Here is a 230,686-nt window from a genome sequence, read left to right on the forward strand (position 1 = left end):
TATTATTTCTGTTCATAAGTTAAAAATATATTTATTAATCAATTGCTTGGTGTGTTCGTAAGTCTGAATATTAACTGTTCCTAAGCTATGTATAGTCTGGTTTTTGTAATTCTTGTTCGAAAAACAGCCGATTTTGGGGACTTTAATTGCTTGAAAATCGTGCTGTAAAAAGAATTAGTAACAGCTCTATCTAACTGTGGATAAGCCCGTTCAGAACAGGTATTATCGGCTGATTATTTATAGTCGCGATATAAGAAATATCTGTGTCGCATAGGCCGCTTCGCCGTGCAAGGTTGATATATGTCCGTTGAGTTATGGGAACAATGCTTACAGAGTTTGCAGCAGGAGTTCCCCGCACAACAATACAATACTTGGATTCGTCCGTTAAAAGCTTCACCTGAAACAACTGGTGATCTGGTTCTTTTAGCGCCGAACCGTTTTGTAAAGGACTGGGTTAATGATAAGTATCTGGGACGTATTCGTGAAATCGTCAATGCGGTTTCCGGTGACATCAGCGGCAAAGTAAGTATTGATATTGCAGCTCGCGGTGCCGTTGGTTTCCGTCAGCGTCCGGCGGCACCTCAGGTGCAGCGCCCGGTAAGATCAACACCGGCGCCGATGGCCCAGTTTGCTGAATCGGTTGCGCCTATCGCTCCGAGTCGCCCGACTCCTCCACCACGGCAACCGGTTGCAGCACTGCCACCAGAGAATGCGCCGACTCAATTAGCAATCGATGTTGAAAATAACGGTTTTGGTGTTGTTGAGCCTCAGAGTACTTTTGTCGAAGCGACGCCGTTTACCAATGCGCCAAGTGTTGAAGAAATTGTTGCTTCTGCGCCTCTCACACCCGTACCTATGGCTAAAAACAACCGGGTTGTGGAAGTCGAAGGCGGCTTGCGTCATCGTTCTAATCTCAACCAGGCATTTACCTTTAATTCGTTTGTTCAGGGTAAATCTAACCAGTTAGCGCTGGCAGCGGCGCAACAGGTTGCAGATAACCCGGGTGGTTCATATAACCCACTGTTTATATATGGTGGTGTTGGTTTAGGTAAAACCCACCTTATGCATGCTGTTGGCATGGAAATGCTGAAACGTAATCCGAATGCCAAGATTGTGTATCTGCATTCAGAGCGTTTTGTTGCCGACATGGTTAAAGCATTGCAGTTGAATGCGATTAATGACTTTAAACGTTATTACCGTTCCGTAGATGCATTACTGATTGACGATATTCAGTTCTTCGCCGGTAAAGAGCGTTCACAGGAAGAGTTTTTTCATACCTTCAATGCGCTGTTAGAAGGCGGTCAGCAGATGATTCTGACCAGCGACCGTTATCCGAAAGAAATTAACGGCGTAGAAGAACGACTGAAATCCCGCTTCGGTTGGGGTTTAACAGTTGCGATTGAGCCACCGGAACTTGAAACCCGGGTGGCTATTTTGATGAAGAAGGCTGAAGAAGCGCAGGTTCGCCTGCCTGATGATGCTGCTTTCTTCCTGGCACAAAAAATTCGTTCTAATGTGCGCGAGCTGGAAGGTGCCCTGAAACGGGTAATTGCCAACGCGCACTTTACCGGCAACGCCATAACCACGCCGTTTATCAAAGAATCCCTTAAAGACTTGCTGGCATTGCAGGACAAACAGGTTAGTATAGATAACATCCAACGCGTGGTTGCCGAGTATTATAAGATTAAGGTGTCTGACCTGCTGTCCAAGCGTCGCAGCCGCTCAGTCGCAAGACCCCGCCAGATGGCTATGAGTCTGTCTAAAGAATTGACCAATCACAGCCTGCCTGAGATTGGAGATGCTTTCGGCGGACGAGACCACACAACCATTTTGCATGGTTGCCGGAAGGTGGCAGAATTGCGCGAGAGTGATACGGATATAAGAGAGGATTATCAGAACCTGTTACGTCATTTAACGGCGTAGTTTGCAGATTGCGACCTTTGCTCACTACAACGTGCAAGGTCTCTGATTAATTAAGGGTAGGAAAACATGAAGTTTGTTATTTCTAGAGAAGCGCTAATCAAGCCGTTGCAATTGGTTGCTGGTGTGGTTGAGCGTCGTCAGACGTTGCCAGTGCTTTCGAACATTCTACTGGTCGCCGAAGGCAATCAGCTTTCTATGACAGGTACTGACCTGGAAGTGGAGCTGGTTGGCCGGGTTGAACTGGAAGAGCCTGCTGAAGCGGGTTCTGTAACAGTTCCGGCCCGTAAGCTGATGGATATCTGTAAGTCGTTACCAGACAGTGCCATCATCGAGTTGACACTTACGGGTCAGAAAATGGTGATTAAGGCCGGTCGCAGTCGCTTTACACTGTCTACCTTGCCCGCTGCTGAATTCCCGAATGTGGAAGATAGCCCGGAAGCATTTGAACTGACTGTTTCGCAAAGCCAGGTTCGCCATCTGATTGATCAGACAGGCTTCTCTATGGCTCAGCAGGACGTCCGTTACTACCTGAACGGTATGTTGCTGGAAGTTAGCGACAATACGTTACGTGCTGTATCTACCGACGGTCACCGTCTGGCTACCAGTGTGACTGACGTTGAAACTAACAACACAACACCGCATCAGTTCATCGTGCCGCGTAAAGGTATTTTGGAACTGGCGCGTTTGTTACAGGGCGGCGATGAAGAAGTGCGTCTGGTTGTTGGTGCTAATCATATCCGTGCACATGCCGGTGATTTCACCTTCACCTCTAAGTTAGTTGACGGTAAATTCCCTGATTATCAGCGTGTTATCCCACAGGGTGGCGATAAGTTCATGTTGGGTACTCGTCAGGAACTGCGCCAGGTTTTCAGCCGTATTGCGATTCTGTCGAATGAAAAATACCGCGGTGTACGTTTATCTCTGACCAGCGGCTACCTGCAGGTTATGGCAAATAACCCAGAGCAGGAAGAAGCAGAAGAAACAGTTGCAGTGGATTACGACGGTGACAGCCTGGAAATTGGCTTCAACGTTAACTACCTGCTGGACGTGTTGTCGATCGTGAACTCTGAAGTTGTGCGGTTCACCTTATCTGATTCTAACAGCAGTGCGCTGGTAGAAGGCCTGGACGACGGCGGTTCTCTGTTTGTTGTTATGCCAATGCGTATGTAATACCTGTTGGCCACTGCAGCAATGGTTGCGGTGGCCGCTATATCTTCTTTATATGTTTGAGATCACCAGCCCCCCGCGCCTATGCCCTTAACCACTCTCAAGGTGCAGCAGGTACGCAACCTCGCTGACGTTAGATTTACCCCTTCACCGCATATCAATATTGTTTATGGCGCCAATGGCAGTGGCAAAAGCAGCCTGTTGGAAGCGATTCATATTCTTGGCCTGACCCGCTCGTTCAGAACCAATAAGTTGCGGCATCTGATTAGCAGTGGTGCCGAACAGTGTCTGGTATTTGCTGAGCTGGATGCAATGGCAACTGGTACGACACAGGCACTAGGCGTTGAACGGAACCTGGAAGGTGTTAGCCGGATGCGTTATGCCGGCGCTGATATTGATTTAACTACTCTGGCAGAGCTACTGCCTATTCAGGTGATTAACTCTGAAACCTTCCAGATTTTGGAAGGCAGTCCGTCAATTCGACGGGCATTTATTGATTGGGGCGTGTTTCATACAGATCCAATGTTTATTCGCCTGTGGAGAGGCTTTAAAAGAGTCTTAAAACAGCGTAATTCTTTGCTGAAATATGGTAAAATCGATCCTTCAATGCGCCAGATATGGGACCGTGAATTAGTCACCTATTCTGTGCAGCTGAACAGCCTGAGGGAAGACTATCTGGCATTGCTAAAACCTGAGTTTGATCAGGTGCTTGCAGGCCTGTTACCGAACCTTGAAATAGAGCTTGGTTTCAGTTGTGGCTGGGATCAGAAGCGCGGTCTGGATGAAGTTCTGGCAGACAATTTAGTGCGTGACCGGAAACAGGGTTTTACCAGTGCCGGGCCGCAGCGGGCTGATCTTAGGGTTAAGGCCGACGGGCATAATGCTGCAGAGCGGCTTTCCCGGGGTCAGAAGAAGATTGTTGTCAGCGCGTTAAAGCTGGCGCAAGGCGCATTATTTTATAAGCTTAACAGCCGTGCCTGTGTGTATTTGATTGATGATTTACCCTCAGAGTTGGACGATCATCACTGCCGGTTGTTTTGTCAGTATTTAGAGAAAAGCAGTAATCAGTGTTTTATCACCTGCGTGGATAAAACAACATTGAGCGAGTTTTGGTCTCAGGAGACTCAGGTGAGTTTTCATGAGATACATCAGGGTGAGTTTATCACCCAGGATCAGGAGATTTTATGAGCGAGCAGGAATACGATTCTTCCAGTATCAAGGTTCTTAAGGGCCTTGATGCGGTTCGTAAGCGCCCGGGTATGTATATTGGCGATACTGACGATGGCAGCGGTTTGCACCACATGGTATTTGAGATCGTCGATAACTCCATTGACGAAGCCCTGGCCGGTTATTGTAGTGAAGTTAGGGTAGTTATCCATGCTGACGAAAGTGTCAGTGTGTCGGATAACGGCCGTGGTATCCCTACTGATATCCATGAAGAAGAAGGTGTGTCTGCTGCAGAAGTTATCATGACGGTGTTACATGCCGGTGGTAAGTTCGATGATAACTCCTATAAAGTATCCGGTGGTCTTCACGGTGTAGGTGTTTCTGTTGTAAATGCCCTCTCCTCAAAGCTGAAGCTGACCATTCGCCGTAATGGTGAAGTCCATGAGCAAACGTATCGCCATGGTGAGCCTGATGAGCCGCTCAAGGTTGTTGGTCAGACTGAAACTTCTGGTACTTTATGCCGTTTCTGGCCATCAGAAGATACGTTTAAGAACATCGAGTTTAAATTCGATTTACTGGCTAAACGTTTGCGTGAACTTTCCTTCCTGAATTCCGGTGTTGCGATTCGTCTGATTGATGAGCGTAGCGGTGCTGAAGAACTGTTTGCCTATGAAGGTGGCCTGGGGTCTTTTGTTGAGTTCCTGAACAACAACAAATCACCTATCAATAAAATGTTTCATTTCAATACTACGCATGAAAATGGAGTAGGTGTTGAAGTGGCAATGCAGTGGAATGATAGCTTCCAGGAAAGTATTCACTGCTTTACTAACAACATTCCACAGCGTGATGGTGGTGCTCACCTGTCTGGTTTCCGGACCGCACTGACCCGTGGTTTGAATACTTATATTGAAAGTGAAAAGCTCAATAAAACCGGTAAAACCAGCACGACAGGTGATGATTGCCGTGAAGGTCTGACTGCGATTATTTCAGTTAAAGTACCTGATCCTAAGTTTTCGTCTCAGACCAAAGATAAGCTGGTTTCTTCGGAAGTAAAAACGGCTGTTGAGCAGGCAATGTATGAATTGCTGAATGACTTCCTACAGGAAAACCCACAGGATGCCAAAGCAGTTGTTACTAAGATGATTGATGCGGCCCGGGCCCGTGAAGCGGCGCGTAAAGCCCGTGAAATGACCCGCCGTAAAGGCGCGCTGGATATTGCAGGCTTGCCAGGTAAACTGGCGGATTGTCAGGAAAAAGATCCGGCCCTTTCTGAAATTTACCTGGTGGAGGGTGACTCAGCTGGCGGATCAGCCAAGCAGGGTCGTAACCGTCGAACTCAGGCTATCCTGCCGCTTAAAGGTAAGATACTTAACGTTGAAAAAGCCCGCTTCGATAAGATGCTGTCATCTGCTGAAGTGGGTACCCTGATTACCGCGTTAGGTACAGGCATCGGCCGGGAAGAATTTAACCCTGATAAACTGCGTTATCATCAGATCATCATCATGACCGATGCCGACGTGGATGGCTCGCACATCCGTACTCTGCTACTGACGTTCTTCTTCCGTCAAATGCCGGAAATCATCGAGCGCGGACATGTGTATATTGCACAGCCACCCTTGTATAAGATTAAAAAAGGTAAGCAGGAACAATACCTTAAAGACGATGATGCGTTAGATAATTATTTGCTTCAAGGCGCGCTGGACGGTGCTTCTATGCACGTGAATACTGATGCACCGGGTATTTCAGGCCCGGGACTGGAAGATGTCGTAACCCAGTATCGCAAAGTTGACCGTATGATTGCCCGCCTGTCACGGATTTATCCTGAGCCTATTCTGCGTCAGATGGTGTATACCAAGCGCCTTAACGAAGCAGATATGCGTGATGATCAGAAAGTATCCGAATGGATAGATTTGGTTTGTGACGGCCTTGGCGATTCGCTTGATGGCGGTGATGTTTACACCAGTGGCGCTCACGAAGACAAGGAACATGAAGGCGTATTCCTGCCGGAAGTAAACGTTCTGCAGCACGGTGTTAACAACAAGTACCTGTTCGATCAGACCTTCTTTGAATCAAAAGACTACGCATCGCTGACCGCTTTGGGTGAGACTTTAAATGGCCTGCTGGAAGAAACTGCTTACTTCAAGCGTGGTGAACGTACGCTGGAAACCACAGACTTCTCTCAGGGCCTTAACTGGCTGATGGATCTGTCTAAACGTGGCCACAGCATCCAACGCTATAAGGGTTTAGGTGAGATGAACCCTGATCAGCTGTGGGAAACCACAATGGATCCGGATGTTCGCCGTATGCTGCAGGTAACAATCGATGATGCGATTGGTGCGGATCAGCTATTTACTACCCTGATGGGTGATGAAGTAGAACCGCGTCGTAACTTCATCGAAACCAATGCGCTGAATGTCTCTAATCTTGATTTCTGATGCTCTGTGTCGAATCTCATATAGCGTGAAACAGTGAAGCCAGGAAATACGGGGCCGTTTCATCCTATGTGAGATTTGGATACTCTGAGATTCAAATAAGTAAATGTCTAAAAAAGCAGCCTATTGGCTGCTTTTTTGTTATCGGTATTGTCAATTACAGTGGGTGACAGTTGTGTTTACTTACCAATCGATAATATTTTAATTCCTGACTGAATATATCTAGGTAGTAAGGGGGTAGCCTGTGCGCTGCTCTCCCGGTTATTGCTTAATCATACTGAGTGAATTATCAGAAAATTGATAAGGTATGCCTATCTCAAGTGCGATGAATCCGGATGATTTTATTCCTGCATCAGCTTTGGCTTTTTCGAGCCGTTTAACAGGTTCGTTAAATGGTTCTGCGCTCAGCTGGAAGGTTCCGTAATGCATTGCAACAGAGACCTCAGCTTGAAGCTCAGTATGAGCCTGAACCGCTTCTTCGGGATTCATATGTACAGATTTAAAAAATTTTCTTGGTGCGTATGCCCCAATCGGTAAAAAAGCGATATCAATTGGCCCGAAATGCTCAAAAGTTCTTTGATAGTGATCGGAATAGCCACTGTCGCCACCAAAATAGATTTTCTGATCATTGATTTCCAGCATATAGCTACCCCACAAGGTAGTATTTCGGTCAAATAATGAACGGCCGGAAAAATGCTGAACGTCTAGAAACCATATCTTAAAGTTTTCCTCAACCTGTGATGAATGCCACCAGTCTAACTCCGTAATTTTAGTAGAACCTTTTAGTCGCTTACCCACACCTAAGCCCGCATAAATTTTAGGATCATCCCTGTGTATTAATTTCTTAATAGAATTTAAATCCAAATGGTCATAGTGATCGTGGCTGATAATGACCATATCGATCGGAGGTAAGTCATCGAGCGCTATTCCGGGTGTGTGAATCCGTTTCGGACCTATAAATGATAAAGGGCTGGTACGCGCTGAAAAAACCGGGTCTGTTAATATGTTGAAACCTGCGGACTGAATCAGAAAGGTGGCGTGATTTATAAAAGTAATTCTTGTTTCATTTTCTGAGGTTCTGCTGAGAGGTGATTTATCTTCAGCAACTTTTAGCTCTTCGGGCCACTCAGCCCTTCCTGTCTCAGATGTAAGGTTCCCCCAGACAACTTCCCAGAAAGAATGCATTTTCACGGTATGAACGTTTTCAAATATACCATTCTTCATGTTTTTTGATTGGTAGGGCGCATTCATACTATTGGAACCACAGGCAATAATTAAAAAAGATAAGAAAATAATGCTGATTTGCTTCATAGATATATCGAATTAGTAAATTGAGAAACACTGCGAAGTGTTGCACTTAATGTAGGTAAGGGTTTGTGAAAGAGAGACCGACATTATGTTTCACTGACTTAAAGCAATGGCATCCGGGCCTGCGGGTAAGCGTACCGGGCAGCTATGGCTGGATACCGCATACCATATAGCATTAACAACATCTTCGGGCTTAGTGAGTTCCTGTTGAGACATTTCCTGTTGAAACTCGCCGGTTACCTGTTTCAGGAGTGCGTTGTACTCACTTGTAGGCCCTTCTGCTTTTGAAATTTCATCCCGTGCGCTTTGACCAAAGCTGGTTGAAGGGGAAAGGCCAGGAATGATAAGCACAGTACGAATACCTAATGGTTCCAGCTCCAGTGCCAGACATTCGGTATATGTATTTACCGCCGCTTTACTGGCTGTATAGGCAGACATAAAAGTGAGTGGTTTTAATGTTGTGCTTGACGATAGATTTATGATCGTACCGGATTTTCTTTTCCGCATTTGTGGTAACACTTCACGGATCATATTAAATGTGCCGAAGGAATTGGTATTAAATAGTTTTTCAACGGTTTCATTTGGCGTATTTTCAAACGGCGCCATATACCCTATACCGGCATTGTTTATCAGTACATCTATTTCACCAGCGTCTTTTACTGCACATCTGATACTGTTTTGATCAGTTACATCTAAGGGTAAAATCCGCAGGCGGTTAGATTCCGGGAATAGTGAGTAATCGGGCTTACGCATCGTTGCTATAACAAACCATCCCTGTTTGAGGAAGAAGTGTGCAGTTTCCAGTCCAAAACCGGAAGAACAGCCCGTTATCATTACAGTGTTCATGATGATGTAACCTGTGAATAGTATGAATATTAAACAAAGATAGAGATGTAGTAGCAAACTTTCTATAATGAAAAGTCCTTATTGTTTTATCAGGAGTCCGGTTTGGCTGATCCGCTGTCTGATATTATTTCTTTACTGCGTCCTGGGATTCTTGAAGCAAAGTATCTGGAGGCATCTGAAGCATTTTCAGTATGTCGTGATGATTTGAAAGGACCGTTTTATTGCATGCTTATAGAGGGTAATGCGTGCCTGGAAGTCAGAGGTTCAGAACCTGTAGAACTCCAGTCCGGCGACTTTTTTCTGATACCAAATGTGACGTCTTTCACATATTCCAGCCTTGTTCCTTCTCATCAGCCGAACGTTCAGGCTATTCCCGTTCTGCATGAGGATGGTGTTCACCGTATCGGAGCAAAGGGCGTGAAGGTTCACCTGAGACAGTTAATGGGGTATTGCCAGTTTGCCAGCTCTGACGCTCATATACTGTTGTCCCTGCTTCCGGAACTGATTGTTGTACGCGATTCGAAACGGCTCGAAATGTTGGCCAAAATGGTCAGAGAGGAAATAAGCACGATTCTTCCCGCCAGGGATACAGTCATTGATCATCTGCTGCAGCTACTTCTGATTGAGGCGTTCAGGTTTCATGCTGAAATAGACAGTAATGAAGGGCTGTTTAAAGGTCTGGCCGATTCCCGAATTCGTATTGCGTTACATGCAATGCATGATAAGCCGGAATATCCCTGGTCAATTAAAGGTCTGGCGTCCGAAGCAGGCATGTCCCGATCAGTTTTCTTTAAGCAATTTCGAAACTTGCTGGGTGTGACACCGATGATGTATCTGCTCAACTGGAGAATGACATTGGCGAAGCATTTCCTGAATCGTGGTGAGGAAAGCGTGTCGGAAATTGCCTATAAACTTGGATACGGGTCAGCCAGTGCATTCAGTACGGCTTTTACACGTTATGTCGGGCATGCGCCTTCTCGTTACAGAGAACTTATGGGTTTTAATCATATGGATGAACACTTAGCTAAGTAATGTTGGTTTTCCTCTATTCAATCGTATTGAACCATTACCTTCGTTCGACTCTGGTGAGTGATTTTTAAGCATCTCAGAATATGTGAGAAAAGCTGCGAACGGTTTCACTACTTATGAGATTTTTCTGTGTATAGACATCTCACATAGGCTGAAATAGCCTCATGTTTCCTGGCTTCACAGCTTCACGTTATATGAGATTCGACAGAATCTTTAATTAAGTTTATGCATAAAAAAGCAGGCTAAGGTCTGCTTTTTTTATGGCAAATAACAGCTAATAGTCTTGCCTTGTAACAGAAGCAGACACACTTCAAAGCGTTTTTTGTTACAGTTCTTATTCGTTGAAATGCACCCTTTTGTGTCATTTAGCGCTTCTAATCTAGGATAGGGATCCTTTAATGAGACCGACTGAACAACTCTGTGGCAGTTGCCAGGATGACTGGACCGCTGCTACCAACCACCCTTTCTGCCAGGAGCTGGCTCAGGGGATATTACCTTTAAGTAAGATGAAGTGGTATTTGGCACAGGATTATCAGTTTATAGAATCCTTTGTACGCCTGTTGGCGACTGCAATTGCCCATGCACCCCGGTTAGAGGATAGCATTCCGGCTGCGCAGTTTTTGGCACTGGTTACCGGGCCTGAAAATACCTATTTTCAGCGCTCTTTTGCAGCCTTGAATATGAGCCCTGAAGAGCAATCATCCCCGGCTGCACCTGAGACAGTAGCGTTTCTGCAGTTGATGGACAGTGCTCGTGATTCGGGCCGTTATGAGCAAATGTTGGCAGTCCTTGTGGCTGCGGAATGGACTTACCTTTCCTGGGCTGAGCGCTATATTGATTATCCCCAAGATTTACCATTTTGGTTTGCTGAGTGGATCGATCTGCATTCTGGACCAGGTTTTAGTGGGGTGGTGGAATATTTACGGCATCAACTGGATAAGGCATGGATAGATCTCACAGTAGATCAACAGGAGGCGGCTACAGCGAGATTCAAGACTGCGATGCGCTTGGAACGAGCATTTTTTGATGCTGCCTATCGGGTTTCTGTTGCGGTATAAGTGATCTGAAATAGTCGTTAGTGGTCGTGTTAATGCAATGGTGTAGCTTAACAAAAAGCGTTATTTTTTATAGATATTTTGTTTTTTATTCACTTTCCTCGCTATGAGTACTTTGTAGAGTGCTTTTGATTGAAAGGAATGGATATAGTAAATATTTGTTAGAGGATAATGCTGGCGATGACTCTCTTGTTTGAGATCATGAATCCTTTAATTTTTTGCTGGAAGTTAAGACATGAGTTGTTTGAAATTTCTATTCAGGAATAGTGTGTTTACTCTTATAAAAGTTTAGATCAGGGAATCCTGACAGCTGTTCCATCAATGTCGTACGATTAAAATTTGAGAGCTATTTTTCATGATATAAGTTTAATAGCTGCTTCTGTAGGTATCTTATTGTTGCAGGGAGGTACCTGAGATGCTTATGAGTTTGTGTTGTCAGAGGCTGTAAACAGATGAAAATATTGAAACTCGCTGTTCTTTTTATCTTTTGTTTTCCTGGCATTTTATTTGCCCATAGCGTGATGGAGTTTACGACGATTGAGAAATCGTCCTATGCAGCTATTAGCGAGCGGGTGCTGAGAGAGGCGTATGAGCGCTTAGGAATTGATATGCGTGTGATTAGCCGGCCTGCACAGAGAGCGATCCATGATGCGAATCTGGGGACGGTGGATGGCGAGTTATACCGGATAAAAGACGTACATCTGAAGTATAAAAATCTGATTATGGTGCCTGTGCCTGTCGGCATCATGGAAGGTGTGGGAATTACTACACAAAGTGATTTATCTATGTCTGGCTGGGACGATTTGTCTTCTCAGCGTGTCTGTATACGTAACGGGGTCAAGTTTGCTGAAAAAGGCGTTGGCGATCTGAAAGTCAGTGTTGTTAATTCTAATAGTCAGCTATTTAGCATGCTGGGTAAACACAGATGTAATGTGATTGTCATTGCTCATCTCACCAGTATTCCACTGACACTGGACTTTGCTAAGCGTAATAAGACTTCTCTTTATCAGAGCGTTTTGCAGGTTTACCCGCTTTATCATTATCTTCATAAGAAAAATGCCAGCTTAGTGCCACGGCTCACGGCAGTCTTGCAGGAAATGGAAACCGAAGGGCGAATCGCTGCAATACGTGATGCCTATATTGCTGAGATATCTGCGCGGAATTAAATTGCCCGTGAATTGGAATGAATTTCCTGTTTATAACTTCATTCTGTTTATCAGTCTGGTCTGACTGAGCATCTACAACCCTCCCACCCCTCTTCCTATCGTGTATTTGATAATCGATCAGTTGTTATTGAAATAGCCAGCCAGGCATGTAATTCAGATTAAAGATCGAACAGCATAATTTATTTGTTTAATTGTTATTTAATGAATAATTAATCTACATATTGCGTTAATCTCTGCATATAAAGCGAAATCTATTCCGACCTTCCCCGTTAATATATTGCTTATCAATTAGCTGATCACAGCGGTTACCAAATAGGCCGCTCACTGGTTAGCTCCAGTGTTATTAACAGAGGTATTGCAACATGATCCAGTCTGATGAGTTTTTACTGGAATTAGGTCAGCTGACTGAACAGAGTGTTATGTGTTTGGCGCCCTCTTTTAAAGCTTTACCGCCAAGCGACTATCTTGATGGCGCATATCGCCTGAGACGCTTTTCTCATTTCAGAATTCAGCAGGGGGTTCTTACCCGCTTACCTACAAAGGCTTTTGTTCAAAGCGGTGACATAAATACATTTCAGGGCAGCGTTGAACGTATTTATCCGGAAATAGAAGACGATGTCACCGAAACAGCAGCATTCCAAAATATGCTGATGGGTTTTAAAGCAAAAGCCGGTGTCAGTGATGACCAGTCTATTGAAGTGCACCAGATGCGCATTATTGCGAATAACGATGCCCTCACAGAAGCTGCTCCAGAGGGTGTACATCAGGATGGTTTTAAAAGCCTGGCGGTAGTTGTTATCGAAAGAAGCAATATTAAGGGCGGTGAAATACAGGTGCATACTGCTAAAGACAGTGCACCTTTCATCAGTCACACCTTTGATAATGGTGAGTTCGTGGTGCTCAATGACCAGCGTTTCTGGCACAGCGCGACAGGTTTAGAGGCCACTCAGGATGAAGATGCCTATATGGACGCTTTTGTGCTCACAGCCTGAAGGAGAATAATTATGACTCAGTTAATGGTTGAGAAAGTACGTAAGCAGTTTCCGGCTTTACAGCAGGAAGTTAATGGTCTGGTTCCGGTTTTCTTCGATGGACCTGGTGGTGCTCAGGTCAGCCAGTCAGTTCTTGAGGCAATGACAGGCTATTTAGGCCGCTACAATGCCAATCTTGGTGGTGCGTATTTCTCCAGTCATAAAACCAGTGAGTTAATGGCTGATGCACGTCAGGCCGGGGCTGATTTTTATAACGCCGGAAGTAGTGATGAAATTATATTCGGCGCGAATGCAACAACGCTGACGTTTGCATTCAGCCGTGCCATTGCCCGTGACTGGCAGGTCGGTGACGAAATTATTGTGACGGCACTGGATCACTACTCCAATGTATCGCCCTGGGTACTGGCTGCTGAAGAGAAAGGCGTCATTGTGCATCAGGTTCAGGTGAATGAAACGGATTGCACGCTTGATTACGAACATCTGACTGCCCTGCTAAGTTCGAAAACTCGTCTTGTGGCCTGTACTTATGCGTCGAACACAACCGGTTCTATCGTCGACATGCATAAGCTGATTGAGCAGGTAAAAGGCCATAGTCAGGCACTTACCTATATAGATGCGGTTCACTACGCACCGCACCAACTGATTGATGTACAGGCGCTGGATTGTGATTTCTTGGTGACTTCAGCCTATAAATATTTTGGCCCGCATCTGGGTGTGTTGTATGGCAAGGCACAAGTACTGGAAAAATTACGGCCATATAAAGTTGCGCCGGCAAAGGACGTGAATCCTAACCGCTGGGAAACTGGTACGCAGAATTATGAAGCGCTGGCAGGATTTATTGCTGCTGTTGAATATCTGGCTTCACTTGCAGATAACCAAAGTTTAAGCCGGCGTAAGCGACTGATAGAGAGCTATCGAAAAATTGCCGATCATGAACTTCAGTTAAGTCGTAGCTTTTTGAAAAGGCTTGCTGAATATCCTCAGATCAGAATATTTGGTATTGAGGATGTAGCTACCGAGGATGTGAGGACTCCTACGTTTGCGTTTCGGATTAATCATGTTGAACCGCGCAGGGTGTCAGAATTTTTTGGTGAGCATCATGTGTGTATCTGGGACGGTAATTTTTATGCTCAGGGCTTATATGAACAGCTTGGCCTGACCGATATTGGCGGTGTTATCCGGGTTGGATGCATGCACTACAATACTCCGGCTGAAATTGAGAAGTTCTTTAATCTGCTGGATCAATTCTTAGCGCAGCAAGTGAAAATCAGCATCTGCTAGGTTTGTCATAGTCGCTTATTCTGTATTCAAAGCATAAAATATTTATTATTTTATCTAAAAGCAGAATAAGTATTCTTCTATGACAATGAATTTGGATAGTACAGACCGAAAAATCCTTAAGCTACTGCAGCAGGATGCCAACCTATCTGCGTCTGAGCTGGCAGAGCGTGTCAGCTTGTCACAATCTCCCTGCTGGCGGCGTATTAACCGGCTCCAGGAAGAAGGCTATATAAAACATCGTGTTGCCCTTCTGGACAGGCAAAAGCTGGGGTTAAGCTTAGTTGTGTTCGTGAACATTAAGCTTTCAGCTCATGGCTGGAATATGTTGAATGAGTTTGAAGCCTCTATTGTCAGTTTTCCGGAAGTTCTGGAATGCTGGACTATCTCCGGTGGTATGGATTATACCCTGCGGGTAGTGACTCAGGATATCTCAACTTATGAGCAGTTCCTGCGTAGCCGTTTGCTACAGCTACCTCATATTCAGGAAGCGCAAAGCAATATTGCTATGACTGAAGTGAAAAATACAACGCAGCTTCCTTTAGACGATATTTGAAGCTTTCGTTCCTGATATCTGGCTAATAGTTGTGTTAAAGACAGTATTGTTGATTTTAAGTCGCTGATAATTGCTGAAATGTCTGTGCTTTTTCAGTCAGAAGTAATCTTTGTACCCAGTTCACGTAAATAGTTAACCGAAAGCAGCCTACAGGCTGCTTTTTTATTGTTTAATAATATTTAAATGCGATGATTGCTGCTCGGTATGAATACCCCTGAGATAGTAGGGGTTTTTCAGTCCGAATACCGCTACGGCGGTTGGTGGTTCACTCACAATTACTCAATAAGTTAACAAACCTACAGCGGAATAGAATGGATTTTATCTGGATCTTATTTGCATTTATGTGTGGCCTGGGAATGAAGTTAATTTCTCTGCCGCCTTTAATCGGTTATCTGCTGGCGGGGTTTGTGCTTCACTTTGCAGGAGTAACTCCGGACGATACGCTTTATACACTGGCGGATCTTGGTATTACTCTAATGCTGTTTACTATTGGCCTTAAGCTGGAAGTAAGAAGCCTGCTTAAAGCTGAGGTGTGGGCAGGTGCGTTGTCTCATATGGGCATCTGGATTCTGTTGTTCTTCGGGGTGGCGTTAGGTCTTGGGGCTATGGCCCTGCCCTTCTTTTCGGATCTGACCTGGCAGAGCGCCGCATTGATCGCCTTCTTACTGAGCTTTAGCAGTACGGTTTGTGTCGTCAAACTGTTGGAAGAAAGCGGTGAAATGAAAACCCGGCATGGCAAACTGGCCATTGGTGTACTGGTCATGCAGGACCTGGTAGCTGTGCTGTTTATGGCGGTTGCTACAGGTAAAGAGCCTTCTATTTGGGCGTTTGGGCTTATAGGGCTGGTATTTTTACGGCCGCTGTTCGATTTGCTTCTGAGTAAATCAGGCCATGGTGAGTTATTGCCTTTAGCTGGCTTTTTTCTTGCGTTAGGTGGCTACGAACTGTTTGAGCTGGTGGGTATAAAAGGCGATCTGGGCGCGTTGATGTTAGGTGCCCTGTTGAGTGGTAGTCCTAAAGCGACAGAACTCTCGAAAAACTTACTGAATTTCAAAGATTTATTCTTAATAGGCTTCTTTCTGTCGATCGGTTTTACCGCTTTGCCGGATTGGCCCATGTTTTTCACGGCAGTGCTGCTGGCGCTGTTGTTACCGCTGAAATTTTTCTTATTTTTCAGCCTGTTTACTCGCCTAAAATTGCGAGGACGTACGGCATATCTGAGTGCACTGACACTGACTAATGTCAGTGAGTTTGGTTTAATCGTCGCGGCGCTGGCGGTGGATACTGGCTGGATTACAGAGCAATGGCTGGTCATTATTTCTCTGGCGGTTTCCATCTCCTTTGTGTTTACCAGCACGGCTTATAAGCGGGCTCACGAAATTTATGGCCATAATAAGGACATGATCAAGCGGTTTGAAAAGCCTGCCCGCCTGAAAGAAGACGTTATGGAGCAGCCAGAAAAAGCAGAAATTCTGGTGATTGGTCTGGGGCGTGTTGGACTAGGTGCCTATCATGCCCTGCACAGTATGGCGGGTGACCGGGTATGGGGCATAGATGCCGATCGTTCCCGGGTGAAAAAGATGCGCAGTGAGGGTATGAATATTTGTCACGGTGACGGCGAAGATGCTGATTTTTGGGAGCAGTTAAATTTGTCTAAAGTGAAGCTTGTACTACTGGCGTTACCCTCAATTGAAGATAGCCGCAATATCGTACTACAGGTGAATAAATCCGGCTTTGAAGGCAAAGTTGCTGCGATTGCCCGCTATCAGGATGAGCATCAGCAATTAATCGATGTTGGCATTGATAAGGTATTTAACTTCTTTACTGAAGCCGGTTTTGGTTTTGCTGAAGAAAGTATGCTGATGATTCAGGAACGGCCTGAGGTTTAAATCTTAGACCTGATACTGTTTTATAGTCTGCTAAAAACAGATGAGACGCCTTCAACGTCAGTAAGGCGTTATCAGGATAATTACTGCGGGCCTTGATCAGGAACAAGCGCGTCCATTGGGAAAAGAAGCTTTACTCTGCCAAGTGGAGTTTGCTTGTTCACTGCTTACGACTGTGAAATCTGACTGAAACTCAATCTATATGCCATCATCGATGGCCATACTGCTGCTTTTACACAATGTCGCATGTTGCTGAGCATGCAGATCTGAGTTTCCAGCCAAACATAGGGCTTAGTCGTTGTTAAAGCTTTGATAGGTTTCCAGACGGCGGCCAAGCTCTTCCAGCTCATCAGCAATGGTTAGAGTCTGTGCGTGTAATCGAGAGATGTTCTCATGGATCCGTGACAGTTCAGTGGTATCGCCTGTCAGGTTACTTGGCTCTTCGCCCTGACCGACTAAAAGCCAGGTAGGTGCAACGTTGAGTATGCCGGCGAGCATCGCCAGACGGCTGGAACGTGGTTCTGAACGGTCAGATTCCCAGGCTTTCAGTGTGGTGGTATTTACACCTAAGCGACGGGCAAGTTGTGAGCGGGTAATATTTTGTGATTCCCTGGCACGCACTAAGCGTCCTCCCAGAGTGGCAGACATAGATTCATGATTTGATTCTTCGATAAAAGCCACTTGATAGTTCCTTATGTAATTAACGAGCAACAATCATACGGGCATAGTTGATGAATAACTATAGTACGTATGGACTTGCGGTTTTTAGACAGACACTCTGAGCTTAGAGCTACTTCATTACCGTTGTAATATTTATAACAGCAGTTGTTTGATATCCCTCAATTTATTGCTGATATAGGCCATAAACCGACCTGCTTCTGCACCATTAATTACCCGATGATCGAAGGATAAACTTAAAGGTAGCAGTAAGCCTGGCTGGAAGGCTTCACCATCCCAGACGGGTTTTATGGTGGCTTTTCCGACACCAAGAATAGCTACTTCCGGGCCGTTAATAATAGGTGTGAAACCACTTCCCCCATTGCTCCCCAGGCTAGAAATGGTAAAGCATCCACCCTGCATGTCGGCAATTTTAAGCTGCTTGTTTCTGGCTTTATTAGCCAGTGCATTGATCGTACTGGCCAACTGGCTGACAGATTGCTGGTTGGCGTTTCTGATCACAGGTACGACTAAGCCTGCAGGGGTATCTACCGCGACCCCAATGTTTGTGTATTGCTTATAAATAAGCTGTGTTCCGTCCGGATGTAGCGAACTATTGAATCGGGGGAATTTTACTAATGCCCTGGCGATTGTGAGCACAATAAAAGGCAATATACTGGGTGTTTTTTCCAGTCCGTATGCTTCAGGCTGAATGGTTTTTCGGAAGGCTTCAAGATCGCTGATATTTGTTTCATCAAATAATGTGACATGCGGAATATTAAGCCAGCAACGGGTCATATGTGCGGAGGTTGCTTTAGCGATTGAAGATAAACTTTGGGTGTCAGTATCACCAAATCGGCTAAAATCCTCCTTTGGCAGTGGCGGAATTGCAGCGGACGATATCACCGGCTGGGACGCTTTGATCAGTTGTTGTTTAACGTATGCATGAATATTTTCTTTGAGGATTCGCCCACCAGGTCCAGTACCGTTAACCTGCGTCAGATTCACTGAAAACTCACGCGCCAGTTTGCGTACGGCCGGGCCTGCATAGTAGCTGCCCTGCTGTTTAATAACTGAGTTACTTATGGCCGGTGTAACGCTGACTGGGCTTTGCGGAGCAGGCATTTGGTTTGCAGATAGCACCGCTGGTGATGATTTTGCTGTTTTTTCAGTCAGTACGGTCTCTACTTGTGTATCAGTATTGATAGGCTCATGAACAGGAGTTTCCTGAGCCGTTATTTTAACCTGCGCAAGTGGGTGATCTTTGCTGACGCGATCGCCGATCTGAACCAGCCATTCGGTGACTAATCCCGAGATTGACGCAGGAATTTCAACTGAAGCTTTGTCCGACTCTATGACCAGCATAGGATCACCGGCTGTAATTTCATCGCCCAGTTCAATGCAATACTCAACTACGTCGCCAGCACCGTCTACATCTGGCATTAATACGATTTCCGTTGTCATACAGTAATCTCCTCTGATTCAGATAGTGGCCGGATCGATCTTAGTTTCCGGGATGGCTAACGTTTGTCTGGCTTGATTTAAGGTGTCTTCCGGTAACAGGTTTTGCCGGTACAAGTTGGTGAGTGCTGCCCAGGCGATATAGCGGGCATCTACTTCAAAATGATCCCGCAGGCTTGGTCTGCTTTCGCTTAAACCGAAACCGTCGGTACCAAGTGCTGTAAAACCTTTAGGAAACCAGCGCGCAATGCCATTAGGTAAGGATTTAACAAAATCACTGACGGCGACAAAGGTGCCCTGCTCATCGGCGAATAACTTTTCAATATAGTTTTGCTGAGGTTGTAGCGGATTTAGCAGGTTATGTCGTTCGACAGACTGAGCCTCGCGGACGAGCTGGTTATAGCTGGTAACGCTCCATATATCGGTACTGCATCCATATTCGCTGAGAATGTCAGCGGCCAGCAAGACTTCCTGCATTATGCTGCCACTGCCGAGTAAGTGGACTTTATAGCCGTCATCAGTGTTTTTTCTGAAACGATACACGCCCTGTAAAACGGCATCCTCAAGCGTTTCATCATAATCCTCAGGCAACCCGGGCATCTTGTAAGCTTCGTTATATAAGGTGATGTAATAAAAGATCTTTTCATCGTTCTGATACATACGCTTTATGCCATCACGAACGATAATTGCCAGTTCGTAGGCGAACGCCGGATCATAGCTGTATAAGTTAGGTACTGTCGCAGCAACGGCATGAGAATGACCGTCCTGATGCTGTAGCCCTTCCCCGTTCAGGGTTGTCCGACCCGCAGTACCACCCAGCAGAAAGCCTTTTGCCAGGCTGTCTGCACAAGCCCAGATCATGTCGCCAACCCGCTGGAAGCCGAAAATCGAGTAGAAGATATAAAATGGAATGGTGGGCACGCTATAGTTGGCATACGCGGTACCGGCTGCCAGAAATGAGGCCATTGCCCCTGTCTCACAGATACCTTCTTGCAATAGCTGACCGTCTTTTGCTTCTTTGTATGGCAGTAAACTGCTTGAGTCTACCGGCTTATATTTTTGTCCCTGGCTGGAGTAAATACCAAATTTATTAAACAGTGACTCCATGCCAAAAGTGCGCGCCTCGTCTGGCACAATCGGTACGATATATTTACCTAAGCTTTTATCTTTCAAAAGATTAGAAAGCATTTTTACAAACGACATAGTTGTCGACTGTTCCCGGCTGGTGCCTTTTATCGCGTCTTTAAAGAGGCTTAGCTCCGGTGCGGTTAATGCTGAAAATTTAGTTTTGCGTGAAGGTAAATAACCGCCTAGCTGCTGCCGTTGCTGATGCAGATATTGCAGCTCTGGGCTGTTTGCTTCCGGCATGTAAAGTTGTGCATCGGCTAGGGCTTCATCACTCAGGGGAATACCAAACCGACGTCCGATTTCAATGCGTTCTTCGGCACTGAACTGTTTCTTCTGGTGGCTGGTATTCTGGCCTTCGGCTGAAGCGCCCATGCCATCACCTTTGACCGTCTTCATTAAAATAACGGTGGGTTTACCATTGCTTTGCAGTGCCTGGCTGAAGGCCGCAAAGATTTTCTGACGATCCTGCCCGCCACGCTTAATGCAACGTATTTGCTCATCGCTCAGAGTTTTCATTAACGCAGCCAGTCTGGCATCACCGTTTATCCAGTGATCGCGAACAGTAGGGCCATCGGATACGGTGTAGAACTGATAGTCACCGTCAACTGCCCTGTCCATACGTGTCTGTAATACGCCGTCAGTGTCCCGTGAAAACAGCTCGTCCCACTCGCTGCCCCAGATAACTTTAATGACATTCCAGCCTGCCCCGCGGTAACTGCTTTCCAGTTCCTGGATGATTTTGCCGTTGCCTCTCACAGGGCCATCCAGACGCTGTAAATTACAGTTGATTACCATCACCAGATTATCCAGGTTATCCCGGGTCGCCATATTAATAGTTCCCAGGACTTCCGGTTCATCGGACTCTCCATCGCCAATGAAACACCAGATTTTGCCGCTATCGGGTTCTTTTAAACCACGGTTTTCCAGATACTTCATAAACCGCGCCTGGTATATAGCCGACGGTGTGGACAGCCCCATCGATGCGGTTGGTCCCTGCCAGAAATCAGGCATTCGCCGGGGATGTGGATACGAACACAAGCCACCACCGGATTGCAGCTCACGACGAAAATTAGTGAGTTGTGAAGCACTGAGACGACCTTCAAGGAAAGCACGTGCATATATTCCGGGGGCTGCGTGAGCCTGGACCAGTAACTGATCGCCACCTTGGTTGTCCGGGTGGGTTCTGAAAAAGTGGCTGAAGCCCACTTCCAGCATGGTAGCCGCTGACTGGTAGGTGGCGATATGCCCACCCACGCCGGTACCCTGATCATTGGCTTTAAGCACCATGGCCAATGCATTCCAGCGGATGATGTTTTCCAGTTTTTGCTCTGTTTCGGTGTTGCCCGGGTATTCAGGTTGCTGGGCAATGGAAATAGTATTGCGGTAGGGAGTATTTAATGTAGCCTCCGCCAGGTCGATATTTTTTGCCAGCAAATCGTTTTGTAACAGCCTTAAAATATCGCGGCCGCGCTGACCACCCTGGGATGTTAATAAATCCTGTAAAGCATCCAGCCATTCCTGATTTTCTATGGTCAGGTCATCGTTGTTCAGACATTCAGTTATTCGGTTTACAGTATTCATTACAATTTCCCAAAAGCCGGTTAGCAAAGTAGTTATGGGCCTGGGTAAAGCCCTTGAGAGAGTCCGGGTGAGACGTAAAGGTCAGTCTGGTTGACTGCATCAAGGCTAAGGAATGGGTAATCCCTTCTTTGATCTGGCTAATAATTTAGCATCGATAGGCTAGTTAGAAATTTCAAAAAAAATGCGGATATAGCGATTTACTAGTGATGTGAGCCAATAAATAATTATGTATTGGCAGCTTTCACTTCTCGGTTGTTTAAACCGATAAATTGTCACTAACGCGTTGTTTAGACTTTGATGCTTGAAAGGTGCTTACAAGAAGGGAATCGGGGAATGAAACATAGTGATTGCGTGGCGCTTAACCGCCACGCATCAGAGCAGCTGCTATGTGTTAAACATCCTCTAAGGCCTGAGTCAGATCTGAGCAAATATCTGCAAAAGATTCCAGACCGGCGGAAAGCCTCACTAAGCCTTCACTGATATCATGTCTGGCCCGTTCTTCAATGCTATATGTTGCGTGGGTCATACTGGCGGGGTGTTGGCAGAGAGTTTCTGCATCGCCAAGGCTGACTGCCCTTTTGATCATCTTCAGTTTGTTCATAAACTTAACTGCAGACGGATAGCCGCCCTTAAGTTCGAAGGCGATCATCCCGCCGCTGGCACTCATTTGGGTTTTGGCCAGTGAGTAAAACGGATTGTTTTGCAGGCCGGGATAATAGACGGATTCAATGGCGCCGTGTTGCAGTAGCCAGGTGGCGAGGGACTGAGCCGTTTCGCAGTGTCGTTGCATTCTCAGTTCGAGGGTTTTCAAGCCACGGAGAATCAGAAATACGGTCAAGGGTGCCACCGCCGCACCGGTCATATCTTTCAGGCCGACAACTCTGATCTGATCAACCAGTGCCTGTTTACCAACGACGGCGCCGGCAATCAGGTCGCCGTGCCCCCCCAGATATTTCGTCGCTGAATGCACCACAAGATCTGCCCCCATTGTCACAGGCCGCTGTAGTACTGGCGTGCAGTAGGTGTTGTCGACCACCACGGTAATGTCTGAGCGATAATGATGCACAGCGTCGCTGATTGCCTGAATATCCATAACCCGCATATTTGGATTAACCGGCGTTTCAAAATAAACCACTTTGGTGTTGCTGGTCAGCGCGGCCTGTAGTGCTTCTATGTCTGTGAAATCAACGAACTCAACGTCAATGCCAAATTTTGTCAGGCCGTGTTGGAAGTATGCAAACGTACAGCCATATAAGGTTTTATCGGCAATCACTTTGTCACCCTGCTCCAGTAGTGACCACATCGTTGCTGTAATGGCCCCCATGCCTGAAGCGGTAACCAGACAGGCTTCTGCTTCTTCAAGATCTGCCAGCCGTACCTCAAGTAATTCCTGTGTCGGATTAGATATACGGCTGTAGAAATGCCCGGACTCTTCACCGGCAAAGCGTGCCGCTCCCTGCTCTACATTGTCGAAGCAGAAAGTAGAGGTCATGTAGACAGGTGGATTTAAAGCCCCATGGTTTTCAGCAGCCTCGTAGCCTGTGTGTATTGCGCGTGTTGAAAATGACTGCTTGTTATTGTTGTACATGATCTTCTCCACTTAAAAAATGTGTTTTGAGATTCTGCAGGGCGATGCGGTAATAACCGGCGACCTTGAACAGGAAAAAACTAAGTGGTAAGAATAGCTATTATTAACTAGCCAATATGATCATATTTAAGAGTTAAAATTTATTTATTGGCACAAAAAACTAAAAATAACTAAAAAAGTGGTGAATTATGTCAGTCAAAAAATTAGACCGGATTGATCGCCGAATTCTTGAAGAAATTCAGCGAGACGGCAACATCAGTAATCTTGAATTGGCTGAGAAAGTTAATCTATCACCTTCACCCTGCTCTCGAAGAGTCCGTTTACTCGAGGAAGCTGGCATTATCGACCGTCAGGTAACCCTGTTAAATAAGACAGCCCTGGGCTTGCCACTGACGGTTTACATTCATGTCAGCCTGGAAAAGCAGCGACCCCAAACCCTGGAAAATTTTGAACGTCTGATTACTGGGTATAACGAAGTTCAGGAATGTGCACTGATCACCGGTGGTGACGCCGACTATGTTCTGAAAGTCCTGATGCCAGACATGTCTTATTATGAAAATTTTCTGCTTAAAGAATTAAATCAGATTGATGGTGTGTCGAGTATCCGTACCAGTTTTGTGATGCGACAGGTGATTAGCCGAACAGAACTGCCACTGTCACACATTACGTAACCCTGTTTTTTTTAAAATCAGGTCCGAAAACTGATCTAATCTGGCACAGGTCATTATTGTGTAGATGAAGAAAAAAGCAGCCCGTGAGCTGCTTTTTTAAGACGAATAACGAAGGAGCGTGTGTCTCTTTGTCTGAAGGTAATTCCAGGTTTATTTGAGCTGGAATCTGGCGTTGTTTAAGGCTTTTTTTAATACTTCTTCTGCACTTGGATGGTAGATGGGCATTTCCAAAAACTGGTCAGCGGTCATCCTGTGTGTGATTGCCAGGGCAAGTAAGTGTGCGAGATGTTCTGCCTGATAGCCGAGTAATTCGGCACCAAGAATTTCACCGGAATATGCGTCCAGATAGACCTGAATACGTCCCTGAGTTTTTTTCCATACTTCATGTCTTGGGCTATTGAACGGCACGTCTCCAATGACTATTTCAGTGTTTCTGAGTTGTTGGAAACTCTTGCCAACGATGGCCATTTGAGGGTCAGTAAAGTAGATGCCTAACGGGGTTTTTCGTTGTGCCTTCTCTGCATTCGGGTAGCTTAGAGCGCTATTTCCTGCGATACGGCCTTCATCGTATGCTTCATGCCACAGCGGCAGATCATTGGTGGCATCGCCAGCTATGTATATTGGCAGGTTGCCGCACTGCATTGTCTGAGGATCGAAATGTGGGGTTCCTGCCTTATCCAGTTGTATATCCGTGTTGTGAATATTCATCCGGTCGGCATTCGAAACGCGCCCGGCAGCTACTAGTATGACGTCAAAGGTTTTAGTAATCACGCTGCCATTATGTTGCTCATATGCGATGACGACAGCGTCATTTTCTTCCCATGCTTCAACAATTCTACCTTGCGGGTAAATGTCTAATTCATCGCTCAGGCACTCGAGTGTTTCGGCTTGCAGGTCTGGATGACTCAGGTCGCCGATTTTTCCTGTGCGTCCATATAAGCTGGTTTTCACACCTAGCCGGTGCAAAGATTGCCCCAGCTCCAACGCAATAACCCCGAGACCTATAACCGCTATAGAGTCAGGCAGGTTATCGATCTCAAAGATGGTATCGCTGGTGAGGATTTTATTTTCCACTGATGTTAATTGCTTAGGAATGTAGGGTCGTGTTCCACAAGCAATAATGATTTTGTCAGCCTCGATAATTAAATCATCAGAGACCTGCAGCTGATTGTTAGAGATAAATTTTGCACAGCCCTGAAGTTTAAATTCAGTGGGTATCTTGTCGATTTGTTTCAATACATTGCCGACAAACTTATCAGCGCGATCTTGACGGATACGGTTAAAAACCTGAGTGCCATTTATGATTGGCTTACCGTGAACGCCAAATGGTGCTGCCTGTTGCATTTCATGGGCATGATCAGCAGCGGCTATAAGCATTTTGCTGGGCATACAGCCTACCCGGGCACAAGTGGTGCCGTATGGACCGTGCTGGATGATGACAAAATTATCAGTTTTGCGGCGAATTCTTGAGTAAGCACCGAGACCTGCGGTGCCAGATCCAATGATTGCGTATTCTACTTTTCTTATTTTCATAACTTAGTCATTCATTCGATTAATGAGTGAGCTTAAAGCTCAACAAAATGGCGAGCTTGATGATTGCTTACTTATTGGCGATTTCACTTGCTGTTTGACGCAGCATGAATTTTTGAATCTTTCCGGTAGAGGTTCGGGGAATCGCACAGAACTCAAAGTGGCCAGGTACTTTGTAACCGGCAAGCAGTTCACGGCACCAACTGATGAGTTGCTGGCTGGTTGCCTGGCCACCCTCTTTCAGTTCAACGAATGCACAGGGGCGTTCACCCCACTTCACATCGGGCATTGCAACAACAGCAACAACAGCGACTTCGGGGTGTTTATAAAGGGCATCTTCGACTTCGATTGAGGAAATGTTTTCGCCTCCGGAAATGATGATGTCTTTAGAGCGGTCTTTCAGCTGTATATAGCCATCCGGATGCATTACGCCAAGGTCGCCGGAATGAAACCAGCCTCCAGAAAACGCCTGCCGGGTCGCCTCTGGGTTTTTAAAATAGCCTTTCATGACTACATTGCCCCGAAACATGACTTCACCAATAGTCTGGCCATCATGTGGCACTGGCTGCATGGTTTCCGGGTTCAGTACGGCGAGGCCTTCTAATGGCAGGTAGCGCACGCCCTGTCGGGCTTTCAGACCTGCCTGTTCAGTGGTTGGCAGGTTATTCCATTGCTGATGCCAGTCATTCACGACCGCTGGCCCATAGGTTTCTGTCAGACCATAAAGGTGAACAACGTCGAAGCCTGCTGCACTCATATCCGTCAGTGTTTTTTCCGGTGGCGGTGCGGCGGCAGTTAAAAACTGTATTCGCTGTAACGGTTGCTGTGATCGTTGCTCCGCCAGAATTAATGACATGACAATGGGCGCGCCGCAAAGGTGGCTAACCTGATATTCGGTGAACGCATGCCAGATGGCATCTGCTCTTACCTGGCGCAGACACACATGTGTGCCTGCGACCGCTGATAATGTCCAGGGAAAGCACCAGCCGTTGCAATGAAACATGGGTAACGTCCATAAATAGACGGCATGTTTTTGCATTGCTGTCGTGAGAGCATTGCCCTGCGCTAGTAAGTAAGCTCCACGGTGGTGTGAGACGACGCCTTTGGGGTCTCCAGTGGTGCCTGATGTATAGTTTATTGAGATAGCATCCCACTCATCATCAGGCATCAGCCATTGAAACTCTGCATCCCCTGTTATCAGCAGGGCTTCATAATCTAGCGCAGAGGTTACGCTGCGTTCACCCTGGAATTCCACATCGTCATAAGCGATCAGCAATGGCTGAACCGAAGCGGTTTTTAATGCCTGCTGCATGACGGGCATATATTCAGTATCAACAATAACGATACGTGCGTCTGCGTGATCCAGCTGAAATGCAACGGTTGCCGGATCCAGACGGGTATTAATTGAGTGCAGCACAGCGCCACACATTGGAACGCCATAATGACATTCCAGCATGGCCGGCGTATTTGCCAGCATGACCGATACTGTGTCCCCCCGGCTAATATTCTGTGAGGCCAGTGCTGAGGCTAGCTGCCGGGAACGGGCATAAAATTGCTGGTAAGTTCTGCGTAAATTGCCGTGGATAATGGCTGTCTGATCAGGAAAGACGCTTGCTGCACGCTCTAAAAAACCGATAGGTGTCAGCGGCTGAAAGTTCGCAGGATTGCGGTCAAGGTTGAGATTGTAAGGATTAGTCATTTACTGATCACTCCATTGCGGTGCGCGCTTTTCAATAAAGGCATTAATGCCTTCTTCAGCATCTTTTGCGAGCATGTTTTCAACCATCACATCCGCACAAAAATCATAGGCTTGCGATAAGGATTGCTCACGCTGTTGGTAAAATGCCTGCTTGCCTATTGCCAGTGTTTTACTCGATTTAGCCGCAATTTTGCCTGCCACATCCATGACTGTTGTTGTCAGTTCACTGGCATCAGCAATGCGGTTTATCAGGCCGGTTTCAGCGGCGCGCTGTGCAGAAATCATATCGCCGGTGAGTAGCATTTCCATGGCATGTTTATTGGCAATATTGCGGGACAGTGCCACCATAGGTGTTGAGCAAAACAAACCGATATTTACACCAGGTGTGCTAAATACTGCTGAATCGCTGGCATATGCCAGATCACAACTGGCTACCAACTGACAGCCTGCTGCCGTAGCCACGCCAGAAACTTCGGCAATAACCGGTTTGGGATTATTCACAATGGCTTGCATTGTGGTGCTGCACATAGACATAATTTTGCCAAAATAATCACGACCATTATCAGCATCCTGACGTCCCAGCGTTAACTCTTTGAGGTCGTGTCCGGCACAGAATACCGGGCCGTTGGCTGCCACTACGATGACTCTGACAGCCGGGTTTTCAGCGGCATCATTCAGTGCCTGACTGAGCTGGGTTAACATTGCCTCAGATAAGGCATTACGCCTGGCAGGGTTGTTCATCGTAAGCCGGAGTATGCCTTGCGCGTTGTTGTTGGCTAACACAATCGGTTCTGCGTTCAGGTTATTGGTGGTCATATTCAGATACCCTGCCTTGCGTCGTTTTGATTAGCTGGCTGCTAATTGTTTTTTTGGATCAAAGAACGGCTTTTCAGCAACTGTTGCAGTTATATCGCCGTTTGGCGTTTTAACTTTGAGAACGGTACCGGTTGGGGCAAATTCAGTATCGACCATTGCCAGTGCAATATTCTTTTCCAGGCGAGGTGAAAAGATGGCTGATGTCACTTTACCGATTTGCTGACCTTCTGACTCTAAAGGCCAGTAGCGGGTGTTTGATCCCGTTATAGCCGGACCGTCGATGATTAAGCCAACATGCCGGCGGCTAACGCCATCCTGGCGCACTTTTTGTAGCGCAGGTTTACCAATAAAATGGAAATCAGCATTCAGATCTATCAGCCGGTCCATGCCTAACTCGTACGGGTTGGTTTTGATGTCCATATCGGCATGGTAAGACAGCATACCGCCTTCAATACGGCGGATTGAGGATGTATGGCCCGGTTGCAGGCCAAAAGGCTGCCCTGCTGTCATGATTTTTTCCCACAGCTCATCCCCTTTTGAGTTGTCACGCAGGTATAGCTCGTAACCAAGCTCACTGGACCAGCCAGTACGGGACACAATTAGCGGGATACCATCAAGATCGTATTCTTGCAGCCAGTAATATTTCAAATCTGTAATGCTGTCGCCAAATAAAGCCTGCATGACTTCACCGGATTTTGGGCCCTGTAGCTGCAAGGGTGAAACATCTGGCTCACAAATGGTTACGTCCAGACCCGAGTTTACTGCGACGCCCTGCGCCCAAAATAAGACATCGCTATCGGCCAGTGAGATCCAGAAATGATTCTCTGCCAGGCGAAGCAGAATTGGATCATTGAGGATGCCGCCCTCAGCATTGGTAAGCAGTACATATTTGCACTGGCCCACGGCGCATTTTGAGAGATCACGCGGGGTTAACAGCTGTACAAACTTTGCTGCATCTGGCCCGGTTATTTCTACCTGACGCTCTACCGCTACGTCACAAAGAATGGCGTGATTCACCAGATTCCAGAAATTTTCTACCGGGTTACCGAAGTCTCTGGGGATATACATATGGTTATAGACCGAAAAGTCTTTCGCGCCCCAGCGTACAGTAGCGTCAAAGTAAGGAGATTTTCTGATCTGTGTACCAAAGCCGAACTCTTTTTGTGTCGTCACTTTCTTATCCTTATATGTGTGTTAACGAGTCTGAAACGGCAAACTTCCTGCCAGACTCTATGTTTATCAGCATATGACAGAGCAGTGATTTAGGTGGGCTAAAGACGCGTAGCACTGAGACAGTTAAGACTTAATCTGCAGCTTATTAAGACCATTCGGACTTAAGTAACGGAAATTGATCCCATAGATGGACGGAATCATGACTCGGGCTTGTAAAACCTGGTGCTGGAACTTGCGGCGGCGTATAGAAGACGGGTGATCAGTTTACTTTGAATGCGGGACGTTCAGAAGTTTTGGCAGATTAGGCACTGAGGATTTTATCTTTCGTGTGAGTATGTAAATAAAGTAACGGTCGATGCCTATTTCTGCTGTTAACAGCTGATCAATCAGATTCTGAAAGTCGCTCAGGTTGCGGGTAATAACTTTCATAACGTAATCTGATCCGCCACCGGTAGCGTCACACTCTATGACTTCATCAATTTTCTGTATGTAAGCTTCAAAACGGTCGAAGTCAGATTTCTGATGTGTTTTCAGAGAAATAGTGACAACTACTTTTGTCAGATCAGCGATACGCTCAAGATCAATTTCAGTTTTGTAGCCAATAATTAATCCTGAACGTTTCAGTTTATTTAAGCGAACCCAGCAAGGTGTAGGCGACAGATTCACCAACTCTGCCAGTTGTGATTTACTGGTTTTACCGTGTTGCTGTAACACAGATAAGATACGTATATCTATAATATCTAAGGCATCTTTTTTCATATTTGTTTTATTTTTAAAAGTGACGGTGAAATCAGCTGTGCAGATTAATACAGCATATATGAGCAGAGAATCTGCAAGGATAATGGCATTTCTGTGAATGGATGTGAACAGCTTTTCTTAGCTGTGCTGCCTGTTGATTTGTCAGTAATTTGTGCCTTAAAAAATGATGCTTGATCGCCTTAATGTGTAACAGTCATTTAAGAATATGTTTTGTTTAACGCGTAAAAAAGCAGCCGGATGGCTGCTTTTTGTCACTAAAGGTTTAAACCGTGTATCTGCAATGTCAGTCTTAGCTATCTTTGGTGATACCTGACTGGCCAATATTCTTAATAAGAAAGTCCCGGATTATCTGATTAAACAGCTCTGGTTTCTCAAGGTGGGCGTTATGCGAACAGCCCGGTAATACGGCAAGATTTGTATCATCTATGTTTTCCCACAAAGTGTGCGGCTGTTGCCATATATAGCTTCTGTCTTTGTCTCCCCATACCACCAGTGTTGGCGACTGGATCTGACTCAGGCGTTCTACCGAGCTCCAGTCATTCATGGCCTTTAAGGCGTTAACGTAAGACTGTAATGAAACAGGCTGAGCGAGCGCCATCCCCGAAGTATAGTGGTCGTCTTGCTTCCCTTTTATAAACCAGCTTTCTACGGTATAGGCTTTCGCTTCTTCAGTGCCATCCTGTAGCACTTTCTGTCGCGATGTCTCTAATGGTTCGAAACGCCCGGGCAGGTCTCCCATCGGGCCTGTTCCGTAAAGTACCAGCCGGTTAACTCTGTCCGGTGCTTTGAGTGCGATCTCCTGGGCGATCATGCCCCCCATAGAGTGACCGACCAGATGGAAGCTGCTAATGCCGATGGCATCCAGCCGGGCTAATACTGCATCCGCGAAATCAGCGACTTTATCACAGCCAGTTAACTCGGTTTCGCCACCGTAGCCCGGTAAGTCCATGGCAATAACTTCAAAGTGGTTACTGAGCCCTTCTATCTGCTTCTCCCAATATGAGAGACCGCTCAAAAATCCATGTACAAATACTAATGCAGCACCCTTACCTACGCGGATACAGCCCATAATTTATCTCCTAATCCATGATATCCGGTAGCCATAACGCTATTTCAGGGAACCAGATCATCAGTCCTAACAACACCACCAGAGAGCCAATAAACGGCAGGCAGCCAATCATTACGTCACCTATGGTTATCTGTTTGCGTGCCAGTGCCTGAATGACATACAGATTCAATCCTACCGGGGGTGTGAGTACGGCGACCTCCATCGTGATGGTGTAAATGACACCGAACCAGATGAGATCAAACCCGGCAGCTGATACCAGTGGGTACAGCGTCGGTAAGGTAATGAACGTCATCGAAACCGGTTCCAGAAACATACCGAGAATGATGTAAAAAACGATGATGACCAGCAGGACTAAATACGGTGACAGCTCCATGGCTATAAATAAGTTAGTGAACTGCTGTGGCACCCGGTAATAGGTCATGACAAAACCAAACAGGACCCCTGCGGAAAGAAGCAGGCCCAGATATCCCATGGTTTTCATGGTTGATTTCAGAGCTTCCAAAAATCCCTGGACGTTAAGCCCGCCGACTGTAAACGCGAGTATCAGTGTTGCTACACAGGAAACCGCAGCGGCTTCTGTGGGTGTGGCGATACCGGTGTAAATTGAAACAGTGATGATCAGGCCGATAAGAATGACCGGGAGTACGGCACTTAACGCCAGCCCCCATGGAATCGGGACACTGTCATCCTGAGACGGTATATCTTTAGGGTATAACCACCCCCAGATAGCAACGATGATGACAAAAAATGACACCAGAATGACACCCGGGATGATACCGGCGATGAATAATTCGCCAATCGACTGATCGGTCACTATGCCATAGAACAGCAATATCAGGCTGGGCGGAATTAATACACTCAGGGTACCGCCGGCAGCCAGAACTCCGCTGGATAAGCGCTTGCCGTAGCCGAGCTTTAACATCTCAGGTAAGGCGACACCACCGATTGTCAGTGAGCCAACCATGCTGGAGCCACATACGGCACCGAAGCCAGCGCAGGCACCAATACTGCCATATGCTGCAGCACCTTTAATTGGCACTTTACTGTGCATAAACCAGAACAGATTAGGGCCTATTGCGGAGCGCCCTATGAGTTCTCCAAGCAGTACAAATAAAGGTACGGCGAGCAGAATATAATCGACCCATACACCCCAGAGTTTCAGCTCTGCGGTGATCAGTGAAGTCGACAGACTTTGAATACTTAGCAAAAACGGAATTGATGCTGCCGCCAGCGCAAAAGGTATAGGTAAACCAATTGCGATAAAAAACACCAGTAATCCCAGCAAACCTAAACCAACGGTATACCACTCCATTATTCGGTCTCCTGACTGTTAGGCTCAAGATCATCCGGGTGCTTGTAAATCAGCAAACGTACCAGTGCCAGTAAGGTAAAACTGAGCAGTGATAACGCGACTGGAATCCAGAAATAAAACCTTGGCCAGAGTAAAATTTCAGAGGCCGCGCCGGAATGGAAAGCCCGGTATGCAGCTTCACAGGCAGCAACGCTGAAAAACGCACCGATTAAAACCATGACCAGTAAATTCAACCGGTCAATAATGCGTTGAACAGGTTTTGCCAGAGCATCGCGTAACAGCGTGACTTTTGGATAAGCATCAATGCTTAATGCATAGGCCAGTCCAAAGAATGCGACGGGTACCAGCATCAGTGCTGTTGCTTCAGTAACCATCCTGTCTGGCTGGTTCAGTACATAGCGCACAAAAACCCCGTAACTTATCCAAAATGCCTGTACGATGACGAGTGCTGCGCCGCAATACAGCAGTATTTTTGCAAGTCGCTCAAGACCCGCTGCACATGTCTGTTGCATACCAAGACCTCCAATCCGATTAGCCGTTAAACTTAGTTTGCGTGCTTCGCAAATAAAGCTCTGACTTTGTCGGCCATAGGCTGGCCACACTCAGCATTTACCTGTTCATCCCAGCTGGCCTGAACACTGTCTATCAGCTTGTGCCGTTGTTCCTGAGATACACTGACGGCTGCGCCCTGTCCTTTCATAACCGCATTGCCAACACGCTGGTCAACCCAGTCTTCGTAACGGGGTTTTAACCATTGTTCTGCTTCATTAGCGGCGGCCATTAGTGCTTTCTGGTTATCCGGACTCAGGCTGTCGAATTTATCCTTGTTCATCATGTACATGATGTTGCCGTAGAACAGATTAGCGTTAACCATGTATGGCATAACGTTCCAGAGTTTCCACGAGCTGTAAGTGGCAACGCCCATGTTAATGCCGTCGACGACGCCCCGTTCTGCAGACTGGAATACTTCACGTGGTGCAACAAATACTGGCTGGCCACCCCAGGCTTCAATCATGCTGCTAACCAGAGGGCCTATGGAACGTACCAGCTTTCCGTCAAGGTTATCCAGAGAATCGATAGGCTCTTCAAACCACCATTCCTGGTCGTAGGAGTAGTTCGAGTTAATGAGGGGGACGAGACCTACGTTAGCTGCTTCATCGCGTATAAGTTCTGCGTATTCGGCATCCAGTGCGATCTGGTTTTCCAGGCTGACTGCAACAGGGTAAAGCGAGGTGACACGGTAGCAACCAAGGCGTTTGTCGGCAGGAATCCAGCTAACATCGGAGACACCGCCCTGTACTGAATCAACACCTTCACTCCAGCCATGCAGAGTCGCTGATGGGAATATTTGCACATCCAGATCGCCATTCGATTTCTCACTGGCCAGCTCTGCAAATTTTTGAAAACCTTCGTAGCGAATATCGGATTCATTTACGTAAGTTGATAAGCGAATAGTTTCTTTTGCCTGAACCATACCGCTGGATACTGCCAGCATGACCGCACCGGCGATAACACTCTTTCGTAAAGATTTGGTGTTCATCAGAACCTCCTGTTTATTGTTATTTTTTACGCTTCACACGCTCAGGCAGGAAAAACGACACTGGCGTATGCCTATCAGTATTCGATTATTTTTTTGTGCTTGGCCAATGCTCATTCGGACTGCTGCTATTCCGAATTTGCAAAGACCCAACAGATTAGAGGGATAATCAGCAGGTGGTTTTTAGGAGAGAGCTTCGGAATGAAAAAATAAAAAGTCTATAAATATTAGACGGTTACGGGAACGACATTTAAAGCAGGAATGGGCACTTTAATCCGACCCACTCTTGCACGCTGAGTGAGCCTCAGGCATGGTAATTACACCTGATAAGTCACTCAGAGACGGAAAACCCGTGGATATCAAACTTCTTGAAGACTTTGTTTGTCTGGCTACTTTGCAGAATTTCACAGCTGCTTCCCGGCAACGTCACGTTACGCAGTCGGCGCTTAGCCGACGTATAAAAGCGCTGGAAGAATGGTTAGGTACGCCATTGATTAACCGCGACAGTAACGGTTTTGCCTTAACCCCGCAGGGGGATGCTTTTGTCACTGAAGCGGAGGCTATTTTGCGGCGCCTGTATAACGCCAGAGAAGCCGTCAGGGCTTTAGGTGCAAATGGTGATAATGAAATTACAGTTGCTGCGCAGAACTCGATAGCGCAAACTTTTTTTCTGAGTTGGGTGAAGCGTTTAGAAACCCGCTTGGATTCGGTATACGTCAGGCTGATTTCAGAAAAACTGAGTGACTGTATCGATTTGCTGACACAGGGACATGTGGATTACATGTTCTGCTACGCGCATCCGGCGATTAATCTGCCGATAGACGATCAGAAATTTACCTATACCACTATCGCGACCGATTCATTGGTGCCGGTGTCCGCTGTTGCTGCGAACAACAAACCTGTGTTCCAGCTACCCGGTGATATCAGTGAACCGGTTCCCTTCGTTGCTTATACTCATGACTCAATTTTTGGCCAGGCGGTTGATCATCTGTTACAGGATAAAGATCACACCAGTTACTTGTCCCGTCGTTATGAGAATGCTTTTTCACATACGTTGAAATCAATGGCTCTGGAGGGGCTAGGCTTTGCCTGGTTACCTCATTCTTCGATCAAAACAGAGTTACAGGATGGCAGGTTGTGCCGTGCTGGTGGGGAGCACTGGGATATTCAGTTTGATATTCGTTTATACAACCATCATGCAGCCGAGTCGCCCCGGGAAAACGCGGTGAAAGAAACTACCCTTGAGATGGCCGGAGAAGTCTATTTTTAGAATGATGTTTGCGCCTCAGATAATACTTGCTGCCAGATAGTATCAATGACTGGTTGCTCTGCGCTGTCACTGCGATAAAGCATGATTTTTAAGGCCAGTTGCGGCAGTTGCTTATTTATCCGGATAAGACTGCCCTGCTGTAGCTCCCGGGCAATAACTTTTTCAGGCAGCCATGCCAGTCCGTTGCCGGATATGGCGAGTGCTTTCAAACCTTCCACCAGCGCGTTTTCATACTGCAGCTGAAAATCCATGCCTGGCAGACAGTCGCGTTGAATTAAGCGTCCGAAAAAAGATTCTTCCGGGTAGTTCAGTAATGCCACAGGGCCAGGATATTCAGGTGAATGTAACGGCTGTCCCTGGGTATCAGGTGCTGACACCGGTATCAGACGGTCTTCCCCCACTTGCTGGCTCAGAATTGCTTCACCTTCGAGTTGGGGGAATATATGCGCTGAGTGATAACAGAGTAGAAAATCACATTGTCCGGATAATAGAGTATCAAGGCAGTCATGCAGGTTGTGAGCATCAAGCCGGATGTGAGCATCTTCGGGCAGTGCGCTTAAGGTCTTCACCCATTCAGGAAAAAATGCTGCAGTTAAAGAATGCTGAGCAGCGAAAATTACCCGCTTATTGCCTGCTTCACGGCTGCGTAATTTTGCCCGGGTTGTGTAAAAATCATCGACCCATTGCCGCGCCTGTGGAATGAATGCTTCACCCGTTTCAGTGAGCGCAGTGGGATATTGCTGGCGATCAACCAGCTCGACCCCCAGCCAGTTTTCAAGGCTTCGGATACGCCGCCCAAAGGCCGGTTGGGTAACACAGCGGTATTCAGCGGCTTTGGCAAACTTACCAAACTCAACCAGCGCGAGAAAATCTTCTAACCATTTCAATTCCATAATACCGGTCTCCTGGAAGGTTTGGGCAGCCGCTGAGTCAGTTCAGAAAAGCAGTCAAAAAAAGAACATGCCGAAAAGTACCAAAGTATACGAAAAACAGCATTGGTCAAGCCTTCAGCCCTGCTTCTAATATAACCGGACACTTAGCCTGACGTGTGTACAGCGCTAATCACCCATTCAGACCGGAGTATTCAGATGCACTTATCCCGTTTCCCCCGTTTACAATTTGCTCACCTGGCCACGCCGCTGGAACCAATGCCAAACCTAAGTAAATTACTTGGCGGTCCGAATTTATGGATTAAGCGTGATGACTGTACCGGACTGGCTGGTGGCGGTAACAAAACCCGGAAACTGGAATTCCTGATGGGTGAAGCAATCGCGCAGCAAGCGGATACCATCATTACTCAGGGGGCTACACAGTCCAACCATGCCCGCCAGACAGCTGCCATTGCCGCCAAGATGGGTATGGAATGCCATATTTTGTTAGAAGACCGTACCGGCAGCAAAGATGTTGATTACAACTACAACGGTAACGTACTGCTTGATCAGTTGTTCGGCGCGTCACTGAGTAAATTCCCTGCTGCAACTGATATGAATGCGGCTATGGAAGAACTTGCCTCTGAGCTGCGTGCTAAAGGCAAGAAGCCTTATATCGTACCAGGTGGCGGATCAAATACTGTTGGTGCACTGGGCTATGTGAATGCGGCTATCGAGTTGCTGACGCAGGCGAATGACATGCAGCTGAAAATCGATCATTTGGTACATGCGACAGGCAGCGCAGGTACTCAGGCTGGTTTGGTAACAGGTCTGGTTGCGACAAACAGCCAGATTCCAGTTTTGGGTATTGGTGTTCGGGCACCCCAGGAAACCCAGGAAGGTAATGTCTTTAAGCTGGCACAGGCAACCGCTGAGTATTTGAATATTCCGGGCGCGGTGAAGCGTGAAGACGTTGTTGCGAACTGCAACTACGTTGGTGAAGGCTACGGTATTCCAACTGAGAGTGGCATTGAAGCGATTGAGTTGTTTGCGCAGCAGGAATCAATTCTGCTGGACCCTGTGTATTCCGCAAAAGGTGCAGCTGGTTTTATCGATTTGATTCGTAAAGGTCATTTTGCCGATGCTGAAAACATTGTCTTCCTGCACACTGGTGGCAGCCAGGCATTGTTTGGCTACCGTCAGGCTTTCAACTTGCCTGAATACAGCTAATTTCTGGCGAGACTGATGACGGCATTAGTTATCAGAATAATAAGGCAGCCTTCGGGCTGCTTTTTTGTATCTGGATTTAGGGTAAATACAGGGGGAATATCTACGCATAGATTTCTGATTCGGGTAACATTGTCTGACAATCTGTAACAGGCATTGGACGTTTACGAAGCATGAATAAATCAGCACTGATAAATAAGCGTAGTCTCGAAGATCAGGCTGCTGAGCTGATCCGGGAAGACATTATTAAAGGTGAACTGACACCAGGCACCCGTTTGGTTGAAACATCTCTGGCTAAGGAATACGGACTTTCCAGAGGTACTATTCGTATCGCGTTACATCAGCTTGGAGCTGAAAGCCTGATTACTCAGGTACCTTATGCCGGTTGGTCTGTATCACAGCTGGATGATCAGGATATCTGGGAGCTGTATACCCTGAGGTCCACACTTGAAAGTATGGCTGCACGTCTTGCAGCAGAAAAAATCAGTCCGGTGGGCGTAGAGAAATTACAGCGTGCTTACGCGAATTTGCTGGCCTGTTGTGAAGCTGCAGATTTCGGTGAGATAACCCGGGCAGATTTAGCGCTGCATAAAACGATTATTGATCTGTCTGGCCATGGGCGTTTGGCAAAGCAGTATCAGTTAATTGAAAATCAGCTGCTGAGCTATATTTCGGTGTCTAATCAGAGTTTTGATCCGGCAGTTGTCGGCAGCAGTCATAGAGCTTTGGTAGAGGCTATATGTGCTGGCCTGACAGATGTTGCAGCAGCAGAAGCCGTGAATAACATTACAGATTTCGGACCGTTGCAGCAGGGCTAAGTTTTTGGCATCAGATAGGTCTGACGCATTATTGCCATGTGTTTCATTGTTTAAGTTGTCCCCTCTTTCTTTCTCTTCTAGCCATTCTTTCTGCTCTTTTTCTTTCATTCTTTCTTTTTTTGGTGAGCAGGCAGCAATGCTGTGCACAGCATTTTATTACAGGTTATTTAATGATGATCAGAGCTGATTTACGAGCAGCTTCGTTTTATAAATAAGATATTTTTTGTATACAGAAAACGGTAGTTTTGTATTAACTATTGTTGCTTTGTTATGTTCACTCGCTGGTAGCATTAATCAGGCGGGTAATTTATGCAGTTAAAGAAGAAGTTGTACCTCAGTTTAATCCTTGCCATTGTCCTTCCGTTGGCAATTTCTATTTTTATTTTTTCGAATAACATCAAACAGCATGCGACAGAGAAACTGGTCAGCGATGATTTGCCGACAGCACTACAGGAAGTTCGTAATGCGATCGAGCTGGAACTGGCGGGACCGTTATTGGCATCGAAGGCTCTGGCTGAAAATACCTTTGTCAGAGACTGGATGATTGAGGGCGAAAACTCTGATGATAATCAGAAAATACGCGAATATCTCAGCAATATTAAGGCAAATAACCAGGCGTTATCTGCATTTATCGTTTCTGAAAAAAGCCGTAATTATTACTCCGATACCGGTTTAAGCCGGCAGGTAAGTCCGTCTGGCGATCAGTGGTTTTATAGTTTTTTACGCTCGGACAAACCCTTTGAGTTGGCGCTGGATATCGAAAAAACGCTTAATAAAGCGGCTGTCTTTATTAATTATGCCATCAGTATTGATGGCCAACGGGTGGCTATAGGTGGTGTAGGCCGCTCTCTTGATTCAATGGTGGCACTGATTGAGGCCTATAAAGTTGGTACTTCAGGCTTTGTATATCTGACGGATGCCAGTGGAGAAATTAAGCTGCATCCTGATCAGGCAATGATTGGTAGCTCGATACAGCTGGACAGCATCAGTAATGGTGCGGTGAATGAAGTATTACGTGGTGGCAGTACCTATATGATCGCCGGTATGCCGTTGCAGTCCCTGGATTGGTATCTGGTGGCTGAAACACCTAAGGAAGAGCTGTTTGCGGCAATTAACGGTGCTATTGCGCAGAGTGTGTTACTGGGTGTACTGATTGCGGTGATCGGGTTGATGTTCGCGCGGGTGCTGGTGAATCAGATCTTCAGACCTATCGAACAGATCAGTGAAGCAGTGAAAGATCTGACAGCTAATAATGGTGATTTGACAGCAAGACTGCCGATTAAAGAACGAAATGAAATCGGTATTCTGGCAGAACAGTTCAATCTGTTTTTGCAGCAACTGCACACGATGTTTATGCAGGTATCGGACACCGCCAATAATGTTAAAACGATAGCCGAACAGGTAACGGCAGAAGCTGGTAGTGCATCCGAACTATCGGAGCAGCAGTCGTTCAGTACTCAGACGGTTGCCGCAGCTGTGACTGAAATGGAGCAAACTGTGAAAGGCATTGCTGATAATGCCGGTCAGGCTTCTGATGTTGCCGAAACCAGTCAGACAGCGCTGTTACAGGGCAATGATTATGTGAATAACACCATTGAACAGATGAATGCATTGGAGCAATCAATAGGTTCTTCGGTGATGTCCGTTAATCAGCTAGCAGCAGAAATAGAGTCTATAACCAGTGTACTTGAAGTTATAAAAGGTATATCTGAACAGACTAATTTATTGGCGCTCAATGCAGCAATCGAAGCCGCCAGAGCCGGTGAACAGGGGCGTGGTTTTGCGGTGGTTGCCGATGAGGTTCGTACGCTCGCACAGCGTACATCTGAGTCTACTGAGCAGATCAATTCTATGGTTGTCAGCCTCAAAGCTAAAGCAGCAGGTGCTGTTACTTCTATTCAGCTGGGTAGCGAAAGCACTCGGCAAACAGCTGAAAGATTGTCTGAAACCGGGCATACATTACTGAATATTTCAGATGAGATTGTAAGTCTGACACAGATGAACAGTCAGATTGCTATCGCAACGCAGGAACAGTCTTTGGCGACTGAAGAGATCAATCAGACCATTGTGGTTATTTCTGATACGGCAGAAAACACCAAAGAAAATATGCAGCAATCCTCATCCTTGTGCCTGGAGTTACATTCCCAGGCGAAGGTGTTGGAAAGGCTGATAGGTAAGTTTACGCTATAACTTTGTTGTTATTTATACTGCCCTCAGTATCGCTGAGGGCAGTCTTCCAGATAAACGAATAGCTTTATAATGGGCGAAGGTGGCAAATTGATGCTGTTTCAGAATCAATATCACGGGTACCTTCGCAGCATGAACCAACCTCTTTCACCGCAAACATTTTTCCTACGCCGGCAATTTAACTGGTTGCTTGATAGCCGTTGGCAGATCGTCATTATCTGCCTGATTGCTGCCGTTGTTAGCTACGGCGTATCACAGACGTTTCCGTTACAAATGGCGGTTGTCACAGCGCTGAGTATTTTTTGTATCGGTTTGTGGGGGACAGCCGCTTTGCCTGAGTATTGGCCTGCACTGGTGTTTTTTCTGGTTGCCAGTGTTGCTCAGTTAGCGCCGGTTGACGTTGTCTTTTCCGGTTTTTATTCTTCAGGATTCTGGCTGTTATTCAGCGGAGTTATTCTGGGCGCTGCGATTCGTTATACCGGACTGGGGAACCGTGCTAGTGCTGTTCTTTCGAGAATGACGGGTAACTCCTATCTGGGTACGCTTACCGGAATCGTCAGTTTTGGTCTGATTCTGGCCTTTATTATGCCCTCTTCTATGGGACGAATTGCTCTGTTTGTGCCTATTGTGATCGTCTTATCTGAGAGCATGGGTTATGTCGCAGGCAGTAACGGTAGAATCGGTATGATTACGGCAGCCGCATTTGGCACCTGGCTGCCAGCCTTTACTATTCTGCCTTCCAACTTACCGAATATGATGATGTCAGGTATGACGGAGACACTGTATGACGTGCAGTTAACCTATTGGGAATATCTGCTGGTGCACTTCCCTGTTCTGGGTGGAATTAAAGCACTGGTACTGATTTTTTTGATTCAGCATGTTTTTCCTGATCATGCACCCATTGCTCAAAAGACTGCTGTTAATGATAAACGGCCTGTCAGCCGTGCCGAGCGGTACTTAATGCTGTTATTGAGTCTGTGTCTGGCGTTATGGATAACTGATAGTTTGCACGGTATTTCACCGGCATGGATCGGGCTTGCCGCTGCCCTTCTGTGTCTTTGGCCATATGCTGGTCTGACGGCTAAAAGCTGTATTAATGATACTGTTAAATTTGCTCCGTTGATTTTTATTGCCGCTATGATCGGGCTGGGTGCAGTTATTTCTCATGTAGGGTTGGGCGCGGCAGTTGTTGAGTCCCTGAGTGGCTATATTCCGTTTGCAGAGATGGGCGAGTTAAGCAATTTAGTAGCGCTGACAGGCATTTCGACTTTGGTGGCTATGTTGACGAATTTACCTGGGGTACCTGCGGTAATGACTCCGCTGGCGGCTGATATGGCACAACTGACCGGGTTATCACTGAGCGCCGTATTAATGACTCAGGTATTGGCATTTTCGAATGTGTTTTTGCCTTATCAGGCGCCGCCATTAATCGCGGCAATGCAGTTAGGTAATTTACCCCTAGGTAAGATTAGTAAGCTATGCGTGCTGCTTTTTATTATCACACTGTTGGTGTTAACACCTCTTAGCCTGTTGTGGTGGCAAGTGATTGGTATAGTTTAAGCTGAGAAGCATGTTGTTGAGCGAAGCGAGAGTATGAGATGGAAATTCATCAGCTGAAGACTTTTGTAACTGTTGCCGGTGAAGGCAGTATTACCCGTGCGGCAGAAAGACTGTATTTGAGCCAGCCGGCGGTTAGTGCGCATATTAAAGCTATTGAGGATACGCTTAGGCTGGCGCTCTTTGAGCGAACGCCAAAGGGGATGCAACTGACGGCGGACGGTCAGCGCTTGCTGATTAAGGCTGAGCAGACGCTGGCTGCTCATCGTGAAGTTCTGGATGAAGCCAGCCGTATCCGTGGCCGGGTCTCTGGTCATTTACGCCTGGGAATGGGAGGCGATGGCTGTACGGAGTTACTGGGGCGCTTACTGACCAGACTGGCAGAACAGCATCAGGATGTTGATGTGACACTTCGTCATGGTCATTCAGAAGATATTCTGGAAGGCATTCGTCTGGGTGAGTTAGATGCCGGTTTTTATAATACTGCAGCTGAACCTGATAAGGCGTTTACAGCCTTTGAGGTGGCTCGTTTTGGCCTTTATCTGGCAGCGCCTCCAGGTTTAGTGCCAGTGTCGGAACAGATTAACTGGGCTCAGCTAGAGCAGCTTCCCTGGATTGTGTGTCCCACGTCTGGTACTTGTTGTGGACGGGCCGCAGAGCGACTGTTTGAGCAACATCAGATACGTCCGGAACGGATTATAAGCATTGACCGGGAACAGGTAACGAAAACGCTGGTGGCAGGTGGTGTCGGTGTCGGCTTGTTACACGCAACGACAGCTGAACCTGCGGCAGCCAAAGGTGAAATTGAATTACTGGGCGAAATTGAAAAGCCGGTACGGGTGCTATTTGCTTATCGCTCAGACCGGCAGAAAGAGCCTCTTCTGATCCTGTTAGCATCGCTTGTAGAAGCAATGAAAGTAACGGACGATGAATAAGGCTCGGTTTATCAATTGAATATATGAGATTTAACCCGGCGTCAGACAGTCCAGAGCAAAAAAGCAGATACATACAGGAGTTACTTTGCTTGCGATTACAAGTCCAGTTCTACGTCAGGATCAAGGTAGTAAGCGCCGGGTCCTTTTTCACCTAATTTATCTTCCGGGTTAATCAGTTCACAGTCGTTTACTGAAAGACAGCCGCAGCCAATGCAGTACCCAAGAGTGTCTCTTAGCCGGGTAAGCTGATCGATACGTTCATTTAGTTGTGCGCGCCAGGACTCAGCAAGTTGTGTCCAGTCATCAGCGGTAATGGTTTTATCATTGCTCAGCTGGCTCATTGCCTGTTTGATCTCACTTAAGGGAATACCAGCTTTCTGGGCGACTTTAATCACGGCGAGTTTACGCAGCACACCTCGTAAGTAACGCCGATGATTGCCGTTATTTCTTTGCGAGCTGATTAAGCCCTTCGTTTCATAGAAGTGAATAGTCGATATTGGCAAGCCACTACGGGACGCAACCTCACCTACTGAGAGTTCTTTATTAGGAATATTTTTTGTCTTCACTGCTTTGGTCTCAAGTAATGTTGAGATTTTAAAATGCAGCCCTTTGATTAGCAAACGCATGTTGTTGGTTAAAACAGCAGCTTCCCTGCCGCTGTTGTTTAGTCTTATTGGGTGTGGATAACTGCACCGTTACGAATATTACATCTGCTTACGAAGGCTGATTGAATCCAGCGATCTGAGCCGTCGTATCTGGGGATAAATGCTGATCGGCCATGCAGGCAGGTTTTGTTATTGATCACCAACAGTGTGTTGGCATGGTTATCCAGTTTGGTGGTGTGATCTGCAATATGTTGGTTAAGTATTTCCAGTGCCTGACAGCTGTGGATATCTGTGCCAAAAGTGAGATCATAATCGTATTTAATGATTAGCCTGCCCTGCTCTTCGCAGATAACAGGCTGCATAATAAAGTTATCCTTATCCACTACCCGCAGTTCTTCATCGACCAGATGACGAAAGCATGGTTGTTTCAACATGTGGATAACTGTATCCGGCAGGCTGGCGAGCAATTGCGGGAGCTCAATGATGTGATTGCAGACCTGCTTATCGGGTCGGATGCAATACAGCAATAAAAAGTCCGGTGTGATGACAGGGTGAGATGCACCATCAGAATGAAATGCCAGTGAGCGCCGGGAGCTCGAGCCGGTGTTGCTGAATTCCTGAGTCTGCAACGGAAATATATCGTGAATGACAAAACCATTCTGTTCCCGGTAACCAAAGATATTGCCAAGGTGCGCGGCGATTGCTCCCAGCAATAGTCTTCTTTGCAGCCTATGTCTGTGAGCTGGCTGGGAGTAGGTGAAACTGGATCTGGGATGGGCAAGTTGCAGAACTGATAGTAGTTCAGTTCTGCATCGCTGATTTGCTTTAGACGCCGGACCACGTCTTCCTGCAGAAACTGTTCAAGAAAAGCGCAATGACTCAGGAAGTCATCGATATTGGCTTTGTATGGTGATGGAGTTACTTTGAGGTGATTTTCGATTGCTGGCATAAACATAATACTGCTCCTTATTTAATGAGTGCTATGTAAATTCCAAAAACAATAATCAGGGTGCCGGTTAGCTTTCTGAGCAGGTTCCGGGGGGAAATGTCTTCGCTGATAACTCTGGGAAATAACAGTGTTAGCAGGATGCCGGTCAGAATGCCGTAGATGGACTGAATCTGTGTGACGACACTAACAATGCCAACTGTGGGCGCCAGAGAAAATGCTTTCTTCAGGCAAACCTGAGCAAGAAAATCGGAAAACGTATTCAGGAAGAACCAGCCGTATTTGGCTGGCGTTGCGCTGCGAATACCCGCATGAATTTCGCGTCGGGCATTGGGCATAAGCAGTAGTGGTAAAGTGACCAGGCTGGCCCCCAGCGTGTCAAATACCATGTATTCAGAAAACGGGATGCTTTTCAGAATGTGATCCGCAAGAACAAAGATCACTGCCCACATTGCGACGGCCAGTAGTATCCAGGAGAGGCCCTTGCTGATTTTTAGCCGTCCACCTTCAATATTCAGAAACAGATAGCCAGCGCCACCTAATACAATGCTGGCAGCAAGTAATTCCCGCAGCTCAATGGTGGCTGAAAAAAACAGCCAGGCGAATAATATCGCAAGAATTGGTACCAGCTTAAACGTCAGGATTGCCAGTGAGGTATCTGTGTATTGCAGACCCCTGGCATAAAAGTAAAAGGATGTTGTGGTTGCAAATCCCAGCCCTATGGCGATGGCACCATGACTAGAAAAACTGGGTATGCCGAACCAGAGAATTAACAACAGAAGGCATAGCCAACTGGTTAGGGAGAATGAGAATAGGAAATCGAAAATGCCTTTGGTATGCGCATCAATAACCAATTTGTCGATAAAGTCGGACAGGGTCCAGAACAGTGGCCCGAGCAGTGCTAAAGCAATCCAGCTGTTAAATATTTCCACAGTAAAACACTCAATCAAAATCCATTTTAAGAGTCTGCGTAAGCCAAATTCAGGAGTGAATAACTGCTTGGTATGCGAAGAGTCCGTTCTGCTGACTACTAACAAATGTCAGAAAGCAGTCCGTATTAAAACAAAAAGTGGCAGTACTGCAAATGTAAGCCGAATACCGGTTATACACACTGCTTTATATCAGACTGCTGGGATGAGCTTTCATTGCCAGATTAAGCAGGTCGTTTCAATTATGTATAGCATGCAGCTTAGTGCCCGTCGGGTTACAGGTATGAGATCTACTCATACCTGCCGTATGCTGTGTTTATGGAAGCTGCCATGCCATCAGTGCGTTATCCATCATCATAGGTGCATACAAGATGTCACCTTCCCCGCCTATGTCTGCCAACCCCGGATTGCTGCTGAGTACTTTTTGCCGCTGATTATCTTTTAGCTGATAAAGCTCACCGCTGATCCAGTCACTGACATATAAAGCATTTTTATGACTGACGATGCCATCCAGATTGCCCAGTTGATATCCGGTTGCAAGTGGCTGTAATACTTTGTCGCTAGGATTTACCTGGTACAGGCTACCAGGGATTGTGGTTGTGAAATCGGCTTGCATATCCAGCCCCCAGCTTGCTATCAGCAATTGGTTTTTTTCCCAAAGTAAGCCGTTCGGGTGTGGTAACTTTTCAGGTTCTATCCACATAGATAACTGATTGTTTTTTAATTGGTAAATACCGCCACCTAGCATGTCTGAAACATACACAGTGTCATCTGAACCGACGGTTATGTCATTCAGCATTACTGCGTTTTCCAGCTTGTGGCGCTGTTGGACTATTCCTGTGGATAAGTTAATAACATGCAGTGTCTGCATATCGGCAACATAAAGCTTACCGTTATTAATCGCCAGTCCTTTAGGTGCATCAAGACCGGTTAGCCAGTGCTGAGAAAACTGCTTGCCCTGCTTGTTCACCCTACTGATATAGCCTTTGCCGTTTAGTTCTGTTGGTGCGCCGTTTATGTTGGATACATATAGCCACTGATTATCAGGGTCTGCGGCAACAGATTCTGGTTGATCAAGTTGCTGCAATTGCCAAAGGGGCTGCTCAAAAGTGTTGCTAGCGCTGAGGTTAAAACTGACGCTAAGCAGCAGGCTTGCGGTGCTGATGATGTTACTGATTTTTACAGGATACATGATTGCCTCTTAAGTAACGGATGCTGGAGTGATATAGGTAACGGCCGTGGAATGAAGGATAGATATGTGTGTCTTTTTGGCAATTTGTTTGATATTAAGTATCAAAATACGATGCTTTTATGCCGAGTGAGGATCAGTGCATGTCACCAGAACAGGAATTAGGCGGGTTGTTCAGCGCCCTCAGACAAGTGTTGAAGGCGCAGGGGATCCGGTACCGTGATTTGGCAAGCATGCTGAATACTTCAGAAGTGACGATAAAACGCTTATTTCAGGAGCAGGACTGTAAAATGAGCCGCTTGCTGGATATATGCGAGGCAATTGGCGTAAGTGTTGCTGATTTACTAAAGCTGGCTGAGCAGGCCCCTTCTGAGCCAGCAACATTACCGCTGGAAACCGAGCAGGTACTTGCAGAACAGCCAGGACTTTTTAGTTGCCTGATATTATTGCTCAGTGGTTTCGATGCGCGGGCAATCGGGCACTATAACCAGCTGTCGTCAGCAGATGTTTATCTGTATATGCGAAAGCTAGAAAAGCTACAGCTAGTCCGTATAGGTGTGAATGATTCTGTGCATCTGGTGGTAAATATGCCTATTCGCTGGCGTTTAGATGGCCCCTTGCATCAAACCCTTGTAGAAGTGAATCAGGCATTTATTGCACAGACTATCAGCGCGCAGCATCAAGGTGATTATCCGTTTTATTCAACCAGCCGGCTTTTTAGCCCACACAGCATCAGACAGCTGAAAGACGATATAGATAAGCTTTATCAACGCTATCAGCAGCAAGCTTCTCTGGACCAGATGTTTTATCCGCCGGAGGCATTGGAGCCTTTTAAGATGGTCACGACGATGGCGCCATTTAATGTGCCGGAATTCTTTGCTGTACCGCCCTACCAAGCGGTAATAAAACATCTGAAGTGAATATTTACTTACTTCATAGGTCTTTAAGTTAAGTACAGTCTACAAACAGCTGTATTTCTGATCAGTCTACCGGAAGTCGGTTAGATGATTTGATTTCCCGTAGCGATAGGTTTGAATGAATACTGGTGACACCTGGTATTTTGCGCAAGACCTCTTCGAGAAAACGGCTGTAATCGTCCAGGTTTTTGGCAACCACCTGGAGCAGAAAGTCCGCATCTCCTGTGGTGTTATGGCAAGTCAGAATATTTGGGCATTGCATAATAGTTTGTTCAAATTCTGCGTTAACAGCTATGTGCTGAGCAAAGCTGATCTGAACGAATGCCAGTACACCTAAACCTAACTTCCGACGGTTTACATTGGCCTGGTAGCCTTCAATATAACCTTCCTGCTCCAATTGTCTGAGACGGCGCCAGCAAGGGGTTTCACTTAATGATAGCTGCTCAGCAAGTTTGGCATTACTCAGACGGCCCTCTTCCTGAAGTATTTCCATAATACGCATGTCGGTTTTATCGGGTTGCATGATAGGCAGATTCTTTCAGTTAATGATTACTTATTGAAAGACTATTGTAGTAACCAATGCTTATCAAGCATGAATAGCAAGGTTAATTCAGCAAGTTTAGTCACAATGGTTGCTTTAAAGTAACTGTATATCGGAGTGTATGTGATGGATGTGAGTATCTGGCTGGCATTCAGTTTGGCAACCATTGTTATCGTAATAGTGCCTGGTCCGACAAACCTGGTGATCATGACAAGTGCCTTGCAAAGCAGCCGCCAGGCAGGCTTTTGTATTTGCGGTGCGGTACTTGCGCATTTGATGTTTTTTTCTCTGATGGCGCTGGGAGTACATGTCATTCTTGCTGAATCGGCAGTTTTATTTGAGGTGATTCGCTGGTGCGGTGTGTTATTTCTGTTCTGGTTAGCATGGGCGCAGTTCCGCAGCCTGAGAGCTACGCAGAGTTTTGAGCAGGTATTTGTTGAAAAGACACGGATAAGAGCTCTGGCGGAAGGGTTTCTTATCAATGCAACGAATCCTAAATCACTGTTGTTTTATGGCGCTTTTTTCCCACCGTTTATTGATCAGCAAGTAAGCCTGAGTTTGCAGCTAATGGTTTTGGGCAGCACTTTCATGGGAATATTTTTAACTAATGCAGGTCTGCACTTGTTGCTGGCAAAGAAATTACGCGTGTTGTTGCGTCAACCGCAATGGCAAGCCAGACAAAAGCGTTTTACTGCACTGAGCTTTTTGGTACTGGGTATCGGGTTAGCTGCTGGCAAATAGGAAGCGTAAGTTATTTACTACGGATCTGTACTTTAAGAGCCTTAATAAGGCGCTTTATGCGCCTTTTTAATTTCTTAAAAAAATCCAAATTAAGTTGAAAAAATGCACTTAAAACGCGTTACTTTGGCTATAAGTACCTTGTCTTAAACTGGTTTTTAAGGTGCTGTTCAGGTGCTGGTCAAAACTGGCTTTTTTGTTCGTTATTTTGTTCATTTTCGGATGACGCAGCTTTTAGCCTCGTTATACTAAGGTCCTGTAGCTCAATAAATAGGCAGTATAATGTGGTTGCGTCGTAGGCTTTTAATACTTGTTGGAGTCATATTTTCACTGGGTATGCTGCCAGGTTCTGCCATTGCTAATACTTCGCCAATTCGGGTGCTGTATATTAATTCTTATCATCCCGGCTATGAATGGAGTGATGACATCAAGGCTGGTGTACAGGAAGTACTGACAAATTCCGGGAAGGAAATTGAGCTTTCTATTGAGCATATTGATGCTGTACGTTTTGACTATGTACGTATACAGGCTTCACTGCTTCGCCTGATCTCTGCCAAATACAGAGACTACCGTCCCGATATTATTCTTACATCTGATAACTACGCTTTTAATTTTCTAAAAGAATATCGAGTGGTTCTCTTTCCGGATATACCGGTCGTCTTTTCCGGGTATAACAATTTCACACCTGATGTTATTGAAGGCATGCCAAATGTAACGGGTGTTAATGAAAAAATTGATTATCTGGCCGGCATTGATATGGCCTTGTCTGTTCACCCGAAAACAGAAGCATTAGCGTTTGTTTTATCTACCGGAGAGGCCAGTACACGGGGGATTTATCAGACTGCTAAGCCTGTCATTGAATCGTTGAAAAGGGCTTATGAAGTTGTCGAATTACTTAATATGAGTCAGGCAGAAGTTGCTGAACGTTTAGCTAGAATGCCGAAGAAAAGCCTGGTTTTTCTGACCGGCGATGTAACAAATAGCCATTCTACAGGCCGTAAGTATTCGCGTATTGAGTATGGGAAGCTTGTCACTGATGTTAGTCCTTTTCCTGTTTATACTTATTGGCCTTTTCATCTGAAAGCCGGTGCTACCGGTGGCCATGTGATCACCGGTATCGAGCAGGGACGGATGATGGCGAAAATGGCGTTACGAATTATTAACGGAGAAACTGCAGATGATATTCCGGTAATGATGTCCAGCCCAGCTCTGAATGTATTTAACTATCAGCAGCTTAAGAAGTTTGGAGTGCCCCTGTCCCGGTTGCCTGACTGGGCGGACGTGAAGGGAATGCCAAAAACTCTGTGGGCCCGGTACTGGGTGTTAATTATTGGGGTGCTGGTTTTTGTAGTTTTACAGAGTGTATTGATCGGTCTGTTATACCGAAACGTCAGAGCAAGAAAAAAAGCTATTGTTGCCTTGTTTAATGAACAGGAGTTGCTCGAAACCAGAGTGGCTGCGCGTACAGATGAGTTACAAAAAGCAAACTTACGGTTAAAGAAAATATCCATGGAAGATGGACTGACAGGGTTGGCGAACCGGCGTTATCTGGATCAGGCTTTGAGTAAAGAAGTTATCAGACGTGACCGTCATTCTGCAGAACTGTCACTAATGCTGATAGATATCGACTACTTTAAGCAATTTAATGATATTTACGGCCATCTTGAGGGCGACTCTTGCTTGCAGGAAGTCGCAATAGCTTTACAGGAAACCTGCATACGGGACAGTGATATCGCAGCACGTTTTGGCGGCGAAGAGTTTGTCATTGTGTTACCGAATACCAATTTTAAAGGCGCTACTAAGGTCGCTGAGAAAATCATGGAGCGGATATCCAGTCTGCATATTCCACACGTAGGTTCAGCTGTGAGCGACAGAGTAACTGTCTCTGTAGGACTTGCTACAGTGAGGAAAGATATTAGCCTGACACAGAATGCGATCATAGAGTTGGCGGATGAGCAGCTGTATTTAGCTAAACGTACCGGGCGTAACCGGATATGTGCCTGTACGGCAGGTGATAATCAGGTAACTGCCTGAACAGTTACCTGCGGCTCTACAGTTAAGCCAGTGCTGCTTTAATTGTGTCGGCTATCGTTGTGGTTGGTCGGCCAATAAGCGCTTGTAAGGCTTTGCTGTCGTCAAACAACCAACCTTCTGCTGCCCCGCTTTCCGCATTCGCGAGGATTGAGGCAAAGCCCTCTGGTAAGCCTGCTTTGAGCAGTCCCTGGGTAAAGTCCGGTTCACTTAAGTTCTGGTAGCTAACTTGCTTGCCGCTTTGCTGGCTAAGCTGTGCAGCAAACTCACTTAAATCAAAACTGCTGTCGCCAGCCAGTTCATAAATTTTGCCTGCCTGATTCTCGCTTGTCAGAACTGTTGCTGCCGCAGTAGCGTAATCCTGACGACTTGCAGAGGCAAAGCGTCCCTCAGCAGCACAGCCATAGAGTGTCTGCATCTTAAGAACTGCAGGAATGTTCATCGTGTAGTTCTCGCTATACCAGCCATTACGAAGTAATACAGAATCAACAGACGATGCGTTTAGCAGTGCTTCGGTTGCTTTATGCTCATCTGCCAGCTGCATTGGTGACTGGTCGCAGTGCAGAATGCTCGTATAAGCAAGCAGTTTAATACCAGTCTGCTCAGCAGCCTGGATGACGGCCTGATGCTGAGCAACGCGTTGGCCGACAGCATTCGAAGAAATCAGTAAAACCTTATCGGCACCAGCAAAGGCTGCTGTTAACGTTTCAGGTTGGTCATAGTCAGCGTGGCGAACCTGTACGCCCTGCTTTATAAGCTCGTCAGCAGCATCCGGATTTCGGACAGCTGCGACGATGTGTGCAGCAGGAATTCGCTGTAGTAATTCTTTGATAACCAGTTGGCCCAACTGGCCGTTTGCGCCTGTGACAACAATCATTGTGTGACTCCTGTAATTTGCTTATTGCTAACTGAGTCCAGTATGGAAAATAATGATTGTCATGATTAGATGGTTAATATCGGATAGATTGGTCTGAGTATGAGTACAATTGATTTTAATCAGCTGAAATATCTGGCTGTATTTGTTGAAGTGGTTTCCTGTGGCAGCTTTGCAGCAGCTGCACGGAAACTTCGTAGCAGTCGTTCCAGAGTCAGTGAGCAGGTTGCGCAATTAGAAAGTAATTTAGGCGTACGTTTACTGAACCGAACAACCCGGCAATTAAGTATGACGATGGAAGGCCGGGAGGTGTACGCCCGAGCCAGTGACCTGCCGAAGATCCTGACGGATGTAGAGATCGCCAGTAGTCAGGAAGTTGCACGTGGTCGGGTTGCTCTGACTGTTAATCATGATATTGCTATTGCCAGATTATTACCGGTCCTGGAAAGCTTTCAGAAAAAGTACCCCAGGATTCAGCTGGATCTGATTCTTAACGATGATCGTCTTGATCTGATAACGGAACAAATTGACGTGGCTATTCGGGTGGGTGTGCCCGGTGATGATTCTCTGATTATGCGGCCGTTATTCGAAGATCGAATGCATATTCTGGCGTCGTCAGCATACCTGCAGGCTAATGGCATTCCTGGGAGTATTGATGAGCTTGCAAAGCATCGTTGGATACTGCTGCAGCAGGCAAGCCCTGTTGCAGAAATTCATCTTTATCTGAACGATCAGCCGGTGAGTTTTAGCCCGGCAAACTATCACATGTGTAATTCGCCGTTGATGATGCAGCGAATGGTGTTAGCTGGGCTTGGGATAGGTTGTCTGCTGCCTTCAACAGTTACAGAGGCGTTACAGGGCGGTAGTTTGGAGCGATTGATGCCTCAATTACAAGGTGAAGCATTGCAGTTTTCACTGGTGTATCCATCACGCAGACAAATGCCGCTGCGCACACGTTGTCTTATTGAACATTTGCTGGCAGCAAAACTGTTTTCAGGGTCATAATTTTTGCTTTGGAACTCTGTAGAGAGTTCTCAAATAAACAAAAGCCCCGCTGCCATAGGACCTGTGGTGCAACAGGAATTGGCAGCAGGGCTTTTTAGAGGTTGCAGCTCTGAGGGGAACAGGGTCTGCAAATCTGGTTTGTCAGCAGGATCAGTGTGTATTTTTGAAAAACTGAGTCTGAGGACGAACAACGTTAGGGTTCAGATCAACATTGAACAGCTTGGCTGCACTGCTCAGACGATTGATGACACGCTGTTTGCGTAGCTGACGGCTTTCTTTCTTCTGCATATCTTTAAATTCTGCAGATATACGCAGGAAGTAGTCTTTTTCAGTTTCGCCAACCAGTGGGAAGCTGTCTTTCATGAAGTTATCAAAGTTAGTCATATCGGTATCACTCAAAATAGGCTGTTAAGAATACTGTTTGCCCGGATCACTTGAGCTTTTCAGTTGCGAGAATAATATGCCTGTCATGACTTCTTAACAAACGACACTTTTTCACATCAAAGATGAATATAAGTATTCAATGAAGAGATTCTTATGAGACTCTTTAGGCATGTTTATGCGATTTAACTGTAATTTTTGCGTAAAAGTCGTCTTTTATCGTTAACTGTCTGATTTTTAATGATGAATATTTCGGCGCTTAGTTGGTTAGTGTTTTCATATGTTTGTCATCTTTCTCTGAATAGCTTTCTGCTTAACTCAGGTAATATTTTGCGTGCATTCGGTGTGCAGCCAGTTAGACTTGCAGGCGCTATTTCTAAGGAAGCGGATTGAGGTTGGGTTGATGGAGTTTGATGCGTTATTACTTCTTTTACTGTTTACGACAGGGCTGGTTGCCGGATTTGTTGACAGTATTGCCGGCGGTGGCGGGTTGATTGCTCTGCCAGTTCTGCTTTCTACCGGTATGCCTCCGCTAATGGCTCTGGGTACGAATAAGTTACAAGGTAGCTTTGGCACACTAGCAGCGTCTGTTTATTTCATACGTAAGCGTTTGGTTGATATCCGCCAAATGCGGCTGATGATCGTGATGACCTTTGTGGGAGCAATGGTCGGCACTTTACTGGTTCAACAGATAGATGCATCTGTACTAGCGCTAATTATGCCTGGTTTGCTGGTGTTGATGGCTCTGTATTTCATGTTTTCTAAAAAAGTGCAGGATGGGGATACAGAACGTCGCTTAGGTCCACTTGCTTTTGCACTCAGCTGTACCACTGTTGTTGGATTCTATGATGGCTTTTTTGGGCCCGGTACCGGCTCTTTTTTTGTAATCGCGTTTGTTGCTCTGGCTGGTTATAGCCTGCCTAAAGCGACAGCAAACACAAAAATTTTAAACTTCACATCCAATATTGCTTCGTTGCTGTTCTTTGCTGTGGGTGGCCAGGTTGTCTGGATGGTGGGTTTGCTGATGGCTTGCGGTCAGGTAATCGGTGGGTTACTTGGGGCGCGGGTTGTTGTTAATAAAGGCACTGGCTGGATCCGGCCATTAATCGTCATAATGACTCTGGGTATGTCTGCTAAGTTGATCTCAGATCAGCTAAATTTATTCGGTTGATTTCTCAGTGTAAGTGCTTACTAACTATATAAGCCTCTGTTTTGGAAATAGTCTTTTGTAACTGTTTTTTCTTTTTTTAGTAATGTTAGTGGATACTTACGCTGGTTGTTTTTGCTTAGGTTATTCTGCTCATTTCATCAATTGCATCAGTGATGTCCATGGTTCTTTGGGTAACAATCTGCTGGGCATCGATCAATGCTTTGTTGTAATAATGATTGCCGATGTTGTCTGAAATAAAGTCCAGGAAGAACTCTGCTTCGAACTGTCCCAGTTCAAGATCGAACTCTGCTTCGCAGTACTTTTTAAGCTTATCTAAAATGTCTGTTTTTTGTTCTTTATCAAATTTTATGGTGGACATAGGTTAATCCCTTCCTAAAGTTTCACGTGAAACATATCAGCCTGTTAGTGATTATGCTGCTATGACATTAACTGCACTGCTAAGGTCGTTACAAATAATTGTGCCTTCTGGCAGATTTCCTTTTGTAAGTGTACGTTCTCCTTTGCCTGTTTTTACAAGTAAAGGCTTACAGCCGGCGGCCACACCGGCTTCTAAATCACGAAGTGAGTCGCCTACAACGTAAACGTTCTCAGCGCGTACTTCTGGGTATTTAGTGAGAATGGTGTTGATCATGCCGGGGAGTGGCTTGCGACAGTTACAGCCGTTATCAGGGCCGTGTGGGCAGTGCTCTATATAGCTAATAGTGCCGCCTGCTTGTGACACTAAATCTGACATTTTGACATGCATCGCAGTCAGTGTTTCTGAAGAAAAGTAGCCTCGGGCAAGGCCAGACTGGTTGGTTGCGATGCAGACTTTAAAGCCAGCATTGCTTAATGCGGCAATGGCTTCAATACTACCGGGAATGGGTAGCCATTCTTCGACAGTTTTAATGTAATTGTCTGAGTCGTAGTTAATAACGCCATCGCGATCAAGAATTACTAGTTTCATACTGGTCCTGGGAATTAGGTCGTTAAAAAGAGCCAATAAAAAAGCCAGTTGGATTAGCAACTGGCTTTGTATTTTAAGCGGCTTAATTAGCCAAGCAAAGAAATGTCTGCAACACCAAGGAACAGATTACGCAGTTGACCAAGTAGAGCCAGGCGGTTGTTACGTACCTGCTCATCTTCAGCCATTACCATGACGTCGTCAAAGAAGGTATCTACAGGACCACGTAATTCTGCTAGCTGCTCAAGGATCGCCTTGAAGTCACCTTCAGCAAACAGTGGTGATAGTGCCAGCTGTTTGTCAGAAACGGCAGTTGCTAGTGCTTTCTCAGCATCTTCCTGTAGTAGTTCAAGATTGACTGGCTGTGCTTGTGTAACGCCCTGCTTGCTTAGGATATTGGATACCCGTTTATTTGCAGCAGCAAGCGCAGCAGCTTCACTCAGTGTCTGGAAGTGATTTACAGCTTTAACACGTTGTTCAAATTCCAGTGGTTTAGTTGGCTTAACAGCAAGAACAGAAAGGAATACTTCAGCAGCGATATTTTCATCATCATACTTGGCACGGAAACGCTCAAGCATGAAGCTCAGCACCTTCTCTTCAAGTCCGTCAGCAGCTGGCAAGTTTTGATGATTGCTAACTGCAACTGTAATCAGGTCACGCAGGTCCAGATCCAGTTCGCGTTCGACAATAATTCTTAGAACACCTAATGATGCGCGGCGAAGAGCAAATGGATCTTTAGAGCCTGTTGGTGGCTGGTTGATGCCGAAGAGGCCTGTCAGTGTATCTAATCGATCAGCCAGTGCCACAGCAATACCTGGTTCGGTTTGTGGTAATTCATCACCAGCAAAGCGAGGCATGTATTGTTCGTTCTGTGCTTTGGCTACTGCTTCATCTTCGCCGTCATTCAGAGCGTAGTGGTAACCCATCAGGCCCTGTAAATCAGGGAACTCAAAAACCATGTCGGTCATCAAGTCAGTTTTTGCCAGCATTGCGGCTCGCTCTGCCTTAGCTTGGTCCTGATCTAACGTTGCAGCTATGTGCTTGGCAAGTGAGGCTACACGAACAGCTTTAGCATGCAGAGTTCCTAGGTCTTTCTGGAAAACAATGTTCTTCAGCTTTTCGATGCGCGACTCTAGTGTTTGCTTCTTATCAGTTTCGAAGAAGAAGACTGCATCAGCCAGGCGCGGGCGAATTACTTTTTCATTTCCTTCGATAACTTTGGCCGGATCTTTAGATTCGATGTTAGCAATCGTTACGAAATAAGGCAGTAACTGCCCTTCTGTGTCCGTCACGTGGAAGTATTTCTGGTGCTCTTTCATTGAGCTGATGAGTGCCTGTGAAGGTACCTCCAGAAAGCGCTCATCAAAGCGTCCTGTGAGTGCTACTGGCCATTCATTAAGTGCTGTTACTTCGTCTAGCAGGTCATCATCTATTTGAATGACAGCGTTGATCTTAACGCCTTCGGCTTCAACCTGAGCGCGGATTTTCTCTCGGCGTTCTTCGAAGTCGGCGATAACCATGCCAACGCTTTCCAGGTTTTCCAAATATTCGTTAGCGTTATTCAGTTCGATAGCTTCGTTGTGATGGAAGCGATGACCCATAGTGGAGCGACCTGGATTTAACCCAAATACTTCACCTTCAATTACCTGGTCACCAAGCAGCATAACCAGCCACTTTGTCGGACGAACGAATTCAGTCCGTGAAGCGCCCCAACGCATGCGCTTAGGGATAGGTAGTTTTTGGATGGCATTTTCAACAATAGCGGACAGCTCGTTGATCAACGGTTTAGCAGGTGTTTCCTGACGGAAACCCATTTTGCCGTCTACTTCTTCAAGCTGTTCTACAGTTGCGCCGCATTTTTTTGCGAAGCCTGCGAGTGCCTTAGTTGGGTTACCGTCCGCATCATATGCAATACGGGCTGGCGGGCCTTGCATAAAAAAGCTGCTGCGTGGTACTTCTGTTTCTAAATTGCTGATCAAAACAGCAAGGCGGCGTGGCGCTGCATATGCATTTACATCATCGTCAGCAAAAGCTACTTGCTTACCGAACTGTTCCTGAATGCCATTGCAGATTTCCTGCTTCAGAGCATTGGAGAGTGACTGCAGAGCTGCCGGTGGCAGTTCTTCCGTGCCCAGTTCAACTAAAAAATCTTGCGTGGCCATTACTTGCTCTCCTCTGCACTGGCGGCTAATACTTCGTTGCGGATGGCTTCAGATGCCATCGGGAAGCCCAGTGCTTTACGTGCATCGTAATATGCATGAGCAACTTCGCGGGCCAGTGTGCGGACGCGAAGAATGTAGCGCTGACGTTCTGTCACTGAAATCGCATGACGGGCGTCAAGCAAGTTGAATGTATGAGAAGCTTTTAATACCTGTTCGTAAGCAGGTAATGGTAAAGGTGTATCCAGTTCCAGAAGCTTGCGGCATTCGCTTTCGTAATGGTCGAAATTTGTGAACAGCATAGGTACGTCAGCGTGTTCAAAGTTGTAAGTAGATTGCTCTACTTCGTTCTGATGGAATACGTCGCCATAAGTTACAGGCGTGCCGTCAGGATTGTATGTCCAGATCAGGTCGTAAACACTTTCAACATCCTGAACATACATTGCCAGGCGTTCCAGGCCGTATGTTATTTCGCCGGTCACTGGGTAACATTCAATGCCGCCTGCTTGTTGGAAGTAAGTAAACTGAGAAACTTCCATTCCATTTAGCCATACTTCCCAGCCTAGACCCCAGGCGCCAAGTGTTGGCGACTCCCAGTTGTCTTCTACGAAGCGAACGTCATGTACCAGAGTGTCGATGCCAATACGCTCCAAAGACCCCAGGTATAGTTCCTGTAGGTTGTCTGGAGACGGCTTCATAACTACCTGAAACTGATAGTAGTGTTGTAGGCGGTTTGGGTTGTCGCCGTAACGACCGTCAGTTGGACGACGGCTTGGTTGTACGTAAGCAGAGTTCCAGTTTTCCGGCCCGATTGAACGCAGGAATGTAGCTGGGTGGAATGTGCCTGCCCCTACTTCCATATCCAGAGGCTGTACCACAACGCAGCCTTTATCTGACCAGTATTCTTGCAGCGCCAGGATTAAGCCTTGAAAGGTGCTGGCATCTGAGCTCGCTTTGTCTGTCACGGAGATCACCATAGTGGGTTAACAGTAAAAAAATAGAGCAGAATTATACATGATATTGCTGGCCTGATGGGCGGCAATCTGTCGTGCACGGATAAGAAATTACAGATATTTCGAATGGTTGTTTACGATAATGGCCTTTGTGTTTCTATTAGTGAACAGAATGGATGAAAGGAGATGTGCAGGATGGCTGCTGCCATCCTGATGTTTGCAGGTGTTTAGTAATCAAGAGTCAGGTATTTAAGTATCTCGATTACTTCTTCTGTATTTTTTGCTGTTGCTTGTGCTGCAGCATCAATCTCTTTAAGTGGGTGCGTGAGCTCTTCTGCATGTTCAACAATCAAAGATTTACCTAGTGCTGCTGCCATACCTGCGTCAAAAGCTGCGTTCCATTGACGGTATTTGTCGCCAAAGCGGACGACAACAATATCTGCACGCTGGATAGCAGTAATGTGCCGCATGCTATTAATTTTTGCTGCTTTGTGGTCTTTCCAGTAGTTGTTCTCTTCTGCACCCAGGATGTTTACACCGCAGTCATCACTTGAGCCATGGTCAGTGTTCGGGGTCATTACTGTAATAGGCAGGTTTTGTTCTTTAATGGCGGCTTTGATTTTATCGCGCCAGTCAGTATGAATTTCACCTGACAGGTATACGCTGTATTGCATTATTTTGCTCCGGTCGTGTTCTAAGTTGGATTTCTTATTTCTCACCTTATCTGTCAACCATTATAATGGCTGCGAATTCTCATCTCTATGACAAAAGGTTTCACGTGAAACAATTTAAAGGCCCCCTCGCCGTTGGCTTATTATTTTTGCTGTCTTTATTACCTTTGTCGCTGGCTAGAAGTTTTGGTGCATATCTAGGCCGACGCATGAGTAAAGGTGATGGTAAGTCTGCCATCAATACTCGTAGAAATATAAATGCCTGCTTTCCAGAGTTAAGTAACAATGCACAACAAGAGTTAGTTGCTGAGAGTCTTCAGGAAACCGGCCGCTCAGCCGGCGAAATGGGGATGTCCTGGATTTGGCGGCCCGAGCGGGTTTTGAAAACAATTAAAGTAGTACATGGTGCCAATGTTTTAGATGATGCAATTGCAGAGGGGCGAGGTGTTATTCTGCTTGCTCCACATATTGGCAATTGGGAAATTCTGAATTTTTGGCTGAGTGAAAATTGTAAACTGACGGTTATGTATAAGCCTGCAAAAATCAAAATGATGGATGATCTTGTCCGTCGAAAGCGAGAAAGAGTAGGTACACAGTTAGCGCCGGCAAATGTAAAAGGCGTACGTATGGCTGTGAAGTGCCTGCGTAAAAATGAAGTATTAGGGATTTTGCCGGATCAGGAACCCGATGCGTCTGGCGGCATTTTTGCGCCATTTATGGGCGTGTCAGCTTTTACGATGAAATTACTGCCTCAGTTGGCTGCACAGACTGGTGCTGTAGTTGTATCCGGATATGCAAAACGGGTTGATGGAGGTTTTGAACTGCACTTTCATAAAGCAACTGGAAATATAAATAGTAAAGATCTGACTGAAGCAGCTACGGCTATGAATGAGGAAGTTGAGTATTGCGTACGTCAGGTGCCAGAGCAGTATCAGTGGGAGTATCGTCGTTTTGGTCGTCGCCCTGAAGGTGAGGCATCGTTATATGATTAAATATGTACTGCCCTTTTCTCTCCCATTATTTCCATTTTTTAGTGAGAGATAAGAATTTAAAAAGGCGCTTCAGAGCGCCTTTTTTAATATGTGCATTTTGGTTTATCGCTTCCAGAATGCTGGTGTGAAGAGTACCAGTAAAGTGAATACTTCAAGGCGGCCCAGAAGCATAGCAAAGCATAAGACCCATTTAGCAGGAGTATTTAGATCACCGTAATGTGCTGCCACCTGACCTAGCCCGGGTCCTAGGTTGTTCAGTGTTGCACCTACTGCAGACCATGCAGTTATCTGGTCTAAGCCTGTACCTAAGAGGATTATGAGCATTATCACGAACACTATGAGGTATACGGAGAAAAAGCCCCATACGGCCTCCAGAACACGGTCTGAGATAGGTGTTTTGCCAAGTTTAACGGGGATGACCGCATTGGGGTGAATTAGTCGGGTGATTTCCCTGGAACCCTGTTTCAGGATCAGAAGAATACGAATAACTTTCATACCGCCGCCGGTAGAGCCTGCACAACCGCCTGAGAAGGCTGCTACGAATAACAAAAACGGTAACATTACAGGCCATTGTGCAAAGTCGGCAGTGGCGAAGCCAGTTGTAGTGGCAATAGAGACTACTTCAAATACTGCTTTTCGAATCGACTCTAACGGTTCGTAAGTACCGGTGAAAATTAACACTAAGGATGCAAGCAAACTGATGCAGCCGAGAATCCAAAGGTAGAACTTAAACTCCGGATCTTGCCAGTAATGACTGATAGACCGCTGCCGCCAGGCAAAGAAATGCAGCCCGAAATTTACTGCTGAAATAATCATGAAGAAAATACAGATTGCTTCAATCAGCGGGCTGTCGAAGTAACCGATACTTGCGTCGTGGGTGGAGAAACCACCAATCGCTACCGTTGAAAAGCTATGACTGACAGCATCAAACAGACTCATCCCGGCCAGCCAGTAACCCAGCGCGCAGGCAACTGTCAGCGATAAATAAATGTACCAGAGAGCTTTTGCGGTCTCTGTAATACGTGGAGTTAACTTACTATCCTTAACCGGGCCTGGCGTCTCAGCTCGGTAGAGCTGCATCCCACCGATGCCAAGCATTGGTAGAATCGCAACGGCGAGTACGATAATCCCCATACCCCCCAGCCACTGAAGTTGCTGACGGTAAAACAGTATTGCTTTCGGCAGGTCGTCTATGCCGGTAATGACGGTCGCACCGGTTGTTGTTAGTCCGGAGAGAGATTCAAATACAGCATCTACAAAGCTTAGGGGTAACTCTTCAAGCAAAATAAACGGAATCGCACCGAATAATCCGAGTACCGACCAGAAAAGAACTGTAATCAGGAAACCGTCGCGGGTGCGTAGATCCTGCTTCACTTTATAAACAGGTAGCCAGATGATGAAGCCTGTTAGCAGTGTAATCAGGAAACCGGTGAGGAATGCTTTACTGGACTGGCCGCTGTGAAGAATATCAATTAACACCGGTGGCAACATGGTGAAGCTGAAGATCATCAGCAAGATGCCAAGTATGCGGAGTATCACTTTATAGTGCATAAGATCAGTGCCGTCCGGTTATCAGAAGAAGCCCAGGCCAACCTGGAAGAGGCGCTCGACTTCACGAATTTTACGCTTGTCGATCAGGAACAGGATGACATGATCGTCATTTTCAACGACGACATCATCATGAGCAATCAGGACCTGATCATTACGGACAATTGCACCTATGGTTGTGCCGGCCGGAAGATCGATATCTTCAATGGCTTTGCCGACTACTTTTGAACTGCGCTTGTCGCCATGGGCAACTGCTTCAAGAGCTTCAGCGGCCCCGCGGCGCAGAGAGTGAACTGCTGCTACATCACCCCGGCGAACATGCGTCAGCAGGCTGCCAATGGTGGTTTGCTGAGGAGAGATCGCGATATCGATTACCCCACCCTGCACTAAATCAACATATGCCGGGTTGTTAATCAGTGTCATTACAGTACGAACACCTAACCTTTTTGCCAGCATAGACGCCATGATGTTGGCTTCGTCATCATTGGTTAGCGCGCAGAAAACATCGGTATCCTCGATGTTTTCTTCCAGCAACAGGTCTTTGTCCGAGGCGCTGCCATTAAGAACAATTGTGTTATCAAGGCGCTTAGCCAGATCGTGACAGCGCTTCAGGTCGCGCTCAATGATTTTGACCTGAAACTTACTTTCAATGCTACTTGCCAAACGGGCGCCGATGTTGCCGCCACCAGCAATAATAATGCGTTTATAAGGGCTGTCGAGTCGTCGAAGCTCACTCATAACTGACAGAATATCTTTCTTTGCAGCGATGAAAAATACTTCGTCATCTGCTTCGATGACGGTATCGCCTTTTGGAATGATAGGGCTACCCTGGCGAAAAATAGCTGCTACACGGGTATCCACAGAAGGCATGTGAGTGCGCAGGAAAGATATTTCGTGGCCAACCAGTGGGCCACCGTAGTATGCCTTTACTGCTACTAGCTGGGCTTTGCCGTCAGCGAAATCAAGCACCTGTAGTGCACCGGGGTGTTCGATAAGCCGCTTAATATGTTTGGTAACTAACTCTTCAGGGCTGATAAGAACATCAATAGGAATTGATTTGTTGCAGAAAACTTCACGGTTATGTCGCAGGTAATCGTGTTCCCGGACCCGGGCAATTTTAGTCGGCGTATTGAACAGAGTGTGAGCAAACTGGCAGGCGATCATATTCACTTCATCGCTGTTTGTTACAGCAATTAGCATATCAGCATCTTGTGCACCGGCCTGTTCAAGTACGCCAGGGTGAGACGCCTTACCTTCGGTGGTCCGGATGTCGATACGGTCCTGTAACTCACGTAAACGGCCAATGTCAGTATCAACAATGGTAATATCGTTTGCTTCGTTGGCCAGGTTTTCCGCTAAGGTTCCGCCTACCTGCCCTGCTCCGAGAATGATGATCTTCATTTCTCACTGCTACCTTTATGCTGAATAGTCACTCGCCGCCGTTATCGGGGCTTTCTGCTTTGCTCAGTAGTGCGTAATAGAAACCATCGTGACCGTCCGGTTGCGGAAACAGTTGGCGGCCGAAAGGTCTTGCCTGGCCCCAGCTGGCTTCTATATCGTGGTGTACTGCGTCTTCTTGCTGCTTTAGAAAGCGTTCAACTACCCGTTCGTTTTCCTGGGGGAATATGGAGCAGGTTGCGTAAACAAGCTTGCCGCCGGGTTGTAACATCTGCCAGCCATTTTTCAGGATGGCCAGTTGGATATCGGCCAGAGGCTTTAAATCTTCATTGCGGCGCAGGCCTTTAATGTCCGGGTGACGGCGAATAACGCCACTGGCAGAACAGGGAGCATCAATCAGAATCCGATCAAATAACTGACCATCCCACCAATCCTGCGAAGCAGCGTCAGAAACGATGACTTCAGCGTCGAGTTGCAGGCGTTGGAGGTTTTCTTCAATGCGGACAGCACGTTTAGCTTCAAGCTCTACGCCAATTGCTGCGCTCAGACCTGGTTCTTGCTCGACAATGTGACAGAGTTTTCCGCCAGGTGCTGCGCAGGTGTCCAGAACGCGCTGACCTGGCTGTAAATCCAGTAATTCTGCGCTGAGTTGAGCGGCTTCGTCCTGCACGCTGGCAAGGCCTTCATCAAAACCAGGGAGCAAATCAACGTCGCATGCTTCATCCAGCTGAATAGCTTGTGGAGAATGCTCTCCGGCAAAAGCGTCTATGTCGGCTTCGTCGAGCCAGTCAAGATATTGATCCCGGGTACAGCGCTGCTGATTAATCCGTAGCGTCATAGGCGGTTGCTGGTTATTCTGCTCGAGAATATATTCCCAGTGATTTGGCCAGTTATGACGTAACTTGTCGATTATCCAGGTCGGGTGATTGAAGCGAAACTCAGGCTCGTTTTCCAGGTTTGAAAAGATACTTTCCTGTTCGCGCTGCAAGCGACGGAGAACGCCGTTTAGTAGGCCTTTCGCCCATGGTTTATTTAGCTGGACGCATGCTTCAACGGTTTCACCAATACTGGCATGAGGTGGTATTCGCATTTCAAGTAGCTGATACATGCCTAGCATCAACAGCGCCTGAAGATCCTGTTCCTGCTGCTTAAAAGGTTTCTTAAGCATATGGTTAGTGAGCGCCTGCAAACGTGGAAGGTTGCGTAGTGTACCATAGCAAAGCTGTTGGAGAAGCCCTCTGTCCCGTTCTGCCACTCTGTTGAGGCCTTTGCTCAACTCGGTATTCAGCGATGCTTTCTGTAGCAAAATAGGTGTCAGAGTCTGAGCGGCAATAGCGCGACTGTTCATATATTTGGTTTATCCCAGCTGCATGCCGTCGGCGAATAAATCACGTTTAGAGTTGAGTACAGCAGACGTTGGCATAGCTTTACTGCCTGGCAGTTGAATATGCAATAAGCTAAGTACACCTTCACCACAGGCGATGTGAATAGCCTTTTTATCTGTACTGACGACTGATCCGGCGGCAGCGTTAGTTGTCTGATCGCTTACTTCAGCTTGCCATATGCGCATGGTTTCGCCGTTCAGCTGAGTATAGGCAACTGGCCAGGGGGATAAGCCGCAAATTTGTCTGGCAATTCTTGTAGCGCTTTGTTGCCAGTCGATAGAGCCTTCGGCCTTTTCAAGCTTGTGAGCATAATTTGCTTGCTCGTTGTCCTGAGGCTCAGCTATAAGGCTGCTGTCTGCCAGTCCTGGAAGGCTTTTTAGCAGAGCTTCAGCGCCAATGACTGCCAGCTTGTCATGCAGTTCACCGCTGGATTCACAGGGGTTAATTGCGCAGCTGCTTTTTAACAGCATACCTCCGGTATCCAGGCCTTCGTCCATCTGCATGATTGTGACGCCTGTTTCAGTATCCCCTGCTAATACCGCGCGATGTATCGGCGCAGCGCCACGCCAGCGTGGAAGCAGTGAAGCATGAACATTAATGCAGCCAAGACGAGGTGCTTCCAGTACGACTTTGGGAAGTAAAATGCCGTAGGCAACGACGACCATCAGGTCGGCCTGCAGGTTTTGCAGAATATCCAGCGCGCCTTCTTCTTTAAAGTTCAGGGGCTGAAACACATCTAACTGATTATCCAGGGCGACTTGCTTTACCGGGCTGGGCTTGAGTTTGCGCCCCCGCCCTGCCGGTCGGTCAGGCTGGGTGTAAACGCCAATAACGTTATGACCGGCATTTATCAGAGCCTGTAAATTAGTGGCGGCAAAGTCCGGGGTTCCGGCGAAAACTATCCGCAATCCCTTGGCTGAGTCAGACATGAGCGTCCCTTATACGTGTTGGCGGTGAGCTTTTTCCAGCTTACTGCGAATACGGTTGCGTTTCAGCGGAGACAGGTAGTCAACAAAAAGCTTGCCATCCAGATGATCAATTTCATGCTGAATGCATACAGCCAGCAGCTCATCGGCTTCCATTGTGTATTCTTCACCATGCTCATTATGGGCGGTCAAACGGACTTTGTTAGGCCGCACGACGTTTTCATAGAAGCCCGGCACAGAAAGGCAGCCTTCCTGCATTTTGTCGGTTTCTGTGGTCAGAGGCTCAACAACAGGGTTAATAATCACCATTGGCTCGTTCTTCTCTTCGGATAGATCGATAGTGATGATACGCTGATGAACATTCACCTGAGTCGCTGCCAGACCAATGCCTGGTGCGTCGTACATAGTTTCAAACATATCTTTGACCAGTTGGCGTAACTCGTCATTGAATTCGGTAACTGGCTCCGCAAGGGTGCGAAGGCGTGGATCTGGAAACTCAAGAATAGGTAATAGGGCCATGACTGCTACTGTAAAGAAATGGTTGAAAAACGCGCGCTTAATCGCAAGAATCAATATTATACTGATATCGATACGCAATGCATTGTCGATACTATGCTCTGAGTGACTAAAATCTATTAATTCAGCAGCGTCTGACGTGTTTTTACATGTTTTTGACGGTTTATTGGAGCAGCTGCTGTAAAACAAGGAATCAAAGGATGCGCCGATTCATCAGTGGTTTGCTTTGTTTGTGTCTGGCCGGATGGTTGATTACGACGCCTGCAATGGCCACAGCTAAAGGCGATATACTCGCTCTGAAGAAAGATTATCCGAAAGAATATGTGGTCGTGAAGGGTGATACTCTTTGGGATATTTCGGCCCTGTTTCTTCAATCTCCGTGGAAATGGCCTGAACTGTGGGGCAATAACCCGCAGATCGATAATCCACATTTGATTTATCCGGGAGACCGGCTGACGCTGATGTGGGTTAATGGTAAGCCTCGTCTGCAACTCAATAAGGGTGTTCGTAAGCTTAGCCCTAAAGCTAAAGTCAGCTTGCTGGACGATGCTATACCGGCTATTCATCTCAAAGATATCAGCAGTTTCCTAAGTGATAATCTGGTGAAAAGCTCCGATACTCTGCTGCAAGCGCCTTATATTCTTGGTAGTACCAATAACCGTTTAATTGCCGGAGCCGGTGATCGGGTCTATGCCCGGGGTGAATTGGTTGAAGATTATCATTATCAGAATATTTATCGTCCGGCCCGTGAATACGTTGACCCTGAAACGCAGGAATCACTGGGTTTTGAACTGATGAAAGTAGGTGAAGCAACTGTCTCGTCCCAGAAAGAAGATATTATTTCGCTGGATCTGAACAAAACCCAGGAAGAAATCTCCAGTTTGGACCGGGTATTTCCAAGCGAAGATGAGCGGGTAACCTCAACTTATTATCCGAGTGAGCCGGAAGGTTCGATCAACGGGCAGATTTTATCTGTGGTACGGGGTGTTAAACAGGCGGGCCAGTATGATGTGGTGGCTATTAATAAAGGCACCCGTGAAGGCCTGGATACCGGTCATGTGTTATCTATATTTACAGCAGGCGAAGTGCTTAAAGATCCAATCACTAAAAAGCTGGTGAATTTACCATCTGAGCAGTCAGGTCTGATGATGGTTTTCAGGGCGTATGAAAAAGTTAGCTATTGCCTGATACTTAAAGCAACAAATGTAATTGCTGTGGGAGACGAGATACGTAATCCCGTGTAAGACAATTTTTATCTATCAGGCTGAATGCCTCCTAAGGACAGGAAATCTTCATGAATCAGTCACAATCTGATGGCATTGCATTTACGCTTATACCGGGACTTGGTCGGCGTAAGTGCCACGCCCTTTTGAAGCAGTTCAGTTCTGTTTCCCGGATATTTGGGTTATCAGAGCAGACGCTAAAAGATTTGGGGTTAAGCAGCGCTGTTCGTCAGGCAATCGTTGCTTATCGCCAGGGTGTGTTTGCCAGCGAGTACCTGCAACGGGTAAATGACTGGTTATTCGACCCTGAACATCATCTGATTCTCTGGGAAGATGATGACTATCCTGCTTTGCTACGTAATATCCCTGATCCCCCTCTGATTCTTTATGTCCGCGGTAACCTTGATTGTTTGTATCAACCGCAACTTGCCATTGTCGGTAGTCGTAATGCCAGTCAGGGTGGTTTGCGGAACACGCAGCGTTTTGCCCGGGCTCTGAGTAACGCCGGATTTGTTATAACCAGCGGTATGGCATTGGGAGTGGATGGCGCAGCGCATCAGGCTGCGGTGGATAATCAGCGTCCGACGATTGCTGTTTTAGGTTGTGGTGTTGATGTAGTGTACCCGCGAAGACATGCTGGGCTGGCGGAGCAGATCTTATTGCATCATGGGGTGCTGGTTGCTGAATTTCCTTTAGGCACTGTGCCGCTTAGTTATAATTTTCCACAACGTAACCGTATTATCAGTGGCTTGTCTGCCGGCGTTCTGGTGGTTGAGGCTGCATTGCGAAGCGGTTCACTGATCACGGCCCGACAAGCGCTTGAACAGGGACGTGAGGTGTTTGCCTTACCCAGTACGTTGAATAATCCTCAGGGGCATGGTTGCCATGCGTTGATTCGTGAAGGCGCAACACTGGTTGAAACGACTGCGCATATTATTGAGCCTCTGAGCAGTTTACTTGGATGCTACGTACCTGCTGACGCTAATGATGATCAGTTGGAAAAAAGCAGAACCGAAGTAGTCAGTCATCTGGATGAAGAGTTGCAGCAATTGTTGTTATTGATTGGCTATGAAGTGACATCGCTGGATTTTTTGATTGAGCAGTCTGGTTTAGCTGCCGCGGAGATTATGGCAAAACTGGTAGGGTTGGAGCTGCAGGGGCTGATTGAGAATCGGCCTGATGGTTATTTGAGACTGTAAGTCGCCATGTGAAGGTCGCCCGTTAGCCGCTTGTCTAAATGGTTTTGATTGAAAAATGACTGTAATTGGAGTAAGTTTTTGCGTTTTAGCCCGTATTAAACAGAGCATAGTTTTTTCAGTCAGATGTATACCTGATTGCATAAAAGCTGCTTGAATATTTGTTGGCTAAATAAATGCTTAGAAAGCAATTTATCCTTACTATTAACGAAATCTGATTCTGGGCAATTCTATTTATGCAGTACTGGCATTTACGTCAGGCAGCCCGGGCGATGCACCATGGCGGTGTCATTGCCTATCCAACTGAAGCCGTCTGGGGGCTGGGTTGCGATCCGTATAATCTGACAGCTGTTCAACATCTTCTTGCTATGAAACGTCGGCCAATGCATAAAGGTCTGATTCTTGTGGCGTCTGATACCCAGCAAATCGAAGTCTTACTGGCTAGTCTAACTGATACCCAGCGGGAAAAAGTACTGGCTACCTGGCCTGGCCCTGTTACCTGGGTTTTACCTGATCCGGCGGGTGTGATTCCTTCGTGGATCAAAGGTGATCATTCTTCTGTGGCTGTGAGAGTGAGTGCTCACTTAGGTGTAAAAGCGCTTTGTGAGACCTTTGGTTCATTTGTCGTTTCTACATCGGCAAATTATGCTAGCCAAGAGCCTGCAAGGGATAAGTTGAAAGTGAACATTAACTTCAAGTGTGAATTGGCATATGTGCTGCCAGGCGAGTTAGGCAGTATGGCACAGCCTACCCAGATTCGCAGCCTTGAAACTGATATGTTGTTACGCCGCTGACTTGAGTTGCTAAAGCGCAAACAACTGTACCCCGCCCCTGCTGTTTTATTTCTGGTGGCAATCTAAAGAGGAAGCAATTTATGTCTGCGGTCGATATACCAGCCGTTAAAGAATACTTACTGGACTTGCAGAATCGCATTTGTGCGGCGCTGGAAGTTGCTGACGGCACTGCCAGTTTTCGTGAAGACAGCTGGGACCGTGAAGGTGGCGGCGGAGGTCGTACCCGGGTGATGGAGTCCGGGGCAGTAATTGAAAAAGGTGGTGTGAATTTTTCACATGTGTTTGGTGATAAGTTACCTGGTTCAGCCACCGCGCATCGTCCTGAATTAGCGGGGCGTACTTTTCAGGCAATGGGTGTATCTCTGGTGATTCATCCGCATAACCCTTATGTACCTACTTCACATGCGAATGTACGTTTTTTCGTTGCTGAAAAAGAAGGCGAAGAGCCTGTTTGGTGGTTTGGTGGTGGTTTTGACCTGACGCCTTACTATGGCAATAAAGAAGACTGCCGCGCCTGGCACCAGGCCGCGAAAGATGCCTGTGACCCATTTGGCGATGATGTGTATGCACGCTATAAAAAATGGTGTGATGAATACTTCCATCTGAAACACCGTGATGAGCCACGGGGTGTAGGCGGTCTGTTCTTTGATGATCTTAATGAGTTAGGTTTCGAGCAGAGCTTTGCGCTGATGCAATCTATAGGTGATGCGTTTGCGCCAGCTTACTGTCCTATTGTTGAGCAGCGTAAAGATACGCCATACGGAGAACGTCAGCGTGATTTCCAGCTGCACCGTCGGGGGCGTTATGTTGAATTTAATCTGGTATTTGACCGCGGCACCCTGTTTGGCTTGCAGTCCGGTGGTCGTACGGAATCTATTTTGATGTCTTTACCGCCTGAAGTGCGCTGGGGCTATGACTGGAAACCTGAACCTGGTACTGAAGAATCTGAGTTATATGATGTTTATCTGAAGCCAACCGAATGGCTGGAGGCGTAATATGACTGTGCGCTATGCCGTATTTGGCAACCCAATCAAACATTCAAAATCCCCCCTGATACATACTGCTTTTGCCCGGCAGACTGATCAGGCGCTGCGCTATGATGCCATGCTGATTCCTGAAGATGGTTTTGCTGCAGGTGTCAGCAGTTTTCTGGATGATCAGGGACGTGGGCTGAATGTTACTATTCCTTTCAAAGAAGAAGCTTGGACATTAGCTGAACAGCGCAGTGCGAGAGCCGAGCTGGCGGGTGCCGTAAATACCTTATATCGCAACCATGAAGGTCAGCTGTGCGGCGATAATACTGACGGTGTAGGCCTGGTAACAGATATTGTTGCGAATTACGGTGGTCGGATTGAAGGCGCTGATGTTCTGATTCTGGGAGCTGGCGGTGCAGTCCGTGGTGTACTGGAACCTATTCTGGCAGCAAAACCAAAGCGTGTTGTTATTGCTAACCGCACTTTGTCACGGGCGGAAACCTTACGGGGTATTTTTGCTGATTACGGTGATGTCAGTGCGGTCAGTTTTGAGCAGCTGCAAGGCGAGCAGTTTGATCTGGTCATTAATGGCACGGCTGCCAGCTTGCAGGGCGAAGTACCGCCTCTGCCGGACGATCTGCTGAAGCCTAAGGCCTGGTGCTACGACATGATGTATAGCGCGGAACCAACAGCATTTAACTTATGGGCTGAAGCCCATGGTGCTGAAAAAGTTATTGATGGTTTGGGTATGTTGGTTGAGCAGGCTGCCGAATCATTTTTTATCTGGCGCGGTGTACGTCCTGCAACCGGTGAAGTTATTCAGGAACTGCGTCGCCAGCTGAATGCCTGAAGCCCTTTCATACCGGGTTCTGCATCACTTTCTGCGAGCAGAGTCCGGTATCTTACTTGTGCGGTTTTATCTATCCGTTTCTCCGATTTCAATTTCTGATTCAATAGCTTAGCGGTACATATAATGTGCAGCTGTAAACTTGCGTGAGAATTTTTGCAGGGTTATAAAGAGGTTATCCCGAATATCCGCAGGGGCCTTAACATGGAAAAAGAGACATTACTCTCACCTGATCAGTTGTACCGTCAGTGCAGTACTGAATTGTTACCTTTCAAAACTACGGAAACCCTCGAGCCCTATGCTGGTTTTTTTGGCCAGGAACGTGCCATAGAAGCTATGGAGTTTGGTATCGGCATGACCCGCCCGGGTTACAATATATTTGTAATGGGCAATCCTCACACCGGCCGTTTTTCATTTGCGATGGACAGTCTGAAAACCATTGCTAAAAAAGCTAACGCAAAACCCAAAGACTGGTGTTATCTGAACAACCTGGATGATTCGCGTCGGCCATTGGCAATTGAAATGACTGCGGGCAAAGCCTGGGTGCTGAAGCGTGATATCAAACATCTGATTGAAGGTGTTTTATCAGAATTGCCGGCAGCGTTTGAGAGCCCGACTTACCAACGCAAGAAAGGCAAGGTCGAACGGGATTTCAATCGTTTGTACGATGAGGCCATTGAAGAAGTGGATGATTTGGCCCGGGAACACAGCATCGCTCTGTTTCGGGATGCTGGCTCAATAGGCTTTACGCCTGTTGCTGATGGTCAGGGTATGGATGAGGCGGCGTTTTCTCAGCTACCTGAAGACGTCAGAGATCAGTTCACCAGCAATATATCTAAGCTTGAAGATTATCTGAATGAACAGTTAGCCAGTTTGCCGCAATGGAAGCGGGAAGCGGGTGACAAAATGAAAGTGCTGGATCGGGAGACCGCCCGCAAAGCAATCAATCCGCTGCTGCAGCCGTTGCGGGAAAAGTATAATAGCAGCAACAGCCTGATGAGCTATTTTAGCCAGCTAGAAAAGAACTTGGTGAAAACTGCGGCGGATCTGATCGCCGAAGAAAAACCGAACGAAAGCCGTACAGATACTGCTCGTCGTCAGTATATGGATCAGACATATGGCGTTAATTTGCTGGTCGATAATCAGAAGACTAAAGGTGCACCGGTGGTCTTTGAGTCGCATCCTACCTATGACAACCTGTTTGGCCGGGTAGAATACGCCAGTGAACTGGGTTCTGTTAGCACCAACTTTCAATTGATCCGTTCTGGCGCTCTGCACCGTGCTAACGGTGGCTACCTGATACTTGAAGCAGAGAAGCTGATTGAGCAGCCTTTTGTATACGGCGCACTAAAGCGAGCACTTAAGGCGCATGAAATCCGGATTGAAAACCCTATATCTGAAATGACCGGTATGGGTAATGTAAGTCTGGCACCTGTGGGCATACCGTTGGATGTGAAATTGGTACTGATCGGTACCCGTAATACGTATTATCTGTTGCAGGAGCTGGATCACGATTTTGAAAAAATGTTCCGCGTGGTTGTCGATTTTGATGAAGATGTGAAACGTGAACCAGCGACTATCCGAAACTATGCCCGTCTGATGAAAACCCTGGCTGATGAAGAAGGTCTGGCACAGCTGACCCGCCAGGGGGTCGCCCGTTTAGTCGAACACAGTTCACGGTTAGTGGAAGATCAGGAATTGTTATCAGCACATGTAGGCGAACTGGTTGATCTGTTGTGTGAGGCTGATTACCGTCGGGTGCAACAGAAAGATGAAATGATCAATGATAATCACGTTGAGTTGGCACTAGAAGCAAAAGAGCGCCGTACCAGTCGGATATCCGGAAAAATTCTCGACAGTATCGTTAATGAAACAGTTTTAATTGATACCTCAGGGGAAGCTGTCGGCCGTAGTAATGGTCTGACAGTATTGGGTGTTGGAGATGTTTCGTTTGGCTTCCCTGCACGTATAACGGCTACTGTGCATCCGGGGAATCGCGGCATTATTGATATTGAACGCGAAGTCACGTTGGGTCAGCCGATTCACTCCAAAGGGGTGCTGATTCTGACGGGCTATCTGGGTCATAAGTATACTCAGGACTTTCCTATTGCTTTGTCGGCCAGCATTGCGCTTGAGCAGTCTTATGGTTACGTCGACGGTGACAGTGCGTCGCTGGCGGAAATCTGTACGCTGATATCGGCACTAACGCACATCCCGATTCAGCAGCACTTTGCGCTGACCGGTTCAATTAACCAGTATGGTGAAGTACAGGCCATTGGCGGCGTGAATGAGAAGATAGAAGGCTTCTTCAAGGTCTGCACAACCCGTGGGCTGAACGGCCGTCAGGGCGTCGTGATTCCGCTGGCAAATGTGCGTAATCTGATGCTTAAGCGCGAAGTGGTTGATGCCGTTGCTGAAGGACAATTCCATATTCATGCAGTAGCAACGGTTGATCAGTGCCTGGAGATTCTTACGGGTCGAAAAGCCGGTCACCTGAAAGAGGACGGTAGTTTCACACAACGCTCGGTTAATGCTCACGTAGTGAAGCGTCTGCGGGAGATAGCGAAAGCTAAGCCCTGATTAACGACTATGATTGACTGTGCGATTGACTAAATAGCGGTCAGAATTTGGCCGCTAATGGTTAATCTGACAGGCAGTTTGCTGTATCCTTTCGTCTAATTTGCCGAAATTTGACCAGGCAGAAAAATTAATTTCAGTTGTGTAGGTTATTCGGGCTTAGTTGGCCGCAGAATAGCTGCGTCTGTGTATCAGTTTACACTTGTAATTCGTACCTGGCAGAGCAACTGATGATAACCGGTTTTGATGAGTTTTGAATGTAGCTGGCAGCTTGCCAGCGACGCAAAAGTATCACGAAATATAACAATAAAGCTATGATAACAGGGGTAAATCCATGAAATTTCAGTTACTTGCGCTATCTGCAGCAGTTGCTATCAGCGCATCTGCAACAGCGGCTGATCTGAAGCCAGCTGTTGTATTCGATATGGGTGGTAAGTTTGATAAATCGTTTAACGAAGGCGTATATAACGGCGTTGAACGTTTCAAGAAAGAAACCGGTATCAAGTACAAGGAATTTGAAGTGACTAACCCTGCCCAGCGTGAGCAGGCAGTACGTAAAATGGCGCAGCGTAAAGCTGATCCGGTTATCAGTGTAGGTTTCGCTCAGGCGTCTGCAGTTGAAAAGGCGTCTAAGTCATTCCCTGATACCCGTTTTACTATCATTGATATGGTGGTTGATCAGCCAAACGTACAGTCAGTTGTATTTAAAGAACAGGAAGGTTCTTTCCTGGTTGGTATGCTGGCAGCGCTGAAATCTGAAAGCAAAGTCGTAAGCTTTGTTGGCGGCATGGATATTCCTCTTATCCGCCGCTTTAACTGTGGCTATGTTCAGGGCGCTAAGTACGCCGTGAGCAATGTTGAAGTTATCAGCAACATGACAGGTACTACCCCTTCTGCATGGAACGATCCTGGTAAAGGCGGCGAATTAGCGAAGAGCCAGTTTGACCGTAGTTCTGATGTTGTATTTGCAGCAGCAGGTGCAACCGGTGCCGGTGTTTATCAGGCGGCTAAAGATGCTGGTAAGTTTGCAATTGGTGTTGATTCTAACCAAAACCACCTGCATCCGGGCACTATGCTGACCTCTATGACCAAGCAGGTTGATATTGCTGCTTACAACTCTTTTAAAGCTGCGCAGGAAGGTACCTGGGAACCAGGCATTAATGTACTGGGTCTGGCTGAAGGCGGTGTTGACTGGGCGCTGGATGAGCACAATAAAGATCTGATTACTCCGGAAATGAAAGCAGCAGTTGAACAAGCTAAAGCTGACATTATTGCCGGTAAGATTGTGGTTCATGACTATATGGCAGATAACAGCTGCCCGGCAATGAACTGATTGCAGCGATAATCAAACAGTATGACCATAAGTAACCTTCAACAGGCGGCTGATCTGCCGCCTGCTATTGATTTGCGAAAGATCAATAAGCGTTTTGGTCCGGTACATGCTAACCGAGACGTTGACCTTCAGGTAGGTCGCGGCACAGTGCATGGAATTATCGGTGAAAACGGCGCCGGCAAATCTACCCTGATGAGTATTCTCTACGGCTTCTACGAGGCTGACAGTGGAGATGTGCTGATCAATGGTAAGACGGTGAAAATCCGAGCCTCTAAAGATGCCATAAATTCAGGCATTGGCATGGTGCATCAGCACTTTATGCTGGTGGATACCTTTACAGTCGTGGAAAACGTAATGCTGGGCGCTGAGGCCAGCAGTTCTTTACGGCACAGTATGGCTGACACCCGTAAAGAGTTGCAGCGGTTATCAGAAGAATACGGCCTGGCGGTCGATCCTGATGCCATTACTGGTGAGTTGCCGGTAGGGCTGCAGCAGCGCGTAGAAATTTTAAAAGCGCTGTATCGGGGCGCAGATATCCTGATTCTTGATGAACCAACCGGCGTACTTACACCGCAGGAGGCTGAGCAGTTATTCAGCATTCTCAATACGCTGCGTAGCCGCGGTGTCAGCGTGATGCTGATTACCCATAAATTACAGGAAATTCTTGCTATCACTGACCATGTATCAGTGATGCGTGCCGGCACTATGGTGGCAGACCGGGTGACGGCAGAAACCAACAAAGAAGAACTGGCTGAACTGATGGTCGGTCGTAAAGTTCTGCTGCACGTCGATAAAGCCTCTGCGCAGCCCGGTGAAGTGCTGTTACAGGCGGATAACCTGACGGTGCGTGACGCTGATGCGGTTCCCCGTCTGGACGATGTCAGTATTAAGTTAAGAGCCGGTGAAATAGTCGGCATTGCCGGCGTATCCGGAAATGGCCAGACAGAATTGTTAGAAGTGCTGAGCGGTATCCGACCGGTGGAAGATGGCAAATTTAAGGTTAATGGCACTCTGATTGATGCTGGCAACGTGTTGAATGCTAAAGACCTGCGTCACCTGAGTGTTGGCCATGTTGCGGAAGACCGCCACCGCCTTGGAATGGTTACTGCTTTCAGTGCTCGGGAATCCGCAATTATGGGGTTTCAGGACGAGCCTGAATTCAACCGGGGTCTGCTGACTGATGGTGGAGCAATCACCCGTCATTGTGAGCAGTTGATGGAAGAATTTGACGTTCGTCCGGGTAACCCGGATATGAAGTCTGCGAATTTTTCTGGCGGTAATCAACAGAAGTTGTGTATTGCCCGGGAGATGGAACGCCAGCCTAAAGTACTGTTGGTTGGCCAGCCAACCCGCGGCGTAGATATTGGCGCCATTGAGTTTATTCATCAGCAGCTTGTTAAGTTAAGAGATGCTGGCAGTGCTGTACTGGTTGTATCGGTAGAGCTTGAGGAAGTTATGTCTCTGTGTGATCGGATTCTGGTGATGTTTGAAGGCCGTATAGTCGGCGAAATAGCCGCCAGTGAAGCAGATGCCAAGACTCTGGGTCTGATGATGGGTAACGCCAACGATACGGGAGGTAATGCCTCATGAGTAACCGTACGTTACCAGGCTGGATTGATATAGGTCTGATTCCGCTGATTAATATCTGTCTGGCGTTTCTGGTATCTGCCGGCATCATCATGCTGATTGGTGAAAACCCGGTTGAAGCAGTACAGGTAATGCTGTTTGGTGCTTTTGGTTATGACGAAGGTATTGGCTATACCCTGTATTACGCAACTAATTTCATCTTTACTGGTTTAGCAGTTGCCGTGGCATTCCATGCCGGGCTGTTTAACATTGGTGGTGAAGGTCAGGCGTATCTGGGTGGATTGGGTGTTGGCCTGATGTGCCTGATGCTGGATGGTTGGCTGCCCTGGTGGGCATTACTGCCGTTTGCGATTGCTGCCGGTGGGTTATTTGGCGCTGCCTGGGCGTATATCCCCGCGTATTTGCAGGCTTATCGAGGCAGCCACATAGTCATTACCACTATCATGTTTAACTTCATAGCGTCAGCACTGATGGTGTACTTGTTGGTAAACGTGCTGATCGAACCGGGTAGCATGTCACCGCAGACCCGCAGCATTGCTGAAAGCGCTACCCTGCCCTACATGTATCAGGTATTTGCTGCGTTTGGTGTCGAAATTGAACAAAGCCCGTTGAACGTATCATTGATTTTGGCACTGCTGGCCTGCGTGCTGGTCTGGTTGCTGATCTGGCATACCCGATGGGGCTATGCCATTCGTATGATTGGTTTTAATGAAAAAGCGGCTGTCTACAGCGGTATCAACACCCGTCGTACAATTGTGATCAGCATGTGCATTTCAGGTGCGCTGGCGGCGATGGTGGGTATCAATGAAGTCATGGGTGCACAGCAACGGGTATTGCTGGAGTTTGTCGCAGGTGCCGGTTTTACCGGAATAGCCGTGTCTCTGATGGGCCGTAATCATCCGCTGGGAATTATTGCTGCCAGTGTGTTGTTTGGCGCGTTATATCAGGGCGGCGCGGAGTTGTCGTTTGAGATATCTACCATTACCCGCGATTTAGTTGTTGTTATTCAGGGGTTAGTAATTCTGTTCTGTGGCGCACTGGCATATATGCTTAAACCAACGCTGGAGAAACTCTTCCTGCGCTATACCCTAAGTAAGGCTAGCCGTAAAGATAAGCTGACAGAGGAGGCATCATCATGAATGAGACTCTTTTGATGCTGGTGTCGATTCTTGATTCGACTATTCGGGTGTCTACTCCGTTGATTTTTTGTGCCATGGCGGGCGTTTTTTCTGAGCGCTCAGGTATTGTGGATATAGGTCTGGAAGGCAAAATGCTGGCCGGCGCATTTGCAGCGGCGGCAACTGCTGCTGTTACCGGTTCTGCCTGGCTGGGCTTAGGCTGTGCGATTATTGTTTCTGTTGGTATGGCACTGTTGCACGGTTTTGCCTGTATTACCCACAGAGGTAATCAGGTTGTCAGTGGTCTGGCGATTAATATCTTAGCTTCAGGTCTTACAGTGACTTTGGGAATAGCCTGGTTTGCTCAGGGTGGACAGACGCCGCAATTGAGCGGTGATGCCCGTTTTGCAGCGTTGGAGTTACCAGGTGCGGCGGCGGTGGCAGACATACCGGTTATCGGGGCTATCTACAGTGAGTTAATCAGCGGGCATAACCTGCTGGTATATATGGCATTGCTGTCAGTACCTGTCACCTGGTGGGTGCTCTTCCGAAGCCGATTTGGTTTGCGTTTGCGCGCAGTGGGCGAAAATCCACAAGCGGTAGATACTGCGGGAATCTCAGTTGCCTGGTTACGTTATCGGGCGGTGATGTGTGCTGGCTTGCTATGCGGTATTGCCGGCACCTATTTATCTACCGCACAGAACGCAGCGTTTTTAAAAGATATGTCAGCAGGCAAAGGATACATTGCGCTGGCAGCGCTGATCTTTGGTAAATGGCATCCTAAAGCAGCCTTACTGGCCTGTCTGTTGTTTGGTTTTCTGGAAGCCTTGTCAGTACGTTTGCAGGGGGTTCAGCTGCCTGTCATTGGTGAAGTGCCGGTGCAGTTAATGCAGGCCCTGCCATATGTACTGACTGTTATTCTGCTGGCGGGTTTTATCGGCAAAGCGATTGCGCCGAAAGCCATTGGCATTCCGTACAACAAGGAACGCTGAGGAGTTACCCATGAGCACACGTATTTTCAGTTATGGATCGATCAACGTTGATCATATTTATCAGATGCCACATCTGGTTGCGCCGGGCGAAACTCTGGCCAGTACTGATTACCGCCAGGTATTAGGCGGTAAAGGGACTAATCAGTCGATTGCGGCAGCGCAGGCCGGTGTACCGGTGTTGCACATTGGCCGTTATGGTAAAACCGACAGCTGGGTAGCGACTCAACTGCAGGATGCCGGTGTTGACTGTAGCCGGGTAACGGCAGTTGATACGCCCAGCGGTCATGCGATTATTCAGGTGGATGCGCAGGCAGAGAATTCGATCATTTTATTTGCCGGTGCTAATCACAGTTTCCGGGCTGATGAACTGGATGCTTTGCTGGACGGCGCCGTTAGCGGTGACTGGCTGCTGCTGCAAAACGAGTGCAGCTGTACAGCTGAGATGATTAGCATAGCTGCAACCAAGGGCTTGCAGGTGGCGTTTAATCCGTCCCCCATGGACGATTCTGTACGGGCTTTACCGCTACATGATCTGTCTTTGCTGGTGGTCAACGAAATTGAAGTACAACAGCTATTAGACTGTGACTGGCAAAGTCAGGATCAGTTGGTGGCGGCTTTGCGGGATCGTTTACCAACCACTAAGACGGTCGTGACCTTTGGTTCAAAAGGTGCGCTTTGGGTGGATGCTGAAACGGTTATATTTGTACCGGCACTGAAAGTTGAAGCGGTTGATACGACTGCGGCCGGAGACACATTCCTGGGATATCTGCTGGCAGCACTGTGCCAGCAGAGCTCCCCAAAAACAGCGTTAGAGATGGGTTGTAAAGCTTCATCTCTGGCGGTGCAGAAAGTGGGTGCGTCGGTGAGTATTCCGACCCGGGCTGAAGTCGATCAGATTTGAGCTCACCTTTCACAGCACCTTGTTAATAGATAATTGCCGGCCTGTTTTCAGGCTGGTTTGCGCTGCAAGCGAGATAATAATATGACACACAAAATTATTCTGGATACGGATCCGGGCATTGATGATGCAATGGCAATTTTTACTGCTTTTGCACATCCGGAGGTTGAATTACTGGGGCTGACAACGACGTTCGGTAATGTCTCAGTTGAGCAGGCGACGATTAATGCGCTGCAACTGGTTGAAATGGCCGGCGTCGATGTCCCGGTTGCCAAAGGTGTCGAGACTCCATGGGTAAAGTCACTGAGTGATTTCCCAGATTTTGTGCACGGTAAAGATGGCTTCGGCAATATTAACCTGCCGGCACCAAAAGGTGCGCCAATCGCCCAGAGTGCTGCAGAGTTTATTGTTGATCAGGTAATGTCGCAGCCAGGCGAAGTAACGCTGGTGGCTGTAGGTCCCCTGGGTAATTTGGCGGCTGCGCTGAAGTTACAACCGCAAATTGTAGATAAGGTGAAGCAGGTCGTTATCATGGGTGGCGTAATCGCTGCTGATGGGAATGTATCCCCCGTTGCCGAAGCCAATATTCTGTCTGATCCGCATGCTGCGGATAAAGTTATGGCGGCAAGCTGGGAAGTTGTGATTGTCGGTTTGGACGTGACGCATCAGGTCGTGCTGAGCAATGCCCTGTTTAATCAGATTCGGGATGAAAATCCGAAAGTGGGGGCTTTCATGCATCAGGCCGCTCAGTTTTATATCAGCTTTTATAGCTCTATCCGGGATATTGACGGCTGCTATGGCCACGATGTATCCGCTGTTGCTTATGTCATTGCTCCGGATATCTTTACAGTGGAAAGTGGTGAAGTGTGTGTAGCGACTGACGGTGTTGCTATTGGTCAGACGATTATGAGCCGCTTCGGCATTCCTTATCCGCTGCCCTTTTGGCAGGAACGGCCAAAACAGAAAGCCTGCATGGGCGTAGACGATCAGCGTCTGGTGGCGCTATTCCGTGATGCAATGACCAGTGATTTTTGGAGTAAGTAATGACCACCCTGACAGCTATAGATTACCGCGCCGATGATGCCCGGCAGCAGTTTGTTGAATCCCTGCGTGAAACCGGTTTTGGTGTCCTGAAAAATCATCCTATCCGTCAGGAGCTGGTGACATCTATTTATCAGAACTGGCAGACTTTTTTTGACGGTGATACTAAGCAGGATTTTCTGTTTAACAAAGGCACTCAGGACGGTTTTTTTCCGGCGAGTGTCTCCGAAGTGGCGAAAGACCACAAAGTAAAAGACATCAAAGAGTATTACCACTACTACCCCTGGGGTCAGTGCCCGGACGAGCTTCACGCAGAAATCAGTGAATATTACCGTGAAGCAAACAGTCTCGCCGGTGAACTGCTGAGCTGGATTGAAGCCTTCAGCCCGGGTGAAATTGCGGCAGGATATAGCCAACCGCTGACATCCATGATTGAAGGCAGTCAGTCGACCCTGTTACGGGTATTGCACTATCCGCCACTGCAGGGTGACGAAGAAGCTGATGCAATCCGTGCAGCAGCCCATGAGGATATTAACCTGATTACGATTCTGCCGGCGGCAAATGAGCCGGGCTTGCAGGTGAAGTCTAAGGAGGGCAGCTGGCTGGATGTACCTTGTGAGTTCGGTAACCTGATCATTAATATTGGCGATATGTTGCAGGAAGCTTCCGGGCATTATTTTCCATCCACCACACATCGGGTTATTAACCCTGAAGGCGCGAATATGCAGCGTTCGCGGATCTCTCTGCCGCTGTTTTTGCATCCTAAGCCTGAAGTGGTGCTATCTGAGCGCTATACAGCAGACAGCTATCTGACAGAGCGTCTGAAAGAGTTAGGCGTTATCTGAACGTTCTGATTAAACAGGCATCTGATACACTTATGCGGATGTCTGAATGCTATGGAAGTAAATCATGAAAAAGTTAGCCCGGGTTGCTGCGGCAGTCGGTTTATCGCTGGCGCTGACCGGCTGTGTTAAAGATGGCGAACTGAATATGGCCAGTGCAGTGATGTTGGGCACCAGTGTGCTGCAGGCTGCTACGCTGGATGAAAAACAGGTCGTGAAGACCGCTTCTTTATCGGCCAAAGAGCTGGATAAGAAGAATAAAGTTGCAGCGCCAGGCAGCAAGTACGATGCGCGTTTACAGCGAATTGTTCGCGGGTTGGAAAATGCAGATGGGCTGAAGCTTAATTATAAGGTTTATCTGGATAAGAGCGTCAATGCCTTTGCTATGCCTGACGGCACAGTAAGAGTGCATTCTGGTTTGTTAGATGCGATGCCGGATGATCAGGTTTTAGCGGTTATTGGTCATGAAATTGGTCACGTGAAGCTGAAACACAGTTATAACCAGATGCGCAGCCAGTTGCTAACAAACGCTGCATTTCAGACAGCAGCATCCGCTGGCGGTGATATTGGCGCACTGACGTCTTCACAGCTGGGTGGCCTGGCTTATAAAGCGGTTAATGCTCAGTTTTCACAACACGATGAACTGGCTGCTGACCGTTATGCGGTAGAGTTTCTCAGGTCACGCAATCAGGACCCTCGGGCAATGACCCGTTCGATTAAAACTCTGCAGGCTAAGTATGGCAGCGGCGGTGGTTTTCTGAGCAGTCACCCGTCGAATCCGCAGCGAATTCATAATCTGGAAAAAACGATTTCCGGGCAGTGAAAGCTGAATGACAAAAAACGGAGGCTATGGCCTCCGTTTTTTTATGTGATTGTCAGATCAGGTTGTCTGTAAGCCCGAATCATTTTCAGTTCCCTGATCTTTAGCGGATACACGACGGTAAAACAGAATAGCGATGAATATTGCGACAACCGCGACCCCGGCAAAACACAGGTATAGCCAGTAAGCAGAGCTGGCAACAGGTGCCATGCCGGCTTCATTGAAACCGCTCAGGTTGACCACAATTCCCGCTAACGCAGCACCAAAGGCAATTGCAAACTGCTGCACGGTAGATAGTGCTGAGCCTGCAATATCAGCATCTTCCGGCGGGCTGAATTTAAGTGCAAAAGTGGACAGATGCGGCCAGCCGATACCTACCCCGGCACCTACTGCGATAAGAGACAGGCTGATAAGTACAATCATCAGTGTGTTGCTGTCAGAGTATGCAGGAACAGTAAGCACCAGCCCCAGCATGCCGAACAGAATCGCATAGGGCCCAAAGCGAATAGTTCTGTGCATAGAGGCGCCTGAGAAGCGCGCACTGAGGATTTCGGATATTACCCAGCCTACCGACATCATTGCTGCTACATAGCCAGCTAGCAGCGGTGTCTGGCCGTGTAATACCTGCAGATAAAACGGAATATAGATCTCACTGGCAACGCAAAAGATTAACAGAGCCAGCAGGAGTAATGTCAGACATAGGGGAGAACCGAAGGTAAAGGTACCCCGGGGAAATAACCGTGAGGGGCTGTTTGCCTCAAGTTTGGCAAGCAACAGTATGCAAATAACCGCCACGGCAATGCCGGCCAGATTTAGCAGTAATTCAGGGCGGGTACCTGCCAGAGACAGCACCAAAACAGCGACGGCAAGCAGGAATAGCTGTCGGAGAGGTATTTTTGTAATAGTTGTCTGTGCCTGTTTTGCGGGCAGCATCAAACTGGTGAGTAGCAGATAAAGTAAGGTAATCGGTGCCAGTATCGCGAATCCCAGTCGCCAGGTAAGCAGCTCTGCAAACATGCCTCCAATAGCCGGGCCAACCAGCAAAGCGACACCATATACGCCGGATAGCAGTGCCATAGCACGTGGCCAGAGTCGCTCTTCGAAGACCAGCATAATCATCCCATAGCAAAAGCTGAATAACAGGCCGCCGCCTGCCCCCTGCACTGTCCGGCCAAGTAGCATGACGGACATATTTGGTGCGGCTGCGGCTATCAGGCTGCCCAGCAGAAAGATGACGCTACCAATAGCATAGGCTTTTTTGGGGCCAGCCTGATTCAGTAATTTACCGCTGACAGCCGCGCTTAAAATAGCCGCCAGCATGAATAGCGTGGTATTCCATGCGTAAAGGTGTTGTCCGCCGATGTCCGTGACTATGGATGGCAGCATCGTTGTTGAAATATAAGTATTAACAGCATGCAGGCACATGCCTCCGGTCAGTGCCAATGACAGTACTCCGTTACGGCCACTGAGAAGTTCAGACCAGCGTGCGTCTGCCGGAGGGGTGTTGTGTGTTTGCTTAGACATTATCCGCGTCCTTGTTGGCAGAGTTTGTTGAGCTGGATATCGGGGCGCCGGGAGCGTCCAACTGATGTTGCCACATTTGTGCGTACAAACCGGCCTGTTCGAGCAGCTCGCTATGGGTGCCACGTTCAGCAACTTTGCCCTGTTGCAGCACCAGAATCTGATCTGCATCGACAACGGTTGATAAACGGTGCGCAATGGTCATAACGCTGCGGCCCTGCCCCATTGCCTTGAGGCTTTCCTGAATATCTCGTTCGGTCTGGCTGTCCAGTGCAGAAGTGGCTTCATCAAGGAGTAAAATCGGAGGGTTTTTCAACAGGGTACGGGCAATGCCTACCCGCTGCTTTTCGCCTCCGGAAAGTTTCAGTCCCCGTTCGCCTACGGTTGTGTCATAGCCTTTAGGTAAGGCGCTGACAAACTCATGAATCCTGGCTGCTTTGGCCGCGGCTTCAACCTCTGCCTGGCTGGCGTCGGGGCGGCCATAAGCAATGTTGTAGTAGATAGTATCGTTGAACAGAACCGTATCTTGCGGCACAACACCTATGCTTGCATGTAAGCTGTCCTGAGTAACGTCACGTACATCCTGTGCATCGATAAGTAATGCGCCTTTCTGGACATCATAAAAACGGAATAACAGCCTACCGATGGTGGATTTTCCTGAGCCGGAAGCACCAACAATTGCCAGTGTCTGGCCAGCTTCCAGTGTCAGACTGACGCCTTGCAGAATCGGCCGTTCCGGTTCATAGCTGAAGTGCACGTTATCCAGCTGGATGCGACCGCCCTGCACTTGCAGCTCTGGCGCGTCAGGCTTGTCAGTAATTTCAGCGGGCTGGCCTAACAAGTCGAACATCTCCCCCATATCAACCAGTGACTGGCGGATCTCACGATAAACATAGCCAAGATAATTCAGCGGCATCATTACCTGCATCATGTAAGCGTTAACCATGACAAACCCACCTACAGTAAGCTCGCCGCTCATGACATCTCTGGCAGCCAGCAGCAGTGCCAGTACCAGGCCAACATTGAGAATTAAGGACTGCCCTGCGTTGAGCATCCCCAGTGAACTGATGGTTTTTAATGACGCGGTTTCATAGCCGGCCATAGCACGGTCGTAACGATCGGCTTCACGGTTTTCTGCACCGAAATATTTTACCGTTTCAAAATTCAGAAGGCTGTCGATGGCTTTCTGATTCGCGTCCTTATCCTGATCGTTCATCTCCCGGCGTATTCTTACCCGCCATTCGGTTACCTTAGTTGTGAATGCGACGTACAGGCTGACAATGCCGACCACAACCGCCAGATACCAGACATCAAATACAAAAATCAGTATCAGTGAGATCAGTAGCAATTCAAGAATCAACGGACCGATGTTAAAAAGGATAAAGCGCAGCAAAAAGTCGACACCTTTTACACCCCGCTCTATGACGCGGTTAAGGCTGCCGGTTTTACGGCTGATGTGATAACGCAGAGATAGTTGGTGTACATGGCTGATAGTTTCCCGGGCCAGCATCCGCAACGCGCGCTGACCTACCCTTGAAAAAACCACGTTGCGTAATTCTTCAAACAACACGCTCATCAGGCGTGCCATACCAAAAGCGATTACCAGCCCGGTTGTACCTACCGCCAAAAGCCAGCTGGGGTCGCTGTTGTCACCGGCCATCGCGTCAACGGCATTTTTGTACAGGAAAGGCGTGCCAACAATGATCAGTTTAGCCGTTAACAGCAGCGACAGTGACAGAACCACCCGGCGTTTTACCCAGGGCTGATCGGCGGGCCAGAGAAAAGGCGCGACTCTGCGCAGGGTGCGCCAGCCACGTTGTCGTTCAGCATGTTTTTCAGCCTCATCGGGGTTACTGCTGAAGGCTTTTTCGGTCGCGCTGGTGTTGGCCATTAAGGCGTTCTCCGGAACTTTGAAAAGATGTATTGATCTTGGCTTGCGGATCAGAAAATTGAAAGTCGCGGGAGAATAAAACCTTAACCTAGGTTGAGGTCAAGTTATCTGGCTGTTGAAGTGAATATTCTTCTCCGGATATTACAGCTGCTAAGACATATGTTTCGTCGGTTCAGAATTTTAGTTGGTCAAAATGGGATGTCTGATCTGATCAGGGTGATTTACAGAGCTGTCATTAGGTATATATCATATATATGACTTATATGATCTGATGGTTGTGTGAGCAAACAGAATAAATATAAAAACTGCCCACTGATGATACTGGCTCTCAGCCTTTGTAGCGCCGCTCCCTTGCTTAGTAACGTCAGTGAAAACGTGCGTGCACGTGAGGAGTAAGGCAATGCTGAACCGCATAAAAGATCTGTCCATAAAGAACAAAATTAATGCGCTGGTGTTAATCCTGATGGCCCTGCTGGTACTTATTTCAGGTTTCGGAACACTTAAAATTGATGCCATCAGTGGCAAGCTCAGCGCTATTTCCAGTGAAGAAATCCCCCTTGCTAAACTGTTTAATGACGTGACTATCAGTCAGTTACACGAAGCGATACTGATAGAGCGGGCCATGCGCGGTGAAGGCATTGGCTATGGGGAAATAGACATTCCGGCGCTGGGCACGGCTACTGCTGAGATAGCGACGCAAATCAGTGACCAGATAGCTCAGGGGCAAAATATTATTACTGAACTGCGCCAGCAGGCGGTGAGCTCCGATGGCTTAGAAGTACTGGCCCAGCAGTTCTCTGTAGTAGAAGCGCAGCATCAGGCGCTGAATCAGCAAATTGAGAATTTTTACCGGGCGATAGATGCCGGTGAAAGTGTCTCGCCGGATGAGTCTGCAGCCATTATTACCAGCAGAGATGAAATCAATCGTTCACTGGCAGACTTACTCCTGGCAGTAAATGCCATGACTGAGACCGCTGTTGCGGATGCCAGCCAGACGAAAGATGACGCTTTGCAGGGCATGCTGGTTATTAGTTTGATATCGGTTCTGATTGGCTTATTACTGGGTACCAGGTTGAGCAGAGCAATTACTAAACCCTTATCTGAAGCGGTGCTGGTGGCAGATAAACTGGCCGAAGGCGATCTGACTGTGCGACTAAAAGTCAGCGCCAGAGATGAAACCGGTCAGCTGTTGCAGGCGATGAATAAGATGACTGATCACTTGCTGGAAATGATTAATGCCATTGCCAGTGCATCCGGTCAGCTCACTGAGGCGGGTAATAACGTCACGACGATTTCCGGCCAGACCTCTGCCAACGTTCAGCAGCAAAAGGATAATTTGCAGCATACGGCGGTAGCTATGGAACAGATGACAAGTACTGTCAGAGAAGTGGCTGAAAGCGCCCAGTTGGCCGCTGGTTCTGCAACAGAAGCGGATAACGAAGCCCGTCAGGGACGCGCTATGGTAGGTCAGGTAAATACAGCAATTGAAGCGCTGGCCGGTGATATTGAAAAAGCCCGCGAAGCGATCATGCAGTTGAATACTGAAGCTTCAAACGTGGGTAATATTTTGGATGTTATTACGGATGTGGCAGATCAAACTAACCTTCTGGCACTGAATGCGGCCATTGAAGCGGCCCGGGCCGGAGATCATGGGCGAGGCTTTGCGGTAGTAGCAGATGAAGTTCGGACACTGGCCAGCAGGACGCAGGAATCCACCGTTATGATTCAGCAGCTGATTGAAAGCTTACAGAGTAAAGCTGGCCGTTCAGCTGATGCCATGCAGCAGGGCACTGAGAAAACCCGTGAAACGGTAGAGTTAGCTCAGCATGCTGAACAGTCCCTGACACTCATCGGCACGGCAGTTGAACGAATCAATGATATGAATTTGCAAATTGCCAGCGCGGCGGAGCAGCAAAGCAGTACAGCAAATGAGATCAACCGGTCAGTGAATGAGATACATCAGCTGAGTGAGTCTACTTATAATGACTCACGGCAAGTGGAAACGGTCAGTGGCCAGGTGGCTGAACTTACTGCTGATTTACGCGGCCTGGTGGCGCATTTCAAAACCTGAACATTCGTGAAAACTAAGCATCAGAGCTGTATAAAAGCAGCTCTGAAAACAGAGTTGTTAGCTGGCTCATTCGCCGGTGGGGTTAGCAAGGCCCATGACTTCCAATAGCCAGTCACGGAAGACCCGCATGCCATAGGTTAGCTGGAGATCATCCGGGTAAACCAGATAGAAGGCTTTGCCGGTAATGAGTTCAAGATCAACCGGGATAATTAGCTGGTCATACTGCAGCTCCCTGGCCACCAGGCCACGGTCAGAAAGTGCGACGCCCAAGCCTTCCAGTGCGGCGCCTAGAGCCAGCTGAGTACTGGAAAAGGAAAGACCTTTTTCCAGGCCTGTCATGTTGACGCCGGCCTGTTGCATCATTTTTGGCCATTCATCCTTACGGCTACTGACATGAATAAGTGGCCAGCTGACTAAATCTTCAGGGCTGCTTATCGCGTCGTGGTCCTCCAGCATGCGAGGGCTGCACACAGGTACAATATGAGAACGGTGGACCAGATAAGCGGTGACGCCATCAGGAGCTTTTTCGCCGAAATACACTGCCATATCAAGATCGTTATGATCAAAGTCGATGCGTGATGTACCAACCGCGGCACTGAGGCGCAGCTCTACTTCCGGGTGACGTATCTGAAAGTCTTTAATTTTCGGCATCAGCCAGCGGTTGAGAAATGCCGGTGGAGCTTCAAAGGTAACAGAGCTGGTATTCGGTGCAGACATTAGCCGCCGGGTGGCACTGTCCAGTTCATCAAGCGCATGCTGAACCGCGACCAGATACTTTTCACCGGCAATAGTGATGTGCACCTGACGCTTTTCCCGGTGGAACAGCTTCAGGCCAAGAAAGTCTTCCAGCGACTTTACCTGATGGCTAACCGCTGAAGGGGTAACAAAAAGCTCTTCCGCTGCCTTGATAAAACTCCCCAAACGGGCGGCCGCTTCAAAACTGCGCAGGGCATTGAGTGGGGGTAAGCGTCGGATATACACCTCAATTGGTGAGTTTATTTCACCATTTTGCTGAAAAACAGTCGTTTGTTATTAACCTGAAGAGACTTTAGTATAAGCATCACGTTGAAGATGATCCACATCCTAAAGAGCGGAATTGCTAAAGGTTTAGTAGTTAACGTCGGGATTTGTCGTAAACAGATAAGGATCTTGCGTTGCTGAGCAAGCCGTATTCAACACACAGATTTAAGTGTTTTACTGTTTTTAATTGATGAGCTTAAATGCTTTAAACAGTAAAGCCGGTTCTTTTGAACCATACAGTTTATAGCACTCGTTTATTTTTTTCGGGACCGTTTATGGTCGTAACGAGACTCCTTTAGGGCTGCAACTTGCGGCCCTTTTTTTTGCCTGAAATTTAGCCGTCGGATATTGGCTTAGACGCTGTATCTGGCTGATTTTCTATCAGTTTTTCTCTGTCAGCTTTAGCGATATAACGTGGTTTGGCTGATATCTTCAGATGGGCATTTGCCTTCTTAGCCTTTCTCTTCAGAGTGTCGTTAATTTTTTTGCGACGATTCATAGTAGCTTTGCTTACAGGCTGATGGATATTTCGTTAAGGGCGAATTCGTTATCCAGGCGACGACCGATGGTTGTTCCCCCTTCTGCTTCCATTGCCAGATGATAAGCGTATTGCATATGCAGGCAACGGACTTTATCCCAGTGCCGAATGCCACCAATGCCGTAGCTGTTAAATAATTCGCTGAAACCGAGTTCGTCTATGCGTTGTTTATCTTCCGGAAGCATCATTTCCCAGCGACGTGCTACATAGCGTTCCTGGTCTTGCCAGTGAGCCTGCTTTAGTGACTCGTCAGCACTGATTTCCTGCTCAATAAGTTTTACCCAGCCAGCTGTTTCAATTTCGGCTATGGCCTGATAAATGTCTTTGGATGAGAGCCAGTAAAGCGTAGGAAACGGTTGGTCATCGACCAGTGAACGCATTTGCAGTACTGCCGGTACACCATTGCTAGACTGCCAGGCAATTGCCTTCAGTCCTCGGGGTTCACGGCCCAGCTGGCGGGTTATGAGTTCAAGCTGCGATGGGGAAATGGTCACAATATCTTCCTGTGGCGTTGGCTAAGGCCAGTGTTTTATCAATAAGGCTTATCATCAGATCTGATCAGGCGACAAATTCAGCCAGGGTAACGGCTTCTTCGTCCATTACCGGCACACGGGCTGGCATGATCAGTGTGCAGTTATCAAAGGGTGCCAGCAGATCATTACCGGCATCATGCGCAAATGCCTGGCCCTGCTGATAACGTTCAAAACCGAGCACGCTTTCGGCAAAACTAAAGTTTTCAGAAGCCGCATTAAGTACCTGGTGGATACGATATTCACCGGCATGCTGGCTTTTTTCATAGCCATATTCAGGTTGCTGGACTGATGGGTCGAGCATTCCGAACTGCTGGATAAAGCGAATAGTCGTACTGATTGCCTGCTGAGTAGCAGCATGGGAAAAATGCTGACCGCATTCAGCAACAACAGATACCGCATCCGGGTGCAGTTGCTGATGATAGTTAATCAGCAAGCCACCATGATAGGTCTCCGGGCGATAATACAGCTTAGGGAATGGATAATTCAGGGTCTTCCCAAAATCGAGGTTAGCTCCGGTGTCAGGATAAATCAGCATCGGACAGACTGGGTGGGTGGTCGAATGCAGATCCAGCAAGTGATCAGCATTTGCAATGAAGGCTTCTATTTCTGCAGCACGTTGACAGTCAGAGGTGTCCGGGCGGATCAGGCGGGAAGCATCCCAGAGACGGTTCATATCCTCCTGCTGACAACGACTGGCAAAAGGTCGTTGCGGATCAAAGCTCTGATAAGCATCTACGTTGGCAAAGATCAGTGTCAGGTCGCCTTTGACTGGCATGATCTGGTTATCCAACAGATAGCACAGGGCGTTGGCACCACACAGCTCGTTACCGTGATTGAGTGCAACGATGCTAATGCTTGGGCCGGGAATGCCGGAGTCCAGGCAATGTACGTAATTAACGCCACAGTTACCTTCGCGATATTCACTCAGATCCCGGGGTAGCAGTTCAATTGGCGCATCGCTGGCAGCAATGGAAAATCGACAGGGAGGTATAGTCATAAATGTGTCTGTAAACGTTTATACACAGGTTCAGGATTGCGTCTGTCAGACGTTGGCGTATTGTTCATCCCTGCCTAACCAACGCTGAATAATGGCATCATGCTGACCGTCATTAATATTCAGTTGTCCGGCGACCTGTTTTACACGGGTCAGTAAATCACTGTCACGCTGCAGATCGGCGACTTTAAACGCCATCATACCGGTTTGGCGGGTACCAAGTACTTCTCCCGGCCCGCGTAACTCAAGGTCTTTTTCAGCGATACGGAAGCCGTCGGTGGTTTCCCGCATGACAGCTAAACGTTCCCGGCCATGTTGTGACAGAGGCGCATGATACATCAACAGGCAAAAACTCTCGACTGATCCCCGTCCTACCCGCCCGCGCAACTGATGTAACTGAGATAAGCCCAGCCGTTCGGGGTTCTCGATAATCATCACACTGGCGTTTGGCACATCTACGCCCACTTCAATCACTGTAGTGGCGACCAGTAAATCCAGTTCTGCTGCTTTAAAGCGCGCCATGACTTCGGCTTTTTCGGCGGGTTTCATTCGGCCATGAACCAGACCAATGCGCAATTCTGACAGTGCTGTCTGTAATTCTTCGGCGGTGACTTCTGCGGCCTGACACTGCAGAGCTTCAGATTCTTCGATCAGCGTGCATACCCAGTATACCTGTCTGCCTTGCTCGCAGGCTTCTTTTACCCGCTGTACGACTTCCGGGCGGCGCTGATCCGCGATTACCACTGTATTAACCGGTGTTCGGCCGGGTGGTAGCTCATCGATAATTGAACAGTCCAGATCCGCATAGGCACTCATGGTAAGGGTGCGGGGAATGGGTGTGGCAGTCATGATGAGCTGATGTGGTGCGCGGGAATCGGTACGGCCTTTTTCCCTTAATGCCAGTCGCTGATGAACGCCGAAGCGGTGTTGCTCATCTACCACCACCAAACCGAGGTTGGCAAAGCTGACGTCGTCCTGAAATAGCGCATGGGTGCCTACGACAACCTGCGCTTCCCCACTGCTGATCGCGGTCATCTGGGCTTCGCGCTTTTTGCCTTTCAGCTTGCCGGCTAACCAGGCGACTTTTAAACCGAGCGGTTCCAGCCATTGGCTGAAGTTATTAAAGTGTTGTTCTGCCAGGATTTCTGTTGGCGCCATGATGGCCGCCTGATATCCACCACCAACAGCCTGTAGAGCTGCGAGAGCTGCGACTACGGTTTTACCTGAACCCACATCGCCCTGAACCAGTCGCAGCATAGGGAAAGGCTCAGCAAGGTCTGCGGCAATTTCATTACCGACTTTTTGTTGCGCACCGGTCAGTGGAAATGGCAACTGATCGAGAAATTGTTGGATATACGGGCTGTTCAGGGGCATATGTGGTGCGCCTTTCAGCCGTGTTTTCTGGCGCAGTTTCTGTAATGACAGGTGATGTGCGAGTAATTCTTCAAAGGCTAATCGGCGTTGTGCCGGATGGATGCCTTCAGCCAGCTGGTCAGTATCAGCGTCAACTGGTGGACGATGCAGGTAACGTACGGATTCGTTGAGCGGTGGCAGTCGCCAGCGGTGCAGAATGTCTTCGGGTAGTAATTCGTTTAGCGTGCCTGTTTCCAGTGCCGCCAGAGCACTTTCCGTCAAGCTGCGGAAGCGGGCCTGGTTTAGACCTTCAGTGGTTGGGTATATAGGTGTTAAAGCTTCTTCGACCGGGGTGACGATTTCTTCATCGACTTTGCGATATTCCGGGTGATACATCTCCAGACCGCTAGCGCCGGTACGAATTTCACCGAAACAGCGTAGCCGGTTGCCTGCTTTCAGATTGTTTTTCTGTGCAGCGCTGAAGTGAAAAAAACGCAATGTGACTGTGCCGGTTCCGTCCTGCAGACGGCACACCAGGCTGCGGCGCCGGCCCATGACGATATCAGCTCCTTTAATATCACCTTCTATTACGCCTTCGTCACCGGGACGCAACGAGCCTATCGGCATAATCCGGGTGCGGTTCTGGTAACGCATGGGTAAATGAAACAGCAGGTCCTGCAATGTCAGGATATCCAGCTTTGCGAGCTTTTCCTGCAGTGCTGCACCCACGCCTTTTAGCGCCGTAACCGGCTGCATGGCTAACCCTGGCGTCATAACTTACTTATCGGCAGGTTTGGTATTTAACGGGCAGCAGCTGATTGCATCGATCAGCAGATCAATTGCCTGAGGGCGTGGAAAGCTGGCGCGCCAGGCGATGGCAACAGTACGGGTCGGTGCCGGAATCTTAAACGGGCGCGTCACAACCATGTCGGACTGATAATGACCACCGGTTGCGGACATAGGAATGACACTTGATCCCAGGCCAGAGGCAACCATCATACGGATGGTTTCCAGTGAGCTGCCTTCAGTCAGGCTGACTTTGCCTTTGCTGCCGCCCAGCGTCGGACAGGATTCCAGTACCTGATCGCGGAAACAGTGACCTTCGCCGAGTAGTAACAAGTCCTGTTCAGACAATACCTGGCTGTCGATCTGATCTTTGTCAGACAACGGATGGTCTTTGGGCAACAGCATCATGAAGGGTTCTTCATATAGCGGCCGGGTGAGAATGTCCGGTTCGCTGAAGGGTAATGCAATGATAATGGCATCAAGCTCGCCGTTGCGGATTTTAAGGCGCAGGTTCTCGGTAAAGTTTTCTTCGATGTAGAGCGGCATTTGTGGTGCGCGCACCTGCATCTGAGCAACCATGTGCGGAAACAGATAGGGCCCGATGGTATAAATCGCACCGACGCGCAGTGGGCTGACCAGTTGGTCTTTGCCTTCCTGTGCCATTTCTTTAATGGATTCCGCCTGTTCCAGAACGGTTTGCGCCTGACGGACGACTTTTTCGCCGATAGGCGTGACCCGAACAGCATGTTTGCTGCGTTCGAACAGTGCGGTGCCTAACTCGTCTTCGAGCTTTTTAACCGCAATGCTGAGGGTTGGCTGACTGACAAAACAACGCTCGGCGGCGCGGCCAAAATGTTGTTCCTGGGCGAGGGTAACGATGTAACGTAACTCGGTCAGCGTCATCCTGGGGGTCCTTTTAATAGAGCTTTAAGCAGCGCTCTCAATAGCGCTCTGAAAAAGCTATGATACGGCAAATGAAATCCAATGGATGGTTTATCTGCTTATGCACGTTTCAGATTCAACTCAAACATCACAGCGGGTACTGATCGCCGGTTGTGGCGATATCGGTATCCACCTGGCACTGCAGCTTAACGAGCAGGGGCATAAGGTGTATGGCCTGCGTCGTAATATAAACCAGCTACCTGGGGCAATCCACGGCATTTGTGCTGATCTTGGTGATCCATCCCAGCTGTGTAGCTTACCGGCAATCGATATGCTGGTCTATTGTGTTGCCGCCAGTCAGCGGGATGAGGCTGGATATCGGCAGGCATATGTTGAAGGTTTGGCCAATCTCCAGGCTGCGCTGGCGTCTCAGGATGTAAAGCGTATTTTGTTTGTATCCAGCAGTGCGGTATACCATCAGAATGATGATGGCTGGGTGGATGAGGCTTCTGCAACCCAGCCTCCCCGTTTCAATGGCAAGGTTATGCTTGAAGCTGAACAGCAGCTGCTACAGCATACAATTCCGGGTACTGTGGTGCGCTTTAGTGGCATTTATGGGCCGGGGCGCAGTCATATGCTGGGGCAAGTGTTTCAGGGTAAAGGCTATGCGGCCGAACCTGTCCAGTTTAGTAACCGTATTCACCGGGATGATTGCTCTGGTGTGCTGGCACATCTGCTTAATTTACAGGCTCAGGGTGAAATACTTGACGATATTTATCTGGCCAGCGACGACTATCCGAGCAGTTTGCATGAAGTCAGCCACTGGTTAGCTGAGCAGATGGATGTAGTGATTACTGAAGAAGCGCAACCGAGAAGCGGTGGCAGCAAACAATGCAGTAACCGACGGTTACATACCAGTGGTTATCAGTTTAAGTACCCGAGCTTTCGTGAGGGTTATAAGTCACTCGTTGCTGAGTTTTTAGAGCAACAGTAATGGTTTAACAGCAGATGCCGCTGAAACGAAAAAAGGTGCCCAGGGCACCTTTTTTGTTGTGAAGCTGTTGGCGTAATTACGCTTCGCGGTCAGGGTTGTAGCTCTGATAGCGGTTAAAGCGGCTTTCCATAAAGCGGAATAACGCAATAACCAGACCACTCATCAGTAAGTATACAAGGCCGGCAGCGAGGAACATTTCCAGCGGCGTATAAGTTCGGGCGATAACAGTACGGGCCATGCCGGTAACATCCAGCAGAGTGATGGTACTGGCCAGTGCGCTGCCTTTAAGCATCAGGATGACTTCGTTACCGTAGCCAGGCAATGCGATACCAAACATCCGTGGCAGAATAATCCGGCGGGTCAGTAATCCATGGCTCATACCCAGAGACTCTGCGGCTTCAATCTCACCGTTTGGAATCGCCTGAATCGCACCACGGAATAATTCCGCGCTGTAAGCTGCCGTGTTCAGGCTGAAGGCAATAATTGCGCACCAGTACGGCTCTTTCAGGATGACCCAAAGGAATGATTCACGAATCACTTCGAACTGGGATGCACCGTAGTAAACCAGAAAGATCTGTACTAGCAGTGGCGTGCCACGAAAGAAGTAAATGTAGGCAAATGGCAATGCCCGCACCCAGTTATTTGCTGAGGTGCGCATCAGAGCAAGCGGAATCGACAGAGCAATACCGATCAGGCCAGAGATCACGACCAGTTCAAGTGTCAGCCAGGCACCTTCCAGCAAACGTGGAAAATACTTAAAGATAACTTCCCATTCCCAACCCATTAGCGGCCTCCCCGTAGAACTGGATTATTGGCTCGCTCGAGCAAGTGGGTAATAGTGTTGGCAATGGCAGTCAGTGCCAGATAAATAAATGCAGCAACCAGGAAGAACGTAAACGGTTCCTTGGTAGCGCTGATTGCAACCTGAGATTGGCGAACAATATCGTTCAGGCCGACGACCGATACCAATGCGGTATCTTTCAAGAGGACCTGAAACAGATTACCTAGGCCTGGAATAGCGAGACGCCATACTTGCGGCAGGATAATACGGAAAAATGTTTTTGTCGGGCTCATGCCACAGGCAAGACCTGACTCCCACTGACCTTTTGGAATTTCCATCATGGCCATGCGGAATACTTCAGTGGCATAAGCACCGAAGGCGATCGACAACGCAGCGACACCGGCTACAAAGGGACCGATTTCTATGTACTCGTCGTAGCCGAACAGGCTGGCAATAGCCATTATTACCTGAGCGCCGCCAAAATAAATGGTCAGTACCAGTAACAGTTCGGGAATGCCGCGAATTAAAGTGGTGTAGCCTGTCGCTACCCAGCGGGCAAACTTATTATCCGAGAGCTTAGCTGATGCACCCATCAAACCCAGGATCAAGCCGAAGAAGAGACTTGCCAGAGCCAGTTGAACAGTCAGCCAGGTACCGGAAACGAGAAGATGACCGAAGCCTTGTAAATCCATGAAAACAACCTGCTTAGGGGCAGTGAGTTCCAGACAGAACCCACCGCTCCTGCTTTAGCTTAAGTAGCTTAAGAAGACGTGCTTAGTAGATAGAGAACGGGAAGTACTTAGCGTTGATCTTCTCGTAAGTACCGTCAGCAACGATCGCTTTAATCGCGTCGCTGAACTTACCTTTCAGATCATCGCCTTTACGTACTGCGATACCGATCTGGTCTTTGATATCGATTGCATCACCTGTGAAGGCATAACCGTTACCTTCAGCAGTTTCTAACCAGTCGTATGCTGGCAGTTTGTCAGACAGCAGAGCGTCTAGACGGCCTGCTTTAAGATCCAGGTAAGCGTTGTCCTGAGTGTCATACAGCTTAACGTTTACAACGTCACCCAGGTTGTCTTCCAGGTACTGACCGGCGATAGTTGCACGCTGTGCACCAACGTTTTTGCCTTTCAGACCTTCTTTAGTCGTTTCGATGTTAGAACCATCAGCGGATACGAAAGCCAGCAGGTTGGAGTAGTACTTCTCAGAGAAGTCAACAACACGCATACGCTCTTCAGTAATAGACATAGACGCGATGATTGCGTCGTATTTCTTGGCACGCAGACCTGGGATGATACCGTCCCAGTCCTGAGCAACGATTTCACAGTCAGCTTTCATCTGTGCACACAGTGCTTTAGCGATATCAACGTCGAAACCTACCAGGTTACCGCTTGCATCTACCATGTTGAATGGCGCGTAAGCACCTTCAGTAGCGATCTTGATTTTGTCGCCAGCAAAAGCAGACTGAGCAGAAAGCAGAGTACCGGTGATCAGTGCAGCGGCTGTGAATAACTTACGGATCTTCATTTATTTGTCCCTTCTTTATGTTTTTATTAGGGTTTAATAACCCTCACGTATCATTCTGTAACACGGCTTAATTTAGCCTGAGTTACTGATATCGTGAAGTATCTTGTTAAATCTTATTGGTGACTGGACATAAAGTCCTGAACACGTTTCGATTTAGGGTTGTTAAAGACTTGTTCCGGCGGCCCCATTTCTTCGATCTGACCTTCGTGCAGGAATACAACCTGTGAGGACACATCGCGGGCGAAACGCATTTCGTGAGTCACGATCAGCATGGTACGGCCTTCGTCTGCTAATTCGCGCATAACACTAAGCACTTCGTTGACCAGCTCGGGGTCAAGTGCTGATGTTGGCTCGTCGAATAACAGTACCTGTGGGTCCATTGCCAGCGTGCGGGCAATAGCGATGCGTTGCTTCTGACCACCGGACAGGTTGTCCGGGTAGGCATTGCGCTTATCCGCCAGACCTACTTTTTCCAGTAACTCTTCGGCGCGCTTAACGGCTTGGGCCTTAGACTGCTTCAGCACCTGCATAGGTGCTTCGATGATGTTTTCCAGAATGGTCTTGTGAGGCCAGAGGTTGAAACTCTGAAATACGAAACCGATACGGGAACGCATGCTTTCCAGCTGCTTACGATCGGCTGCGGTCAGGTTGCCGTCTTTTCCCGGCTTGAGCTGAAGCTCTTCCTGACCCATGATAATTTTGCCCTGACTTGGATTTTCCAACAGGTTAATACAGCGCAACAGGGTGCTTTTTCCTGAGCCACTGGAACCGAGAATGGAAATTACATCGCCATCTTTGGCGGTCAGGGATACACCCTTGAGGACTTCGAGACTACCGAAGGATTTGTGAATATCTTGCAGCTCTAGCGCTGTCTTATCTGTGGCCATGGTAAGGCTTCCAATTATTATTCTTTGCGCAGACAAGGCAAATAATGTGCAGATTGCAGCCTTCGCTGTCAAGCAACCGCAGGATCGTCTGCGCAATACTTAAAGAGTTGTCTCTTTTTCAAAAGAACGGCCGGCGATTTTGCCCGGATAGTCAAAAATAAGCAAACAAAAAGATACTTTGGTCGTACACTTGGTGCGTAAATGCGGTGAAAAGCGGCGTTTTGTGGTGAATATGCTAAAACTGGTGAAAATCAGGAACAGCGATATTAGTCGCTGTTTCCTGGTTTTCTTATAAGAAACAATGAATTAGCTGGCGTATTCGCTAAGAACCTGACTCTGGGCGCTGATGGTTTCTTCGCCTTCTTCCGGTTGATTCAGGGTATAGCTGCCATCGGAGTGCAACGCCCAGCTGTGGCTGTTATCGGCGAGGTAAAGATCGAGGTCTTTTTTAACCCGTTCGGCATATTTTCCGTATAGCGGGAAACAGGTTTCTACCCGGTTAAGCATGTTACGTTCCATCCAGTCAGCGCTGGAGCAGAATACTTCCGGATCACCTTTGTTGCCAAAGTAGTAAACCCGGGTGTGTTCCAGGAAACGACCAACAATGGAGCGTACGGTAATGTTTTCTGAAATTCCTGGCAGGCCCGGGCGCAGGCGACACATGCCCCTCACGATCAGTTCTATCTTCACACCCGCCTGCGAGGCTTTATACAGCCCACGGATCAGCTGAGGCTCTGTCAGGCCATTTACTTTAATGACGATATGGCCTGCTTTGCCGAGTTTGGTTTCGCGGCTAATTAGCTCGAGCATTTTCGAATGCAACGTAAACGGTGCATTGTAGAGTTTCTTTAACCGCAGGATTTTACCCATGCCTGTCAGTTGCTGGAATATCTTGTGAACATCTTCACCGACATCTGCATCGCTGGTCAGGTAGCTGTAGTCGGTATACAAACGCGCAGTACCTGAGTGATAGTTGCCGGTGCCAAGGTGAACGTAACGTACCAGGCGGGTGTCCTCGCGGCGTACAACCAGCATCATCTTGGCGTGGGTTTTACAGTCAACCACACCGTAAACCACAAGAGCGCCTGCTTCCTGCAAGCGGCTGGCCAGATGCAGGTTACTTTCTTCGTCAAAACGAGCCCGTAGCTCAATGACGACGGTAACTTCTTTACCACTGCGTGCGGCTTCAACCAATGCATTAACGATGTCGGAGTTAACGCCGGTCCGGTAAAGGGTTTGTTTGATCGCAATGACCTGAGGGTCTTTAGCCGCCTGCCGCAGCAGATCGACAACTGGCGCAAATGACTGGAACGGGTGATGCAGCAGATAATCTTTAACGCGCAGTGCATCAAAAATATTTCCCTGCTTCAGTTTTAGCTTGTTGTTGATGCCCGGGGTGAAAGGCTTCCAGCGAAGATCTTTGTGATTCGCCAGATCCCGGACAGACATCATTCGCGTCAGGTTAACTGGACCATCGACCCGGAATGTATGGGTTTCATCCAGATTAAACTCACGCAGCAGGAAGTTAATCAGATTTTCAGGGGTGCGTTGGTCTACTTCCAGACGTACCGCATCACCATACTTACGGGAGTGCAATTCGCCACGTAGCGTGCGGGCTAAATCTTCCACTTCTTCTGAGTCGAAACTTAAGTCCGCATTACGGGTGATACGGAACTGGTAACAGCCCTTAACTTTCATTCCCGGGAACAGATCTTCAGCAAATTCATGAATGATGGATGACAGGAAAATCAGGTTGTCACCGCCGTCACAAAGATTATCCGGCAGTCGAATCAGGCGTGGCAACGAGCGTGGCGCAGGTATGATTGCCATGCCGCTTTCCCGGCCAAAGGCATCTTTGCCATCCAGTTCAACAATGAAGTTAAGGCTTTTGTTGATCAGGCGTGGAAACGGGTGCGAAGGATCAAGCCCGATAGGGCTGACGACCGGCAGTACTTTCTCTTCGAAGTAGTTTTTAACCCAGGCGGTTTGCTCATCGTTCCACAACCGGCGACGCAGGAAGTGAACGTTGTGCTTTTCCAGGGCCGGAAAAATTGTCTCGTTGAGTATTTTGTACTGGCGATCTACATGGGTATTACAGATTTGCAGAATTCGGGTGATAACCGTCTGCGGATGCAACGCATCCGGTCCGGCAGCTTCACGGCCGTACTTGAGCTGACGCATCATTTCCGCGACCCGGATTTCGAAAAACTCGTCCAGGTTGCTGGAAAATATCAGCAAGAACATCAGGCGTTCCATCAGCGGATGTGATTCATCCAGGGCCTGTTCAAGCACCCGAATGTTGAACTGCAGATGACTAAGCTCACGATTGATATAAAGCTCGGGGGCTTTCAGATCCATCGGAGGCTCTTCAACAGGCTCAGTGACCGGAATTGCTTCACGGCTTTCTACCAAAGCAATCGAGGCTTCCTGGGCTTCTTTACTGAGTTCTTCACTAACTGCGGTATCTGTCGCCATATCGTGCTTGGTTTTTTGCTCAGTCTGGAGCTCTGTCATCTGTTTATCCTTAGTTCGTCACCCTCGCTTGACCCTTGCGAGTGTATATCCGGCAGTCCGCTTCTGCAGCCCGCCGAAACGGTGTTATTCGTTAAGTAACTGTGCAGCGCGTTTGGCAAAATAGGTCAGAATGCCGTCGCAGCCTGCACGTTTAATACAGGTAAGGGATTCCATCATCGCGGAGCGCTCATCCAGCCAGCCATTCTGGAAGGCTGCCATATGCATGGCGTACTCACCGCTCACCTGATACACAAAAGTAGGAGCTTTCAGCTCATCTTTAACCCGGCGGACAATATCCAGATAAGGCATACCTGGCTTGATCATTACCATGTCAGCGCCTTCTGCCAGATCCAGAGCAACTTCATGCAATGCTTCATCGCTGTTGGCAGGGTCCATCTGGTAGCTGAACTTGTTACTCTTGCCCAGGTTGCTCGCGGAGCCTACTGCGTCACGGAAAGGTCCGTAGTAAGCACTCGCATATTTGGCTGAATAGGCCATGATCTTAGTATTTACGAAGCCACCGGCTTCCAGAATATCCCGGATACAGGCAATCCGGCCGTCCATCATGTCACTCGGTGCGACGATATCGGCACCGGCTTCAGCATGGGACTGGGCCTGTAAAACTAAGGTTTCAATTGTACGGTCGTTGATCACATAACCGTTGGTATCAATGATGCCGTCCTGACCGTGGGTGGTGAACGGGTCTAGTGCTACATCGGTCATGATCCCCAGATCTGGTTGAGCATCTTTGAGTGCTTTAACAGCACGCTGTGCCAGACCATCCGGGTTGTAAGATTCTTCCGCAAACTCAGACTTTGCCGACAAAGGCGTTACCGGAAACAATGCAATTGCAGGAATGCCTAGCGCAACCAGTTCAGCTGCTTCTTTCACTAACAGGTCGATACTTAAACGTTCGACACCCGGCATAGATGGCACTGCTTCACGCTGATTCTCCCCTTCGATGACGAACATAGGGTAGATCAGATCGTTGACAGTAAGCACATTTTCACGCATCAGGCGGCGGGAGAAGTCGTCTGCACGCATACGGCGCATACGGGTTTCAGGATAAAAGCGTTGGCTGTTGGTAAAAGACACGGGCGTTTTCCTTTGCGGAGTAGCTTTGTGGGCTACAGCATCATTTAACTGAATTTAGATGACACCATTATGACAGAACTCTTGGAGTGGGCGGAATAGTTAATCGTTTAAGGTTGTTTTAGGGTGATATGTGGCAATAGTTGGTGCTGGGTTGGCTTGTATTTGTCGCTGGCGTGACAGGGGGCTTCTTATAGGGTTGATGTATTTCCTTGTTTGCCTGCCGGCTGAGGTTTCAGATGATCTTTTTCGCTTACGCGACGGAGGTATTTGGAGGTTGGTGTGTTTCTTTTTTCGCCTGCTGGCTGGTATTTGGGATGATCTTTTTCGCTTACGCGACTCAAGACTTTTGGAACCGCGCAAAAGTCTTAAGAATCTAAACGCGGCCCCACCGCTCGTCCGGCTACGCCGGATACCCTGCGTGTTTCGCGAGCAACAGGCCTCCTGAAAACTCGACCGCTTCGCGCTCTCAAACAATTCATCCGGCAGATCTGTTACTCACTGCAATACTCGGCTTCGCAGAAGGGGATAATTGAGGCCGTGCCAGTAGATAATGTTATATAAATCAGCCACTTGTTCATATGGTTTTTTAGTAGATGCAGGTTGAATATCCTGTAGGATGGTGGCTGGTTTAGCTTGATAGGGTTTACAACTAATGTTTCAATATTGAACCGAATAACTGCCATAAGAAAGGCAAGTTTATAAACTGCTGACGGTATAAATTACGTTTTTATATTTTTATTTGAGAAGGATTTCTAATGAAAGGTTTGTTTTTTTTAATTCTAATATCAGCTGGCGGATACTATGTTTATGACGCCCAGTTTAGCCAAAGTAATGTAGTCCCCAATATTGATGTTTCAGATCTTCAAAACAATCCAGCATCGTCAAATTCGATATTAGATTTTGCAGCTGCTCAAGCAGATGGCCTTTGCTACGAAAAATCAGGAATGACTCAAGAAGGGAGCTTATATGAAGGTTGTTTCAAGCTAGCCCAGTCTTTGATTCCAGGCTGCAAAAAAAGTATTGAACCTGAGATGCCAGCGCTTGTAGATGATTCTGAAGTGTTTCAGCGATTTTCACTTAAAATGATGAACTGCATTGTTCCACTAAGTTAAGACTCTTTCTATCGTGTATAAGTGGACTAAGTTGAAGCTAGGTTTGTTAAGTAATGAATAAATTTAAATCTTTCCGTTTATGTACAGGGTTTTTCGCTGTGATAAATTGAAGTGCTTGTAAGTGATAATAGGTTTGGCTCTATATTTCTAGGTCTACGTGTAAGGGATGTTTATAAATGGAATTTTTAGGATTTACGATTCTTTTCATTGCATGGGTCTGGTCTGTTGCAAGGGGTATTCATGTTTCCTTTCTTTGCTGTGTACTGAATTTTATTTTTCCACCGATTTCCCAAGCAATATTTGCTATATATGAAGATACTATGAGAGGGCCATTAATAGGCCTTATTATTGGCATAGCTATATTATTTTTTACGGGAAGCATTTCCGTTTATACAATATGATATTTGTGTAATCAGCAACAACCATGAATAACAGTGTATCTATATAGTTTTTAACAGTCTGTTGAATTTGGATGATCTTTTTTGCTAACGCGTCTTGAAGAACGTGATTAGACTTTGTTTTTTGTGATATCGAAGTGAAGCACTTGAGTCCTGCACCCCTCTTCCCCTTATGCGCTGCGGAGCATTGCAGCGATTGAATGATCAGCGTTACAAACTGTTTGAGAGTGCGTAGCGGTCGAGTTTTTGTAGCGCCATTCAAGCGTGAAACGCGCAGGGGATCCGGCGTAGCCGGACAAGCATTGGGGCGGCCTTTAGATTCTTAAGACCTTTAGCCGTTTAAAGGTCTTGAGTCGCGTAAGCGAAAAGATCATCTCAATTAAAACTCAGCACAAAAACAAATAAAACACCCCATCCATCAGCCTGCCATTCGGCGCAGTCGAATAAAACCATCCGAATTAAAAATCCAGCACCGAAATAACGACAGAGTAATTAACCCTACTACCCTTTTGTAAAAAAACTTTAGACGAAAAAAACGGCCGCATAATAGCGACCGTTTAATAGCAAAAAGAGCGATCAGAGGCGCACCTCGATCCCCTTCTCCTGCATGTACTTCTTGGCTTCCGGAATACTGTACTCATTGAAATGGAAGATAGACGCAGCCAAAACCGCATCTGCCTTGCCTTCAATACAACCGGCAACCAGATGATCCAGATTACCAACACCGCCAGAAGCGATAACCGGTACGTTAACCGCCTCACTGATGGCACGGGTCACACCCAGGTCGTAACCGTTTTTAACGCCGTCCTGATCCATCGAAGTCAGCAGGATTTCACCAGCGCCCAGTTCGACCATTTTCTTTGCCCACTCAACCGCATCAATGCCGGTTGGTTTACGGCCGCCGTGGGTGAAAATCTCCCACTTGTCGGTTTCGCCGGGCTGGGACACTTTTTTAGCGTCGATGGCTACCACGATGCACTGTGAACCAAAACGTTCAGCTGCTTCACGGACGAATTCAGGGTTGAATACCGCTGCACTGTTAATCGATACCTTATCAGCACCGGCATTGAGCATAGTGCGGATATCGTCACAGGTACGGATGCCACCGCCGACTGTCAGTGGAATAAATACCTGTGAAGCCATGCGTTCTACGGTATGTACCATAGTGTCGCGGCCTTCATGGGTTGCCGTGATATCGAGGAAGGTAATTTCGTCAGCGCCCTGCTCGTCGTAGCGTTTGGCTACTTCAACCGGGTCGCCGGCGTCGCGGATATCAAGGAACTGTACGCCTTTTACAACGCGGCCGTTTTCAACATCCAGACAGGGAATAATGCGTTTTGCTAAAGCCATGATGCGTACCCTTTATACCTTGCCGTTCCAGTTGAGGAAGTTTTTCAGTAACTGCAGACCAACTGTATGGCTTTTTTCCGGGTGAAACTGCGTCATGAAGACATTGTCCCGTGCCATGGCAACGTCACAGTCCACACCGTAGCGGGTGCGACCTGCAACCAGTTCTGCCTGCTGTGCTTTTACATAGTAGCTGTGTACGAAGTAAAACCGGCTGTTATCCGGAATGTCAGCCCACAGTGGGTGGTCGATGGTTTGTTCAACCTGATTCCAGCCCATATGAGGGACTTTCAGGCGTTCGCCTGCTTCTTTCAGTTCGTCACCGAAGTAATTTACATTACCCTCAAAGTGGCCGAGACAGTCAACGCCGCCGTTTTCTTCTGAATGCTGCATCAGTGCCTGATAGCCGACACAGATACCCAGGAATGGCTTACCGGAAGCAATGGCTTCCGCTACTTCCTGATCAACGCCTAAGCGGCGGATCTCAGCCATACAGTCGCGGATAGCGCCAACACCGGGTAATAAAACCCGGTCAGCGGAGCGGACTTTTTCAGGGTCTGCGGTGACCCATACTTCAACGCCGTCGCCTACGTGCTCCAGCGCTTTGGCAACCGAGTGCAGGTTGCCCATACCATAATCTATTACTGCGATAGTGCTCATTGCTGAACCTTATTCTGAATAATTACAGGGAGCCCTTGGTCGAAGGAATCCGGTCGGCAGCACGGCTGTCGACTTCCAGTGCATTACGCATCGCCCGGCCAAACGCCTTGAAGATGGTCTCCGCCTGGTGGTGAGCGTTAAAGCCCTTCAGGTTATCGATATGCAGGGTCACGCCAGCGTGATTGACGAAGCCCTGGAAAAATTCCCAGAACAGCTGTACGTCAAAACGGCCGATGTTGGCACGGGTAAATTCGACTTTCATATCCAGGCCCGGACGGCCGGAGAAGTCGATAACCACACGGGACAGTGCTTCGTCCAGCGGGCAGTAAGCGTGGCCATAACGCATGATACCTTTCTTATCGCCAACGGCCTGTGCGAATGCCTGACCTAACGTAATACCGATATCTTCAACGGTGTGATGGTCGTCGATATGGTTGTCACCTTTGGCATGGATCTTCATATCGATCAGGCCATGACGGGCGATCTGATCCAGCATGTGCTCTAAGAAAGGTACGCCGGTATCAACATCAAGTTGGCCAGTACCGTCCAGATTCACGGCTACGCTGATCTGGGTTTCCAGGGTGTCACGGGTGACGGCGGCTTTACGTTCAGCCATTGTTGCTCTCCGCTTGGCGAATAATGCAGCGAGACGTGCTCGTAAGTGACTGCAGTATCCATGCTAGTAAAAGGCTGGAAAAAAGGCATTGGCTTGGCAATGCTTCCAGACGGCGCATTATACCCGCATTGTTCAGAGAATGCGCATCTCTTGGTTACACTTTCGATATGCAGTTTGGCGGCTCTGGTAATGCAGTCGACTAATACTTTCAGTGTTGTATCTGTCTGCGTAACAAAATTGCCGCCGTTAAGATTTTCTTAATGCCTGACAGCTACTATTTATGGAGTTATCATTCTTTATTAAACAGCTCTGCTTTCAGTTGGTTAGCGGTGAGCACAAGGAGGATTCATGAAGACTTTATTGAAGCTGGTCGGCGGAATAGTCGCCCTGCTGGTTGTGCTGGTGGTTGCCGGCGGGATTTTGCTCAGCACCGTATTTGACCCAAATGAATACAAGCAGGAAATCGAACAGCTGGCGCTGGATAACGGCGGAGTCGAGTTGCAGATCGGTGGTGATATTGACTGGTCGGTATTCCCCTGGCTGGGTCTGAAAATCAATCAGATTCAGGTTAGCTACCCGGGTAAGCCACAGTTTGCAGCACTAAATCAGGCACAGGTTGCAGTTGAATTGCCTGCTTTGCTGTCTGGTAACGTGAAGATGAAAAGTGTTGTGCTGGATGGCCTGCAGTTGGATCTGATCGCTGAATCCCCTACTTCGAATAACTGGTCGGCACCGCAAGCTGCAGATGCTGCTGCTTCCGCCAATGCTGAAAAGCCTGCTGAAGATGCTACTGCAGACGTTGCTGATGAAAGCACCGTGGAATCAGGCTCCGGTGCAGCGCTGGCGCTGGATATCGAAAGCATTGCGATTACCAATGGTCAGCTTACTTACACCGATAAAACCGCTGCCAGCAAAATTCAGCTGTCTGATTTGAATGTGGCTTCCGGTAAAGTCGTTACTAATGCTTTCTTCCCTGCCCAGCTGAGCTTTAACGCTGAACAGTATCAGGGCAGTGAAAAACAAATGACGGTGGCTGCAAAGCTGGATGCTGAGTTCTTCCTGGATTTGGAAAAACAGCTGTATCAGATTAAAGGCCTGAACAGCACGCTGGGGTTACAGGGCGCTGCTTTTAATGGCAAAACCGTACCGCTGGAGCTAAATGCAGACATTACTGCCGATGTAGCTAAGCAGCAGGTTAGCCTGCAGGGACTAACGCTGAAACTGGCGAACCTGGCAGCTAACGGTAACGTGACTGTGGATAACTTTGCCAAGCCTGCTTTTAGCGGTGATTTAGCAGTTGCCAGCTTTGAGCTGAATGCTTTGATGGATGCTTTAGGGCAGGCGGCAATAGAAACAACTGATCCAAATGTACTTAAAGCGATCAGCCTGAATACTAAACTGGCAGGCCCGGCCAATACGCTGGTGCTGGAACAGCTGCAGTTAAAGCTTGATGACACGACGTTTAACGGCCAGATTGCGGTTAATCTTACCGACAGTGCGCTGGCGCTGAATCTGAAAGGCGACAGCATTGATGCTGACCGCTATATGCCGCCAAAAGCGGAAGGCGAAGCCGCTTCCGGTGATGCAACGGGTTCAGACGGATCTGCAGCCGCTGCCGGTTCTGATGGCGAGCGTTATTCCAAAGAACCGGTTATTCCGGTTGAGCCACTTATGGGCCTGAATGTAGATGCGACTATTGGGCTGCAAAAGCTGCTGGTGTCGGGTCTGACCGTTAACAACCTGCTGCTGGACGTGGCCGCCCATAATGGTTTGGTGAAGGCCAGCAAGATAAATGCTGATCTGTATGGTGGTACAGTGCGTAACAGCCTCACCCTGGATGTGCGTAAGTCTCCGGTGAAGATGAACACTAAAAAGAATATCAGCAATATCCAGATAGGCGATTTACTCAATGATCTGGCGCAGGTAGATCGCATTACCGGTTCGCTGAGCAGCAAATCTGACGTAAATACCCGTGGTCGCTCGGTGTATGACATCGTGAACAGTATGACGGGTACTGCATCCGTGAATATGAAAGACGGTGAAATTAAAGGTATCGGTATTGCTCAGACGATTTGTCAGGGCTTCAATACTGTTGGCAGTCTGGGTCTGAATTCAGATCAGGTTGATCAGTCCACGCCTTTTGCGAATTTGAACGGTAATTTTAAGATTAAGAATGGTCTTGTGGATAACCGCGACCTGAAGGCTGAACTTGATGCAATTACGCTAAAAGGCGCTGGTAAAGTGAATGTGCCGGCGTCCAGCCTGGATTACCGTTTAGGCCTGACCATTGAAGAGAACCTGTTCAAGCAAACCTGTTCGGTGAATAACGCACTGGAAGGTGTGGAATGGCCGGTGGATTGTAAAGGTAGTTTTGATGACGATCCTGCCAAGCTGTGTAAGCCAGACCTGAGCGTGATTGAAGATGTCATTAAGGCACAGCTGAAAAAGAAACTGAAAGCTGAAGTAGAAACTAAGGCTAAAGCAAAAGTGGAAGAAGCCCTGAAGGATAAGCTGGGTGATGAAACCAAAGGTTTATTAAAAGGTCTTTTCAATTAAAAGCGCAACTAATAATTTAGCTCAACGCGAAGACTCAACTGCGATCCAGCCGCCATTTGCGGCGGCTGTACTCGACTGGTTTGATGAGCATGGGCGGCATGATTTGCCCTGGCAGGCAGAGAAGACCGCCTACTTCACCTGGTTATCTGAAATCATGCTGCAGCAAACTCAGGTAACCACAGTTATCCCCTATTTTCAGCGTTTTCGTGAGCAGTTTCCGACCGTTCAGGATCTGGCAGCTGCCGATATTGATGACGTATTGCACTTATGGACTGGCCTTGGCTATTACGCCCGGGCACGCAATCTGCATAAGGCCGCGCAAATGGTAGTGAGTGAATTTGGTGGTGAATTTCCGGTAGAGGTTGACGATCTGGAAAGCCTGCCGGGTATTGGTCGCTCCACCGCGGGCGCGATTGCTTCGATTGCCGGCGGTCGTCGTGCGGCGATTCTGGATGGCAATGTTAAGCGCGTGCTGGCCCGTTACTATGCAGTAGAGGGCTGGCCCGGGAATAATAAAGTGATGCAAGGCATGTGGGAGTTTGCTGAGCTGAACACACCAGCCAGCCGTTGTGGGGACTATACTCAGGCGATGATGGATATGGGTGCGACACTTTGTACCCGCAGTAAGCCTGCGTGTCTGCTTTGTCCGTTGCAAACAGGTTGCCAGGCGCTGGCGCAAAACCGTACTCATGAGTTGCCGGCTTCAAGGCCGAAAAAAGTCTTACCGGTTAAACAAACCCTGATGCTGATCATTACCGACAGCGATGACAATGTTCTGATGTATCAGCGTCCGCCAACAGGTCTGTGGGGTGGTTTGTGGGGCTTACCTGAAACTCAGGATCTGCGGGATGCAGAACAGGAAACCGGTTTGCCACTTGATCTGGACAGCGCTGAACCATTGGCACCTTTGCGGCATACTTTCAGTCATTTTCATCTGGATATAACCCCGATGCAGGTGAAATTACGTAAAGCCCCTACAAATAGTGTCATGGAAGGCGCAGCGACACTCTGGTATAACATCAGCCAACCGCAAAAGATTGGCCTGGCAGCCCCGGTTAAGAAGCTGCTGCAGGCACGAAAGTAATTCTGGAGAACATCATGACCCGCACCGTAATGTGCCGTAAGTACAAAGAAGAGCTTGAAGGTTTGGACAATCCGCCGTATCCGGGCCCTAAAGGCAAAGACATTTACGACACTGTTTCCAAAAAAGCCTGGCAGGAATGGACTAACCATCAGACGATGATCATTAATGAGAAGCATCTGAGCATGATGGATCCTAAGACCCGCGAATTCCTGCAGTCTGAATTGCAGAAGTTTATGGATGGCGGTGATTACGAGAAGGCCGAAGGTTACGTACCACCGTCTAAGTGATCAATTTTTAAGCGTTTTAATCGCCAGGTTTCACGAAGTTATTCCAGAGAATGACAAGATTGCAGAAAAGCAGTGATTAGCTGTTGACACTGCGCCGCGAAATCAGTTTAATACGCACCTCTTAAGTGCCCGGATAGCTCAGTCGGTAGAGCAGAGGATTGAAAATCCTCGTGTCCGTGGTTCGATTCCGCGTCCGGGCACCACTTAAGAACAAAATCATCCTGGCTGATTCTTGTAACAAAGAGCGCCGGGATTTTTTTTGCCTGAAATTTGGTTAAAGTAATAGATTCCTAATCTGTGTAGCAGCGCGCTGTATGCATGTGTAATGTGAATTTTATTTAGGTGAGGTCCGAAATGAATAAACGCACTAAAGTGGAAGGGCTTGTCCGCAAGCAAACTAAGAAAGCGACTGCTAAGCGCCGTAGTTTGTCGGGTAAACCTAAATATATCTCTAAGGCTGATCGGGAAAAGCTGGCAGAACAGGCGGCAGCTCCAGAGGCTTAATCCAGTAGCTGTTATTATCGGTTATTGAGCACAGTGACAGCTTAACTTCGCGATTGCGGGGTTTCGTCTTTCAGAAGCAATTCATTCGATGAGTTGTGAAGGTGCCTGTTGGCACTAAAAATTGATTCTTTTTCTCACACATATTTCTTACCTTATTAGTAATTCACCGTCTTTGTTCAAAGGCGTGTGTACTCATTTGCGTATTTTTTCCGTACAGATTCACGCCTGTATTACGGCTATATCACTCGACATATCCATTTATTGAATAACATCTATCAGTTTTGGACTATGTTATTACCTGTGGTGGAAAAATATACTCCGCGGATATCAGCTATCCATTCCGTTTATACAGGTATTTATCATGAAATTACGCAAGTTGTGGCTTGCCTGGTCGGTTACTGCCCTCGCCAGTCTGAATATGACGACTGCGGTGCAGGCCGCTGGCGAAGAATTAATCCGGCCAGCGAAGCTTTTGGTGCTTACCAGTCCGGACGATAAGTCTATGCGTACATTTCCGGCTGAGGTGAAAGCCAGTAGCCGGACTGAACTGGCGTTCAGGGTAGCCGGCGAATTGGCTGAGCTGACTGTCAGGGAGGGTGAAGAAGTAAAGCAGGGACAGTTGCTGGCACGACTCGACCCAACTGACTTTGAAGTTACCTTGCAGCGCTATCAGGCTGAATACAAGTTGGCCAACCAGCAGTTTCAGCGCATTAAAACCATGCTGAAGCGTAAGCTGGTTTCACAGTCGCAGTATGACGAAAAGGCAGCTGAACTGAGCATCAAGAAAGCTAACTTAAAACAGGCCCGCCTGAACCGGCAGTATACTGAGATTCATGCGCCTTATGATGGTCAGATTTCTCAGCGTCTGGTGGAAAACTACCAGAATTTACAGGCTAAAGAGCCAGTATTGGTACTGCAGTCTAATGATGAACTGGAGATCGAATTCCAGTTGCCTGAGTCAATTATTTCGCTGGAAACCTTACCTGATGCAGAAGAAAGTCTTGCTGATGTGACTTTTGATGCCAATTCCAGTGAAGTGTTTAAAGCTAAATATTTTGAGCGTACTGCGGAGGCTGATCCGGCAACGGGGGCATATACCATTACGATGAAAATGCCCCGGCCGGCATCGCTGCAAATTTATCCGGGAATGTCTGCAAGTGTCAGTTTTGATCTGAGCAAGGTTTTTGTGGTTAACGCTAATGGTTTTGTGTTGCCGGTGGAAGCGATCATTTCTGCAGATGACCAGCCAGTTGACAGTAAGCTGCGTCAGGTCTGGAAAGTTAACCCTGATGATATGGCTGTGTACCGTGCTGACGTTACTGTGGGTAGCCTGACAGCTAAAGGCTTACAGATTGAGTCTGGCCTGGAGGCCGGTGACATTATAGTTACCGCAGGTGCCAACTACTTACGTGAAGGTATGAAAGTACGTCCACTGAAGCGTGAGAGGGGTCTGTAAGTGAACAGTGCAGAGTATTTTATCCGTCATAAAGTCACCAGCTGGATGTTTGTTCTGTTGCTGGGTGTTGGCGGCACGATGTCTTTCTTTGGGCTGGGCCAGCTTGAAGATCCGCCATTTACGATCAAAGAAGCTTTGGTTATTACCACTTATCCGGGGGCTTCCGCCCAACAGGTGGAAGAAGAAGTGACTTATCCACTGGAGAATCAGATTCAGCAGCTTGCCTGGGTGGATAAAGTTAAGTCGATTTCATCGCCGGGTCTGTCACAAATCACCGTTGAGATTAAGAGCATTTACGCCGGTGATCAGTTACGACAGATATGGGATGAGTTGCGGCGTAAAGTTAATGATCATCAGGGGGCATTGCCGCCGGGTGTTAATACGCCCTGGGTGAATGATGACTTTGGTGATGTATTTGGTGTGCTGCTTGCCGTGACCGGCGACGGCTATAGCTATGAAGAACTAAAAGATTACATCGACTTTCTGCGCCGTGAACTGGTGTTGGTTGATGGCGTTAGCAAGGTAAGTGTTGCCGGTGCTCAGGCTGAGCGGGTAATCGTTGAGATTTCCCGTATTAAACTGAATTCTCTGGGCATTTCTATTGACCGGATTTATGACCTGCTAGCGACTCAGAACGTTGTTTCAAATGCAGGCTCCGTGCGGGTCGGCAGTGAATACATTCGTATATCACCGACCGGAGAGTTTACCGATGTTTCAGAGCTGAACCGACTGATTATCAGTGAGACGGGCTCATCGCAGCTTATTCGTCTGGGGGATGTGGCAGAAATTAAGCGGGGCTATGCAGAAGTACCGGAAAATCTGGTCTCTTATAATGGCGAGCAGGCGTTACATGTTGGTGTTTCGTTCAGCAGTGGCGTGAATGTTGTGGATGTTGGCGTTGCATTGCAGCAGCGTCTTGCTGAACTGGAGTATGAACGGCCGATTGGTATGGAGGTTTATACCCTCTATAACCAGCCGGTAGAAGTAGAAGCATCGGTGAATAACTTTATCAACAACCTGCTGGCAGCAATTGTGATTGTTGCGCTGGTGTTGCTCGTTTTCATGGGCTTCAAGAGCGGCTTGCTGATCAGTGCAGTGTTGCTGTTAACGATAATGGGCTCTTTTATCTTCATGAAGGTACTGGATCTAAACCTGCAGCGTATCTCGCTGGGGGCGCTGATAATTGCGCTGGGTATGCTGGTGGATAACGCCATCGTTGTCACAGAGGGCATGCTGATTAATTTACAGCGGGGTTATTCTAAGCTGGAAGCTGCCCGGCAGGTGGTGACACAGAATCAGTGGCCATTATTGGGCGCAACCATTATTGCTGTGCTGGCATTTGCGCCTATCGGGCTGTCTCCTGATGCTACGGGTGAGTTTGCCGGTTCTTTGTTCTGGGTGCTGCTTATTTCCCTGATGCTGTCATGGATCACGGCCATTACGCTAACGCCATTTTTCTGTGAAATGTTGTTTAAAGAGCAGCAGAAAACAGCTGATGAAGCACCGGCTGATCCTTATCAGGGATTTGTCTTTGTGGTTTATAAATCACTGCTGGACCTTTGCTTGCGCTGGCGCTGGGCGACCCTGACGGTAGTCTTGGGTGCGACCGTACTGGCTGTTGTCAGCTTCTCACAAGTGAAGCAGGCATTCTTCCCTCCTTCGACGACTGCAATGTTTCTGGTTGATTACTGGCGCAGTCAGGGGACCGATATTCGTGTTACCGCTGAAGATATGCGGGACATAGAGGCCTGGCTGCTGACGGATGAACGGGTGGAGTATGTCGCCACAACGACCGGACAGGGAGCGCTGCGCTATATGCTGACTTATGGTCCGGAGAAGCAGTATGCGGCTTATGGTCAGCTGATGGTCAGAACCGTCGACAGTGACTCTATTCAGGGTGTCCTGGCGGATCTTGATGGTGAGCTGAAAGCAAATTATCCACAGGCTCAGTTTAAATTGAAGCGCCTTGAAATCGGGCCTTCAACGGATGCCAAAATCGAATTGAGGATTAACGGCCCGGATCCGGATGTATTACGTCAGATTGCCAGTGAGGCAGTTACTGTTTTCAGGGAAGACCCGGTGGCAACGAATATTCGTCATGACTGGCGTGAACGTTCTAAGCTGATTCGCCCGCAGTTTCTGGAAGCGCAGGCCCGTAGGGCCGGAATCAGTAAGCAGGATCTGGATGCCATGCTGCAGCTGAATTTCAGCGGCAAAGATATAGGTTTATATCGCGATGGCACGACACTGTTACCGATCATTGCCCGAACCCCTGACAGCGAGCGGCTGAATATTGATAATCTGCCTGATCTGACAATTTGGAGCCCGCGCTATAACAGCTGGATTCCGGTTGATCAGATTGTGGGTAACTTTGATGTTGTCTGGGAAGACTCGCTGATTGTCCGTCGTGACAGGAAGCGTACTTTAACCTTAATGACAGATCCTGATCTGTTTGGAGAGGATACTGCCGCAGCATTACTGAGCCGTTTGCAGCCGAAAATTGAAGCGCTTGAGTTACCGGCCGGTTACAGCATGGACTGGGGCGGTGAATATGAAAGCTCCCGGGATGCACAGGCGCCGATTTTTAAGGCAATGCCACTGGGCTTCCTGGCTATGTTCCTGATTACTCTGGTGCTGTTTAACTCGGTGCGTAAGCCGCTGGTTATCTGGGCGACAGTACCGCTGGCAATTACCGGGGTGACACTTGGGTTGCTGGCGCTGAATCTGCCGTTTGGCTTTATGGCTATGCTGGGCTTTCTGAGCCTCTCAGGTATGTTACTGAAAAATGGTATCGTGCTGCTTGATCAGATCAATATAGAGCTGGACGCCGGCAAAGAACCTTATGCTGCAGTGTTTGATTCTGCTGTTTCCCGTGTGCGGCCGGTTTGTATGGCAGCAATTACAACCATACTGGGAATGATTCCGCTGTTGTTTGATGATTTTTTCGCCAGTATGGCGGTGGTAATCAGCTTTGGATTAGGCGTAGCAACTGTGCTGACTCTGATCGTTGTTCCCGTGCTTTATACCCTGGCATACAAAATTAAGTACCGTTCACAGAGTGAGATCAGTCAGTCATGAAGCTTGATGATTTAAGCCAGGTCGATCTGCGTTTACTGGTGGCTTTTAATGCACTTATGGAAGAGTTGAGTGTTACCCGTGCAGCAGATCGTCTGTCTTCATCGCAACCGGCTATGAGCCGTAATTTGCGCCAGTTGCGGCTGCTGTTTGCTGATGAACTGTTTACCCGACAGTCGCATGGTTTGGCTGCAACCCCCAGGGCCGAGCAGCTGCACCTGCAGATGCGGCCCTTACTGGACAGCATTTTGCGGCTGGTGGCGCCGGTTCAGCTGGATCCGATGCAATTAGAACGCTGTTTTAGCCTCAGCGTGATAGATCCGATCTCGCAGAGCCTTATCACGCCGCTGCTGAGCTATTTGCAGGAGCATGCACCGCTGGTCACTCTGAAGATCCAGGGATTGGAAGAATACAGCATGGATATGTTGGTGGCAGGCCAGCTGGATTTCATCATCAATTTTGGCAATGAAGCACCGGCAAATATACATTCAAGAATTCTGGCTGAAGAATTGCCTGTTTGTGTCTTTGGCCTGAAGCATCCACTGGCAGGGCGCAGTAGCATCAGTTACGAAGAGTTCATTGCTCAGAAGCATGTGGATTGCATACTGCCAGGCTTCTATGACGAGAATCTGCCCGACTGGCTGATGAATATTCCCAATCCGCATTTGCAGACTAATAATATGGTGACGGCGCTGAATGCGGTCTGTGACAGTCAACTGATGATGGTTGGCGGAGAACTGTTGTCACAATATTCTCCCCGGGTTAATGAAACGGTGCGTATACCTTTTGCAGAGAAAGAGCAGATTCCATTAGTCCCCATTCGTTTGCTTTGGCATAAGCGCTATCATGATGATCTGGCACATCAGTGGATGCGGAATATCATTAACCAGTTTATGTGAAGCGGTAACAGCCAGTATTGGAACGAACATACTGGCTGTTTTGCCTCGCTAAGCCTGCTTCGACAGGGCTTTAGAGTTGGTTAGTCTTTTGCCGGAGTTTTCCAGCCACGCTGCACGGCAGGGCGCTGGCTAAAGCGATCGACATAGGCGACCACATTTTTAAAGCTGCGGAATTCTGTAACCTCTCCCGCTTTGTAAAAGCTTTCGATAGTTTGTAGCCATGGTGCAATGGCAATATCAGCAATAGAGTAGTCGCCGGCGACCCAGTTCTGACCTTCGAGTTGCTGATTAAGCACGTTGAGTAAGCGTCGGGTTTCATTGATGTAACGTTCACGGGGACGTGGATCTTCAATGTCTTTGCCGGCAAAGGCGTAAAAGAAACCTAATTGGCCGAGCATTGGACCGATGCCACCCATCTGGAACATTAACCACTGAATGACTTTGGCTTTTTCTGCCGGATTATTGCCGATCAGCTGGCCGGTTTTCTCGGCCAAATAAAGCAGTATGGCGCCACTTTCAAACAGGCCCATTGGCTGGTCATTAGGGCCGTCAGGGTCAATGATTGCCGGAATTTTGTTGTTCGGATTGAGCGATAAAAACTCCGGGCTTTTAACATCTGCGTCTGCCAGCGTGACCAGATGAGCTTCGTAGTCCAGCCCCATTTCTTCCAGGGCAATGGATATTTTTACGCCATTTGGTGTTGGGTAGGAATACAGCTGTAGTTTATCCGGTGTGCTGGCGGGCCAGCGCTGGTTAATTGGAAAATCAGTTACTGTCGTCAGGGTTGTTTCGGTCATTGTCTAATCTCTTACTTATGCTGAGCATTTACCCGGGGATGAGGTTGCTCATTGCTTGCAGTTAGATTATGTTTTGAATGTTTTAGAAACAATTGGGTAATTTGAAATTGAATGTTCGCGATTTAGAGACAATTGGTTTTCGTACTTTATCGATATACGTGACTGTCTGTCAGACTTTGAATCTGACCCAGGCAGCTGAGTTACTGGCATTGCCAAAGTCTACGGTCAGTAAAGAGGTTTCCCGGCTGGAAGAGCATTTACAGAGCCGGTTGCTGGAGCGCTCTACCCGTAAAGTGAGCCTGACAGAAGCGGGTAAGCTGGTGTATGAACGGGCATTTCAGCTGGTAGAAGAATTTCGGTCCCTGCGGCAGGATGTGCAGTCACTTGATACACAGGTACAGGGGTTATTAAAACTGACAGCACCGCCTGTGTTGGGCGAATACCTGACTGCCACTTTGCTGGCGGACTTCATGCTGCAGTGGCCAAAAATTACTGTAGCACTGGAGTTGTCTTATGCTTTCGATGATCTGTTTGCGCAAAGTATCGACTTAGGATTCCGTATAGGTCAGGTCGCGGATGACCGGCTGGTGGCCCGGAAAATAGGTTCTTCATCACGCATTCTGGTGGCCAGCCCTGAATATCTGGCCCAGCATCCCGCAATTAAGGAACCTCAGGATCTGGTTGAGCATAATTGTTTGCGCTTTCAGTACAACCCGACAGATACCGACTGGGTACTGACCTGTGGCGAACATACCTGCTCAATTCCGGTTAGAGGTAACTTCTACTGCAGTAATATCGAAGCCCTGAAAAATGCCGCTTTACGGGGCTTGGGAATTACGCAGTTGCCGGTAAGTTCGGCCCGTGAAGAGTTAGAGAAAGGCACGCTGGTTGCTGTGCTGGATGGGTTGTGTGTGCCGCCTATGCCGATTTATCTGGTGTATCGCAGCGGAGTGAACAAGCCGCGTAAGCTTCAGGCGTTACTGGATTTTATTGACCAGTGGGTGGCGGATGGAAAGTTTTGTTTTGATCAGTAGTGTCGTCCTAACAGTTTATTAACCGTCAAACTGTTTGAATGAATGTTTAGCCAAAAATGTAAGTTAGAAAATTAAGTTTGTAAAAAAGGTGAGTGAATGAAAGCAGGATTGGGTTGGTTGATGGCGATATTGATGTCTGGTGCCGTACAGGCAACAGATCTGGAAGTTAGAGTCGATAATTTGCAGTCGACTAAGGGCCAGGTAATTATTGAACTGGTTAACCAGCAGATGTATGAGTCAGAAGCTGATCTGGAAGCCTTGTACTCAGTGGTTTTGGAAACGCGGGTGCCGTCAGTACAGCATATATTCAGGGAGCTGCCACCGGGGGATTATGCGATACAGGTCATTCATGATCTGAATAGCAATTATGATCTGGACTTTAACGTGTTTACGGGGCCTTCTGAGCCACTGGGTTTATCACGCATAAAGCGGGTAGAGTTGGAAAATTTACCGGACTGGCAGCGGATAAAGTTCTCCCTGCAGGATCTGGTTATCAGATCCCAGCCTGTGGTTATGACTGTGACCCTGAACTAGCCTGAGCAGGCTCAATATGCCTGGCTTACCGGAGCGGTTTTAGGTGTGTTCAGGTGATTCTGTTAAACTGCCGCAAATTTGATCAGTTTCGTTTTAGTTCTTAGAGAGTTGTTAATAAGAGAGCAATATGAAGTATTGGTGGCAGTCCTGTCTGATGATGCTCTGTGGAACGGTGTTTTCGATCACCGCCATAGCAGAAAGCAATATTGTCTCACTGGGTACCGGTGGCGTGACAGGCTTGTATTATCCGGCGGGTGGTGCGCTTTGTCGGTTGGTAAACCGTACCCGCAGCGAACATGGGATCCATTGTGTGGTGCTCAGTACGCCGGGCTCTGTGAACAATCTGCAAAAAGTGACCAGCGGTGAACTGGATCTGGGCATTGCTGAAGCGGGTCAGTTATATGACGCGCTGCATGGCCGGGGAAAGTTTCAGGAAGCCGACACTGAATTGCGGGCTTTGTTTAGCCTTTATCCGGAATACATTTCGGTGCTGGTACGTGGCGACAGTGGCATTGAACATTTAGCAGATCTGCGGGGGAAGCGGATCAATATTGGCCAGGAAACCAGCAGTCAGCAGATCACTTTCGGGGCGCTGATTAAGGCCCGTGGCTGGCAGCTGGAGGACTTTTCTGAAGTGCACCGACTGGCACCGGCAGAACAGGCAAGGGCGTTATGTGAGAACCGTATTGATGCCACGCTCTACGTGGTTGGGCATCCCAGCGGCGCGATTAAGGAAGCAGTGCGTGACTGCGATAGTAAGCTGATCAGCCTTAGCCCGGCGGATATCCGCGCCCTGACCGAAAATAACCCACACTATTATCCACAGGTGTTAAATACCGAGTTATACGGCCTGACAGACGGGGTTAAAACAGCCGGTGTGAACGCTACTCTGTTTACCCGGGCGAATGCTTCTGAAGACGCTGTATATGCGGTTGTTAAGTCACTGTTTGGCCAGTTTGAACGCTTCCAGCGTATGCATCCGGCGTTTACTGAGCTGGATATCAAACGCATGGTAACCACGCCGCTGGCCGCGCCTATGCATCCGGGTGCTGTACGGTATTTTCGTGAAGCGGGTTTGCTCTGAGCCGTATTACCTTAATGCGGGTTATCAATTTCTACCGGTAGATCAAGACGGAAATGTGCGCCTTTTTCGGTTGGCAAAGAATCGATATGACCTTTGAGTAACTGGCTCACCAGGTTAAACGCGATATGCATGCCCAAACCGCTACAGCCCTGGCTGCGCTTAGTGGTCATGAAAGGTTCAAAGAGTTTCTGGTGCCAGCCTTCCGGTACGCCTATTCCATCGTCACAGTAATCAATAATGACCCGGTTATCGGCATGGCGAATCTGAATATCAATGTGGCCGCCGCGCTGGTTTTCAAAGCCGTGCAGCAGGGAGTTGAGAATCAGGTTGGTGAATATCTGGTAATAACTGCCGGGATAGCTGTCCAGTAGCAGTTGTTTTGGCCCGTTAATGTTTATTTCCGGATTACAGCGCTTCAGACGTGGCTTTAATGAGAGCAAAACCTCATCCATATACTGCATCAAATCGAATGGCCGGCGTTGCTCGCTGGACTGATCCACCGATACCTGTTTGAACGCCCGGACCAGTTGAGCGGCCCGTTCCAGGTTCTGACAAATTAAATGGCTACTTTCTTCAGCGGTCGCTGCCAGTTCATCGTCAGGGTGACGCTGCAGATATTCCTTAGCCTGATCAGACAGAAAAGACGCGGCGGTAAAACCAATACCAATAGGTGTGTTTATTTCATGGGCAACGCCGGCAACCAGGCCGCCCAGAGCAGCCAGTTTTTTGGATTCGACTAACTGTCGTTGGGTGGCCCGCAGGGTTTCCAGAGTGTCGTGCAGCTCAGTGTTACGTTCTTCCAGTTCGCGGGTCCGGTCGGTTACCCTTTGCTCCAGTTCGGCGTTTAGCTTGGCCAGTGAGCGTTCTGCATCTTCGCGCTTACTCATATCGTGCAGCATGGATTCTCGCATGCTGTTCATCGCATCAACTACCTGGCTGATCTCATCGTCCCGGTGTTTTTTGTTGCGCTTCAAAACCAGTGGCAGGTCGAGCTGGTCCAGCTTTAGGCGGCGGGCGTAGCTGGCCATCGTTCCAAGGTGCTGGGTAATGAGCCGGTGAAAGATGGTTAGAATGAAAATAGACACCAGAAAGGTTTTGATGCCCTGAGAAGCAAGAATCACCAGTACTTTGTCGGTCAACCGGCGATAGACTTCATCCAGACTGATAACCAGGGTCAGATCGCCCACCGGAAACACGGTGCCATCTGCACCCTGATGGCTGAGGTTGTAATTACGCTCAACAATCGGCCCTTCTTCAGGGCGGGTGCCGGCCGAGTAGTAATCACCGTATTGTGAGCTGATTTCTAGATAGCGAATATCTGGCAGCTGGTGGAGGCCATCCAGCTGTACCTGAATCTGTGCCGGGCTTATCTCCCAGAGACTGTTGGACAGGCTGTTCAGTGAGCTGGTTTCAATCTGTTGCAGACGTTCATCAATAGCCGACAGTTCGTAACGGTAATCCAGCCATAGCTGGGTGCCGGTAGCGATCAGAGTAATCGCCGAGCTGCACAGCAATATAGCTGCAAGCAAACGTATCCCCAGTGGCTTCTGATAACGGAGCTGATTAAGACGCTGCAATAAAATCATGTGGATCAAGTCTGCCTGATGATGACTGTGTGCTCATTGTAATTCTCTCTCTACCTTAAGCAAATTCCCTTCGGCTGCCAGTAATTTACCGGCTCTGGCACGTAAGGAGGTTTTATTGGCATGGCTGGCGGTCATGGCTTCCCTGGGTTTCTTTTATGTTGTAGCGGTTTCCTGACAAACACGGCTGCAGTTGGTAACTCCTCTCACTGACTGTGACCGGCATATAAAGCCCGCCAGGCGGGAATAATAACGATAACAAGGTATGACCATGTCTCTGAAGAATAAATTAGCAACAACTCTGTTGTCCTCAGCAGTAGGCTTCGCCGGTATTTTCGGCGCCACTGCAGCGAACAGCGCTGACCAGACTTACGTAACTATCGGTACCGGCGGCCAGACTGGCGTTTACTATGTGGTTGGTCAGTCTATCTGTCGTCTTGTAAACCGTCAGACTGACGATCACGGCATCAAGTGTACTGCGCCTTCTACCGGTGGTTCTGTTGCCAACATCAATGCGGTTCGTCAGGGTCAGCAAGACATGGGCATGGCTCAGTCTGACTGGCAGTTCCACGCACTGAATGGTTCTAAACACGATACTTTCAAACAGCAGGGTAAGTTTGAAGACCTGCGTGCTCTGTTCGCTGTTCATAACGAACCTTTCACTGTTGTTGCCCGTGCTGATTCCGGTATTGAGTCTTTTGACGATCTGGCTGGTAAGCGCGTTAACCTGACTAACCCAGGTTCCGGTACCCGCGGCACGATGGAAGTCATCATGGAAGAGAAGGGCTGGACAAACGAGACCTTCAAACTGGCGGCTGAACTGAAGTCTGCTGAACAGGCTCAGGCTCTGTGTGATAACAAGATCGATGCAATGATCTATGCAGTTGGTCACCCGTCCGGTGCGATCAAAGAAGCGACTACTTCCTGTGACGCAAAAGTAATTCCGGTTACTGGTGCTGTTATCGATAAGCTGATTGCTGAAAATGATTTCTACGCACCTGCAAGCATCCCTGGTGGCATGTACAAAGGTAGCGACGGCGATGTAGCTACTTTCGGTAATGCAGCAACTATGGTGACGTCTGCTCAGGTTGATGCGGATACTGTTTACGAAGTTGTGAAAGCGGTATTTAACAACTTTGACCGTTTCAAGCGTCTGCACCCTGCGTTCGCTAACCTTGATCCTAAGAACATGATTGCTAACGGCCTGTCTGCTCCACTGCACGAAGGTGCTGTTCGTTACTACAAAGAACAGGGCTGGATGTAAGTCGTTTCCCCTCATACGGACACGTTTTCAGATACCTGCAACGCTCACTTGTCGATTATGGCCTGCAGGTATCTTTTTTACATGAGGAAACGGTCAGAAGTTCTCCTGATCTGCTGACTGTTTTCATGTCCCTCGCAGAGAGCTAGCTCTCTGCCGAGCCCTCCATCAGCCGGGCACCCACAGACAGTTTTGTCTGAGGGGCTGAATACGGAGGGCTCTTTTTTTAGCCATGCTGTTTTTTGGAGCTGATTATGACAACTACGCAAAACAGACAGGGAGAGGTTGAAGAACAGGAACTTCAGGAAATGGTTGCCGCCAATGATACCGGCGCCCGAATTCCTGAGGGCTGGCAGGGTAAAGTACTACTCGGTGCTGCACTGTTCTGGTCACTGTTTCAGCTATGGATCGCGTCTCCACTTCCTTTTTACGACTGGCCTTTAATAGGCAGTTTCGGCATTTTCAACGACACTGAAATCCGTGCAATTCACTTAGGTTTTGCAACCTTTCTGGCATTTACAGCCTACCCGGCTCTGGCCCGCTCTCCTCGTCACCACATCCCTTTGATGGATATCGGCCTGTGTCTGATTGGTGCATTCAGTGCGTCATATATTTTCCTGTTCTACGATCAGTTAGTTAGCCGTCCGGGTCTGCCGAATATGCAGGATCTGGTTGTTTCTGTTATCGGTCTGGTATTGCTGCTTGAAGCTGCCCGCCGAACGCTGGGACCACCGCTGATGATTGTCGCAATTGTGTTCCTGACTTACTCGCTGGCCGGCCCGTATATGCCGGATATCATTGCGCACAAAGGTGTGTCGCTTGAAGAGTTAGTTAACCATCAGTGGCTGACCACTGAAGGTGTGTTCGGCATTGCTCTGGGCGTATCTTCCAGCTTCGTTTTCCTGTTTGTACTTTTTGGTGCTTTGCTGGACAAAGCCGGCGCCGGTAACTACTTCATTCAGGTAGCGTTTTCATTGTTGGGCCACATGCGTGGCGGTCCGGCGAAAGCCGCGGTGGTTTCGTCTGGCCTGACGGGTCTGATTTCCGGGTCTTCGATTGCGAACGTAGTGACCACCGGTACCTTTACTATTCCGATGATGAAGCGGGTTGGCTTTTCGTCTGAGAAAGCTGGTGCGGTTGAAGTGGCTTCTTCGGTGAATGGTCAGATTATGCCGCCGGTAATGGGGGCAGCAGCCTTCCTGATGGTGGAGTACGTTGGTATCTCCTACGTACAGGTCATCACCCATGCATTTTTGCCGGCACTGATCTCGTATCTGGCACTGGTGTATATCGTGCACCTTGAAGCACTGAAACTGGATATGCAGGGTTTGCCACGTCGTGGTGCGATCAAACCCTGGCAGCTGCGTATTTTTGGCATGCTGACGGGCTTCCTGCTGACCGCCGCACTGGCAGCAGCGGTGTATTTCGGTATTGGCTGGATTAAACCGATGTTCGGTGAATATGCAGGCATTGTCATTGCAATGTTGCTGGGTGGAGCTTACCTGTACTTACTGAGCTGTGCCGCGAAAGTTCCTGATTTACAGTTGGACGACCCGAATGCACCTATGGTGCAGCTACCGGAAGTTGCGCCGACGGTTAAATCCGGCTTGCACTTTTTACTGCCAGTCGTTGTGCTGGTGTGGTGTCTGATGGTTGAGCGTCTGTCACCGGGATTATCAGCTTTTTGGGCAACCGTATTAATGCTGTTTATTCTGGTCACCCAGCGTCCGCTGATCGCCTGGTTCCGTAACGAACAGGGTATTGCCCAGCGTTTACGTCAGGGGGCAAATGAGCTGGTAGACGGTCTGATCGTCGGTGCGCGGAATATGATTGGTATCGGCATTGCCACTGCAACGGCCGGCATCATCGTAGGTGCTGTATCGCAGACCGGCGTGGGCTCAGTGCTGGCGGATCTGGTGGAAGTGCTGTCCATGGGCAACCTTCTGCTAATGCTGATTCTTACCGCGATTCTCAGCCTGATTCTGGGCATGGGTCTGCCGACCACAGCAAACTACATCGTTGTTTCTTCTCTGTTGGCTCCAGTGGTTATCTCACTGGGCCAGGAATCCGGATTAATCGTACCGCTGATTGCTGTGCATCTGTTCGTATTCTACTTCGGCATTATGGCAGACGTGACCCCACCGGTTGGTCTGGCCTCTTTTGCCGCGGCGGCAGTGTCCGGTGGTGATCCCATCCGGACCGGTTTTGTCGCCTTCAGCTACAGTCTGCGTACTGCGGCGCTGCCGTTCCTGTTTATCTTCAACACTGATCTGTTGTTGATAGATGTGACCTGGCTGGAAGGAATCCAGATCTTCATCGTGGCTACCATTGCGATGTTGATCTTTACCGCTGCGACCCAGGGGTATTTCTTCGCCCGTAACCGTTGGTACGAAACTGTCTTACTTCTGTTGATTGCTTTTTCGCTGTTCCGCCCGGGTTTCTGGATGGACAGGATTGTTGAGCCTTATCAGCAGATTGCGCCACAAACATTGGTACAGGCCGCGGGTGATATTGCTCCGGGTACCGAGCTGCGCTTCTGGATTGACGGCGAAGATGCTGTCGGTAACCAGCGCTCATTTTTGGTCAATCTGGTGTTAGGTGAAGGTGCTGATGGCGCCGAGCGACTGGCAAATACCGGTGTGGAACTGCTGGCAAACAATGGTAAGACAGTCGTCGATTTTGTTGCCTTCGACAGCGCTGCAGAGCGTGCCGGACTCGCCTTTGATCAGGTGATTACCGGTGTCGAGGCACCGCAGGCTCAGCCTGCCAAACAGCTAATGTATATCCCTGCGGTAGCATTGCTGTTGGTGCTGATTACCCTGCAGCGGCGACGTCGCACTACACAGGCAAAGCTGACGCCTGCCGAAGCGTAATCCGCATCGGCGACTATTATCCGGTTATTCACAGGCGGTGAATAACCGGAACATTCGAGGAATGAGTGATGTTTAAAAAAGTACTGGTGCCGGTTGATCTTTCAGAACCTGAATTTGTTCAGGACGCATTGAAACTGGCATTGCGGGAAGTACAGGAAAATCAGGCCGAATTGCATCTGGTTACAGTTGTGTCCGGTTTCAGTAACTCGCTGGTAGCGTCGTTTTTCAGTGAAAGCGATCATCAGCATGCCATGAAGGAAGTGGCCCGCAAATTCAAAAAATATGCAGACTCAGTACTGCCGGACGGTGTCCAGCCTGTGCTGAAAGTGTACGAAGGATCTCCGGCGGAAATGATTATTCGCTATGTCCGCAAAAAGGAAATGGATCTGGTAGTGATGTCGGCACATCACCGTTCCCGAATGAATGAGTTCTTGCTGGGCTCTGTCTCAGCACGGGTAGCAGAACGGGCAGGATGTTCCGTAATGTTGCTGAAAAACTAACTTGTTTGGAGTTGGTTGTTAAGGACGTTTTGTTTGCTATGTTTGTGAAGGGGAATATTTCATAGCTGGCATAAAACTGTCCTTATTTTGAAGGATCATGCCTGAGCCAATGCTGATTCTGACAACGGGCCACTGAAACTGCACAGACAGTGTGGCCTGTTATCTTAAACTAAAACCTAAAAATAACGGCCCCGGGGCCGGCAGAGCGATGAACATAGCAGACGCATACCAACCTGTAACACCTATAGAATTCGTTTTAAAAATCCGTGAAATTGCCGCTGACAGCTGGTGGGTTTATCGCCATGAGATAATGTCCGGAGGTATGCTAAAGCATATGTCCAGGGTGGTTTTCTTTGGCCGTAGCCGTGAAGAGGCCGAACAGTGGATTGACCATCAGCGCCAGGAAGGCACTGTGTACATGCTTTCAGATAACTGAGAACAGGTACTAAACATGCCATGCATCAGGCATGGCATGTATATCCTCATTCTGCCTGATTATTCTGTCAGGCTAAGTAATAGCAGCTAAAGCCCTGGCAATAAAATTCAGCTCGTCAGAGGTAACAGGCAACGGATAGCACTCTGATCACCTGCGTCCAGTAACTGACCTTTTAGCTGCTGGCAAAGGTTGTGCAGTTGCTGCTGAAGATGCTGACTCCAGGGCGTACGGATAAATACCGGCTGGCCGCTGAGTTGGGTCAGGCTGAACTGTAGCTGGGAGGTGCCAGACATGCTGACACTGAGTTTCAGATCATGCCCTTTGGCTTGCAGAATGGCTAGTTCAGTGGCGCTAATCAGTAACTGTTGTAACTTCGCCGGTGAGCTGTTCAGCTGAGCCGGTAGTTGTTCATCCAGGCTGTAATCCAGCAACCAGCCTTCACGACGGCTTTGCGGTAAGAAAATCTGTAATACTTCGTTGAGTAAATTACTCAAGCTGACTTGCTGATGGTCATCAGTGATTGCCGGGCTGTGCAACAGGCTGACGCTGTTATGTAAGCGTTGCTGCCGGGCATGTAGTTCGTGGCTGAGGTCCCGGGCAACTGGATTCAGTTCCAGTTGCTGGAGGCGACGGCTTTGTTGCAGTAAGGGTGTCATCTGCTGTTGTAACTCACCGGCAGCGGATTGTAACAAGGAATCTTTTTGGCCTTCGCTGGCTGGCTGATCTGCTTGCTGACGGGCGGTTTTTATATCCCGGTAGGAACGTAAGGCAACCACGACTGAGGTCAGTAACCGCGAAGCAGAAAGCTCAGCTTTGCTGAGATAATCGTTAATATCGTAGTTAACGATTACCTGAGCTTCCGGTGCATAACCCGGATGGCCAGTACGCAGTATGACCCGGATATCCTGATTATTCAGCTGGTTACGAATGAAGTCGACCAGTTGCAGACCTTCATGGTCGGTTTCCATCACAACGTCTAGCAGCGCCAGGGCTATATCCTGTTGTTCAGCCAGAATTTTACGGGCTTCAGTACCGTTCATGGCACTTATCAGTTCAATGCCGCGCTGTTCAAATTCGTAGCCACGGAAGATCATCCGGGTAATGCCGTGAATGCCTTCTTCGTCGTCAACTATCAGTACTTTCCAGGGTGTCATGTCAGCCGTTATCTGATTTCTGTCGGTTACGCGTGATTGGTTATTTTGCCAGCAATTCCAGTGTTTGTGCCAGTTGTTTTGCTTTTGCGTCTGCTCCCCAGTGTTTATAGAAGCTCAGGGCATCCTGTAAACAGTATTTTGCCAGGGCGGTTTGTCCGTTATGTTGTAGAAAATCTGCGTACCGTTCGTTTACCAATGCTTTATGAAAGCTAAAATCCTGTGATTCTGCTGCGTGTAAAGCCTGCTCATAAAGTTTGGCGGTGGCACCACTGTCTGATTGAAAGCGGCTGTGTTCGGCCTGTAATAACAATAGCTGACAACGAAAGTTTTCCGGACTCTGAACCGCCCAGATCTCCAGTCGGGAAATCAGTTGTTCAGTTTCCAGCTGGCGGCGCCGGCTGATGGCCTGTTGCTGGCCTGCCTGGATTAATCGCATCAGTGCAGTACAGAACAGAGCTTCGCTGACACCGAAGTATCCGGCCAGTTCGTTTTCCAGCCGTGCTTCCCAGCGATAAAGACCTGGCCAAAGGTGTTGCTGATCGAGTAGCAATGCACTGATACAACAGCTGACGATTTGCCAGCCATGTTGGTAGTCGAGTGATACCGGTGTTGCGTTGGTATCCTGCATTTGTTGGATAAATGCCAGGCCTGACTCGGCCAGCCAGGCGGCCTGAGTGCTCTGCTGACGTGCCTGCATTTGCTGGTGCAGTTGTTGCTGCTGTACTTGCAGTTCATTCAGTGAAGCCTGCTGTACGGGGCGAAACAGATCCAGCTGGGCTGCCAGTAGCTGCCCATCACTAAGAGCCGGCCACTGATGGTGACTTGCGGCCAGTTCCAGTGTGTGAGTCAGTTGCTGCCGGACTACATGCAATGGACTGAACCAGTGTTGTACCTGACTGTTGAGCCGTAAGGCTGCACTGCCAGTCTGAGCCGGATGGTTGGTACTGTCGGCCAGGTGCATGGCTTTACTGGTGAAACTGCGTGCCAGCTGCGCATCACCGCAGAACCAGCTGGCAACCCAGGCATAGCTGCTGAAGGCAAAGGCTGCCAGAGCGGAGCCTGGTTGTTGCAGGCAAATTTCGGTCATCCGACCGATGGCACAGGCAGCCAATAAGGGCTGGCTGAGCTGACGGGCTAATAAACTGATTTGCTCCAGTAGTTGTAATTGCAGATCCTGAGCGACCAGAACAGGCTGCATATCACTGGCCGTAAAGTGATTAATGCTCTCTAGCTGACTGAGTAACAACCTGAGCTGTTCATTGTGTTGAGTGGGTAGCGGCTGGCCATCGGTGCTGAGTTGCTGACAGAGTACCTGCAAGGCGGCCCCTGACTCATTCTGTAACTGATATAGCCGTGCCTGCAATAATACCCAGCGGGCAGGGTATTGGCTGTATGTCAATTGCTTATTTTCAGGCAATAGCTGCTGAGCCCGTTGCAGGTCATGATTTACTGATTCTGAGTCACTGTTTAGCAGGTTGATCTCTGCGGACTGGAGTAGCAGGTCGGTGCTTTGTTCGGTGCTCTGGGCATCTGTGATGGCATGCTGCAGATATTGAGCAGCCTGAGAATAGAACTTTTTCTGTCGGGCTAAGTTCGCTGCCTGTAAGTTCAGCGCCTGACGTGGGCTGTCTGGCAACCGGGCTGACAGTTGTTCTGACCGTCGGGCAGTGAGCAGGTTGAGGTGGCGTAATACCTGGGCCAATTGTGAAAGCTCTTGGGAAGGCTCCTGGAAAAATTCCTGTGAACGCTCTTGGGAAAGCTCCGGGCCAGAGTCTGCAGATGTTTGCCAGTTACTCAGCAGGCTTTCAGCAAAACGCTGATGCATCCGTTGCTGTTCATCTTCATTCAGTTGCTGATACAGGCTTTGCTGGAGTATAGGGTCAGCAAACCGGTAGCTGATGTGCTCCGGTGTATGTTCTTCACGCAGTAAAATGCCGGCCTGCTCACCTGGCCAGAGGTGAATGGCCAGCCGGGCCATCGGGTTATTGGTGACCCGGGCAAGTTCGCTCAGGTCGTTACTGACGCCACCAATCGCCGCCCAGTCGAGCAGTTCACGGCTGAAACTGGTCAGACTGCTTAGCCGTTGCCGGAATTCTTGTTGCAGGTTTTCCTGCTGTAGCCAGTCAGCATCCGGGGACTGTTCTGATCCGATACTCAGCGGTTCAGGGATTTGCGGTTTAATCTGTTTACGGTATTGGCTGGGAGCAACTCCCATCCAGCGCTTAAAGGCTTTCTGGAAGGCGGATTGATTAGCGAAGCCCAGTTGAAAGGTGATTTCACCGAAACTGAGCAAACCACGCTGAATAAGTTGCAGGCACAGGTCGCGGCGGGTCTGGTCGTAAAGGTCCTGAAAGTTAGTGCCTAGTAGTCCCAGTTTGCGCTGCAGGGTCCGTAAACTCAGGCCAAGAGTGTCGGCAACCTGCTCCCGGCGGACTGAGCTGCCGCCTTCGGCCAGTTGCTGCCTGATCAGGTTCCGGGTCTGGGCTATGAGTGCGCCTTGCTGGTTACTTTTACTTAACAGCGAATCGGCAAACTCCCGGTGTAGTTGGTGCATTTCCCCGTTGGCATCCAGACAGCTCAGGCTTAGGTATTCACTGTTGAGTAAGACCTGATTACGGGCAGCACCGAACTCGACCTCAGCAGCAAAAAACTGTTGATAAGGCTGGATATTTTCTGGCTCTGAAAGTGCCAGGCGAACAGCGTGTGCCTGCACCTGCCGGCCGGTAAGCCAGCGGGGCCAGTTCACCAGACAGGCCAGAAAGTATTCGATAGCCCGGGGATCATTCTGATTTAGCTCCAGCGTTAACAGGCTGCCTTCCGGCGTGGGCTGCATTTCCAGTACCGCGCCTTCGATTAGCAGTGGCAGGTAGTCGATCAGGCTCTGATATGCTTGTTCCAGCGTGGTTGCCGTGGCCATCAGGAAACCGATAGAACCTAATAAACGTGGTTGAGTGGCTTCACCCAGACTCAGAGTAATCAAAGGGTTACCGCTGGCGTCGGCCAGAGTTTGTAATACGTCTGGATAGCAGCTGACAGCAAATCGGGCGCCGGGTTTGCTGAATTCAGCTTCAGTCAGGCCTGCGCTGCTGAGTAACTGCTGATGCAGCGTTTGGTCGCTTTGCTGAGGAAAGTGACGTGCCAGCTGCAGTACGGGTTCAAGTAGTTTGGCGGATGCGCTGTTGGTTGGCATAAGATGTACTGTTCGCTGCTAAGTGATGCGCTTAAAATGTGCTGACATTAAATTTGAGAAGGTGGCATGAATTTAGGTTATTCTCATGTCTGTTATCCGTTGCTCAGAATATCACAGAGAACAATAAAATATGTCCTTGCGTGCCATTTTGCGGTTTTTAAGCTGTTTGAGCCTGCTTTCGCTGATCAGTTTTGCGGTGACTGCCGACGTTGAATCGGATACCGCTGTTCCAGACGTTGATGTTTTGCCGGGCGCGAGCTCACAGCAGGTTTTACGGGTTGGAATGCCGTTACCAGGCCAGATTCCGTTTTTTTGGCAGGATGCTGACGGTGAGTTTCAGGGTATCTATGCGGATACGTTGCGGCTGATTGCAGAAGACCTGCAGGTTGAGCTGGACTTTGTGCCGCTGTCCCAGGCGCGCTTACAACGGTTGTTCATTGCCGGTGAGATTGATATTGAAGCTGGTGTTTCGCCGCAGCTGGAGGTGCCGGATACCTTACAGCAGGTATCGCTCTACAGTGTGCCTTTCGGCATTGTGAATGAAGTGATTATTTACCGGCCGGAGCTTTCGTTTCCGGTGTTTATTCTTAAGGATCTGGAAGGTCGCCGGGTGGCAACTGTCAGGGGAGCGTCGGTGCCGGATGATCTGATTCGGGAAGACTTCGCCAGCCAGTGGCAGATTGCTCAGCGGGTTCACCGGGGCTGGAATCAAATAGGTCTGATCAATGAGGCAACGGCATTGCGTTACCAGTTGGAAGAACAGCTGAATTACGAAATTTCGTTGCCTTACGCCAGTAATGCGGTGACTTTCCGCTTGCACCGCGCACAGGAAACTTTGTTGCAGTCACTGAATGAAAGTATCGCCCGGCTGGAGCAGCAGGGCGAACTGGAACGCCTTGTGTGCAAGTACCGTTGTGGTACTCAGTGAGGCATTTTTTCAGTGCGACAGGCAAGTATTGAAAATGTCTTCTAACTCTCGGCAGGCGTCAAGAAAGCCGGGTAGCCGCTGCAGTACTTCGCTGATTTCGTCCTGCTTGATTAACAGTTCCATTTGTTGAGACAGCTGGTGCAGGTAGTGTGCCGAGAGGTTCGCTGCCATGCCCTTTAAAGCATGAACGGCATGATGCGCTTGCTCGCAGTCACCATCTTCCAGCGCAGTCTGTAATTTAAGGATTAAAGGCTGACTGTCGCTAAGATAGATTTCCAGCAGGCTATGTAAGAAGCTTTCGTCGCCCATTACCCGCTCCAACGCTTCATGTTTGTCCCAGACACATACTTCTTCGCCAAGGTTGTCATGGTGAGTGGACTGGCTATCGGCAGTCTCACCGGTAACACTGTTCTCAGATACATGCCCGGTATGCTGATGTAACCAGCGCTTCAGAGCGGTTTCCAGGTCGCTGAGTATGACCGGTTTGCTGAGATAGTCATCCATCCCGGCTTCGAGGCACCTTTCCCGGTCGCCGCTCATCGCATTGGCGGTCATGGCGATAATGGGAATACGCTGGTTTTCGGTACCGGCATTGCCTTCGCGGATTTGCTGAGTAGCTTCGTAGCCATCCATTTCAGGCATCTGGCAGTCCATGAGTATCAGGTTGTAAGGCATGCCGCTGGTGGTCAGTTTGCCAATAGCATCCAAACCGTTATCAGCAACGTCCACCCGTAATCCCAACCGTTGTAAAATGCCAGTAGCCACCATCTGGTTAACTTTATTGTCTTCGACCAACAGCACCCGGTGCATTTGTTTCATGTTGTGGGTGACCTGAGCGGCATTTTTGACCGGCTGATGGCGCTTTGATTTAGGTGCTTCATCATCCGGCTCCAGCAGCATTAACAGTGGCCGGTCGATGGCAGTGTTCAGAGCTTTCAGCAGTATTGGTACTGTAATAGGTTTGGCGAAATAACTGTCGGCGACTTTTTCAGCATAGCGCCGGGTTGGTTCACAGTTCAGTGAAGGCGTCATCATTACCAGTTTTATATGTTGCAGCTTGGGCTCTGAATGCAGACGGTTAGTAAATGCTTCGCCGTCCATGTCGGCCATTTGCATGTCGAGCATCACCAGATCGAAGAGTTGCTGGTCGGCTCGCTGAGCACGTTCCTGACACAACTGCATAGCAATAAAGCCATCAGCAGCCTCAGTTACTTTAGCGCCCCAGATTCTTAGTTGGCGGCTTAAGCTGCTCCGGCAATTGGTATTGTCATCAATAACCAGAAGCTCGAGGCCTTTTAGATCAATATCGGGTATTTTTTCGTCCATTTCGCTGGTGTTCAACAGCATATCAAAACTGAAATTACTGCCTTTACCTACTGTGCTGGTAACCTGAATGCTGCCCTGCATCAGTTCGCATAACATCTTGGTAATACTCAACCCCAGCCCGGTGCCGCCATACTGTCGGGTGGTTGAAGCGTCAACCTGACTGAATGAGTCAAATAATGCGGGTAATTTTTCGGCAGCAATCCCAATACCGGTATCGGAAATACTGCAATGCAGGCGCAGCTGTTTACCGGTGCTGGCTATTTCTTCGGGCGATAAGTTACTTAGGGCTACTTTAAGGCTGACGTCGCCGTGGCTGGTAAACTTGATAGCATTACCGGTGAGGTTAGTGATCACCTGGCGTAGCCGGGTAGGGTCACCGCTGACATGGCTGTGGCCCAGTTCTGTGGTATCGAGAATCAGTTCCAGTCCTTTATCGTGGGCCTGCAGCGACATTGTCTCAATGAATTCATTAAGCATGCTGTGCAGATCAAAGTCGATGCTTTCCAGATCCAGCTTGCCGGCATTAACTTTAGAGAAATCGAGAATGTCATTAAGCAGGTTTAGCAGGCTTTCGGCACTGCTGGTGGCAAGGCTTGCCTGATGGCGTTGCTGTTCATCCAGTTCGGTATCCTGCAGCAGTGACAGCATGCCAAGTACGCCATTCATTGGGGTGCGGATTTCATGGCTCATGTTGGCGAGAAACTCACTTTTAGCCTGGGCAGCAGTTTCTGCAGCATTTTTGGCTTCCAGTAAACCGTCTTCATATTGCTGGCGTTGTGAAATGTCCCGAAAGCTCCATACCCGTCCCATGGCTTTGTTGCTATTGATAATTGGCAGCGACACTTGCTCGAAGACCCTGCCGTCTCTGAAGGCGAGAGTTTCCAGCGCTTTGATATGGTCTTCAGCATGCAGTTGCTTAACACCTTCAAGGAAGGTTTTTGGGTCAGCCATCTGTTCGACCATCTGGCTGAGAATGACGTCTGTATCGGCTTCACTGATCACATTGTCCGGGATTTGCCACATTTCCGTGAAGCGTTGATTGGCTTTGATCATCTGGCCGTACTCGTCGGTTACCATGATGCCGTTATCGGTTGCTTCCAGGGTGGCTTCCAGGAGGTTCAGGGTGTTCTGTATTTTCTTCTCGGACTCTTTGATACCGGTGATATCTTCCACTGATACGAAGAACCCCTGTACCGAACCTTCTGAATTTTTGTCCGGGGTATAGGTAACATTTACGAAGCGGTTGCCGCCTTCTGAATAGGGGATTTCAGCTTCGTAAGACACCATCTGACCATTCAGTGCTGCACGCATATAGGGCTGAATCATGCTATATGCTTCTTCGCCCAGACTGTCACGCACATGCTTGCCGTGAAAATGATCCAGTGGCACGTCAAACCAGCGTTCATAGGATTTGTTTACAAACCGGTAGTGCTGACTGTTATCAACATAGGAGAGCAGTTGTGGTGCGTTATGGGTGATATCATCGATGTATTTGCGGCTTTGGGCCAGTTCGACTTCCCGTTCCCGTTTTTCCTGCAGGGCTTGTTTACGTAAAGCTATTTCTTCATTGAGCCGGTCGATAGAGATAGTTTTAGTGCCGATATTTTCGGTCATCTCATTAATTGCCCGCCCCAGTTCGGTAATTTCATCATTACCGGATCTCGGTACCCGGTAACTTAAATCCCCTGAGCCGATTTGAAGCATAGCGTGATGCAGGCTGTTAATACGCAACAGGACTGTTTTGCGAAGCATAAAGAACAAGACTATTCCTAATAAGCAACTGCCGAGGAACGTGGCCAGAAAGGCTCGCTGGTTCAGTGTGTTGATAGGTTGCAGGGCTTGTTCGCGATCGAAGACGATATTAACGATATAGCTGTGATCACCAAAACTGACTGTTTGCTGTCCAATAAGCTGATGTTCCGTCAGTGCAGCACTTTCATCCCGGTGATCTTCATGAGAGTGATCCAGAATACTGTTACTGTTATGACTGAGAATGCGCTGCTTCGTATCTGTCAGAAAAGCGGCATCAATTGGGTTGCCGGTATCGCTGAGCTGTTCGACAAGATCGTTAAGCAATTCGGTATGGATAGTTTCCCAGTCGATAGACACTATTACCTGACCAACAATTTCGCCTTTATGTTTGATATCGGCTGTAAACCATTGCGAGTAGCCTCGTTCCAGACCAATGATTGCCAGGTAAGGGTCATAGCCGATACGGCCAACGCTTACCGGTTGCCGGCTGCTGTCAGGCTGATACATAGGGTGTTCCATCGCCCGCTCCAGTAATAAGTCTTCGCCGCGGGTTTTGTTGCGTTCACCGTCCAGAGTACTGGCGGCAAATACGCTGCCATCATTCTCGGTTACCAGGATGTAATTGATGAAAGGATAAATAGCGATCTGGTCATTCAGAATGGCATTTATACCCCGACTCTCGTAGGTTTCAAGCGCATGCGGAATATCTCTTGATTTGGCTATCACCTGCGTAATTGCACTGACGTGTGCTGCTTTTTCGTTAACCCGGGCGGCAGCAAATTTTGCATCGCCGGCCAGCCAGTTATCGAGGTTGCGAGTCATCTCACGGTCGATGCCAGAGAGAATAAGATAGCCGATAACACTCATAATCAGGCCCACGGCAATGATGCCGGTGAATACGATTTTAGCCGTTAATTTCATTCGTCAGTCCAAGTTACAATACTGTGTGCTTCAGGCGAAATTGGGATTCCTAAGTTTTTGATAGTGTTGCGATTAACCAGAAATAAAGGTGGATTCTGCAGTTCAGACTCTAGTTTGTTCGGAGCGATACCATCGAGAAGGATACGCGCAGCTTTTTGGCCGGCGATAAAGCCCAGAGTATAAAAATCGGCTACCGGACCAAAACTGGCTCCTTGTTCAATGCCTTTTTTATTTGAGCTTAAAATAGGAATGCCATGTTTCAGTGAAAGCTTTATCAGGGCCTCTTCTCCGCCAGCCTGCATTAAGGTATCAGTGGTTGTCATAAAGAGATCAACCTGGCCGATCAGCTGTTTGGCCAGCCGTTTTACCTGTTGTATGTTTTCCGGTTTCATTTCCAGTGCTTCAATGCCTTCCCTGCGAAACATCCGCAGCAGATTTGCAGACTGAATCTGTGAATTGGGTTCACCCCGGCGATGGAAAATGGCAATGCGGTTTACCTGTGGATAAAGCAGCTTTAACAGGTACAGGTAGTGTCTGACAGGGACATAATTACTGGTGCCGACGAGATTATTACCTGAGTATTGAAACGATTCGATCAGCCCGGAGTCGGCCGGATAAGTCACGATAGAAAAAACAATTGGCATACTGACTGGAAGTTCATCCTGCATGACGGTGGTGCCAGGAGTGGTCAGTGAATACACCAGATCGACTTTGGCCTGGATAAATTTTGCTGCAACCTGCGCTTGTAAGTTTTTATCGGCACCTTGTTTACCAGCGATAAACCTGACTTGCTGGCCTTCAATTAAACCTGCTTCAGCCAGCCCGGCTTTAAAGCCTCGCACGCTTTCCGGGTAACCGCTCCAGGTTGCCAGTCCTATGGTATAGGGTGCTGCCTGTACTGCTGCGCTGATCTGTAACAGGCTGATGACGATGATGATATGCAGTAATCGGCTGAATACTTTTCTCAGAAGGCTCAGGTTTTTAACGCTCAGATTAGCCAAACCCTGAGGCACAAATAATTGGCCCACATAACTGAGGTGTTTTGAGCATACAGGGTCACACTGGTAACGCATGATAATTGTCTCATCCGAAGTTCAGAAAGATATCTCTGCACTAAACATAGGCGAGGATCCGGTCAGAGTCCGGTTCAGAATGGCATATATATCATTTTGCTTACTCAAAACGGGGAGTAAGTCATTCTTATCTAAGACTTTATGTACATGAAGAACCCGCCTCAGAAAGAGGCGGGGGAAGTGATTCTAAGCTATCAGTCGCCCAGTGCCAGGCCTTCACGGCGAGGATCTGCTGCGCCTGTGAGTTTGCCTTCATCAAGTATGATTGCCTGCAGTCCGGAATTCAGGTCACGAACGTTCACTCTGAAGCCCATTGTTTCCAGTGCAGATTTGTAGCCCTCAGCTGCGGTGCCTTTTTCCAGATCATAAGTACCGAAACGGTTGATCAGATGTGGTAAGTCGATAGCCTGCTGAATATCCATGTCCCAGTCCAGATGGGCAATTAATGCAGAAGCCACATAACCAATGATACGTGAACCACCCGGAGAGCCGATCGCCATATACGGTTGACCATCGCGCATGACGATAGTTGGCGCCATTGAAGAACGTGGGCGTTTACCCGGTTCAATGCGATTGGCAATCGGGTAACCGTTCTTCTGCGCAGCAAACGAGAAGTCGGTCAGTTCATTGTTCAGCAGGAAGCCGTTACTCATAACCCGGGAACCAAAGCCGTTCTCGATAGTAGTGGTCATGGATACGATATTGCCTGCTTTATCGACGATCACGAAGTGTGAAGTGGAAGGCAGTTCGATGGCTATGTCGTCCGCCTGAGCAATCGCCTGTTCCCAGCGTGGTTCACCCGGAGCCACTTCAGTTAACGCTTTGCCTTCAGTGATCAGCTCAGCACGTTGAGTAAGATAGCTCTTATCCAGCAGGCCTTCAGGCATAGGTACATAATCTGTATCGGCCATGTAACGGCCACGGTCTGCAAAGGCTAAGCGAGAAGCATCGCCAATAACCTGCCAGGCGGTAGCGCTATCGGCACCCATCCCGGCCAGATCAAAGTTACTGCTGATGCCGAGGATCTGGCCAACAGTCAGCGCGCCGGAGCTTGGTGGCCCCATGCCACAGATATCGTACTGACGATAAGGTGCACATACTGCAGGGCGTTCTTTCACGCTGTAAATCGCCAGGTCCTGCTCACTGAGTACCCCCGGATTATTCTGAATGCTGTTTACTTTAGCGACAATCGCCTGGCCAATAGGGCCGGCGTAGAATGCATCCGCGCCATCTTTTGCCAGCAGACTGAGGGTATCTGCGTAATCCTGATTCTTCAGCAAATGCCCTTCTGTTAGCGGTTCACCTTCAGCACTGAAGAAATAGGCTTTGGTATCCGGATAAGTACTCAGGCGTTCTTTATCGTTTGCGATAGCACCAGCTAGCCGGGCAGATACTCTGAAACCGTTGGTCGCCATTTCCTGTGTAGGCTTCAGCAATCCTGCCCAGTTCTGATTACCATAACGGGCGTGCATGTCTGCCATTAGCTTCACGGTACCGGGGGTGCCGACGGAACGGCCGCCCACTACTGCATCATAAAACTTCAGGGGCTTGCCGTTTTCATCCTGAAACAGTTCAGGAGTTGCTGCCAGCGGTGCGGTTTCACGGGCATCAAATGTTGTCAGCTGTTTGCTTTCAGCATCGTAGTAAACCAGAAATGCACCGCCACCAAGACCGGAAGATTGCGGCTCTACCAGCCCCAGCATTGCCTGAATGGCAACCATAGCATCCATGGCACTGCCGCCGTTTTTCAGTACATCGTAGCCGGCCTGTGCCGCCAGAGGGTTAGCGGCAGCGACCATAAATTCGTTGGCGGTAACCGCCTGTTTGCTCTGTATGCCACTGGAAGCTTCCGGCGCAACAGAGTCGGCAACCTGAGATGAAGCATGTAGCTGCAGAGAAAGCAGCAGTGATGCGGAAAGTACACCTATCTGTTTGCTGGCTTTAGTAATCATATTTGTTATTCCTTTAAGTTGAGTTACTACAGCTGAAAATCGGCGTCCGGGCTGCCGCGGAATTCCGGCGTCAGAATAATATAGACGATGGAGTGAAGGGGGGACAAGCGGGGTATAGGTTTTGAAAGCAAATCGTCTGGCTGATGGTTTAAGGCATGAAAGAACAGGACGGCAAGATTATTCTTTAGTCGGGATTAGTCTCTTCAGATGGTGTCAGGAGCTCAAATAGAAAAGTAAACCGAATTAAGTTTCGGCTTGTAGGTTATGTAAAAGCAGTTATTTCAGCAAGTTAATAAACAGTTACCCTGTATAAAATAAATTATGTATGCTGGATTTAATGTTTACATGGCCGCTAGTTGTAGGGTGAGTCTTCAGCATGAATACGATGAACAGTATTTCTTCATTAGATAAGCGTAAAACATACGGTATATCTGCCTATGTTTATGTGACCGCTATCACACTCCTGGCCTGTGTTTCATCAGGTATTCTGTTATGGCAAAAAAACACGGCTGAGGCCGAAGACATCCGCAATACAGCTGTCAAAATCACTGAAGCTAAGCTGTCTGTATTTCAGGCTTATGTAAAAAAATCACTCGAAAAATATGATTATATTGCCAAAGATCTGAGAAATAGAAAGCATACCGGCAATATCGATAATGAGCTCAAACGCCTGCATGCACTTGATCCCAAAATCATGGATATGCTGTATATGAACCGTGATGGCGTCACTGTTAATTGGACTGGTGAGGGCGCTGCACCGAAAGCGGCTGACCGCGAATTTTACACTGAGCTCAGAGATAACCCTTCCATGACCCGTTATATCAGCGCAGTGAAGCGTTCCCGGGCTCGCGATGGCAAGTGGTTTTTCTCCATAAGCAGACCCTTGGAAGACCAGTTTGGCTCATTTGATGGCGTAACGGTTGTACTTGTGACCGTAGAGTCACTCAATGGTGATTTAGAAAAGCAGTTAGTACTGGGTGACTATAGTCTCGCTATTCTCAAGGAGAACGGTAAGACGTTGATGAGAGTGCCTATACCGGCTGCCGGTATAGACCAGACGGTGCGGAAAATGCCTGCCAAACCAGCCAGCGGCTCTGACATGATTTTTCACAGTGAGGCGCTTTCACCCTATGACAATAAAGTCAGATTAGTTGCCTGGCAGTATCTTCCTGAATATCAGCTTTGGGCTGTGGTTACTAAGCCGAAAGATAACGTGGAGAAGGCACTGCGCAGTAATTTGAGTAACAATTTGATTTTATCGTTCTTTGTTTATGCATTTCTGGGGCTTGCTGCCGCACTGGTTGTTATGCACCTTAAGCGTACCCGGAAAGAATTTAATGCTCTTGAACGTGAGAAGTCAGAACTGACAGTTCAGGCCCAAACGGATGCGTTGACCGGTTTGTATAACCGGCGATTTTTTTATAAATGCGCCGAGTTAGAAATCTCCAGAATGCAGCGCTATGGTGGCTCTATAGCCATTGCGTTAATTGATGTGGATAACTTTAAACGAATCAATGATGAGTTTGGCCATCAGATAGGTGACAGTGTTCTCGCCGCGTTGGCGGCATGCCTGGATCAGGGGAAGCGTCAGACTGACTTTGTGGCCCGCTATGGTGGTGAAGAGTTCGTTATGTTGTTCTCACATACTTCGTGCCAGCAGGCAGGTAAGTATGCGGAACTTATTCGTCAGCGTGTTGAACAGTTGCATATTGAAAAGACGGAAGAGTGTCCGGTGCCTGTTACGATTTCGATTGGCTTTTCGATGATCCTCAGTAACGAAAACACTATTGAATCAGCTTTACACCGGGCTGATGTCGCACTTTATAAATCTAAGACTGGAGGTAAAAACCGGGTGTCTTTAGGTAAGTAATGTATCTTTTACTTTTTCAATACGAAGTTATTAGGAAGCTCCCTGGCCGGTATCGGCCAGGGAGGGATGTTATGCCTGATAAGGATCAGAATTATTCAGGTAACGTAACATGCTGGCTTTTTTTGGATGGTCTTCCAACCAGAGTCGAAACTCTTGTAAATGGTTATAGTCTTCACCAAATAGTTGCTCATATTCACTGCGAAAATGTTCCCGGGTCTGGTCCTGTCTTACCCGGCGCTGCCATTCTTCGGTGAAGATGTTATTTAGCTTATGCTGCATTTCCAGCTGTTTAAGTAACTGCCATTCACCGGAGTCCAGCCAAGCTTCATCGCAGCTGCCACAAAGATCTACGCGGTTGTCTGTATCGTTGTTAATGCGAAACTTGGTCATAAAACCTGAACATTTAGGGCAAACGATGGCATTGCCGTTATCAGCTGCATCTGTTTCTTCACTGACTTCGCAGACTGGGGGGCTGGTTTTGGCCGAATAAGTTTCGGCCCATTGCCGGTATGTAAGTAGCGGCAATAAAGCTCCCTGACACTGACGACAGCCATTCGCCGGTAGTTGTTCTTCCAGTTTGGTTGGCAACAGCGGCTGATCTTTACAAGTTGGACATTGCATCGGGTTCTTCCTTGTTTGGGCTGCTCAGCCGTCCATTGTCTGAAGTTTTCTCAGATCGGCTGAAATGCCGGCTTCTTCCATTAAACTGTCGATTAACGGCGCCGCCACACGGTGTTGTAGAGCACTATCAACAAGCGCTTCAGGTAGGCTCTTACTGCTATTGCTGGCTGATGATGTATCGCCGTTTAGAGAGCTCGTTTGCTTGCCGTTAAGGCCCTCAACGCTGATGATTTTCATACCATCAATGTTTTCCAGAGGTTTAACGCTGGCACCAATAATGTTTGGCAGATTGTCATGCAAGCTCATTACTTTCTTCAGTGTGATTTGCGCATCGTTGAGCTGGTTCATAGCGTCGTTCATCAGGCGAGTACCTTCAGCATCAATGCGGAAGCGTTCTTCGTCAGCCTGGGCTTTAATACGGACCGCGGTTGCTTCCGCTTCAGCAGCAATGGTGACGGCCTCAGCATCGTCGGCAGCGGCTTCTTTACTGGCTTCTGCTGCAACCCGGATCGCGGTTGCCTGCTTTTCAGCTTCTTTTTGTGCTTCGATGATTTCAATGCGTTTATCACGCTCAGCTTTTTCAACTTCACGTGCTGTCTCTACACCTTCTTCTGCACGTACGGCCTCTGCCAGTGCGGTGTTAGCCTGTTCGTCGGCCAGTGACTTAGCTTTGGATTTTTCAGCAACGGCAATTTCCCGTTCCTGTTCTGCCAATTCAAGAATTTTTAATCGTTCAATATCCTGTTCTTTAAGAATTTTTTCTTTTTCTATTTGGCGGGTTTCGATATCCCGCTGTTTATCAATTTCCTGTGCTTTCATCTGGCGCTCAGCGGAGATTCTTGCTTCCTGGATTTCACGTTCAGAGATAATTTCAGCGGTTTGTGCTTCTTTATTCTGATCAGCTCTGCGCTTAGCGATGGAAGCTGCCTGCTCTGCCTCACGTATTTCCAGTTCACGCTGTTGTTCTAACTGGGCGTAACGCATTTCCCTGTTGATTTCTAAGGTTTGTTTTTCAGTATCCAGATTCTTTTGTTCGATTAAAACTTTAGTTTCCTGTTCAACGTCGTTGATTTCTTTCTTACGACCTTCAATCTTGGCGGTCATTTTAGCAAGACCTTCAGCATCGAAGACGTTATCCGGATTGAAATATTCTTTCATTGTCTGATCCAGGCCTGTCAGGCTGACAGATTCCAGTTCCAGGCCGTTTTTCAGCAAGTCTTCACTTACTACTTCCTGTACTTGCTGAACGAACTGAGCGCGCTGTTCGTGAAGTTCATCCATGTCCATCAGGGCAGCGACGGTTCGTAGTGAATCGACGAATTTACCTTCGATCATATCTTTCAGAGCATCCGGGTCCAGTGTCCGGCCACCTAAGGTTTGCGCAGCGTTTGCGATTGCATCCTGATCTGGTTTAACGCGTAAATAAAACTCGGCTAAAACGTCCGCACGCATGCGGTCTTTAGTAATCAGAGCTGCTTGCTGGGCGCGAGATACTTCCAAGCGCAGGGTATTCATGTTCACGGGGATTGCTTCGTGTAATACCGGGAACACTAGTGCACCACCGTTCATGATGACTTTTTGCCCGCCAAAACCAGTCCGGACAAATGAGATTTCTTTGCTGGAACGTTTATAGAGGCGTGAAAAAATCATGCCTATAACCAGCAGTGCTACGAAGCACATCCCTGCCAGTATCAGAGTACTTATTAAATTATCAGACATCCTGTAACTCCATTCCCTTATAAATCGGTTAGATTTTGATTGTTTGATTTGATTGCACTGAATTTACTGCCGATCTGACGAACCAGCAGAACTTCTTCACCGGCTTTGAAGGTTTCTGCTTCATCGTCCGGTTCAACACGAATGTAATGGGTAGTGCCGAACCTGTCGGTCAGGCGGGCTTCGGCGGCCAGCCCCCTGCGGGCCTCACCGATGACGATAGTTGCTAGCGAACCAATGAAGCTATCAGTGCTGACCGCTTCGGTTTCATCTTGCAGGCGCAGTTTGCTGAATGCTTTGCCACTCAGGCGTATACACAACACGCTGCAGAAGAATGCGGCGGGTATCGATAGGATTCCGGGCAGATATATACCCGTAACCGACTGGCTGATTCCCTGAATCGCATAGCCACCGACACCGAAGCTGGTGAGCATCAGGATCAGCCAGATTAAGGCCGGCACTTTACCCAGATAAAACCAGCCCAGAACTATGCTCAGTGCTCCTGGAGTTGCGTTCATATCTACTTCGCTGACGTCGATATCTACGTCCGGAAGCAGGTTATCCAGAAATTGAGAAATACCGGCACCCATGACCATAGCGACGCCCTCAAAAATGGCAATGATCAGCATGAGGGTCATCGCCCAGAGGAACGCACTGTTCTCGGCGGCAAATAGAAGCCCCATAGAATATCCTTATTTAGCAGCTTTCAGTTGTTGCAGACGTTCCTGAATGCGGTTGTTGCGTGACAGCTCTTCCAGCTCGGCAAGCTTGCCTGCATCGGCATTATTTTCCCGGGCGGGATTGCCGGTCGCTTTCGTCATGACCCGGTCGAATGTTGACTGGGCTTTATCTACCTGCTGGCTGGTTGAATTGCCCGGCGTATTGCCGTTACTGTTTGGCTGGTCAGCTGCTGCCTGGCTTTTAAGTAAGTCATTCAGTCCTTGCTGCATTTCCCGTTTTTTAGCCTGTAAAGCAGCAACATACTGATTCAGCTCGGTAATTTTCTCTTTCTGATCTTCGATGCTGCGTTCCAGTACTGGAATTTGTGCTTCGATGTCCATTTGCCGGGCGACGGCAGCTTCTGCTAAATCATCCCGTTCTGCCTGCAGTGCCACCTGAATCTGTTCGCTCAGTTGTTCATGTTCTTCATTTTCGTTGATGAGCTGTTTGCTGGTCAGGTGTTTAGCCGCTTCCTGGCGACCTAATTCGTGACGGACTTCACCGATTGCCTGATCTACTTCCCGAATTGCTTCTTCCAGAACAATGGCCGGTGCCATATTTTCGACGCTGTCGACAAGTGAGTTTGCGGAGGCGGAGACGATCCGGCCTATTCGCGAGAGCAAAGATTCGTTCATAGTAAGTTCCTTATACTGTTTTGATATGCGGGAGGGACAGTAATGTCTCCAGGGTTGGCTGCAAGGCGCGTAAGTGGCGGACGGTAATGTCCGGATCGTAACTGGGGCCTTTTTCCGTAATGGCCAGGCGAAGTAGGTTACTGAAACAGCGGAATATCAGTTCAGTCAGATCTGTTTCAGTATTTTTTAAGTGCGTAGCGCTCAACGATGTATCTTGCGGCAGGGCTGCAGTCAGTTGAGGCAACGTCAGCAATAAAGTTTGTAAAACTTCGGAGTGAATATTTTCGTTTTGTTCCAGGCTCTGAACCTGTTGCAATAATGCCTGCAAGTATTCTGTATAGCTGTTATGCAAAGCAACATGCGTATTGCTGATGGTATCGTGAAGGCGTGCCTGAATGATCAGTTCACGGACTTTTTCGCTGAGGGTACTGGCATTCTGCCAGTTGGATGAGGCCAGAAAATCATAGTCTTCCTGAGATAATCTGACACTGACGGTGTGACTTTTTCCAGACATATGCGCGAGCTCTCCGTGCCGGCGTTTACATTTGTCATACAATGTATGAACGATGCTTATGTATGTCAATACAATTGAGAATTGTTTAATAAAAAATATTGCTTTTGGTTTTAGATACGGACCGAAGATTCTAAGTTTTTGTAACACAGTAAAATTACAGAGCCTTATGCTTGCCAGCCAGTGCTCTTACCAACGACATCTTCCAGCATGGCGATTTCTCGGGATAACTCGCGGGACAGGTTGATCATAAACAGGCCAAAGTCATTGGGAAAATCCACATGTAAATCAAAGAACTGTGAGGCGCTGATTTGCAGCACGATGCTGTCATCAAAGGCGATTTCGGTACCGCTGTTGGGGATCATTGCGATCATTGAGTCAAAGCCGATCTGTTCGCCGGCGAGGAAGTGACGGGTGAGTACGTCGTGGGTTTCACAGTGTTTGTAAAAGGCGATATCACCTTCCAGCACAATACTGAAACCGTCGACCGGTGATTCATATGGCTTGAGAATTTCCCCCTGCTCCAGCTGAACACAGAAACCTTTGTGCACCATGTTACTAATCATTTCATCAGACAATGCGCCGAAACTGGCCAGCTCCCTGAAATAGGGGAGGCTGAACTGTTCAAGTAAAGGCCCTGCCTGCAAGGTTTCCATTGGCTACAAGGTTCAGTGGCGGCTGATATTTAAAGTATATACATAGATCAGATGATTGATGTGCTGGTGGCAAAATTTTTGTAGAAGAAGATGGTGAGTGGCAGCTGATAACTAAAAAAGCCCTGAACAGTCAGGGCTTTTTCTATTGATTAAGCTTTATTCAATATTCTGAATCTGCTCGCGCATCTGTTCGATCAGTACTTTCAGTTCTACCGCGCTTTGCGTGGTGTCGCTGACGATTGATTTGGATGACAGGGTATTCGCTTCGCGGTTGAGTTCCTGCATCAGGAAGTCCAGCCGGCGGCCGATCGGGCCTTTTTGTTTCAGGACACGTTTTACTTCTTGCACATGGGTGTTCAGGCGATCCATTTCTTCATCGACGTCGGCCTTTTGTGCCAGGATAACCATTTCCTGTTCCAGACGGGTTGGGTCCAGTTCTGCCTGAAGTTCGTCCAGACGGGCCTGCAGGTTTTCCCGCTGTGCGGTCAGAATGCCTGGCAGCTTAGTACGTACGTCGGTGACGATTTCAGTAATGGCATCCAGACGCTGGTCGATCAGGTTCGCCAGTTCGGCACCTTCACGGCCACGGTTTTCGATCAGCTCGGCAAGGGCTTGCTTAAATAGCTCCAGTCCGGCTTTTTTAACTGCGTCCATATCCAGTTTTGTATCTTGTAAAACGCCTGGCCAGCGCAGTACTTCAAGCGGATCCAGTTGCTGGGCATTAGCAATAATATCTGCCACCTGTTGAGCCGCGGCAACCAGTTCACCGGCAAAGTCCTGATTGACCGTTAGCGTTTGTGACTGTGCTTCTGCGACAAAACGCAGAGTACATTCAACTTTACCGCGGCTCAGGTTTTTACGTAGCTGTTCACGCAATGGGCCTTCTAGATCCCGCAGACTTTCTGGCAGGCGCAGGTGAGGTTCCAGGTAGCGATGGTTAACTGATCGCACTTCCCAAGTGAGGCTGCCCCAGCTATGTTGAACTTCCTGACGTGCAAAAGCGGTCATACTACGTGTCATATTGTCTATTCTCGATTAGAATTCACATTTCCAAGACATTCTATCAGCCCGATTGGCTCGGCTCTATGTCGTAGCGCAACTCCAAGCAGAGATTTAGTATTCATGAGCTCTTCTATCTCCGATCAGTTACAAAACCTGGGTATGGCGACGATTCGCCCAAGCAACCGTGAAGCGGACCAAATGCGCGAGGTGAAAATCACCCGGCAGTACACTATGCATGCCGAAGGCTCGGTATTGGTAGAGTTCGGCAATACTAAGGTCATTTGTACGGCGTCGGTTGAGCGTGGCGTTCCCCGTTTCCTGCGTGGTTCCGGTTCTGGCTGGGTAACGGCTGAATACGGCATGTTACCACGTGCGACGGGTAGCCGTTGTGGCCGTGAAGCATCACGGGGTAAGCAAGGTGGCCGTACGCTGGAAATTCAGCGCTTAATTGGCCGTTCACTGCGTGCCTGCCTGAATCTGAAAAAACTGGGTGAAAACACCATTACTATCGACTGTGATGTTATCCAGGCTGATGGCGGTACCCGTACAGCATCTATCACAGGTGCCTATGTAGCACTGATGGATGCGATTGCGTATCTGAAAGCTGACAAGCACGGTGCAATGAAAGGTGATCCGGTTAAATATGCGATTGCTGCGGTATCTGTTGGCATTTATAAAGGTGAGCCGGTACTGGATCTGGATTACGCTGAAGATTCTGATGCCGAAACGGATATGAACGTTGTTATGAATGCCAATGGCGGCTTTATTGAAGTACAGGGTACGGCAGAAGGTGCGCCGTACTCACGTGATGAGCTGAATGCCATGTTGGCTCTGGCTGAAAAAGGCATTACTGAAATCACTGCTATTCAGCAGGCTGCTCTGAAAAGCTGATTTGTCTGAACGGATATTAAAAAGGGCTGACGGTGTGAATCGTCAGCCCTTTTTTTGTGTCTGTCTTTTATTTTGCTATCAGTCCGGATGTATCTGCTCAACTGATTTCCTGCCGGGCACGCTGACGGATTTCCTCAAAGCTGAATTTTTTCAGCAGTTCGCCATTACGGAATACCGGCGTTAACAGGTTCTGCTGATTTTCAAGCTCGGTTTCACGTATGGTTTGCAGTTCGCCGGTTTGATTACGGATAACTGCCAGACGGCCTTTCTTAGAGCGTTTTCCGGTATCGGTGACCGGATCTTTGTATACGTCGCGCCATTGGTTAGCGATTTTCACGGCAGAGGTTTTCATCGCGAAGTTGAGCGTATCGCGATTAACTTTTTGTAACAGTTCGCCGCCCATGCCGAAGGCGATATTGTCGGCACTCAGACCTCGTTGTTCCATTTCGGCCAGAATAGCCGCGATGCTAAGCCGGGAAATACCATCACCCTGAATTACCCGTACATAGTTCGGTAATACCCGAAAACCTTTGTTGTTGGTGGTGTAACCAAACACTGTCATGAGTCGTTCAAGGGTTTCACTGACGACGCTGACAGGATCGCCGCTGTCCGGACGGACAACCAGAGTTCCTCCACTGTTGATAACCCGTTCGCGCAGCTCACCGCCCCAGATATTATCTATGGCATGCCAGAGGTCGTAAGAGTCGCTGACAACGGCTACCAGTTTGCCTGGGCCGGCAAAAGCTTCCAGCATATTGCTGTAGGCTGCGGCTTCGTTCTCACGGCCCCATGCCGTAATTGTGCTGTGTTCTGCCGCGGGAATTGAGAACCCTGCCATGTCGGCAGCATAGTAACGCCGTGCCGCCAGTAAACCGCTGATGGTATCTGTACCCAGGAAGTTAACCAGATGTGCGACGCCACCAATGGCTGCGGATTCTTCACTGCTGGCACCCCGGGCGCCAAAATCGTGGAGTTTAAAGTCCAGCCCGTCACAGTTATCTGCGGTCTTTTGCAGGGCATGCTGAATGGTCTGACGGCAGTGCCAGGAGAGGGTTGCCACTGTCGTTGGATACCAGACTGCACGTAACAGAGCGGTTTCTATATAACTGGTTAGCCAGGCACAGTGAGGATCAGTATTGATAACCTGCACCAGGGCGGTTTGTGTTGGCACGACAGCGCCTTCCGGCAAGGCCTGAATTTCTAACGGCAGGTAGCCGTTATGGTTATTAAGAATATGTTGCCAACCGGCTTCATTGAAAGGCAGGCCGTGGGCTTCAATAATACTTTTAGCTTCGGCAATGTCTGCTGCGGTTATCGGTTTGCTGATATATTCCTGCAGAAACATCTGCAGGCCAAAGAAAACGGTACGCGCGTATTCACCGCCGCGGGCTTCTATATAACTGGATACCAGTGCGGTTTCCGGCGGATATTGCCGGAAGTGAGAGGCCTTATAGGAATCAGCATTGAGAATGATGTTAGCCGGACTGAGGTTTATCATGGGGGAATCTCGCGAACCTGATTGTTGTGCCAGCGGAGTATAGTAAGAGAGTCTTCCTGAATTTGTCACGCGAAGTTTATGTAGGTTCGCGACTTCGATGGAAAACGTACAGCAATATTTTATGAGGGTAACAGTTGCTGCTGTTTGCCAGCTCAGACCGGTGCACCGCGATAATACATCCACAAAAATAACGCACCAGCACTGCGGTAGGGCGACCAGTGTTCGGTGAGCGCCCGGGCCTGTTTGGCCGTGGGTTTAGTGTCCAGACGCTTTAACTTACCCAGTGCTGTAACCAGAGCCAGGTCATCAGCGGGGAAGATGTCTTCCCTGTGTAAGGCAAACATCAGGTAAATTTCTGCACTCCATGGGCCGAAGCCCCGTAGCTGAGTAATAGCATCGATAGCAGCTTTATCTGGCAGGTTTGCCAGCCCGTCAATATCTAGCTGGCCGCTATTTACCGCCAATGCGAGACCACGGATGTATTCAATTTTGCGAAACGATAAACCTGCTGCCCGCAATGCTTCATCGGTATGTTTATCAATGCTACTGGCCTGAAGTGGCTGGCTTCCATTCACCGTGAGCAGATTTTCTACCCGACCCATAATGGCCGCTGCTGATTCTGTGGATAGCTGCTGGCTAACAATAATATTTAGAAAGGTGCGAAATCCCGCCGGTCTTACCCGGGGTGGAGGCGCGCCAAGCTGCGCAAATGCTCTGGCAATATCAGCATCTTGCAGGGCAAGTGCTTGCAAGCTTGTTTCGATTTGGGCCTGATCCATATGAAAACCGATTTCCTGAATGAGCAAAGTAAGCCTGGTAAGCGTATCAGAAATGCAGGTCGTAAGGTTTAGGCATTGAGTGAAGCGGATGCTGGCTTAGTGCGGAGTAGCCGTCAGAACATTTATTATTTTATAGGCAAGCCGCCATAAAGGGCGGCCTGTCCAGGCTTAACTATTTTCTACAGGCGACTGTTTACCTGTTCATGTTTATAAATTATTTGGGGTGCCGTTGTGTAAGGTTGCGTGATTGCTGGTGCAGCATTTATGAGAAGTATTTACGGGCTCATGAACAGTTAGCGCTGGTGTCTGGATCAGGGCGGTTTCCAGTAAGCGCAGGCTGCCCGATGTGAGGTAATAGGTCTCTGTAATTTGCTGTTGGTAACGTTGTTCCATGATTGACTCCCGGTTTGTATTTACGTCGTTCATCATGAGAGTTACTGTAAACTGATCTATAAATGATGATAATTGGCTAAACTGGCAAATTATTAATCGAGAAATTCGAATAATGGATTACATCTCAGCGATACGTGCTTTTACTCAGGTTGCCAGGCGAGAAAGCTTTTCGGCCGCTTCCCGGGATCTGAATACAGCAGCTTCTGTTGTTAGCCGCTACGTTAAAGAGTTAGAAAGTGACCTCGGTGTGCGTTTGTTAACCCGCACCACGCGTAAAGTGTCTTTAACGGAAGCAGGGCAAAACTTTCTGTTGCGGGCGCAAGCATTACTGGATGACTTTGATGCGATGCGAGACAGTACTCAGGCGCTGCATTCTCAGCCTTCTGGCAGGTTAAGAATTACGGCACCTCTGGCGATGGGGCAAAATTTAATTGCCCCTTTGCTACCAGAATTTATGAAGCGCTATCCGCAACTTTCAGTCAGCTTGCATCTGACTAATCAGGTGGTTGATTTAGTTGAGGAGGGCTGGGATCTGGCGGTACGGTTTGTAGCGCATTTGGAAGATTCCAGTTTAGTTGCCCGCCGGCTTGGAGTGTCGCGATCGCAGCTCTGTGTCGCGCCGGAATATGCTGAGGAGTTCGGTATACCGACAACACCGGATGAGCTGATGTCGCATAGTTGCGTACTCTTCTGTGATGATGGTTCCAGCCGCTGGGAGCTGGCTCAACCGACGGGTGAGGCGATTACTGTGAAGGTCAATGGTCGGCTTTCGGTAAACAGTATGGAAGCGGCACAAAAAGCAACGCTGGGTGGTATAGGGATCAGTTTATTGCCGGAGTTTCTGCTTAGAGATGATTTTCAAACCGGGGCACTTTTACCGCTGCTTACTGAATACGAACCGCCGGCGACACCCTTCTATATTGTTTATCCACAACGGCAGTTTGTGCCAATGAAAGTGAGATGTTTCATTGATTTTTGTATTGAGAAGCTTGGAGAGAGTTGAGAACAGTCGAACAATGGATAGGACTTAGTGTTATTGGGATATCTAAAGTAGAGCTGAGCGTCTTTTTGTTATTGGTATTTTCTGCGATATTTTCATTCCATTACCGACCGACTTTCATTGGGATTTTGTCGTTATAGTGCGAATTTTTTTCGTATTAAAAATAGCTTATTAAAAATCTATATGCTCGGATAAGAATTACTCGTTAGGCAAGAGGTGCCGGTTCCGGTAGCTTATAATCTGGCAGTACTGAGCGGATGTGATTATTCGCAAACGATTGGTGCTGTCTACTTCAATTTGTTGTACATCTTTTTATGCCCGGGCCTGCCTGGTATTTATTGAAATTACTTTTGTAGTCGTCAGTAAATTCCCTGCCCGGGATTTTTTTGCCTGAAATTTACCCTTCAGATATCCAGATTAGCGTGAGTCAGCAGCCAGTCGCGAAAGGCAACGATGCTGGGGTTGTGGGCGTTTTTACTTGGATATGCCAGATGGTATGCCCAGCGGCTGATGAAGGTGTCATCAAACAGACGTACCAGATGTCCTGCCGCCAGATGGTCAGACACCAGAGCGGTGGAGCACATCGCGATGCCCTGGCCATCAATTGCGGCCTGCATTAATACGTTACTGTCATCCAAAATGCTGCCCCGGCGTGGATTCACGTCGTTAGCACCTACCTGTAATAACCATTGCGTCCAGGTGTAGTAATCCAGATCGTGCAGCAGGGGTAAATCGGCCAGTTGATGGGGTGAGGTAATGTCACCATGGCGATGTACCAGCGCTGGGCTGCACACCGGGAAAAAGTCGAGGTGAATAATCGGATAGGCTTCCAGCCCCGTCCACTCACCGTTACCGAAGGTTATACAGACATCGACATCTGTGCTGTCAAAGTCAGCTATGACCTGTGAATAGTTAAAAGATAAATCAATTTCCGGATACTGCTGGCTGAATTCCGGCAGACGTGGAGACATCCACTTGGCCGCAAAGGCTGACCCCATACGTAGTTTTAGTGCCTGACGGTTGTGTTGTTGTAGCAAGCCGCTAATGGCGGAATCCATTTCGTCAAAGCACTTACTGAGTTTAGACATCAGCTCTGAGCCGGGCTCGGTCAGCTCCAGCTTGCGCGGGTAGCGGATAAATAAAGGCGTTTGCAGATATTCTTCCAGCGACTTTACCTGGTGACTGATTGCGGCCTGAGTGACGTGTAACTCATCAGCTGCCACCGTGAAACTAAGACGGCGGGCAGCGGCTTCAAACGCTTTCAGACTGTTCAGAGGTGGGAGACGTCGGGCCATAGTCAGTTTTTATTCTTATCGGTTATGAATTATTCAAATTTAAGACTGTTTATTTATTAAACAGTTTTTATGTATTTCAGCAGTATCTGTCTTTTTTCTGCCGAAGGGTATGCGCTGTATCAATTTTCGGTTGTTTACTGAGTTCTTCTAAGCAGGCATCAGATGTTTGAGACCGTATATCAAAGACTTAGTTACTGATATTTTGGATTAGTTTATCTAATCCATGGGCAAAAATATATCAATTGTGAATTCTTCTGTGAAGGTGGATTATTTTCTCGAATACGACCTTAGAGTGGTAACAACGTGACCTGAAAAGGCCACCGATAATAATAAATTTTCAATAGTACTCAGGAGTGATCATGGCACGTAGATCTGGTGGTAGGAAGGCGATGCTGGCGCTGCGCAGTAAGCCGCTTGATAAAGATTCTAAGCCGGTTCTGCCCGGTGAAATCGGGGGGACTTTCCAGCCGCTGACTCAGGCGGACATGGAGAAAGTTGCCGAGACAGCATTCAATATTCTGGAAGAAATTGGTTTTTCACAGGCGACACCACATTGCATTGAAACCTGTAAAAAAGTGGGTGCTATTTTAGGTGAGGACGGTCGCTTACGCTTCCCACGTGCGGTTGTAGAAGATGCCATGAGTAAGGCAAACCGCAATCTGACACTGCATGCCCAGGATCCTGAGTATGATCTGGACTTAAGTGGTCAGCGGGTACATTTTTCGACGGCAGGTGCCGCGGTAATGATCGCTGACCCAATGAAGAATGAATACCGCGATTCTACCGCGAAAGATCTGTATGACATGGCGCGCATTGTGGATAACTGCGAACACATCCACATGTTCCAGCGTACCTGTGTGTTACGTGATATCGCCAGCCCCCGTGAGCTGGATTTGAACACTACGTTTCTGTCGGTCAGTGGTACCACTAAACACGTAGGTACCAGCTTCACAGAGGCGGATCACGTTGATGAAACCATCGACATGCTGGAAATTGTTGCTGGTGGTGAAGAGCAGTGGCGCGCGCGTCCTTTCGTGAGCATGTCGAACTGCTTTGTTGTACCGCCGATGAAGTTTGCTGAAGAGTCACTGGAATGCTTACGTGTAGGTGTTGAGCGTGGCATGCCAATTCTGCTGCTGTCTGCTGGTCAGGCGGGTGCAACAGCGCCGGCGATGCTGGCAGGTGCAGTGGCGCAGGCCTGGGCCGAGTGTCTGGGTGGCCTGGTATACGTGAATGCGATTCGTCCGGGTGCTCCGGCAATTTTGGGAACCTGGCCGTTCGTCAGTGACTTACGTACCGGCGCTATGAGCGGTGGTTCGCCAGAGCAGGGTCTGTTGTGTGCAGCCTGTGCGCAGATGGGTAATTACTTCGATTTACCAACCGGTACTGCTGCGGGTATGTCGGATGCTAAGTTCCCGGACTTCCAGGCCGGTGCTGAGCGTGGTTACGGTGCTTCCGCAGCGGCGATGGCCGGTGCAAATATTGTTTATGAATCAGCAGGTATGTACGCCAGTCTGTTGGGTGTGTGTCCGGAATCCTATCTGATGGATAACGATGTACTGGGTGCCTGTATGCGGATGACGAAAGGCATCAAAGTGGATGAAGCTTCACTAAGCTTCGATACCCTGAAGGAAGTTTGTCTGAATGATCTGGGCCATTATCTGGGTTCCAGTCAGACACTTTCAGTGATGCAGTCTGAATATATTTATCCTGTAATCAGTGACCGTGACAGCCCGAATGTCTGGCAGGAAAAAGGTAAACCGGTGCTACTGGAGAAGGCTATTGAGAAGAAGAATACGATTCTCAGTACCTACTTTCCGAAGCACATCAGCGATGAAGTGGATCAGGCGATTCGTGAACGTTATACCATTCATATCCCGGCATCGGATATGGGTCGCTAAATATTCTGCAGGTAGCCTGACTGCCTGTTAATGGCGGCCTCCGGAATGACGGCAGGTCGCCGTTCTGCCTTTTCAGAGGCATGAGTTTAAGGAGAAGAATTGTATGCAATCAACAGCAAGAGTTGTCATCGTCGGCGGCGGTTCACTGGGCGTGAACCTCATGTATCACCTGACTAAAGAAGGCTGGACCGACGTACTGTTGATCGAAAAGGGCGAGCTTACCTCCGGTTCAACCTGGCACGCGGCGGGTTTGTGTCCGAACTTTAACGGTAACCACACACTGTCGAAGATCCATGAATACACTATCAAGTTGTATGATGAAATTATTCCCCGTGAAACCGGCCTGCCATCTACCTTCCACCGTACCGGCAGCTTGCGGGTAGGTTACACCGAAGTAGAAGAGCAGTGGTTCCGTAACATTATCAGCCGTTCCCGTAATGTGGGCTGTGAGATGCGCTTCATCAGCCGTGAAGAGGCTAAAGAAGTGAATCCGCTGATGAACTTCGATAATGCCCGCTGCATCCTCTATACACCGAATGACGGTCACATTGATCCAACCTCTATCGTGATGCCGCTGGGCCAGTTAGCCCGTGAAAATGGCGCGCAGGTTTCCCGTTTTAACCGGGTTATCGATATTAATTTGCTGCCGAGCGGTGAGTACGAAGTTATCACCGAGAAAGGCACTGTTATTGCTGAGCATGTGGTTAATGCTGGTGGTTGTTTTGCGCCGGAAATCGGCAAGATGGTGGGAGTACACATCCCTATTGTGAATCTGGAGCACCAGTATCTGGTAACGGATGACCATCCTGAAGTAGCGAAACTGGCCCGCGAAATGCCGGTAACCCGTGACTCCTGGGCCGCCAGTTATATTCGTCAGGAAGGTAATGGCTTCCTGATTGGCCCTTATGAAACATCAGGCGCTAAGCCCTGGGCGTTGGAAGGTATGGACTGGGATTTCGACCGCGGACTGTTCCCGGGTGACCTGGTACGTATCATGCCGTTCCTGGAACGTTGTATGGAACTGGTACCGGGCTTCAGTGAAGTGGGTATCCGTACCATTATCAATGGCGCGATTACGCATACGCCGGACGATAACTTCCTGGTCGGCCCGGCCAAAGGGCTGCGCAACTTCTGGAATCTCTGTGGTGCTTCTATTGGTATCGCACAGGGCGGTATTGGTAAGTATCTGGCGCAGTGGATTGTCCATGGCCAGACCGAACTGAATATGGCTTCGCTGGATAGCCGCCGTTTTGATACCTGGGCTGATAAAAACTACTGCATTACCCGGGCGATCGAATCATACGAACGGATGTATTCATTCGGTGCGCCGAACGATAACCGTCCTCACGGCCGTCCGATGCGGGTCAGCCCAATGCATGCTCTGCTGGGGCAGAAAGGTGCAGTACATGTGGTTAACACGGGTTACGAGAAACCGTCCTGGTTTACTACTGATGAAGTCCGTGGTGAAACCCATAACTGGGCACACAGCGAAGCGCATGCGGCGGTGGCTGAAGAATGTGCAGCGGTACAGAATGCCTGTGGTATTGCTGACCTGAGCGGCACGGCGAAGTTTGTAGTGAAAGGCCCGGATGCGTTTGCCTTCCTGGATAAGTTGTCCTGTAACAAATTGCCGGCGAAAGATGGCCGTATCACCCTGACCCTGTTCCACAGTGAGAATGGCGGCATTATGGCTGAGCAAACCATCAGCCGGATTGCTGAAGACCATTTCATTTTGATGGGGGCTATCGGTTCCCAGGTGAAAGATTACCAGTGGATGGAATGGCACAAAGAAGGCTACGACGTAACGATTGAAGATATCACAGAGTCCTGGGGTGGATTATTACTGACCGGCCCGAAAGCCCGTGAAATTCTGCAGGAACACCTCGACGAAGACGAAGATATCAGCAATGCCGGTTTCCCGTGGTTGTCCTGCCGGATGATTCAGGTGGACTCTGCGCAGGTATTCGCGATGCGGGTATCTTACGCCGGTGAGCTGGGCTGGGAATTGCACATGCCGACCTGGCAGGTGCTGTCGATCTATGAATCACTGTTCCACAGCGGAGCTGCTCTGGGGCTGCGTGACTTTGGTGGCCTGGCGATGAACTCTATGCGGATGGAAAAAATGTACCGTGCATATGGTCATGAATTCACCGAAGAGATTTCCGGTGCAGAAGCCTGCATGGATCGCTTTATGGATACCAGCCGTGAGTTTATCGGTGTTGAAAATATCCGTCAGCGCCAGCAGGGCGAACTGGAGATGGTTAATGCCTATCTGGTATTCGATGACGATGTGCCGGCGGAATGCTTTGGGAATGAAGCGGTTTGGGCGAACGGCGAAGTAACAGGCCTGACAACCGGTGGTGCGTTTGGTCACCGGATCGGTAAGAGCCTGGCATTTGCCTATGTAAAGCCTGAGCACAACACTGCCGGCCAGCAAGTGATGGTGGAGACATCTCTGGGTGAACGTAAGGCTCATATAGAAATGATGCCTGCTTACGATCCTAAGAATGAGCGTTTGAGAGTCTGACGGTTAAGCACTGAATACGGGAGCAGTTTGCTGCTCCCGTTTATTCTGCTCCGCCATGCAAACGCGATTATTAACGACCTGGCCTTTAACAACTTAGTCTTTAACAACTTAGCTTGAACAGTTCTTCTGCATAAGACTTCCCGACACGAGAGGCTTTATGCAGGAGAGACTCGCAAGTCTGCACTGAGCAGACGAGCCTCTGACAGAGAGATGTTTGGAGATAATAATAATGAGCCAAAAAAAAATCGGATTTTTGCTGTTAGATCGTTTCAGCATGTTGTCATTCACCTCTGCACTTGAACCGCTGGAAGTGGCGAATCAGGTTGCTGAAGAACGTCTCTATGAATATTTTACTGCGACTGTGGACGGCGAAACTGCCCGGGCATCAACCGGGGTGGCTACTATGCCGGATTACAGCATTGCTGAACTGATAGCCAGTAAGCCACTTGATGCCCTGGTTGTTGTCGGTGGCTCAAACGTACCGGAACTGTCGAATATGCTGGTGGCGCGTTTGCAGCGTTTTGTCGCGAGTGGGGTAGCGCTGGGCGGTGTGGCCAGTGGTGTAGTGGCATTGGCTAAAGCCGGCTTTTTTGATGGCCTGAGCTGTAGCGTACCACGTGAATTTTCGACCATCTTGCAGGAAGAGCGGCCACGGGTTGCGGTTACCCTTAAGCCTTTTACCACCGGTGTTCAGCGATTCAGCTGTGCGGGTGGCTGTGCCATGCTGGAAATGATGATTAACCGTATTGCTGATGAGCAGAGCCAGGCACTGGCTCAGTCGGTTGCTGAAGCGCTGATGTTTGAGCCATCTATGATGGAGCAACCACTACATTTGTCAGACCCTGTTAAGCTAAGTCAGCCAAAGCTTGCGGAGATTATCGCGCTGATGGAAACCAATCTGGAGGAGCCTCTGTCACTGACTGAGCTGGCAGGATATGTGGGTATTTCGCGCCGTCATCTGGAACGGATTTTCAAAAAGCATCTAGATTGTACCCCGCTGAAGTACTACATCAAATTACGTTTGCTGGCGGCGAGGCAATTGCTGAAGCAAACGTCCCGGCCGATCATTGATGTGGCGGCTGCTTGTGGTTTTGTCTCTGCTGCGCACTTCAGCAAATGCTACAAAGCGCATATGAATATCACCCCAAAAGCTGAGCGTCAGGGTAAGCCCGTGCGGCTTGAGCCCACAGTCGCTACAAGGGTTGGAGATATTCCGGCAGCGTTGCTTTATAACAGCTTTCACAGTGCGCAAATGCGATTTTGAAATTATCAGCTCAGAACAATCAGGCTTCAGTACCGGGCTTCAGCACCGAGTCTCAGAACTGAGGATTTAACTTTACGGATAACTAAACTGCTTGTTGCCGGCACTTATTCAGGGATGTTTGGCAATGTCTTTCAGTATCCAGTCAACAAAAGCACGAATATTCTGATGTGGCTGGCTATCTTTCCGATAGGTCAGCCCCCATTCTCCTAAATTGCGGACGCAATGTTCACTGGGATGTATCAATCGGCCCGCCAGCAGGTCTTTGTTAGCGAAAGGGCCGTTTAACAGTGCGATGCCTTCGCCATCCATTGCCATTTCCAGTGCGATAGCTGTGCTGTCTGTGCTTAGTGCTGAATTTGGCTGGGAGGCACAAAAGCCTGCGGCTTCAAACCAGTCCTGCCACTGCCAGCGCTCCGAGGTTACGGTTATCAGCGGGTATTGCAGAATCTCCTCGGGTAATAAATTCGTTTGATTGCCAACCAGAGACGGATGGCAGACAGGTCTCAGTGCTGGCTGAATGAGTGGCTCCCAGGCTAAATGAGTGTCCGGCGATGCTCGGCTGAAAATAAGCCCGATGTCAGCATTGGTTTCATCAAAATCCTGTTCTTCAATGCTGGATATCAGCTGAAGCTCTATATCCGGATGGGCGGCACGAAAACGGCTCAACCGGTGTGACAGCCAGCGTATCGACACGGATATATAGGTCTGGATTCTGAGCGGTTTTATCGAAGCACTGCGACGCAGCACTTCGCTACCATTAATCAGTTCTTCCAGTGCCCGTCTGGCAATTGGGTAAAAGCGTTCACCTTCAGCTGTCAGCACCATCTGCCGGCCTTTGCGGTTAAACAGTTTAACTCCAAGATTTGTTTCCAGTGCCAGAATTTGATGACTGATTGCCGGGTGGCTCAGATTCAGTTCCTGAGCTGCCTTTCGAAAACTTAGCAGACGAGCTGTTGCTTCAAAGCCACTAAGGGTTTTAAGCGGTGGTAGCTGACGATGATTGATTGCTTTTTCCATGGCTGAAACAGTCCCGGAATTATGAGTTTTTAATGGTAATAAAACTTACCATAGTGAAGATATTTATCAATTGTGAGTGGTTTTTGCTCTGTGTCATTATGACGGACATCAGATGCTTAAAATCAGGCTCTGCAGACAGCCAGGTCAACAGGTTCTTTTCCTTCCGGCTGGTGTCAGATAAAAGCAATAAAAAAACAGGATTTGCGTGATGACTGAAGAAACAACCCAAGCACCTTTGCCAGCAAAAGCTGAAGTGGTAATTATCGGTGGCGGTATCGTCGGCACCTCGATTGCTTATCATCTGACGAAACGCGGCGTGACAGATGTAGTGCTGCTGGAGCGACAGCAACTAACCTGTGGCACAACCTGGCATGCAGCGGGTCTGGTGAGCATGCTCTGGCCGACCCCGACACTGACGAATCTGGCGAAATACAGTCACGAGCTATATGCCAGCCTGGAAGAAGAAACTGGTCAGGCTACTGGCTATGCCCGTATCGGATCCTTGTCTATTGCCCGTTCTGAAGAGCGTTTAGAAGAGCTGAAGCGCACTTCATCGATGGCTAAAGTCTTCGGTGTTGAATCTGAAATGATCGACAATGAACGCCTGGCAGAGCTTTATCCGGGTATTAACACTGAAGGTGTCGTTGGTACGCTGTACATTGAAAAAGATGGCCAGACTAACCCGATTGATACCACTATGGCGCTGGCCAAAGGCGCCAAGATGGGCGGCGCAAACATCCGCGAGAAAACCAAAGTTACCGATATCATCGTTGAAGATGGCAAAGCTGTTGGTGTGAAAACGGATGCCGGTGAAATCCGTGCGGATCAGGTGATTCTCTGTGGCGGTATGTGGTCGCGGGATATTGCAGCCAAGATAGGTGTTGATCTGCCGTTGTATGCCTGTGAGCATTATTACGTGGTCACCGATGAAATGGAATCCATGAGCAAGCGTCCGGTGCTGCGTGATTTCGATAAAGGTGTGTACTTCAAAGAAGATGCCGGCAAGTTGCTGGTGGGCTGGTTTGAGCACAATGCCAAAGGCTTGCCGATGAGCCGCATTCAGGAAGACTTCTGTTTTGATCAGTTCCCTTGTGAAATGGATCATATCGAAGAGTATCTGATGCGCGGTATGGAAACACTGCCAGACTTCGGTGAAGCTGGTATCCGTACCTGGTTCAACGGCCCGGAAAGCTTCACCAGTGATAACCTGCATTTGCTTGGCCCTACTCCGGAAGTGGATAACTTTTTTGTTGCCTGCGGCCTGAACTCAAAAGGTATTGGTGCTGGCGGTGGCCTGGGTAAACTAATGGCGGACTGGATTATTGATGGTTATCCGTCCGGAGATATCACCGAATGTGACGTGCGCCGTCATCACCCGGTACAGCGCACTCAGAGCTATGTTGAACAGCGAATTCCGGAGGCGCTTGGTCACACATATGCCATGCACTGGCCGTTTTATCAGTACCATACAGCCCGTGATATTCAGCATTCCCCTTTGCATAACGAGCTGGCAGATGCTGGCGCCTGCTTTGGTGAAGTTGGCGGTTATGAGCGGGCAAATTGGTTCTCGCGTAATGGCGCCAAAGCGGAATACGAATACAGCTATAAGCGTCAGAACTGGTTTAATTTTTATCGTGATGAACATCTGGCTACCCGTGAAAGCGTGGGTATGTACGATATTTCGTCTTTCGGTAAGTTTGAGGTTGTCGGCAAAGATGCTATGGCAACATTACAGCGCCTGAGCTGTGCCGATATCAACGTACCTGAAGGTAAGTTGGTTTACACCCAATGGCTGAATGAGCGTGGTGGCATTGAGGCTGATTTAACCATTGCCCGTATGGGTGAGGAACGCTTTTGGGTGACGACCGGTATCGGTTCTTTCAATCGTGACTGGTGGCGTCTGAAACGTAATTTACTGGGCGACAGCCAGTTAGCAGATGTCAGCCAGCAGTTTGCCTGCTTGTCAGTCCAGGGGCCGAATGCTCGTAAAGTGCTGGAGAAAATTGCAGATACGGATCTGAGTGCGGAAGGCTTTGCTTTCAGTACAGGTCGTTATGCACAACTGGCAGGTGCGAAAGTCTGGATGCAACGTATCAGTTACGTTGGTGAGCTGGGCTGGGAGATCATGGTGCCAGCAACAGATGCACCTAAGGTATATCACGCTCTGCATCAGGCAGGTGCAGAGTACGAGTTGTGTAATGTTGGCCTGCATGCCCTGAACAGCTTGCGGCTGGAGAAAGGCTTCCGCCACTGGGGTCATGATATAGCCTCCGAAGACAATCTGATTCAGGCGGGGCTGGGCTTTACGGCTAAGGCGGATGCCAGCGACTTTATTGGCCGTGAAGCATTTATTGCACAGAAGGCCGCAGGCCTGCCGGATCGTCGCTTAGTGCAGTTCAAGCTGAATGATCCTGAGCCGTTGCTGTACCACAACGAGCCGATTCTGATGGACGGTAATGTGGTTGGCTACCTGACGTCAGGTATGTATGGCCACTCCGTTGGCGGGGCGATCGGAATGGGATATGTAAATGTGCCAGATTTGACGGCAGACGCTTTAGCAGCCGCTAAGTTTGAGATCGAAATTGCATTGCAGCCAGTCAGTGCGACGGCCTCTCTGAGGGGGTTGTATGACCCTAAAGGCGAACGAATGAAAATGTAAGAAGTTACACCCGAACAGTTGTCAGTTGTGCTGAACTGACAACTTTTCTGCCCATCCCTGTGGAATGTGTTACACAGGTTTTGCCCGGTATATGTTGGTATACCGGGCTTTTTAGTTTATACGTGTTAAATAAAGCCTTCTGCGATATTAAATGTGTTTATAAAAGAGTTTTTTATCGTTTATTTTATGATTTTTTATCTTAACAGGATGATAATGCATTTATTTCCATAGCTGTTAAAGGATGGCTTATGCGGGCTGTCTTTTTTATAGATGATAAATAAATAAATTATAATCTTTTAAATGTTTGGTTAGGTTTTTTTTATATTGTGAATGCTTTTCATTTGTATACAACATCTGCGTGCTAATTGTGTTATCTACTGATGGACAGATTTGGCTTTAGGTGTAAAAAATTCTGGCTCACTGTAGATTTTGTTTTATTTTATATGAATCAAATAGTTATCTCTTTCCTTTTAATCGCAAAGAAATTGAGGTTGTTACATATCTTATGTATTTTTCACATTAAGAAAACAAATTGTATACAGTTTATTTATGTTTTGTGGACATTGTTCTTCTGTGCTTTTATATTTGATTGAAATTAAAACAGTTAAATAATAAGTAATTAAATGATTGAAGCGGCATGTTAGATTATCGATTTTAACTTTTTATGTTCTATTTGTAATCGTTCTTGATTTTTTATGTTTTTTAATTATTTAAATTTTTTTTGTATAGGTTTGACTGATCTAAATAACATTAATGTCTGAGTTTGATATTAGTAGATAACTGTCTGAATTGCTGTGCGTAATAAGCTTTTCAGCTTCTAAAGCGAACTAAAATAATAATGAGGCTCTTTCGATGAAGTATAAATCTATGTTTATTGCGACCAGCATACTGTGTTCTACGCAAGCATTTGCAGAGTTGAAATGGCAAGATTTCAGTATTAGTTATCTTCAAGGCAGTGACTATGAAGTTGGCGCAGATGACCGGCAAGTGATCACATTTGAACATGCCAGTGGTCATAGTTGGGGTGATACTTTCTTCTTTTTAGATCGTACGCATTATGACGGTGGTACGCAGGATACTTACTTTGAGTTTCAACCTCGTTTGAGTCTAGGTAATTTGACCAGCAGTGATTTGTCATTCGGACCGGTGAAGGATGTTTATCTGGCAGCTCAGTGGGAGTCGAAAAGCGATAGTTTTGGTGGTTTTGATAACTATATGGGGGGCTTGGGTGTAGACCTTGATATCCCGGGTTTTAGATATTTTAAAGCGAATATTTATCAGGTCACGAATGATAAAAATGATAACGATCAGCAGTTATCTATATCGTTTGCGGTTCCTTTTAGTGTCGCTGAGAGTGAGTTCCTATATGACGGATTTATTGATTGGAGTACTTCAGAAGATGACCACGAATCAGAGATGAATTTTACATCCCAGCTTAAATACAATTTGGGAAATGTTATGGGCACAGAAAGTCCTTTTTATGTTGGTATTGAGTATTCTCATTGGAATAATAAATTTGGCATAAAGGATGTGGATGAGCGCAATGTGTCCTTTATTGCTAAATGGCATTTTTAATAAATTGTTCACTAACAATTTGATACTAGTCTTCTTCGTCTGTTACTGAAACGTTGGCAAAGAGCTAGCAGACAGTTATCAATACTTCCCCTGTGTTGATAACTGCACATTGAAAGATACATATGAATAACTTCAGTGAATTGTTTTCAATAAGAAAAAACTTCTAAGCAGGGCGCTTTCTGTAAGTGTTCAACCAGCAGATCGACACAACTACGAACTTTGGCTGAGCCCTGAGGCCCCTGCCGGTGGATGACATTTACAGGCCAGGGAGCAGGCTCGAGTTCCGGTAATATTCTGATTAGCTCACCGGAAACAAACTTTTCGGCCACCTGGTAAGACAGCACCCGTGTAATACCAAAACCTGCGCAGGTCGCTTGTATAGCTGTGTCGTTATCAGAGGTGCTTAAACGGGGCTGGATACTGAGTGTGCGTAACCCTTCCTGAGTCTGGAAACGCCAGTCCAGCGACTGACTGGCATCAATCAGCGTATGTTGCTGCAGCTCATTGAGGTTATTTGGTGTGCCATGTTGGCGAAGATATTCCGGGCTGGCACAAAGCACCCGGCTGACTTCGCCTACTTTTCTGGCCCTTAGGTTTGAATCTGGCAGTTCACCTATCCGGATGCCAACATCTATACCTTCTTCCACCAGATTTACCCGTCGGTCGACGAACAGTTCAGTGACCTGAGTGTCTGGATACTGGCGCAGATATTCCAGCATCAGTGGCGCAATAAAACGCCGGCCAAACAAGTTAGGTGCAGTCACGGTTAGCTGTCCGCGAGGCGAAGCGTTGATGCCAGTGGCCGTCTGATCGGCCTGCGCTAATTGCTCCAGAATGGATCGGGAATCTTCTAAATAACGGCTGCCAACTTCAGTCAGATGAACATGACGTGTTGTGCGTTCCAGCAGCTTTGCACCTAAATGCTCTTCCAACTGGCCGATTGCCCGGGTAACCGCCGGGGCGGAAATTCGCAACTGGCGGGCCGCTGCAGCAAACCCCTGTTGTTCAGCAACTGCACTGAATACCCTTAATAAATGAAACTGATCCATGAATTGGCAGCCTATTATTTCGATTATCGTAATTATGAAATCAAATTTTAGGTGATTCTTTAACAAAATGTAATTCGGCATAGTAACTCTACCCGCTGAGGTGAACGCGGGCTTTCTAACCAGACAGCGCAGTGCGCTAAGGAGAAAATGATGAGTCGAATTAATGTTGTTGAGCGTGATACTGCCAATGCGGCACAGGGCGAACTGTTAGACGCAATTCAGGGACAACTAGGGATGGTGCCAAACTTCCTGAAGGTATTCGCCAATTCACCGGTAGCACTGAATGCTTTTCTGGGACTGCACAGCGTTGCAAATGACGGTGAGCTGGATGCAGAAACCCGTGAGCGTATTGCGCTGGCACTGGCACAGACGAATAGCTGCCAGTATTGCTTGTCTGCACATACTGCTCTGGGACGTAAGGCCGGTCTGGAGAGTGACGAAATTACTGCTAACCGCTCCGGTGCGAGTTTGGATGATAAAGCTGCAGTGGCCGTGCGTTTTGCGTTGTCGTTAGCGGAAAATCATGGCGCTGTTACGAATACAGAGTTTCTGGAAATACGTGAAGCAGGCTTCAATGATGCGCAGATCGTAGAAATTATTACCCATGTGGCAATGAACCTGTTGACCAATATTCTGGCTAAGGCCAGTCAGGTGACAATCGATTTTCCAGAGGTCGATCTCAAGCTAGCCAGCTGAACGGCGGTAATGACGGTAATAACCTGCGCTTCGGGCACCGGAGCGCAGGGCTTTTTGTAAAGGGCTTTAGTGAAGAGCTTTTATGAACAGGAGGGCATGATTATGGGACATCGTTTTGCAGAAATTGTCTTTACTGAATCAGTACTGGCAGAGCAGCAACGGCATGGTAGCCGGGGAGGCTATCAGCGGCTGTTAGGTGGCGAAGACTTTAATGATCAGCTGAGTATGGCTGAAGCCAGCTTTATTCAGGACCGTGATAGCTTTTATATGGCCAGCGTGACAGAAACTGGCTGGCCCTATGTTCAACACAGAGGCGGAGCCGCTGGGTTCATTCGTGCGCTGGACAGTAAAACGTTGGGCTTTGCCGATTATAGCGGTAATAGGCAGTACGTCAGTCTGGGTAATTTTCGTAAAGATGACAGGGTCGCGCTGTTTTTTATGGACTACGGCAATCGCACCCGGCTGAAGGTTTTAGGTCGTATACGGCTGGTCGATCCTAATGACCTGAAAACTCTGGTAGCACTGGAACAGGCCGATTTCAGAGCACCGGTAGAGCGTGGTTATCTGATTGAAGTTGAAGGCTTTGACTGGAATTGTCCGAAATACATTACGCCCCGGTTTACGGAGCAGGAGTGGCGTTCAACTATTGAAGAAAACGTTAACCAGCCTGCTCAGAAAACAGCTGAAATAAATCCTGTGTTTGCTCCCGGTGAGGAGCTAGGGCAGGGGCCGCTTGCAGTGAAAGTTGTGGGCATAAATCAGCTAACGCCAGAGATTCGCAGTTATCAAATTAAGACCATAGACGGCGATATGTTACCCCGCTTTATTCCGGGTGCGCATTTGCAGTTACCTGTACCGACTGAGCAGGGAGTGCGAATCGGACACTACTCTCTCAGCAGTGATCCCCGGCGTGTGGATGAGTATCAGATTGCTGTACAGGCAAAGCATGATTCCCGACTGGCAGCAGGGTTACAGCAGTCTTATCAGTTAGGTACCCGGCTAAATATAACGGAATCACAGAACCATTTTCTTCTGCATGATGATCTGCGACCAGCCCTGCTGATTGCCGGTGGTATTGGCATTACACCGCTGAAAGCAATGGCGCTTGAATTACTGCAGCGGGGTGTTCGGTTTGAGCTACATTATGCGGCGAAAAGCCCTGAGAAAATGGCATTCTATGCTGAACTAAAAAGCGTTTTGGGCGATCGGCTAGTGACGTACTTCAGCAACGAAAGTGAGCGTCTGAATCCGTTTATGCTGTTCAGTGATCTGGCTGAAGACTGCCAGATATACAGTTGTGGACCTGAAACGTTATTAAAAAGTGTTACCGAAGCTGCCACTGATTCCGGGGTTATCCACAGGCTGCATACGGAGTCATTCGATTGATAATGCTTACTGGGAGCGGCTGAGCATTAATCCAGCTGCTGAAAGCATCATGACAGCCGCGCTGCGAAACAGTAAGCGTTGTGCCTGTAGCTGGGAAAGGAAGCGCCGGATGCGAATTGCACCTGCTATATAGACGGCTCCTATACTCAGTAATACCAGCACAGTGACCGGGAGTAACACCAGTCCCCAGCTTTGCAGTGTGATGGCGTCCAGCTGAATAACCAGCGGCAAAAGTGCCAGATAGAAGGCAATGGTTTTTGGATTTCCCAGAGTAATCGTTAAGCCTGACATACCGGCGGATATCAGATCCTTTTTACGGACTTTTTGCTGTATATCCAGTGACTGATGCTCCGCAAACCAGAATTGCCAGGCCAGATAGCTCAGGTACAGTGCCGACGCCCAGCGAATGACTATGAACAGAGTATTCAGATGTTCGGCAATGAGCGCCAGACCGAACACTGCAAATGACAGATAGATCAGGTCACCGAGTATAAGCCCGCTCAAGACGCAAAAACCGGTGACCGCGCCGCCACTGACGCTGCGAGCAATCAGTGTTGTCATGCCCGGGCCTGGAATCAGGGCTGCAATGGCCAGTGCCGTGGCGTATGCGAGAATCTGTGTGGTATCAAACATTTTTGTTCTCTGTGTGCTGCTATATAAAAAGAATTCAATAAGGATTTAAGCGCCAGTCAGAAGTCGTAAGTAACAAGCGTACAGACCCCTACCGCAGGGATATCCGGCATCTTTTCTGAGTATTTATTCAGATAAAAAAGGACTGGTATAGCTTAGGCGTTATGGCCAGGCGCTTTTTAAAATTGCGCTGAAAATGTGCCTGATCGGCAAACCCTAACTGGTTGGCAGTGTCACTTATACTTTCGCCTTCCCGTAATAGACGTTTAGCGGTTTTAATGCGCTGGTCCAGTTGCCAGGCGTGCGGTGACTGGCCATAGAGTTTTTTGAAGCTACGGATTAAGTGATAACGGCTGAGGCCGGTCTGGCTCGAAAAACTGTCCAGCGTGATGTTGGTATCCAACTGATCCAAAATCATTTCACGTACTAGCCGGACACTGTCGGTATCAGTTTTTAGTGTTTCTTGCTGCAGTGGCGCAACATTGGCAAAGCGTAGCGCGAGATAATCCATCATCAGACCTTCGGCGATACCGGTATCAGGTTGTGTCAGGGCGTTGAAGAGAGCATCAAACTGGTGGAAGCTTTGCATCTCTGTTGCCAGCGGTCCGGGAAATGACAGGTAATCCTGTCCCTGACACTGGAATATTTCTGCCTGTAATTGACCGATCCAGCGTGCATCAATAAACAACATTCGGTATGACCACTCACCATTGTCCGGATTACAGGAGTGCGCATCTCCGGGATTCATCATCACGGTTGTGGTGGTACCTATTGAATGGCTGTGCTGCCGGTTCTGGTAACGGGCGCTACCTGCGTCGATGACACCAAATGAGATCTCATCATGGGAGTGAGTGCCATAGCAGGCACTGGAACTGTCTGCCAGACGCATCTCTACCTGAGGTAACGATGGGCTGCGTGCAAAGAAGCAGTTATTGCGTATGTCAGGGGTGGTGGCTGTCATACTCTGCTCCTTAGTTGGCTTATTTGATGCGATAAATTACACATTGATGATTGTCAGAATGCTGGTGGCCAGCAATGCTGCCATGATGCGGTTAAACATAACCTGACGTGTCGGATTGGACAAGTAACGACTAATCACCTGGCCCAGCAATGCCCAACTGCCAACACCGATAAAACACATAGCAAAAGATACCGCACAGAAAATCATCAGGAATAGTGCGGCTGGTTGCTGTGTGCTCACAAACAGGCTAACTCCAGACATTGATACCAGCCAGGCTTTTGGATTCAAACCCTGACAAAGCGCCCCTTCAAGCATCTTAGGAGGTAGGGATGGCGTTTCACCCTGTAAGCTTTCCGGTTTGGCGGTTGCTATTTTCCAAGCCATCCACAGCAGGAATGCGCTGCCAAGATATTGCAAAATACTGGCGAACTCAGGTACCTGAGCCAGCAACTGGTTCAACCCGATTCCGACTAAAAATACAATCAACGTATAGCTCAGCGTTGCACCCATGACGTGTGGCAGAGCGCCACGAAATCCATAGTTAGCACCTGCACCGGTGGCAACAATGTTCACCGGGCCTGGTGAAATTGCCCCGACCAGCGCAAATACCAGCATAGAGAAAATAATAGTCAGCATGGTGCTTCCTTCAATAATGATGCTGACAGGTTAATGATCCGTAAAACCCTTGTATTGAACAAAATTGCTTGCTCAGAGAACGTGCTGACGCAAAGTGAAGCCCTTCTGACTCAAACCAACGCCAGCGATAACAGGGTGCGCATCTGTTGCCTGCGGGCTACCCGGAGTAAATTGGTTATTCATTCTAGGAGCATAGACTGGAGATTTTCCTGTATGCGTATTCTTGCTTGTCAGGTTGAGATTCCGGCCACTGACAGCCGTGAACAACAGCTTGTACATATCCACACACTGATAACAAAACTGGACGGCATACTGGCGGATAACAAGGTCGATTTAGTTCTGCTGCCAGAGCTGGCAACGATGGAGTATTCCACTGAAAATTTTAAGCAGATTGATTGCTTTGCTGAACCTTTAGAGGGGGCTAGCCAGCAATTGTTTGCTGAGCTGTGTCGTAAGCATCAGGTTGCTGTTTGCTATGGGATGCCGCGTCTGGATGAGGATGAGTATTACATCAGTCAGGTTGTACTGGACCGGGATGGCGAGTATTTGACCCACTATGACAAGATTCATACCGCTGAATACGGCGATTCTGCGGAGTTGAAGTACTTCAAACGCGGTGATCATCTGGCGGTATTTGAACTTGATGGGGTCAAAGCAGGCATTATTATTTGTTATGACATGCGTTTCCCTGAGCTGAGCCGCCGCCTGTGCTGCGAGTTTGAGGCTGATGTGATTTTGCATCCGGTTGCTTTTGCGCAGGATTGTTCATTCCATTCCTGGCAGCAGTTTGTCGTTAGCCGAGCGCTGGAAAATCAGGTGTATTTTGTCAGTCTGAATCGTGGAGGCCCACACTTCGGCCATTCAGTTATCTGTCCGCCCTGGATTGATGAATCAGTTAAGCCAACCGTAATGGGTGAAGCGGAAGAATTCTGTATTGTTGAAGTGGATCGTCAGCATACCGATCAGGTACGGGCGACAATCCCATTCCGTAAAGACGCTTTACAGTCTTATCAGGTGTTACCGGTACGCTCTTCTAAAAGCTAAAGGTTTTCGCAACAGTTCCTGTTCAGTTTGAGCCAGAACCGGAGCTGTTTTTTTTCGCCTGCAATTTAGTCTCTGTTATGTATAAGTGTTACTTTTCAGTGTTTCTTTTCGATGATGTATTTCAGGAAGGTTTTACGGATATAAAAAAGGGCCTTTCGGCCCCGAGAAGAAGTGGGATAACATTTTGTAAGTAGGTACTCACTCATTTTGGAATGTGTACTGCATTAACCGAGAAGCAATCTTTTACCCCAGTAGTAAGTCTGGCAGGAAGAGTGCCAGCTCAGGGATAAAAGTAGTCAGCATCAGAGTAGGCAGCCAGGCAAAGAAAATCATTATAAGAGTTGGCTTCATCATCTTATTTACAGGTGTTTGTGTAACCCTTGAACCTAAATACAGCAGTGGTGCTGTTGGCGGTGTAATGTTTGCCATCCCCAGGTTTACCCCTAATACCGCAGCAAAATGAATTGGGTCCATGCCAACACTCTGAACAATAGGTAATAGCAATGGGGTACAGAGTAACAACCCGCTGATATCGTCCATTAACATACCGATGAGAATCATCACCAGATTCACCATCAGTAAAATCACGATGGGATTATCTGAAACTGAATACACCATTTCCTGGGCAATGCTTGGAATGTCTTCAAATACCAGAAAGCGGCTGACGATCAGTACGGTAAAGATCATCGCCATAACTACACCAACGGTTACGCCTGCACCGCGCATAGTGGCCAGAAAGCTGCTCCAGGTCAGACCTTTATAAACATAGATACCCACAGGAATTGCGTAAATCACGGCGACACCGGCGGCTTCCACCGGCGTCATGATGCCGCCGTATATGCCGCCCAGAATAATCGCTGGCATCATAAATGCCGGAAAAGCTCTGATTGAGCGGGAACGGAACGCCAGATTAAAGTTATCCACCTTTTTTCCCAGGTTCAGGTTAGTGACTTTGCGCAGGCAAATGTAGTTCACGATGCATAGCATAGTGATGAGAATCAGGCCGGGAATGACTGTGGATAAAAAGGCTTTAAGTACAGATTGCTGTGCAACCCATGCATACAGAATGTGGGAGGCACTGGGGGGAATCAGCAAACCCAGAGGACTGGCACTGACGATTAGCGCAGCAGAGAGGCCTTCCGGGTAATTGGCTTTGCGCAAATGGGGCATCATGATGCCGCCAATACAGGTAAGGGTGGCATTGGCGCTGCCAGAAATTGAGCCGAATATGCCACTGGCAATGACTGCCGCGGCAGATAATCCGCCTTTTAAGTGACCAACAAAAAGTTCTGCAAGGCTTACTAGAGGTGCCGCTATACGGCCCTTTTCCATGATGGCGCCCGCAATAATGAAGAGTGGAATGGCCAGTAAAACTAGTGAATTCATCTTCCAATGGCCGGTTGGCAAATAGCCTGTGACGTCGTGTCCGCCCATCAGTGCCAGGAAAATAAGTATGCCGCCGAAGGCTAGCGGCACGCTGATACCTAACAGCAGCAGCGTACAGAGTATGACGAGTGTACCGAGGATGATCATAGAATTTGGTCCATTATTCGGAAGGCTGAGAAGCGCCGTCCTGGCCGTTACGAATCAGCACATAAAGATGCAGTGCGGTGTAGAGCGTCATCAGTAGAAAACCGAGGAAAATACCAAAACGAGGTAGCAGGAAAGGTATTTTCAGTGCGACGGTCTGTTGCCAGTTGGGGTAGGCCAGAATGCTTTCTTCGATCATCAGGAAACCCCAGTAAGCCAGGGTTGCAGAGATAATCAGCTCGATACTTTCGACAATCAGTGCACGGATATAAATCACGCGGGGATTACTGATCATAAAGCCAAGGATATCGGCGTTTACATGAGCGCGGTCGTGAGTACCTGCTGCGCTGGCCATGAAAAACATCCAGAAGGCGACAATCATCAGCCATTCTTCATAAGCAAACAGATCCGCACCGAAGCCGTAGCGTAGGATGACGACAAAGAAAAAAGTCAGCGCCAAAATGATGCCTGCACTGATGATGATCAGGTTCATCGCCTTCATGAGTATACGCAGCGGAGTAGCAAGCGGCTGGGGGTACTGGGTTGCTAAGCTAGCCATAGTTCTAATACCTGTCAGATTTAGGCGACGAAAAGGTCACTGCATGTGCTGGCATATCCGGGATAAGCCTGCTGTGCGTGACCTTTACAGGAGTAGCGGTATTGTCGCTGTCTACTTAGCTATTACTGGCTTGCAGGCGCTTCAGTACATCTTCGCCAACGGTTGTCGCTGCTTCTGGCCATACAGTTTCACGTACTTTAGCCTTCATGCTTTGCTTTTCAGCATCGCTTGGCTCAAGTATTTCGTAGCCTTTACTGATCAGCTTGTCGCGGAATTTAGCGTCGTTATCTTTATTCCAGGCAAAGAAATCTGCAGAAGCTTTATCGAAAGCATTCTTAACAACAGTTTGTTGTTCAGCGTTGAGCTTGTTCCAGGTCTTCTGGGAAACATAGTAGAAGGACGTATCGGTGATTGAGTCATTGGCAACGTAGTATTTACCAACATCACTGACCGCAAAAATATTGTAGGCGTCTTGCTTAGTACAGCAAATAGCCCCGTCAACAATGCCGGACTGCAGGGCAGGGAAAATGTCTCCCCAGGCCATGGTAGTCGCTTTATAGCCGATCAGTTCAACGGTGGATTTCATCAGGCTGGAAGACCATACGCGGATGTTCATGCCTTTATCACCCATGCCTGCCCAATCGTCAGGTTTTTGGGTCGCGACGATGCCGGTAAAGCCTACCGGAATGCTGTTCATCAGACGCAGATTAAGATTTTCCAGACGTTCAGACATTATCTGGTTGAAAGCTGAGTCCTGATTCAGCATAACGTCTTCCATTTCCTGCCAGTTGCTAACCAGAAATGGCAGCGAGGCAATTTCCAGCACAGGATCTTTGTGGGAATAAATGAAGCCTGCCACCATGTCGATGTTGCCACGAATAGCATCTTCAAACAGTTCTTCACCGGAGCCCAGCTGGTTAGCCGGGAACACAGATACTTTCAGGCCGACATTTGCCGATTCAATATCTTTTTCGATCTGCTTCATCATCTTGGTTCCCTGGCTGTCGGCAGGCAGGGTACCGGCAAAACGCAGCTTCATATCGGCTGCAGATACTGACGCAGACATTGCCAGAGTCAGGGCTGCGCCCAGCAGAGTGGTTTTGAAGCTTTTCAGGGATTTCAGTTGGATCATGTGTGATTACTCCGTGAGTATTGTTGTTATTGTTGTCTGGCAGTTGCAGCCTGTCGTCAGTCTGGAGTCATTTTCCCTGCATGGCCCTGTGGGTAGTTGAGCGTGAGCAGCGAAGTTTTGGCCTCCTGACTGGCTGTTTTTGGCGGCGCGGGGCCGAGAGTTTTTGAGGGTGCTAAGCTCTGTCATCCACTATAGGCCGCTAGCAAGAAGGGGTTCAATTTCGCCTTCTTGGGTTACCTGACGCTAACTGGCGCACTGTGAGCGTCATGTGTTATTCGGCTACAGCGCCTATGATGCCTGGGGTTGATGCATAACTGGTTTTTCTGCTGTTAATTGGGAGTATTCTGGTGTGAAATTTAAAAGAGAGTGTCTGAAGCGGATCTGAAATGAATAAAGAGAATCTGGCAGCTAATTTACGCTTGCTGTGTAATTACAAAAAATCGATATCGGAAGTCTGCCGTGAGTTGCAAATTAACCGCCAGCAATTCAATAAGTATCTGGGGGGTAAAACCACACCCTCAGGTAATAATCTGCTGAAAATTTGTGATTACTTTGGGGTAGAGGAGCATGAAATGCTGATGCCCCATGATGAGTTTGAACAGATTATCCGGGTGCGTCCCCACTTAGAAACAGCGCAAAGCTCTTTACCTATGCAGGAGAACTTTCTGCAGGATCTGCAACAGCATCAGAGCGGCGATCTCTCTAAGTACGAAGGCAGTTACTACATTTACTATTACTCGACCTCTTTTCCAACTCAGATTCTTAAAGGTTACGGAGTCATTTATAAAGAAAACGGCCAGCACTGGATAAAGTGGATAGAGCGTTTATCTCAGCAGCAGAAAGGCCCCAGCCATGATGGCTTTATCTATAAGATCAAAGGGCAAATGATTGAGTTAGGTAATCGCATTTTTGTGACAGGCTATGAGCAAGTACTGAAAAGTGAGTTGGTCCACCTGACTTTGTTTCCGACATTCAAGAATAAGATAAGTCTGCTTTCAGGCCTGCAGTTAGGGGTTTCCGGGACAAATTCCCGTGAACCTGTCTGTCAGCGGGTGATTCTGGCATATCTGGGAAAGCATTGTGATCATCGTCAGGCGATGAAGTCTTGTGGTTTGTACAGTGATGACTCGTCAGAAATTGATCCGAAGATAAAGGCTTTGATTACCAATGATATGGAGGTGGGTGAAAGTATTTTCCGCGGGCGTCCTCTCTAGCGTGTAACAGACGGGTATTTTTACTATTACTGTGATGCTTACCCATTTTGGGTAAGTGTTATGTTGGCTGTTTTCGACAGTATGCTTGTCATTTTTGATACAAATGTATCGTTTAACGACCGACAATTGTAATTTGTCGCTCATTGCTGAGTTTTCCGTTCATACTTTTATTTCTATATTATTCAATTAGTTAGATTATCTAAAAACATTTCCACTTATAAATAATACAAATAAATCTATAATTTATGATAATTGACTCATATGTATTATTCATGATGTACTCTTTCTGATATGAACTATGGTTTGTATTGACGATGCGTTTGTACTCTTGTTCGGGTAGTACAGGGTGAACGTATAGAAAAAGCATTTAAAGAAAAAAAATAACGTATATATGTGGGTGCTACACAATGATTAAATCAACTAAGGCGGCAACGCTGGCGTTTACTCTGGCTCTTGGGTTATCAGCGCCGATCGCAACTCAGGCTGCTGATCAGCAATTCATTACTATCGGTACCGGCGGCGTGACCGGCGTTTACTATCCGACTGGTGGCGCAATCTGTCGTTTGGTAAATAAAGGCCGTAAAGAACATGGCGTTCGCTGCTCAACTGAAAGTACCGGAGGCTCTGTTTACAACCTGAACACTATTCGTGCCGGTGAACTTGATATGGGTGTTGCCCAGTCTGACTGGCAGTTCCATGCCTATAACGGTACGAGCAAATTTGCCGATGCAGGTGCTAACAAGAATCTGCGTGCGGTCTTTTCTGTTCACCCTGAGCCGTTCACTGTAGTGGCACGTGCTGACAGCGGTATTACAAACTTTGAAGATATCAAAGGTAAGCGGGTAAACATTGGTAACCCGGGTTCAGGCCAACGCGGCACCATGGAAGTGCTGATGGAAACTATGGGCTGGACCAATGACGACTTTGCTCTGGCATCTGAACTTAAAGCGTCTGAACAGGCCAGCGCACTGTGTGATAACAAGATCGACGTAATGATCTATACCGTTGGTCACCCTAGTGGCGCGATTAAAGAAGCGACTACTTCCTGCGACAGTAAACTGGTAAATGTGACCGGTTCTGCCGTGAATTCACTGGTTTCCGATAACAGCTACTATCGCACAGCGACTATTCCGGGTGGTATGTACCGCGGTAACGACGCTGATACGAATACTTTCGGTGTAGGTGCTACCTTCGTGTCGTCTACTGATGTACCGGACAATGTGGTCTACGCAGTCGTTAAAGCGGTATTCGAAAACTTTGATACTTTCCGTAAGTTACATCCTGCATTTGCTAACCTGAAGAAAGAAGAAATGATCAAGGATGGCTTGTCGGCTCCGCTGCACCCAGGTGCTGCTAAGTACTACAAAGAAGCAGGTTTGATGTAAGCAGTTTCTACAAATCATACCTGACGGGGCCTTAGGTGGTTAAGTAAGAGGATTGCCAGCAATCATTTTACCTGGCGCCGGGCCCCGTTTTTTTGTTGGACTGTTGTGATCCTGTTGGCCTATCGCTGTCGGGTTCACAGCTTCCCTTAGTGTAAGTGGGGAAAATATTGTGACTGATAACAATCATCACTCTGCGGATGTGACGTCGCAGGCATCTGCGGAAGACATTGTTGCGCAGACTGACAGCGGTGCCAGAGCACCGGTCGGTGCTGCTAAAACCTTACTCTGGTCGGTGGCATTACTCTGGGCGTTATTCCAGCTTTGGTACGCATCGCCGTTACCTTTCGTATTTAATTTCGGGGTCATCAACGATACCCAGGCGCGGGCTATTCACCTGAGCTTTGCGATTTTTCTGGCCTTTACTGCATATCCGGCACTGAGCCGTTCACCGAGAGACTATATTCCGTTGCAGGACTGGGGTTTCGCGCTGCTTGGTGCATTCAGTGCGTCTTATCTGGTGATTTTTCATGCTGAGCTGGCTAACCGTGCCGGTGCGCCCATAACTGCTGACCTGATCTTTGCTGTCGCTGGCATGCTGCTGTTGTTAGAGGCAACCCGCCGGGCACTTGGTCCACCACTGATGGTGGTAGCGGCAGTATTTCTGGTTTATACATTTGGCGGACCTTATATGCCGGATGTAATCGCACACAAAGGTGCCAGCCTGAATAAGACTATGTCACACCAGTGGCTGACGACTGAAGGCGTATTTGGTGTCGCATTAGGGGTTTCTACCAGTTTCGTGTTCCTGTTTGTGTTGTTTGGTGCGTTGCTGGAAAAAGCCGGGGCAGGTAACTATTTCACCAAGGTATCGTTTTCGTTACTGGGCCACATGCGTGGTGGACCAGCTAAAGCGGCGGTTGTTTCATCAGGTCTGAGTGGGCTGATTTCAGGTTCCTCGATTGCCAATGTAGTGACGACTGGTACGTTTACGATTCCGCTAATGAAGCGGGTGGGATTTCCGGCTGAGAAGGCTGGAGCCGTTGAAGTGGCTGCTTCTACTAATGGTCAGCTGACTCCTCCAATCATGGGGGCTGCGGCTTTTCTTATGGTGGAGTACGTTGGTATTCCGTATATCGACGTTATCCGCCATGCGATTTTGCCGGCACTTATTTCCTATATCGCACTGATTTATATCGTCCACCTGGAAGCGATGAAGGCGGGGATGCAGGGGTTGCCGCGTCGTTATACTCCAACACTGGCACAGGCATTGTTGAGTTGGGCGGGAATCATCCTGGGTGTCTGTGTGTTGTCGATGGCCGTGTATTACGGCGTTGGCTGGACTAAAGATGTGATGGGTGCCTGGGCAAGTCCGATTCTTGGAATCGGTATTCTGGCGGTCTATTTAGGGCTGCTGAAATTCTGTTCCGGTTATCCGGAGCTGGAGATGGATGACCCTGATTCGCCAGTGGTTGAGTTACCGGAACCAGGCCCAACGGTTAAGTCCGGCCTGTATTTCCTGTTACCAGTCGTCGTGCTTGTCTGGTGTTTAACCGTCGAGCGTCTATCGCCCGGTTTATCTGCGTTTTGGGCCACAGTGTTTATGGTCTTTATCGTATTGACCCATAAGCCGATTAAAGCGTTCTACCGAGGCGAAACAGCCTTAGGGCAACGGATTAAGCAAGGTATAGATGACTTGTTGGAAGGTCTGGTGACAGGTTCCCGTAACATGATAGGTATCGGTGTAGCGACTGCCGCTGCCGGTATTGTTGTGGGTACGGTAACACTGACTGGTATTGGCTTGGTGATGACTGAGTTCGTTGAATTCATCTCTGGCGGTAATATCATTCTGATGCTGATTTTTACAGCTATTATCAGTCTGATTCTGGGAATGGGATTGCCAACCACAGCAAACTACATTGTGGTTTCTACTCTGATGGCGCCGGTAATCGTTACCCTGGGCGCACAAAGTGGCTTAATTGTACCGCTGATTGCTGTTCACCTGTTTGTGTTTTACTTCGGCATACTCGCGGATGATACGCCGCCTGTGGGGCTGGCGGCATTTGCCGCCGCAGCGATAGCCCGCAGTGACCCGATTAAAACCGGTATTCAGGGTTTCACTTATGATATTCGGACGGCGATCCTGCCGTTTATGTTTATCTTCAATACCGAGTTATTACTGATCGACATTCAGGGAATCTTCCATCTGTTATTGGTGATTGTTAGTTCGGTGATCGCAATTCTTGTGTTCTCTGCAGCGACTCAGGGATTCTGGCTGGTGAAGACCCGTTGGTATGAAACCATTGTATTGTTGCTGGTAGCTTTCACTATGTTTCGCCCGGGATTTTGGTGGGATGAAATTTATCCACCCGTGCAGCAGGTAGCTCCCACAGAGATAGCAATGGTTGTTGAAAGCATACCGGTTGATCAGAAACTAAGGTTGGCGGTAAGTGGTGAAACCATAGACGGTAATGAAGTCAGTAAAGTGGTTGAGTTGGCGATTCCTGCCGCTGAAACGGCTACTGCAAGAGTTGAAGCTGCAGGCCTGTTCCTGCGTGAAGACGAAGGCAGTGTCATTGTTGATCAGGTTGGCTTTGGCAGTAATGCCGAAGCGGTTGGTATCGATTTTGACTGGCAGATCAACAGTATTGAAATGGCTGCTGACCGGCCGGCTAAACAGCTGATGTTTATTCCTGCGCTCCTGTTGTTATTTGGGCTGGGCTGGCTGCAGACCCGCCGTCGGGAACAAGGAAAATAAACTATGTATAAGAAATTACTGGTCGCAGTTGATCTGCAGGATGCTTCTGGCACCGAAGCTACCTTACTGGCGCTGAATGATTATGTGGCGCCAGGTATGGAGGTTGAGCTTCTGGCTGTTTTACCGGGTTTTAAAATGCCATTAGTCGCCTCTTACTTTCCTGAGGATATGGTTAAGCAGGCGCTGGATACCATGCGTGTGGAGCTAACGAGGCTTGCAGATGCTCATTTGGTTAAAGAAATGAAAGTTTCTGTCTGGGTGACTGCGGGTAAGGTGCCTAAGCGGATAGTTGCCCGGGCGGCGGAGATTGATGCGGATCTGATCTTAATCCGGGCGCTGAAGCACGGACGAATGGAAAAAATGGTGATGGGCTCTGTGACCGCTAAAGTGGCACAGACTGCTGAACGTTCGGTACTGGTTATTCGCTAAACGATTGACATCTTTTCTGTATAAAAAGCCGGTTTAAGCCGGCTTTTTTTGTGCTTTAAGGCTGTTTTAGCAAGATTTTTGCACATTATTTAGTTTTTCTGCCGGCCCATTGATGACATCAGCACTGACTATTTGTTATGTTAATGATAATTATTATCATTATTGTTAGTGCGCGGTGGTATCAGATCTTATGAATTCTCTGAACAGTATTGAAGCTTATCCACAGCCTGCTTATCGGCAGGATCTGGTAATCGAAGCGTTGCATAAAGCGGCGCAGAATGAATTATTAACCTGCAGCCTGTATCGCCAGGTGAAATCCGCCGAGCTGGATGAAACCCGGGTTGGTTTTCGGGATCTGGCATATTCGGCCTATGAAGAAGACTGGAACCATTATCAGACATTGCAGGAATGCATCAGCCTGTTACAGGCAGAAGTAAGTGCACAGAATTCACTGGCTTCTTCACCCGCTCTATTGCCTCCGCCGGCAGCTTCATCCTGTTGTTTACTGGGGCAGATAGAGCAGGCGGAAAAAACGTCGATTCATTATCAGCAGGCAATCTGCGCGATGACTATCGGTTACAACTATAAAGTTTTTGATCTTGCCTACTCCCTGCTGAACGAAAATATTCAGCATAATTTACTGGTCCAGGAATATCTGACAGGTTCTGCCAGCCAATGAATGCGCTAAGTGCAGCGGCCGGACGGATCCGGCAAAAACAGTTCACTGCATCAAAAAGCGCAATACTGACGGTACTGAGTGTCTGTGTGTTAGGCCTGGTCTGGTCGCAGGGGCTGATTAATTCTGAATTGCTATTTCTGATTGTCAGCACGCTAAGCGATGCGTATTTGGCAGTCAGTGTCTTTGTTGCATTGTCGTTATTACTGATTTATTCGGCTCAGCATTATCTGGGCGCTGACCTGATCGGTTATCTGAATGACAACCCAGGATTACAGGTACCGATAGCCGCCCTGCTGGGCGTGATGCCAGGCTGTGGTGGCGCTATTATTGTGGTAACTCAGTTTGTGCATGGCCGGGTAGGGTTTGCGGCGCTGGTGACTGTTCTGATTTCAACCATGGGAGATGCCAGCTTTCTGTTACTCGCCCGCGAGCCGCATACTGCACTGCTGGTGTTTGCTGTATCGCTTGGAGCCGGTGTGCTATTCGGCTACCTTGTGCAAGGGGTACATGCGGAAGACTTTCTGCGTCCGGAAAATACCAACAATGAACATCAGGTCAGCGTTTCCTGCAGTCTGAATCAGGGAGTTGTACCTGTATCTTTATCATGGATGTGGCGTTTGTTACTGGTACCCGGTCTGGTACTGGGAGTTCTGGCGGCGTTCCAGGTTGAACCTGACAGTTTGTTTGGTAACTGGAGTGTTTATCATCCAGCTACCTGGCTGGGCTTTTGTGGTGCTGTTGTGAGTTTATTTGTCTGGTTTAGTCAGCCACCTGGTTACAGCTGGGCAGTAGCCCATGCGGATATGGAACATAATCCGCACCGTCTGGTGGATATGGTTGCCAGTGAAACAAGCTTTGTGACTACCTGGGTAATTGTTGGTTTTCTGAGTTTCGAGTTGCTGGTGTATTTTACAGGTTTTGATATGCAGAGCCTGTTCAGCAGTCTGGGATATCTGACGATTTTGCTGGCCGTTGTCGTCGGTTTTGTGCCGGGTTGTGGCCCGCAGATCATCATGACGACGTTGTATCTACAAGGGATAGTGCCTTTGTCAGCACAGTTGGCGAACGCCATCGGTAACGATGGCGATGCGTTGTTCCCTGCGCTGGCTTTAGCACCTAAAGCGTCGCTGTATGCTACGTTATACAGCGCTATACCGGCGTTACTGGTCGGTTACATAGCGTTTGGGCTTGGTTATTAGCACCGCTGGGCATTAGCTCAACCTTCGTGATAACCACCTAAGTGACGTATATTTTCTTCAAAGCGATTGATATTACTGACCATTTCTTTGCTACCAATCGAGACACATTCCGCCAGCAAGGCTTCCATTAAGGCAATAGATGAGGTCAGTGTTGGGAAGAAGTGAGGTGTGTCGTTCTTCAGCGTAAAAGTAATTTCTGCGCCACTGGCAATGGGTGAGCGCAGGCTGTCTGTAATCGCGATAATTTTAGCACCTGCCTTCCGGGCAATGTTAATCGCCTGAACTGTTTCTGTGGTGTATGGCTCAAAACAGAAAGCAACGACGACATCATCTTTACGGATTTCACCCAGTTCACTCAACAGCGTACCCTGATAGCCCCGAATCAGCTGGATGTGAGGGAAGGCAATACTGCCCACATAGGTAAAGTGATAGGCGCAGGTGAACGTGTCTCTGAACCCCAACGCAAATACTTTACGGGCGTTGATCACCAATGGTGCAGCTTGTTGCAGTTTATTGCGGGTATCTTCCTGAAAGAGCTGCTCCAGATTACTGAAAGCTGAGTCAGCAAATTCAAAAAACACTTTGTTTTCTGGACTGTTGGTCGCCATTTCCTGCAAATATTGCGCACGATCGCTGAAGTATGATGCAGGTTGTTTAGTATTTACTGCTTCCTGAAATAATTGACGAAAGCTGTCATAGCGCTCAAAGCCAACTGATTTTGCCAGCCTGGTCAGGGTTGAAGGTGTCACCCCTGCTGCTTCGGCACTTTTGCGGATGGAAAGCAGAGCGACATTGACCGGTTGTTCCAAAACATAATCGGCGGCTTTCTTCAGCTGAGTAGTAAGACTCGGGTATTGTGCTGATATTTCTTTCAGTGCGCTGTTCGCGTCAGTAATCCGATTATTTATATTCATGGCTAGGCTGTGCTCGCAAAAAGGGATTCGGCCGGCTTTTTCAACATAGTTATTTCTTCGAACTGTTTATTTAACATGTTGATTTTATAGTTAATTACCCCGGCTCTCTCTGAGGGTGAAGAGCCAGCTCGCCGATCCATATGAGTTTAGATAGATTTTACCTAATCAACAGAAAATAAAACACCGGTGATACATTTGTCTTGCGTGATACATTTGTATTATTTATGATCTAATAAAAATACAAATGATTTTTCAGTGAGTCGGCTTTGAAACATTCGTGCCAAAGGTGGCTGCTGAAGTAATCCCACTTGCCCTGAAACACAGAGCACAACTTATTGGCTGCGCCGGGAGTCGCCCCATGCAATCACCTACTTACGAAACGCTTATTTACACTCGTTATGCCGGTTATGTGGAAATTCGCTTTAACCGACCGCATCGTCTGAATGCTGTTATAGAGCAGTTTTACACTGAGTTTCTGGATGCGCTGGAAACTGCTGAAGCTGATTCTGATACACGGGCAGTGATGCTAACCGGTGAGGGACGGGCGTTTTGCGTAGGCGCTGATATGAAAGAGCACGGTGCAGGTGAAAGAAGCCAGTTTCAGCGTCGCCAGTATCTGCAATTGGGTAATGACGTTTGTGAAGCTATTTTTCGTCTGAAAAAACCAGTGATTGCCGCTATCAATGGCTATGCGCTGGGTGCCGGCGCTGAAATGGCCTGTTCATGTGATTTTATACTTATGGCGGAAAGCGCCAAGATTGGTTTTCCGGAAGTGAGTATCGGTACCTGTGTTGGTGGGGGAGTGACTCAGTTCCTGCCGCGTTTAGTCGGGCTTGCGAAGGCCCGGGAATTGATTTTTACCGGCATTAAAATCGACGGTACAGAAGCCGCTCGCATCGGTCTGGCTACCCGTGCTGTCCCGGATGCAGCTTTGGCGGAGGCAGCTGCGGAGTTTGTCGCTAAGCTAGTGACGAAAGCTCCAGTGTCGATGCAGTTGGTGAAGAAGTTGCTGAATAATGCATCTTATGCGGATCTGGATGCGCAGCTGCAGCATGAACTGGACGGTGTCTTCATGTGTACGACGACGAAAGACTGGCAAGAAGGTGTAGATGCCTTTGCCGAGAAACGTTCTCCTGAATTCAAAGGTCACTGATTATGCGCAGCTCATTACATGATTTCTTAGCACCTGATTCTATTGCTGTTATTGGTGCCTCTGCGGATCCGACGAAGCGGGGCTATAAAGCCATGACGGGCCTGTTGAATGATGGCTACGAAGGTATTATTTACCCGGTTAATCCCAAAGCAGATGAAATTCTGGGTGTGAAAGCATTCGCATCGGTGACATCACTGCCTGCGGCGGCTGATCTGGCTCTGATCTGTACACCGGCGAAAACCATTCCCGGTTTGCTGGCTCAGTGTGGTGAAAATGGCATTAAAGGTGCCATCATTCTTGCCAGTGGCTTTGGTGAAGTGGATGCCGCTGGTGCAGCACTGGAGGCCGAAGTACTGGCTGCTGCCAAAGCCGCTAAGGTGCGCATTGTTGGCCCGAATACATCTGGTGTATTTAATTTGCATAAGCAAGTTAATTTACTGGCGCTGGATAACATCAGGCCGGGGGATATAGGAATTATCTCGCAGTCTGGGAATATGCTGCTGGCATTAGCGTTGGAGGCGGAGAGCAACGGGCATATTGGGTTCAGTACCTATGTCGGGCCGGGAAACCAGACCGATGTGGACTTCTCAGACTACCTGCAGTATCTGGGTGAAGACGTAAATACCAGGGTGGCGACTTTTTATGTTGAAGGTTTTAAGGATGGGCGTGCCTTTTTGAACACTGCCCGGGAAATCGCCCGTGAAAAACCAGTGGTTGTGTATAAGTCTGGCAGTACGATAGAAGGCCAGAAAGCAGCCAGTTCACATACAGGTGCGCTTGCCGGCAGCTATGCTATGACTGTTGATCTACTCAAGCAGGTTGGCGTGAATGTCGTTGAGAAGTCAGATGAAATATTGCCTGTAGCCGAAGGTTTGGGGCTGTTGCAACAAGCTGCCGGAAAACGGGTAGCGGTACTGGCGGATGGTGGTGGTCAGGCGACCATTGCTTCAGACCGTATATCTGAGGCGGGGCTTCAGTTGGCAGAGTTATCGGAAGTTACCCGTAACAAATTGCGGGAAATTCTCTTCCCACAGGCATCGTTACTGAATCCTATTGATGTGGCCGGTAGTACAGATGCGAATCCGGGGTTATTGTCTGACTGCATGGAAATTCTTGCCGCAGATGACAATGTGGATATGGTGTTTCTGGTAGGAATGTTTGGCGGTTACGGCATTCGTTTTGCCGAAGAACTACAAGCTGAAGAGTCGGCTACTGCCGATGCTATGGTTGCCCTAAGTAAGCGTTGTGGAAAACCGCTGGTGGTGTACAGCTTGTACGCCTACATACAGCCGGAACCTCTGGAGAAATTGCGCAATTCTGGCCTGCCGGTATATGGCTCAATTGAGCATGCGGTAGAAATTATGAAAGCGTTGGGTGAACGGGGTGATTACATCTCCCGCAGCCAGCGGATTGAAGCGCAGCAGCGTCTGACTACTGATGCAGCTATGACTGATATGTTTGCCAGTGCTCGCAGTAAAGGCCGTGATCTGCTGGAAGTTGAAGCCAAGCAACTACTACGTAATTATGGCATTGATGTGCCAAAAGAATTGCTGATCCGTAACAGTGAAAACTTCAGTGCCGTAGTTGCAGAATTTGGTGACATGCCGCTGGCAATGAAAGTAGTTTCTAAAGATATTCTACACAAGTCTGATGCCGGTGGTGTGAAGCTAAATCTGTCCGGGGCTGAAGAGCTGGGCTATGCCCGGGAGCAGATTCTCAAATCCTGCGCCACTTATGATACCAGTGCTGACATTGAAGGCATGCTGGTAACACCCATGGCGCGTAAGGGCACTGAGATTATTATCGGTGTTAGCCGTGATCCGATGTTTGGCCCGGTACTGATGTTCGGCCTGGGTGGGATTTTTGTCGAGATTCTGGAAGACGTAGCCTTCCGGGCGATTCCGCTGAGCCGGGATGAAGCAACTTCCATGGTTGATCAGATTAAGGCCCGTAAGATTCTTGAAGGTGCCCGTGGTGAAGCTCCTGTGGATAAAGCTGCGCTGATAGATCTACTGCTAAAAGTTTCCAGTATTGTTGATGCTCATCCAGAAATAGATGAGCTGGATCTCAACCCGGTGATTGCTTATGACGACGATTATGCGGTAGTCGATGCCCGGGTAATTATTAATCGGAATGCTGCCGCTGACAGCGCCAGCGGAGAAACCTAATGTCTAATCTTCCTGAAATTAAAGATGCTTTGCTGACGGTGGAAGACCGTGTGGCAACCATGACGTTCAACCGTCACGATTTGCGCAATGCTCTGACTGGCTCAAACCTGATAGACGATATTGTAAATACCGCTGATTGGGTTAACCGGGCTGATGATGTATCAGTACTGGTGATTACCGGTGCGGGTTCTGCATTCAGTGCCGGCGGTAATATCCGTGATATGGCCGAGCGTGGTGGCGATTTCGCTGGTGATGTAGCTGAGTGTGCTGAGCGTTACCGCAGAGGTATCCAGCGGATTCCATTGGCGATGCAGAATATAGAAGTACCAGTGATTGCTGCAGTGAACGGTCCGGCCATTGGTGCAGGTTTTGATCTGGCGAATATGGCGGATATCCGTATTGCATCTTCGAAAGCAAAATTTGGTGAGACGTTTTTAAATCTGGGAATTATTCCCGGTGACGGTGGTGCCTGGCTGATGCAGCGTTTAATTGGTTATCAGCGTGCTTTTGAACTGACCATGACCGGCCGGGTAATTGACGCCACTGAAGCGTTGGAACTGGGTATTGTGATGCAGGTAACCGAGCCGGATAGTTTGCTCGATGAAACCATTTTGCTGGCAAAACGCATGGCTGCGCAGCCTCCAAAAGCGACTCGTTTAACCAAACGCCTTATGAAGACCGCACAGCGTATGGAGTTGAAAGACTTCCTTGATTACTGTGCCTGTTTTCAGGGCATGTGTCATAACGAGCCTGAACATCTGGAAGCGGTGAATCGCATGCTGGAGAGTATGTCTAAAAAGTAGTTGCCTACCTGTAGAGGGGATTGCCGCTGATCTGCGGCAATGCCTAAATAAGCTTTTCAACAGTTGTAAGAGTGAAACCGCAATGACAATAACAACAATAGGCGTAGTTGGCGCCGGGCAGATGGGTGCAGGTATAGCTCAGGTAGCGGCAACTGCCGGTTTTCCTGTTGTACTGTGTGATTTGAATGAAGCAGCGCTGGAACGGGGCCGGATGAGTATTAGTAGCAGTTTGTCCCGGATGGTTAAGAAAGAAAAAATTAGTCAGGCGGAAGCTGATACTGCGTTAGCGTTTATTTCTGTTACCACTGATCTGGCAGGTCTGGCGGATGTGGATATTGTTGTGGAAGCCGCCAGTGAAGATGAAGCGATTAAGGCAAAAATCTTTGCCAGCCTGGATACGGTCTGTAAGCCAACAGCGATTTTGGCGACAAATACTTCATCCATATCTATTACCCGGATTGCGGCGGTGACTCAGCGCCCGGGGCAGGTTATCGGCATGCATTTCATGAATCCGGTACCTATGATGCAGCTGGTGGAAGTGATCCGCGCTCTGCAAACGGACACTAAAGTGTTTAATCAGGTACAGGCCCTGGCGGAACAGCTGGGTAAAGTAGCCGTAGATGTTAAAGATGCCCCGGGCTTTGTCGCCAACCGAATTCTGCTACCTATGCTTAACGAAGCGATGTTCTGTTTACATGAAGGGCTGGCGTCGGCGGAAGAAATCGACACAGTTATGCAGTTAGGCATGAGTCATCCAATGGGGCCGCTGTCATTGGCAGACCTGATTGGCCTGGATACCTGTCTGAGCATTATGAATGTGCTGTACGACAGCTTTAAAGATTCCAAATATCGCCCCTGTCCGTTACTTGTTCAAATGGTAGACGCTGGCTATCTGGGCCGTAAAACCGGCCGGGGATTTTTTAGCTATGAATAGTCAAGTGCAGGCAGCTGGCCTGACGCTGGCCGAGTTATCTACAAAGGCAGCTGAAAAGATTGTAGAGCACAATAGCTGGCAGAATATTTTGCTGGAACAACAAAGCGACGGTGTTTATTTGCTCACGGTTAACCGTCCGAAAGTACTTAATGCACTTAACGCAGAAACATTGGCAGAGCTTGATCAGGTACTGGATATGGTCGCTCGCGCAACGGATATCAGAGTATTACTGATTACCGGTGCTAGTGAGAAAGCTTTTGTTGCCGGTGCTGATATTGCTCACATGAGTAAGCTGACGGCACTGGAAGGTAAGTACTTTGCCGAACAGGGCATGGCGGTATTTCGTAAGTTGGAAAACCTTCCAGTACCGGCCATTGCGCTGGTGAATGGCTATGCGCTAGGTGGTGGCTGCGAGTTGGCGATGAGCTGTGATTTTATTCTGGCAGCGGAAAATGCCCGCTTTGGTCAGCCGGAAGTAAACCTTGGCGTGACGCCGGGTTTTGGCGGCAGCCAGCGTTTAACCCGTCTGGTTGGCCGGGGAATGGCGATGGAACTGCTTACCACCGGGCGGATGATGAATGCTGAAGAAGCCCTGCAGCGCGGCTTGGCAAACCATGTTTATCCACAGGGAGAGCTGCTGACTGAGGGCAATAAGCTGGCAGAACAGATTGCCAGCAAGAGCCGTACAGCCGTTCAACTGACCAAACAATTGGTTCAGCGTGGACAGGACTTAGATCTGGATAATGCTTGCGTAATGGAAAGCGATGTCTTTGGCCTGAGCTTTTCTACAGCTGACCGTCATGAAGGTATGTCAGCGTTTTTGGAAGGGCGAAAGCCAGAATTCAGTTGAGCTGAATAGATAAAAAAAGCGGCCCATTTTATCTATGGTGCCGCGTTTGTAGTTGTACTTCATTTATCATCATCTGACTTTATCAGTCTTACATCCAATTGTGGGAAGGCGATACATATACCGTGCTTCTCAAAGTCGGCATTGATCTTCTGAAGGATATCGTGGGTGACCGGAAGGCGATCATCCAGATTATTCAGATATAAGCGCAGATCAAAGTTCAGGGTACTGTCACCAAAGGCGTGGAAATACGCTGCAGGCTGAGGCTCTTGCAGTACTTTCGGGTGGTTGCGTGCTGCTTGTAGAATCAGCGCCCGCACCAGATCTGTATCAGAACCGTAGGCAACCCCTACCTGAATGACTACCCGAGTGATCGGGTCACTTAGGGACCAGTTGATTAACTGGTCGGTTACAAAGGTCTTATTAGGAATGATGACCTCTTTGCGATCCCAGTCGGTAATGGTGGTGGCACGGATCTGAATTCGGGTGACGGTACCAGTGAGGCCTCCCACAGTCACGGTATCGCCAATACGAATCGGCTTCTCAAATAAAATAATGATACCGGACACAAAGTTGGCCACGATTTCCTGTAAACCAAAGCCTAGTCCTACACCCAGCGCAGCAACCAGCCACTGAAGCTTGGCCCATTCCACACCGATTTGGGATGCTCCTGCCAGGATACTGACTACGATCAGGCTGTACTTGGTAATGGTGGTGACCGCGTAAGACGTGCCGGGAGTCAGATCAATATGTTTGAGCACCAGCAGCTCTAACAGACCGGGAAGGTTGTAGGCAGCGAGAATGCTCAGAGAGATCACCAGCAGGCCGGTGATTATGCCCAGTAAGGTAATGTTTTCTGCAATGACTCCGCCGCTGGTAACGACGGTATTACTCCAGAGCACGATTTCGTCGAGAATCTGTATTGCCGGGATAAATTCTTTGAACAGTAGCCAGAGTGCAACAAATAACAAGCTGACACTGGTGGCTTTCAGTAAGACTTTTGCCTGATCCGAAATCGTACTGAGGTTGAGAAAGTCTTCCTGCAATGGAGGTACTTCAGTATTGTTTTCCCGAGCTTCCAGAATTTCACTGCGACGTGCTTTAGCACGGTCGAAAGCCAGCCGGCGTTCTTCTATAAGTAGCCAACGCATGCCCAGCCGGTAGAAGGTAAAGATGGAGAAGAAGATCATGGTTGTGATTAGCAACAGCAGCATGATAATGCCGCCGGTAAGCACGTAACCCAACAGTGCTTCAGCGATCAGTACGCCATGTATCAGCACCAGTGTGGCCAGCCATAGCCGGGCGCGTTGCCACCATCTTCGGGTTTCTGTTGCTTCATTAATCTGCGGTGCGACCCGCCACAGAGCCGCCCAGAAGCCACCCGCCAGCATTGCCAGCAGGATGAATACAATTCTGCCAAGGCCGGAGTGCAGCGCTGCAGAGGGAATGCTTGTGAAATAAATCAGCGCCAGCGTAAGCGGGATACCCAGTAAGTAGAGTGGGTGAGCAATACGGGCCAGTGTTGCGCAGAGTTCTTCCGGTACATCTAAATGTCGATAGAGCAAACCGTAAGGCCGGCGTAACCACAGTAATAACGACAGGTAAGCCCAGGCTAGCAGTGAAAGGCTGATGCTCATTGGCTGGATAACAGGCGCTGGTACCGCTATCAGTTTTTGTGTCAGAAACCAGAGTCCGGCAGGTATAGGTAAGCTGATGAGTGGTGCCAGAATTAACAGTCTGAAGCTGCGGGAAAATTTATCTTTAACCACATTACCTAACTGTTCAGCCCAGTGCTGTTCGTGTTGGATCAGATAACGGAAGCTGTAAAAACTGATGATAGTTAACAGCAGCAGGATAAATAGCGGCCGTAACCAGGCACTGGTGACGTTGATCTGGCTATGGCTGAGTAATTTCTGGGTATGTTCCTGAATAGCTGAGAAGCTGTTATTGATATCTTGCAGAAACCGGCTGTTAATTTCTGTGGTGTTCGGCAGCCAGATTAAATAACGTTCCAGCAATGCCTGACCCTGTTCAATCTGTTTATTAAAGTCATTTTGTACTCCAAGTAACTTCGAACGTTCGTCCAGCTCCTGAGCATAAGCCGTCTCGAGTCGGGCGTTGAGGTCTTTCTGATCTTCCAGTAACTGTTTAGCGCTGTTCTGTTCTTTCGGACTGAGGTTTGCAACGTCGAATGCCTGATTCAGTGCTTGTTGATTTAGTTCGAGATTTGCCAGACGTACCTGATTAATACGTTGCAGGTTTGGTTCAATGTCCTGGGTAGTAGCAAAGCGCTCTGATAACTGTTTTAGCTCCAGGCTAAAGGTTGTATCGGAGAGTTCCAGTTGTTGTTCAATGGCTTTGTAGCTTTGGCGTAACAAGCTTTGTTGCCGTTCCAGTATACGACGCTGCCCGATAGCCTGTTCACTGCTCTGTAAGCTATGGCGCAGCTTTTCTGAGAGCTTCTGGTTGGTGCTGACAATAGGTAGCAGTATTTCCGGATAGGCTTCGTCACTGGGCGCTGTTTTCAGTGCTTCAAGTGCCTGTTCTGCTTCGATGCGTCGCTTGGTCTGAATCAGGTCCTGCAGTTCTTGAAGGTAGGCTTTATAGGCTGCAATCTGACGTGTCAGAAGATCCACCTGCAGCAGGTCATATTCCCGTTGACGGGGAATGTTGAGAATCTCCAGTTCGAAGGCCTGAATCCGGGTGTTATTAAGAACAAAGCGGGCTTCGGCAAGTGCCTGATTGCCGTTCTCGCCATTTCCTGCCGGTGGTGAGGTCTGCTTTAGTTTAGTGAGCTGGTCACGCAGGCTGGTGGATTTATCCTGATAATTACTGACCTGATTATCGAGGTTATTGAACTGTTGTTGCAGTGCCAGCAAATTGGCCTGAGCCGGTGTTAGCTGGATTTCAAGTTTATCCAGAGGTTGTGAACGCCAGTTTTTAGCGGCAACCGCGGGCTCCGGTGCGGCCAGTTTCGCCTGAATCTTTTCGATACGCGCAGGTAGTTGTTCGAGATTGTCCCGTAACCGGGCTACCCGGGTTTCAAGGCGTTTGGTTTCTTGCAGGGCAGAAAGGGTCTGCTGATAAACTTCTTGCTGGCTGCTGTTAGCCGGGTCGCTGGTGTCGAGCGCATCCAGCTGCTGGCGGGTACTGGCAATCTGTTCGTTGATGTCGGCGCTGACAAGCTGACTGAAGGCTAAAAAAACACCAAGAAGCAGCGCTGAAACTGGCTGTTGTAATCGGTAACAGAATGATGGATAAAGGCGTTTCACAATGGCATTCCCCGGTAGCACACAGTTTTAATAATATGGGATAGACCGTGGCAATGTAAGGGGATATTGCGTATCTCCGGACAGATTTAGGAGAGACAGGATGGCGGTAACCAGTACATTTTCATTGTTTAATACAACTATAGCGACACTGCTGGGTCTGCTTGTAGCAGGTAGCACAATGGCTGCTGATGAACGGTCTTTAAATGGTTCAGAAATTAAGCGGTTGTTAGCAGGTAATACCGCTTATCTGGACAATGGTGCTGTGCAGACATTCAGCAGTGATGGTAAGACTTTATACTTTCACGAACCCCGCCCTCTGGAGCGTGGTAGCTGGAAAATTGATGGCGATGAATACTGCTCTGAATGGGGCGGCAGCTGGACTTGCTATAAGATGACCGGAGACGGCGCAGAACGAATTACCTGGTTAGGCGCAGGCACGACTTATCCGGCCCGACTTGAAGCGGGTAATATCTTCAACTAAATAAGGGAGTAATGATGAAGGTAGCAGTTTATTGTGGTTCCAGCATGGGCAATGATGAAGTCTACGCTGAAGCAGCGAAATCGCTGGGTAAACACTTCGCTGAACAAAATATCACACTGGTTTATGGTGGCGGTAAAGTTGGTTTGATGGGGGTGGTTGCTGATGCTGTACTGGATAACGGAGGTCAGGTGATTGGTGTTATTCCAACGCATCTCAAGCATAAGGAAATCGGCCATCCGGGCCTGACTGAGTTGATTGAAGTGTCTGATATGCATGCCCGTAAAGCTAAAATGGCAGAGTTGGCGGATGCGTATGTTGCCTTGCCCGGCGGAGCTGGAACTATGGATGAGTTCTTTGAGATCTGGACCTGGGCCCAGCTTGGACATCACCAGAAGCCATGTGCGCTGTATAACATAAACGGTTTTTATGACAGTTTACTGGAGTTTATCCACAGTGCTAAAGATGCTGGCTTTACCCGGGAAGCGTTTGCCGAGATGATCATTGTAGCGACAGAGCCTCAGCAATTAATGACTGCTTACAACAATTATGAATCTCCGGCAGGGAAGTGGCGCTGACGTTCAGGTTGTTACTGCATAAAACAGAACCTTAAGTTGAAGTATGTTGGTGCTTACTATGACTGATTATCTTTAGTTATAGATGATCAGCTTTTAAGACGCTGCCAGTCTCATGCTGGCAGCGATAGTGTCAGTGTCCGAATTGATAGCCGGGTTTCACGATGAAGGGGGCGCGGAAGTCGTCTTTCATGAAGTAATAAATTTGCTGAGCTTCATCATTAATAATCTTGTAGCAGCCCCAGCCAGAACCAAAATCTGAACAGTATTTGTTGTTCTCTGCTTTCCACTTTCCTTCTGATGGTTTTGCATCACCTTCTTTCATCCACAGAGTCAGGCCTGACTCTGAAAAGTACTGTGTCGTTCTCCCGGCGAAGTGAACCCCTGCTGCTGAATTACCTTTGAGTAAAGTTTCGATTTGCTGGGTATTTAATTCGGTTTCTGCCGCATTGGCTGTAGCGGCCAGCATAAGCAGGGGAAGCATTTTAATGAAGCGCATACCAGATATCCTTATTGTCTGATGATATGGGGTATGAGTATGACCGCAAGAAGGAGCAATGTATCCGCAAGTGTTAACAGCAGTAGGAGTTTGTAGCATCAATTACATAAGCTCTCTCAGGCAGAATAACTTTCATCGCAGAATGAAGCCGATTATTATCAGGCCCGTTCCGTCGGATAATCTGGCGAGCGATAAATACAATTTAAGACGGAAATTTCATGTCGACCAATATCTTTGTTTATGGTGTGCTGCAATATGATGAATTGGTGCAGCAACTGACCGGTAATACTTTTCAAAAAGTGTCTGCTGAATTGTTGAATCATCAGCGTCTGACGTTGCATATGGAAGGCTGGTCCGACTTAGGTGTAGTGATTCCTTCTCCGGATAGTTTGGTTCAGGGGACCATTTTGCTGGAAGTTGATGATGCTGCGCTGGCGGTATTAGATGACTTTGAAGAAGCGGATACAGGCTTATATATGCGTAAGCTGGCGATTATTCGTCTTGAGAATGGTCAGGAAGCGCAAGTGTCGGTATATGCCGGCACACAAAAAGCCCGCGAGCATTTAGATGGCGAGTGGGATGAACAGGCGTTTGTCAGCAAGCATTACGCAACCTATAAAGATGAGATTATTCCCAAGTTTCTGAAAGAGCGGGCGTTGCGTCTGGCAGAGCAGTCAGACGCTGAAGAATGACAAGTCACAGATAAACAAATGCCGGCGGATGCCGGCATTTTTGTGTTTGTGTGATTTTCAGTTTCAGATATCGTAATCAATAATCACTGGAGCATGAGCAGAAAATGCAATGTCACGGAAAATGCGGGCAGACTTAACTGTTTTACGCAGGTTAGCAGTGGTGATCTGGTAATCCAGGCGGGCACCTTCATTCAGTTCCCGGGCACGGTTATATTCCGGCCACCATGTGTATTGGTGATCCGCGTGGTTTACTTCGCGGAACGCATCAACGTAGCCCATGTCTTCAAAGACATCAGCCATCCATTCGCGTTCATTGGGCAAAAAGCCTGAAACGCTCTGGTTTACATACCAGTTGCTGAGGTCTACTGGCTTGTGTGCAATGTGCATTGGGCCACAGAAAATGAATTCACGACGTTTACGCAGCGTTTTGTTCAGATGACCTTTGAGCAGGTCCATGTATTCTTCTTTCTCAGCCTGAGCTTCATCGTTCTTGAGGCCGGAAGGCATACACCATGATGCGACGCTGACTTTATCGAAGTCTGCCTGAATGAAACGGCCATGGAAGTCGCACTGTTCAAAACCGAGACCAGTCATTATGGCTTTTGGAATTTCGCGGGTATAAATAGCAACGCCGCTGAAGCCGTCTTCGAAAGCATCGAAGAAATAAGCTTCATACCCTTCAGGATGAAAACGGTCTGCATCTAACTGATACTCTTTTGCGCGCAAATCCTGCAGACATACAACGTCCGCGTCCTGCTGGACCATCCAGTCGAAAAAACCATTATCGGCAGCCTGTTCAATACCTTGGGTATTGAAGGTGATGACGCGCATAGAACAAAAACCCTGCAAAAAGTAATAAGTATAAGAAAGATTACTATCGAGCCCGCATTGTATAAGGGATACGGCCAAAATTGAATTGATTTCAACAGCGCTTTGGTGAATTTTCGGATTCAGTCTGGTGAATAAAATTACACTGATGCAATATCAGGGCATTTTAAACTGCCGTTTGAGGCTTCAAAGCTGTGAATATGCATGGATATCCATGGAGGGACAGACGTTAATCCTGTATCATGCGCGCAATTTTTAACCAGCCACCGGGAAAATCAGCATGCAGGATTATCAGAGAGAATTTATTGCTTTTGCCATCGACAAAGAAGTCTTACGTTTTGGCGAGTTCACTCTAAAATCGGGTCGTACCAGCCCGTACTTTTTCAATGCCGGTTTGTTTAACAGTGGTGAAGCGCTGGCGCGCCTGGGGCGTTGCTATGCGGCAGCGATCCAGCAGTCCGGTATCGAATATGATGTATTGCTTGGCCCTGCATATAAAGGTATTCCACTGGCGGCAACTACTTGCGTAGCACTGGCTACTGATTTTGGTCAGGATGTGCCTTACGTCTTCAACCGTAAAGAAGCTAAAAGCCACGGTGAAGGTGGTAATCTGGTTGGTGCACCGCTGGAAGGCCGGGTGCTGATTATTGATGATGTAATTACTGCCGGCACTGCAATTCGTGAAGTGATGACAATTATTGAACAGGCTGGTGCAACACCAGCAGGTACAGTCATTGCTCTAAACCGTCAGGAAAAAGGCAAAGGTGAGCTGTCTGCAATTCAGGAAGTTGAACGTGACTACAACATGCCTGTTGCATCTATCGTGTCACTGGAAAATGTGCTGACATACCTGGAAGAGCTGGGTAATAAATCGCAGGAAGTTGATGCGATTCGTGCCTACCGTACAGCATATGGCATCTGATATTGTCCGGGATTAATTTCCGGGCAAAAAAAAACACCGCTAAGGCGGTGTTTTTTTATATCTGGCAAAACTGCCAGCTGAGTGTTTTACCACTTCAGAATCGTGATCAGTGCGATAGGTACTGGCATAGTAATCCAGGCCATAGCAGCCAGATTGATGACGAACCAGATTGGTCCTGAGCTGTCACGGAAGTTTGCGTCATGATCGGCCATGATCTCACCCTTTAATTGGCAATTTTTGGGGCAACGGCGGTGTTTATATAAACGGCATATACCGCGGCAATACGAAATTGCGCAAAGGGCACCAGGTTGCATGCATAGAACTATTACTACGTCAGAAGTCATACCGCGCACTTTTTATCCGGTAATTACGGGCTGTTAAGGCCGGATTCGTAACTCCGTAAGTATCTTGTCATGACTTCAGTCGGAGAGGATTCTATCAGTTAGCGGGGGGCGACGGTAGTTAGCCGCTGGAGGAATTACACTTGTGTGTGATACTTTCGTTGCAGCACATGTTTTTTGAAAGCTTTCAGTCGGGTATTTCCTATGCGTATGCACTTTGCCGTTAAAGTGATTCTTGCCGTTGTTCTGTTCATTATTCTGTTACTGCATTCAGCGGTATATATCGGTCGTGACCTGGCGGCGGACTGGTTGTTAGATCAGGGCGCAGAATATGCAGGTATTGAGCGCCTGAAAGTTGGCTGGTTTACCGGAGAGGTTCGCCTTGAAGGTGTGGATGTTCGCACACCGGAGCAACGGGATCTTAAGCTTGAGTCTTTATATCTGAAGATAGATTTATCTGCTCTGACTGAACAGCGTGTATGGATACGTCAGTTAGATATCCGTGGCTTGAGCGGCGAAATAGTTGAGCTGCAACAAGGTGAGCACAAAGGTGTGTTGCAAATTGGCCCGGTCATTATTCCTGTCGGAGGCGAAGAAGAACCTCCAGCCCCTGCCGATGAAACCGCAAGTGAATGGCAGGTTGGGATCAGTCAATTGACGATTCAGCAGTTAGACTGGAAAACAGATTTACCTGCACAAAAACATCATTTACAGCTAACTGATGCCGGTCTGGAAGGTTTTTATTTCTGGGAGCCCCGTCATGCCAGCCAGTTAACCCTGAATGGTGCTCTGAATGCCTCGGCGTTTTCTGTTACCGGCGATGTTGTCGCTCTGGCAGATGATAAATTTGCCAATTTGAACGTGAAAATTGCGCCGTTAACGTTGCAGGCATTTACCTCTGCAGCTGTGCCGGGTCTGAAAGGAAAATTAAGTACCGATCTTGCGTTACATCTGAAACTGAATGGCGACTCAGTTAACTTACAACAAAAAGGCTTGCTGAAACTGGACGGCTTTGCCTGGCAGGATAAAGCGGTAGATGTACAGCAGCAGGCCGTCAGTTGGCAGGGCCAGATAGATGTGGCGGTTATCGATGGCGGTTTAAAGGATGCCCGGCTGGACGGAACTTTAAATGGTTCGCAAACCCAGGTGAAATTGGGAGATAGCCAACAAGCTGCACTGGCTAAGCTTAGCTGGCAGGGGAAAATCGATGCTACTATGGAGTCGTTGCAACAGCAGGGTAAGCTGGGTCTTGAGCAATTGCGCTGGCAGGATACCGGGCTGGATGTTCAGCAAGAGCAGCTCAGCTGGCAGGGTGATATAGCACTGGCATTGCCACAGCAACAACTGAAAAGCCTGCAACTAAACGGTACTGTTGCCGGAAGTGGCACTCGGGTTGAACAGGGTTCTGCACTGCAGTTAGCCTTGCAGAAATTGAACTGGCAGGGAAAGGTTGCACTGAACAGTACAGTAACAGCCGCAAAAGCAGATGCAGCTGAAACTGAAAGGGCCGCACCACAGCAAGACTTGTCGGTTACCGGTGAGAATTTACAGCTGGATGACCTGACGCTGCATAACCGTAAAGTAACATCTGATTTATTAAAGCTGGCAAGTCTGTCGCTGACGAACATCCTGTTTGAACAGCAAACGGGTTCGGCTGATGATGGTATGCGGGTTCAACTGGGTGATACTACTGTGTCGGGCATTCAGGCTCAGCATAAAAAACCGCTTAGTAAGATAGATGGTCTGAAGCTGCAACAGCTGGCATATGATTCCCGTGGTGACCTGAAAATAGATAAAGTGACTCTGCGTGGCAGTAAAAGCCATGTAGTAATTGCCAAGGGTGGTGAACCGGCGGTGATTAATGGTTATTTAGCCGCGTTGAGCGGATTGGGAGGCGATCAGCCTGCTGAAACCTCAGATACCGCTGTGAAGAAAAAATCGGGCAATACCGCGGCCAAAGCACCTGCATTGCGGGTCCGTATTGGTGAGTTGGCAGTGGCAGGTAAGAATCAGATTCTGTTCACCGACAACAATGCTGATCCTGCTTTTAAGGGTGACATTCTTATTAAGTCAGCAAGCCTGAAGCAGTTGGATACCGCGAGTAAGAAGTTTTCTCCGTTTGCTGCTGATCTTGAGCTTAAGCCTTTTACAAAGCTGAAGCTCGAAGGTAAAACCAATCTGGCTGGTGGTGGCGGAGATGCTGACTGGAATGCTTCTCTGACACAGTTGGAATTGCCGCGTTTAAGCCCGTATGCGATTGAAAATATTGGTTATTTTATTGAGAACGGCCAGCTGGCACTGACCAGTAAAGGTACCTTGCGCAATGAGCAGATTGAAGGCGAGAACAACGTTGTCATTAATCGCCTCTCAGTCGATCCGGTGAACCAGGACAAAGTGGCTGGGTTTACCAAGCAATTATCGATGCCGTTGGGCACTGCGATCATGATCCTTCAGGATGATGACGATAATATCGAGCTGGATGTTCCAATAAGTGGTTCGCTTAATGATCCTGATTTTGGCCTTGATAGCGTTGTGAAAATACTGGCAGGTAAAGGTTTAAAGCAGGCCGCATTTAGCTTCCTTGCGAAGTCCTTACAGCCTTATGGTGCGTTGATTAGTCTGGCAGAAACAGCTATTGATGCGGCATCTGATGGCACTTTCATTAATCTTGAGCCGGTGGCCTTTGCGCCCGGTTCCGCACAGCTGAATGGCAAAGCACGGGATTATCTCACCAAGGTTGAGTCTATGCTGAAAGAGCGTAAAGCGATGCGGCTGAATATTTGTGGCCAGGCGGTAGCGAAGGATGCAACGGTATTGAATGCCCAGTTGCTTGAAGCGAATACTAAGCGGGAAGAACCTCTGACAGAAGAGCAGTTAGCAGCGGAGCTGAAAAACCAGCTGACGGCATTGGCACAATCCCGTAACGACAGTGTTAAACGCCAGTTAAGTCAGCAAGTGAATGGTGAGCGTCTTTTTGTTTGCTTTGCACTGCCTAAACTTGATGATCCGAAAGCGGTTCCGGTTGCTACTTTAGGGCTGTAGGGCGATAGCTACTCGCTTAAAGATAGATGGGTTTCCTGCGAGCTGTAGCTGTCCATTATTGGAATGACTGCGGTAATTCGGGTGCCGCGGTCGTGGTTGGGGCGAATAACAAAGGTCCCGCCCAGTGCTCTTACCCGCTCGCGCATACCTATAAGGCCAAAGCCGGTCTTAAAAGCCAGAGTATCTACATCAAAGCCCTGGCCGTCGTCGCTGATCAGAAGCTCAAGCCGGTCACCGCTGATATCTCCACGCTGTCCCTTTTCCAGACGGTGCAATTCAATCCAGACATTACTGGCATGGGCGTATTTGAGAATGTTACTGAAAGCTTCCTGTGTCAGGCGGAAAAGCGTGATGTTGTAATCTTCTGACATGTCATTCAGCGCACCTTTAAAATCGGTATGCAGCTGTATGCTGTGTTCTTCAAAGCGATTGTTAGCGATACATTCTTGCAGGGCATCCATTAAGCCCAGATCATCCAGCGCGGAAGGTCGCAGGGTTCGCATCAGGCCATATGTTACATCGTAGATATTCTGCGCGATCGCGTCTATCGAGTCTGCTGTTTGATGAACGACATTGTTTTCTTCGGGGTGAATACGTTTAAGTATCTTGGCATCTGTTCGGATGGCCGTAAGTGACTGGCCGAGTTCATCGTGAAGTTCCCGGGATAAGTTACGTCGTTCTTTTTCCTGTACTGCCAATACCTGATGGGTGAGGCGGCGGTTTTCGATTAACTGGTCGCGTAATTCCTGAGTACGCATATGAATCCGTAATTCCAGCTGCTGGCGCTCTTTTTTGAGTTTTTGGTACAGCTGCGAATGCTGATCAGCTGAGCGGGTTTTTTGGCGCAGATACGCAAGTAATAGCGAATAACCACCTAATGAGCTTAATAAAATAGCCAGTAGCAGCAGGGGATTCAGGTCCTGCAAACCGATTTTCTGAGTGATATAGAGCTTAAATGACTGACCAAAGCGATTGATAGTGCGCTCATCTTCTAATACCGGCAAAAAATCTGCAGCAATTAGCTGATCATCAGGTGAACTGCGTTCGTCGAGAACAATGTCGTGTTCGCTGATTACTTGTGCCCGTGCGCCTTCATTCATAAAGTTTGCGTGAGGTAACAAGCCGGCAATATTGACAATAATTGACGATATATACAGATTTTGTGCGTTAGGTGCTGAGTTCCGGTCGTAAAAAGCCAGAAACAATGCATAAACCTGTTCACCGTTGTCGCTGATAAAGGGCGCAGATGAAACTGGCTGATGATAACGTTGGGCAAATCCCAGAGTTTCATTGACGGCGGGGTTATCCTGAAGGTTTCGTCCCATCAGATAACGGGTGTCGGCATTCAGTGGTTCAACAAAGGTGAGCGGGAAATTTGAATGTGCAAGCACCGTCCGGTTCAGGTCGGGCTGACCGAAGACAGGTTCAAAGCTATTTTTAAAGTCCGTTTCAGGCGGTGTTATATCAGCCTGTTGCTGAATCTGAAAGCGCACAATCTGTGGATAACGTCTGCGCATTTCATTGGCGTAACTGCGAATGGTAACAAAGTCTTCCGGGTTAGCGCTTACCAGGGCAGTGAAGTTTTGTAACAGAACTTCATTTATGTGGGTTTTTTCGTAAACGGAGGAATAGACATAGTGGGTGTTGTTACTCAGGCGTTCCTGCATCCGCGAGTAGTTTGACTTAATTGTCAGCCCGAACATCAAAACCGTGATACTTAGCCAGATCGCGGTAACTAGCGGAAACTGCGGCTTTAACATATGTCTGATCAATCCATGAGTAAAGGGAAGAACCCTGACACTTTAAGTCCCCGGCGAAGATTGTTATTCCTTTCAACCTTCTTCGCTGGTTGTAACTGCATGCCTCAGCTTGCAGTCCTGCAGGAAAGTTTAACGATTCTGACGGCGGAAAACAAAAAAGGCACCCTAAGGTGCCTTTTTCAGTGTATCTGCAGTGGTTGCAGATTAGCCAGCCAGGTTCTGGTTGGCGAAGTCCCAGTTTACCAGTGCCCAGAAGGCTTTCAGGTATTCAGGACGTACGTTGCGGAAATCGATGTAGTAAGCGTGTTCCCACAGATCAACAGTCAGCAGCGCAGTCTGGCCGCTAGTCATTGGTGTACCAGCGTTGCTGGTGTTAACGATTTCCAGAGAACCGTCAGCGTTCTTAACTAACCAAGTCCAGCTTGAACCGAAGTTGTTAACTGCTTTGTCGTTGAATGCTTCCTGGAATGCTGCAAAAGAACCCCATGTAGCGTTGATTGCATCTGCAACCGCGCCAGTTGGCTCACCGCCACCGTTTGGAGACAGGCTGTTCCAGTAGAAAGTGTGGTTCCAGATCTGCGCTGCGTTGTTGAAAACACCGCCAGCTGGTGCAGAAGTGATGATCTCTTCCAGAGTCTTACCTTCAAACTCAGATCCTGGTACCAGGCCGTTCAGTTTTACAACGTAAGTGTTGTGGTGTTTGCCGTGGTGGAAGTCCAGAGTTTCTGAAGAAATGTGTGGTTCCAGGGCATCTTTCGCGTATGGCAGGGCCGGTAATTCAAAGCTCATAAGTATGTACCTTCACGTCACGGTTTCAGCATAAAACCGTTAATATCGATATTAATTTGTATATACAGCCAGGCAGGAAAAACAGTTTGGCTCGAGCCTGGAGGCCGCATAATAGCACTCATAGATATGTGTTTGACAGCGAATTAAGGCCCTGCAGTTCATAGGGAAAATACACTGTCGGAAATAGGATAGACCAGAGTCAGGGGTTATTCGACATTCACTAGCTCGGCAATTTTTAACAGCTGAATCGGCGGGTACAGTTCCAGCTGGCGGGCGACCTGCATGTTAATGAAAATTGAATAGCGGTTCAGTGAAGCAATAGGCAGACTGCCTGGTTGCTGATCACCAAACAGAATTTTCTCGGCCTGGTTAGCGGCTAAGCGTCCCACATTATAGTAACGGTTTGCTACAGCGATCAGGCCGTCAGACCGGGTGACCATTACATCATAGGCGCTTGCTACTGGCAGACCATGACGGTTTGCCGCCTGAGTAAACTCATCACGATGCTGGCGATTATAAGAACTGGAACCCACGTAGACTGCGTCTACCCCTTCGGTTTTCAGGCCTGACATTATGCTGTCCAGCTGATTTGGCAGCGGTTCACTGTCAGCGCCCAATTCATAGGTGCGGCTAACCAGTTCAAAGTTCATTTCACTGGCGAGGCTTTCCAGTTTACGTGTATTCAGTACGGAGTTAATTTCGGAGGGAGAATAAATAACGCCGATACGTTTTGCTGTCAGATAGTCTTGTAATACTCGGAGTTGTACTCGCTCAGGCACTCTATTGAGGATGCCTGTGACCAGTGGTCGGCCACTTTTAGCATAGGATTTGATAATCCCGGCGCCAACAGGGTCGGCAACAATCATGAATAATAGTGGGATGTTTTGCAGGTATTGTTGTGCATCAACGCCGTTAGCTGGGCCGATAATTGCTTTAGATACACTGGTGCCCCAGGTAACCACTAAATCTGGCTGTCGCTGGCGGGCTTCATCAATAAAACCGGGTAGGCTGGATTTATTTTTAGCCGCATCACGAATCGTCAGCTCGACGGGTAGCCGGTTATCGGCAATGTATTGTTTAAAACCCTGGCAGGCTTCCTCGCAGCCTCGCCAGACCACCATATAGACCTGTGCAGGATTGGCAGCAGTAAATTCAACAGCGTAACTGATGCTGCTAAAAATCAGCAGACTAAGGGCTAAGTAACACCGGTTAATTATGCGCATGCCTGCGCCTCCTTACGGCGCATTCGCCGGAAATAATAACCGGTAAAACAACCGATACCGATAATACCTACCCCGATAATAGCCATTGCCGCACCGTAGTCGTAGAACACCAGCAGGCCGGCTACCAGTAGCGGACCTATAACACTGCCGATACGCTCACAGGTACGCAGCACGCCCAGCACAGTGGTCCGCCCTACGTCAGGTGTATATTCAGCGGCTTCCAGTGCAGCAGCAATCAAAGGTGCTTTGATGATGGCATGGGCCATGCCCATAAGAACCACTGTAATAAATACGGTGAGTATATTTGCTTCGCCGTTGAGTAACAGCAATACGGCACCTGATAGAACTGTACCGAAGACCACCAGATCGATCATGTGTTTACTGCGGTCTGCAATATGCGATGCGGTAGGTCCGAGGAAGATAATAATCAGCGCATAGATCATCATGATTCGGCCGATTTCTGCCTGCGAAGCGTCCAGAGTTATCAAATAAACCGGAACGAAGTAGTAAAGGAAGCCGGTCAGAATGATTTTCGCCGGAATAGCACAGAACAGAACAATGCCTACAAAACGGTAATTGCGGATCAGTGCTTTAGGGCCGCTGGCTTGTGCAGGTGAGGTGGCTTTATTAGTAGTAGTCGCTGAAGGTTTTTCGGTACAGCCAACTTCAGAACACAGCATTACCCAGGCAAGTGCGCCGGCGACTAAGGCCAGCATAGCTGCCAAAAAAAATACTGGTTGATAGCCAATCCGGTCGGCAATGATGCCGCCCAGAGCTGTACCGCACATTGATGCTGTCATTAGCACGCCGACAAAAACAGCCATGCCTTTGGCACGGTTTTCTTTGGTGAGCAGGGCTGCCATGTAGCCCTGGCAGCTGATGGTAATGACAGCGTAGCCAATCGCAGTAACACCACGGCCGGTAATGATAGCTTCGGCGCTGTTGGCGAATGCACAGATCAGATAGCCGCAAATGGCCGGTATCAGGCCAATCATGAATATACGTTTGCAGCCGTAGCGGTCAGCCCAGCGTCCGGCGAAGGGTGTGACCAGTGCAATAACGCCCATGAATATTGAAATAGGCAGGCCGATCATGATATCCCGGCTGATCCAGCTGTTTGGCTGATAATATTCGGCAACGAATAGCGGCATGAAGGACTTTTGCAGTTCTTCAGCGAAGGAGAATACGAATAGAGGAATTCGGGCATCGATAATACTGCCGCGACTTTCAGTGAGCACTTTTTGCAGGCTGAAACGTTTTGCCAGCTGGCGTAATTTGTCGACAGTGCTTGGTTCGTCTTTTTGTTCGATGGCGCGGTCGTATACCTGCTGAAAGTTATTTTGTATTGTCTGTGAATCCTGGTTCATGCGATTGACAAAGAAACCGACAATGCCTTTTTGCTGCTGGTTTTGTTGAACCGAAAAGTCACCTTCGGCCTGACGGGTGAGAAGTTTTTCTGAATGCTGCAGTGGCCCGGAAACATAAAACATCACCAATACCATAATGAGTTCAAAAGCAACCAGCAAAACCGCAATCAGAACGATGGCGAGGTCAAAGAAAACATTAGTAAGCTGGCTGCGGATATAGCCGTCGTTCAGGCCAATATGTACGGAGCCATAACGCACTTCATTCTGTTGCAGTGGCAGGTAGTAACCTTCCATCGACTGGCTTTCACCACTGGAGAGCAACATACGAAAAAAATCGATGCTGCCTGAGAAAAGGCTTTCCAGTGGCGGTGCGCTAATACTGTCGGTTTGCAGTAGTGTTTTATGAGATGACAGAGGCAATACCAACTGGCCAATATCACCTCCCTGATAAATGACATCTCCCTGTGGGTTACTGACGGCAATATAGGTTAGCTCAGAGTATTTATTGCTGAGGTCCTCAAGATAACTGTCCAGTCCGTTAATGCGTTCAAAAGGGATGCCGACACTGACGGCTAAACGTACATCATCCTGTACTTCTTCGGCGATCAGGTTAGCTTTCTGCAACAGTTGTGGCTTGAGCGCCATGTTAAATTCAGTAAGGGCATAAACCGCACTGAGGAGTGATGCAATAAAAGTGCTGATCAGGGTGATAACGAATAAACGGCGATTAACAAAAGTTGCCAGTCCCTGGGTGGTGTTACTCATTTATGTTCAGCTCCGGAAGCCGGGGTTACCAGTTGGCTGAGTTCCTGCTCGACACCGGATTTTATTTTCTCCCGCTGTTCCATCTGGCGGGCAAACTGATAGGCAAGTGAGTCGGTTTTTAGTGAATCGGGTTGCGGTGTTTTCTGTTTTTCACGTTGCGCGTGAATCAGGTTGAAAATCGCATTTACCTCGCCGAAGCCAAGCCGTACGGCGAGGAAAATTAAGGTGCCGAATACTAAGAAAACCGCCAGCGTCATCATCAGTAACCGGTCGTTAACCCGCAGGATATCAGCCGCGTACTGAGATTTGTCGTAATCAATGATGATACTGCCGATTAGCCCGCCGGTAGCATCAAACAACTGCAGACCGGTGAAGAGTGCATGTTCTTCATCAAAGCGCCATGCCGCTTCTTCACTGAATAGCGCCCGGCGGATGAGAGGGCTTTCAGGCGCAATACTTAGTGCTTCTGACTCGCTGGAAAAGAGTGGTTTGCCGGCACGGTCCACAATATGAATACCGCGTATCTGTGTATCGCGGTGTTTTTCCCGTATCAGTAAATCATTAAGGTTATTCATTTCCTGCAATGGCAGGCCGAGCTGTTCAGCCTTAATGACAGAGCGTTCTATAGAGGCGGTCACTACTTCGAGTTTGGACGAGACCACCGCGGACATCAGGCCTGAAAACTTTATCGTGTTCATTAACAGCAACAGCGCCAGAACACTTATCAGGATGGCCCAGATAGTGGCGATCAGCTTCAGATGAACTTCTAGAAATATTCGCATTGAATACAGGTCCGCAGAGGTTGCCCAGAGATTGGATACATATGTCTGGCTAACATTTAAGGTATGTCAAAAAGGTCAGCAAATATATCATAAATACTCAAAGTGAGGAGTGATTGAGCAGGTACAAGTGTATCGCTGATAGCCTGTGAGTACGGGGTATGCTGATGTTTCACAACAAAAACTGCTGCTTTTGTCGTAAATAGATATGAATCTTCAGGCTTTCTTTCATGCTGTTTTCAGCCGGGTCTGCAAAATACAGTCGGGTTTGTTGCCAGTGACAGTGAGCCAGAGAAGTTGTGGTGGTATGAAAAACATGTGCCACGGTTTACTATCTCGTCAATCATTGAAGATGAAGGGGAACACACGATGGCTGTGTTAAGCGATCCACAGAGCAGTAATCTGGTTGTGACTGACCATAAAGGTACAGGCTACGCTGCTACACAGTTGAGTTGCCAGAATGGCCTGTCAGCGTTGAGTAAGGTTGAAGTGGATTTGCTCAGTCTGGAAACTGATCCTTCAGCTTGGCTGGGTGAAGTGTTTAGCTGTGAACTGTTCCAGCATCCCGGTAATGACCGTACCGCATTACGTACGTTTAAAGGGGTTGTAACTGCTGTCGAATTGCTAAATACGGATAATCAGCGGCAACCGGGTTTTCGGATTGTAATGGAGCCCTGGCTGGCTTTGCTGGCCTTCAGTAGCAAGCGCCGGGTCTTTCAGAATATGACCACCCAGGCGATTGTCAGTGAGATCTTTGATGAGCTGGGTTTTAAAGGGCAATACAAAGTTGACTCAATGCCAACCGCCCAGCGTGAATATTGTTTACAGCTGAATGAAACGGATCTGGCTTTCGTCCGCCGGTTGCTGGCTGAAGAAGGCGTACATTTCTATTTCGGTAAAGACGCTGATTCCAATACTCTTATTTTACATGATGCCGCTAAGCCATTTGATAAAAGCGATAAAGTGACACTGGATGACGCCAGCGCGCCAAGTGGTGATTACGAAGTGGTGACTAACTGGTCACCGGCGTTTAAGTTTCATAACAGCAGCATTCAGCTGGGTAACTACGACTATAACCAAAGTAAATTGGTTAGCAGCAGTGCGAAAAGCAGTAAATTTAAACTGGCTGGTAATAGTAAGATCACAGAGTCACGCTATCCTGTTGCAAGTATAACCGGGCAGATGGATGACCTCAGCAGCGCGTTAGTCGAATGTTACCGGGCGCAGCGTGATACTGAATATCAGTTAATAAATGGGTTTAGTCAGAATACTGATTTATGCAGTGGTATTTATCTGAAACTGGCGGCACATAAAGACAGCGCTCAGCTGGATGATTATCTGTTGGTGAATGTCAGTTATCAGGTGAGCGTTGAACGCAATAACAGCCTCAGTTTACACGCTGACTTTAGCTGTGTGCCTCAGGGGCATGCTCATTACCCTCAGGGTTTACCTAAACCTCAGGTGCAGGGCTTACAAAGCGCTGTTGTTGCAGGCAAAGAAGATGCTGAGCCGGCTTGCGACGAGCAGGGCCGTATCCGTATTAAGTTCCATTGGGATGAAGATGCCGAAGGCGATAAAACCAGTTGCTGGGTGAGAGTCGCACAGGCGATGGCCGGCAGCAGTTATGGTTGCCAGTTTATTCCCCGCGCAGGTCAGGAGGTTATCGTCAGCTTCCTTAACGGTGATCCGGATCAGCCGGTTGTCACTGCCAGTCTGTTCAACAGCCAGAATAAACCGCCATATGCACAGGCTAATACGACTCAGTCGGGTATTAAAACCCAGTTGAAGGGCGAGTCTAACGAGCTGCGTTTCGATGATAAAGCCGATAATGAGCAGCTTTATCTGCATGCCGCCAAGGACATGTTGGTGGAAGTGCTTAATAATGCTGAAGAAAAAGTGACGGCAGAGAAGAAAGTCGCAGTAGAAAAAGATATCAGTATTACCGGCGAAGCGAACTACAGCCTGACCACCAAAGAAAATATTACGCTTGAGTCAGACACCGAATATTCACTTAAAGCTAAAGATGCGATCAGTGGTACTGCGAAGAAAATTGAGTTTGATGCGGACGACACGCTGGAGCTGGTGGTTGGAAGCAGTAAAATTTCCATGAGCAGTTCCAAGATTGAGCTGACGAGTGCTGAGATCAGTATCAGTGGCGATTCCAAAGTGAATATTAAAACTGCTCAGCTGGCAGCTGAAGGTTCGGCGTCAGTGGATATTAAGTCATCCGCCAACGTGAATCTGAAAGCCGGTGCACAGCTGAATGCGGAAGGTTTGATGGCGACGCTGAAAGGCTCAGTATCGGCGGAAGTTAACGGCGCCGCAGAGGCGAAATTACAAGCATCAGGAATGGCGACCGTTAAAGGCGGTATCGTAATGGTTAACTGATTATGTTGAAGAAAATTCCTTACCAGACTTGCCAGCCAATACTGCAACGCTATGAACCTGCAGAAGAAGTACTGGCACTTAATGAGGCGTCACCGCAACAGTTGATAGATAGCCTGCGGAAGCAGAAACTCTATATCGAGCTAATGACGTTTTTCTGCCATGCGCTGCCGATGCGTGAAACGCTCTGGTTGGCGTGTCAGGCATTAAAAATTCGCACCAAATACTGGACCGACGCAGAAAATCTCGCGATTGAAGACTGTCAGCGCTGGTTTAAAGAGCCGGATGAAGCCAGTCGTCGCCTGGCAGAACAACATGTGGCCAAACTTGAATTAAAATGTGCGCCGGGCTGGCTGGCGCAGGCTGTGTTCTGGAATGGTAGTGGCAGTATTGCTGCACTGGATCAGCCGCAAGTACTACCGCCTGAGTTTTTGTATGCGAAAGCCGCTGCAGGCGCAATTAACATGGCCGCTGCGTTACCTGAATGGCAAAAGTCAGAAGTATATAACGAGCGAGTGACTGAGTTAGCGCTGAAGCTGGCCTTGGGCGAACGCTGAAACAGGTTTTAGGAGAATAAGATGACACTGGCAGCACGCTTGACCGACATGCATGTTTGTCCAATGCAAACTCCAGCCGTTGTACCGATTCCGCATGTAGGTGGTCCCATTATTGGTCCGGGAACGCCGACTGTGCTTATCGGCAACTTACCTGCCGTTGGTTTAGGCGACAGCTGCGTTTGTGTAGGTCCGCCAGACAGTATCGTTAAAGGCAGTGCGACGGTGCTGATTGGCGGTAAGCCTGCCGCCAGAATGGGAGACAGCACAGCCCATGGCGGTTCCATCGTACTTGGATGCCCTACTGTCATGATTGGCGGTTAAAAAATGGAATATCTACATAAATAATTATTTTAACGCTTGTTTTTTCAGACAATTTTCATCTCAGACACATACTCTTGCAGCACATGTTTCAGAGTGGGTAATTAGCCCTAGAAGCACCCAGAGTTATTGTGTATGTTATATCGACGCTATAGCACGTACATAAGCTAAGTCGTCAATAGAATAAGGATTCTGATGGAAAACTTATCAGCGCCAGTCTCGGAAAGTTCGGCTGTTGGTGAATACCTTAAAGGTAACCGGGCGGTATACCGGGCATTACGAAATACCTTTAACCAGGCACAATCTGCATATCGTCAGTTGATGGAATCTCCTGAAGCGATGGTAGATAACCAGCTGCAGAATCTGAACAGTGACTGCTGGCAAACCCTTGCTGAACAATGTCAGGAAACGCTTACGCATACATCGAAAGATGTTGAAATGCTGTCCTGGCTGACGACCGCCAAAATTTTTAGCCGTACACCACTGAGGAGCTTAAACGAAGCGCTGCAGGCCTTTGTTGAAGTCGTTACTGAGTACGGTGATCAGATGCATCCCCGTCCCCCGCAGGAAAAACTGAAAGCTGAAGATGACGCCGGTCAGGCGAGCGAGTGGACTGAATTCCGCACCCGGCCGTTAGTGCAGTTACTGGGTGAGAGTGATAACAGTGGTCTGCTGTATATGCCGTTGCAGAATGTTCCGCTGATTGGTGAAATTACTTACGCCAGTTACTTCAGCGCTGAACGTGCCGGCAATATGGCTGCGCTTAAAGCGGATGCGCAACAGTTACTGGCGTCCGAACGCAGTAATGTTATTGAAACTCTGCATGCTCTGGATAGCTGTAAAGCTCATGTTGAAAGCTTACGTGACCTGTTTACCCGGCAGTGTCAGGAAGTAGGTCTCCAGCCGGTTAATTTTGGTTTCCTGATACGCTTATTTGATCAGTTGCTGAATGCACTACGTTTTATGCTGGAAGAGCAACTGACCCCCTGGCCGCTGGATGCAGTGGCTGAAGTGAAGTCTGAACCGACAGCGCCTGCACCGGATTCCCTTGTTGATACGCCGGTTATTTCTGAGGCAACAACTCCTGCAGCCGTTACCGCTGCGCCGGTTATTCAGGCTGTGGCCGCGCCAGTGTCGGTGGCAAATGTTGCCGGTGCTATTCAGTCCCGTGATCAGGCGTTTCAGAATTTACGCCAGATAGCCGATTACTTCCGCCAGACAGAACCCCACAGCCCTGTATATATGCTGATAGAGCGTGCGATTCGCTGGGGGTATTTGCCCTTGCCGGAATTACTGGCTGAAATGGTTGGCGATAACGCGGCTGTTATGGATCGTATCCAAAGTATGGCCGGACTGGAAAATAGTGAACGAATTGACATTCCGGGGAGCAGTGCTGGTGTTGCGCCAGTGAATCCGGAAAGTGCCGTCACGCAGGTGAATTTACCTGCTGAGGACAATAGTCAGGCAGTAGCGAGTGAACCAACGCCAGCAGAAACGCCGGTGGAACAAACAACGACGCAGAGTATTTCCAGTTTTGAGTGGTAATTCTGCTTAATTTATTTTGGCCGCAGAGACGGCCTTTTATATCCGAAGGAGAGTCATAATGGCTTCTATTTACATGCGAATTGATGGTCTGGATAGCATCAAAGGTGCTGCGACAATTGGCGAGATTGGTGGTAAGAAAGGTTTCTTCGCTATCGACAATGTTTCCTGGGGTGCAGTACGTGGTGTAGGTGTTGATGTAGGTAATGCTAACAACGCCGACCAGGGCATGGTTGCGCTGGGTGAACTGAACCTGTCCCGTCAGTCTGACGGTGCGACTCCACACCTGAGCACTTTCCTGTTCGCTCCGGGTGCTGAAGGTAAAACAGTAGAAGTATTGCTGACTAAGCCTTCCCGTGAAGGTAACGGCGCTGATCCTTATATGATCATTACTCTGGAAAAAGCCCGGATTTCTAACTACAACATCAGCTGCGTTGACGGTTCTCTGCCAAGTGAATCTATGTCTCTGACGTACACCACTATCACTAAGGTTTACTACCGTGAAACTGACGGCGGTAAGATTGAGAAGGGTGATACTGTTAAGTACGATGTAACTACTGCGAAGCTTGAATCTAAAGCGTCTTAATCATTACTTTGAGGGTTGAATTGTGGCCTTAAATTCACAACATAAACGCGTAAGCAAAAACCGTGTCAGCATCACTTATGATGTTGAAACAAACGGTGCGGTCGAAACCAAAGAACTGCCTTTGGTTGTTGGAGTGATGGGTGACTTTTCAGCCCACAAAGAAGACCGTGAAGAAGTTGAAGACCGGAGCTTTATCCAGGTTGATAAAGATAACTTCGACAATGTCATGAAACGGGTTGGTCCGGAACTGAAACTGAAGGTTGATAACACGCTGGCAGATGATGAAAGCCAGATCGGTGTAGAGCTGAAGTTTGACTCCATGAAGAGCTTTGAGCCTGATGCGATTGTTGGTCAGGTAGATGCTCTGCAGAAGCTGGCAGATACCCGTGCCCAGCTGAAGACGCTATTGTCTAAAGCTGACCGTTCCCGTGATCTGGAAAAACTGCTGAAAGAAGTGCTGCAAAGCGCAGATACCATCAATGCACTGTCATCTGAACTGGGTATTGAAGCGAAAGGAGACGACGCATGAGTGAAGAACAATTAAGCTCTGGCGCCGCGGGCGCAGCAGCAGCCGAAGAAGGTAGTTTTCTGGACCGTGCGATTGCCGCGACCACTCAGACACCTGAAGATACCACTAAAGAGCTTTTCTCTGTACTTGCTGAGCAGGCGCTGAGCGGTACCGTTGTGTGGGATAAAAACCTGACACTGACGATCGAAAAAGCCATTGGTGAAATCGATAAGCAAATGTCCCGTCAGTTGTCTGCGATCATGCAGCAGGATGACTTCCAGCAGCTGGAAGGCTCATGGCGTGGGCTGAACAAACTGGTTAAAGAAAGTGAACTGGGCCAGAGCCTGAAAATCCGTATGGTGGATTTCCAGAAAGAAGAACTGCTGGATCAGTTTGAAGATGCTCCGGCTGTTGACCGTAGCCCGTTATTTGAATCCCTGTATCAGCGTGAATTCGGTACTGCCGGTGGTGAACCATACGGCCTGCTGATTGGTGACTATAACTTCTCTCATAAAGATGAAGATGTAGCACTGCTGCGTTATATGGGTGAAACCGCTGCGGCCAGCCATGCGCCTTTCATTGCAGCTGCAAATCCGGAAATGTTCGAATTTAACAGCTTCGAAACCTTTGACGAAGGTAAGCCAGTAGCTGCAGGTTTTGATTCCCCTGCGTATGCTGCCTGGAATGCTTTCCGTGCCAGCGATGATGCCCGTTATGTAGCTCTGACTATGCCACGTACCTTGGCGCGTCTGCCATACGGTGACAAAGGTCTGGGCACCAATGCGTTCAACTACGAAGAGCTGGGTACAGACGCTGTGGGTAACCCGCGTCCGACTGATAACAGCCAGCTGGTCTGGTCTAATGCTGCCTACGATATGGGTCTGAAAATGACTCAGGCGCACACCGCTTTTGGCTGGTGTACAGCGATTCGTGGCATGGATAACGGCGGTAAGGTAGAAAACCTGCCTAACCTGACGTACCAGTCAGATGCCGGCGACCTGCAGCAGCAATGCCCTATTGAAGTAAACCTGACCGATGAGCGTGAAAAAGAGCTTAGCGATTTGGGCTTCCTGCCACTGGTTCACTACAAGAACACTAACTACGGTGTCTTCATTGGTGGTCAGACGACACAGAAGCCAAAGACTTATACCGACCCTGATGCGACCGGTAACGCGGCAATTTCTGCCCGCCTGCCATACATCATGGCAAGCAGCCGCATTGCGCATTACCTGAAAGTAATGGGCCGTGACATGCTGGGTTCCAACCTGGAAGCTGTTGATGTTCAGCGTGACTTGCAGACCTGGATTGACCAGTACACTAACTCCGGTGCTGTGGGTAATACAGAGCGTTCTAAAACGCCGCTGTGTGAATCACGCATTGAAGTGGTTGAGCAGCCAGGTCGTCCGGGTGCTTACTCGGCAGTTGCTCACCTGCGCCCATGGTTGCAGCTTGAAGAACTGACTACCTCTGTTCGTATGGTAACCAAGATCCCAGGCGGCTAAAGCCCCTGAGATCTGAGTCTATAAGGCTGATAACGGGGCCCGCTTTACGGCGGGCCTTGTATTCTTATGTTTCAAGATGACTGGCAAGACGCATTTAACGTACTCGATCCGCAAGAGGACGACTATCTCACCGGGGCACTGACACTTATCGGTCAGTGGGATGAGGCTTGTCTGCAAAATTCTGCCAGTTTGAAGTCCGGGCTTAATCGCCTGATTGCGGCACTTGATCAGCAACTTTCCACCCAGCTTTCTGAAGTGATGCATCACCAGGACTTTTCTGAGCTGGAGGCTCGCTGGCGCAATGTCCAGAGTTTGGTCACATTACCGGTTAATTATCAGCGTGTAGAAATTAAATTGCTTGATATCAGTTGGCGCGAAACCGTCTGGGATATCAACACCGCTGCCAGTCTGAAAAATAGCCGTCTGTATAACAAGATTGGTAACAAAGAACTTAATACTATGGGCGGCAAACCATTTGGCGCCATAGTGATCGATCATCAGGTATCCATGGAAATGGATTTTGATGATGACTACGACGACCTCTATACCCTTGAGTTACTGGGGCAGTTAGGGTCGATCTGTTTGTGTCCGTTTTTATTGGCGCCGGCAGAAGATTTTTTTGGTTATCCGGGAGCTGACTGGCTATCGGATACCCAACGGATAGGTAAAATTCTCGAAGGGCCGGATTATGTCGGCTGGCAACAACTACGTAACAGCGTAGGGGCTCGTTTTGTCGGGCTGGTCTTGCCGCAAATCAAATTACGCGATGCGTATGAAAATCATCCGATCGGCTTTGTTTTTGATGAACCTGAACGTGATAAGCCGGGTCTTTGGGGCAGTGCTGCTTTTGCCTTTGCCAGCATAATCATTCGTGAATATAACCGCATTAACTGGTTTGGTTTCATGAAGTCCCGCTGGCAGGATAAGTTTCAGGGGTCATTACTGAATTTGCCGCCCAATGCGACGCAACGTTCCCCCCTGAGTTCGCCGGCAACAGATGTGCGACTATTTGGCCGCTTGGCGAGTTTTTACAGCGAACAGGGGTTTGTGCCGCTGGCGCAGAGTAGCCTGACAGAAAAATTTTATTTTTACGGCAACAACTCTGTGTGGAAATCCCGCACGGGTGATGCCGATAAAGTGATCTGCCAGTTGCAGACCACTATGATGGTTTGTCGGATTGCTCATTACCTGAAGGTACAGATTCGCGGCATGATCGGTGGCTTTAGAACAGCGGCTGAGTGTGAATTGTTTCTTAGTCAGTGGCTGGATAACTATTGCAGCAATATTTCGGATGGTGATGAAGCCACACTGGCCCGTTATCCGTTACGTAAGTCTGATCTGAAGATCAGAGAAGTAGACGGCAGCCAGGGGCGTTTTAGCTGTGAAGTTGTGTTACAGCCTCAGTATCAGTTCGATAACTTTTTTGGTGAAGTTGTATTGGCGACTGATTTGGGTGAGGGCTCAGATATGAAGTCGGGAGCACTTGCATGAGCTTCTGGGAAAGCTTCCTGGCTGATCAGGAATATCAGGATGAGCATCAGGCATTACTGGCTTCAGTACAGCATCAGCTGACCTGTTTATTAGAGTCGGAAGCGCCTCTGATGGCATTTGATGAACGTCTGCCAACCCTGGATAGCTCTAATTTGCGCTACGGTGTTGACTGTCTGCAGTCAATTAGCAGCCAGGTAAATAAAGATCAGCTGGCCAGTAAGCTGGCTAACTGGATAAAAGCATTTGAACCACGGCTGAAGAGTGTCAGCGTGGAAGTTTTTGATCGTAAGGCGCAATCAAATTCGATTGAGTTTTCGTTGCTGGCAACGTTACAGGCCGGGGATACCTTACATTCGCTGGTGTTTGATTCAAACATCAGCCTGGCTAATCAGAAAGTGGATTTAGAGGGACAGGATATTGTCTGATCAGTTATTACGCTATTACGAGCGGGAGCTGGCATATGTACGCCGGGCGATGACTGCGTATGCCCAGCGTCATCCGGAGCAGGCCGCCAAGCTGCACATCGATCAGAACAGTATTGAAGACCCGAATATTAATCGTCTTATCGATGGTATGGCGTTACTGACAGCAAAAACTGAAGAACGGCTGGATAATCGTTTTCCGGAAATAGTCCAGGGGCTGTTATCGACCCTTTATCCTGGCTATAACCAGATACTGCCGAGTTACTGTGCTCTGCAACTGGATGCGCCGGCTGAGGATCTAAGTGAAGCGGTGTATTTACCGGCAAAAAGTCCGGTGACTATAGCGACACCGGATGGTAAACAGTGCCGTTTCTCTACTCTGGATGAATTGCATATCCAACCATACAGCCTGACAGATGTGTCTGCTCAGACTGCACCTTTTGTAAATAAGCCCGCTGGTGTACGTAATGCTGAAGCGGTTATTCAGCTGCGCATCAGCTGCTCAGACCCAGAAGCGAGCTTTGCTCAGCTGGATGTCGGACATTTTGATTTCTATGTGCGTGGTTTTGAACAAAATTCCGCCAGTCTGATTGAACTGCTTCTGACCCAGACAGAATCGATTGTTGTATCTGATGCGTTTGAGCAGCAACAAATAAGTGTCGATGCCAGCCGGATGATCAGCCGTATTGCTGATCCACAATTTAACTGGTTACCGCGTTATGGGAATCAGTTTGGCGGTTTCGATATGTTGCGGGATTACTTCACCTATCCTGACAAAGCTGCGTATTTCCGCATCACCGAACTTGGTGATGTGATGACGAAAGTAGATACAGCTGAGTTGCTGCTGAGTTTTTATGTGCGTGAACTGCCAGCGGAGTTCCTGCGTTTATTTAATACCGATGTGTTCAGTCTGAATACGGTACCGGCACTGAATTTATTTAAGCAGTCCGGCGAACCTATGACCTATGATTTCTCCCGTTTGAGTGTGCCTGTGATGGCCGACAGCGAGACCGACAGCAATCTGGAAGTGATCGCTGTTGATGGTGTCAGGGAGATACATTCTGATGGTGAATACCCGTTACGGCCGCTGTATAAAAGCAGTTATCGGCAGCCAGTAGATGCCAGACAGTGGCAGACGGTACAACGCTGGGATAAAACCGGCAAACGTCACATGGAGCTGACGATAAACTGCCAGCAAGCGGATTTACAGCAGGACCGTATCGTACTGGCGCTGGATCTGTGGTGTTGCAATGGTCGTCATCCCTGTGTGATTAAAGCGGGTGCTTTGGCGCAAAGCCAGGCAGCGATTGATTTACCGGGAGAGTTGAAAGTCTTACGGGCACCCAGTGCACCGCATTACCCGGTTTTAGATGAATCACTTAACTGGCGTTTTATTGCGTTACTGAATGCTAATTTTGCCTCGTTGCTACAAACCGATGAGCCGGCAGCAGCGTTACAGGAAGTGTTGTCTTTGTGTAATCACCGGCATACCTGCCGGCAGGCGGACAGCATTAAGGATGTTAGTTACCAGCAACAAGTAGCGCCGATGACCATTTGCGGGCAGAACATATTCGCCGCCGGTACCCGGGTAAATGTGGTGCTGGATGCTGCCATTATGAGTGGTCAGAGTGCAGTCTTTGCTGCGGTATTAAATGCCTTGTTTCTACAGTTTTGCAGTTATGACAGGTTTATCGAAGTGGATGTCAGCCATTTCGGCGATGACCGTTTTCGGCAGACATTCTCCCGTATGCATGGGAGTCAGTTATGTCTGTAATGGATACTGCACTGCAGCGGCCCAAGCGCTTTGATTTTCTGCAGGCTATCCGTTTGTTACGCAGTATGGCCCCGGACGCAGATGTTCAGTTGCGGGTGGAACCTATGCCGGAAGGCTATGCCCATGAAGTGCAGAGCATTCAGCAGCAGGGACGTGATTTTCAGATTCGTCTTGGTATGCAGGCGCTATCTGGTGTTAAAGGTGTGCTGCCTGATTATCTGTATGAAGCTTTGCTGGACAGTCTGCATCAGGATGACCATGCACTTAGTGAGTTTCTGGATATTTTTAACCATCGTTTTTTTCAGCTCAATCAGCGTGCGATGGAACAGCAAAATCTGTTGTTACAGGATGAGCAGGAACAGTTCAGCGGAACCTTGCCGAATCAGGTAAGCCAGCGACAGGCACTGAGCAAACTCGCGGCCCTGCCAGTGCATGGTGGGGATGATGCTGAGCTGCTGGGATACAGTATTTTGCTGGGTCTGAAGATTCGCAGCCTAAGTGGTTTGAAGCAATTACTGGAAGACTACTTTGAGCTTGCAGTTCAGGTACAGGTTGGCGGCAGTACCCGGCACCGGTTACCAACTTCATCACTGACCCGTTTAGGTGGTGCCAGTGCAAGCAGTCAGCTGGGGCAGGGGATGCTGCTGGGGAAAGTCGGAACCTTACACCGGCAGCGTTTAGAAGTACTTATAGAACCACGTAACCAGGCTGAGTTTGTACAGTTGAAAGATGATACTCAACTGACGCAGCGGTTACGGGAAGTCTGTCACGCGTATTTGCGGGACAGTAATGACTTACGCCTTTATCTGCATGTCAGAAGGGCGTTTATTTCCGAGCCGCAACTGAGCGCAGATAAGCGATTGGCTGTGCGGCTGGGTGAAGCGAATTGTTTAGCTCCTCAGGCGCAGCCTGATGAGTATCGAAAAATACTTTTAGTATAAGGAACAGGCATATGTCACAGGTGAAACTGGGAAATCTGGTTGCGAAGCTGGAAACAGGCTTAAAAAATGCTTTGGAACAGGCGGCCGGTGCAGCGATGAATCAGCAAGTGCCAGCGATAGAGACAGAGCACTGGCTGGTGCAGTTACTGACCTTAAAAGATACTCACTTGTTGCAAATGATCAGCGCACAAAATCTGGATCAGGAAAAATTATTAGGTGAACTGAATGCCCGGCTTAATGCGTTGCCAAAAGGCAGCGAAGGCCAGCCAACGTTGAGCAAAAGTATCAGTGATCTGATTGAGTCTGCCTGGCTGATGGCGTCGGTGGATTATGGGCATCAGCAGATTCTCAGTTTGCATTTGATCCTGGCAATGCTGCAAACCGACCACTTTGGCGTGAAAAAACTGGCCCTGAAATCACTGGAGTCTGTTTCTCTGGAAGCACTGCAGTCACAGGTTGCTAAATTATCCACAGGGGCTCCTGCAGGTGGCAGTGGTCCTGCTGTTGCAGCGGGAGCACCAGCTGCCGGTGGTGCGTTGGATAAATACACGGTTAACCTGACGGCACAGGCCCGTGATGGTCAGATTGATCCGATTTCAGGGCGTAATGATGAAGTGCGTCAGGCGATTGATGTGCTTTGCCGTAAGCGCCAGAACAACCCGATATTAGTGGGTGAGCCAGGTGTTGGTAAGACTGCTGTAGTTGAAGGCCTGGCATTGCGGATTATTGCCGGCGAAGTGCCAACGGCATTACAGGGCGTTGAACTGCATTCTCTGGATCTGGGCCTGTTACAAGCCGGAGCCAGCATCAAAGGCGAATTTGAAAATCGTCTGAAAGATGTAATTAACGAAGTTAAGAACTCGACTACCCCTATCATCATGTTCATTGATGAAGCGCATACACTGATCGGTGCTGGTGGGGCGGAAGGTCAGAATGATGCAGCAAACCTGCTGAAGCCTGCGCTGGCACGGGGTGAGTTTAAATCGCTGGCGGCGACAACATGGACTGAATATAAGAAGTACTTTGAGAAAGATCCGGCTCTGACCCGGCGTTTTCAGGTAGTTAAAATTGCCGAGCCAAGTGCTGAAGATGCAATCCAGATGCTGCGTGGTATCGGTGAGTCTCTGAGTGAGCATCACGGTGTATTTATCCGTGAAGAAGCGATTGAGGCGGCGGTGAATCTGTCGATTCGGTACCTACCGTCACGCCAGCTGCCTGATAAAGCAATCAGTTTGCTCGATACGGCTTGCGCCCGGATTGCTCTGACACAAAATGCCAAGCCTGAAACCATTGAGTATCTGGAACAGCAGATTCGTTACCTGAATAACGAACGCAGTGCTAAACAGACTGAACAGGCAGTATTCACCACTGGCGCTGACTCTATTGAGGCGCTTAATGGTCATATTGCTGAAATGAATGCTGAGCTGGAAGCACTGCAGTCTCGCTGGGAGCAGGAACTGGAACTGGTTGAGCAGATTCGCACTATTAAGAGTGAAATCCAGGCTGCTTATGCCGAAGATCATGTCACAGCAGAACAACAGCAACAGATGCTGCAGTTAATGGATCAGCTGGAAGCCCTGCAGGGTGATGATCCGTTGGTAGTGCCGCTGGTGAATCAGCAGGTTATATCATCAGTGATCAGCAGCTGGACGGGTATTCCGACAGGCAACATGATGCGCGATGAAGTCGCCAAGTTGCTGAGCATGGAAGATGATTTGCACAAACGGGTTATTGGTCAGGAAACGGCGATTAATGAACTGGCTAAGAGCATTCGCATTTCCCGGGCCGGTTTGACAGATAACCGTAAACCAGTCGGTGTATTCCTGATGTGTGGCCCGAGTGGTGTTGGTAAAACCGAAACCGCGATGGCACTGGCTGATCAGGTATTTGGTGGCGAAGACAGCATGACGGTTATCAACATGACCGAGTTTAAGGAAGAGCATAAAATCTCCATGCTGCTGGGTTCCCCGGCCGGTTATGTAGGTTTTGGTGAAGGTGGTGTACTGACAGAAGCGATTCGCCGTAATCCTTATTCAGTACTGTTACTGGATGAAATGGAAAAAGCTCACCCGGGTGTTCATGACCTGTTCTACCAGATTTTTGACAAAGGCCATATTAAAGACAGTGAAGGCCGTACGATCGACTTTAAAAATACCATCATCATTATGACGTCTAATGCGGCTGATCAGGCGATTTGTGATATCTGTGATGCCAATGAAACCCGTCTGGATAATGCCGATCTGGTGGAAGAAATTCGTCCGGAACTGCAGAAGTTCTTTAAGCCTGCGTTCCTGGGGCGTACCACTGTCGTGCCGTATTACCCGCTGAATGCTGAAGAGCTGATGAAGATTACAGAGATTAGTCTGAAGCGAATCCGTAAGCGTCTGGTTGAGCAATACAGTGCCAGCTTCGAATGGGATCAGGACTTATTGGATCTGGTGGTAACCCGAAACACCGATCCGACTACTGGTGGCCGGGCAGTTGAGCAAATCATCAATCGCTCGCTGATGCCGCAGCTGGCAGAGCAGTGCATTACCCGACTGAGTGAAGGGCAAGCCATTAATGCGGTAAAAGTCAGTGTTGAGCAGGGTAATCTGCAGCTGGCTATCGACTAAACGGCGAAAGGAGTAGCTGTTTGCTGAAAAATTGCCTGAAATGGCACCTATGTGCCGGTTTCATAAGCAGTTTGCTCACCTCAAGCCTTGCCAGAGGTGAGCAATGCAAACACAATATGAACATGTATAAACAACCATTTTCTGTCTTGTCAGCGGTTCTGCTCAGTGTCTTTATGATGCTGCTGCCGACGGCCGCCCAAGCGCAGGAACGTATCAGGCTGGCTACACAGAGCTGGCCACCGTTTCAGATGGTTGAAGAAGGTCAGCTGAAAGGTCAGGTCATCGAGCGAGTACAATGTGCATTACGTGAAATGGGGCAGCCTTATGAACTGCACCTGATGCGCTGGGACCGGGCACAGTTACTGGTGGAAACAAATCAGTTTAACGGCTTCTTTTCCGGTTCACCGAACAGCTCCCGGGCGCGCTATGCGGTACCTTCTGCGCCGGTTGTTTCAGTGCCGTTGAGCTGGTATCTGGCACCGAATGTGGAGTTGGATGTTACCAGCGAGGTGGCTAAAGATCAGGCCAGATATGGCGCTAAGTTTAATACCTCAAAATGGCTGTTTCTGGCAAAGAATGGCTATAACGTAGTGAAGAAACCGCAGGATGCTGAAGCTCTGTTGCGAATGCTACGTAACGGTGACCTTGATGTGGCACTGGAATATGAAGATGTATTTGAACTGGCGATGAAAAATCAGGGCGTGTCGCCCCAGCGATTTAAGAAGATTCCCTATAAAATCCGGGATCTTAGTGTACATTTCTCAAAAACCTTTTTGCATCAGCGGCCAAACTTTATCAATACCTTCAACGCTGCTCTGGTTCAGTGTATAAAGAGTGAATCATGACGATAAGCATCCAGCTGGTTGAAGTGCCAGAAAACGAGAAAGTCCCCAGTCGCCAGATTATTCTGCCGGCAAATGGCGGCACTATTGGTCGTGCCTACGACTGTACGCTGGTGTTACCAGATTTCGACCGTAAGCTGTCCCGCAAACACATTCGTATTGATCTCTCTTCGCAAGGCAGTTTTCAGGTAACGGATCTGAGTATCAATGGTGCAACGCTTAATCAGCAGCCTCTTAATCGCGGTATTGCACAGCAAATTAACGACGGTGATATTTTAAAACTCGGCGACTACACCTTGTTACTGAGTGATATGGTGCCTTTTCTGACCGATAGCGTTGAGGTTGAAGAGCCTAGTCCTGAGCAACGTCGTGAACCGATGTTTTCTGTTGATAACTTACAGATTGATGAGTTCAGTACACCGCTGGATGAGCTGCATGGTAATGAGATCCAAATGCCGCAGGAAGCTGAATTTTCTCCTGAAAATGTGATGGCAGATGATCAGTTCGGGCATGATCCGTTTGATGACTCGATCGAGTTAAAGACACCGGAGCCACGGCTTAAATCTGACCCCCTGTTAAATGCTGAAATGGTCACTCTGGAAACAGATGATCTGGAGCCAGGCAACGACAGTTTCCAGCTGAGCAGGAATATTCAGCAGCTGCAACGCACGTTGCAGCAACAGCAGCAAATGCAAATGGGTATGTACGGCCAGGACAAGTTGCTGGAATGTCTGGGAGCAACGTTGGACCGTTTTCTCGAGGAATTTGAACCGGGCCAGCTGGAAGGCATGTTTGATGAATATACCTCTGGTTGGGGTAACCGGGATAAAAAATACTGGCGTCTGTATAAGAAGCAGTTTAGCCGCCGCCGCGACCGTAAAGAATTTCATCAGCAGTTCACTGCGTTGTTTATGGAAGAGCTGCGGAGGAAAAATTAGTGCGCGGATTGCTTGTTGCTCTGCTGGCGCTGGTGCTTACTGCCTGCTCGTCATCATCACCACAGGAAACACCTCCACCGGTGAGCCGGGTGCTACATATCAGTACTGCTGGCCAGCTGAATCCTTATGGTGGTGAAAACTCACACCCGGTGGTGTTGCGTCTTTATCAGCTAAGTGAAGCGGGTACTTTTCGTAATGCTGAGTTTCTTGATCTTTATAAGAATGACCAGCAGGTGCTGGCCAGTACGCTGGTAGATACCTTGTATTTAGATCCCATGCTGCCGGCAACTGACCAGCAGATAAATATAGATGTACATTTTCGCAGCCGATATTTGGCGGTGTTCGCAGAGTTTTCTGAATATGAAAACGCAGTAAGCCGGGCATTGCTTAAGCTGGACGAAAGTAACGATGACCAGGAATTCAAAATTGAAGTCACCGGCCTGCGGGTAACACTTGTTACGCAGCCGGAGAAGTCCTGGTGGCAGAAGTTATAGGCAGGGGTAATACGTGAGACGACAGCAAAGAGTAGTCTGGCAGGAAGGGATGTTTATCTCGCCGCAGCACTTTCAGCAGCAGGACAGACATTACCGCCATTATGTTGAACAGTATGCGGTAGCAGCTGGTCATGACGGATATGGTCTGTGCGAACTGCAGATAGATCGTGAACGGCTCAAAATTGGTAAAATTGTTATTACCGTCTGTAAAGGTGTGTTCCCGGATAATACCTATTTCGAAAGTAATCATGAACTGCTGTTAAATGTGCCGGAAAATACTCTCAATAAGAGCGTTTTTCTTGCCTTGCCTCTGGTAGTTGACGGCGAGGTTGAATACGGAGCTGCAGCAGAGAAACGCCGTCATCTGGTTGAAGATATAACCCTGTTCGATACTTCCGATGCCAGCACCAACAGTGTTGATGCCAAGGTTGCCCGGCCGAATATTCGTTTATTGCTGGAAGGTGAAGATACTACAGGTCTGACTGTTATACCTGTGGCGCGTATTCTGGAACGCCGGGAAAGCGGTGCGATTATTCTGGATCAGCGGTTTATTCCCGCCAGCCTGCATTATGGTGCATCCGCGTTGCTGACAGAGCGGTTGCAGGAATTACAGGTGCTGATCGAAACCCGTGCAAACATGGTGCAACAGCGAATTGGTAATGGTCAGCAGAGTATGAGTGAGCAGAGTTTGTTACGCGAGTATCTCTGGCTGCAAACCCTTAATCGCTGGATCCCCTGGCTGACACATACGCTGGATAACCCACAAACCCTGACCCAGGAAGTGTATTTGAAGCTGGCGACTTTCTCCGCTGAACTGAATAGCTTTACGCCTGCTATTGCTAAGCCTCTGGCCTCCCTGCAATACGATGCAATGCACCGTGGTTTTATGCCGCTATTTGCCAAGTTGCGTGAGCAATTGTCTGTGGTACAGAAAGACAGTGTGCTGGAATTCCCATGGGATACCCGTTTATTTGAAAAGCGCCGTTTATTGCGAGCGTCTGTAGCAGATATCAGTAACCTCAGTTCACACCGCTTTATTCTCTGTGTTGAGTCCAGCATTGGTAGCGCAGCGTTATCTCAGCTAGTGCCAAGCGCTTGTAAACTATGTGGGTTGTCTCAAATCGCAGAAGTGGTGCGTAATGCCCTGTCGGGTGTGACACTGACATCTATGCCCGTGGCACCAAGTGAACTGAAATCTAAGTCTGATGCGGCTTATATCGAGATCGATACGCATCACCCTTACTGGCAGAGTCTGGTGGAGAAACGTGAGCCGCTGGCGTTGCATGTAGATGTTCGGATTCCGGATATCAAAATTAAACTCTATGTGCTGGATTAAGCCTGTATGAGTCAGGATTATCTGGACGAACCTACCGTAAATATCCGCCAGGCTGATGCTGTCAGCCCGGCAATGGATCAGTCACGTCCGCTAATCCCGCTGGAAAATGCACCGGCACTCAAATATCAGCTGCAGAATATTCAGCAGCTTCAGCAATTTAGTCAGTATCCGAATCCTTTGCTGAATGCCTGTGCAGAAGCACTGGCGCTATGTGTCAGTGTGCAGCGAATGTCCCGTCCGGATGATATGCACCGTTTTCGTCAGGGGCTGGTGAATGCCATTACTGATCTGAAACAGCGTATTGCGGGGCTGGATTATCCTGCTTCAGTCGCAGATAAAACCTGTTTCCTGTTCTGTATCGTACTGGATGAGTTCATCCTTAACTGTGACTGGAATGAAGAATGTCGCTGGGAAAATCAAACCTTACTCAGTGAACTGTTCGGCATGCGGGATGGTGGTGAACAGTTTTATGTTGTCGTGGAAAAAGCACTTGGCCAGCCAAACTTGCTGGTGGATATGCTGGAAGTTATCTATGTGCTGCTGAAAATTGGCTTTAAAGGCCAATATCATCTTCAGGGCCAGAAGCATATCGATGCGATTTATTACAAGATCGAAAGCGTATTGCGCGATACCCAGACACCGACGTTACAGATTCCCTTACAAAAAGATATGCAAGCTAAGGCTCGTCGAAGTAGACGTCCGGGTGGCCAGATGCCGTTTATTGGTCTGGCGATGGTGTTTTTATTTGCCTTAGCGGCAAGTTGGGTGGGGTTGTCTTTCTGGTACAAGGATACCTACGCCAGCCGGGCAGAAGGCTTTACTATGCTGGCGGAATATACTGATAAATTACAGCAGCGTCATGACGATAATGTTGTGGTGTATGTCAGCACCGATGATGAGTTGAAAAAGATAGTTACCGCACCCGCACCTAAGCCAGTGGTTAAAGCAGTAAGCAAACCGGTGATTTCTGTGAGTAAATCGCCTATTACTGGCGGCTGGGTAGTGCAGGTAGGCTCCTTCCTGCGTGAAACAGATGCTCAGGCACGAGTTGCTAAATATGACTTTACCACCCGCGGTTCGGTGATTCAGTACTGGAAAGGGCGTTACAGAATTCTCTTACCAGTGGCTAACCGTGCAGCAGCACTCAGTTTGATGCAGACGGTCAGGAAGGAAGGTGTAAGTGATGCCTTTATTTTTCACAGTAAAAGCGTAGGAGGTTAACGGTGGCGAAGAAATCACGCCCGGTGTGGCCGTTTATACTTGTTGCTGTATTGATAGGTGTTTGCCTGTTTGGCGGATCGTATCTGTTGCAATTCTGGAGTTTTGCTAACCCTGTTGAAATGACTGTAAGCGGGTTAACAGCTCTGTTACTGGCAGCTATGGCAGGTGGTTTAAGCTGGAAGTTTCTGGGCAGTAAGAATGTGCCGGAAGAGGATGCTGAGCAACTGGAACGTGCCGATAAACGTAAATATTTGCAGGCGCAGTTAAATCTGCATCTGCAGGCTTGTTGGCAGCATGTGCGCCAGTTGCGCGGGGCGCCTTATGCGATTCCCTGGTATTTCATGCTCAATCGTAAGCCCGGTGATGCAGAGCTGCTGCAACATATGGGGTTCGATAAAGTTAAGCTTGAGTCTACCACCCAACCTTTACCGGTAGCGTTCTGGCTGAATGAAAGTGCTGTTCTGATTGAACTACATGCTGATGCGGATGCTGACAGTGTGGAGTTTTGTCAGCAATTACTGATCAGGCATTTGAGTAAGCAGCGGCCAAGACAGGGAGCTAACGGAATTCTGCTGGCGGTGCCTGTACAGGAGATTATGAACCGCAGCAGCGATCAGCTGGAAGTGCTGGCTAAACAGCAGCGCGGATTCATTAAAACCCTCAATCAGGCGTTTGGCATCAGTTTGCCGGTGTATTCACTGTTTACGGAAGTGTCAGGTGTCAGTGATTTTTGCCAGTACTTTGCCAGTTTTGATGAGCGCCAGTTAGAGCAGCCGTTCGGGGCAATGCTGCCGGCAGATAAGAAAGGCTTTGATCCACAGTGGTTTGAAGCTTCTTTTGATGCCCTGCAGGCGCAATTATCACTTAACAGTACGTCGGCACTGAGTGCGCAACTGACAGAGTCTTATCGCAGTTCAATCATTGCAGGTCCGCATCAGTTTGGCTTGTTGAAAGCAGATCTGGCGAGTTATTTCCGTCAGTTGTTTCTTGATAACCAGTACCAGACTAAAGCGCTGCAATTCCGCGGTTATTTTTTCGTAAACGCCCATGGAGAAGGTTTACCTACTGACCGTCTGACGATGCATCTGGCTTCCCGGCTGGGGTATTCAACCTTGTTACCGGCACCAAATGATGCAGTACCGCATCAGTTGTTTGCCCGTCAGTTGCTGCAGCAGAGTATCTTGCCTGAAAAGTCTCTGGTGGGTGTTAACCGTTATAAAGAAAATAGTTATGGCTTGTTGAAGCTGGTGTTTTCAGTCAGTTTGCTGGCGATACTGGGGGCCTGTTTATGGCTCTTCAAAGCTAATTATGATCATTACACTGCCATGGAACAGCAAGCTCAGCAGCAGCTGACAGCTTATAAACGTCAGCTGATCAACAATAAGGATCAGAGCGATGAACTGGCAGTACCTATCGCGAACCTGACTGAACTGCGGAAAATACGGGCGATTTTCCATCAGCCTGAGCCCTGGTATGTGATGTCTTTCCTGCCGAACCCAAGTATTAAGCAAGCGGTGGACACTGCTTATGATGATGCGCTTAAAGGCCAGTTGTTAATTGAACTGCGCGATTATCTGCTGCGGGATTTATATGTGTATAACCGCCTGGATAATAAAGTTAAAACGCTCGAACTGTATAACTTACAGAAGCAGTTATTTAATTCTCAGCGCACAGATGTAAATACTCTGAGTAACTACTATCTGAATTCGCTTCAGGAAGAAGGAGTCACCGATAGCAGGCTGATAAACCAGTTTAAGCTGTTATTGGGTGATTTGTTTGCGCTGAAGGTTGCACCCCCAAAAGATAATCAGGAATTGCTGGAGTTAGTCGATCAGTCGCTGGCAACTCAGGATCTGGGGGATTTACTCTATACCCAGTTATTACAGCAGCCGCATCTTAGTCAGAAGCTGAACCTGCTGGATAAGCTGGGGCAGAATTATGATGACGTCTTTGTTTTTAATAATAAGGATGTTTATAAGGTGCCTTACATGTTCACCCGTGAAGGCTTCCTTGAAATCATGGGTAGCTCCGGTTTCGAATTCGCCAATGACTGGGTATCTGATTATAAAGATGTCGTTGGTGATATCAGTGGTAATCAGGACTTTAGTCAGATCAACCGTAAATTGCGACTGCGCTATACCCGGGATTATGTCGAGCACTGGCAACGTTTCGCCAATGCAATTGAATGGCAGCCGACAACCGGCTGGAGTGAAATCAGCCAGCAGCTGATGTCTGCCACAGATCCGGCCAGTTCACCTTTGTTAAGGGTGTATGAGCTGTTGGATTACAATACTAATCTTGAGGCTGTTGTTGCGGATACGTTAAAGGCGCAAGCCGCCAGCAAGGCAAAGCCGGAAGTAGCTGAAGGGGAAAGCGCTGGCCAGACTTCTGCTCCAAGTGCCCTGGCGCCGGCTGATTTACAAACCCCCGCTAAACATCTTGGGATTACCCAGGCGGCAGATGCTATTGCTAAGCCATTCGTTGCCTACCGACGACTGATTACAGCCGATGATAAAGGTGTCAGTCCGTTAGGTTTTGCGACTCAGCATATGACCGCGACTCTGGAATGGTTGCAGCAGGGAGTTCAGAGTAAACAGCGTGGCAGTAAGTTTCTGGGGCAGTTAAATGCCGAAGTGAATAATCCGTTGCAACGTCAGCTGGATATCGCCGTGAAATATAATGGTGTTGTACGTGACATGCTCGAGAACACTTCGAGGCAGTTAAATGATCTGGCGATGCTCGAAGTACAGGACTACCTGCAGCAACGCTGGCAGATTGAAGTACTTAATGACTATCATCAGAGCGTCGCGCCTTATTATCCGTTAAATCCGCTTTCGGAGCAGGATGTTGCTCTGTCGACCTTTAAAGAATTTTTCGCAGCAGACGGCCGGATCAGTGATTTTGCCAAGCGCTATGAGCCTTACTTTACAGATAAAGAAAATATCTACCCTGGCTTACCGAGTTATCTTCAGGACCAGGATATTACTATCAACCGTCAGTTCTGGCTGATGTTAGGGCGTCTGAAACAGGTACAGGCTGTGCTGTTTAATAATGCGGTACTTGGTTTTAGCTTCTCTGTACGGATTGATGCGATGAGTACAGGTGTCACAGAGTTTAATCTGCGCAGTGATAAACCGTTATATACCTATCGTAATGGCCCGGCTCTTTGGGCGAAGATGAACTGGCCTGTGTCCGAAAACAGCAGTCGTACTCTGAGCTTACAGCTGAAGAGCGGCACGAAAGTCCTTAATGAAGCCAGTTACGCCGGTGTCTGGAGTTGGTTCCGGTTGGTGGATCAGTTACAGGGTGAGTCGCTACCGGACGGCACCACTAACAGTCTCACCTGGCAGAAAGGCACGGAGTCGGCCAGCCTGTTGGCGCGTATCGAAAACGGTGAGAACCCTCTATATGTTGGCTTCTTTGATCAGTTACAGCTGCCCGACCGGCTTTAAGTCTTAATGATTTCTGAGGTATTAACTCAGTTAGGTTATCGGGTGTCTGATGCCCAACAGCTGAGTGCACGTGTCTGGAGTGCCTGGCACACCGAATGTCGACGCTGGGACTGCCTGAAGTTCGCGCAGAGCGCTGAACACTGCTACGGCATACGTCGGGAGGCGTATTGGCTAAAAGAACTTCACAGGGCTTCATATCAGGCCTGTGCTGCTTTTCAGGGACATTATCAGCTAAGTGGTTATGAGGTTTTAGTAACAGGCCGGCTAAATGCTGAGCCTTTGTCAGAGTTGCTTCGCCAAGGCTTTGAATTTCATGCTGAATTCAGGCTTCAACTGTACCTTACACTGCAACAACTTCACCGATTGGACATCTGTCATGGCGATTTAAAACCTGCCAACATAATGGTGGTGGATAATCGTCCTGTATTGGTTGATTTCGCCAGTGCTGCCGCACTGGATACACGGATTTCTGAATTGTCTTATCGCAGTTTCAGTCCGTCTTACAGTTTGCCAGCATTGCAACGAGGTGTTGGGGCTGTGGATATCATTCATGACTGGTATGGATATCTGGTAATACTAAGTTTGATAAGTAATGCAGCATTCTTTAAGCCGGACTGGTCAGACTCCGCCGCAGTGATTACAACAGCTGACAGTCTGTTGTCGGTGAGTGATGATCTGACGACAGATGCCAGACAGTTTTTGGCACACCAAATACAGCGTCTGCCTGATTTTAAATGATGTATCAGGCAGAGAAAGGACGATCGGAAATAGGGACGAACAACAGGCTGCTGGCGATACCGGCAGGATACCGAGACGAAGCATATGAAACTGAAATTCGTAAAACGCAAAATCCAGGACAAGATGTTCGGCAACACGCAGAATACTGCCATTGGTGTACAGAAGGCTGAAATGGCCGATGCCCGTTTGGGAGCAACATACATGCTGGCACATACGGATATGAAAAAAGTCCCGGCTTTCTCGCTGGACCCGATCGGTGCTTTTGTTTCTGATACGACACCGCTATCTGAGCTCAAGACAGGCTGTCAGTATTTTCTGACTAAGGTAGACAGGGAAGCCAAACTGGCTGCAAAAGCTGAACAGCTTAAAGGTAAAGTTTCTGCGAAAGGCCAACAGCTTAAAAGTGCGATTAAGAATAGTAAGGCGGCACATAAGGCTGAAGATTTTGGCAATGCAATTAAGTCCAGCAAGGTAGGCACTGCAGCGGCTGCTGCCGGACATAAAATGTCTGAGCTGGCGGTGAAAATCCAGGAACAGATTGCCGGTTTTTTCCGCAAGATGATGGAAAAAATACGCCTTACTTATGGTGATGCATTATTCGGTATGGAATGGGTTACCGAGTTCGGTATGTGGGCTGTCTCCAGTTTCACAAAAGGCCTTGCTGATCTGATTCCGGGCTGGGGCTATGTTCAGGCCGGTGCTGATATTATTGCCGGTGTGAGTGCGGCGGTACGTAAATCAATTGATTTACATAATGTTTACTGGAGCGGGCGTGGTGTTGAGTTACAGGGAGGGCATCCCTGTGTGATTGCTAATGCTCTGAAACGTCATGCCGCAACTGGCATTGCTTCAGGTATTAAAGATGTTTTTGTGGGCGCTGGCAGTATGACGTTTACTGCTTTGGGCGATGCATTTGCGGGTGCAGGTACTATCTACACTGCAGTGACAGGTGTTCTAAGCAGAATAATGGCATTTGTTGATTATATTATTCAGCGAGCGAGAGTGACTAAGGTGCTCAAGCAGGCCCGTAAAGCCTGGGATCAGCGTCTGTCACCAGGTTCTCTGGTGAATGATCACAAGCGTTTTTCTGAATGGTTTCAGACAGCTGTGATTACTACACCTGTGGTTGCTGCTCTGGTGATGGGGTCAGGCTTTGCGGCACATCCGTATCGCTTCCTGCAGTTGTTACAACCAAATGAGGCGTTACTGGGTTCAGCGGAATACACTAAAGGTGTACACCATATAGAAAAACTGAAGAAATACTCATCCAAATATATTCAGGAATACAATGACTCTTACAACGTTACTTTTGTGAGTGACGACGGTGTTATTACCGCAAGGTTGAAAGAGATTCAGGAAAATTACAGTGTATTGCATGAGTATGAGTACACACGGGCGCCTTCTGCGACACCATCGCCTGCGGCATCTCCGTCAGCAGTAAGTGCCGGGGCCAGTGCTTCAGCTCCGCAGGCGTCAGTATAGGGCGTAAGTCTTACGTGATTACCTAACGGTATTGCTTAGCGGCAGTGCCGTTTTTTTTGTCTTAGTTTTGCAATAGAAAAGATTTAGGCGTGAAAACACACTGCAAACGCAGGGATTATTTTTAAATTTGATTTGAAACTGTTTGAACAGAACGTTCAGAGAAGATAACCAAGTTAAGAAAACTTGGTGCAGATGGGGAGACTCGAACTCCCACGCCCGTGAAGGCACTAGCACCTGAAGCTAGCGTGTCTACCAATTCCACCACATCTGCGTATCAAATTGTTACGTTTGAGGGCGTCCCCTTTTCTTTAAGCTTCATTACCTGAGACAAGAAATCATAAAGAAGGTTTTCTTTCGCAGCGCCAACACTCTTAAAATGTTGGTGCAGATGGGGAGACTCGAACTCCCACGCCCGTGAAGGCACTAGCACCTGAAGCTAGCGTGTCTACCAATTCCACCACATCTGCTCCGAAAGAGGGGCGCATTATATAAACGGTTTTTTTGTTTGTGAAGCCCCTGTTTCACTTTTTTTGCAAAAACCGCTTATTTTTTCAGCAATTTATTTCAGGCAGTTGTGAATTTCACCGCCTAACTCATTGAGAAAGTTGAAGATACCGTCGTTATCCACAGCAATGTCTCTGCCGAGAGGATCAATGGTGCCTTTGTTGATCGGCAGGTCACCGACTATGGCACGTACTACCGGAGCTTCAAATTGTGGCTCAACGAAAACACACCGAGCCTGACTGTCTTCGAGAGAAGTACGGATTTCGTTCAGACGTTTAGCGCCGGGCTTACGGCCCGGATCAACGGTGAAGTATCCTAGCTGCTTCAGACCATAGTGTTCTACAAAGCCTTCGAAGGCATCATGGAAAACATAGAAGCCCTGCTGCTGAACATCTTTCAGGTTGGCTGCCAGCTTAGAGTCAGCGGTATGAAGGCGCTGTTCAAAGCTTTCCAGGCGGGCAGCAAACTCTGCTGAGCGTTCAGGATAATCTTTTTGAAGGCGCTGAGTGATCAGCTTTGCGGCTTCCAGAATACGTTCCGGTGCCATCCAGATGTGTGGATCGTTATCATGGTGGTGATCAGCATGCTCTTCGTGCTCTTCGTGCTCTTCGTGCTCTTCGTGCTCTTCGTGCTCTTCGTGCTCTTCGTGCTCTTCGTGCTCTTCGTGCTCTTCGTGCTCTTCGTGCTCTTCGTGTTCATCATGACTGTTATGTGCGGCATGCTCGTCAGTATGAGTTGTTTCTTCTTCTGAGCCTTCTTCAGAAAGTAAGGCGAGGTTTCGGGCAGGATTACGCTTCAGCGGTTTGACCAGAAAACGCTCCAGGTCAGGCCCAACCCAGATAACCAGATCAGCATCCTGCAGGCGGCGGACATCAGATGGTTTCATGTTGTAGTGATGTGGTGAGTTATCAGGTGAGATAAGCAATTCGGTTTGTACACTGTCACCCAGTAGTGAAGCTGCTATCAGTTGTAATGGTTTGATACTGGCAACAACTTTTATGGGTTTCTGTGCTGCAGTCGCCATACTGACATTGACGCAAGCCAGTGTAGCGCATGACAATACGCACCATTGCAGAATTAACTTAAACATAAACTCATCCAAGGATATTGGTTTCAAAAAATTTGCGGTATGTTATAGTATAACAGTACCGATGCCAAGCCTGAGAATGAGATGCCCGGTGTATCGCTATGACAGATTCAACGATTGCTTATCACCCTGACCATAATCATGAACACTGCGTCAGCCAGGCGTTGCAAGACGCTCAGCGTATCTGTCAGTCAAAAAGTTTGCGTCTGACCGCTATCCGTGAGCTCGTGCTGAAGCTGATCTGGCAAAGCCATAAACCTCTGGGAGCCTATGATTTGCTGCCAGCTATTGCTGAAGCAGGTTTTAACTCTGCCCCACCTACGGTCTATCGGGCGTTGGATTTTTTACAGGAGCAGGGTTTTGTACACCGGATAGCTTCACTGAATGCGTTTATTGGTTGTACGAATCCGGAACATCCACATCAGGGATACTTTCTGATATGTCAGGCATGCGGCGTGACGGTTGAATTGAATTCCAGAAGCATCGAACAGA

General features: G+C 48.3%; 192 protein-coding genes and 3 tRNA genes (1 of these 195 cut by a window edge). 105 read left to right on the forward strand and 90 right to left on the reverse strand.

Annotated features, from left to right (window positions below; genetic code table 11):
• The first annotated feature begins 300 nt into the window (after nucleotides 1–300).
• The 4 genes from dnaA (at nucleotide 301) to gyrB (ending at nucleotide 6,692) form a co-directional block, all read left to right on the forward strand.
• Nucleotides 301–1,923 carry a chromosomal replication initiator protein DnaA gene (gene dnaA / locus OCU49_RS00005; protein WP_261842975.1) on the forward strand — a complete coding sequence of 541 codons (1,623 nt, stop codon included), beginning with the start codon at nucleotides 301–303 and terminating at the stop codon, nucleotides 1,921–1,923.
• Between the two features lie 66 nt (nucleotides 1,924–1,989).
• Nucleotides 1,990–3,093 carry a DNA polymerase III subunit beta gene (gene dnaN / locus OCU49_RS00010; RefSeq protein ID WP_261842976.1) on the forward strand — a complete coding sequence of 368 codons (1,104 nt, stop codon included), beginning with the start codon at nucleotides 1,990–1,992 and terminating at the stop codon, nucleotides 3,091–3,093.
• Between the two features lie 81 nt (nucleotides 3,094–3,174).
• The gene (recF, locus tag OCU49_RS00015) at nucleotides 3,175–4,278 is read left to right on the forward strand and encodes a DNA replication/repair protein RecF (protein WP_261842977.1); all 1,104 of its coding nucleotides are present in this window, start codon (nucleotides 3,175–3,177) and stop codon (nucleotides 4,276–4,278) included.
• Entirely contained in the window at nucleotides 4,275–6,692 is a 2,418-nt protein-coding gene (gene gyrB / locus OCU49_RS00020) for a DNA topoisomerase (ATP-hydrolyzing) subunit B (RefSeq protein ID WP_261842978.1), read from the forward strand. The genes recF and gyrB overlap by 4 nt, the downstream gene beginning before the upstream one ends.
• A 258-nt stretch (nucleotides 6,693–6,950) precedes the next feature.
• On the opposite strand, the gene OCU49_RS00025 is transcribed toward gyrB, so the two are convergent.
• Complete coding sequence (locus OCU49_RS00025; RefSeq protein WP_261842979.1) at nucleotides 6,951–8,000, reverse strand: MBL fold metallo-hydrolase; 1,050 nt, start codon at nucleotides 7,998–8,000, stop codon at nucleotides 6,951–6,953.
• A 90-nt stretch (nucleotides 8,001–8,090) separates the two neighbouring features.
• Complete coding sequence (locus OCU49_RS00030) at nucleotides 8,091–8,843, reverse strand: SDR family oxidoreductase (RefSeq protein ID WP_261842980.1); 753 nt, start codon at nucleotides 8,841–8,843, stop codon at nucleotides 8,091–8,093.
• A 102-nt stretch (nucleotides 8,844–8,945) separates the two neighbouring features.
• Here OCU49_RS00030 and OCU49_RS00035 point away from each other — a divergent pair, with 102 nt between their 5' ends.
• The 7 genes from OCU49_RS00035 (at nucleotide 8,946) to OCU49_RS00065 (ending at nucleotide 16,808) form a co-directional block, all read left to right on the forward strand.
• The gene (locus tag OCU49_RS00035) at nucleotides 8,946–9,875 is read left to right on the forward strand and encodes an AraC family transcriptional regulator (RefSeq protein WP_261842981.1); all 930 of its coding nucleotides are present in this window, start codon (nucleotides 8,946–8,948) and stop codon (nucleotides 9,873–9,875) included.
• A gap of 395 nt (nucleotides 9,876–10,270) precedes the next feature.
• Nucleotides 10,271–10,930 carry a TenA family protein gene (locus OCU49_RS00040; protein WP_261842982.1) on the forward strand — a complete coding sequence of 220 codons (660 nt, stop codon included), beginning with the start codon at nucleotides 10,271–10,273 and terminating at the stop codon, nucleotides 10,928–10,930.
• A 449-nt stretch (nucleotides 10,931–11,379) separates the two neighbouring features.
• Entirely contained in the window at nucleotides 11,380–12,093 is a 714-nt protein-coding gene (locus tag OCU49_RS00045) for a substrate-binding periplasmic protein (RefSeq protein WP_261842983.1), read from the forward strand.
• Between the two features lie 362 nt (nucleotides 12,094–12,455).
• Nucleotides 12,456–13,085 carry a 2OG-Fe dioxygenase family protein gene (locus tag OCU49_RS00050; protein ID WP_261842984.1) on the forward strand — a complete coding sequence of 210 codons (630 nt, stop codon included), beginning with the start codon at nucleotides 12,456–12,458 and terminating at the stop codon, nucleotides 13,083–13,085.
• A 12-nt stretch (nucleotides 13,086–13,097) separates the two neighbouring features.
• Nucleotides 13,098–14,366: a cysteine desulfurase-like protein gene (locus OCU49_RS00055; protein ID WP_261842985.1), complete on the forward strand. Its 1,269-nt coding sequence runs from the start codon at nucleotides 13,098–13,100 to the stop codon at nucleotides 14,364–14,366.
• Between the two features lie 79 nt (nucleotides 14,367–14,445).
• The gene (locus OCU49_RS00060) at nucleotides 14,446–14,919 is read left to right on the forward strand and encodes an Lrp/AsnC family transcriptional regulator (RefSeq protein WP_261842986.1); all 474 of its coding nucleotides are present in this window, start codon (nucleotides 14,446–14,448) and stop codon (nucleotides 14,917–14,919) included.
• Nucleotides 14,920–15,230: 311 nt separating this feature from the next.
• The gene (locus OCU49_RS00065) at nucleotides 15,231–16,808 is read left to right on the forward strand and encodes a cation:proton antiporter domain-containing protein (protein WP_261842987.1); all 1,578 of its coding nucleotides are present in this window, start codon (nucleotides 15,231–15,233) and stop codon (nucleotides 16,806–16,808) included.
• Nucleotides 16,809–17,096: 288 nt separating this feature from the next.
• Here the strand turns inward: OCU49_RS00065 and OCU49_RS00070 are convergent, their stop codons facing one another.
• The 4 genes from OCU49_RS00070 to megL all read right to left on the reverse strand — a co-directional run bounded on the left by OCU49_RS00070 (nucleotide 17,097) and on the right by megL (nucleotide 23,220).
• Entirely contained in the window at nucleotides 17,097–17,486 is a 390-nt protein-coding gene (locus OCU49_RS00070) for a helix-turn-helix domain-containing protein (RefSeq protein WP_261842988.1), read from the reverse strand.
• Nucleotides 17,487–17,618: 132 nt separating this feature from the next.
• Nucleotides 17,619–18,926 (reverse strand): 2-oxo acid dehydrogenase subunit E2, encoded by a 1,308-nt coding sequence (locus OCU49_RS00075; protein ID WP_261842989.1) that lies wholly within the window; start codon nucleotides 18,924–18,926, stop codon nucleotides 17,619–17,621.
• Between the two features lie 18 nt (nucleotides 18,927–18,944).
• Nucleotides 18,945–21,632 (reverse strand): pyruvate dehydrogenase (acetyl-transferring), homodimeric type, encoded by a 2,688-nt coding sequence (gene aceE / locus OCU49_RS00080; protein ID WP_261842990.1) that lies wholly within the window; start codon nucleotides 21,630–21,632, stop codon nucleotides 18,945–18,947.
• A 391-nt stretch (nucleotides 21,633–22,023) separates the two neighbouring features.
• Nucleotides 22,024–23,220 carry a methionine gamma-lyase gene (megL, locus tag OCU49_RS00085; protein ID WP_261842991.1) on the reverse strand — a complete coding sequence of 399 codons (1,197 nt, stop codon included), beginning with the start codon at nucleotides 23,218–23,220 and terminating at the stop codon, nucleotides 22,024–22,026.
• Between the two features lie 188 nt (nucleotides 23,221–23,408).
• Between megL and OCU49_RS00090 the strand changes: the two genes are divergently transcribed.
• Nucleotides 23,409–23,891, forward strand: a complete 483-nt coding sequence (locus OCU49_RS00090; RefSeq protein ID WP_261842992.1) for an Lrp/AsnC family transcriptional regulator — start codon at nucleotides 23,409–23,411, stop codon at nucleotides 23,889–23,891.
• 150 nt (nucleotides 23,892–24,041) lie between these two features.
• On the opposite strand, the gene OCU49_RS00095 is transcribed toward OCU49_RS00090, so the two are convergent.
• The 9 genes from OCU49_RS00095 to dctP (OCU49_RS00135) form a co-directional block, all read right to left on the reverse strand.
• On the reverse strand, nucleotides 24,042–25,424 hold the full coding sequence (locus OCU49_RS00095) for a dihydrolipoyl dehydrogenase (protein ID WP_261842993.1): 1,383 nt from the start codon (nucleotides 25,422–25,424) through the stop codon (nucleotides 24,042–24,044).
• A 67-nt stretch (nucleotides 25,425–25,491) separates the two neighbouring features.
• On the reverse strand, nucleotides 25,492–27,120 hold the full coding sequence (locus tag OCU49_RS00100; protein WP_261842994.1) for an acyl-CoA synthetase: 1,629 nt from the start codon (nucleotides 27,118–27,120) through the stop codon (nucleotides 25,492–25,494).
• On the reverse strand, nucleotides 27,121–27,936 hold the full coding sequence (locus OCU49_RS00105) for an enoyl-CoA hydratase (protein ID WP_261842995.1): 816 nt from the start codon (nucleotides 27,934–27,936) through the stop codon (nucleotides 27,121–27,123).
• Nucleotides 27,937–27,966: 30 nt separating this feature from the next.
• Nucleotides 27,967–29,109 carry a glycine cleavage T C-terminal barrel domain-containing protein gene (locus tag OCU49_RS00110; RefSeq protein WP_261842996.1) on the reverse strand — a complete coding sequence of 381 codons (1,143 nt, stop codon included), beginning with the start codon at nucleotides 29,107–29,109 and terminating at the stop codon, nucleotides 27,967–27,969.
• 264 nt (nucleotides 29,110–29,373) lie between these two features.
• Entirely contained in the window at nucleotides 29,374–29,868 is a 495-nt protein-coding gene (locus OCU49_RS00115; protein WP_261842997.1) for an Lrp/AsnC family transcriptional regulator, read from the reverse strand.
• A gap of 289 nt (nucleotides 29,869–30,157) precedes the next feature.
• Nucleotides 30,158–30,937 (reverse strand): alpha/beta fold hydrolase, encoded by a 780-nt coding sequence (locus tag OCU49_RS00120; RefSeq protein ID WP_261842998.1) that lies wholly within the window; start codon nucleotides 30,935–30,937, stop codon nucleotides 30,158–30,160.
• A 10-nt stretch (nucleotides 30,938–30,947) separates the two neighbouring features.
• A complete protein-coding gene (locus OCU49_RS00125; protein ID WP_261842999.1) occupies nucleotides 30,948–32,249 on the reverse strand; it encodes a TRAP transporter large permease in 1,302 nt (433 codons plus the stop codon).
• The gene (locus OCU49_RS00130) at nucleotides 32,249–32,761 is read right to left on the reverse strand and encodes a TRAP transporter small permease (protein ID WP_261843000.1); all 513 of its coding nucleotides are present in this window, start codon (nucleotides 32,759–32,761) and stop codon (nucleotides 32,249–32,251) included. Before OCU49_RS00130 ends, OCU49_RS00125 begins: the two co-directional genes overlap by 1 nt.
• A 32-nt stretch (nucleotides 32,762–32,793) precedes the next feature.
• A complete protein-coding gene (dctP, locus tag OCU49_RS00135) occupies nucleotides 32,794–33,789 on the reverse strand; it encodes a TRAP transporter substrate-binding protein DctP (RefSeq protein ID WP_261843001.1) in 996 nt (331 codons plus the stop codon).
• Nucleotides 33,790–34,138: 349 nt separating this feature from the next.
• Here dctP (OCU49_RS00135) and OCU49_RS00140 point away from each other — a divergent pair, with 349 nt between their 5' ends.
• Nucleotides 34,139–35,056 (forward strand): LysR family transcriptional regulator, encoded by a 918-nt coding sequence (locus OCU49_RS00140; RefSeq protein ID WP_261843002.1) that lies wholly within the window; start codon nucleotides 34,139–34,141, stop codon nucleotides 35,054–35,056.
• Here the strand turns inward: OCU49_RS00140 and OCU49_RS00145 are convergent.
• Entirely contained in the window at nucleotides 35,053–35,949 is an 897-nt protein-coding gene (locus OCU49_RS00145) for a LysR substrate-binding domain-containing protein (RefSeq protein WP_261843003.1), read from the reverse strand. The genes OCU49_RS00140 and OCU49_RS00145 overlap by 4 nt on opposite strands.
• A gap of 195 nt (nucleotides 35,950–36,144) precedes the next feature.
• Here OCU49_RS00145 and cuyA point away from each other — a divergent pair, with 195 nt between their 5' ends.
• The 5 genes from cuyA (at nucleotide 36,145) to OCU49_RS00170 (ending at nucleotide 42,649) form a co-directional block, all read left to right on the forward strand.
• Nucleotides 36,145–37,155, forward strand: coding sequence for a D-cysteate sulfo-lyase (gene cuyA, locus OCU49_RS00150; RefSeq protein WP_261843004.1), 1,011 nt, complete (start codon nucleotides 36,145–36,147; stop codon nucleotides 37,153–37,155).
• A gap of 170 nt (nucleotides 37,156–37,325) precedes the next feature.
• The gene (locus OCU49_RS00155) at nucleotides 37,326–37,970 is read left to right on the forward strand and encodes a GntR family transcriptional regulator (protein WP_261843005.1); all 645 of its coding nucleotides are present in this window, start codon (nucleotides 37,326–37,328) and stop codon (nucleotides 37,968–37,970) included.
• Between the two features lie 309 nt (nucleotides 37,971–38,279).
• Nucleotides 38,280–40,160 (forward strand): methyl-accepting chemotaxis protein, encoded by a 1,881-nt coding sequence (locus tag OCU49_RS00160; protein ID WP_261843006.1) that lies wholly within the window; start codon nucleotides 38,280–38,282, stop codon nucleotides 40,158–40,160.
• 129 nt (nucleotides 40,161–40,289) lie between these two features.
• On the forward strand, nucleotides 40,290–41,717 hold the full coding sequence (locus tag OCU49_RS00165) for an SLC13 family permease (RefSeq protein ID WP_261843007.1): 1,428 nt from the start codon (nucleotides 40,290–40,292) through the stop codon (nucleotides 41,715–41,717).
• Nucleotides 41,718–41,755: 38 nt separating this feature from the next.
• Nucleotides 41,756–42,649 carry a LysR family transcriptional regulator gene (locus OCU49_RS00170; protein WP_261843008.1) on the forward strand — a complete coding sequence of 298 codons (894 nt, stop codon included), beginning with the start codon at nucleotides 41,756–41,758 and terminating at the stop codon, nucleotides 42,647–42,649.
• Between the two features lie 95 nt (nucleotides 42,650–42,744).
• Here OCU49_RS00170 and soxR read toward each other — a convergent pair whose 3' ends face one another.
• The 4 genes from soxR to OCU49_RS00190 all read right to left on the reverse strand — a co-directional run bounded on the left by soxR (nucleotide 42,745) and on the right by OCU49_RS00190 (nucleotide 46,321).
• Nucleotides 42,745–43,215: a redox-sensitive transcriptional activator SoxR gene (gene soxR / locus OCU49_RS00175; RefSeq protein WP_261843009.1), complete on the reverse strand. Its 471-nt coding sequence runs from the start codon at nucleotides 43,213–43,215 to the stop codon at nucleotides 42,745–42,747.
• 104 nt (nucleotides 43,216–43,319) lie between these two features.
• Nucleotides 43,320–43,967, reverse strand: a complete 648-nt coding sequence (locus OCU49_RS00180; protein WP_261843010.1) for a TauD/TfdA family dioxygenase — start codon at nucleotides 43,965–43,967, stop codon at nucleotides 43,320–43,322.
• 253 nt (nucleotides 43,968–44,220) lie between these two features.
• Nucleotides 44,221–45,132 carry an EamA family transporter gene (locus OCU49_RS00185; protein ID WP_261843011.1) on the reverse strand — a complete coding sequence of 304 codons (912 nt, stop codon included), beginning with the start codon at nucleotides 45,130–45,132 and terminating at the stop codon, nucleotides 44,221–44,223.
• Nucleotides 45,133–45,445: 313 nt separating this feature from the next.
• Complete coding sequence (locus OCU49_RS00190) at nucleotides 45,446–46,321, reverse strand: NHL repeat-containing protein (protein ID WP_261843012.1); 876 nt, start codon at nucleotides 46,319–46,321, stop codon at nucleotides 45,446–45,448.
• 140 nt (nucleotides 46,322–46,461) lie between these two features.
• On the opposite strand from OCU49_RS00190, the gene OCU49_RS00195 reads away from it, so the two are divergent.
• Nucleotides 46,462–47,238 (forward strand): helix-turn-helix domain-containing protein, encoded by a 777-nt coding sequence (locus OCU49_RS00195; protein WP_261843013.1) that lies wholly within the window; start codon nucleotides 46,462–46,464, stop codon nucleotides 47,236–47,238.
• 61 nt (nucleotides 47,239–47,299) lie between these two features.
• Here OCU49_RS00195 and OCU49_RS00200 read toward each other — a convergent pair whose 3' ends face one another.
• Nucleotides 47,300–47,758 carry an Lrp/AsnC family transcriptional regulator gene (locus OCU49_RS00200; protein ID WP_261843014.1) on the reverse strand — a complete coding sequence of 153 codons (459 nt, stop codon included), beginning with the start codon at nucleotides 47,756–47,758 and terminating at the stop codon, nucleotides 47,300–47,302.
• A gap of 144 nt (nucleotides 47,759–47,902) precedes the next feature.
• Between OCU49_RS00200 and OCU49_RS00205 the strand changes: the two genes are divergently transcribed.
• Nucleotides 47,903–48,517, forward strand: a complete 615-nt coding sequence (locus OCU49_RS00205) for a LysE family translocator (RefSeq protein ID WP_261845288.1) — start codon at nucleotides 47,903–47,905, stop codon at nucleotides 48,515–48,517.
• 279 nt (nucleotides 48,518–48,796) lie between these two features.
• Nucleotides 48,797–50,548, forward strand: coding sequence for an ABC transporter substrate binding protein (locus OCU49_RS00210; RefSeq protein WP_261843015.1), 1,752 nt, complete (start codon nucleotides 48,797–48,799; stop codon nucleotides 50,546–50,548).
• Nucleotides 50,549–50,570: 22 nt separating this feature from the next.
• Here OCU49_RS00210 and OCU49_RS00215 read toward each other — a convergent pair whose 3' ends face one another.
• Nucleotides 50,571–51,422, reverse strand: coding sequence for an SDR family oxidoreductase (locus OCU49_RS00215; RefSeq protein WP_261843016.1), 852 nt, complete (start codon nucleotides 51,420–51,422; stop codon nucleotides 50,571–50,573).
• A gap of 99 nt (nucleotides 51,423–51,521) precedes the next feature.
• Here OCU49_RS00215 and OCU49_RS00220 point away from each other — a divergent pair, with 99 nt between their 5' ends.
• A complete protein-coding gene (locus tag OCU49_RS00220) occupies nucleotides 51,522–52,424 on the forward strand; it encodes a LysR family transcriptional regulator (protein ID WP_261843017.1) in 903 nt (300 codons plus the stop codon).
• Between the two features lie 150 nt (nucleotides 52,425–52,574).
• On the opposite strand, the gene OCU49_RS00225 is transcribed toward OCU49_RS00220, so the two are convergent.
• Nucleotides 52,575–52,808 (reverse strand): hypothetical protein, encoded by a 234-nt coding sequence (locus tag OCU49_RS00225; protein ID WP_261843018.1) that lies wholly within the window; start codon nucleotides 52,806–52,808, stop codon nucleotides 52,575–52,577.
• Between the two features lie 400 nt (nucleotides 52,809–53,208).
• Between OCU49_RS00225 and OCU49_RS00230 the strand changes: the two genes are divergently transcribed.
• Nucleotides 53,209–53,976: a TSUP family transporter gene (locus OCU49_RS00230; RefSeq protein ID WP_261843019.1), complete on the forward strand. Its 768-nt coding sequence runs from the start codon at nucleotides 53,209–53,211 to the stop codon at nucleotides 53,974–53,976.
• A 115-nt stretch (nucleotides 53,977–54,091) separates the two neighbouring features.
• Here the strand turns inward: OCU49_RS00230 and OCU49_RS00235 are convergent, their stop codons facing one another.
• The 5 genes from OCU49_RS00235 to OCU49_RS00255 form a co-directional block, all read right to left on the reverse strand.
• Nucleotides 54,092–54,334: a DUF2164 domain-containing protein gene (locus OCU49_RS00235; protein ID WP_261843020.1), complete on the reverse strand. Its 243-nt coding sequence runs from the start codon at nucleotides 54,332–54,334 to the stop codon at nucleotides 54,092–54,094.
• A gap of 51 nt (nucleotides 54,335–54,385) precedes the next feature.
• Nucleotides 54,386–54,922 carry a D-glycero-beta-D-manno-heptose 1,7-bisphosphate 7-phosphatase gene (gene gmhB / locus OCU49_RS00240; protein WP_261843021.1) on the reverse strand — a complete coding sequence of 179 codons (537 nt, stop codon included), beginning with the start codon at nucleotides 54,920–54,922 and terminating at the stop codon, nucleotides 54,386–54,388.
• 86 nt (nucleotides 54,923–55,008) lie between these two features.
• The gene (glyS, locus tag OCU49_RS00245; protein ID WP_261843022.1) at nucleotides 55,009–57,081 is read right to left on the reverse strand and encodes a glycine--tRNA ligase subunit beta; all 2,073 of its coding nucleotides are present in this window, start codon (nucleotides 57,079–57,081) and stop codon (nucleotides 55,009–55,011) included.
• A complete protein-coding gene (gene glyQ / locus OCU49_RS00250) occupies nucleotides 57,081–58,055 on the reverse strand; it encodes a glycine--tRNA ligase subunit alpha (protein ID WP_261843023.1) in 975 nt (324 codons plus the stop codon). Before glyQ ends, glyS begins: the two co-directional genes overlap by 1 nt.
• A 203-nt stretch (nucleotides 58,056–58,258) precedes the next feature.
• Nucleotides 58,259–58,705 carry a YtoQ family protein gene (locus OCU49_RS00255; protein WP_261843024.1) on the reverse strand — a complete coding sequence of 149 codons (447 nt, stop codon included), beginning with the start codon at nucleotides 58,703–58,705 and terminating at the stop codon, nucleotides 58,259–58,261.
• Between the two features lie 104 nt (nucleotides 58,706–58,809).
• Here OCU49_RS00255 and OCU49_RS00260 point away from each other — a divergent pair, with 104 nt between their 5' ends.
• Entirely contained in the window at nucleotides 58,810–59,694 is an 885-nt protein-coding gene (locus OCU49_RS00260; RefSeq protein WP_261843025.1) for a lysophospholipid acyltransferase family protein, read from the forward strand.
• A 102-nt stretch (nucleotides 59,695–59,796) separates the two neighbouring features.
• Here the strand turns inward: OCU49_RS00260 and OCU49_RS00265 are convergent, their stop codons facing one another.
• The 5 genes from OCU49_RS00265 to def are packed head-to-tail and all read right to left on the reverse strand — an operon-like array spanning nucleotide 59,797 to nucleotide 65,470.
• On the reverse strand, nucleotides 59,797–61,245 hold the full coding sequence (locus tag OCU49_RS00265; RefSeq protein ID WP_261843026.1) for a TrkH family potassium uptake protein: 1,449 nt from the start codon (nucleotides 61,243–61,245) through the stop codon (nucleotides 59,797–59,799).
• Between the two features lie 21 nt (nucleotides 61,246–61,266).
• Nucleotides 61,267–62,643, reverse strand: coding sequence for a Trk system potassium transporter TrkA (gene trkA, locus OCU49_RS00270; RefSeq protein WP_261843027.1), 1,377 nt, complete (start codon nucleotides 62,641–62,643; stop codon nucleotides 61,267–61,269).
• Nucleotides 62,644–62,671: 28 nt separating this feature from the next.
• A complete protein-coding gene (gene rsmB, locus OCU49_RS00275) occupies nucleotides 62,672–63,988 on the reverse strand; it encodes a 16S rRNA (cytosine(967)-C(5))-methyltransferase RsmB (RefSeq protein ID WP_261843028.1) in 1,317 nt (438 codons plus the stop codon).
• Between the two features lie 9 nt (nucleotides 63,989–63,997).
• The gene (gene fmt / locus OCU49_RS00280) at nucleotides 63,998–64,954 is read right to left on the reverse strand and encodes a methionyl-tRNA formyltransferase (RefSeq protein ID WP_261843029.1); all 957 of its coding nucleotides are present in this window, start codon (nucleotides 64,952–64,954) and stop codon (nucleotides 63,998–64,000) included.
• Between the two features lie 9 nt (nucleotides 64,955–64,963).
• A complete protein-coding gene (gene def / locus OCU49_RS00285) occupies nucleotides 64,964–65,470 on the reverse strand; it encodes a peptide deformylase (protein WP_261843030.1) in 507 nt (168 codons plus the stop codon).
• Between the two features lie 197 nt (nucleotides 65,471–65,667).
• On the opposite strand from def, the gene OCU49_RS00290 reads away from it, so the two are divergent.
• The 14 genes from OCU49_RS00290 (at nucleotide 65,668) to OCU49_RS00355 (ending at nucleotide 81,712) form a co-directional block, all read left to right on the forward strand.
• A complete protein-coding gene (locus OCU49_RS00290; RefSeq protein WP_261843031.1) occupies nucleotides 65,668–66,711 on the forward strand; it encodes a LysM peptidoglycan-binding domain-containing protein in 1,044 nt (347 codons plus the stop codon).
• A gap of 50 nt (nucleotides 66,712–66,761) precedes the next feature.
• Nucleotides 66,762–67,889: a DNA-processing protein DprA gene (gene dprA, locus OCU49_RS00295; RefSeq protein WP_261843032.1), complete on the forward strand. Its 1,128-nt coding sequence runs from the start codon at nucleotides 66,762–66,764 to the stop codon at nucleotides 67,887–67,889.
• Nucleotides 67,890–68,122: 233 nt separating this feature from the next.
• Nucleotides 68,123–68,680, forward strand: a complete 558-nt coding sequence (gene tsaC / locus OCU49_RS00300; RefSeq protein WP_261843033.1) for an L-threonylcarbamoyladenylate synthase type 1 TsaC — start codon at nucleotides 68,123–68,125, stop codon at nucleotides 68,678–68,680.
• 80 nt (nucleotides 68,681–68,760) lie between these two features.
• The gene (gene hemF / locus OCU49_RS00305) at nucleotides 68,761–69,675 is read left to right on the forward strand and encodes an oxygen-dependent coproporphyrinogen oxidase (RefSeq protein WP_261843034.1); all 915 of its coding nucleotides are present in this window, start codon (nucleotides 68,761–68,763) and stop codon (nucleotides 69,673–69,675) included.
• A 1-nt stretch (nucleotide 69,676) separates the two neighbouring features.
• Nucleotides 69,677–70,504, forward strand: coding sequence for a shikimate dehydrogenase (aroE, locus tag OCU49_RS00310; RefSeq protein ID WP_261843035.1), 828 nt, complete (start codon nucleotides 69,677–69,679; stop codon nucleotides 70,502–70,504).
• Between the two features lie 201 nt (nucleotides 70,505–70,705).
• A complete protein-coding gene (locus OCU49_RS00315; RefSeq protein ID WP_261843036.1) occupies nucleotides 70,706–73,081 on the forward strand; it encodes an AAA family ATPase in 2,376 nt (791 codons plus the stop codon).
• Between the two features lie 331 nt (nucleotides 73,082–73,412).
• Entirely contained in the window at nucleotides 73,413–74,411 is a 999-nt protein-coding gene (locus OCU49_RS00320; protein WP_261843037.1) for a BMP family lipoprotein, read from the forward strand.
• A 21-nt stretch (nucleotides 74,412–74,432) separates the two neighbouring features.
• Complete coding sequence (locus tag OCU49_RS00325; RefSeq protein WP_261843038.1) at nucleotides 74,433–76,001, forward strand: ABC transporter ATP-binding protein; 1,569 nt, start codon at nucleotides 74,433–74,435, stop codon at nucleotides 75,999–76,001.
• Complete coding sequence (locus tag OCU49_RS00330) at nucleotides 75,998–77,137, forward strand: ABC transporter permease (RefSeq protein WP_261843039.1); 1,140 nt, start codon at nucleotides 75,998–76,000, stop codon at nucleotides 77,135–77,137. Before OCU49_RS00325 ends, OCU49_RS00330 begins: the two co-directional genes overlap by 4 nt.
• The gene (locus tag OCU49_RS00335) at nucleotides 77,134–78,108 is read left to right on the forward strand and encodes an ABC transporter permease (protein ID WP_261843040.1); all 975 of its coding nucleotides are present in this window, start codon (nucleotides 77,134–77,136) and stop codon (nucleotides 78,106–78,108) included. The genes OCU49_RS00330 and OCU49_RS00335 overlap by 4 nt, the downstream gene beginning before the upstream one ends.
• 10 nt (nucleotides 78,109–78,118) lie before the next feature.
• Complete coding sequence (locus OCU49_RS00340) at nucleotides 78,119–79,009, forward strand: ribokinase (RefSeq protein ID WP_261843041.1); 891 nt, start codon at nucleotides 78,119–78,121, stop codon at nucleotides 79,007–79,009.
• A gap of 81 nt (nucleotides 79,010–79,090) precedes the next feature.
• Nucleotides 79,091–80,050, forward strand: a complete 960-nt coding sequence (locus OCU49_RS00345) for a nucleoside hydrolase (RefSeq protein WP_261843042.1) — start codon at nucleotides 79,091–79,093, stop codon at nucleotides 80,048–80,050.
• A complete protein-coding gene (locus OCU49_RS00350; RefSeq protein WP_261843043.1) occupies nucleotides 80,050–80,892 on the forward strand; it encodes an isopenicillin N synthase family dioxygenase in 843 nt (280 codons plus the stop codon). Before OCU49_RS00345 ends, OCU49_RS00350 begins: the two co-directional genes overlap by 1 nt.
• A 64-nt stretch (nucleotides 80,893–80,956) precedes the next feature.
• Nucleotides 80,957–81,712, forward strand: coding sequence for a M48 family metallopeptidase (locus OCU49_RS00355; RefSeq protein ID WP_261843044.1), 756 nt, complete (start codon nucleotides 80,957–80,959; stop codon nucleotides 81,710–81,712).
• A 57-nt stretch (nucleotides 81,713–81,769) separates the two neighbouring features.
• Here OCU49_RS00355 and OCU49_RS00360 read toward each other — a convergent pair whose 3' ends face one another.
• Both OCU49_RS00360 and OCU49_RS00365 read right to left on the reverse strand, forming a co-directional pair.
• Nucleotides 81,770–83,233 (reverse strand): MFS transporter, encoded by a 1,464-nt coding sequence (locus OCU49_RS00360; RefSeq protein WP_261843045.1) that lies wholly within the window; start codon nucleotides 83,231–83,233, stop codon nucleotides 81,770–81,772.
• Nucleotides 83,226–85,121 carry an ABCB family ABC transporter ATP-binding protein/permease gene (locus OCU49_RS00365; protein WP_261843046.1) on the reverse strand — a complete coding sequence of 632 codons (1,896 nt, stop codon included), beginning with the start codon at nucleotides 85,119–85,121 and terminating at the stop codon, nucleotides 83,226–83,228. The genes OCU49_RS00360 and OCU49_RS00365 overlap by 8 nt, the downstream gene beginning before the upstream one ends.
• Nucleotides 85,122–85,521: 400 nt before the next feature.
• Between OCU49_RS00365 and OCU49_RS00370 the strand changes: the two genes are divergently transcribed.
• A complete protein-coding gene (locus tag OCU49_RS00370; RefSeq protein WP_261843047.1) occupies nucleotides 85,522–87,192 on the forward strand; it encodes a methyl-accepting chemotaxis protein in 1,671 nt (556 codons plus the stop codon).
• Between the two features lie 66 nt (nucleotides 87,193–87,258).
• On the opposite strand, the gene gcvA (OCU49_RS00375) is transcribed toward OCU49_RS00370, so the two are convergent.
• The 6 genes from gcvA (OCU49_RS00375) to OCU49_RS00400 form a co-directional block, all read right to left on the reverse strand.
• The gene (gene gcvA / locus OCU49_RS00375) at nucleotides 87,259–88,173 is read right to left on the reverse strand and encodes a transcriptional regulator GcvA (RefSeq protein ID WP_261843048.1); all 915 of its coding nucleotides are present in this window, start codon (nucleotides 88,171–88,173) and stop codon (nucleotides 87,259–87,261) included.
• A gap of 373 nt (nucleotides 88,174–88,546) precedes the next feature.
• Entirely contained in the window at nucleotides 88,547–88,711 is a 165-nt protein-coding gene (locus OCU49_RS00380) for a DUF2986 domain-containing protein (RefSeq protein WP_261843049.1), read from the reverse strand.
• Nucleotides 88,712–88,722: 11 nt separating this feature from the next.
• Nucleotides 88,723–89,244 carry a DUF501 domain-containing protein gene (locus OCU49_RS00385; RefSeq protein WP_261843050.1) on the reverse strand — a complete coding sequence of 174 codons (522 nt, stop codon included), beginning with the start codon at nucleotides 89,242–89,244 and terminating at the stop codon, nucleotides 88,723–88,725.
• 64 nt (nucleotides 89,245–89,308) lie between these two features.
• Entirely contained in the window at nucleotides 89,309–90,280 is a 972-nt protein-coding gene (locus OCU49_RS00390) for a M14 family metallopeptidase (RefSeq protein ID WP_261843051.1), read from the reverse strand.
• A 45-nt stretch (nucleotides 90,281–90,325) separates the two neighbouring features.
• Nucleotides 90,326–92,404: an ATP-dependent DNA helicase RecG gene (gene recG, locus OCU49_RS00395; protein ID WP_261843052.1), complete on the reverse strand. Its 2,079-nt coding sequence runs from the start codon at nucleotides 92,402–92,404 to the stop codon at nucleotides 90,326–90,328.
• Between the two features lie 3 nt (nucleotides 92,405–92,407).
• On the reverse strand, nucleotides 92,408–93,319 hold the full coding sequence (locus OCU49_RS00400) for a hydrogen peroxide-inducible genes activator (RefSeq protein WP_261843053.1): 912 nt from the start codon (nucleotides 93,317–93,319) through the stop codon (nucleotides 92,408–92,410).
• Nucleotides 93,320–93,419: 100 nt separating this feature from the next.
• On the opposite strand from OCU49_RS00400, the gene OCU49_RS00405 reads away from it, so the two are divergent.
• Nucleotides 93,420–94,292 (forward strand): SDR family oxidoreductase, encoded by an 873-nt coding sequence (locus OCU49_RS00405; protein WP_261843054.1) that lies wholly within the window; start codon nucleotides 93,420–93,422, stop codon nucleotides 94,290–94,292.
• Nucleotides 94,293–94,368: 76 nt separating this feature from the next.
• Here OCU49_RS00405 and OCU49_RS00410 read toward each other — a convergent pair whose 3' ends face one another.
• The 6 genes from OCU49_RS00410 to hemB all read right to left on the reverse strand — a co-directional run bounded on the left by OCU49_RS00410 (nucleotide 94,369) and on the right by hemB (nucleotide 101,102).
• Nucleotides 94,369–95,076, reverse strand: coding sequence for an ABC transporter permease (locus OCU49_RS00410; protein ID WP_261843055.1), 708 nt, complete (start codon nucleotides 95,074–95,076; stop codon nucleotides 94,369–94,371).
• Complete coding sequence (locus OCU49_RS00415; RefSeq protein WP_261843056.1) at nucleotides 95,076–95,765, reverse strand: ABC transporter permease; 690 nt, start codon at nucleotides 95,763–95,765, stop codon at nucleotides 95,076–95,078. The genes OCU49_RS00410 and OCU49_RS00415 overlap by 1 nt, the downstream gene beginning before the upstream one ends.
• A gap of 82 nt (nucleotides 95,766–95,847) precedes the next feature.
• Nucleotides 95,848–96,606 (reverse strand): ABC transporter substrate-binding protein, encoded by a 759-nt coding sequence (locus tag OCU49_RS00420; protein ID WP_261843057.1) that lies wholly within the window; start codon nucleotides 96,604–96,606, stop codon nucleotides 95,848–95,850.
• A gap of 113 nt (nucleotides 96,607–96,719) precedes the next feature.
• Nucleotides 96,720–97,493 (reverse strand): ABC transporter ATP-binding protein, encoded by a 774-nt coding sequence (locus OCU49_RS00425; RefSeq protein WP_261843058.1) that lies wholly within the window; start codon nucleotides 97,491–97,493, stop codon nucleotides 96,720–96,722.
• A 306-nt stretch (nucleotides 97,494–97,799) separates the two neighbouring features.
• Nucleotides 97,800–100,007: a polyphosphate kinase 1 gene (gene ppk1, locus OCU49_RS00430; RefSeq protein WP_376787886.1), complete on the reverse strand. Its 2,208-nt coding sequence runs from the start codon at nucleotides 100,005–100,007 to the stop codon at nucleotides 97,800–97,802.
• An 84-nt stretch (nucleotides 100,008–100,091) separates the two neighbouring features.
• The gene (gene hemB, locus OCU49_RS00435) at nucleotides 100,092–101,102 is read right to left on the reverse strand and encodes a porphobilinogen synthase (protein WP_261843059.1); all 1,011 of its coding nucleotides are present in this window, start codon (nucleotides 101,100–101,102) and stop codon (nucleotides 100,092–100,094) included.
• A 755-nt stretch (nucleotides 101,103–101,857) separates the two neighbouring features.
• Between hemB and OCU49_RS00440 the strand changes: the two genes are divergently transcribed.
• On the forward strand, nucleotides 101,858–102,214 hold the full coding sequence (locus tag OCU49_RS00440; protein ID WP_261843060.1) for a hypothetical protein: 357 nt from the start codon (nucleotides 101,858–101,860) through the stop codon (nucleotides 102,212–102,214).
• 974 nt (nucleotides 102,215–103,188) lie between these two features.
• On the opposite strand, the gene hisF is transcribed toward OCU49_RS00440, so the two are convergent.
• From hisF to hisB, 3 genes are read right to left on the reverse strand one after another with little or no spacing between them, the layout of a single operon-like run.
• Entirely contained in the window at nucleotides 103,189–103,962 is a 774-nt protein-coding gene (gene hisF, locus OCU49_RS00445; RefSeq protein WP_261843061.1) for an imidazole glycerol phosphate synthase subunit HisF, read from the reverse strand.
• Between the two features lie 12 nt (nucleotides 103,963–103,974).
• Nucleotides 103,975–104,619: an imidazole glycerol phosphate synthase subunit HisH gene (gene hisH, locus OCU49_RS00450; RefSeq protein WP_261843062.1), complete on the reverse strand. Its 645-nt coding sequence runs from the start codon at nucleotides 104,617–104,619 to the stop codon at nucleotides 103,975–103,977.
• A gap of 22 nt (nucleotides 104,620–104,641) precedes the next feature.
• On the reverse strand, nucleotides 104,642–105,235 hold the full coding sequence (hisB, locus tag OCU49_RS00455) for an imidazoleglycerol-phosphate dehydratase HisB (protein WP_261843063.1): 594 nt from the start codon (nucleotides 105,233–105,235) through the stop codon (nucleotides 104,642–104,644).
• Between the two features lie 348 nt (nucleotides 105,236–105,583).
• Between hisB and OCU49_RS00460 the strand changes: the two genes are divergently transcribed.
• The 8 genes from OCU49_RS00460 (at nucleotide 105,584) to OCU49_RS00495 (ending at nucleotide 115,096) form a co-directional block, all read left to right on the forward strand.
• The gene (locus OCU49_RS00460) at nucleotides 105,584–107,791 is read left to right on the forward strand and encodes an AsmA family protein (protein ID WP_261843064.1); all 2,208 of its coding nucleotides are present in this window, start codon (nucleotides 105,584–105,586) and stop codon (nucleotides 107,789–107,791) included.
• A gap of 43 nt (nucleotides 107,792–107,834) precedes the next feature.
• Nucleotides 107,835–108,875 carry an A/G-specific adenine glycosylase gene (mutY, locus tag OCU49_RS00465; RefSeq protein ID WP_261845290.1) on the forward strand — a complete coding sequence of 347 codons (1,041 nt, stop codon included), beginning with the start codon at nucleotides 107,835–107,837 and terminating at the stop codon, nucleotides 108,873–108,875.
• A gap of 14 nt (nucleotides 108,876–108,889) precedes the next feature.
• Complete coding sequence (locus tag OCU49_RS00470; protein ID WP_261843065.1) at nucleotides 108,890–109,162, forward strand: oxidative damage protection protein; 273 nt, start codon at nucleotides 108,890–108,892, stop codon at nucleotides 109,160–109,162.
• A gap of 127 nt (nucleotides 109,163–109,289) precedes the next feature.
• Nucleotides 109,290–109,365 (forward strand) — tRNA-Phe (locus OCU49_RS00475).
• 151 nt (nucleotides 109,366–109,516) lie between these two features.
• Nucleotides 109,517–109,666: a DUF2986 domain-containing protein gene (locus OCU49_RS00480; RefSeq protein ID WP_261843066.1), complete on the forward strand. Its 150-nt coding sequence runs from the start codon at nucleotides 109,517–109,519 to the stop codon at nucleotides 109,664–109,666.
• Nucleotides 109,667–110,027: 361 nt separating this feature from the next.
• The gene (locus OCU49_RS00485) at nucleotides 110,028–111,122 is read left to right on the forward strand and encodes an efflux RND transporter periplasmic adaptor subunit (RefSeq protein WP_261843067.1); all 1,095 of its coding nucleotides are present in this window, start codon (nucleotides 110,028–110,030) and stop codon (nucleotides 111,120–111,122) included.
• Entirely contained in the window at nucleotides 111,123–114,200 is a 3,078-nt protein-coding gene (locus OCU49_RS00490) for an efflux RND transporter permease subunit (RefSeq protein WP_261843068.1), read from the forward strand.
• Nucleotides 114,197–115,096 carry a LysR family transcriptional regulator gene (locus tag OCU49_RS00495; protein WP_261843069.1) on the forward strand — a complete coding sequence of 300 codons (900 nt, stop codon included), beginning with the start codon at nucleotides 114,197–114,199 and terminating at the stop codon, nucleotides 115,094–115,096. Before OCU49_RS00490 ends, OCU49_RS00495 begins: the two co-directional genes overlap by 4 nt.
• An 80-nt stretch (nucleotides 115,097–115,176) precedes the next feature.
• On the opposite strand, the gene OCU49_RS00500 is transcribed toward OCU49_RS00495, so the two are convergent.
• Nucleotides 115,177–115,893 (reverse strand): glutathione S-transferase N-terminal domain-containing protein, encoded by a 717-nt coding sequence (locus OCU49_RS00500; protein WP_261843070.1) that lies wholly within the window; start codon nucleotides 115,891–115,893, stop codon nucleotides 115,177–115,179.
• A 107-nt stretch (nucleotides 115,894–116,000) separates the two neighbouring features.
• On the opposite strand from OCU49_RS00500, the gene OCU49_RS00505 reads away from it, so the two are divergent.
• From OCU49_RS00505 to OCU49_RS00515, 3 genes are all read left to right on the forward strand, one after another.
• Nucleotides 116,001–116,927 carry a LysR family transcriptional regulator gene (locus tag OCU49_RS00505; protein WP_261843071.1) on the forward strand — a complete coding sequence of 309 codons (927 nt, stop codon included), beginning with the start codon at nucleotides 116,001–116,003 and terminating at the stop codon, nucleotides 116,925–116,927.
• Nucleotides 116,928–117,023: 96 nt separating this feature from the next.
• Nucleotides 117,024–117,461, forward strand: coding sequence for a DUF2141 domain-containing protein (locus tag OCU49_RS00510; RefSeq protein ID WP_261843072.1), 438 nt, complete (start codon nucleotides 117,024–117,026; stop codon nucleotides 117,459–117,461).
• A 127-nt stretch (nucleotides 117,462–117,588) separates the two neighbouring features.
• The gene (locus tag OCU49_RS00515) at nucleotides 117,589–118,545 is read left to right on the forward strand and encodes a TAXI family TRAP transporter solute-binding subunit (RefSeq protein ID WP_261843073.1); all 957 of its coding nucleotides are present in this window, start codon (nucleotides 117,589–117,591) and stop codon (nucleotides 118,543–118,545) included.
• 11 nt (nucleotides 118,546–118,556) lie between these two features.
• Here OCU49_RS00515 and OCU49_RS00520 read toward each other — a convergent pair whose 3' ends face one another.
• Nucleotides 118,557–120,131, reverse strand: coding sequence for a sensor histidine kinase (locus OCU49_RS00520; RefSeq protein WP_261843074.1), 1,575 nt, complete (start codon nucleotides 120,129–120,131; stop codon nucleotides 118,557–118,559).
• A gap of 268 nt (nucleotides 120,132–120,399) precedes the next feature.
• On the opposite strand from OCU49_RS00520, the gene OCU49_RS00525 reads away from it, so the two are divergent.
• The 4 genes from OCU49_RS00525 to OCU49_RS00540 all read left to right on the forward strand — a co-directional run bounded on the left by OCU49_RS00525 (nucleotide 120,400) and on the right by OCU49_RS00540 (nucleotide 125,198).
• Nucleotides 120,400–121,392 (forward strand): TAXI family TRAP transporter solute-binding subunit, encoded by a 993-nt coding sequence (locus OCU49_RS00525; protein ID WP_261843075.1) that lies wholly within the window; start codon nucleotides 120,400–120,402, stop codon nucleotides 121,390–121,392.
• A 251-nt stretch (nucleotides 121,393–121,643) separates the two neighbouring features.
• Nucleotides 121,644–124,262, forward strand: a complete 2,619-nt coding sequence (locus OCU49_RS00530) for a TRAP transporter permease (RefSeq protein WP_261843076.1) — start codon at nucleotides 121,644–121,646, stop codon at nucleotides 124,260–124,262.
• A gap of 68 nt (nucleotides 124,263–124,330) precedes the next feature.
• On the forward strand, nucleotides 124,331–124,762 hold the full coding sequence (locus OCU49_RS00535; RefSeq protein WP_261843077.1) for a universal stress protein: 432 nt from the start codon (nucleotides 124,331–124,333) through the stop codon (nucleotides 124,760–124,762).
• A gap of 208 nt (nucleotides 124,763–124,970) precedes the next feature.
• Nucleotides 124,971–125,198 carry a hypothetical protein gene (locus tag OCU49_RS00540; protein WP_261843078.1) on the forward strand — a complete coding sequence of 76 codons (228 nt, stop codon included), beginning with the start codon at nucleotides 124,971–124,973 and terminating at the stop codon, nucleotides 125,196–125,198.
• A 107-nt stretch (nucleotides 125,199–125,305) separates the two neighbouring features.
• Here the strand turns inward: OCU49_RS00540 and OCU49_RS00545 are convergent, their stop codons facing one another.
• Together OCU49_RS00545 and OCU49_RS00550 are read right to left on the reverse strand one after the other, a co-directional pair.
• Nucleotides 125,306–126,352, reverse strand: a complete 1,047-nt coding sequence (locus OCU49_RS00545; protein WP_261843079.1) for an ATP-binding response regulator — start codon at nucleotides 126,350–126,352, stop codon at nucleotides 125,306–125,308.
• Between the two features lie 40 nt (nucleotides 126,353–126,392).
• Nucleotides 126,393–129,542, reverse strand: coding sequence for an AraC family transcriptional regulator ligand-binding domain-containing protein (locus OCU49_RS00550; RefSeq protein WP_261843080.1), 3,150 nt, complete (start codon nucleotides 129,540–129,542; stop codon nucleotides 126,393–126,395).
• Between the two features lie 130 nt (nucleotides 129,543–129,672).
• Between OCU49_RS00550 and OCU49_RS00555 the strand changes: the two genes are divergently transcribed.
• Nucleotides 129,673–130,470 (forward strand): substrate-binding periplasmic protein, encoded by a 798-nt coding sequence (locus OCU49_RS00555; protein ID WP_261843081.1) that lies wholly within the window; start codon nucleotides 129,673–129,675, stop codon nucleotides 130,468–130,470.
• A 9-nt stretch (nucleotides 130,471–130,479) separates the two neighbouring features.
• Here the strand turns inward: OCU49_RS00555 and OCU49_RS00560 are convergent, their stop codons facing one another.
• From OCU49_RS00560 to ggt, 3 genes are all read right to left on the reverse strand, one after another.
• Nucleotides 130,480–134,469, reverse strand: a complete 3,990-nt coding sequence (locus tag OCU49_RS00560; RefSeq protein WP_261843082.1) for a response regulator — start codon at nucleotides 134,467–134,469, stop codon at nucleotides 130,480–130,482.
• Complete coding sequence (locus OCU49_RS00565) at nucleotides 134,466–135,542, reverse strand: ABC transporter substrate-binding protein (RefSeq protein ID WP_261843083.1); 1,077 nt, start codon at nucleotides 135,540–135,542, stop codon at nucleotides 134,466–134,468. Before OCU49_RS00565 ends, OCU49_RS00560 begins: the two co-directional genes overlap by 4 nt.
• A gap of 194 nt (nucleotides 135,543–135,736) precedes the next feature.
• Nucleotides 135,737–137,494 (reverse strand): gamma-glutamyltransferase, encoded by a 1,758-nt coding sequence (gene ggt / locus OCU49_RS00570; RefSeq protein WP_261843084.1) that lies wholly within the window; start codon nucleotides 137,492–137,494, stop codon nucleotides 135,737–135,739.
• A 376-nt stretch (nucleotides 137,495–137,870) separates the two neighbouring features.
• On the opposite strand from ggt, the gene OCU49_RS00575 reads away from it, so the two are divergent.
• A complete protein-coding gene (locus OCU49_RS00575; protein ID WP_261843085.1) occupies nucleotides 137,871–139,364 on the forward strand; it encodes a sensor domain-containing diguanylate cyclase in 1,494 nt (497 codons plus the stop codon).
• A gap of 69 nt (nucleotides 139,365–139,433) precedes the next feature.
• Here OCU49_RS00575 and OCU49_RS00580 read toward each other — a convergent pair whose 3' ends face one another.
• The 7 genes from OCU49_RS00580 to OCU49_RS00610 all read right to left on the reverse strand — a co-directional run bounded on the left by OCU49_RS00580 (nucleotide 139,434) and on the right by OCU49_RS00610 (nucleotide 145,243).
• Entirely contained in the window at nucleotides 139,434–139,985 is a 552-nt protein-coding gene (locus OCU49_RS00580; protein WP_261843086.1) for a TFIIB-type zinc ribbon-containing protein, read from the reverse strand.
• A 24-nt stretch (nucleotides 139,986–140,009) separates the two neighbouring features.
• On the reverse strand, nucleotides 140,010–141,704 hold the full coding sequence (locus OCU49_RS00585; RefSeq protein ID WP_261843087.1) for a flotillin family protein: 1,695 nt from the start codon (nucleotides 141,702–141,704) through the stop codon (nucleotides 140,010–140,012).
• A gap of 17 nt (nucleotides 141,705–141,721) precedes the next feature.
• Nucleotides 141,722–142,384, reverse strand: coding sequence for a YqiJ family protein (locus tag OCU49_RS00590; protein WP_261843088.1), 663 nt, complete (start codon nucleotides 142,382–142,384; stop codon nucleotides 141,722–141,724).
• Nucleotides 142,385–142,393: 9 nt separating this feature from the next.
• Nucleotides 142,394–143,056, reverse strand: a complete 663-nt coding sequence (locus tag OCU49_RS00595) for a PspA/IM30 family protein (protein WP_261843089.1) — start codon at nucleotides 143,054–143,056, stop codon at nucleotides 142,394–142,396.
• A gap of 10 nt (nucleotides 143,057–143,066) precedes the next feature.
• Complete coding sequence (locus OCU49_RS00600; protein WP_261843090.1) at nucleotides 143,067–143,570, reverse strand: hypothetical protein; 504 nt, start codon at nucleotides 143,568–143,570, stop codon at nucleotides 143,067–143,069.
• A 164-nt stretch (nucleotides 143,571–143,734) separates the two neighbouring features.
• Nucleotides 143,735–144,223 (reverse strand): cyclic nucleotide-binding domain-containing protein, encoded by a 489-nt coding sequence (locus OCU49_RS00605; protein ID WP_261843091.1) that lies wholly within the window; start codon nucleotides 144,221–144,223, stop codon nucleotides 143,735–143,737.
• 156 nt (nucleotides 144,224–144,379) lie between these two features.
• Nucleotides 144,380–145,243, reverse strand: coding sequence for a YicC/YloC family endoribonuclease (locus OCU49_RS00610; RefSeq protein ID WP_261843092.1), 864 nt, complete (start codon nucleotides 145,241–145,243; stop codon nucleotides 144,380–144,382).
• A 102-nt stretch (nucleotides 145,244–145,345) separates the two neighbouring features.
• Between OCU49_RS00610 and rph the strand changes: the two genes are divergently transcribed.
• Nucleotides 145,346–146,116 (forward strand): ribonuclease PH, encoded by a 771-nt coding sequence (gene rph, locus OCU49_RS00615; protein WP_261843093.1) that lies wholly within the window; start codon nucleotides 145,346–145,348, stop codon nucleotides 146,114–146,116.
• 97 nt (nucleotides 146,117–146,213) lie between these two features.
• Here the strand turns inward: rph and OCU49_RS00620 are convergent, their stop codons facing one another.
• The 3 genes from OCU49_RS00620 to OCU49_RS00630 form a co-directional block, all read right to left on the reverse strand.
• Complete coding sequence (locus tag OCU49_RS00620) at nucleotides 146,214–147,614, reverse strand: nicotinate phosphoribosyltransferase (protein ID WP_261843094.1); 1,401 nt, start codon at nucleotides 147,612–147,614, stop codon at nucleotides 146,214–146,216.
• A gap of 152 nt (nucleotides 147,615–147,766) precedes the next feature.
• Nucleotides 147,767–148,393: a DNA-3-methyladenine glycosylase family protein gene (locus OCU49_RS00625; protein ID WP_261843095.1), complete on the reverse strand. Its 627-nt coding sequence runs from the start codon at nucleotides 148,391–148,393 to the stop codon at nucleotides 147,767–147,769.
• Between the two features lie 207 nt (nucleotides 148,394–148,600).
• The gene (locus OCU49_RS00630; protein ID WP_261843096.1) at nucleotides 148,601–148,786 is read right to left on the reverse strand and encodes a hypothetical protein; all 186 of its coding nucleotides are present in this window, start codon (nucleotides 148,784–148,786) and stop codon (nucleotides 148,601–148,603) included.
• A gap of 112 nt (nucleotides 148,787–148,898) precedes the next feature.
• Between OCU49_RS00630 and OCU49_RS00635 the strand changes: the two genes are divergently transcribed.
• Entirely contained in the window at nucleotides 148,899–149,789 is an 891-nt protein-coding gene (locus tag OCU49_RS00635; RefSeq protein WP_261843097.1) for a LysR family transcriptional regulator, read from the forward strand.
• Between the two features lie 401 nt (nucleotides 149,790–150,190).
• On the opposite strand, the gene gcvA (OCU49_RS00640) is transcribed toward OCU49_RS00635, so the two are convergent.
• Nucleotides 150,191–151,081 carry a transcriptional regulator GcvA gene (gene gcvA / locus OCU49_RS00640; protein WP_261843098.1) on the reverse strand — a complete coding sequence of 297 codons (891 nt, stop codon included), beginning with the start codon at nucleotides 151,079–151,081 and terminating at the stop codon, nucleotides 150,191–150,193.
• A 359-nt stretch (nucleotides 151,082–151,440) separates the two neighbouring features.
• On the opposite strand from gcvA (OCU49_RS00640), the gene OCU49_RS00645 reads away from it, so the two are divergent.
• From OCU49_RS00645 to OCU49_RS00655, 3 genes are all read left to right on the forward strand, one after another.
• Nucleotides 151,441–152,982, forward strand: a complete 1,542-nt coding sequence (locus OCU49_RS00645) for a trimethylamine methyltransferase family protein (RefSeq protein ID WP_261843099.1) — start codon at nucleotides 151,441–151,443, stop codon at nucleotides 152,980–152,982.
• 103 nt (nucleotides 152,983–153,085) lie between these two features.
• Nucleotides 153,086–155,509: an FAD-dependent oxidoreductase gene (locus OCU49_RS00650; RefSeq protein ID WP_261843100.1), complete on the forward strand. Its 2,424-nt coding sequence runs from the start codon at nucleotides 153,086–153,088 to the stop codon at nucleotides 155,507–155,509.
• A 229-nt stretch (nucleotides 155,510–155,738) separates the two neighbouring features.
• Nucleotides 155,739–156,773 carry a GlxA family transcriptional regulator gene (locus OCU49_RS00655; RefSeq protein WP_261843101.1) on the forward strand — a complete coding sequence of 345 codons (1,035 nt, stop codon included), beginning with the start codon at nucleotides 155,739–155,741 and terminating at the stop codon, nucleotides 156,771–156,773.
• A 108-nt stretch (nucleotides 156,774–156,881) separates the two neighbouring features.
• On the opposite strand, the gene OCU49_RS00660 is transcribed toward OCU49_RS00655, so the two are convergent.
• A complete protein-coding gene (locus tag OCU49_RS00660; protein ID WP_261843102.1) occupies nucleotides 156,882–157,790 on the reverse strand; it encodes a LysR substrate-binding domain-containing protein in 909 nt (302 codons plus the stop codon).
• 208 nt (nucleotides 157,791–157,998) lie between these two features.
• Between OCU49_RS00660 and OCU49_RS00665 the strand changes: the two genes are divergently transcribed.
• Nucleotides 157,999–160,449, forward strand: coding sequence for a GcvT family protein (locus OCU49_RS00665; RefSeq protein ID WP_261843103.1), 2,451 nt, complete (start codon nucleotides 157,999–158,001; stop codon nucleotides 160,447–160,449).
• 852 nt (nucleotides 160,450–161,301) lie between these two features.
• A complete protein-coding gene (locus OCU49_RS00670; protein ID WP_261843104.1) occupies nucleotides 161,302–162,024 on the forward strand; it encodes an outer membrane protein OmpK in 723 nt (240 codons plus the stop codon).
• A 146-nt stretch (nucleotides 162,025–162,170) separates the two neighbouring features.
• Here the strand turns inward: OCU49_RS00670 and OCU49_RS00675 are convergent, their stop codons facing one another.
• The gene (locus OCU49_RS00675; RefSeq protein WP_261843105.1) at nucleotides 162,171–163,073 is read right to left on the reverse strand and encodes a LysR family transcriptional regulator; all 903 of its coding nucleotides are present in this window, start codon (nucleotides 163,071–163,073) and stop codon (nucleotides 162,171–162,173) included.
• A gap of 150 nt (nucleotides 163,074–163,223) precedes the next feature.
• On the opposite strand from OCU49_RS00675, the gene OCU49_RS00680 reads away from it, so the two are divergent.
• Together OCU49_RS00680 and OCU49_RS00685 are read left to right on the forward strand one after the other, a co-directional pair.
• Nucleotides 163,224–163,769: a carboxymuconolactone decarboxylase family protein gene (locus OCU49_RS00680; protein ID WP_261843106.1), complete on the forward strand. Its 546-nt coding sequence runs from the start codon at nucleotides 163,224–163,226 to the stop codon at nucleotides 163,767–163,769.
• 102 nt (nucleotides 163,770–163,871) lie between these two features.
• Entirely contained in the window at nucleotides 163,872–165,155 is a 1,284-nt protein-coding gene (locus OCU49_RS00685) for a pyridoxamine 5'-phosphate oxidase family protein (RefSeq protein ID WP_261843107.1), read from the forward strand.
• A gap of 6 nt (nucleotides 165,156–165,161) precedes the next feature.
• On the opposite strand, the gene OCU49_RS00690 is transcribed toward OCU49_RS00685, so the two are convergent.
• From OCU49_RS00690 to OCU49_RS00700, 3 genes are all read right to left on the reverse strand, one after another.
• A complete protein-coding gene (locus OCU49_RS00690; protein ID WP_261843108.1) occupies nucleotides 165,162–165,788 on the reverse strand; it encodes a LysE family translocator in 627 nt (208 codons plus the stop codon).
• Between the two features lie 127 nt (nucleotides 165,789–165,915).
• Complete coding sequence (locus tag OCU49_RS00695) at nucleotides 165,916–166,746, reverse strand: AraC family transcriptional regulator (RefSeq protein ID WP_261843109.1); 831 nt, start codon at nucleotides 166,744–166,746, stop codon at nucleotides 165,916–165,918.
• A gap of 36 nt (nucleotides 166,747–166,782) precedes the next feature.
• A complete protein-coding gene (locus OCU49_RS00700; protein ID WP_261843110.1) occupies nucleotides 166,783–167,382 on the reverse strand; it encodes a LysE family translocator in 600 nt (199 codons plus the stop codon).
• 213 nt (nucleotides 167,383–167,595) lie between these two features.
• On the opposite strand from OCU49_RS00700, the gene OCU49_RS00705 reads away from it, so the two are divergent.
• Nucleotides 167,596–168,426: a carbon-nitrogen hydrolase family protein gene (locus OCU49_RS00705; RefSeq protein ID WP_261843111.1), complete on the forward strand. Its 831-nt coding sequence runs from the start codon at nucleotides 167,596–167,598 to the stop codon at nucleotides 168,424–168,426.
• 243 nt (nucleotides 168,427–168,669) lie between these two features.
• On the opposite strand, the gene OCU49_RS00710 is transcribed toward OCU49_RS00705, so the two are convergent.
• The 3 genes from OCU49_RS00710 to dctP (OCU49_RS00720) all read right to left on the reverse strand — a co-directional run bounded on the left by OCU49_RS00710 (nucleotide 168,670) and on the right by dctP (OCU49_RS00720) (nucleotide 171,647).
• A complete protein-coding gene (locus tag OCU49_RS00710) occupies nucleotides 168,670–169,959 on the reverse strand; it encodes a TRAP transporter large permease (RefSeq protein WP_261843112.1) in 1,290 nt (429 codons plus the stop codon).
• 13 nt (nucleotides 169,960–169,972) lie between these two features.
• Entirely contained in the window at nucleotides 169,973–170,515 is a 543-nt protein-coding gene (locus tag OCU49_RS00715; RefSeq protein WP_261843113.1) for a TRAP transporter small permease, read from the reverse strand.
• 115 nt (nucleotides 170,516–170,630) lie between these two features.
• A complete protein-coding gene (dctP, locus tag OCU49_RS00720) occupies nucleotides 170,631–171,647 on the reverse strand; it encodes a TRAP transporter substrate-binding protein DctP (RefSeq protein ID WP_261843114.1) in 1,017 nt (338 codons plus the stop codon).
• Nucleotides 171,648–172,033: 386 nt separating this feature from the next.
• Between dctP (OCU49_RS00720) and OCU49_RS00725 the strand changes: the two genes are divergently transcribed.
• From OCU49_RS00725 to OCU49_RS00750, 6 genes are all read left to right on the forward strand, one after another.
• Nucleotides 172,034–172,861 (forward strand): helix-turn-helix domain-containing protein, encoded by an 828-nt coding sequence (locus OCU49_RS00725; RefSeq protein WP_261843115.1) that lies wholly within the window; start codon nucleotides 172,034–172,036, stop codon nucleotides 172,859–172,861.
• A 407-nt stretch (nucleotides 172,862–173,268) separates the two neighbouring features.
• Nucleotides 173,269–174,246 carry a TAXI family TRAP transporter solute-binding subunit gene (locus tag OCU49_RS00730; protein WP_261843116.1) on the forward strand — a complete coding sequence of 326 codons (978 nt, stop codon included), beginning with the start codon at nucleotides 173,269–173,271 and terminating at the stop codon, nucleotides 174,244–174,246.
• 169 nt (nucleotides 174,247–174,415) lie between these two features.
• The gene (locus tag OCU49_RS00735; RefSeq protein WP_261843117.1) at nucleotides 174,416–177,001 is read left to right on the forward strand and encodes a TRAP transporter permease; all 2,586 of its coding nucleotides are present in this window, start codon (nucleotides 174,416–174,418) and stop codon (nucleotides 176,999–177,001) included.
• 3 nt (nucleotides 177,002–177,004) lie between these two features.
• Complete coding sequence (locus OCU49_RS00740) at nucleotides 177,005–177,430, forward strand: universal stress protein (RefSeq protein WP_261843118.1); 426 nt, start codon at nucleotides 177,005–177,007, stop codon at nucleotides 177,428–177,430.
• Between the two features lie 190 nt (nucleotides 177,431–177,620).
• On the forward strand, nucleotides 177,621–178,109 hold the full coding sequence (locus OCU49_RS00745; RefSeq protein WP_261843119.1) for a ferritin family protein: 489 nt from the start codon (nucleotides 177,621–177,623) through the stop codon (nucleotides 178,107–178,109).
• Complete coding sequence (locus OCU49_RS00750) at nucleotides 178,106–179,308, forward strand: putative manganese transporter (RefSeq protein WP_261843120.1); 1,203 nt, start codon at nucleotides 178,106–178,108, stop codon at nucleotides 179,306–179,308. Before OCU49_RS00745 ends, OCU49_RS00750 begins: the two co-directional genes overlap by 4 nt.
• A gap of 17 nt (nucleotides 179,309–179,325) precedes the next feature.
• On the opposite strand, the gene OCU49_RS00755 is transcribed toward OCU49_RS00750, so the two are convergent.
• Nucleotides 179,326–180,222: a MurR/RpiR family transcriptional regulator gene (locus tag OCU49_RS00755; RefSeq protein WP_261843121.1), complete on the reverse strand. Its 897-nt coding sequence runs from the start codon at nucleotides 180,220–180,222 to the stop codon at nucleotides 179,326–179,328.
• A gap of 358 nt (nucleotides 180,223–180,580) precedes the next feature.
• Between OCU49_RS00755 and OCU49_RS00760 the strand changes: the two genes are divergently transcribed.
• The 5 genes from OCU49_RS00760 (at nucleotide 180,581) to OCU49_RS00780 (ending at nucleotide 186,130) form a co-directional block, all read left to right on the forward strand.
• The gene (locus tag OCU49_RS00760; protein ID WP_261843122.1) at nucleotides 180,581–181,375 is read left to right on the forward strand and encodes an enoyl-CoA hydratase/isomerase family protein; all 795 of its coding nucleotides are present in this window, start codon (nucleotides 180,581–180,583) and stop codon (nucleotides 181,373–181,375) included.
• Nucleotides 181,376–181,377: 2 nt separating this feature from the next.
• Entirely contained in the window at nucleotides 181,378–183,543 is a 2,166-nt protein-coding gene (locus tag OCU49_RS00765; protein ID WP_261843123.1) for an acetate--CoA ligase family protein, read from the forward strand.
• Nucleotides 183,543–184,346: an enoyl-CoA hydratase-related protein gene (locus tag OCU49_RS00770; RefSeq protein ID WP_261843124.1), complete on the forward strand. Its 804-nt coding sequence runs from the start codon at nucleotides 183,543–183,545 to the stop codon at nucleotides 184,344–184,346. The genes OCU49_RS00765 and OCU49_RS00770 overlap by 1 nt, the downstream gene beginning before the upstream one ends.
• 82 nt (nucleotides 184,347–184,428) lie before the next feature.
• The gene (locus OCU49_RS00775) at nucleotides 184,429–185,280 is read left to right on the forward strand and encodes a 3-hydroxybutyryl-CoA dehydrogenase (protein WP_261843125.1); all 852 of its coding nucleotides are present in this window, start codon (nucleotides 184,429–184,431) and stop codon (nucleotides 185,278–185,280) included.
• A complete protein-coding gene (locus tag OCU49_RS00780) occupies nucleotides 185,273–186,130 on the forward strand; it encodes an enoyl-CoA hydratase-related protein (RefSeq protein ID WP_261843126.1) in 858 nt (285 codons plus the stop codon). The genes OCU49_RS00775 and OCU49_RS00780 overlap by 8 nt, the downstream gene beginning before the upstream one ends.
• A gap of 59 nt (nucleotides 186,131–186,189) precedes the next feature.
• Here OCU49_RS00780 and OCU49_RS00785 read toward each other — a convergent pair whose 3' ends face one another.
• Nucleotides 186,190–189,399 carry a mechanosensitive ion channel domain-containing protein gene (locus OCU49_RS00785; RefSeq protein WP_261843127.1) on the reverse strand — a complete coding sequence of 1,070 codons (3,210 nt, stop codon included), beginning with the start codon at nucleotides 189,397–189,399 and terminating at the stop codon, nucleotides 186,190–186,192.
• 100 nt (nucleotides 189,400–189,499) lie between these two features.
• Between OCU49_RS00785 and OCU49_RS00790 the strand changes: the two genes are divergently transcribed.
• Both OCU49_RS00790 and OCU49_RS00795 read left to right on the forward strand, forming a co-directional pair.
• Nucleotides 189,500–189,880, forward strand: a complete 381-nt coding sequence (locus tag OCU49_RS00790) for a hypothetical protein (protein WP_261843128.1) — start codon at nucleotides 189,500–189,502, stop codon at nucleotides 189,878–189,880.
• A 14-nt stretch (nucleotides 189,881–189,894) separates the two neighbouring features.
• Nucleotides 189,895–190,455: an LOG family protein gene (locus OCU49_RS00795; protein ID WP_261843129.1), complete on the forward strand. Its 561-nt coding sequence runs from the start codon at nucleotides 189,895–189,897 to the stop codon at nucleotides 190,453–190,455.
• 130 nt (nucleotides 190,456–190,585) lie between these two features.
• Here the strand turns inward: OCU49_RS00795 and OCU49_RS00800 are convergent, their stop codons facing one another.
• Nucleotides 190,586–190,951 carry a hypothetical protein gene (locus tag OCU49_RS00800; RefSeq protein WP_261843130.1) on the reverse strand — a complete coding sequence of 122 codons (366 nt, stop codon included), beginning with the start codon at nucleotides 190,949–190,951 and terminating at the stop codon, nucleotides 190,586–190,588.
• Nucleotides 190,952–191,169: 218 nt separating this feature from the next.
• On the opposite strand from OCU49_RS00800, the gene OCU49_RS00805 reads away from it, so the two are divergent.
• On the forward strand, nucleotides 191,170–191,643 hold the full coding sequence (locus OCU49_RS00805; protein WP_261843131.1) for a gamma-glutamylcyclotransferase family protein: 474 nt from the start codon (nucleotides 191,170–191,172) through the stop codon (nucleotides 191,641–191,643).
• Between the two features lie 63 nt (nucleotides 191,644–191,706).
• Here OCU49_RS00805 and OCU49_RS00810 read toward each other — a convergent pair whose 3' ends face one another.
• Complete coding sequence (locus OCU49_RS00810) at nucleotides 191,707–192,474, reverse strand: exodeoxyribonuclease III (protein WP_261843132.1); 768 nt, start codon at nucleotides 192,472–192,474, stop codon at nucleotides 191,707–191,709.
• Between the two features lie 277 nt (nucleotides 192,475–192,751).
• Here OCU49_RS00810 and pyrE point away from each other — a divergent pair, with 277 nt between their 5' ends.
• Nucleotides 192,752–193,393: an orotate phosphoribosyltransferase gene (gene pyrE, locus OCU49_RS00815; RefSeq protein ID WP_261843133.1), complete on the forward strand. Its 642-nt coding sequence runs from the start codon at nucleotides 192,752–192,754 to the stop codon at nucleotides 193,391–193,393.
• Between the two features lie 86 nt (nucleotides 193,394–193,479).
• Here the strand turns inward: pyrE and OCU49_RS00820 are convergent, their stop codons facing one another.
• Nucleotides 193,480–193,605, reverse strand: a complete 126-nt coding sequence (locus OCU49_RS00820) for a hypothetical protein (RefSeq protein ID WP_261843134.1) — start codon at nucleotides 193,603–193,605, stop codon at nucleotides 193,480–193,482.
• Between the two features lie 333 nt (nucleotides 193,606–193,938).
• On the opposite strand from OCU49_RS00820, the gene OCU49_RS00825 reads away from it, so the two are divergent.
• The gene (locus tag OCU49_RS00825; RefSeq protein WP_261843135.1) at nucleotides 193,939–196,776 is read left to right on the forward strand and encodes a DUF748 domain-containing protein; all 2,838 of its coding nucleotides are present in this window, start codon (nucleotides 193,939–193,941) and stop codon (nucleotides 196,774–196,776) included.
• A gap of 8 nt (nucleotides 196,777–196,784) precedes the next feature.
• Here OCU49_RS00825 and OCU49_RS00830 read toward each other — a convergent pair whose 3' ends face one another.
• The 6 genes from OCU49_RS00830 to OCU49_RS00855 form a co-directional block, all read right to left on the reverse strand.
• Complete coding sequence (locus tag OCU49_RS00830; protein ID WP_261843136.1) at nucleotides 196,785–198,536, reverse strand: ATP-binding protein; 1,752 nt, start codon at nucleotides 198,534–198,536, stop codon at nucleotides 196,785–196,787.
• A 204-nt stretch (nucleotides 198,537–198,740) separates the two neighbouring features.
• The gene (locus OCU49_RS00835) at nucleotides 198,741–199,325 is read right to left on the reverse strand and encodes a superoxide dismutase (RefSeq protein WP_261843137.1); all 585 of its coding nucleotides are present in this window, start codon (nucleotides 199,323–199,325) and stop codon (nucleotides 198,741–198,743) included.
• A 206-nt stretch (nucleotides 199,326–199,531) separates the two neighbouring features.
• Complete coding sequence (locus OCU49_RS00840) at nucleotides 199,532–200,548, reverse strand: ABC transporter substrate-binding protein (RefSeq protein WP_261843138.1); 1,017 nt, start codon at nucleotides 200,546–200,548, stop codon at nucleotides 199,532–199,534.
• A complete protein-coding gene (locus OCU49_RS00845; RefSeq protein ID WP_261843139.1) occupies nucleotides 200,539–202,680 on the reverse strand; it encodes an MFS transporter in 2,142 nt (713 codons plus the stop codon). The genes OCU49_RS00840 and OCU49_RS00845 overlap by 10 nt, the downstream gene beginning before the upstream one ends.
• Nucleotides 202,677–203,462, reverse strand: a complete 786-nt coding sequence (locus OCU49_RS00850; protein ID WP_261843140.1) for a hypothetical protein — start codon at nucleotides 203,460–203,462, stop codon at nucleotides 202,677–202,679. Before OCU49_RS00850 ends, OCU49_RS00845 begins: the two co-directional genes overlap by 4 nt.
• 169 nt (nucleotides 203,463–203,631) lie before the next feature.
• Nucleotides 203,632–203,784, reverse strand: a complete 153-nt coding sequence (locus OCU49_RS00855) for a hypothetical protein (protein WP_261843141.1) — start codon at nucleotides 203,782–203,784, stop codon at nucleotides 203,632–203,634.
• A gap of 44 nt (nucleotides 203,785–203,828) precedes the next feature.
• On the opposite strand from OCU49_RS00855, the gene OCU49_RS00860 reads away from it, so the two are divergent.
• The 20 genes from OCU49_RS00860 to OCU49_RS00955 all read left to right on the forward strand — a co-directional run bounded on the left by OCU49_RS00860 (nucleotide 203,829) and on the right by OCU49_RS00955 (nucleotide 228,603).
• On the forward strand, nucleotides 203,829–205,847 hold the full coding sequence (locus OCU49_RS00860) for a type VI secretion system Vgr family protein (RefSeq protein ID WP_261843142.1): 2,019 nt from the start codon (nucleotides 203,829–203,831) through the stop codon (nucleotides 205,845–205,847).
• A 2-nt stretch (nucleotides 205,848–205,849) separates the two neighbouring features.
• Nucleotides 205,850–206,401: a DUF6931 family protein gene (locus OCU49_RS00865; protein ID WP_261843143.1), complete on the forward strand. Its 552-nt coding sequence runs from the start codon at nucleotides 205,850–205,852 to the stop codon at nucleotides 206,399–206,401.
• Between the two features lie 21 nt (nucleotides 206,402–206,422).
• On the forward strand, nucleotides 206,423–206,722 hold the full coding sequence (locus tag OCU49_RS00870) for a PAAR domain-containing contractile injection system baseplate protein (protein WP_261843144.1): 300 nt from the start codon (nucleotides 206,423–206,425) through the stop codon (nucleotides 206,720–206,722).
• A 192-nt stretch (nucleotides 206,723–206,914) separates the two neighbouring features.
• On the forward strand, nucleotides 206,915–208,264 hold the full coding sequence (locus OCU49_RS00875) for a type VI secretion system protein TssA (protein WP_261843145.1): 1,350 nt from the start codon (nucleotides 206,915–206,917) through the stop codon (nucleotides 208,262–208,264).
• 58 nt (nucleotides 208,265–208,322) lie between these two features.
• The gene (locus OCU49_RS00880; protein WP_261843146.1) at nucleotides 208,323–208,847 is read left to right on the forward strand and encodes an Hcp family type VI secretion system effector; all 525 of its coding nucleotides are present in this window, start codon (nucleotides 208,323–208,325) and stop codon (nucleotides 208,845–208,847) included.
• Nucleotides 208,848–208,869: 22 nt separating this feature from the next.
• Nucleotides 208,870–209,376, forward strand: coding sequence for a type VI secretion system contractile sheath small subunit (gene tssB / locus OCU49_RS00885; RefSeq protein ID WP_261843147.1), 507 nt, complete (start codon nucleotides 208,870–208,872; stop codon nucleotides 209,374–209,376).
• Nucleotides 209,373–210,857 carry a type VI secretion system contractile sheath large subunit gene (gene tssC, locus OCU49_RS00890; RefSeq protein ID WP_261843148.1) on the forward strand — a complete coding sequence of 495 codons (1,485 nt, stop codon included), beginning with the start codon at nucleotides 209,373–209,375 and terminating at the stop codon, nucleotides 210,855–210,857. The genes tssB and tssC overlap by 4 nt, the downstream gene beginning before the upstream one ends.
• A 66-nt stretch (nucleotides 210,858–210,923) precedes the next feature.
• Entirely contained in the window at nucleotides 210,924–212,348 is a 1,425-nt protein-coding gene (locus tag OCU49_RS00895) for a type VI secretion system contractile sheath domain-containing protein (protein ID WP_261843149.1), read from the forward strand.
• Nucleotides 212,345–212,773 (forward strand): type VI secretion system baseplate subunit TssE, encoded by a 429-nt coding sequence (gene tssE / locus OCU49_RS00900; protein WP_261843150.1) that lies wholly within the window; start codon nucleotides 212,345–212,347, stop codon nucleotides 212,771–212,773. The genes OCU49_RS00895 and tssE overlap by 4 nt, the downstream gene beginning before the upstream one ends.
• Complete coding sequence (gene tssF / locus OCU49_RS00905; RefSeq protein ID WP_261843151.1) at nucleotides 212,766–214,544, forward strand: type VI secretion system baseplate subunit TssF; 1,779 nt, start codon at nucleotides 212,766–212,768, stop codon at nucleotides 214,542–214,544. Before tssE ends, tssF begins: the two co-directional genes overlap by 8 nt.
• A complete protein-coding gene (locus tag OCU49_RS00910; protein WP_261843152.1) occupies nucleotides 214,535–215,485 on the forward strand; it encodes a type VI secretion system baseplate subunit TssG in 951 nt (316 codons plus the stop codon). Before tssF ends, OCU49_RS00910 begins: the two co-directional genes overlap by 10 nt.
• A gap of 11 nt (nucleotides 215,486–215,496) precedes the next feature.
• Complete coding sequence (gene tssH / locus OCU49_RS00915) at nucleotides 215,497–218,100, forward strand: type VI secretion system ATPase TssH (RefSeq protein ID WP_261843153.1); 2,604 nt, start codon at nucleotides 215,497–215,499, stop codon at nucleotides 218,098–218,100.
• Nucleotides 218,101–218,216: 116 nt separating this feature from the next.
• Nucleotides 218,217–218,945, forward strand: coding sequence for a substrate-binding periplasmic protein (locus OCU49_RS00920; protein WP_261843154.1), 729 nt, complete (start codon nucleotides 218,217–218,219; stop codon nucleotides 218,943–218,945).
• Nucleotides 218,942–219,880, forward strand: coding sequence for an FHA domain-containing protein (locus OCU49_RS00925; RefSeq protein ID WP_261843155.1), 939 nt, complete (start codon nucleotides 218,942–218,944; stop codon nucleotides 219,878–219,880). Before OCU49_RS00920 ends, OCU49_RS00925 begins: the two co-directional genes overlap by 4 nt.
• Nucleotides 219,880–220,374 carry a type VI secretion system lipoprotein TssJ gene (gene tssJ / locus OCU49_RS00930; RefSeq protein ID WP_261843156.1) on the forward strand — a complete coding sequence of 165 codons (495 nt, stop codon included), beginning with the start codon at nucleotides 219,880–219,882 and terminating at the stop codon, nucleotides 220,372–220,374. The genes OCU49_RS00925 and tssJ overlap by 1 nt, the downstream gene beginning before the upstream one ends.
• A 13-nt stretch (nucleotides 220,375–220,387) precedes the next feature.
• Nucleotides 220,388–221,710, forward strand: a complete 1,323-nt coding sequence (tssK, locus tag OCU49_RS00935) for a type VI secretion system baseplate subunit TssK (protein WP_261843157.1) — start codon at nucleotides 220,388–220,390, stop codon at nucleotides 221,708–221,710.
• Nucleotides 221,711–221,716: 6 nt separating this feature from the next.
• Nucleotides 221,717–222,931 (forward strand): type IVB secretion system protein IcmH/DotU, encoded by a 1,215-nt coding sequence (gene icmH, locus OCU49_RS00940; RefSeq protein ID WP_261843158.1) that lies wholly within the window; start codon nucleotides 221,717–221,719, stop codon nucleotides 222,929–222,931.
• A gap of 2 nt (nucleotides 222,932–222,933) precedes the next feature.
• Nucleotides 222,934–226,383: a type VI secretion system membrane subunit TssM gene (gene tssM / locus OCU49_RS00945; RefSeq protein WP_261843159.1), complete on the forward strand. Its 3,450-nt coding sequence runs from the start codon at nucleotides 222,934–222,936 to the stop codon at nucleotides 226,381–226,383.
• A gap of 6 nt (nucleotides 226,384–226,389) precedes the next feature.
• Entirely contained in the window at nucleotides 226,390–227,121 is a 732-nt protein-coding gene (locus tag OCU49_RS00950) for a serine/threonine-protein kinase (protein WP_261843160.1), read from the forward strand.
• Between the two features lie 84 nt (nucleotides 227,122–227,205).
• Nucleotides 227,206–228,603 carry a hypothetical protein gene (locus tag OCU49_RS00955; RefSeq protein ID WP_261843161.1) on the forward strand — a complete coding sequence of 466 codons (1,398 nt, stop codon included), beginning with the start codon at nucleotides 227,206–227,208 and terminating at the stop codon, nucleotides 228,601–228,603.
• Nucleotides 228,604–228,787: 184 nt separating this feature from the next.
• Here the strand turns inward: OCU49_RS00955 and OCU49_RS00960 are convergent.
• The 3 genes from OCU49_RS00960 to znuA all read right to left on the reverse strand — a co-directional run bounded on the left by OCU49_RS00960 (nucleotide 228,788) and on the right by znuA (nucleotide 230,197).
• Nucleotides 228,788–228,874, reverse strand: a tRNA-Leu gene (locus OCU49_RS00960).
• A gap of 109 nt (nucleotides 228,875–228,983) precedes the next feature.
• Nucleotides 228,984–229,070 (reverse strand) — tRNA-Leu (locus OCU49_RS00965).
• A 92-nt stretch (nucleotides 229,071–229,162) separates the two neighbouring features.
• Entirely contained in the window at nucleotides 229,163–230,197 is a 1,035-nt protein-coding gene (gene znuA / locus OCU49_RS00970) for a zinc ABC transporter substrate-binding protein ZnuA (protein WP_261843162.1), read from the reverse strand.
• A 98-nt stretch (nucleotides 230,198–230,295) separates the two neighbouring features.
• Here znuA and OCU49_RS00975 point away from each other — a divergent pair, with 98 nt between their 5' ends.
• On the forward strand, nucleotides 230,296–230,686 hold the 5' portion of the coding sequence (locus OCU49_RS00975; RefSeq protein ID WP_261843163.1) for a Fur family transcriptional regulator. 98 nt of this gene lie beyond the right edge of the window; only the first 391 of its 489 coding nucleotides appear in the window; its start codon is at nucleotides 230,296–230,298; the stop codon falls past the right edge of the window.

It is taken from the genome of Aliamphritea ceti, from assembly GCF_024347215.1.
Taxonomy (GTDB): Bacteria; Pseudomonadota; Gammaproteobacteria; order Pseudomonadales; family Balneatricaceae; genus Amphritea; species Amphritea ceti.

Excerpts from the sequence above, each read along its gene's own strand:
- OCU49_RS00330 (WP_261843039.1), top strand. The coding sequence starts at position 75,998 with ATGAGTAACCGTACGTTACCAGGCTGGATTGATATAGGTCTGATTCCG.
- OCU49_RS00205 (WP_261845288.1), top strand. The coding sequence starts at position 47,903 with ATGGATGTGAGTATCTGGCTGGCATTCAGTTTGGCAACCATTGTTATC.
- OCU49_RS00695 (WP_261843109.1), bottom strand. The coding sequence starts at position 166,746 with ATGACAGCCACCACCCCTGACATACGCAATAACTGCTTCTTTGCACGC.
- OCU49_RS00415 (WP_261843056.1), bottom strand. The coding sequence starts at position 95,765 with ATGGATTTACAAGGCTTCGGTCATCTTCTCGTTTCCGGTACCTGGCTG.
- rsmB (WP_261843028.1), bottom strand. The coding sequence starts at position 63,988 with ATGAACAGTCGCGCTATTGCCGCTCAGACTCTGACACCTATTTTGCTA.
- trkA (WP_261843027.1), bottom strand. The coding sequence starts at position 62,643 with ATGAAGATCATCATTCTCGGAGCAGGGCAGGTAGGCGGAACCTTAGCG.
- OCU49_RS00190 (WP_261843012.1), bottom strand. The coding sequence starts at position 46,321 with ATGTATCCTGTAAAAATCAGTAACATCATCAGCACCGCAAGCCTGCTG.
- OCU49_RS00390 (WP_261843051.1), bottom strand. The coding sequence starts at position 90,280 with ATGACTATACCTCCCTGTCGATTTTCCATTGCTGCCAGCGATGCGCCA.
- OCU49_RS00210 (WP_261843015.1), top strand. The coding sequence starts at position 48,797 with ATGTGGTTGCGTCGTAGGCTTTTAATACTTGTTGGAGTCATATTTTCA.
- OCU49_RS00520 (WP_261843074.1), bottom strand. The coding sequence starts at position 120,131 with ATGATTTTATTGCAGCGTCTTAATCAGCTCCGTTATCAGAAGCCACTG.
- ppk1 (WP_376787886.1), bottom strand. The coding sequence starts at position 100,007 with ATGACAGAGCTCCAGACTGAGCAAAAAACCAAGCACGATATGGCGACA.
- OCU49_RS00160 (WP_261843006.1), top strand. The coding sequence starts at position 38,280 with ATGCAGTTAAAGAAGAAGTTGTACCTCAGTTTAATCCTTGCCATTGTC.
- OCU49_RS00335 (WP_261843040.1), top strand. The coding sequence starts at position 77,134 with ATGAATGAGACTCTTTTGATGCTGGTGTCGATTCTTGATTCGACTATT.
- OCU49_RS00495 (WP_261843069.1), top strand. The coding sequence starts at position 114,197 with ATGAAGCTTGATGATTTAAGCCAGGTCGATCTGCGTTTACTGGTGGCT.
- tsaC (WP_261843033.1), top strand. The coding sequence starts at position 68,123 with ATGCAGTACTGGCATTTACGTCAGGCAGCCCGGGCGATGCACCATGGC.
- recG (WP_261843052.1), bottom strand. The coding sequence starts at position 92,404 with ATGACGCCAGGGTTAGCCATGCAGCCGGTTACGGCGCTAAAAGGCGTG.
- OCU49_RS00380 (WP_261843049.1), bottom strand. The coding sequence starts at position 88,711 with ATGAATCGTCGCAAAAAAATTAACGACACTCTGAAGAGAAAGGCTAAG.
- OCU49_RS00865 (WP_261843143.1), top strand. The coding sequence starts at position 205,850 with ATGTTGAAGAAAATTCCTTACCAGACTTGCCAGCCAATACTGCAACGC.
- OCU49_RS00670 (WP_261843104.1), top strand. The coding sequence starts at position 161,302 with ATGAAGTATAAATCTATGTTTATTGCGACCAGCATACTGTGTTCTACG.
- OCU49_RS00955 (WP_261843161.1), top strand. The coding sequence starts at position 227,206 with ATGAAACTGAAATTCGTAAAACGCAAAATCCAGGACAAGATGTTCGGC.
- OCU49_RS00320 (WP_261843037.1), top strand. The coding sequence starts at position 73,413 with ATGAAATTTCAGTTACTTGCGCTATCTGCAGCAGTTGCTATCAGCGCA.
- dnaA (WP_261842975.1), top strand. The coding sequence starts at position 301 with ATGTCCGTTGAGTTATGGGAACAATGCTTACAGAGTTTGCAGCAGGAG.
- OCU49_RS00810 (WP_261843132.1), bottom strand. The coding sequence starts at position 192,474 with ATGCGCGTCATCACCTTCAATACCCAAGGTATTGAACAGGCTGCCGAT.
- OCU49_RS00540 (WP_261843078.1), top strand. The coding sequence starts at position 124,971 with ATGAACATAGCAGACGCATACCAACCTGTAACACCTATAGAATTCGTT.
- OCU49_RS00645 (WP_261843099.1), top strand. The coding sequence starts at position 151,441 with ATGGCACGTAGATCTGGTGGTAGGAAGGCGATGCTGGCGCTGCGCAGT.
- OCU49_RS00765 (WP_261843123.1), top strand. The coding sequence starts at position 181,378 with ATGCGCAGCTCATTACATGATTTCTTAGCACCTGATTCTATTGCTGTT.
- OCU49_RS00030 (WP_261842980.1), bottom strand. The coding sequence starts at position 8,843 with ATGAACACTGTAATGATAACGGGCTGTTCTTCCGGTTTTGGACTGGAA.
- OCU49_RS00585 (WP_261843087.1), bottom strand. The coding sequence starts at position 141,704 with ATGTCTGATAATTTAATAAGTACTCTGATACTGGCAGGGATGTGCTTC.
- dprA (WP_261843032.1), top strand. The coding sequence starts at position 66,762 with ATGAATCAGTCACAATCTGATGGCATTGCATTTACGCTTATACCGGGA.
- OCU49_RS00105 (WP_261842995.1), bottom strand. The coding sequence starts at position 27,936 with ATGACCACCAATAACCTGAACGCAGAACCGATTGTGTTAGCCAACAAC.
- OCU49_RS00715 (WP_261843113.1), bottom strand. The coding sequence starts at position 170,515 with ATGGCTAGCTTAGCAACCCAGTACCCCCAGCCGCTTGCTACTCCGCTG.
- OCU49_RS00365 (WP_261843046.1), bottom strand. The coding sequence starts at position 85,121 with ATGGCCAACACCAGCGCGACCGAAAAAGCCTTCAGCAGTAACCCCGAT.
- OCU49_RS00835 (WP_261843137.1), bottom strand. The coding sequence starts at position 199,325 with ATGAGCTTTGAATTACCGGCCCTGCCATACGCGAAAGATGCCCTGGAA.
- OCU49_RS00560 (WP_261843082.1), bottom strand. The coding sequence starts at position 134,469 with ATGAAATTAACGGCTAAAATCGTATTCACCGGCATCATTGCCGTGGGC.
- OCU49_RS00825 (WP_261843135.1), top strand. The coding sequence starts at position 193,939 with ATGCGTATGCACTTTGCCGTTAAAGTGATTCTTGCCGTTGTTCTGTTC.
- OCU49_RS00770 (WP_261843124.1), top strand. The coding sequence starts at position 183,543 with ATGTCTAATCTTCCTGAAATTAAAGATGCTTTGCTGACGGTGGAAGAC.
- OCU49_RS00660 (WP_261843102.1), bottom strand. The coding sequence starts at position 157,790 with ATGGAAAAAGCAATCAATCATCGTCAGCTACCACCGCTTAAAACCCTT.
- OCU49_RS00685 (WP_261843107.1), top strand. The coding sequence starts at position 163,872 with ATGGGACATCGTTTTGCAGAAATTGTCTTTACTGAATCAGTACTGGCA.
- OCU49_RS00355 (WP_261843044.1), top strand. The coding sequence starts at position 80,957 with ATGAAAAAGTTAGCCCGGGTTGCTGCGGCAGTCGGTTTATCGCTGGCG.
- dctP (WP_261843001.1), bottom strand. The coding sequence starts at position 33,789 with ATGAACACCAAATCTTTACGAAAGAGTGTTATCGCCGGTGCGGTCATG.
- OCU49_RS00045 (WP_261842983.1), top strand. The coding sequence starts at position 11,380 with ATGAAAATATTGAAACTCGCTGTTCTTTTTATCTTTTGTTTTCCTGGC.
- OCU49_RS00115 (WP_261842997.1), bottom strand. The coding sequence starts at position 29,868 with ATGAAAAAAGATGCCTTAGATATTATAGATATACGTATCTTATCTGTG.
- tssC (WP_261843148.1), top strand. The coding sequence starts at position 209,373 with ATGAGTGAAGAACAATTAAGCTCTGGCGCCGCGGGCGCAGCAGCAGCC.
- def (WP_261843030.1), bottom strand. The coding sequence starts at position 65,470 with ATGGCCCTATTACCTATTCTTGAGTTTCCAGATCCACGCCTTCGCACC.
- OCU49_RS00665 (WP_261843103.1), top strand. The coding sequence starts at position 157,999 with ATGACTGAAGAAACAACCCAAGCACCTTTGCCAGCAAAAGCTGAAGTG.
- OCU49_RS00790 (WP_261843128.1), top strand. The coding sequence starts at position 189,500 with ATGGCGGTAACCAGTACATTTTCATTGTTTAATACAACTATAGCGACA.
- ggt (WP_261843084.1), bottom strand. The coding sequence starts at position 137,494 with ATGATTACTAAAGCCAGCAAACAGATAGGTGTACTTTCCGCATCACTG.
- OCU49_RS00200 (WP_261843014.1), bottom strand. The coding sequence starts at position 47,758 with ATGCAACCCGATAAAACCGACATGCGTATTATGGAAATACTTCAGGAA.
- OCU49_RS00910 (WP_261843152.1), top strand. The coding sequence starts at position 214,535 with ATGTCTGTAATGGATACTGCACTGCAGCGGCCCAAGCGCTTTGATTTT.
- OCU49_RS00510 (WP_261843072.1), top strand. The coding sequence starts at position 117,024 with ATGAAAGCAGGATTGGGTTGGTTGATGGCGATATTGATGTCTGGTGCC.
- OCU49_RS00370 (WP_261843047.1), top strand. The coding sequence starts at position 85,522 with ATGCTGAACCGCATAAAAGATCTGTCCATAAAGAACAAAATTAATGCG.
- OCU49_RS00850 (WP_261843140.1), bottom strand. The coding sequence starts at position 203,462 with ATGCGAATATTTCTAGAAGTTCATCTGAAGCTGATCGCCACTATCTGG.
- OCU49_RS00360 (WP_261843045.1), bottom strand. The coding sequence starts at position 83,233 with ATGTCTAAGCAAACACACAACACCCCTCCGGCAGACGCACGCTGGTCT.
- icmH (WP_261843158.1), top strand. The coding sequence starts at position 221,717 with ATGAGTCAGGATTATCTGGACGAACCTACCGTAAATATCCGCCAGGCT.
- OCU49_RS00655 (WP_261843101.1), top strand. The coding sequence starts at position 155,739 with ATGAGCCAAAAAAAAATCGGATTTTTGCTGTTAGATCGTTTCAGCATG.
- OCU49_RS00845 (WP_261843139.1), bottom strand. The coding sequence starts at position 202,680 with ATGAGTAACACCACCCAGGGACTGGCAACTTTTGTTAATCGCCGTTTA.
- OCU49_RS00625 (WP_261843095.1), bottom strand. The coding sequence starts at position 148,393 with ATGGATCAGGCCCAAATCGAAACAAGCTTGCAAGCACTTGCCCTGCAA.
- rph (WP_261843093.1), top strand. The coding sequence starts at position 145,346 with ATGAGCTCTTCTATCTCCGATCAGTTACAAAACCTGGGTATGGCGACG.
- megL (WP_261842991.1), bottom strand. The coding sequence starts at position 23,220 with ATGTACAACAATAACAAGCAGTCATTTTCAACACGCGCAATACACACA.
- OCU49_RS00060 (WP_261842986.1), top strand. The coding sequence starts at position 14,446 with ATGACAATGAATTTGGATAGTACAGACCGAAAAATCCTTAAGCTACTG.
- hisB (WP_261843063.1), bottom strand. The coding sequence starts at position 105,235 with ATGGCTGAACGTAAAGCCGCCGTCACCCGTGACACCCTGGAAACCCAG.
- tssE (WP_261843150.1), top strand. The coding sequence starts at position 212,345 with ATGAGCTTCTGGGAAAGCTTCCTGGCTGATCAGGAATATCAGGATGAG.
- OCU49_RS00120 (WP_261842998.1), bottom strand. The coding sequence starts at position 30,937 with ATGGGCTGTATCCGCGTAGGTAAGGGTGCTGCATTAGTATTTGTACAT.
- OCU49_RS00555 (WP_261843081.1), top strand. The coding sequence starts at position 129,673 with ATGTCCTTGCGTGCCATTTTGCGGTTTTTAAGCTGTTTGAGCCTGCTT.
- OCU49_RS00265 (WP_261843026.1), bottom strand. The coding sequence starts at position 61,245 with ATGCACTATAAAGTGATACTCCGCATACTTGGCATCTTGCTGATGATC.
- OCU49_RS00745 (WP_261843119.1), top strand. The coding sequence starts at position 177,621 with ATGAATTCTCTGAACAGTATTGAAGCTTATCCACAGCCTGCTTATCGG.
- OCU49_RS00535 (WP_261843077.1), top strand. The coding sequence starts at position 124,331 with ATGTTTAAAAAAGTACTGGTGCCGGTTGATCTTTCAGAACCTGAATTT.
- hisH (WP_261843062.1), bottom strand. The coding sequence starts at position 104,619 with ATGAGCACTATCGCAGTAATAGATTATGGTATGGGCAACCTGCACTCG.
- OCU49_RS00605 (WP_261843091.1), bottom strand. The coding sequence starts at position 144,223 with ATGGAAACCTTGCAGGCAGGGCCTTTACTTGAACAGTTCAGCCTCCCC.
- znuA (WP_261843162.1), bottom strand. The coding sequence starts at position 230,197 with ATGTTTAAGTTAATTCTGCAATGGTGCGTATTGTCATGCGCTACACTG.
- OCU49_RS00805 (WP_261843131.1), top strand. The coding sequence starts at position 191,170 with ATGTCGACCAATATCTTTGTTTATGGTGTGCTGCAATATGATGAATTG.
- OCU49_RS00780 (WP_261843126.1), top strand. The coding sequence starts at position 185,273 with ATGAATAGTCAAGTGCAGGCAGCTGGCCTGACGCTGGCCGAGTTATCT.
- OCU49_RS00795 (WP_261843129.1), top strand. The coding sequence starts at position 189,895 with ATGAAGGTAGCAGTTTATTGTGGTTCCAGCATGGGCAATGATGAAGTC.
- OCU49_RS00705 (WP_261843111.1), top strand. The coding sequence starts at position 167,596 with ATGCGTATTCTTGCTTGTCAGGTTGAGATTCCGGCCACTGACAGCCGT.
- OCU49_RS00840 (WP_261843138.1), bottom strand. The coding sequence starts at position 200,548 with ATGCGCATAATTAACCGGTGTTACTTAGCCCTTAGTCTGCTGATTTTT.
- OCU49_RS00690 (WP_261843108.1), bottom strand. The coding sequence starts at position 165,788 with ATGTTTGATACCACACAGATTCTCGCATACGCCACGGCACTGGCCATT.
- recF (WP_261842977.1), top strand. The coding sequence starts at position 3,175 with ATGCCCTTAACCACTCTCAAGGTGCAGCAGGTACGCAACCTCGCTGAC.
- OCU49_RS00710 (WP_261843112.1), bottom strand. The coding sequence starts at position 169,959 with ATGATCATCCTCGGTACACTCGTCATACTCTGTACGCTGCTGCTGTTA.
- OCU49_RS00525 (WP_261843075.1), top strand. The coding sequence starts at position 120,400 with ATGTCTCTGAAGAATAAATTAGCAACAACTCTGTTGTCCTCAGCAGTA.
- OCU49_RS00025 (WP_261842979.1), bottom strand. The coding sequence starts at position 8,000 with ATGAAGCAAATCAGCATTATTTTCTTATCTTTTTTAATTATTGCCTGT.
- OCU49_RS00830 (WP_261843136.1), bottom strand. The coding sequence starts at position 198,536 with ATGTTAAAGCCGCAGTTTCCGCTAGTTACCGCGATCTGGCTAAGTATC.
- OCU49_RS00460 (WP_261843064.1), top strand. The coding sequence starts at position 105,584 with ATGAAGACTTTATTGAAGCTGGTCGGCGGAATAGTCGCCCTGCTGGTT.
- gcvA (WP_261843098.1), bottom strand. The coding sequence starts at position 151,081 with ATGGCCCGACGTCTCCCACCTCTGAACAGTCTGAAAGCGTTTGAAGCC.
- OCU49_RS00530 (WP_261843076.1), top strand. The coding sequence starts at position 121,644 with ATGACAACTACGCAAAACAGACAGGGAGAGGTTGAAGAACAGGAACTT.
- OCU49_RS00400 (WP_261843053.1), bottom strand. The coding sequence starts at position 93,319 with ATGACGCTGACCGAGTTACGTTACATCGTTACCCTCGCCCAGGAACAA.
- gmhB (WP_261843021.1), bottom strand. The coding sequence starts at position 54,922 with ATGAAACTAGTAATTCTTGATCGCGATGGCGTTATTAACTACGACTCA.
- OCU49_RS00500 (WP_261843070.1), bottom strand. The coding sequence starts at position 115,893 with ATGACCGAAACAACCCTGACGACAGTAACTGATTTTCCAATTAACCAG.
- fmt (WP_261843029.1), bottom strand. The coding sequence starts at position 64,954 with ATGTCTGACTCAGCCAAGGGATTGCGGATAGTTTTCGCCGGAACCCCG.
- OCU49_RS00925 (WP_261843155.1), top strand. The coding sequence starts at position 218,942 with ATGACGATAAGCATCCAGCTGGTTGAAGTGCCAGAAAACGAGAAAGTC.
- OCU49_RS00875 (WP_261843145.1), top strand. The coding sequence starts at position 206,915 with ATGGAAAACTTATCAGCGCCAGTCTCGGAAAGTTCGGCTGTTGGTGAA.
- OCU49_RS00575 (WP_261843085.1), top strand. The coding sequence starts at position 137,871 with ATGAATACGATGAACAGTATTTCTTCATTAGATAAGCGTAAAACATAC.
- OCU49_RS00050 (WP_261842984.1), top strand. The coding sequence starts at position 12,456 with ATGATCCAGTCTGATGAGTTTTTACTGGAATTAGGTCAGCTGACTGAA.
- OCU49_RS00590 (WP_261843088.1), bottom strand. The coding sequence starts at position 142,384 with ATGGGGCTTCTATTTGCCGCCGAGAACAGTGCGTTCCTCTGGGCGATG.
- OCU49_RS00675 (WP_261843105.1), bottom strand. The coding sequence starts at position 163,073 with ATGGATCAGTTTCATTTATTAAGGGTATTCAGTGCAGTTGCTGAACAA.
- OCU49_RS00350 (WP_261843043.1), top strand. The coding sequence starts at position 80,050 with ATGACCACCCTGACAGCTATAGATTACCGCGCCGATGATGCCCGGCAG.
- OCU49_RS00075 (WP_261842989.1), bottom strand. The coding sequence starts at position 18,926 with ATGACAACGGAAATCGTATTAATGCCAGATGTAGACGGTGCTGGCGAC.
- OCU49_RS00405 (WP_261843054.1), top strand. The coding sequence starts at position 93,420 with ATGCACGTTTCAGATTCAACTCAAACATCACAGCGGGTACTGATCGCC.
- OCU49_RS00420 (WP_261843057.1), bottom strand. The coding sequence starts at position 96,606 with ATGAAGATCCGTAAGTTATTCACAGCCGCTGCACTGATCACCGGTACT.
- OCU49_RS00235 (WP_261843020.1), bottom strand. The coding sequence starts at position 54,334 with ATGTCCACCATAAAATTTGATAAAGAACAAAAAACAGACATTTTAGAT.
- OCU49_RS00730 (WP_261843116.1), top strand. The coding sequence starts at position 173,269 with ATGATTAAATCAACTAAGGCGGCAACGCTGGCGTTTACTCTGGCTCTT.
- OCU49_RS00485 (WP_261843067.1), top strand. The coding sequence starts at position 110,028 with ATGAAATTACGCAAGTTGTGGCTTGCCTGGTCGGTTACTGCCCTCGCC.
- cuyA (WP_261843004.1), top strand. The coding sequence starts at position 36,145 with ATGCACTTATCCCGTTTCCCCCGTTTACAATTTGCTCACCTGGCCACG.
- OCU49_RS00820 (WP_261843134.1), bottom strand. The coding sequence starts at position 193,605 with ATGGCCGATCATGACGCAAACTTCCGTGACAGCTCAGGACCAATCTGG.
- OCU49_RS00230 (WP_261843019.1), top strand. The coding sequence starts at position 53,209 with ATGGAGTTTGATGCGTTATTACTTCTTTTACTGTTTACGACAGGGCTG.
- OCU49_RS00680 (WP_261843106.1), top strand. The coding sequence starts at position 163,224 with ATGAGTCGAATTAATGTTGTTGAGCGTGATACTGCCAATGCGGCACAG.
- OCU49_RS00155 (WP_261843005.1), top strand. The coding sequence starts at position 37,326 with ATGAATAAATCAGCACTGATAAATAAGCGTAGTCTCGAAGATCAGGCT.
- OCU49_RS00550 (WP_261843080.1), bottom strand. The coding sequence starts at position 129,542 with ATGCCAACCAACAGCGCATCCGCCAAACTACTTGAACCCGTACTGCAG.
- OCU49_RS00170 (WP_261843008.1), top strand. The coding sequence starts at position 41,756 with ATGGAAATTCATCAGCTGAAGACTTTTGTAACTGTTGCCGGTGAAGGC.
- OCU49_RS00100 (WP_261842994.1), bottom strand. The coding sequence starts at position 27,120 with ATGACTAATCCTTACAATCTCAACCTTGACCGCAATCCTGCGAACTTT.
- OCU49_RS00165 (WP_261843007.1), top strand. The coding sequence starts at position 40,290 with ATGAACCAACCTCTTTCACCGCAAACATTTTTCCTACGCCGGCAATTT.
- OCU49_RS00340 (WP_261843041.1), top strand. The coding sequence starts at position 78,119 with ATGAGCACACGTATTTTCAGTTATGGATCGATCAACGTTGATCATATT.
- glyS (WP_261843022.1), bottom strand. The coding sequence starts at position 57,081 with ATGGCCACGCAAGATTTTTTAGTTGAACTGGGCACGGAAGAACTGCCA.
- OCU49_RS00065 (WP_261842987.1), top strand. The coding sequence starts at position 15,231 with ATGGATTTTATCTGGATCTTATTTGCATTTATGTGTGGCCTGGGAATG.
- OCU49_RS00870 (WP_261843144.1), top strand. The coding sequence starts at position 206,423 with ATGACACTGGCAGCACGCTTGACCGACATGCATGTTTGTCCAATGCAA.
- OCU49_RS00775 (WP_261843125.1), top strand. The coding sequence starts at position 184,429 with ATGACAATAACAACAATAGGCGTAGTTGGCGCCGGGCAGATGGGTGCA.
- OCU49_RS00315 (WP_261843036.1), top strand. The coding sequence starts at position 70,706 with ATGGAAAAAGAGACATTACTCTCACCTGATCAGTTGTACCGTCAGTGC.
- OCU49_RS00480 (WP_261843066.1), top strand. The coding sequence starts at position 109,517 with ATGAATAAACGCACTAAAGTGGAAGGGCTTGTCCGCAAGCAAACTAAG.
- OCU49_RS00610 (WP_261843092.1), bottom strand. The coding sequence starts at position 145,243 with ATGACACGTAGTATGACCGCTTTTGCACGTCAGGAAGTTCAACATAGC.
- OCU49_RS00425 (WP_261843058.1), bottom strand. The coding sequence starts at position 97,493 with ATGGCCACAGATAAGACAGCGCTAGAGCTGCAAGATATTCACAAATCC.
- OCU49_RS00255 (WP_261843024.1), bottom strand. The coding sequence starts at position 58,705 with ATGCAATACAGCGTATACCTGTCAGGTGAAATTCATACTGACTGGCGC.
- OCU49_RS00920 (WP_261843154.1), top strand. The coding sequence starts at position 218,217 with ATGAACATGTATAAACAACCATTTTCTGTCTTGTCAGCGGTTCTGCTC.
- OCU49_RS00130 (WP_261843000.1), bottom strand. The coding sequence starts at position 32,761 with ATGCAACAGACATGTGCAGCGGGTCTTGAGCGACTTGCAAAAATACTG.
- OCU49_RS00055 (WP_261842985.1), top strand. The coding sequence starts at position 13,098 with ATGACTCAGTTAATGGTTGAGAAAGTACGTAAGCAGTTTCCGGCTTTA.
- OCU49_RS00755 (WP_261843121.1), bottom strand. The coding sequence starts at position 180,222 with ATGAATATAAATAATCGGATTACTGACGCGAACAGCGCACTGAAAGAA.
- OCU49_RS00325 (WP_261843038.1), top strand. The coding sequence starts at position 74,433 with ATGACCATAAGTAACCTTCAACAGGCGGCTGATCTGCCGCCTGCTATT.
- OCU49_RS00545 (WP_261843079.1), bottom strand. The coding sequence starts at position 126,352 with ATGACACCCTGGAAAGTACTGATAGTTGACGACGAAGAAGGCATTCAC.
- OCU49_RS00635 (WP_261843097.1), top strand. The coding sequence starts at position 148,899 with ATGGATTACATCTCAGCGATACGTGCTTTTACTCAGGTTGCCAGGCGA.
- OCU49_RS00860 (WP_261843142.1), top strand. The coding sequence starts at position 203,829 with ATGGCTGTGTTAAGCGATCCACAGAGCAGTAATCTGGTTGTGACTGAC.
- OCU49_RS00470 (WP_261843065.1), top strand. The coding sequence starts at position 108,890 with ATGACCCGCACCGTAATGTGCCGTAAGTACAAAGAAGAGCTTGAAGGT.
- OCU49_RS00090 (WP_261842992.1), top strand. The coding sequence starts at position 23,409 with ATGTCAGTCAAAAAATTAGACCGGATTGATCGCCGAATTCTTGAAGAA.
- OCU49_RS00225 (WP_261843018.1), bottom strand. The coding sequence starts at position 52,808 with ATGACTAACTTTGATAACTTCATGAAAGACAGCTTCCCACTGGTTGGC.
- OCU49_RS00595 (WP_261843089.1), bottom strand. The coding sequence starts at position 143,056 with ATGAACGAATCTTTGCTCTCGCGAATAGGCCGGATCGTCTCCGCCTCC.
- OCU49_RS00440 (WP_261843060.1), top strand. The coding sequence starts at position 101,858 with ATGAAAGGTTTGTTTTTTTTAATTCTAATATCAGCTGGCGGATACTAT.
- OCU49_RS00600 (WP_261843090.1), bottom strand. The coding sequence starts at position 143,570 with ATGTCTGGAAAAAGTCACACCGTCAGTGTCAGATTATCTCAGGAAGAC.
- aroE (WP_261843035.1), top strand. The coding sequence starts at position 69,677 with ATGACTGTGCGCTATGCCGTATTTGGCAACCCAATCAAACATTCAAAA.
- hisF (WP_261843061.1), bottom strand. The coding sequence starts at position 103,962 with ATGGCTTTAGCAAAACGCATTATTCCCTGTCTGGATGTTGAAAACGGC.
- OCU49_RS00630 (WP_261843096.1), bottom strand. The coding sequence starts at position 148,786 with ATGGAACAACGTTACCAACAGCAAATTACAGAGACCTATTACCTCACA.
- OCU49_RS00215 (WP_261843016.1), bottom strand. The coding sequence starts at position 51,422 with ATGATTGTTGTCACAGGCGCAAACGGCCAGTTGGGCCAACTGGTTATC.
- hemF (WP_261843034.1), top strand. The coding sequence starts at position 68,761 with ATGTCTGCGGTCGATATACCAGCCGTTAAAGAATACTTACTGGACTTG.
- OCU49_RS00725 (WP_261843115.1), top strand. The coding sequence starts at position 172,034 with ATGAATAAAGAGAATCTGGCAGCTAATTTACGCTTGCTGTGTAATTAC.
- OCU49_RS00650 (WP_261843100.1), top strand. The coding sequence starts at position 153,086 with ATGCAATCAACAGCAAGAGTTGTCATCGTCGGCGGCGGTTCACTGGGC.
- OCU49_RS00580 (WP_261843086.1), bottom strand. The coding sequence starts at position 139,985 with ATGCAATGTCCAACTTGTAAAGATCAGCCGCTGTTGCCAACCAAACTG.
- OCU49_RS00800 (WP_261843130.1), bottom strand. The coding sequence starts at position 190,951 with ATGCGCTTCATTAAAATGCTTCCCCTGCTTATGCTGGCCGCTACAGCC.
- OCU49_RS00095 (WP_261842993.1), bottom strand. The coding sequence starts at position 25,424 with ATGAAAATAAGAAAAGTAGAATACGCAATCATTGGATCTGGCACCGCA.
- OCU49_RS00950 (WP_261843160.1), top strand. The coding sequence starts at position 226,390 with ATGATTTCTGAGGTATTAACTCAGTTAGGTTATCGGGTGTCTGATGCC.
- OCU49_RS00195 (WP_261843013.1), top strand. The coding sequence starts at position 46,462 with ATGTCACCAGAACAGGAATTAGGCGGGTTGTTCAGCGCCCTCAGACAA.
- OCU49_RS00220 (WP_261843017.1), top strand. The coding sequence starts at position 51,522 with ATGAGTACAATTGATTTTAATCAGCTGAAATATCTGGCTGTATTTGTT.
- OCU49_RS00040 (WP_261842982.1), top strand. The coding sequence starts at position 10,271 with ATGAGACCGACTGAACAACTCTGTGGCAGTTGCCAGGATGACTGGACC.
- OCU49_RS00345 (WP_261843042.1), top strand. The coding sequence starts at position 79,091 with ATGACACACAAAATTATTCTGGATACGGATCCGGGCATTGATGATGCA.
- OCU49_RS00565 (WP_261843083.1), bottom strand. The coding sequence starts at position 135,542 with ATGCGTTACCAGTGTGACCCTGTATGCTCAAAACACCTCAGTTATGTG.
- OCU49_RS00895 (WP_261843149.1), top strand. The coding sequence starts at position 210,924 with ATGTTTCAAGATGACTGGCAAGACGCATTTAACGTACTCGATCCGCAA.
- pyrE (WP_261843133.1), top strand. The coding sequence starts at position 192,752 with ATGCAGGATTATCAGAGAGAATTTATTGCTTTTGCCATCGACAAAGAA.
- tssH (WP_261843153.1), top strand. The coding sequence starts at position 215,497 with ATGTCACAGGTGAAACTGGGAAATCTGGTTGCGAAGCTGGAAACAGGC.
- dctP (WP_261843114.1), bottom strand. The coding sequence starts at position 171,647 with ATGATCCAACTGAAATCCCTGAAAAGCTTCAAAACCACTCTGCTGGGC.
- OCU49_RS00515 (WP_261843073.1), top strand. The coding sequence starts at position 117,589 with ATGAAGTATTGGTGGCAGTCCTGTCTGATGATGCTCTGTGGAACGGTG.
- aceE (WP_261842990.1), bottom strand. The coding sequence starts at position 21,632 with ATGAATACTGTAAACCGAATAACTGAATGTCTGAACAACGATGACCTG.
- OCU49_RS00740 (WP_261843118.1), top strand. The coding sequence starts at position 177,005 with ATGTATAAGAAATTACTGGTCGCAGTTGATCTGCAGGATGCTTCTGGC.
- OCU49_RS00410 (WP_261843055.1), bottom strand. The coding sequence starts at position 95,076 with ATGGGTTGGGAATGGGAAGTTATCTTTAAGTATTTTCCACGTTTGCTG.
- OCU49_RS00750 (WP_261843120.1), top strand. The coding sequence starts at position 178,106 with ATGAATGCGCTAAGTGCAGCGGCCGGACGGATCCGGCAAAAACAGTTC.
- OCU49_RS00290 (WP_261843031.1), top strand. The coding sequence starts at position 65,668 with ATGCGCCGATTCATCAGTGGTTTGCTTTGTTTGTGTCTGGCCGGATGG.
- gyrB (WP_261842978.1), top strand. The coding sequence starts at position 4,275 with ATGAGCGAGCAGGAATACGATTCTTCCAGTATCAAGGTTCTTAAGGGC.
- OCU49_RS00145 (WP_261843003.1), bottom strand. The coding sequence starts at position 35,949 with ATGGAATTGAAATGGTTAGAAGATTTTCTCGCGCTGGTTGAGTTTGGT.
- OCU49_RS00760 (WP_261843122.1), top strand. The coding sequence starts at position 180,581 with ATGCAATCACCTACTTACGAAACGCTTATTTACACTCGTTATGCCGGT.
- OCU49_RS00700 (WP_261843110.1), bottom strand. The coding sequence starts at position 167,382 with ATGCTGACTATTATTTTCTCTATGCTGGTATTTGCGCTGGTCGGGGCA.
- glyQ (WP_261843023.1), bottom strand. The coding sequence starts at position 58,055 with ATGGTGATCTCCGTGACAGACAAAGCGAGCTCAGATGCCAGCACCTTT.
- OCU49_RS00125 (WP_261842999.1), bottom strand. The coding sequence starts at position 32,249 with ATGGAGTGGTATACCGTTGGTTTAGGTTTGCTGGGATTACTGGTGTTT.
- dnaN (WP_261842976.1), top strand. The coding sequence starts at position 1,990 with ATGAAGTTTGTTATTTCTAGAGAAGCGCTAATCAAGCCGTTGCAATTG.
- OCU49_RS00880 (WP_261843146.1), top strand. The coding sequence starts at position 208,323 with ATGGCTTCTATTTACATGCGAATTGATGGTCTGGATAGCATCAAAGGT.
- OCU49_RS00620 (WP_261843094.1), bottom strand. The coding sequence starts at position 147,614 with ATGATAAACCTCAGTCCGGCTAACATCATTCTCAATGCTGATTCCTAT.